Source organism: Blastococcus sp. HT6-4, assembly GCF_039679125.1.
Classification (GTDB): domain Bacteria; phylum Actinomycetota; class Actinomycetes; order Mycobacteriales; family Geodermatophilaceae; genus Blastococcus; species Blastococcus montanus.
Window position 1 is genome coordinate 170,154 of the sequence record NZ_CP155551.1, and the last position, 230,686, is coordinate 400,839.

The 230,686-nt window shown below is 73.3% G+C and carries 201 protein-coding genes, 3 tRNA genes and 2 pseudogenes (2 of these 206 only partly in view); 112 read left to right on the plus strand and 94 right to left on the minus strand.

Annotated elements, in window-relative coordinates; genetic code table 11:
• The 5 genes in view from egtE to ABDB74_RS00825 are tightly spaced (at most 25 nt apart) and all read right to left on the minus strand, a layout consistent with a single transcriptional unit that may run on beyond the window.
• Positions 1-1,001, minus strand: the 5' portion of a protein-coding gene (gene egtE / locus ABDB74_RS00805; RefSeq protein ID WP_346621035.1) for an ergothioneine biosynthesis PLP-dependent enzyme EgtE. The gene continues 133 nt to the left of window position 1, outside the view; the window shows 1,001 of its 1,134 coding nt (coding positions 1-1,001); its start codon is at positions 999-1,001; the stop codon falls past the left edge of the window.
• Between the two features lie 21 nt (positions 1,002-1,022).
• Positions 1,023-1,781: an anti-sigma factor gene (locus ABDB74_RS00810; RefSeq protein ID WP_346621037.1), complete on the minus strand. Its 759-nt coding sequence runs from the start codon at positions 1,779-1,781 to the stop codon at positions 1,023-1,025.
• Positions 1,762-2,412 (minus strand): sigma-70 family RNA polymerase sigma factor, encoded by a 651-nt coding sequence (locus tag ABDB74_RS00815; protein ID WP_346621039.1) that lies wholly within the window; start codon positions 2,410-2,412, stop codon positions 1,762-1,764. Before ABDB74_RS00815 ends, ABDB74_RS00810 begins: the two co-directional genes overlap by 20 nt.
• Positions 2,409-3,080, minus strand: a complete 672-nt coding sequence (locus ABDB74_RS00820; protein WP_346621041.1) for a class F sortase — start codon at positions 3,078-3,080, stop codon at positions 2,409-2,411. The genes ABDB74_RS00815 and ABDB74_RS00820 overlap by 4 nt, the downstream gene beginning before the upstream one ends.
• Before the next feature lie 25 nt (positions 3,081-3,105).
• Complete coding sequence (locus ABDB74_RS00825) at positions 3,106-3,927, minus strand: DUF4397 domain-containing protein (RefSeq protein ID WP_346621042.1); 822 nt, start codon at positions 3,925-3,927, stop codon at positions 3,106-3,108.
• Between the two features lie 178 nt (positions 3,928-4,105).
• Here ABDB74_RS00825 and ABDB74_RS00830 point away from each other — a divergent pair, with 178 nt between their 5' ends.
• Positions 4,106-4,573: a DUF309 domain-containing protein gene (locus tag ABDB74_RS00830; RefSeq protein ID WP_346621044.1), complete on the plus strand. Its 468-nt coding sequence runs from the start codon at positions 4,106-4,108 to the stop codon at positions 4,571-4,573.
• 62 nt (positions 4,574-4,635) lie between these two features.
• The gene (locus ABDB74_RS00835) at positions 4,636-5,424 is read left to right on the plus strand and encodes a hypothetical protein (RefSeq protein ID WP_346621045.1); all 789 of its coding nucleotides are present in this window, start codon (positions 4,636-4,638) and stop codon (positions 5,422-5,424) included.
• Between the two features lie 13 nt (positions 5,425-5,437).
• Here the strand turns inward: ABDB74_RS00835 and ABDB74_RS00840 are convergent, their stop codons facing one another.
• Positions 5,438-6,805: a deoxyribodipyrimidine photo-lyase gene (locus ABDB74_RS00840; RefSeq protein ID WP_346621047.1), complete on the minus strand. Its 1,368-nt coding sequence runs from the start codon at positions 6,803-6,805 to the stop codon at positions 5,438-5,440.
• A 128-nt stretch (positions 6,806-6,933) separates the two neighbouring features.
• On the opposite strand from ABDB74_RS00840, the gene ABDB74_RS00845 reads away from it, so the two are divergent.
• A complete protein-coding gene (locus ABDB74_RS00845; protein ID WP_346621048.1) occupies positions 6,934-7,788 on the plus strand; it encodes a DNA-formamidopyrimidine glycosylase family protein in 855 nt (284 codons plus the stop codon).
• Between the two features lie 116 nt (positions 7,789-7,904).
• Here the strand turns inward: ABDB74_RS00845 and ABDB74_RS00850 are convergent, their stop codons facing one another.
• The 6 genes from ABDB74_RS00850 to ABDB74_RS00875 all read right to left on the minus strand — a co-directional run bounded on the left by ABDB74_RS00850 (position 7,905) and on the right by ABDB74_RS00875 (position 15,192).
• Complete coding sequence (locus ABDB74_RS00850) at positions 7,905-9,107, minus strand: MBL fold metallo-hydrolase (protein WP_346621050.1); 1,203 nt, start codon at positions 9,105-9,107, stop codon at positions 7,905-7,907.
• Between the two features lie 149 nt (positions 9,108-9,256).
• Entirely contained in the window at positions 9,257-11,704 is a 2,448-nt protein-coding gene (locus ABDB74_RS00855; protein ID WP_346621051.1) for an FtsX-like permease family protein, read from the minus strand.
• Positions 11,705-11,716: 12 nt separating this feature from the next.
• On the minus strand, positions 11,717-12,475 hold the full coding sequence (locus ABDB74_RS00860; RefSeq protein WP_346623825.1) for an ABC transporter ATP-binding protein: 759 nt from the start codon (positions 12,473-12,475) through the stop codon (positions 11,717-11,719).
• Positions 12,476-12,640: 165 nt separating this feature from the next.
• On the minus strand, positions 12,641-13,339 hold the full coding sequence (locus tag ABDB74_RS00865) for a response regulator transcription factor (RefSeq protein ID WP_346621053.1): 699 nt from the start codon (positions 13,337-13,339) through the stop codon (positions 12,641-12,643).
• Positions 13,336-14,523 (minus strand): sensor histidine kinase, encoded by a 1,188-nt coding sequence (locus ABDB74_RS00870; RefSeq protein WP_346621054.1) that lies wholly within the window; start codon positions 14,521-14,523, stop codon positions 13,336-13,338. Before ABDB74_RS00870 ends, ABDB74_RS00865 begins: the two co-directional genes overlap by 4 nt.
• 75 nt (positions 14,524-14,598) lie before the next feature.
• On the minus strand, positions 14,599-15,192 hold the full coding sequence (locus ABDB74_RS00875; RefSeq protein WP_346621056.1) for a hypothetical protein: 594 nt from the start codon (positions 15,190-15,192) through the stop codon (positions 14,599-14,601).
• A gap of 107 nt (positions 15,193-15,299) precedes the next feature.
• Between ABDB74_RS00875 and ABDB74_RS00880 the strand changes: the two genes are divergently transcribed.
• A complete protein-coding gene (locus ABDB74_RS00880; RefSeq protein ID WP_346621058.1) occupies positions 15,300-15,452 on the plus strand; it encodes a hypothetical protein in 153 nt (50 codons plus the stop codon).
• A gap of 5 nt (positions 15,453-15,457) precedes the next feature.
• Here the strand turns inward: ABDB74_RS00880 and ABDB74_RS00885 are convergent, their stop codons facing one another.
• Both ABDB74_RS00885 and ABDB74_RS00890 read right to left on the minus strand, forming a co-directional pair.
• The gene (locus tag ABDB74_RS00885) at positions 15,458-16,780 is read right to left on the minus strand and encodes a Rieske 2Fe-2S domain-containing protein (protein WP_346621060.1); all 1,323 of its coding nucleotides are present in this window, start codon (positions 16,778-16,780) and stop codon (positions 15,458-15,460) included.
• A gap of 68 nt (positions 16,781-16,848) precedes the next feature.
• Positions 16,849-17,262 carry a hypothetical protein gene (locus ABDB74_RS00890; protein ID WP_346621061.1) on the minus strand — a complete coding sequence of 138 codons (414 nt, stop codon included), beginning with the start codon at positions 17,260-17,262 and terminating at the stop codon, positions 16,849-16,851.
• A gap of 194 nt (positions 17,263-17,456) precedes the next feature.
• On the opposite strand from ABDB74_RS00890, the gene ABDB74_RS00895 reads away from it, so the two are divergent.
• From ABDB74_RS00895 to ABDB74_RS00915, 5 genes and pseudogenes are all read left to right on the plus strand, one after another.
• Positions 17,457-17,735 (plus strand): DUF4212 domain-containing protein, encoded by a 279-nt coding sequence (locus tag ABDB74_RS00895; protein ID WP_346621062.1) that lies wholly within the window; start codon positions 17,457-17,459, stop codon positions 17,733-17,735.
• Positions 17,732-19,465: a sodium:solute symporter family protein gene (locus ABDB74_RS00900; protein ID WP_346621063.1), complete on the plus strand. Its 1,734-nt coding sequence runs from the start codon at positions 17,732-17,734 to the stop codon at positions 19,463-19,465. Before ABDB74_RS00895 ends, ABDB74_RS00900 begins: the two co-directional genes overlap by 4 nt.
• A 158-nt stretch (positions 19,466-19,623) precedes the next feature.
• Positions 19,624-19,815: pseudogene (locus ABDB74_RS00905) on the plus strand (sodium:solute symporter family transporter); the annotation flags it as partial.
• 100 nt (positions 19,816-19,915) lie between these two features.
• Complete coding sequence (locus ABDB74_RS00910; RefSeq protein WP_346623929.1) at positions 19,916-20,245, plus strand: hypothetical protein; 330 nt, start codon at positions 19,916-19,918, stop codon at positions 20,243-20,245.
• A gap of 75 nt (positions 20,246-20,320) precedes the next feature.
• On the plus strand, positions 20,321-22,621 hold the full coding sequence (locus ABDB74_RS00915) for a hypothetical protein (RefSeq protein WP_346621065.1): 2,301 nt from the start codon (positions 20,321-20,323) through the stop codon (positions 22,619-22,621).
• Positions 22,622-22,766: 145 nt separating this feature from the next.
• On the opposite strand, the gene ABDB74_RS00920 is transcribed toward ABDB74_RS00915, so the two are convergent.
• The 3 genes from ABDB74_RS00920 to ABDB74_RS00930 form a co-directional block, all read right to left on the minus strand.
• Entirely contained in the window at positions 22,767-23,048 is a 282-nt protein-coding gene (locus tag ABDB74_RS00920) for a hypothetical protein (protein ID WP_346621066.1), read from the minus strand.
• Positions 23,049-23,148: 100 nt separating this feature from the next.
• The gene (locus tag ABDB74_RS00925) at positions 23,149-24,009 is read right to left on the minus strand and encodes a manganese catalase family protein (RefSeq protein WP_346621068.1); all 861 of its coding nucleotides are present in this window, start codon (positions 24,007-24,009) and stop codon (positions 23,149-23,151) included.
• Positions 24,010-24,120: 111 nt separating this feature from the next.
• Positions 24,121-24,855 (minus strand): ATP-binding protein, encoded by a 735-nt coding sequence (locus tag ABDB74_RS00930; RefSeq protein ID WP_346621069.1) that lies wholly within the window; start codon positions 24,853-24,855, stop codon positions 24,121-24,123.
• 62 nt (positions 24,856-24,917) lie between these two features.
• Between ABDB74_RS00930 and ABDB74_RS00935 the strand changes: the two genes are divergently transcribed.
• Positions 24,918-25,661 carry a response regulator transcription factor gene (locus ABDB74_RS00935; RefSeq protein ID WP_346621070.1) on the plus strand — a complete coding sequence of 248 codons (744 nt, stop codon included), beginning with the start codon at positions 24,918-24,920 and terminating at the stop codon, positions 25,659-25,661.
• Positions 25,662-25,787: 126 nt separating this feature from the next.
• Here the strand turns inward: ABDB74_RS00935 and ABDB74_RS00940 are convergent, their stop codons facing one another.
• Entirely contained in the window at positions 25,788-27,269 is a 1,482-nt protein-coding gene (locus ABDB74_RS00940; protein WP_346621071.1) for a PH domain-containing protein, read from the minus strand.
• Positions 27,266-27,778 carry a PH domain-containing protein gene (locus tag ABDB74_RS00945; RefSeq protein ID WP_346621073.1) on the minus strand — a complete coding sequence of 171 codons (513 nt, stop codon included), beginning with the start codon at positions 27,776-27,778 and terminating at the stop codon, positions 27,266-27,268. Before ABDB74_RS00945 ends, ABDB74_RS00940 begins: the two co-directional genes overlap by 4 nt.
• Before the next feature lie 919 nt (positions 27,779-28,697).
• On the opposite strand from ABDB74_RS00945, the gene ABDB74_RS00950 reads away from it, so the two are divergent.
• The 3 genes from ABDB74_RS00950 to ABDB74_RS00960 all read left to right on the plus strand — a co-directional run bounded on the left by ABDB74_RS00950 (position 28,698) and on the right by ABDB74_RS00960 (position 31,140).
• Positions 28,698-29,324 carry a hypothetical protein gene (locus ABDB74_RS00950; protein WP_346621074.1) on the plus strand — a complete coding sequence of 209 codons (627 nt, stop codon included), beginning with the start codon at positions 28,698-28,700 and terminating at the stop codon, positions 29,322-29,324.
• 432 nt (positions 29,325-29,756) lie between these two features.
• A complete protein-coding gene (locus tag ABDB74_RS00955; RefSeq protein WP_346621076.1) occupies positions 29,757-30,452 on the plus strand; it encodes an RHS repeat-associated core domain-containing protein in 696 nt (231 codons plus the stop codon).
• A 358-nt stretch (positions 30,453-30,810) separates the two neighbouring features.
• The gene (locus ABDB74_RS00960) at positions 30,811-31,140 is read left to right on the plus strand and encodes a rhodanese-like domain-containing protein (protein ID WP_236826386.1); all 330 of its coding nucleotides are present in this window, start codon (positions 30,811-30,813) and stop codon (positions 31,138-31,140) included.
• 39 nt (positions 31,141-31,179) lie between these two features.
• Here ABDB74_RS00960 and ABDB74_RS00965 read toward each other — a convergent pair whose 3' ends face one another.
• The 5 genes from ABDB74_RS00965 to ABDB74_RS00985 form a co-directional block, all read right to left on the minus strand.
• Positions 31,180-31,911 carry a hypothetical protein gene (locus ABDB74_RS00965; RefSeq protein ID WP_346621078.1) on the minus strand — a complete coding sequence of 244 codons (732 nt, stop codon included), beginning with the start codon at positions 31,909-31,911 and terminating at the stop codon, positions 31,180-31,182.
• Positions 31,908-32,414, minus strand: coding sequence for a SigE family RNA polymerase sigma factor (locus tag ABDB74_RS00970; protein WP_346621080.1), 507 nt, complete (start codon positions 32,412-32,414; stop codon positions 31,908-31,910). Before ABDB74_RS00970 ends, ABDB74_RS00965 begins: the two co-directional genes overlap by 4 nt.
• A gap of 136 nt (positions 32,415-32,550) precedes the next feature.
• The gene (locus ABDB74_RS00975) at positions 32,551-34,167 is read right to left on the minus strand and encodes a long-chain fatty acid--CoA ligase (RefSeq protein WP_346621082.1); all 1,617 of its coding nucleotides are present in this window, start codon (positions 34,165-34,167) and stop codon (positions 32,551-32,553) included.
• A gap of 53 nt (positions 34,168-34,220) precedes the next feature.
• Positions 34,221-34,901, minus strand: a complete 681-nt coding sequence (locus ABDB74_RS00980) for a DNA alkylation repair protein (protein ID WP_346621084.1) — start codon at positions 34,899-34,901, stop codon at positions 34,221-34,223.
• 1 nt (position 34,902) lies between these two features.
• Positions 34,903-36,105, minus strand: a complete 1,203-nt coding sequence (locus tag ABDB74_RS00985; RefSeq protein ID WP_346621085.1) for a cytochrome P450 — start codon at positions 36,103-36,105, stop codon at positions 34,903-34,905.
• Between the two features lie 172 nt (positions 36,106-36,277).
• Here ABDB74_RS00985 and ABDB74_RS00990 point away from each other — a divergent pair, with 172 nt between their 5' ends.
• The 9 genes from ABDB74_RS00990 to araA all read left to right on the plus strand — a co-directional run bounded on the left by ABDB74_RS00990 (position 36,278) and on the right by araA (position 47,048).
• A complete protein-coding gene (locus ABDB74_RS00990) occupies positions 36,278-37,210 on the plus strand; it encodes a DUF5926 family protein (RefSeq protein WP_346621087.1) in 933 nt (310 codons plus the stop codon).
• 147 nt (positions 37,211-37,357) lie between these two features.
• Positions 37,358-37,642: a hypothetical protein gene (locus ABDB74_RS00995; RefSeq protein ID WP_346621089.1), complete on the plus strand. Its 285-nt coding sequence runs from the start codon at positions 37,358-37,360 to the stop codon at positions 37,640-37,642.
• Between the two features lie 207 nt (positions 37,643-37,849).
• Entirely contained in the window at positions 37,850-38,995 is a 1,146-nt protein-coding gene (gene chvE / locus ABDB74_RS01000) for a multiple monosaccharide ABC transporter substrate-binding protein (protein ID WP_346621091.1), read from the plus strand.
• Positions 38,996-39,202: 207 nt separating this feature from the next.
• Positions 39,203-40,741: a multiple monosaccharide ABC transporter ATP-binding protein gene (gene mmsA / locus ABDB74_RS01005; protein ID WP_346621092.1), complete on the plus strand. Its 1,539-nt coding sequence runs from the start codon at positions 39,203-39,205 to the stop codon at positions 40,739-40,741.
• Positions 40,738-41,988: a multiple monosaccharide ABC transporter permease gene (gene mmsB / locus ABDB74_RS01010; RefSeq protein WP_346621093.1), complete on the plus strand. Its 1,251-nt coding sequence runs from the start codon at positions 40,738-40,740 to the stop codon at positions 41,986-41,988. Before mmsA ends, mmsB begins: the two co-directional genes overlap by 4 nt.
• Positions 41,989-42,065: 77 nt before the next feature.
• Complete coding sequence (locus ABDB74_RS01015) at positions 42,066-43,106, plus strand: LacI family DNA-binding transcriptional regulator (RefSeq protein ID WP_346621095.1); 1,041 nt, start codon at positions 42,066-42,068, stop codon at positions 43,104-43,106.
• 38 nt (positions 43,107-43,144) lie between these two features.
• Complete coding sequence (locus tag ABDB74_RS01020) at positions 43,145-44,857, plus strand: FGGY-family carbohydrate kinase (protein WP_346621097.1); 1,713 nt, start codon at positions 43,145-43,147, stop codon at positions 44,855-44,857.
• Positions 44,854-45,528 (plus strand): L-ribulose-5-phosphate 4-epimerase, encoded by a 675-nt coding sequence (locus ABDB74_RS01025; RefSeq protein WP_346621098.1) that lies wholly within the window; start codon positions 44,854-44,856, stop codon positions 45,526-45,528. The genes ABDB74_RS01020 and ABDB74_RS01025 overlap by 4 nt, the downstream gene beginning before the upstream one ends.
• An 11-nt stretch (positions 45,529-45,539) precedes the next feature.
• Positions 45,540-47,048: an L-arabinose isomerase gene (araA, locus tag ABDB74_RS01030; RefSeq protein WP_346621099.1), complete on the plus strand. Its 1,509-nt coding sequence runs from the start codon at positions 45,540-45,542 to the stop codon at positions 47,046-47,048.
• Positions 47,049-47,099: 51 nt separating this feature from the next.
• On the opposite strand, the gene ABDB74_RS01035 is transcribed toward araA, so the two are convergent.
• The 3 genes from ABDB74_RS01035 to ABDB74_RS01045 form a co-directional block, all read right to left on the minus strand.
• The gene (locus ABDB74_RS01035; RefSeq protein WP_346621101.1) at positions 47,100-48,533 is read right to left on the minus strand and encodes a M20/M25/M40 family metallo-hydrolase; all 1,434 of its coding nucleotides are present in this window, start codon (positions 48,531-48,533) and stop codon (positions 47,100-47,102) included.
• Positions 48,530-50,014, minus strand: coding sequence for an MFS transporter (locus ABDB74_RS01040; protein WP_346621102.1), 1,485 nt, complete (start codon positions 50,012-50,014; stop codon positions 48,530-48,532). Before ABDB74_RS01040 ends, ABDB74_RS01035 begins: the two co-directional genes overlap by 4 nt.
• A gap of 140 nt (positions 50,015-50,154) precedes the next feature.
• Positions 50,155-51,375, minus strand: coding sequence for an arginine deiminase (locus ABDB74_RS01045; RefSeq protein WP_346621103.1), 1,221 nt, complete (start codon positions 51,373-51,375; stop codon positions 50,155-50,157).
• Between the two features lie 108 nt (positions 51,376-51,483).
• On the opposite strand from ABDB74_RS01045, the gene ABDB74_RS01050 reads away from it, so the two are divergent.
• A complete protein-coding gene (locus ABDB74_RS01050; RefSeq protein WP_346621104.1) occupies positions 51,484-52,251 on the plus strand; it encodes an SDR family oxidoreductase in 768 nt (255 codons plus the stop codon).
• 82 nt (positions 52,252-52,333) lie between these two features.
• Here ABDB74_RS01050 and ABDB74_RS01055 read toward each other — a convergent pair whose 3' ends face one another.
• Together ABDB74_RS01055 and ABDB74_RS01060 are read right to left on the minus strand one after the other, a co-directional pair.
• Positions 52,334-52,759: a PPOX class F420-dependent oxidoreductase gene (locus ABDB74_RS01055; RefSeq protein WP_346621105.1), complete on the minus strand. Its 426-nt coding sequence runs from the start codon at positions 52,757-52,759 to the stop codon at positions 52,334-52,336.
• 11 nt (positions 52,760-52,770) lie between these two features.
• A complete protein-coding gene (locus ABDB74_RS01060; protein ID WP_346621106.1) occupies positions 52,771-54,435 on the minus strand; it encodes an FAD-binding oxidoreductase in 1,665 nt (554 codons plus the stop codon).
• A gap of 38 nt (positions 54,436-54,473) precedes the next feature.
• Between ABDB74_RS01060 and ABDB74_RS01065 the strand changes: the two genes are divergently transcribed.
• Together ABDB74_RS01065 and ABDB74_RS01070 are read left to right on the plus strand one after the other, a co-directional pair.
• Positions 54,474-55,979, plus strand: a complete 1,506-nt coding sequence (locus tag ABDB74_RS01065; protein ID WP_346621108.1) for a glycerol-3-phosphate dehydrogenase/oxidase — start codon at positions 54,474-54,476, stop codon at positions 55,977-55,979.
• Between the two features lie 59 nt (positions 55,980-56,038).
• Positions 56,039-56,836 carry a methyltransferase domain-containing protein gene (locus ABDB74_RS01070; RefSeq protein ID WP_346621110.1) on the plus strand — a complete coding sequence of 266 codons (798 nt, stop codon included), beginning with the start codon at positions 56,039-56,041 and terminating at the stop codon, positions 56,834-56,836.
• 13 nt (positions 56,837-56,849) lie between these two features.
• Here ABDB74_RS01070 and ABDB74_RS01075 read toward each other — a convergent pair whose 3' ends face one another.
• The gene (locus ABDB74_RS01075) at positions 56,850-57,308 is read right to left on the minus strand and encodes a rhodanese-like domain-containing protein (RefSeq protein ID WP_346621112.1); all 459 of its coding nucleotides are present in this window, start codon (positions 57,306-57,308) and stop codon (positions 56,850-56,852) included.
• Positions 57,309-57,458: 150 nt separating this feature from the next.
• Between ABDB74_RS01075 and ABDB74_RS01080 the strand changes: the two genes are divergently transcribed.
• The gene (locus ABDB74_RS01080; protein WP_346621113.1) at positions 57,459-57,989 is read left to right on the plus strand and encodes a hypothetical protein; all 531 of its coding nucleotides are present in this window, start codon (positions 57,459-57,461) and stop codon (positions 57,987-57,989) included.
• A gap of 96 nt (positions 57,990-58,085) precedes the next feature.
• Here ABDB74_RS01080 and ABDB74_RS01085 read toward each other — a convergent pair whose 3' ends face one another.
• From ABDB74_RS01085 to ABDB74_RS01095, 3 genes are all read right to left on the minus strand, one after another.
• Positions 58,086-58,850, minus strand: a complete 765-nt coding sequence (locus tag ABDB74_RS01085) for a MerR family transcriptional regulator (protein ID WP_346621114.1) — start codon at positions 58,848-58,850, stop codon at positions 58,086-58,088.
• 64 nt (positions 58,851-58,914) lie between these two features.
• Complete coding sequence (locus ABDB74_RS01090) at positions 58,915-59,361, minus strand: YdeI/OmpD-associated family protein (protein ID WP_346621115.1); 447 nt, start codon at positions 59,359-59,361, stop codon at positions 58,915-58,917.
• Positions 59,362-59,370: 9 nt separating this feature from the next.
• Positions 59,371-59,748 carry a hypothetical protein gene (locus ABDB74_RS01095; RefSeq protein ID WP_346621117.1) on the minus strand — a complete coding sequence of 126 codons (378 nt, stop codon included), beginning with the start codon at positions 59,746-59,748 and terminating at the stop codon, positions 59,371-59,373.
• 77 nt (positions 59,749-59,825) lie between these two features.
• Between ABDB74_RS01095 and ABDB74_RS01100 the strand changes: the two genes are divergently transcribed.
• Positions 59,826-60,422, plus strand: coding sequence for a TetR/AcrR family transcriptional regulator (locus ABDB74_RS01100; RefSeq protein WP_346621118.1), 597 nt, complete (start codon positions 59,826-59,828; stop codon positions 60,420-60,422).
• A gap of 10 nt (positions 60,423-60,432) precedes the next feature.
• Complete coding sequence (locus ABDB74_RS01105; RefSeq protein WP_346621119.1) at positions 60,433-61,320, plus strand: haloalkane dehalogenase; 888 nt, start codon at positions 60,433-60,435, stop codon at positions 61,318-61,320.
• On the opposite strand, the gene ABDB74_RS01110 is transcribed toward ABDB74_RS01105, so the two are convergent.
• Entirely contained in the window at positions 61,321-61,917 is a 597-nt protein-coding gene (locus ABDB74_RS01110) for a TMEM165/GDT1 family protein (RefSeq protein ID WP_346621121.1), read from the minus strand. It abuts the gene before it with no gap.
• 101 nt (positions 61,918-62,018) lie between these two features.
• The gene (locus ABDB74_RS01115; RefSeq protein ID WP_346621122.1) at positions 62,019-63,482 is read right to left on the minus strand and encodes a diguanylate cyclase domain-containing protein; all 1,464 of its coding nucleotides are present in this window, start codon (positions 63,480-63,482) and stop codon (positions 62,019-62,021) included.
• A gap of 818 nt (positions 63,483-64,300) precedes the next feature.
• Between ABDB74_RS01115 and ABDB74_RS01120 the strand changes: the two genes are divergently transcribed.
• The gene (locus tag ABDB74_RS01120; RefSeq protein WP_346621123.1) at positions 64,301-64,822 is read left to right on the plus strand and encodes a hypothetical protein; all 522 of its coding nucleotides are present in this window, start codon (positions 64,301-64,303) and stop codon (positions 64,820-64,822) included.
• Here the strand turns inward: ABDB74_RS01120 and ABDB74_RS01125 are convergent.
• From ABDB74_RS01125 to ABDB74_RS01140, 4 genes are all read right to left on the minus strand, one after another.
• Positions 64,715-65,449, minus strand: a complete 735-nt coding sequence (locus tag ABDB74_RS01125) for a hypothetical protein (RefSeq protein WP_346621125.1) — start codon at positions 65,447-65,449, stop codon at positions 64,715-64,717. The two genes, ABDB74_RS01120 and ABDB74_RS01125, sit on opposite strands and share 108 nt — an antisense overlap.
• A gap of 82 nt (positions 65,450-65,531) precedes the next feature.
• Entirely contained in the window at positions 65,532-66,755 is a 1,224-nt protein-coding gene (gene larC, locus ABDB74_RS01130; RefSeq protein ID WP_346621126.1) for a nickel pincer cofactor biosynthesis protein LarC, read from the minus strand.
• 10 nt (positions 66,756-66,765) lie between these two features.
• Positions 66,766-69,402 (minus strand): diguanylate cyclase domain-containing protein, encoded by a 2,637-nt coding sequence (locus ABDB74_RS01135; RefSeq protein ID WP_346621128.1) that lies wholly within the window; start codon positions 69,400-69,402, stop codon positions 66,766-66,768.
• 128 nt (positions 69,403-69,530) lie between these two features.
• Positions 69,531-71,207, minus strand: a complete 1,677-nt coding sequence (locus ABDB74_RS01140; protein WP_346621129.1) for a GGDEF domain-containing protein — start codon at positions 71,205-71,207, stop codon at positions 69,531-69,533.
• Positions 71,208-71,312: 105 nt separating this feature from the next.
• On the opposite strand from ABDB74_RS01140, the gene pheA reads away from it, so the two are divergent.
• Both pheA and ABDB74_RS01150 read left to right on the plus strand, forming a co-directional pair.
• Entirely contained in the window at positions 71,313-72,263 is a 951-nt protein-coding gene (pheA, locus tag ABDB74_RS01145; RefSeq protein ID WP_346621131.1) for a prephenate dehydratase, read from the plus strand.
• A 37-nt stretch (positions 72,264-72,300) separates the two neighbouring features.
• Positions 72,301-72,663 carry a hypothetical protein gene (locus ABDB74_RS01150; protein ID WP_346621132.1) on the plus strand — a complete coding sequence of 121 codons (363 nt, stop codon included), beginning with the start codon at positions 72,301-72,303 and terminating at the stop codon, positions 72,661-72,663.
• Between the two features lie 7 nt (positions 72,664-72,670).
• On the opposite strand, the gene ABDB74_RS01155 is transcribed toward ABDB74_RS01150, so the two are convergent.
• Together ABDB74_RS01155 and ABDB74_RS01160 are read right to left on the minus strand one after the other, a co-directional pair.
• Positions 72,671-73,558 carry a 2-dehydropantoate 2-reductase gene (locus ABDB74_RS01155; protein WP_346621134.1) on the minus strand — a complete coding sequence of 296 codons (888 nt, stop codon included), beginning with the start codon at positions 73,556-73,558 and terminating at the stop codon, positions 72,671-72,673.
• Between the two features lie 23 nt (positions 73,559-73,581).
• Complete coding sequence (locus ABDB74_RS01160) at positions 73,582-75,714, minus strand: MMPL family transporter (protein ID WP_346621135.1); 2,133 nt, start codon at positions 75,712-75,714, stop codon at positions 73,582-73,584.
• A gap of 77 nt (positions 75,715-75,791) precedes the next feature.
• Between ABDB74_RS01160 and ABDB74_RS01165 the strand changes: the two genes are divergently transcribed.
• Together ABDB74_RS01165 and ABDB74_RS01170 are read left to right on the plus strand one after the other, a co-directional pair.
• Positions 75,792-76,274: a MarR family transcriptional regulator gene (locus ABDB74_RS01165; RefSeq protein ID WP_346621136.1), complete on the plus strand. Its 483-nt coding sequence runs from the start codon at positions 75,792-75,794 to the stop codon at positions 76,272-76,274.
• A 142-nt stretch (positions 76,275-76,416) separates the two neighbouring features.
• On the plus strand, positions 76,417-77,514 hold the full coding sequence (locus ABDB74_RS01170) for a DUF1963 domain-containing protein (protein WP_346621138.1): 1,098 nt from the start codon (positions 76,417-76,419) through the stop codon (positions 77,512-77,514).
• 1,170 nt (positions 77,515-78,684) lie between these two features.
• On the opposite strand, the gene ABDB74_RS01175 is transcribed toward ABDB74_RS01170, so the two are convergent.
• Genes ABDB74_RS01175 through ABDB74_RS01185 form a run of 3 tightly spaced genes read right to left on the minus strand, consistent with a single transcriptional unit; the run spans position 78,685 to position 80,864 of the window.
• Complete coding sequence (locus ABDB74_RS01175) at positions 78,685-79,038, minus strand: co-chaperone GroES (RefSeq protein ID WP_346621140.1); 354 nt, start codon at positions 79,036-79,038, stop codon at positions 78,685-78,687.
• A gap of 57 nt (positions 79,039-79,095) precedes the next feature.
• Complete coding sequence (locus ABDB74_RS01180; RefSeq protein ID WP_346621141.1) at positions 79,096-79,443, minus strand: metallopeptidase family protein; 348 nt, start codon at positions 79,441-79,443, stop codon at positions 79,096-79,098.
• Positions 79,440-80,864, minus strand: coding sequence for a GuaB1 family IMP dehydrogenase-related protein (locus ABDB74_RS01185; RefSeq protein WP_346621143.1), 1,425 nt, complete (start codon positions 80,862-80,864; stop codon positions 79,440-79,442). The genes ABDB74_RS01180 and ABDB74_RS01185 overlap by 4 nt, the downstream gene beginning before the upstream one ends.
• A gap of 149 nt (positions 80,865-81,013) precedes the next feature.
• On the opposite strand from ABDB74_RS01185, the gene ABDB74_RS01190 reads away from it, so the two are divergent.
• From ABDB74_RS01190 to ABDB74_RS01215, 6 genes are all read left to right on the plus strand, one after another.
• Complete coding sequence (locus ABDB74_RS01190) at positions 81,014-82,870, plus strand: DUF5635 domain-containing protein (RefSeq protein WP_346621144.1); 1,857 nt, start codon at positions 81,014-81,016, stop codon at positions 82,868-82,870.
• Between the two features lie 35 nt (positions 82,871-82,905).
• Positions 82,906-84,207: a serine--tRNA ligase gene (serS, locus tag ABDB74_RS01195; RefSeq protein WP_346621146.1), complete on the plus strand. Its 1,302-nt coding sequence runs from the start codon at positions 82,906-82,908 to the stop codon at positions 84,205-84,207.
• A gap of 79 nt (positions 84,208-84,286) precedes the next feature.
• Positions 84,287-85,195, plus strand: coding sequence for an HAD family hydrolase (locus ABDB74_RS01200; RefSeq protein ID WP_346621148.1), 909 nt, complete (start codon positions 84,287-84,289; stop codon positions 85,193-85,195).
• Positions 85,196-85,206: 11 nt separating this feature from the next.
• Entirely contained in the window at positions 85,207-86,010 is an 804-nt protein-coding gene (locus ABDB74_RS01205; protein ID WP_346621149.1) for an HAD family hydrolase, read from the plus strand.
• Positions 86,011-86,150: 140 nt separating this feature from the next.
• Positions 86,151-87,746 (plus strand): methyl-accepting chemotaxis protein, encoded by a 1,596-nt coding sequence (locus ABDB74_RS01210; protein WP_346621150.1) that lies wholly within the window; start codon positions 86,151-86,153, stop codon positions 87,744-87,746.
• Between the two features lie 209 nt (positions 87,747-87,955).
• On the plus strand, positions 87,956-89,608 hold the full coding sequence (locus ABDB74_RS01215; protein ID WP_346621152.1) for a methyl-accepting chemotaxis protein: 1,653 nt from the start codon (positions 87,956-87,958) through the stop codon (positions 89,606-89,608).
• A 110-nt stretch (positions 89,609-89,718) separates the two neighbouring features.
• Here the strand turns inward: ABDB74_RS01215 and ABDB74_RS01220 are convergent, their stop codons facing one another.
• Positions 89,719-90,726 (minus strand): type IV toxin-antitoxin system AbiEi family antitoxin domain-containing protein, encoded by a 1,008-nt coding sequence (locus ABDB74_RS01220; RefSeq protein ID WP_346621153.1) that lies wholly within the window; start codon positions 90,724-90,726, stop codon positions 89,719-89,721.
• Positions 90,727-90,900: 174 nt separating this feature from the next.
• A complete protein-coding gene (locus ABDB74_RS01225) occupies positions 90,901-91,449 on the minus strand; it encodes a bacterial proteasome activator family protein (RefSeq protein ID WP_346621154.1) in 549 nt (182 codons plus the stop codon).
• Between the two features lie 111 nt (positions 91,450-91,560).
• Here ABDB74_RS01225 and ABDB74_RS01230 point away from each other — a divergent pair, with 111 nt between their 5' ends.
• A complete protein-coding gene (locus ABDB74_RS01230) occupies positions 91,561-92,784 on the plus strand; it encodes a cysteine desulfurase-like protein (protein ID WP_346621155.1) in 1,224 nt (407 codons plus the stop codon).
• 7 nt (positions 92,785-92,791) lie between these two features.
• Here ABDB74_RS01230 and ABDB74_RS01235 read toward each other — a convergent pair whose 3' ends face one another.
• From ABDB74_RS01235 to folP, 4 genes are all read right to left on the minus strand, one after another.
• Complete coding sequence (locus tag ABDB74_RS01235) at positions 92,792-93,784, minus strand: NAD(P)H-quinone oxidoreductase (RefSeq protein WP_346621157.1); 993 nt, start codon at positions 93,782-93,784, stop codon at positions 92,792-92,794.
• 169 nt (positions 93,785-93,953) lie between these two features.
• Positions 93,954-95,549: a 4-coumarate--CoA ligase family protein gene (locus ABDB74_RS01240; protein WP_346621158.1), complete on the minus strand. Its 1,596-nt coding sequence runs from the start codon at positions 95,547-95,549 to the stop codon at positions 93,954-93,956.
• Positions 95,550-95,637: 88 nt separating this feature from the next.
• The gene (locus ABDB74_RS01245; protein ID WP_346621159.1) at positions 95,638-96,063 is read right to left on the minus strand and encodes a PaaI family thioesterase; all 426 of its coding nucleotides are present in this window, start codon (positions 96,061-96,063) and stop codon (positions 95,638-95,640) included.
• A 157-nt stretch (positions 96,064-96,220) separates the two neighbouring features.
• Positions 96,221-97,081: a dihydropteroate synthase gene (gene folP, locus ABDB74_RS01250; protein WP_346621160.1), complete on the minus strand. Its 861-nt coding sequence runs from the start codon at positions 97,079-97,081 to the stop codon at positions 96,221-96,223.
• A 70-nt stretch (positions 97,082-97,151) separates the two neighbouring features.
• On the opposite strand from folP, the gene ABDB74_RS01255 reads away from it, so the two are divergent.
• Positions 97,152-97,613, plus strand: coding sequence for a MaoC family dehydratase (locus ABDB74_RS01255; RefSeq protein WP_346621162.1), 462 nt, complete (start codon positions 97,152-97,154; stop codon positions 97,611-97,613).
• Positions 97,614-97,696: 83 nt separating this feature from the next.
• Here ABDB74_RS01255 and ABDB74_RS01260 read toward each other — a convergent pair whose 3' ends face one another.
• The 3 genes from ABDB74_RS01260 to ABDB74_RS01270 form a co-directional block, all read right to left on the minus strand.
• Positions 97,697-98,950, minus strand: coding sequence for a serine hydrolase domain-containing protein (locus tag ABDB74_RS01260; protein ID WP_346621164.1), 1,254 nt, complete (start codon positions 98,948-98,950; stop codon positions 97,697-97,699).
• Between the two features lie 135 nt (positions 98,951-99,085).
• Entirely contained in the window at positions 99,086-99,472 is a 387-nt protein-coding gene (locus ABDB74_RS01265) for an HU family DNA-binding protein (RefSeq protein ID WP_346621166.1), read from the minus strand.
• 215 nt (positions 99,473-99,687) lie between these two features.
• Positions 99,688-100,785 (minus strand): EAL domain-containing protein, encoded by a 1,098-nt coding sequence (locus ABDB74_RS01270; RefSeq protein ID WP_346621168.1) that lies wholly within the window; start codon positions 100,783-100,785, stop codon positions 99,688-99,690.
• A gap of 175 nt (positions 100,786-100,960) precedes the next feature.
• On the opposite strand from ABDB74_RS01270, the gene ABDB74_RS01275 reads away from it, so the two are divergent.
• Positions 100,961-103,717 (plus strand): SpoIIE family protein phosphatase, encoded by a 2,757-nt coding sequence (locus ABDB74_RS01275; RefSeq protein ID WP_346621169.1) that lies wholly within the window; start codon positions 100,961-100,963, stop codon positions 103,715-103,717.
• 145 nt (positions 103,718-103,862) lie between these two features.
• Here the strand turns inward: ABDB74_RS01275 and ABDB74_RS01280 are convergent, their stop codons facing one another.
• Positions 103,863-105,914 carry an acyl-CoA dehydrogenase gene (locus tag ABDB74_RS01280; RefSeq protein WP_346621170.1) on the minus strand — a complete coding sequence of 684 codons (2,052 nt, stop codon included), beginning with the start codon at positions 105,912-105,914 and terminating at the stop codon, positions 103,863-103,865.
• A complete protein-coding gene (locus ABDB74_RS01285; RefSeq protein WP_346621171.1) occupies positions 105,911-106,648 on the minus strand; it encodes a TetR/AcrR family transcriptional regulator in 738 nt (245 codons plus the stop codon). The genes ABDB74_RS01280 and ABDB74_RS01285 overlap by 4 nt, the downstream gene beginning before the upstream one ends.
• A gap of 61 nt (positions 106,649-106,709) precedes the next feature.
• Here ABDB74_RS01285 and ABDB74_RS01290 point away from each other — a divergent pair, with 61 nt between their 5' ends.
• Genes ABDB74_RS01290 through ABDB74_RS01305 form a run of 4 tightly spaced genes read left to right on the plus strand, consistent with a single transcriptional unit; the run spans position 106,710 to position 111,520 of the window.
• Positions 106,710-108,005, plus strand: coding sequence for an acetyl-CoA C-acetyltransferase (locus ABDB74_RS01290; RefSeq protein WP_346621172.1), 1,296 nt, complete (start codon positions 106,710-106,712; stop codon positions 108,003-108,005).
• Positions 108,006-108,062: 57 nt separating this feature from the next.
• Positions 108,063-109,418, plus strand: coding sequence for a 3-oxoacyl-ACP reductase (locus tag ABDB74_RS01295; protein WP_346621174.1), 1,356 nt, complete (start codon positions 108,063-108,065; stop codon positions 109,416-109,418).
• A 1-nt stretch (position 109,419) separates the two neighbouring features.
• Positions 109,420-110,292 (plus strand): MaoC/PaaZ C-terminal domain-containing protein, encoded by an 873-nt coding sequence (locus ABDB74_RS01300; protein ID WP_346621175.1) that lies wholly within the window; start codon positions 109,420-109,422, stop codon positions 110,290-110,292.
• Positions 110,293-110,305: 13 nt separating this feature from the next.
• A complete protein-coding gene (locus ABDB74_RS01305; protein WP_346621177.1) occupies positions 110,306-111,520 on the plus strand; it encodes an acyl-CoA dehydrogenase family protein in 1,215 nt (404 codons plus the stop codon).
• Here ABDB74_RS01305 and ABDB74_RS01310 read toward each other — a convergent pair whose 3' ends face one another.
• Both ABDB74_RS01310 and ABDB74_RS01315 read right to left on the minus strand, forming a co-directional pair.
• Positions 111,521-112,570 carry a DUF1611 domain-containing protein gene (locus tag ABDB74_RS01310; RefSeq protein ID WP_346621178.1) on the minus strand — a complete coding sequence of 350 codons (1,050 nt, stop codon included), beginning with the start codon at positions 112,568-112,570 and terminating at the stop codon, positions 111,521-111,523.
• Complete coding sequence (locus tag ABDB74_RS01315; RefSeq protein WP_346621180.1) at positions 112,567-113,586, minus strand: dipeptide epimerase; 1,020 nt, start codon at positions 113,584-113,586, stop codon at positions 112,567-112,569. The genes ABDB74_RS01310 and ABDB74_RS01315 overlap by 4 nt, the downstream gene beginning before the upstream one ends.
• Before the next feature lie 176 nt (positions 113,587-113,762).
• On the opposite strand from ABDB74_RS01315, the gene ABDB74_RS01320 reads away from it, so the two are divergent.
• The 5 genes from ABDB74_RS01320 to ABDB74_RS01340 are packed head-to-tail and all read left to right on the plus strand — an operon-like array spanning position 113,763 to position 119,364.
• Positions 113,763-115,301 (plus strand): ABC transporter substrate-binding protein, encoded by a 1,539-nt coding sequence (locus ABDB74_RS01320; protein ID WP_346621181.1) that lies wholly within the window; start codon positions 113,763-113,765, stop codon positions 115,299-115,301.
• Positions 115,302-115,309: 8 nt separating this feature from the next.
• Positions 115,310-116,239: an ABC transporter permease gene (locus tag ABDB74_RS01325; RefSeq protein ID WP_346623827.1), complete on the plus strand. Its 930-nt coding sequence runs from the start codon at positions 115,310-115,312 to the stop codon at positions 116,237-116,239.
• A 22-nt stretch (positions 116,240-116,261) separates the two neighbouring features.
• Positions 116,262-117,260 (plus strand): ABC transporter permease subunit, encoded by a 999-nt coding sequence (locus ABDB74_RS01330; protein ID WP_346621182.1) that lies wholly within the window; start codon positions 116,262-116,264, stop codon positions 117,258-117,260.
• Positions 117,257-118,330: an ABC transporter ATP-binding protein gene (locus ABDB74_RS01335; protein WP_346621184.1), complete on the plus strand. Its 1,074-nt coding sequence runs from the start codon at positions 117,257-117,259 to the stop codon at positions 118,328-118,330. Before ABDB74_RS01330 ends, ABDB74_RS01335 begins: the two co-directional genes overlap by 4 nt.
• Positions 118,327-119,364 carry an ABC transporter ATP-binding protein gene (locus ABDB74_RS01340; RefSeq protein ID WP_346621185.1) on the plus strand — a complete coding sequence of 346 codons (1,038 nt, stop codon included), beginning with the start codon at positions 118,327-118,329 and terminating at the stop codon, positions 119,362-119,364. Before ABDB74_RS01335 ends, ABDB74_RS01340 begins: the two co-directional genes overlap by 4 nt.
• 15 nt (positions 119,365-119,379) lie before the next feature.
• Here ABDB74_RS01340 and ABDB74_RS01345 read toward each other — a convergent pair whose 3' ends face one another.
• Together ABDB74_RS01345 and ABDB74_RS01350 are read right to left on the minus strand one after the other, a co-directional pair.
• Entirely contained in the window at positions 119,380-120,582 is a 1,203-nt protein-coding gene (locus tag ABDB74_RS01345) for an MFS transporter (RefSeq protein WP_346621187.1), read from the minus strand.
• On the minus strand, positions 120,579-121,382 hold the full coding sequence (locus tag ABDB74_RS01350) for an IclR family transcriptional regulator C-terminal domain-containing protein (RefSeq protein ID WP_346621188.1): 804 nt from the start codon (positions 121,380-121,382) through the stop codon (positions 120,579-120,581). Before ABDB74_RS01350 ends, ABDB74_RS01345 begins: the two co-directional genes overlap by 4 nt.
• A 202-nt stretch (positions 121,383-121,584) precedes the next feature.
• On the opposite strand from ABDB74_RS01350, the gene ABDB74_RS01355 reads away from it, so the two are divergent.
• From ABDB74_RS01355 to ABDB74_RS01380, 6 genes are all read left to right on the plus strand, one after another.
• Positions 121,585-122,565 carry an ABC transporter substrate-binding protein gene (locus ABDB74_RS01355; RefSeq protein ID WP_346621190.1) on the plus strand — a complete coding sequence of 327 codons (981 nt, stop codon included), beginning with the start codon at positions 121,585-121,587 and terminating at the stop codon, positions 122,563-122,565.
• Entirely contained in the window at positions 122,562-123,413 is an 852-nt protein-coding gene (locus ABDB74_RS01360) for an ABC transporter permease (RefSeq protein ID WP_346621192.1), read from the plus strand. Before ABDB74_RS01355 ends, ABDB74_RS01360 begins: the two co-directional genes overlap by 4 nt.
• Positions 123,410-124,183: an ABC transporter permease gene (locus tag ABDB74_RS01365; protein ID WP_346621193.1), complete on the plus strand. Its 774-nt coding sequence runs from the start codon at positions 123,410-123,412 to the stop codon at positions 124,181-124,183. The genes ABDB74_RS01360 and ABDB74_RS01365 overlap by 4 nt, the downstream gene beginning before the upstream one ends.
• A gap of 27 nt (positions 124,184-124,210) precedes the next feature.
• A complete protein-coding gene (locus ABDB74_RS01370) occupies positions 124,211-125,071 on the plus strand; it encodes an ABC transporter ATP-binding protein (protein WP_346621195.1) in 861 nt (286 codons plus the stop codon).
• Positions 125,072-125,128: 57 nt separating this feature from the next.
• A tRNA-Ser gene (locus tag ABDB74_RS01375) sits at positions 125,129-125,215 on the plus strand.
• Positions 125,216-125,661: 446 nt separating this feature from the next.
• Positions 125,662-126,486 (plus strand): hypothetical protein, encoded by an 825-nt coding sequence (locus tag ABDB74_RS01380; protein ID WP_346623828.1) that lies wholly within the window; start codon positions 125,662-125,664, stop codon positions 126,484-126,486.
• A gap of 21 nt (positions 126,487-126,507) precedes the next feature.
• Here the strand turns inward: ABDB74_RS01380 and ABDB74_RS01385 are convergent, their stop codons facing one another.
• From ABDB74_RS01385 to ABDB74_RS01400, 4 genes are read right to left on the minus strand one after another with little or no spacing between them, the layout of a single operon-like run.
• The gene (locus tag ABDB74_RS01385; protein WP_346621197.1) at positions 126,508-127,638 is read right to left on the minus strand and encodes a geranylgeranyl reductase family protein; all 1,131 of its coding nucleotides are present in this window, start codon (positions 127,636-127,638) and stop codon (positions 126,508-126,510) included.
• Positions 127,639-127,665: 27 nt separating this feature from the next.
• On the minus strand, positions 127,666-128,601 hold the full coding sequence (locus ABDB74_RS01390) for an alpha/beta fold hydrolase (protein ID WP_346621198.1): 936 nt from the start codon (positions 128,599-128,601) through the stop codon (positions 127,666-127,668).
• Between the two features lie 51 nt (positions 128,602-128,652).
• On the minus strand, positions 128,653-129,228 hold the full coding sequence (locus ABDB74_RS01395) for a TIGR00730 family Rossman fold protein (RefSeq protein ID WP_346621200.1): 576 nt from the start codon (positions 129,226-129,228) through the stop codon (positions 128,653-128,655).
• Between the two features lie 7 nt (positions 129,229-129,235).
• Positions 129,236-129,694 carry a MaoC family dehydratase gene (locus ABDB74_RS01400; RefSeq protein ID WP_346621202.1) on the minus strand — a complete coding sequence of 153 codons (459 nt, stop codon included), beginning with the start codon at positions 129,692-129,694 and terminating at the stop codon, positions 129,236-129,238.
• A 155-nt stretch (positions 129,695-129,849) separates the two neighbouring features.
• Between ABDB74_RS01400 and ABDB74_RS01405 the strand changes: the two genes are divergently transcribed.
• From ABDB74_RS01405 to ABDB74_RS01420, 4 genes are all read left to right on the plus strand, one after another.
• Positions 129,850-130,332, plus strand: a complete 483-nt coding sequence (locus ABDB74_RS01405; protein ID WP_346621204.1) for an NUDIX domain-containing protein — start codon at positions 129,850-129,852, stop codon at positions 130,330-130,332.
• A gap of 10 nt (positions 130,333-130,342) precedes the next feature.
• Positions 130,343-131,230, plus strand: coding sequence for a 1,4-dihydroxy-2-naphthoyl-CoA synthase (locus ABDB74_RS01410; RefSeq protein ID WP_346621206.1), 888 nt, complete (start codon positions 130,343-130,345; stop codon positions 131,228-131,230).
• A gap of 57 nt (positions 131,231-131,287) precedes the next feature.
• Entirely contained in the window at positions 131,288-131,620 is a 333-nt protein-coding gene (locus ABDB74_RS01415; RefSeq protein WP_346621208.1) for a hypothetical protein, read from the plus strand.
• Positions 131,621-131,746: 126 nt separating this feature from the next.
• Positions 131,747-132,358, plus strand: a complete 612-nt coding sequence (locus tag ABDB74_RS01420; protein ID WP_346621210.1) for a TetR-like C-terminal domain-containing protein — start codon at positions 131,747-131,749, stop codon at positions 132,356-132,358.
• Between the two features lie 63 nt (positions 132,359-132,421).
• Here ABDB74_RS01420 and ABDB74_RS01425 read toward each other — a convergent pair whose 3' ends face one another.
• On the minus strand, positions 132,422-133,123 hold the full coding sequence (locus tag ABDB74_RS01425) for a helix-turn-helix domain-containing protein (protein ID WP_346621212.1): 702 nt from the start codon (positions 133,121-133,123) through the stop codon (positions 132,422-132,424).
• 183 nt (positions 133,124-133,306) lie between these two features.
• On the opposite strand from ABDB74_RS01425, the gene ABDB74_RS01430 reads away from it, so the two are divergent.
• Together ABDB74_RS01430 and ABDB74_RS01435 are read left to right on the plus strand one after the other, a co-directional pair.
• Entirely contained in the window at positions 133,307-134,422 is a 1,116-nt protein-coding gene (locus ABDB74_RS01430) for an NDMA-dependent alcohol dehydrogenase (protein WP_346621213.1), read from the plus strand.
• A gap of 137 nt (positions 134,423-134,559) precedes the next feature.
• Positions 134,560-135,225: an HAD family hydrolase gene (locus ABDB74_RS01435; protein WP_346621215.1), complete on the plus strand. Its 666-nt coding sequence runs from the start codon at positions 134,560-134,562 to the stop codon at positions 135,223-135,225.
• A gap of 34 nt (positions 135,226-135,259) precedes the next feature.
• Here ABDB74_RS01435 and ABDB74_RS01440 read toward each other — a convergent pair whose 3' ends face one another.
• The 3 genes from ABDB74_RS01440 to ABDB74_RS01450 all read right to left on the minus strand — a co-directional run bounded on the left by ABDB74_RS01440 (position 135,260) and on the right by ABDB74_RS01450 (position 139,802).
• Positions 135,260-136,093, minus strand: coding sequence for a glycerophosphodiester phosphodiesterase family protein (locus tag ABDB74_RS01440; protein WP_346621216.1), 834 nt, complete (start codon positions 136,091-136,093; stop codon positions 135,260-135,262).
• A 77-nt stretch (positions 136,094-136,170) separates the two neighbouring features.
• On the minus strand, positions 136,171-137,136 hold the full coding sequence (locus tag ABDB74_RS01445; RefSeq protein ID WP_346621217.1) for a glucosyl-3-phosphoglycerate synthase: 966 nt from the start codon (positions 137,134-137,136) through the stop codon (positions 136,171-136,173).
• An 89-nt stretch (positions 137,137-137,225) separates the two neighbouring features.
• Positions 137,226-139,802 (minus strand): diguanylate cyclase domain-containing protein, encoded by a 2,577-nt coding sequence (locus tag ABDB74_RS01450; RefSeq protein WP_346621219.1) that lies wholly within the window; start codon positions 139,800-139,802, stop codon positions 137,226-137,228.
• Between the two features lie 253 nt (positions 139,803-140,055).
• Here ABDB74_RS01450 and ABDB74_RS01455 point away from each other — a divergent pair, with 253 nt between their 5' ends.
• The 5 genes and pseudogenes from ABDB74_RS01455 to nrfD all read left to right on the plus strand — a co-directional run bounded on the left by ABDB74_RS01455 (position 140,056) and on the right by nrfD (position 146,216).
• Positions 140,056-140,292, plus strand: coding sequence for a hypothetical protein (locus ABDB74_RS01455; RefSeq protein WP_346621220.1), 237 nt, complete (start codon positions 140,056-140,058; stop codon positions 140,290-140,292).
• Between the two features lie 49 nt (positions 140,293-140,341).
• Complete coding sequence (locus tag ABDB74_RS01460) at positions 140,342-140,602, plus strand: hypothetical protein (RefSeq protein WP_346621221.1); 261 nt, start codon at positions 140,342-140,344, stop codon at positions 140,600-140,602.
• A gap of 58 nt (positions 140,603-140,660) precedes the next feature.
• Positions 140,661-143,954, plus strand: a pseudogene (fdh, locus tag ABDB74_RS01465) (formate dehydrogenase).
• A gap of 136 nt (positions 143,955-144,090) precedes the next feature.
• A complete protein-coding gene (locus tag ABDB74_RS01470) occupies positions 144,091-145,152 on the plus strand; it encodes a 4Fe-4S dicluster domain-containing protein (RefSeq protein WP_346621222.1) in 1,062 nt (353 codons plus the stop codon).
• Between the two features lie 2 nt (positions 145,153-145,154).
• Positions 145,155-146,216: an NrfD/PsrC family molybdoenzyme membrane anchor subunit gene (gene nrfD, locus ABDB74_RS01475; RefSeq protein WP_346621224.1), complete on the plus strand. Its 1,062-nt coding sequence runs from the start codon at positions 145,155-145,157 to the stop codon at positions 146,214-146,216.
• Positions 146,217-146,228: 12 nt separating this feature from the next.
• On the opposite strand, the gene ABDB74_RS01480 is transcribed toward nrfD, so the two are convergent.
• From ABDB74_RS01480 to ABDB74_RS01490, 3 genes are all read right to left on the minus strand, one after another.
• Positions 146,229-147,026: a hypothetical protein gene (locus tag ABDB74_RS01480; protein ID WP_346621225.1), complete on the minus strand. Its 798-nt coding sequence runs from the start codon at positions 147,024-147,026 to the stop codon at positions 146,229-146,231.
• Between the two features lies 1 nt (position 147,027).
• Positions 147,028-147,417: an S-adenosylmethionine decarboxylase gene (locus ABDB74_RS01485; protein ID WP_346621226.1), complete on the minus strand. Its 390-nt coding sequence runs from the start codon at positions 147,415-147,417 to the stop codon at positions 147,028-147,030.
• 99 nt (positions 147,418-147,516) lie between these two features.
• Positions 147,517-149,838, minus strand: coding sequence for an EAL domain-containing protein (locus ABDB74_RS01490; protein WP_346621227.1), 2,322 nt, complete (start codon positions 149,836-149,838; stop codon positions 147,517-147,519).
• A gap of 220 nt (positions 149,839-150,058) precedes the next feature.
• On the opposite strand from ABDB74_RS01490, the gene ABDB74_RS01495 reads away from it, so the two are divergent.
• Together ABDB74_RS01495 and ABDB74_RS01500 are read left to right on the plus strand one after the other, a co-directional pair.
• On the plus strand, positions 150,059-150,352 hold the full coding sequence (locus tag ABDB74_RS01495) for a hypothetical protein (RefSeq protein ID WP_346621229.1): 294 nt from the start codon (positions 150,059-150,061) through the stop codon (positions 150,350-150,352).
• A gap of 1,152 nt (positions 150,353-151,504) precedes the next feature.
• Entirely contained in the window at positions 151,505-152,689 is a 1,185-nt protein-coding gene (locus ABDB74_RS01500; RefSeq protein ID WP_346623830.1) for a glycosyl hydrolase, read from the plus strand.
• A gap of 49 nt (positions 152,690-152,738) precedes the next feature.
• Here the strand turns inward: ABDB74_RS01500 and ABDB74_RS01505 are convergent, their stop codons facing one another.
• The 7 genes from ABDB74_RS01505 to ABDB74_RS01535 form a co-directional block, all read right to left on the minus strand.
• Complete coding sequence (locus tag ABDB74_RS01505; protein ID WP_346621230.1) at positions 152,739-153,911, minus strand: glycosyltransferase family 4 protein; 1,173 nt, start codon at positions 153,909-153,911, stop codon at positions 152,739-152,741.
• Entirely contained in the window at positions 153,880-155,241 is a 1,362-nt protein-coding gene (locus ABDB74_RS01510) for a hypothetical protein (protein WP_346621232.1), read from the minus strand. Before ABDB74_RS01510 ends, ABDB74_RS01505 begins: the two co-directional genes overlap by 32 nt.
• A gap of 11 nt (positions 155,242-155,252) precedes the next feature.
• Positions 155,253-156,542 (minus strand): hypothetical protein, encoded by a 1,290-nt coding sequence (locus ABDB74_RS01515; RefSeq protein WP_346621233.1) that lies wholly within the window; start codon positions 156,540-156,542, stop codon positions 155,253-155,255.
• The gene (locus ABDB74_RS01520) at positions 156,539-157,315 is read right to left on the minus strand and encodes a Wzz/FepE/Etk N-terminal domain-containing protein (RefSeq protein ID WP_346621235.1); all 777 of its coding nucleotides are present in this window, start codon (positions 157,313-157,315) and stop codon (positions 156,539-156,541) included. The genes ABDB74_RS01515 and ABDB74_RS01520 overlap by 4 nt, the downstream gene beginning before the upstream one ends.
• Positions 157,316-157,393: 78 nt before the next feature.
• Positions 157,394-158,194 carry a hypothetical protein gene (locus ABDB74_RS01525; RefSeq protein ID WP_346621236.1) on the minus strand — a complete coding sequence of 267 codons (801 nt, stop codon included), beginning with the start codon at positions 158,192-158,194 and terminating at the stop codon, positions 157,394-157,396.
• Positions 158,195-158,260: 66 nt separating this feature from the next.
• Entirely contained in the window at positions 158,261-159,229 is a 969-nt protein-coding gene (locus tag ABDB74_RS01530; protein ID WP_346621238.1) for a glycosyltransferase family 2 protein, read from the minus strand.
• A gap of 151 nt (positions 159,230-159,380) precedes the next feature.
• On the minus strand, positions 159,381-160,286 hold the full coding sequence (locus tag ABDB74_RS01535; RefSeq protein WP_346621239.1) for a hypothetical protein: 906 nt from the start codon (positions 160,284-160,286) through the stop codon (positions 159,381-159,383).
• Positions 160,287-160,524: 238 nt separating this feature from the next.
• Between ABDB74_RS01535 and ABDB74_RS01540 the strand changes: the two genes are divergently transcribed.
• Positions 160,525-161,658: a glycosyltransferase gene (locus ABDB74_RS01540; protein WP_346621241.1), complete on the plus strand. Its 1,134-nt coding sequence runs from the start codon at positions 160,525-160,527 to the stop codon at positions 161,656-161,658.
• Between the two features lie 1,668 nt (positions 161,659-163,326).
• Positions 163,327-164,715, plus strand: a complete 1,389-nt coding sequence (locus tag ABDB74_RS01545; RefSeq protein WP_346621242.1) for a sugar transferase — start codon at positions 163,327-163,329, stop codon at positions 164,713-164,715.
• A gap of 310 nt (positions 164,716-165,025) precedes the next feature.
• Here ABDB74_RS01545 and ABDB74_RS01550 read toward each other — a convergent pair whose 3' ends face one another.
• Together ABDB74_RS01550 and ABDB74_RS01555 are read right to left on the minus strand one after the other, a co-directional pair.
• On the minus strand, positions 165,026-166,111 hold the full coding sequence (locus ABDB74_RS01550) for an LCP family protein (protein ID WP_346621243.1): 1,086 nt from the start codon (positions 166,109-166,111) through the stop codon (positions 165,026-165,028).
• A gap of 95 nt (positions 166,112-166,206) precedes the next feature.
• The gene (locus ABDB74_RS01555) at positions 166,207-166,545 is read right to left on the minus strand and encodes a hypothetical protein (protein ID WP_346621244.1); all 339 of its coding nucleotides are present in this window, start codon (positions 166,543-166,545) and stop codon (positions 166,207-166,209) included.
• Positions 166,546-166,849: 304 nt separating this feature from the next.
• On the opposite strand from ABDB74_RS01555, the gene ABDB74_RS01560 reads away from it, so the two are divergent.
• From ABDB74_RS01560 to ABDB74_RS01580, 5 genes are all read left to right on the plus strand, one after another.
• On the plus strand, positions 166,850-168,169 hold the full coding sequence (locus ABDB74_RS01560) for a UDP-glucose/GDP-mannose dehydrogenase family protein (protein WP_346621245.1): 1,320 nt from the start codon (positions 166,850-166,852) through the stop codon (positions 168,167-168,169).
• Positions 168,170-168,316: 147 nt separating this feature from the next.
• The gene (rfbB, locus tag ABDB74_RS01565; protein ID WP_346621246.1) at positions 168,317-169,312 is read left to right on the plus strand and encodes a dTDP-glucose 4,6-dehydratase; all 996 of its coding nucleotides are present in this window, start codon (positions 168,317-168,319) and stop codon (positions 169,310-169,312) included.
• On the plus strand, positions 169,309-170,154 hold the full coding sequence (locus tag ABDB74_RS01570; protein ID WP_346621247.1) for an NAD(P)-dependent oxidoreductase: 846 nt from the start codon (positions 169,309-169,311) through the stop codon (positions 170,152-170,154). The genes rfbB and ABDB74_RS01570 overlap by 4 nt, the downstream gene beginning before the upstream one ends.
• Before the next feature lie 74 nt (positions 170,155-170,228).
• Positions 170,229-171,116 (plus strand): hypothetical protein, encoded by an 888-nt coding sequence (locus ABDB74_RS01575; RefSeq protein ID WP_346621248.1) that lies wholly within the window; start codon positions 170,229-170,231, stop codon positions 171,114-171,116.
• 528 nt (positions 171,117-171,644) lie between these two features.
• Positions 171,645-173,201 (plus strand): sugar transferase, encoded by a 1,557-nt coding sequence (locus ABDB74_RS01580; protein ID WP_346621249.1) that lies wholly within the window; start codon positions 171,645-171,647, stop codon positions 173,199-173,201.
• Positions 173,202-173,560: 359 nt separating this feature from the next.
• Here the strand turns inward: ABDB74_RS01580 and ABDB74_RS01585 are convergent, their stop codons facing one another.
• Positions 173,561-175,051 carry a lipopolysaccharide biosynthesis protein gene (locus ABDB74_RS01585; RefSeq protein WP_346621250.1) on the minus strand — a complete coding sequence of 497 codons (1,491 nt, stop codon included), beginning with the start codon at positions 175,049-175,051 and terminating at the stop codon, positions 173,561-173,563.
• 358 nt (positions 175,052-175,409) lie between these two features.
• Here ABDB74_RS01585 and ABDB74_RS01590 point away from each other — a divergent pair, with 358 nt between their 5' ends.
• On the plus strand, positions 175,410-176,600 hold the full coding sequence (locus ABDB74_RS01590; protein ID WP_346621251.1) for a glycosyltransferase family 61 protein: 1,191 nt from the start codon (positions 175,410-175,412) through the stop codon (positions 176,598-176,600).
• Positions 176,597-179,740 (plus strand): glycosyltransferase, encoded by a 3,144-nt coding sequence (locus tag ABDB74_RS01595; RefSeq protein ID WP_346621253.1) that lies wholly within the window; start codon positions 176,597-176,599, stop codon positions 179,738-179,740. The genes ABDB74_RS01590 and ABDB74_RS01595 overlap by 4 nt, the downstream gene beginning before the upstream one ends.
• A gap of 115 nt (positions 179,741-179,855) precedes the next feature.
• On the opposite strand, the gene galE is transcribed toward ABDB74_RS01595, so the two are convergent.
• The gene (gene galE, locus ABDB74_RS01600) at positions 179,856-180,833 is read right to left on the minus strand and encodes a UDP-glucose 4-epimerase GalE (protein WP_346621255.1); all 978 of its coding nucleotides are present in this window, start codon (positions 180,831-180,833) and stop codon (positions 179,856-179,858) included.
• 516 nt (positions 180,834-181,349) lie between these two features.
• On the opposite strand from galE, the gene ABDB74_RS01605 reads away from it, so the two are divergent.
• The 6 genes from ABDB74_RS01605 to ABDB74_RS01630 all read left to right on the plus strand — a co-directional run bounded on the left by ABDB74_RS01605 (position 181,350) and on the right by ABDB74_RS01630 (position 187,549).
• On the plus strand, positions 181,350-182,450 hold the full coding sequence (locus ABDB74_RS01605) for an acyltransferase (protein WP_346621257.1): 1,101 nt from the start codon (positions 181,350-181,352) through the stop codon (positions 182,448-182,450).
• A gap of 84 nt (positions 182,451-182,534) precedes the next feature.
• On the plus strand, positions 182,535-183,350 hold the full coding sequence (locus ABDB74_RS01610; protein ID WP_346621259.1) for a sugar phosphate nucleotidyltransferase: 816 nt from the start codon (positions 182,535-182,537) through the stop codon (positions 183,348-183,350).
• Between the two features lie 170 nt (positions 183,351-183,520).
• The gene (locus tag ABDB74_RS01615) at positions 183,521-184,549 is read left to right on the plus strand and encodes an SDR family oxidoreductase (protein ID WP_346621260.1); all 1,029 of its coding nucleotides are present in this window, start codon (positions 183,521-183,523) and stop codon (positions 184,547-184,549) included.
• A complete protein-coding gene (locus ABDB74_RS01620) occupies positions 184,546-185,115 on the plus strand; it encodes a dTDP-4-dehydrorhamnose 3,5-epimerase family protein (protein ID WP_346621261.1) in 570 nt (189 codons plus the stop codon). Before ABDB74_RS01615 ends, ABDB74_RS01620 begins: the two co-directional genes overlap by 4 nt.
• A complete protein-coding gene (locus ABDB74_RS01625; protein ID WP_346621263.1) occupies positions 185,112-186,440 on the plus strand; it encodes a Gfo/Idh/MocA family oxidoreductase in 1,329 nt (442 codons plus the stop codon). Before ABDB74_RS01620 ends, ABDB74_RS01625 begins: the two co-directional genes overlap by 4 nt.
• A 161-nt stretch (positions 186,441-186,601) precedes the next feature.
• The gene (locus ABDB74_RS01630) at positions 186,602-187,549 is read left to right on the plus strand and encodes a hypothetical protein (RefSeq protein WP_346621264.1); all 948 of its coding nucleotides are present in this window, start codon (positions 186,602-186,604) and stop codon (positions 187,547-187,549) included.
• Between the two features lie 52 nt (positions 187,550-187,601).
• On the opposite strand, the gene ABDB74_RS01635 is transcribed toward ABDB74_RS01630, so the two are convergent.
• The 3 genes from ABDB74_RS01635 to ABDB74_RS01645 form a co-directional block, all read right to left on the minus strand.
• A complete protein-coding gene (locus ABDB74_RS01635) occupies positions 187,602-188,549 on the minus strand; it encodes a glycosyltransferase (protein WP_346621265.1) in 948 nt (315 codons plus the stop codon).
• Between the two features lie 43 nt (positions 188,550-188,592).
• Complete coding sequence (locus tag ABDB74_RS01640; RefSeq protein WP_346621266.1) at positions 188,593-189,501, minus strand: glycosyltransferase family 2 protein; 909 nt, start codon at positions 189,499-189,501, stop codon at positions 188,593-188,595.
• Between the two features lie 85 nt (positions 189,502-189,586).
• The gene (locus ABDB74_RS01645; RefSeq protein WP_346621267.1) at positions 189,587-191,023 is read right to left on the minus strand and encodes a hypothetical protein; all 1,437 of its coding nucleotides are present in this window, start codon (positions 191,021-191,023) and stop codon (positions 189,587-189,589) included.
• A gap of 230 nt (positions 191,024-191,253) precedes the next feature.
• On the opposite strand from ABDB74_RS01645, the gene ABDB74_RS01650 reads away from it, so the two are divergent.
• From ABDB74_RS01650 to ABDB74_RS01660, 3 genes are all read left to right on the plus strand, one after another.
• Complete coding sequence (locus tag ABDB74_RS01650) at positions 191,254-192,198, plus strand: glycosyltransferase family A protein (RefSeq protein WP_346621268.1); 945 nt, start codon at positions 191,254-191,256, stop codon at positions 192,196-192,198.
• 267 nt (positions 192,199-192,465) lie between these two features.
• The gene (locus ABDB74_RS01655) at positions 192,466-193,560 is read left to right on the plus strand and encodes a hypothetical protein (RefSeq protein ID WP_346621269.1); all 1,095 of its coding nucleotides are present in this window, start codon (positions 192,466-192,468) and stop codon (positions 193,558-193,560) included.
• Complete coding sequence (locus ABDB74_RS01660) at positions 193,557-195,119, plus strand: hypothetical protein (protein ID WP_346621270.1); 1,563 nt, start codon at positions 193,557-193,559, stop codon at positions 195,117-195,119. The genes ABDB74_RS01655 and ABDB74_RS01660 overlap by 4 nt, the downstream gene beginning before the upstream one ends.
• 22 nt (positions 195,120-195,141) lie before the next feature.
• Here the strand turns inward: ABDB74_RS01660 and ABDB74_RS01665 are convergent, their stop codons facing one another.
• Genes ABDB74_RS01665 through ABDB74_RS01675 form a run of 3 tightly spaced genes read right to left on the minus strand, consistent with a single transcriptional unit; the run spans position 195,142 to position 197,432 of the window.
• A complete protein-coding gene (locus ABDB74_RS01665) occupies positions 195,142-196,203 on the minus strand; it encodes a glycosyltransferase (RefSeq protein ID WP_346621271.1) in 1,062 nt (353 codons plus the stop codon).
• A complete protein-coding gene (locus ABDB74_RS01670) occupies positions 196,184-196,852 on the minus strand; it encodes an HAD family hydrolase (protein ID WP_346621272.1) in 669 nt (222 codons plus the stop codon). Before ABDB74_RS01670 ends, ABDB74_RS01665 begins: the two co-directional genes overlap by 20 nt.
• Positions 196,833-197,432, minus strand: coding sequence for a phosphoribosyltransferase family protein (locus ABDB74_RS01675; RefSeq protein WP_346621273.1), 600 nt, complete (start codon positions 197,430-197,432; stop codon positions 196,833-196,835). Before ABDB74_RS01675 ends, ABDB74_RS01670 begins: the two co-directional genes overlap by 20 nt.
• Before the next feature lie 34 nt (positions 197,433-197,466).
• On the opposite strand from ABDB74_RS01675, the gene ABDB74_RS01680 reads away from it, so the two are divergent.
• From ABDB74_RS01680 to ABDB74_RS01695, 4 genes are all read left to right on the plus strand, one after another.
• Positions 197,467-198,447 (plus strand): glycosyltransferase, encoded by a 981-nt coding sequence (locus ABDB74_RS01680; RefSeq protein ID WP_346621275.1) that lies wholly within the window; start codon positions 197,467-197,469, stop codon positions 198,445-198,447.
• 570 nt (positions 198,448-199,017) lie between these two features.
• Complete coding sequence (locus ABDB74_RS01685; RefSeq protein WP_346621277.1) at positions 199,018-200,139, plus strand: glycosyltransferase family 2 protein; 1,122 nt, start codon at positions 199,018-199,020, stop codon at positions 200,137-200,139.
• A 2-nt stretch (positions 200,140-200,141) separates the two neighbouring features.
• Positions 200,142-201,443 carry a glycosyltransferase family 2 protein gene (locus ABDB74_RS01690; protein WP_346621278.1) on the plus strand — a complete coding sequence of 434 codons (1,302 nt, stop codon included), beginning with the start codon at positions 200,142-200,144 and terminating at the stop codon, positions 201,441-201,443.
• Positions 201,440-203,221, plus strand: coding sequence for a glycosyltransferase family 39 protein (locus ABDB74_RS01695; protein WP_346621279.1), 1,782 nt, complete (start codon positions 201,440-201,442; stop codon positions 203,219-203,221). Before ABDB74_RS01690 ends, ABDB74_RS01695 begins: the two co-directional genes overlap by 4 nt.
• A 6-nt stretch (positions 203,222-203,227) precedes the next feature.
• Here the strand turns inward: ABDB74_RS01695 and ABDB74_RS01700 are convergent, their stop codons facing one another.
• Positions 203,228-204,325, minus strand: a complete 1,098-nt coding sequence (locus ABDB74_RS01700) for a glycosyl hydrolase family 8 (RefSeq protein ID WP_346621281.1) — start codon at positions 204,323-204,325, stop codon at positions 203,228-203,230.
• Positions 204,326-204,809: 484 nt separating this feature from the next.
• On the opposite strand from ABDB74_RS01700, the gene ABDB74_RS01705 reads away from it, so the two are divergent.
• Entirely contained in the window at positions 204,810-205,940 is a 1,131-nt protein-coding gene (locus tag ABDB74_RS01705; protein ID WP_346621282.1) for a glycoside hydrolase family 6 protein, read from the plus strand.
• Positions 205,941-205,986: 46 nt separating this feature from the next.
• Here ABDB74_RS01705 and ABDB74_RS01710 read toward each other — a convergent pair whose 3' ends face one another.
• The 3 genes from ABDB74_RS01710 to ABDB74_RS01720 form a co-directional block, all read right to left on the minus strand.
• Entirely contained in the window at positions 205,987-207,036 is a 1,050-nt protein-coding gene (locus tag ABDB74_RS01710) for a PHP domain-containing protein (protein ID WP_346623832.1), read from the minus strand.
• Entirely contained in the window at positions 207,033-207,626 is a 594-nt protein-coding gene (locus tag ABDB74_RS01715) for a DoxX family protein (protein ID WP_346621284.1), read from the minus strand. Before ABDB74_RS01715 ends, ABDB74_RS01710 begins: the two co-directional genes overlap by 4 nt.
• A 98-nt stretch (positions 207,627-207,724) precedes the next feature.
• Positions 207,725-208,453, minus strand: coding sequence for a GAF and ANTAR domain-containing protein (locus tag ABDB74_RS01720; RefSeq protein ID WP_346621285.1), 729 nt, complete (start codon positions 208,451-208,453; stop codon positions 207,725-207,727).
• Between the two features lie 70 nt (positions 208,454-208,523).
• Between ABDB74_RS01720 and ABDB74_RS01725 the strand changes: the two genes are divergently transcribed.
• Positions 208,524-208,979, plus strand: a complete 456-nt coding sequence (locus ABDB74_RS01725; RefSeq protein ID WP_346621286.1) for a hypothetical protein — start codon at positions 208,524-208,526, stop codon at positions 208,977-208,979.
• A 13-nt stretch (positions 208,980-208,992) separates the two neighbouring features.
• On the opposite strand, the gene ABDB74_RS01730 is transcribed toward ABDB74_RS01725, so the two are convergent.
• Positions 208,993-209,532 carry a phosphatase PAP2 family protein gene (locus tag ABDB74_RS01730; RefSeq protein WP_346621288.1) on the minus strand — a complete coding sequence of 180 codons (540 nt, stop codon included), beginning with the start codon at positions 209,530-209,532 and terminating at the stop codon, positions 208,993-208,995.
• A complete protein-coding gene (locus ABDB74_RS01735; RefSeq protein WP_346621290.1) occupies positions 209,532-210,062 on the minus strand; it encodes a CGNR zinc finger domain-containing protein in 531 nt (176 codons plus the stop codon). The genes ABDB74_RS01730 and ABDB74_RS01735 overlap by 1 nt, the downstream gene beginning before the upstream one ends.
• Before the next feature lie 103 nt (positions 210,063-210,165).
• Between ABDB74_RS01735 and ABDB74_RS01740 the strand changes: the two genes are divergently transcribed.
• The 4 genes from ABDB74_RS01740 to ABDB74_RS01755 all read left to right on the plus strand — a co-directional run bounded on the left by ABDB74_RS01740 (position 210,166) and on the right by ABDB74_RS01755 (position 214,727).
• A complete protein-coding gene (locus ABDB74_RS01740) occupies positions 210,166-211,368 on the plus strand; it encodes an MFS transporter (protein WP_346621291.1) in 1,203 nt (400 codons plus the stop codon).
• Between the two features lie 96 nt (positions 211,369-211,464).
• Positions 211,465-211,553, plus strand: a tRNA-Ser gene (locus ABDB74_RS01745).
• A 20-nt stretch (positions 211,554-211,573) separates the two neighbouring features.
• Positions 211,574-211,646: transfer RNA gene (locus ABDB74_RS01750), tRNA-Arg, on the plus strand.
• A gap of 339 nt (positions 211,647-211,985) precedes the next feature.
• Positions 211,986-214,727: a transglycosylase domain-containing protein gene (locus ABDB74_RS01755; RefSeq protein WP_346621293.1), complete on the plus strand. Its 2,742-nt coding sequence runs from the start codon at positions 211,986-211,988 to the stop codon at positions 214,725-214,727.
• Positions 214,728-214,895: 168 nt separating this feature from the next.
• On the opposite strand, the gene ABDB74_RS01760 is transcribed toward ABDB74_RS01755, so the two are convergent.
• Positions 214,896-216,191, minus strand: coding sequence for a lactate 2-monooxygenase (locus tag ABDB74_RS01760; protein ID WP_346621294.1), 1,296 nt, complete (start codon positions 216,189-216,191; stop codon positions 214,896-214,898).
• 184 nt (positions 216,192-216,375) lie between these two features.
• Here ABDB74_RS01760 and ABDB74_RS01765 point away from each other — a divergent pair, with 184 nt between their 5' ends.
• From ABDB74_RS01765 to ABDB74_RS01830, 14 genes are all read left to right on the plus strand, one after another.
• Positions 216,376-217,512 carry a hypothetical protein gene (locus tag ABDB74_RS01765; RefSeq protein WP_346621295.1) on the plus strand — a complete coding sequence of 379 codons (1,137 nt, stop codon included), beginning with the start codon at positions 216,376-216,378 and terminating at the stop codon, positions 217,510-217,512.
• 40 nt (positions 217,513-217,552) lie between these two features.
• Positions 217,553-218,053: a MarR family transcriptional regulator gene (locus ABDB74_RS01770; protein WP_346621297.1), complete on the plus strand. Its 501-nt coding sequence runs from the start codon at positions 217,553-217,555 to the stop codon at positions 218,051-218,053.
• 99 nt (positions 218,054-218,152) lie between these two features.
• A complete protein-coding gene (locus tag ABDB74_RS01775) occupies positions 218,153-219,703 on the plus strand; it encodes an acetolactate synthase large subunit (protein WP_346621298.1) in 1,551 nt (516 codons plus the stop codon).
• A 124-nt stretch (positions 219,704-219,827) separates the two neighbouring features.
• Positions 219,828-220,814, plus strand: coding sequence for a tripartite tricarboxylate transporter substrate binding protein (locus tag ABDB74_RS01780; RefSeq protein WP_346621300.1), 987 nt, complete (start codon positions 219,828-219,830; stop codon positions 220,812-220,814).
• Positions 220,815-220,854: 40 nt separating this feature from the next.
• Positions 220,855-221,862 (plus strand): tripartite tricarboxylate transporter substrate binding protein, encoded by a 1,008-nt coding sequence (locus ABDB74_RS01785; protein ID WP_346621302.1) that lies wholly within the window; start codon positions 220,855-220,857, stop codon positions 221,860-221,862.
• 83 nt (positions 221,863-221,945) lie between these two features.
• Positions 221,946-222,398: a tripartite tricarboxylate transporter TctB family protein gene (locus ABDB74_RS01790; protein ID WP_346621303.1), complete on the plus strand. Its 453-nt coding sequence runs from the start codon at positions 221,946-221,948 to the stop codon at positions 222,396-222,398.
• Positions 222,399-222,401: 3 nt separating this feature from the next.
• Complete coding sequence (locus ABDB74_RS01795) at positions 222,402-224,024, plus strand: tripartite tricarboxylate transporter permease (protein WP_346621304.1); 1,623 nt, start codon at positions 222,402-222,404, stop codon at positions 224,022-224,024.
• A 64-nt stretch (positions 224,025-224,088) separates the two neighbouring features.
• Complete coding sequence (locus ABDB74_RS01800; RefSeq protein WP_346621306.1) at positions 224,089-224,754, plus strand: 3-oxoacid CoA-transferase subunit A; 666 nt, start codon at positions 224,089-224,091, stop codon at positions 224,752-224,754.
• A 26-nt stretch (positions 224,755-224,780) separates the two neighbouring features.
• Positions 224,781-225,428 carry a 3-oxoacid CoA-transferase subunit B gene (locus ABDB74_RS01805; protein WP_346623834.1) on the plus strand — a complete coding sequence of 216 codons (648 nt, stop codon included), beginning with the start codon at positions 224,781-224,783 and terminating at the stop codon, positions 225,426-225,428.
• A gap of 162 nt (positions 225,429-225,590) precedes the next feature.
• Positions 225,591-227,081 (plus strand): HAD-IIIA family hydrolase, encoded by a 1,491-nt coding sequence (locus tag ABDB74_RS01810; RefSeq protein WP_346621307.1) that lies wholly within the window; start codon positions 225,591-225,593, stop codon positions 227,079-227,081.
• Entirely contained in the window at positions 227,078-228,157 is a 1,080-nt protein-coding gene (locus ABDB74_RS01815; protein ID WP_346621308.1) for a glycosyltransferase family 9 protein, read from the plus strand. Before ABDB74_RS01810 ends, ABDB74_RS01815 begins: the two co-directional genes overlap by 4 nt.
• On the plus strand, positions 228,154-229,146 hold the full coding sequence (locus ABDB74_RS01820; RefSeq protein WP_346621310.1) for a glycosyltransferase: 993 nt from the start codon (positions 228,154-228,156) through the stop codon (positions 229,144-229,146). Before ABDB74_RS01815 ends, ABDB74_RS01820 begins: the two co-directional genes overlap by 4 nt.
• The gene (locus tag ABDB74_RS01825; protein WP_346621311.1) at positions 229,143-230,387 is read left to right on the plus strand and encodes a glycosyltransferase; all 1,245 of its coding nucleotides are present in this window, start codon (positions 229,143-229,145) and stop codon (positions 230,385-230,387) included. Before ABDB74_RS01820 ends, ABDB74_RS01825 begins: the two co-directional genes overlap by 4 nt.
• Positions 230,384-230,686, plus strand: the beginning of a protein-coding gene (locus ABDB74_RS01830; protein ID WP_346621312.1) for an SIS domain-containing protein. It continues 381 nt past the right edge of the window; the window shows 303 of its 684 coding nt (coding positions 1-303); the start codon lies at positions 230,384-230,386; its stop codon lies off the right edge, out of view. The genes ABDB74_RS01825 and ABDB74_RS01830 overlap by 4 nt, the downstream gene beginning before the upstream one ends.

Below are 230,686 nucleotides of genomic sequence, written 5' to 3' on the forward strand. Positions count from 1 at the left end.
GTCAGGAGCCGGCTGCGCGTCTCGACGACGTCGACGCCCTCCGGTGGCCGCAGCGTGGTGGTGGCCGTCGGCTCGTCGACCGGCTCCACCACCCGCCACCCGCGGACGCCGTCGAGCAGCTCCCGCGTGGTGCGCCCCAGTGCCGCCAGCCGCGCGCGCACGCGGTCGGGTCCGGCGGCCAGGTGCTCGCCCACGGCGACGACGAGGCCGATCCGGCCGGCCACGTGGGCCTCGCCGGACTCGAACGCCCGCATCGGCGGGACGCCCTCCGGCTCGGGCAGCACCGGCAACAGCTGGGCCGCGATCGCCGGCCGGGCGAACAGCATCCCCACGCCCCGGGGCCCGGCCAGCCACTTGCGCGACGTGCCGTAGACGACGTCGGCGCCGAGGTCGACGTCGACGTGCCCGAGCGACTGCGCGGCGTCGATCACCAGCGGCACGCCCGCGTCGCGGCACAGCGCCGCGATCTGGGCGGCCGGTTGCAGCAGGCCGCGGTGGCTCCCGATGTGGGTCAGGTGCACGAAGCGCGGGGGATCGCCCGCCAGCAACCGGGCGACGCCCTCGAGGTCGGCCCGCCCCAGGTCGTCGACGGGCAACGGCTGCGGACGCAGCCCCGCCGCGCGCAGCTGCGCGACGTTCGGGGCGTACTCGCCGGGCAGGCAGGCCACCCGTGCCCCCGCCGGCAGCCGCCAGCCGCTCAGCAGGGCCACCAGGGCCGCCTGGGCGGACTCCACGAACGCCACGTCGGCGGCCGCCATGCCGACCAGCCCACCGAGGACCGACCGGCCCTGCTGCAGGAGGTCGTCGGCGGTGCCCTCCGCGACGTAGCCGCCGAGCTCCGCCTCGTGCCGGGCGTGGTGCGCGGCCGCCTCGAGGGCCCGGTGGCTCTGCCGGCTGGAGGCGGCGCTGTCCAGGTGCCGGCCCGCGGGGCGCGGGCGCACCGCACGCCACTGCGCGCCGAGGTCCTCGAAGGGCAGCCGGTCGTCGTGCGGAACGGTCACGACGAGCACGCTAGGCGCCGGTCAGGCGTCGAGCTGACCCCGGGCCACGGAGACGCCCGAGTGCGTCGGGTCGCCGTCGAGCGGCTCCACCGAGACGTCGACGATCGGGTACGCGGCCAGATCCAGCCCCGCCGGCAGCTCGAAGGTCTGCTCCCCCGGTCGCAGGACGCCCAGCGGCACCATGTCGACGACGTTCGGCTCGATCAGCCAGATCTCGTAGTACTCGCCGTCCAGGTCCGGGGCGTCGAGGTCGACCTGCAGGGCGCGTGAGCCGTCGTCGCGGACGACGACCTCCGCGCGGCCGGACGCCGGCCGGCCGTCGAGCGGGTCGAGGGCGACCGCGGTGACCGGTTCGGCGACGGGACCACGGTTCAGCGCCGCGACGGCGCCGGCACCCACGGCGACACCGGCCACGGCGGCCGCTGCCACGAGGAGCGTCCGGGACCGCCGGGAACGGAACGGGATGACCTGCGCGCCGTCGGCAGAGTTCTCCATCCGTGGCGCGGACAGCGGCGCCACGGCGGAGGGCGCGTCGACCTCGGGGCGGGGAGCGGTGGTCACACCGGTGGCCGCGGCGATGCCGGCCCAGACCGAGGCCGGCGGAGCCACGGCCGGGCCGGACGCGCCGAACTCGGGGATGGCGACGGCGTCGACCGCACGCTGCAGGCTCGCCACCTCGGACCGGCAGTCGGCGCAGGAGCGCAGGTGGGCGGCGTCGCCGGCCGGCAGGGGCTCGCGCAGCGCGGCCAGGGCCAGCTGCTCAGGCGGGCAGTGCTTCACCGTCCACCTCCAATCGGTTCCTCAGGCGTTCGAGCGTGCGGCGGATATGGGATTTGACCGTGCCGAGCGGGATTCCGGTGCGCTCGGCGATCTGGGCGTGGGTGAGGTCCGCGAAGAAGGCGAGCTCGATGATCCCGCGCTGCGGTTGCCCCAGACGATCCAGCTCCTCGAGCACCAGCATCCTGTTGGCTACAACGGTGTCGACGGCAGGAGTCGTCCCCCGGGCGGGTGTGGCCTGCGCCTCCGACACCGCGGCCTCGGCTTCGCGGCGCATCCGGTCGCGGCGCGCCCAGGTGTCGGCGATCTTGTGTCGGCAGACGCCGACCAGCCAGGCGGGCAGCGGGCCCTGGTCCGGCCGGAAGCGGGCGCGACCGGTCCATGCGGCGATGAAGGTCTGCTGGGTCACGTCCTCGGCGTCCGGCCCCGGCCCGAAGGCGCGCACCGCCATGCCGTGCAGCTGCCCCGCCCAGCGCTCGTAGGCAAGGGCGAGCGCCTGCTCGTCACCGGCGGCGAACCGACGGCCCACCTCCGCGTCGTCCGGCTCGGCGGAGCCGGACGGCTCCGGTGCCGGATCGGGGTTCACGGACGGGACGGTACCGAGGTGGGTGGCTCTGCCGAGCACCTCGGTCATGGCGTGGCGTCCACCAGGGGCTCGGCGACGACCACGACGTTGTCGCGGTAGCTCCGGTACTCCGGCAGGAACGGGCCGCCGCAGGTGACGACGACCAGGCGGGCCGGCCCCTCCCGGGCGAAGATCTCGTCGAGGGGGAGCACCTGCTTGTGCACGAGCTCGCGGGACACCACCTGCCACCGGGTGGCGTCGCCGGCGGCGTCGGTGACGACGAACTCGTCGCCCGGAGCGGCGTCCCGCAGCGGGAAGAGGACGCCACGTCCCTGCTCGCGGTCGTCCACGTGCCCGGCCAGCACGGCGTTGCCGGCGGACCCGGGCTCCGGACCGAAGCGGTACCAGCCGACGCGAGCGACGTCCTCGGGCAGGGCCATCTGGCCGTCCTCGGCGACGCCCACCGGATCGATCGGTGCGGTGACGCCGAGAGCGGGCAGGTCGAGACGGACGGGGGGCGGGGCGTCGGGCACCGCCACCGGTGACGCGTCACGGACGGTCACCGGCGGCAGCGATCCGGCGGTGGAGGGCGGCGCCTTGACGGAGATGCCGGGGCGCTCCAGCACCTGGTCGAGCGGTGCGCCCGCCGTCGCCTCCGGCTGGGTCACGGCCCAGGCGATCGGCGCACCGACCGCCAGGGCGAGGCCCAGGACGGCGGAGGCGGCGGCGGGTCGCACGGTCAGTTCCTCGGACTACCGGCGGTCAGCGCGAGGCGCGGGCCATCCGGACGGCGCCGGCACCCGCCAGCGCGAGACCGGCCACGACCGCGGCACCGACCGGCAGGGGCAGACCCGACTCGTCGGCCAGGCCGGCGGTGCCACCCGGGACGCCGGAGGGCGCCGACTGCTGGCCGGAGATGCTCTGGACGGCGAGCTCGAAGCCAGCGTCCTCCGAGCCCCAGGCGTACACGATGGTCGTGCTGCCCTCGGTGAGGCTCAGGTCCGCCGGGCCGATGGCGACGGTGTCGGTGCCCGCGAGCACGACGTCGGCGTTCACGGTGCCGGCCGGGACGGTGAGGGTCTCCTCGTTCGGGTTGGTCAGGCCCTGGATGACGGGCTCCCCGCCGGCGCGGACGTCCACGGCGGGCGCCGCGGCGACGTGCCGGACGGTGACCCGCGCCTGGCCGGCGGGCACCGAGCCGGTCTCGTTGACGAACGGGGTGAGCGCGGGCTCGCCGCCCTCGGTCAGGTGGGCCACCACGGTGGCGTTGGCGCCGGCGGGGACGTCCACGCCGTCGGCCGACAGCAGGGGATCCCCGGAGTCGTCGGCGGCGTCGGCCGGGTAGAGCGCGAGGTCGTAGCTGCCGCCGGGCAGCTCCAGCGGGTCGGTGAGGGTGCCGGGCTGGAAGTCGTCGATCAGTCGCTCACCGTTGGCGTACACGTCCACCGGGGTGCCGGGGACGCCGTGCAGGACCGAGACCGTGGCGGTGTGGTTGTCGGCCGTGGCCGGGGTGGCGACCAGGACGACGGCGCCGACGGCACCGAGGACGCCGGCGGAACGGCCGACTGTGCGGATGGTGCTCACGGGTGGCTCCTCTCGTAGGGGGTCGTGCTGCCTGGTCTTCCGCGGCGCCCCGGCCACTGGATGCGGTCGTCCCCCAGAATCTTGGCCACGACCGATCTGGCCGCCCTCGGCGAGCGCGCCGGACCGGGCTCCCGCGCCCCGCGAGGCGCTCCGCCGGGGGTGCGGGGAGGATGCCCCTGTGCCCGACCGTGACCGCGACGAGCAGGGCCGGGCCCGCAACGCACGCCCGCGGGACGCGCTCGGGCGGCCGCTGCCGCACGGCGCCGTCGGTGAGGACCGCGCCCCCGAGGGGGTGGTCCGGGCGCCGGAGGTGGCGCTCGCGGAGGCGCAGGCGCTGCTGGACGCCGGCCGCCCGTTCCACGCCCACGAGGTGCTGGAGGACGCCTGGAAGTCCGCGCCCGAGGACGAGCGCGAGCTGTGGCGGGGACTGGCCCAGCTCGCCGTCGGCCTGACCCACGCCGCCCGCGGCAACGACCGGGGTGCGACCACGCTGCTCGAGCGCGGGGCGTCGGCCATCGGCCCGTACGCCGACCGCCGTCCGCACGGGGTGGACGTGGCCGGGCTCGCCGGGTGGGCGCACACGCTCGCCGCCGCCCCCGCCACCGGCCGCGACCCGGTGCGCAGCGCTCCCCGGCTGCGCGGGTGAGCGGACAGGGCGGGCCGGCCGGCCAGGTTTCGGGTACGGGCGGTACCGGGCACGGTCGGGGGATGAGCAGCACGGCAGACCGGCACGACGGGATCCGGGCCCCGGCGGTCATCGTCGCTGCCGTCGCACAGGTGGTCGGCAGCCCCCTGGGCAGCGCGATCGCCGGCCGCAGCGTCGGCGCGGTCAGCGACGAGACCGGCTCGCTGATCACCCCGGCGGGCTACGCCTTCAGCATCTGGGGCGTCATCTTCGCCGGGTCACTGTCCTGGGCGGTGTACCAGGCGCTGCCGGCCCAGCGCGGCCGGGAGCTGCACCGGCGCACCGGCTGGCCGCTGGCCGCGGCGTTCGCAGGGAACGCGGTGTGGGAGGTGCTCTTCCCGTTGGTGGGCGTCTCCCTGCCGCTGCTCCCCCTGGTGCTGCTCTTCTGCATCGTGGCGGCCACCGCGGTCGCCTGGGCGCGGTTGCAGGACATCCCTGTCGAAGGGCTGGGCCGGGTGCTGCCGGCCGCCGTCACCGGGCTGCTGCTCGGCTGGGTGACCGTCGCCGCGGCGGTGAACGCCGGCCAGGCCGGGGTCGCCCTCGGCGCGCGGGCCTCCGGCACCACCGCGCAGATCTGGGCGGTGGTGGTGCTGGCGGTCGTCGCCGCGATCGCGTCGGCGCTGGTGCTGTCGGCGCACGACGCCGCCGGGCCGTTCGCGCTCGCCGTCGTCTGGGGTCTGGTGGCCGTCGCGGCCGCCGGCCCGCCGGCCCCGGTGGTGATCGCCGCCTTCGCCGCCGCTTCGGCGGTGGCGGTCGCGCTCGTCGTCCGCACCGTCGTCCGGCGGGACCCGGTGTCGCTGCTCGTCGGCTGAGCCGGCGCAGAGCTCAGCGGCCGCGGACGCGGGCGTAGCGGTCGAGCGCGACCCGGCGCTCGTGCGCGTGGTCGACGACCGGCTCCGGGTAGCCGGCCGGGATGCCGCCGGGCGCCGTCCAGGGCTCGTGGACGTGCCGCGGGTCGAGGTCGCGCAGCTCCGGCACCCAGCGCTTCACGTACGTGCCGTCCGGGTCGAACTTCTTGCCCTGGGTGACCGGGTTGAAGACGCGGTAGTAGGGGGAGGCGTCGGTCCCGGTGCCGGCGACCCACTGCCAGCCGTGGTTGTTGCTGGCCAGGTCGCCGTCGACCAGGTGCCGCATGAACCACCGCGCGCCGAGCGTCCACTCCTCGTGCAGGTCCTTGACCAGGAACGAGGCGACGATCATCCGCACCCGGTTGTGCACGTACGCCTCGCCGGGCAGCTGGCGCATGCCGGCGTCCACGATCGGGAAGCCGGTGCGGCCGGTCTCCCAGGCGCGCACCAGCTCCTCGGCGTCCGGCCCGGAGTCGTAGCCCATCGCCCGCAGCTCGGGCCGGAGGTATTCGCCGGCCGACCCGGGGCGGTGCCAGAGGACGTCGGCGTAGAACTCCCGCCAGGCCAGCTCGTCGGTGTACCGGCGCACCGACTCGGTCTGCTCGACGGCGGCGAGGTCGGCCAGCAGCGTTCGGGGGTGGATGCAGCCGTACTTGAGGTAGGCCGACAGCCGGCTCGTCCCGCCGCCCCCGGGCACGTCGCGCCCGTCCGCGTAGCCGAGCAGCCGCTCGTCGCGGAAGCGTTCCCAGGCGGCCAGGGCGGCGGCCTCCCCCGCGGGGGGCAGCACGACGCCGTCGAGCTCCGGCGCCTCCGGTGGGTCGTCGGAGCGGACGCCGGTGCGCCACCGCGCGCCCCAGGGGGACGGCGCCGGGGCGCGCCAGCCGTGCTCCCGCCAAGCCCGCGCGAACGGAGAGTAGACGCGGAACGGCGTCCCGTCGGACTTGGTGACCCGGCCGGGCGTCACCGCGTACGGCGAGCCGGTGCGCACGACCTGGACGTCGCCCAGCGCCCGCTCCACGGCCTCGTCCCGGCGCCGCCCGTACGGCCCGGCGTCGGCGCTGACGTGCACCGACGTCGCGCCGACCTCGCGCACCAGCGCCGGCAGCACCCGGGCCGGGTCGCCGGAGCGCAGCACCAGCGCGCCGTCCAGGTCGTGGTCCAGCGCGGTGAGGCAGTCGAGCAGGAAGCGCCGCCGGGGCTTCCCGGACGGTCCCCACAGCCGGTCGTCGAACACGAAGACCGGCAGGACGTCGCCGTCCGGGCCGGCCGCGTCGCGGGCCGCGAGCAGGGCGGGGTGGTCGCGCAGCCGCAGGTCCCGCCGGAACCAGAGCAGCGCGGTGGGCACCCGGCCGACCCTAGGAGGGATCCGGCGGAGCCGCTCCTCGCCTTCCGGATCGCCCGTGGTGTGCGGTTCGTGCACGAGGCACCGGTCGGGGGACGGCGGGACGTGCGGATCCGCGCGATCATGGTCGGGTGCCCGAGTTGCCCGAGGTGGAGGCGCTGGCGGCGTTCCTCCGGGAGAGCGCCGTCGGCCACGTGCTGGCGCGCGCCGACCTGGCCGCCGTCCAGGCGATCAAGACCTTCGACCCGCCGCTGTCGGCGCTCACCGGCCTGGAGATCACCGGCGCGGGCCGGCACGGCAAGTTCCTCGACCTCGACGTCTCCGGGGTGCACCTCGTCGTCCACCTGGCGCGGGCGGGCTGGCTGCACTGGCGCACCGGGCTGCCCGCCGCCCCGCCCAAGCCGGGCAAGGGGCCGCTGGCGCTGCGCGTCCACCTCGACGACGGGAACGGCTTCGACCTCACCGAGCAGGGCACCCGCAAGGGGTTGGCCGTCCACGTCGTCCGTTCCCCGGCCGAGGTGCCGGGCATCGCGCGGCTCGGGCCGGACGCACTGGCCCTCGACCGGGAGACGTTCGCCCGGCTGATGGCCGGCCGCAGCGGGCAGCTCAAAGGGGCGCTCACCGACCAGACGCTGCTCGCCGGCATCGGCAACGCCTACTCCGACGAGATCCTGCACGCCGCGCGCCTGTCGCCGTTCAAGTCGGCCGACAAGCTGAACGACGACGAACTGGTCCGTCTCTTCGACGCGATGCGGTCGACCCTCACCGACGCGCTGGACCGCCAGGTCGGTCAGCAGGCGGCGACGATGAAGGGCGAGAAGCGGTCGGGGCTGCGGGTGCACGCCCGCACCGGCCTGCCGTGTCCGGTGTGTGGCGACACCGTCCGCGAGGTGAGCTTCGCCGGCACCTCGCTGCAGTACTGCCCCACCTGCCAGACCGGCGGCAAGCCGCTGGCCGACCGACGGATGTCCAAGCTCCTGCGCTGAGCGCCGCGGGGATCAGGTGACCTGATCATGGCGCGTCCTCCCTCGTGGTCGGCGGTGAGGGAGGACGCCGCGGGGTGAGGGAGGACGACCGCCACCACCCGCGACGACCCGCGAGTTCAGCCCGGCAGCAGGGACAGCAACCGGGTCACCGTCCGCGCGAGCACCGAGGAGCCGACCCCGGCGCCCTCGTGCGGCTCGGCCGTGGAGCCCACCGCCGTCCACCAGTCGTGCACCGCCGGCGGGTCGAGGACGTCGATGCGTTCCCCCGGCTGCGGGACGACGACGTGTGCGCCGGTCCGCTCGGCGGCGGTCAGCAGGCGCTGCACGGGCTCGGCCCAGCGGTGGAAGGCCAGGTTGAACGTGGCCCAGTGGATCGGCAGCAGCACCCGCCCGCCGAGGTCGCCGTGCGCGCGCATCGCCTCCTCGGGGTCCATGTGGATGGCGTGCCAGGCGTCGTTGTACGCCCCGATCGGCAGCAGCGTCAGGTCGAACGGGCCGAACCGCGCGCCGATCCCCGCGAACGCCGGTGTGTACCCGGTGTCGCCCCCGAAGAAGACCCGGTGCCGGGGCCCGGTGATCGCCCAGGACGCCCACAGGGTGGTGTCGCGGTGGAAGTAGCGGCCGGAGAAGTGCCGTGCCTCGGTGCAGGTGAGGGCCAGCCCGCCGACCGTGTGGGTCTCCTCCCAGTCCAGCTCGACGATGCGCGCCTCCGGCACGCGCCACTTGCGCAGGTGCTCGCCGATGCCCAGGGGGACGACGAAGGGCGCCGTCTGCGTGGCGAGCAGCGTCCGGACGGTGGGCAGGTCGAGGTGGTCGTAGTGGTCGTGGGAGATGAGGACGGCGTCGACCGGGGGGAGGTCCTCGAGGGCCATCGGGGGCTCGTGCAGGCGGGTCGGGCCGAACACCGGCGACGGCGAGACCCGGTGGCCCCACACGGGATCGACCAGGACGCGCTGACCGTCGACCTCGAGCAGCGCACTGGCGTGCCCGAACCAGGTGACCGCGAGGTCGGCGGCGTCGTCCGGCAGCTCGGCCTGCGCCAGCGGGATGGGTCCGCCCGGCAGCCCGACGTGCCGCTCCTCGTGCCACTGCCGCAGCAGCCCGTCGCGGGTGTTCGCGGGGGACAGCGCCGGCGTCGGCATCCGGTTGTGGAACTTGCCCTCGGAGAACTGCGGCGAGCCGGCCACGATGGGACGGAGCCGGCGGCGGTGGGCGCCCAGGGCGGTCGGCAGACCCCACGCGGCCGCGGTCAGCCAGCCGACGGGACCGGCGAGAGCGGCGGCGGTCAGGGCGGCGCGACGAGCGAGGGGGGACGGCACGGTCCCAGCATCCCAGCCCGAGATGGATGGCGGCTGTGAAGCGAGCGACGTCTGTCCGACCTCAGCGTGGAGCGTCCTCCCTCACGGTGGGCGCTGAGGGAGGACGCTGCACGATCAGGTCACCTGATCATCACCTGATCATCGCCGGGTCAGCCGGCGATGGCGGCCACCGGTGGGGTCCGCGCCGCCCGGCGGGCCGGCAGCACGGAGGCGAGCAGCCCGGCCACCGTCGCGACCAGCACGATCGCGCCGACCTGCAGCCACGGCACGCTGATCACCACCTCGCCCATCTCGCCCAGCGCCGAGGCGGCCCCGACCAGCCCGTAGGCGCCGCCGACCAGCACGCCCAGCACCGCGGCCACGCCGGCGACGAGCACCGCCTCCCATGCCAGCAGCGCGCGCAGCTGGCCGCGGGTCAGGCCCAGCGCACGCAGCAGGCCGCTCTCCTGCCGCCGTTCGACCACCGACAGCGCCAGGGTGTTGCCGACGCCGATGAGCGCGATGAGCACCGCCACGCCGAGCAGCCCGGTGACCACCAGCAGCAGGACGTCGACCACCTCGTCGATCGCGGCCCGCTCGCTGGCCAGCCCGGTGACGAACGAGGCGGGCAGCGCGTTGCCGGCCAGGTCGGTGATCTCGTCGATCGCCGCCGTCTGGTCGGCGGTGTCGGCCAGCCGCACCCACATGGTGTCCACCGGCGCTCCGGGCACCAGCGCCTCCAGGTCGGTGGCCGCCAGCAGCGGGTAGTCGGTCTCGCCGGCCACCACGGTCAGCGTGCGGGACCGGTCGCCGGCGGTCAGGGTCACCGGGTCGCCGGCCTGGACCCCCCAGTACTCGGCGCTCCAGCCGTCGAGCATCACCTGCCCCGGCTCGGGCAGCGTCGTGTCGGCCGTCGAGCGCAGCACGGGCAGCGCCTCCGCCGCGTCGACGCCGCCGGCCAGGGTGGGGGTGTCGCCCGGCCCGGTGAGCTCGGCCCCGGTCAGCGCGGTGGTGGCGACGACGCCGTCCACCGATGCCAGCTGCCCCTGCAGGGAGCTGGTCAGCTCGTCGCCCGAGCCGCTGACGACCACGTCGGTCGGGTAGGCCGCGGCGAGGCCGGCCTGGGCGGTCGCCCGGGTCGAGCTCGCGCCCACCACCATCGCGGTGGTCAGGGTGACACCGATGAGCAGCGCGGTGGCGGTGGCCGCCGTCCGGCGGGGGTTGCGGGTGGCGTTCCCGGTGGCCAGCCGCGCCGGGAGCCCGCCGAACCGGCCGAGGAGCCGGCCCGCAGCGGCCACGATCGGTGGCACGGCCCGCTGCGCGAGCAGCAGCAGGCCCAGCGCGCTGAGCACCCCGCCGGCCAGCGAGACGAGGATCTGCGCGGTCACCACGCCCAGGGCCATGAGCCCGACGCCGGGGACGGCGAGCAGCAACCCGGCGACCAGCCGGGCGACGCCCCCGCGGGAGCGCAGCGGCGCCGGGTCGGTGGGCCGCAGCGCGGCGAGCGGGGCTACCCGGGTGGCGGCGCGGGCCGGGGCCAGCGCGGCGATCAGCGTGGTCGCCGTGCCGACGGCGAGGCCGACCAGCACGGCGTACAGCGGCACCGACACCCCGGAGAGCGGGACGGGGGAGTCGATCCCCGACACCACCGCGGAGACGGCGGCGGAGAGCCCGATGCCGGCGAGCACGCCGACCACGGAGGCGGCCAGCCCGGTGAGCAGGGCCTCGCCGAGCACGCTGCGGCGCACCTGCCGGGCGGTGGCGCCGACGCAGCGCAGCAGCGCCAGGTCGCGGGTGCGCTGGGCCAGCAGGACGGCGAACGTGTTGGCGATGACCAGCCCGGCGACGACGACGGCGATGGTGGCGAACACCAGCAGCGCGGTGGTCAGCCAGGTGGCGTCGCCGGTCATGGCCGCCACGGACTCCTCGGCCTGCTCCGTGCCGGTGCGGACCGTGACGTCGGCGTCGGACAGGGCCGCGCGCACCTCGCCGGCCAGCACCTCGGCGTCGGCGGTCCCGGCGATCCGCAGCTCGGTCGGCTCGATCGCGCCCCAGGCGCGGGCCTGGTCGGCGACGACGTAGGCCTTGCCGTAGATCCCGGCGGTGGGGTCCCCGCCCAGGTCGACCACGCCGGTCACGGTGGTGTCCGTGGTGATCTCGGTGCCCTCGGCGTCGAAGCTGGTGACGGGGACGACGTCGCCGACCGCGGCACCGACGCGCTCGCTGACCGCGATCTCGCCCGGCCGTACGGGCAGTGCGCCGTCGGCGAGCTGCTGCCAGCGCAGCTGCGGGTCGGCGGCCACCGACTCCACCAGCAGGTACTGGGCGCCGGTGCGCCCGGGGGTGACTGCCTGCACGGAGGTCTGCCAGGTCGGGTCGACGGCCTGCACGCCGCCCAGCCCGGTGAGGGTGTCCACGTGCCCGGCCAGCCCGGTACCGCTGCCGGAGGTGACGACCACGGCGGTGTCCACGTACTGGGCGCCGGCCGCCTTCAGCACGGTGGCGCGGGTGGTCTCGTTGAGCACCAGGGTGGCGACCACGAAGCCCACGGCGATGACGATCGCGAGGGTGGAGGCGATCAGGCGGGGCAGGTGCGCCCGGATGCTCGCCAGCGTCACTGCGCGCACGGTTCAGGCCCCCAGGCCGCGGAGCGCGTCGAGCACGGAGGCCACGGTCGGGTCGGTGAGCTCGCCGGCGAGCCGTCCGTCGGCCAGCAGCACCACGCGGTCGGCGTAGGCGGCGGCCGAGGCATCGTGGGTGACCATGACGACGGTCTGGCCGGTCTCCTTCACGCTGGAGCGCAGCAGGCCGAGCACCTCGGCGCCGCTGCGGGAGTCGAGGTTGCCGGTGGGCTCGTCGGCGAAGACGACGTCGGGGCGCGCGAGCAGGGCGCGGGCGATGGCCACCCGCTGCTGCTGGCCGCCGGAGAGCTCGTGCGGGCGGTGGCCCAGCCGCTCGCGCAGCCCCAGCCGTGCGACGACGTCGTCGAACCAGACGGGGTCGGGGCGCTGCCCGGCCAGCTGCATCGGCAGCACGATGTTCTCTCGCGCGGGCAGCACCGGCAGCAGGTTGAACGCCTGGAAGACGAACCCGATCCGCTGCCGGCGCAGCGTGGTGAGCTGGTCGTCCCGGAGGCGGGTCAGCTCGGTGTCGCCCAGCCACACCTGCCCGGCCGTGGCGGTGTCGAGCCCCGCCAGGCAGTGCATCAGCGTGGACTTCCCGCTGCCCGAGGGGCCCATGATCGCGGTGAACTCGCCGCGGGCGAAGGTGACGTCGACGCCGGCGAGCGCGTGCACGGCGGTCTCGCCGCTCCCGTAGGTCTTGCGCAGGCCGGTGGCGCGGACGGCGGCTGCGGCGAAGGACGCCGGTGGCTCACCGGGGACGGTCATGACGGGGACGGACACTGGATGCCTCCGAGGTCGGGTACGACGACGCTGATCACGTTCTCGCCGCGAGGCGTCGTCCCGCGTCGGAGCGCAGGACGATCTCCGGTGTCATCCCCAGGGAGGACGTGCGGTGCCGGAAGGGCCCCGTGTGGGGGACCCGGGGCCCCCCTACGCGTTGCGGAGCAGGTCCGCCGGGGCGACCAGCCCGGTGCGGTAGGCCAGGACGACGGCCTGGACCCGGTCGCGGGAGCCGGTCTTGGCCAGCACTCGCCCGACGTGCGTCTTGACGGTCGCCTCGCTCACGAAGAAGTGCGCGGCGATCTCGCCGTTGGTCGCGCCGTAGGCCATCTGCTCCAGCACCTCGCGCTCGCGCTGGGTGAGCGCGGCCAGGCCCGGATCCGCCTCACCGGCCGGCACGACCGGCCCCCCGCCACGCAGCATCGGGGCGACGTGCTGCAGCAGCCGGCGGGTGGAGCTGGCCGCGATGACCGAGTCGCCGGCGTGCACGGTGCGGATGGCGTCCAGCATGTCCTCGGGGGCGGCGTCCTTGAGCAGGAAACCGCTGGCGCCCGCCCCGATGGCGGCCATCACGTACTCGTCGAGGTCGAAGGTGGTCAGGACGAGCACCCGCGGTGGCTCGGGCAGCTCGGTCACCTGCCGGGTGGCCTCGATGCCATCGGTACCGGGCATGCGGATGTCCATGAGGACGACGTCGGCGGGTGTGCGCGCCAGCAGCTCCACCGCCGCCGCGCCGTCGCCGACCTCGCCCACGACCGTGAGGTCGGGCTGCGAGTCGATCACCATGCGGAAGCCCGCCCGCACCATCTGCTGGTCGTCCACGAGGACGACCCGGATCCGCTCGCTCATCGGACCGAACGGTAGGGCAGCGCCGCGTGCACGCCGAACCCGCCACCGTGCCGCGGACCGGCGTCGAGCCGGCCGCCGTGCAGCTGCGCCCGCTCGCGCATCCCGCGCAGGCCCTGGCCCTTGCCGTCGGAGCCGGTCACCGCTGCCGAGGCGCCGCGGCCGTCGTCGAGCACGGACAGCTCCAGCGCGTCGGGCCGCCACTGCAGGCGCACCCACGCCCGCCCGGCGGGGCCGGCGTGCTTGAGCACGTTGGTGAGCGACTCCTGCACGATCCGGTAGGCGGCCAGCTGGGGGCCGGCCGGCAGCGGCCGGGGCGTCCCCTCCACGATGAGGTCGACGTCCAAGCCGCTGGCCCGCACGTCCTCGACGAGGGCGGGGATCGCGTCGACGTCCGGCTGCGGTGCGTACTCCTCGCCGCCGCCGTCGCGGAGCACGCCGAGCAGGGCGCGCATGTCGGTCAGCGCCTGCCGGCCGGTCGCCGCGATCGCCTCCAGCGCGTCGGTGGCCGCCTGCGGGTCGGCCTTCCCGGCGTAGCGGCCGCCGTCGGCCTGCGCGATGACGACCGACAGCGAATGGGCGACGACGTCGTGCATCTCGCGGGCGATGCGGGCGCGCTCGGCGGTCGCGGCCAGCCGCATCTCCTGGTCGCGCTCGAGCTCCAGCAGCTGCGCGCGCTCCTCGAGTGCGGCGAACCGCTGGAGCCGTGCCCGCCGGAGGTCGCCCAGCGCCCATGCGGCGACCACCGAGACGCCGATCGCGCCCGCGGTGAGGATCGTGCTGTAGGCGAGGGTCTCTCCGAAGTACCGCACGGCGGCGAGGACCGCGCCGGCCAGGCCGATGCCCAGCCCGGCCTGGCTCGCCCAGCGCGGGGCGTAGCCGGCCAGCGAGTAGACCATCACCAGGGCCGCGTAGTTGGCGGCGAGGAACTGGTCGACGACGACCAGTTCGAGCAGGCCGGCCGCGACGACGGCCGCCGCGGCGTGGACCGGCGCCCGGCGCCGCCACGCCAACGGCGCCACGAGCAGCACGCCGACGACGAACGCCGCCGCCTCGCCCGGCCAGTAGGCGCCGGCGGGCAGGACGACGGTGACCAGGCCGATGAGCGCGGCCAGCCCGGCGTCGACGACGAACGGTCGGTCCCGCAGCCAGGGGACCAGGCCCTCGGCGTCGGCAGACCTCTCCATGGCAGCGAGCCTAGGGAGCGCGGCGGCCGGTCTCGTCGCCCCTCGGGATGATCCGGTGGTCCTCCCCCGGGAGGATCAGTTGTCGGGGCTGGGGTCCTCGTCCGGCTCCGGCACGTCCCCACCGACGCCGCCGGTGGGCTCGGCGGCGACCATCGCCTCGATGGTCACCTCCTGGCCGTTGGCGAAGGAGAAGGTGACCGGGATCGACTGCGAGGACCGGAGGTCCCGGTCGAGATCGGTGAGGAGCACGGTGGGCATGTCCATCGCGCCGACGTAGAGGTTGTCGTTGCCGTCGACCTCCACGGCCGAGGCGGTCATCTCCTCGCCGGAGGGGGACAGGAACACCGCCTCGGCGAAGTCGTCGCCGGTGATCTCCTCGAGCGCCACGGGCTCGGAGCCGCTGTTGGTCAGCGTGAAGGTGAGCGGGGCGTCCTCGCCGGTGCTGTAGATCTCGTCGGACGGGTAGGGCAGCTCCACGTCGACGACGCTGACGTCCTCGGTGACGAACTCCTCGGGCCCGGCGTTCCCGCCGTCGACCTCCAGGCCGGGCTCCTGGGCCGGGTTGGCCGACTCGTCGTTCAGGTTCTCTCCCACCCCGCAGGCGGTGAGCGACAGCGCCGCGGCGACGGTGGCGGCGGCGAACGGGTGCGTGAGCGAGCGGCGCGGCATGCTGGTCCTTCCGGCGGGGCGTTCGACGTCCCTGGCCTACCCGGCAGAGGCGCACCGCTACACCGCCGGCCGGACCGCAACCAAGTTGTCGCATTCGGGAGGTGGACGTGGCCGGTACCGATCCGCCCAGCACCCCGCCCGACGAGGGCGGCGACCCCGCCTGCTGGCTGCGCCGGGTCTGCCCCGAGTGCGGCGGTCTCGCGGACGAGGATCCGCCCGCCCGCTGCCCCCGGTGCGGGGCCGAGCTGCCCGTGGAGTGAGCCGGTCAGGCCGCCGCGCGCGACCGCCCGGCCATCCGGAAGTCGCACAGGGCGTCCCGGAGCGCGACACCCAGCCGGTCGGCCGGCAGGTGCAGCTCGTCGCGCCGGTCCAGGGGCAGCCCGGACGGTGCCGTCCCGGCGAGCAGGGCCAGATCGGCGTCGAGCGCCCGCTGCTCCGCGGCGGCGTGGTCGGCGAGCAGCGCCGGGGAGGGCAGCGGCCGACCGGGGCCGGCGGACAGCAGGATCCGGGTCAGCACGCGGGTCGAGTCGAGGTCCTCGGGCTGCAGGAGCGTGAGCGTCGTCGTCGTCGCCCCGGAGTCGAGCTGGTCACGGCGGATGCGCAGCCGGAACGGCGCCCGGTGGACGTAGGTGACCCTCCTGCGCTGGCGCAGCGGCCGCCCGCCGAGGACGACCTCCGGGTCCAGCGGGTCGTCGCACCACTGCTCCTGCGTGCTGGTGAAGCCGCCGGCCTCCGGTGTGACCTCGTAGGGCGGCACCTCGGGGTGGTCGGCGGCGCCGGTGTCCCCGTGCACGAACGGCAGCCGGGCGACGTCCAGCAGCAGGTCGGCGACGACCGCCGCCGGCGCGGAGGTGCGGCGGGGGACGAGCCAGCGGGAGAGGAACCGGCGGTCCGCGGCCTCGGGCAGGTCGAGGGGGACGTCGGCCGGCTCCCGCGGTGCGAGCTCCACCACGCCCCGCCGCTCGCGGACGCCCGAGGCCGGCGGGTCGACGACCAGCTCCTGCCCGTCCCGCCGCAGCGTCCAGGTGCATCCCAGCAGCCGGACCTGCAGCCAGCCGCCCGGGCGCAGCTCCGCGGAGAGGGCTACCGGGTGCCAGGCGTGCGCGAGGGAGGGGTCGAGGTTGCCGAAGACCGGCCCGGCCGGCTCGGGAGCGGGTGGTGCCGGCTCGGGGCGCGGCGGCTGCGCCGGGCGGGCCGGCACGGCGGCCGTGGTCCGCTCCGGCGCGAGCCAGACCCAGCCGTGCCGCTCCTCCACCGCCCACGGGAGCGGCAGGTCGGCGCGCGGCGGTGGGGTGCCCGCCGGCCCGAGGGAGGGCGCCGTGGTGCAGCGGCCGTCGGCGTCGAACCGCCAGCCGTGCCGCGCGCACTCCAGCCGGCCGTCGACGACGGTGGCCGCGGCGAGGGGGACGGCCCGGTGGGGGCACCGGGCGGGGAACGCCGTCACCTCGCCGCCGGGCCGCAGCCGGACGATGACGTACGCCCGCCCGTCGGCGCCCACCGGCACCGGCGTCGTCCCGACCTGGGCGGCGGGGGCGACCGGGAACCAGCCCGTCGGCGAGGCGGCGGAGGAAGCACTGAACAGGGCCATGCGCCATTGCAGGGCCGGCCGGTTCCGACGCGGTTACGGGCGGCGCAACATCGTGCGCCGGTGACGGGTCAGTCCGTCGGGAGAGCTCCCCGTGAGGCGCGGAACAACGAGACCGCGGCGGACCCGGCCAGGACCCCGCCGCCGACGGTCAGGACCAGGCCCGGGCCGGGCGCCCAGCCCGAGAAGCCCACGAGGTTCGCGAGGTGCAGCACCTGCCACAGCGGGAGGGCGAGGGCCACCACGGCCAGGACCGCCGCGTGCACGGCGGCGAGGACCTGGGAGCGGATGATCGCCCCGGCGATGCCGAGCACCGCCGCGTACATGGTCCACAGCCCGGCGCCCCGGACGCCCGAGACGTTGCCCGCGGCGGTGGCCACCCAGGGGAGGAAGGCGCCGAAGAGCACCATGAGCGCGGCGCCGAGCAGACGCCTGCTCCCGGGGCTGCGGCGTCGGTCGCGGCGCCCCGACTGCCGTGCACTCATCGCCATGAGGACAGGACTCTAGGTCCTGCGGCGCCATCCCGACAGCCCGTCAGCGGCGGGTCCGCCCGGTGCTCCATCGACGATCACGACCCCGTTGCAGTTGCCACTCCATTGATTGACCCCACCCGACTGGTCTGGTTCTCTTTCCGCGCGTGTGTGACCTGACGCACACGCTGTGACCTCTGGAGGAGCGGGTGGACGCTACACAGCGCAAGGACTACTGGCGGAGGAATCTCCGCCTGATGAGCGTGCTGCTCGTCATCTGGGCACTGGTGTCGTTCGGCGCGGGGATCCTCTTCGTCGAGCCGCTGAACAGCGTCGAGATCCTCGGCTTCCCCCTCGGCTTCTGGTTCGCCCAGCAGGGGTCCATCGTCACCTTCGTCGTCCTCATCGCCGTCTACGTCTGGCGGATGGACAAGCTCGACGCCGAGTTCGGCATCGACGAGTACGAGGAGGAGGTCCACCACTCATGAGCGACATCCAGGTGTGGACGCTCGTCTTCGTCGTCATCACGTTCGGCATCTACATCTACATCGCCTACGCCAGCCGGGTGTCCACCACGTCCGGCTTCTACGTCGCCGGTGGCGGTATCCCGGCGCCGGCCAACGGCGCCGCGATCGCGGCGGACTGGATGAGCGCCGCGTCGTTCATCTCGATGGCGGGCATCGTCGCGTTCGCCGGGAACGGCTACGCCGGCTCCGTCTACCTGATGGGCTGGACCGGCGGCTACGTGCTGCTGGCCCTCCTGCTGGCGCCCTACCTGCGGAAGTTCGGCAAGTACACGATCCCGGACTTCGTCGGTGACCGGTACTCCGAGACCGCCCGCCTGGTTGCGGTCGTCGCGGCGATCGTCGTCTCGTTCGTCTACGTCGCCGGGCAGATGGCCGGCGTCGGCCTGGTCTTCCAGCGGTTCCTCGGGGTCGGCACCACGGCCGGTGTGGTCATCGGCATGGTGATCGTCTTCTTCTACGCCGTGCTCGGCGGCATGAAGGGGATCACCTGGACGCAGGTCGCCCAGTACTCCGTCCTGATCGTCGCCTACCTCATCCCCGTGGTGGCGATCTCCGTGCAGATCACCGGGAACCCCGTGCCGCAGATCGGGTTCGGCGAGATCCTCGGCGAGCTCGACGGGCTGCAGGAGGACCTCGGCTTCGCCGCGTACACCGAGGCCTTCACGCAGACCACCATGCTGAACATGGTGCTGATCACCGCGGCACTGATGTTCGGGACCGCCGGCCTCCCGCACGTGATCGTCCGCTTCTACACCGCCAAGAGCGTGCGTGCCGCCCGGTACTCGGCGCTGTGGGCGCTGTTCTTCATCGCCCTGCTCTACACCTCGGCCCCGGCGGTGGGCGCGTTCAGCAAGCTGAACTTCATCGACCAGATCGCGGGCACGCCGATCGGCGAGACGCCGGGGTGGTTCAACACCTGGGCCGACGTCGGGCTGATCGAGGTGACCGACGTCGACGGGGACGGGGTCATCGACTACGGCCCCGAGACCGGCGAGCTGGTGATCAACAACGACATCATCGTTCTCGCGACGCCGGAGATCGCCGGTCTGCCGGCGCCGGTGGTCGGGCTGGTGGCGGCCGGCGCGCTGGCCGCGGCGCTGTCCACGGCGTCCGGCCTGCTCCTGGTCATCTCGTCGTCGGTGGCCAACGACGTGTACTACAAGCGGGTCAACCCGCAGGCCACCGAGGCCCGCCAGCTTCTGGTGGGCCGGATCGCGATGGGGGCGGCCATCCTCGTGGCCGGCTACCTGGGCATCAACCCGCCCGGCTTCGTGGCCCAGGTGGTGGCGCTCGCCTTCGGCCTGGCCTGTGCCAGCTTCTTCCCGATCCTCGTGCTCGGGATCTTCTGGAAGAAGACCACGGCAGCCGGAGCGACCGCCGGCCTTGCAGCCGGTCTCGGCACCACCGTCGCGTACATGCTGTGGACGATCGACATCTACGGCAACAGCGACGGCCTGTTCGGCATCCCCGAGACCGGCTTCGGCACGATCGGCATGCTGATCAACTTCGTGGTCACCATCGTGGTGTCGCAGTTCACCACGAAGCCGTCGCCGGTGATGCAGGAGCTGGTGGAGGAGATCCGCTACCCCGGCAAGAGCCGGCTCGTCGCGGCGCACGCCGAAGGCCACCTGGACGAGGTGATCCACGAGGGGAGGCCGGGGGAGCCGCCGCAGGAGCCGCGGTCCCACTGACGAAGGACCGCTCCCGCCGTCGCGTGGCGCGCGTCCCCACACGGGGGCGCGCGCCTCGCGCGTTCAGGCGGACGGCCCAGCGGGCCGCGAAACCGCCGAGGACCACGAGGCCGGCGACGGCGTGCCGGCCGGGCGAGGTCACCGGGATCCCCGCGGTGGTGGCCGGCCTGGCGATCACCGCGTCGGCGTCGTTCGCCCACGACGTCTACGCCTCGGTGATCAAGAAGGGCGACGTCCCGCCGAACGGTGAGGTCGAGGTCGCCCGGATCACCGCCGTCGTCATCGGCGCGGTGGCGATCGGGCTGGGCATCCTGGCGCTGCGCGCCGGGCTGAACATCGCCTTCCTCGTGGCGCTGGCCTTCGCGGTGGCCGCCTCGGCGAACCTGCCGACGATCCTCTACACGCTGTGGCGGGCCGATCATCTGCGTCGGCCTGATCATCTTCTCCCCGGTGGTCTCCGGCGCCGAGACGTCGATGATCCCGACGGTCGACTTCGCCTGGTTCCCGCTGCGCGACCCGGGCCTGGTGTCGATCCCGGCGTCGTTCCTCCTCGGGTACCTGGGCACCGTCCTCACCAAGGAGAAACCGAACGAGGAGAAGTGGGCGGAGCTCGAGGTGCGTGCCTTCACCGGCATCGGCGCCGAGAAGGCCGTCACCCACCAGGAGGCCTCCCTGGCCGCGCAGGCCGGGGTGGGATCGGCGCCGAGGCGCGCGTCCTGTCGGGGCGCGCCTCCTGCGTTCCACGAGTGCACCGAACCGTTCCGGAACCCCAACGGGTGAGGGCGGACCACGGCACCATCAACTGCGGGCTCGGACCGGACGAAGGCGGGGCTACGTCTTCCCAAGGAGCGATTCGTGCACCGAGCAGTTCCGGGGCGCCGGCCGGTCCCCGTGATCACCGCCGCCCTGCTGTCCTTCACTCTCGCCGCGTGCGGTGACGACGGGGCCGCCGAGTCCACCCTCGACTCGCGGGCCACGTGGACCCAGGTGTCCATGCCCGAGTCCTCCCAGGTCGTCGGCCCGCGAGTGGTGTTCACCGCCGCTCTGGGCCGGTCGGGGGACCTGCCCGCGCTGGTCGCCGGTTCGGGTGGGGATCCTGGCGAACCCGCCTCCGCCCGCGCCTGGACCGACGACGGCGGGGACGGCTGGCGCTGGGATGAGCTGCCACTGCCCGACGACCAGGAGAGCGAGACCGCTTTCGCGGTGTCCGACGGGTCGACGACGTGGATCGGCGGCACCAGCTGGCAGGCCGGTCGGCCGGTCAGCCCGTACGTCGTCCGCTCCGACGACCGCCGCACCTGGGCGGACGTCGAACTGCCGGACGACGCGGCCGACCGGGCCCTGCGGCCCGGGGCCGCGGTGGTGGTCGACGGATCGCCGGTCGTGGTGGGGATGGACTCGGACGACCAGCCGGTCGCCCTCTCTCTCGGCGGGGACGCCGGACTGCTGGCCCTGCCCGCAGTCCCCGGGGGCCGCGAGTTCGCCGGGTTCCGCGGTGCGGCCGTCCTCGGCGACACCGTGGTCGCGGTCGCGTCCGCCGAGGAGCCCGGGCAGTCCGGGGAGGCCGTCGTCTACCGCTCCACCGACGGTGGTGCGTCCTGGACGGCCGAGCTCGGACCCGCCGAGGGGCCGGCGGAGCCGACCGGTGTCGTGGCCAGCTCCGGCGGCTTCGTCGTCACCGGATACCTGTGGGGTGGCGACGGGGTCGCCACCCCGGCCGCCTGGTCCTCGTCGGACGGCGCGGCGTGGACGGCCGAGCCGCTGCCGGCGCTCGACGGGGACAGGGACGGTCTCTCCGTCGCGCCCGGGGATCACTCCTGGCTCGACGCCCCGGCCGTCTCCGGGGATCGGGTCGTGGCGCCGATCGTGGTGACGGCGGTGCTCCGGTTCGGCGTGCTGCAGCGCGATCCGGCCGGTACCTGGACCGTTCTCGGCGACTCGCCGGACTGGAAGTTCCCCGGGGCAGGGGCCGAAGCGGCGCTGAACGACGACGGCTCGTTGCTGCTCGCGCAGTCCGGCCGCAACCTCGGCCGGGTGGGTGAGTTGTCCACCGAGGGCCGCTGGCGCAATCAGCTGACCGAGGTGGGCACGCTCGACTACGGCATGCAGTTCACCTCGTTCCTGGACCCGGCCGGCGCACCCGCCCTCATCGGACGCCGTCCGGTGGTGGAGCTGCGCGGGAGCGGTGGCTGGGCGCAGACCGGTCAGCTGGCCAACTACGCGTTCGAGGGCCACGCCCTCGTCGAGCGGCCGTGGGATCCGGCCGAGACGGCCGACCTCTCCGACGTCGCGGCCGCCAGCACGCCCGACGGCGGCTCGGTGCTGCTCGGCGCCCAGGTGTGGGAGGGCGAGGACGGCACGACCGTCGACCTCGTCGGCTGGCACCGCGCCGTGCCGGGTGGCCCGCTGACCCCCGTGGAGGGTCTCGCATCGCCGGAGACGGAGTCGCTGTCCGCGGTCACGTACGCCGACGGCACCTGGGCCGCCCTCGGCACCGTGCGGCGCTCCTTCAGCTCGACCGATCCGGACACGGCCGCGGTCTGGACCTCGAGCGACGGCGTGACCTGGAGCCGGGCGGACGGCCCGTTCGCCGCGACGGGGCCGGGCGCCGAGAGCTGGGCGGCCGGTGCCTGCGCGCTGCCCGATGGCGATCTGCTCGTGGTCGGGGAGTACAACGAGGGCGCACAGGACCGGCCGGTGGCGTGGAAGCGCACCGGCGGGCACTGGGAGCGTCTCGACGGCACGGCGTTCGGCTCGGAGTTCGGCTCGCTGAGCTCTTGCTCCACCGACGGTGACACCACGATCGTCCAGGGCACCAGTGGGAACCGGGCGACCGTGTGGCGCACCACGGACGGTGTCGTCTTCGAGGCCAGCACGCTCGGGGAGCGGGGAGAGTCCTTCGGGACCATCCGTGTGATCGACGGCGGCTACGCAGCTGCCGGCACCCGGGTCGCACGCGGGCAGCAGGGCGCCGTCGTCTGGCTCTCCGCGGACGCGAAGCGCTGGCGCGCGATCCCCGTGCCGTCCGTCCGGGTCCTCACCGGAGCCGACGTGATGGCCGACGGCGACGGCGGGCTGCTGGTCGCCACCACCTCGGGTGCCTCGCCGGAGGTGTGGGCGCTGGGCAACCCCGGCGAGCTGTTCGAGGAGGCCTGACCTCCGGCCGGCGCCGGGGCGCGCGTCCCCGCCCGGGGGCGCGCGCCCTGTGCGTCTCGGGGTCGGTGTCGCGGTGGAGTCGCCGGACCGCGCTGCGGCGCGGCACCCGGTACCCCGAGGCGACACCGGCCGTCGGGACCGCCGCTCAGGCCGCGGCGGCGTGGGCCGGGGCGGTATCCGGCTCCGGCGCCAGGACGGCGTCCACGGTGGTCGCGGCCGCCACGACCTGGACCTGGACGGGGCGGGCGGCGCGGCCGGTGCGTCGGGCGTGGGCGAACCAGCGGGCCGCGAGGCCGCCGAGGACCACGAGGCCGGCGACGGCGTGCTGGCCGGGCGCGGTCACCGCGACGGCGATCGCGGCGAGGTGGACCAGCGAGAGCAGCAGGACCGGGATCGGCAGGCGCGGCAGGCGCAGGTGGGGGTGCACGGCAGGACCTCCTGGAGGGGTGGCCCGCCGGGCCGGCGGCCGCACCCCGGAAGGGCGGGCCGCCGGCACGGCGACGGCGCAGGCGAGGTGGGGCCGGACCTCAGGTGAGCAGGTCCTTGGCCTTCTGCAGCATCGACTGGCCCGGCATCTGCGGCGTCGGGAACAGGCGCGGGTCGCCCGGCGGCAGCTGCGGGGCGTCGGCGGCGGCCTCGATCGGCCGGGCGGTGAACTCGCCGCGGCCGTCCGGGGTCGGGCCGTGGGCCCAGCGACCGGCGGCCGCCTCGGGGCCGTCGGAGGCGAGGATGAAGGCGAAACCGGCGTCGCCCGGCTCCTCCTCGATCGGGAAGGCCTCGGGCACCGGGATGCCCTCGAGACCGTCGGCCTTGAGCTCCTCGATGGCGGCGAGCCACTGCATCTGGTGCATGTGGTCACGGGCGATGAGGAACTTCAGGGTCTCCTTGACGCCCGGGTCGTCGGTCATGTTGTAGAGCCGCGCGACCTGCAGCCGCCCCTGCATCTCGGCGGTGGCGTTGTAGTGGAAGTCGGCCATCAGGTTGCCGCTGGCGGTCACGTAGGCGCCGGTCCAGGGGTTGCCCATGCTGTCCATGTAGGACGCGCCGCCGCCGTTGGTGAGCGGGTGCTGCGGGTTGTGCTGGCCGTAGCCCGCCGCCGCCTCCTTGGTGCGGTCCGACGCGTCGGGCTTGAGCGGCATGTGGTCGAGCAGCCGGTCGATCATCGTCACGAGGATCTCGACGTGGGCGAGCTCCTCGGTGCCGATCGAGAGGAGCATGTCCTTGTACTTGCCGGGCAGCCGGCAGTTCCAGCCCTGCAGCAGGTACTGGGTGGCGACCGTCATCTCGCCCCACTGACCGCCGAGGACCTCCTGGAGCTTGCGCGCGAAGTCCGGGTCCGGGCCGTCGGGCTTGGCCTCGTACTGCAGCGCCTGGGTGTGCGTGAACACGGTGTCTCCTCTGCGTCTGTCGCTGTCCCGCGATCGCGGTGACACAGGGGATCTGCCCGCGCCGGGTGGCCCACCGGTGCCGACCGGTGGCCCGCCGGTGCCAACCTCCGCTCAGCGGTCGGGGAGCTGGACGGTGAGCGTGAAGTCGCCCCCGTGCTCGGCCCAGAGCAACCGGCCGCCCAGCTCCCGGGTCTGCCGCTGCACCGACCAGAGCCCCAGGCCGGTGAGGTCCGTCGGGGGGCGGGTCGTGCGCAGGTGCTGGACCACCCGGTTGACGGGGACGCCGGGCTGGGTGAGCGCCAGGTCCACCCAGCCGCGTCTCGGCTCCACCCGGAGCCGAACCGGCGCGCCACGCCCGTGGCGGTGGGCGTTCTCGAAGAGGTTGATCAGGATGCGCTGCACGCGGGCGTCGGCGACCCCGATGTCGGTGGCCTCCTCGCTCATCTCCAGGGTCAGCTGCGACCGGGGCAGCCCGGAGGCCGCCAGCGAGGCCTGGACCACCTCGCCGAGACGGCGGGTGCCCGCGGAGCGGCGCAGCGCCCCTCCGGTCGCGTCGGCCGTCCGCAGCATCGAGGACAGGTGCGCGGTCTGGGCCCGGGCGAGCTCGAGCAGTTCGGCGGCGTGGCCGGGGGCGCGGTCCAGCGAGCCCAGCACCGCTTCCAGGGAGGCCAGCGGGCTGCGCATGTCGTGGCAGAGCGCCCGGACGACGGCGTCCTCGGGGCTGGGTGCGTCCTCGGCGGCTCTCGCCCGGCGCGGGCGCGGGAGATGCGCCCGCAGCACGCGGGCGAGATCGTTGAGCAGTCCGCGGCTACACGTCGACGCCTGCGTGTCGGCAGCCAGGGTCACGGGCACCTCCTCGGGGGTCCGGCCAGGGAGCGCCGGGAGACGCACCGACCGTCAGGAGCGATGTGGGCGAGACCGACGACGCGACCGCTGCTGACCGCAGGCCGCCGGTGGACGTGGTCGTCGTCGACGACCACCCGCTGTTCACGCGTGGGTTGAGCCTGCTGCTGCCCGGGCTCAGCGAGGGCCGGGTCCGGGTCGTGGGGACGACGGACGACGCGTCGGCCGCCGCGGCGCTGGTGCGCCGGCACCACGCCGACGTCGCGATCGTCGACCTGCACATGCCGCCGCCCGGGGGCACCAGGGCGATCGCGGCGATCCGGCGCGCCGATCCGCTGGTGCGGGTCGTGGCGCTGTCGGGGCTGGCCGAGGCGGACGCGGCGATCGAGGCGCTGCGGGCGGGCGCGGCGGGCTTCCTGCCCAAGACCGCGGACCCGGAGGCGCTGGTGCGGCCGCTGCTCGCCGTCCTGGACGGGTGGTCGGTGCTGCCGGAGGCGGTGCTGCGCCAGTTGCTGGACGACGCGACCCCGACCGGGAGGCAGAGCATCGCCGACCAGCTGACCGCCGACGAGCGGCGGCTGTGGCGGCTGATCGCCGACGGCACCAGCACGGTGGACATCGCTACGACGCTGCACGTCTCGGAGCGGACGACGAAGCGGCTGGTCGCGCACCTGCTGCGCCGGCTGGACGTCGCGACCCGGGTGGAGGCGGCCGCGCTGGCCGGCCGCGTCGGCCTGGGCAAGGAGACCGGTGGCCTGGGCAAGGAGACCGGCGGCCTGGGCCGACCGGCCGGTGGCCTCGCGGGGTGAGCTGTCCGAGACGACATCGTTCCGCCAGCTACCCGGCGCCGTGATCGACAAGCGCGGGAAAGGAAAGGTTCACCTCACCTCCGCGCGGGCGCCGTCCGGTCGCCGTCGGGCACGCGCGGCGGCGGGTCAGCGCTCCGGCGGGAGGAGGGCGCCGGCCCAGGGCTCGGAGGCGGCGAGCGCGAAGGCGGCGGCGTCGCCGGCGGCCATGTCCACGGCGGCGTAGCCGCCGCTGCCGGCGCCCACGCAGGCGGTGACCGTGGCCAGCCCGGCCCGCCGCTGGAACGGCGACTGCCGGACCTGCCAGCCGACGACGGCGCGCTGCTCGAGGACGACCTGCTCGCGCACCACCCAGCCGCGCCGGACACTGAACGACCGGGGCCCGACCGCGTGCCCGAGCGCGGCGTAGAGCCCCCGGGCGATCGGCACGCCCAGGACGGTGAGCACGACGCCGGCCACCAGGAGGTCCCAGCGCCCGACCGTGGCCAGGAGCACCACCCCGGCGGCGGTGACCACCAGCCCGATCCCCAGCGCCCGCACCATGCGGCGGCGGAGCGCCCCCGTGGGATGGCGCCGGAGGGGGCCGGGGTCGGCGACGAGGCGACGGGTCAGCGACCAGGCCTCGTCCCGGGGCCCGAGCGGGAGCAGCTGCCCTCGCCGCTCGACGGCGCCCAGGCCGGTGACCAGCGCGCTGGCCCGCGCCGCGCCGACCAGGCGCATGCCGAGGCCCTCCGAGACGGTCACGCCCCGGACGCGGTCGATCTCCAGCTCGGTGTGCCGGCGGGTGAGCAGGCCGCGCACGGCGACCAGCGAACCGCCGCGCCGGGTGAGCCGGAACCCCCAGTTGACGACGGCGGCACCCACGACCGAGCCGGCGACGACGAGCAGCAGTGCTCCCACGGCGACGGCGGCGAGCACCCAGCCCGCCGGGAACTCGACGTCGGGGACCCGGTCGAGAAGGTCGTCGGGCAGCTCGTCGCCGAGCCGGAAGAGGGCCGCGATGCCGGCCAGCGGCAGCGCGAGGTAGCTGCCGACGAGGGGGGCGTAGAGCAGCCAGCGGTTGCTCCAGCGGGAGAGCTCCTCCTCCGCCGGTGCGGCGCCCCCGGCCGCCTCGGGAGCCGGCTCGGGGGCGCGCCGGTGGGTGAGGACGGCGACGCGGAGGCGGTCGCCCTCGGCGGGCGGGACGCCGTCGATGACCAGTTCCTCGTCCTCACCGGCCGCGCCCGCGGCGGCGTCGATGCGGACCCGGACAAGGCCGAGGACCCGGTGGAGCAGCGGCGCCTCGACCTCGACGCCGCGGATGCGGTCGTTGGGCACGGTGCGCACCGAGCGGGTCAGCAGCCCGCGGGTGACGACCACCGCGGCCGGCCCGTCGGCGTAGCCGAACCGCCACCAGGAGACGGCCGCCATGGCCAGGGAGAACAGGGTGATCGCGACGACGAGCGCGACGATCGTCGCCGTCCCGCCGCCGAAACCGGTCGCGGCCGCAATCGGGATGAGGACGGGGACGAACTGCCGGGCCTGCCGGAAGGTGAGGGTGTGCACCAGCACCACCCGGAACGACGTGCGGCGCGCCGCCGGGGGAGCGGCGATGGGCGGGGGCGCGGTCACGTCGCCTGGTCGCGGACCAGCTCGGCGCGGTGGGCGAGGTCGCCGGCCACGCGCTGGGCGACGTCGTGGTCGAGGTGCGCGATGTGCACGGTTCCCTGGCTGGAGGCGGTGAGGACCGCGACGGAGGCCAGGCCGAACATCTGCTGCAGCACGCCGCGGGTGACGTCGACGGTCTGGATGCGGGAGATCGGCACGAGGGTCCAGGTCTGGGTCAGCCACCCCGTGCGCGTGTAGGCGGCCTCGGCGGTGATCTCCCAGCGGTAGATCCGGTGCCTGACCCAGGGGCGGATGCCGATCGCGACGACGGCGTAGGCCAGGCCGGCCAGCGGCAGCAGCCAGCGCAGCACCGGGATCGGCCCGCCGACGTCGGCCGGGACGAACAGCAGGAAGGCCCCGATGGCCAGCCACAGGAACACGGTGCTGATCACGCTCTCGGTGACCCACAGACCGATTGCCGACCGGGACAGCGACCAGGCGGGCTCGCGCACGGGCGACGGGACGGCGGTCATCGGCCGGGGCAGCGGGTCGGGGGCATCGACGTCATCCTGCCAGCGCAGTCCGACGCGGTGGCCACGTCAGGGGACTTCCCGAGTTCGGCCGTCGGCGGACGCCAGCGGAGGAGGGTGCACGACAGGTGATCAGTATCGGTGAGACGGCGCCGTGGTCCAGACCGTCACGGTCAACGCCGCCGACCCGGTCACCAGCGCCAGCTACAGCCACGACGGCTCGGGCAACCAGACCGAGGGCACCGGCTACGGCATCGGGCAGGCCACGTACAGCGGTGCGGAGCAGATGGTCACCCGCCAGCCCGCCAGCCCGCCAGCCCGCCAGCCCGCCAGCCCGCCAGCCCGCCAGCCCGCCAGCCCGCCACGACGACCGACAGCTACACCTACGCCGGCACCGACCAGACCGAGCTGATCACCGAGCAGCCCACCGGGGGGTGCGCCGCTGCAGACCTACGTCTACAGCCGCCCCGACAGCAACGGCCAATCTCGAGACGCCGGGCTTGACTGGTTCGAATGGGATGGCTGAAACGACGACGTGGGATTGCGCTCGGTCGTACGGCTTCCACATGCTCACTACTGTGTCGCTGATACGTGCAACGTTTGCATCGGGCGGCACTCTAGCCGTAGTGGCGGCCGGACATATCGGCACTACCGTGAGTGCGATTCGATCGTGTGATTGATCATCGGAGGAAGGAAGAGATGAGCGGGTTGTCCAAAGCGCTACTCGTTCTCAGCTGTCTTCTTGCCATCGGTTCGGCTGTGAGCCTCCTGCTGGCCGAGTCGACAGGAGCTCGCGTGGCTGCGGCTGTTTCATCAGCGGCTTGGGTTGCGCTTGCCTTCCTGATACTCACTCGTCCCGGATTCGCCGATAAGCGGTAATAGCGCGTGCAGGGCATGGACTTCCGGCGGCGCCAGCTTGCAGATGTACGGCTACGGCCGCACGGGAGACACCGGCCTCCCGCTGGTCGAGTCCTACGCCAGTGGCAGCAACGCCAACCACTACGTCTACGACCCGCAGGGCACCCCGCTGGCGCTGCTGGCGTACACCGGACAGACGCACTACCTGGCCCTGGACGGCCTCGGCTCGGCCGTCGGAATGATCAATCAGTCCGCCACTCACACGGCCGCCTACAGTCATGACCCCTACGGCCAGGTCACCGCCAACAGCCCCACCGGCGGTGGGGCCCACAACGTCAACATCTACCGCTTCATCCAGCAGGACAGCCTGGAAACCCTCGCCGACCCCACCCGCGCCAACCGCTACGAGTACGCCGCCGGCAACCCCGTCAATTACGTTGATCCGGTCGGGCGAGACCGGTGTTACTACTCCGGCGCATACGGACGAACTTACTGCATTGAACGCCCGTCGCCGTCGCAGCAGATGACTCCTTTCGAGGCGGCATGCACTCTCGTTACCCTCGGCGCTGGCTTCAGTGCAATTGGACTCGGATACAGAGCGCTCGCTGCTGGTGCTCGACAACTCGTCAGTCAGCGGTCCGCTCTGGCGGGCGCCGGAGCAGGTAGCTTCAGTGTCGGATGCACGTTCTAAGGGGAGTGGCTAGTGAATGTGAGTGCTTCGTGAGATGGGGCGAAGGTTGGGGAGCGAAACCCGCCGGTGCTGGGCTGTTGGTCGCAATCTCGATCCTTCTCGCCACGGGTGCAGTAGTCGCGTTCGTGAGGGGAGGTCTAGCCGTAGGCGTCATCCTGACGATTATGAGCCTCCCTTATGTGATGCTCGCCTTGCGCCAGCGCGCTAGGACATCGTCGCGTGATGAGGGTCAAGGCGGCACGTGAGTCGATATTCTGCTGCCGCCCGCTCACGTCTCGACGCTCTCTCCTTGTATGGCGGCTGCCGTAGGGCAGCGGCTGCAGAGAGTCGCCCTTCGCTCAGCGTGACGACGAAGGGGTACGGCTACGACGGCTCGGGCAATCGGACGGATGCACGGGTGGCACGCAACTGACGTACAACGGCAGCCAGCAGATGACCGGCCGCCTCAGCACGGGCGGGTACGACGGCCAACTGTCCACCTACACCTACACCTACACCTACGCGGGCTCCGATCAGCGAGAGCTCATCTCCCAGCAGCTGTCCAGCGGGAGCACGTACGGCTACACCTACAGGCGCACGGACCGGAACGATCAGCCGCTGCTGGAGGCGATCAGCAACTCCCACGGGCAGAGCTATCTGGTGCACGACGACGCCGGCACCCCGCTGGCCTTGAAGGCGCACACGGGCAATTACGTGTACGACGTGCTGGACGGCCTCGGCTCCCCGATCGGGTTGATCAACAGTCGCGGGGTGCTGGCCTCCAGTTACTCCTACGACCCGTACGGGCAGGTGACCGAGGCCAACCTCACCGGCAACGCGGTGACGGCGCTCAACCCGTACCGCTTCGCCGGCGGGATGTACGACCGGGCGGCGCCCGCCTTCGTCACGTTCCGGATGCGCTGGTACGACACCGCTACCGGGCGCTTCACCCAGCAGGACAGCATCGAAACCCTCGCCGACCCGAGCCGGTCGAATCGTTACAAGTACGCAAACGGCAACCCGGTGATGCTGCTCTTGTCGAGCTCGAGATTTCGACGATTCCCGAGGCGCAGGCGAATCGCTCTAAGCATCGCAGTGGCGAGTATCGGCGTCGCCTCCGGTATCGCCTTCTTGGCGAGTTCCGCTTAGCCGCGTAGCCAAGACTCATACCCCAGGCGTGGGCCGCTCCATTGGATGCCCGCGCCGCCGATCGTCCCCGCCTGCGCGGCCGCTCCCCGCTCCCCGGTCGTCGGCGCCGTCGCCTCCGCGGTGATCACAACGGCCTGGGCGCCCTGGCGGCGCCCAGCGCGGCGCCTCCCGCCCACGACCGCCATCGTGCCCACGGTGCCCACGTTTCCCGGCGACGGCGCGGTGGCCTTCGGTCGCACGTGGTCATGACGTCGGAGGCGCGGAAGCCGGGCCCGCCACCGGTTCCCCGCCGCCCCGTCGCGGGCGGCTCTCGCACCGCCGGTCGGGCCCGTGGCCGTGTGCCACCATGGCGGGCGTGATGCCGCAGCAGGTGCCGACCGTGCCCGCCTCCGAGCTGCCCGAGGACGCCGTGGTCCTCGACGTCCGGGAGGACGACGAGTGGGTGCACGGCCACATCGAGGGCGCCACGCACATCCCGATGGGCGACGTCCCGGCGAGGCTCGACGAGCTGCCCGAGGGTGACCCGCTCTACGTCACCTGCCGCGGCGGTGGGCGCTCGGCGCGGGTCGCCGCGTGGCTGAACGCCAACGGCTTCGACGCGGTGAACGTCGGCGGCGGCATGGGCGAGTGGCAGGCCGCCGGAAAGCCCATGGTGAGCGAGACCGGCGAAGAGCCCTTCGTGCGCTGATCGGCACCCGGCGGTTCGTGTACCAACGCCGGGGAGGGGTCAGCGCCAGGCGGCCGCGGTCTCCTCGTCGTAGTAGCGGGTGAAGCCGCACATCCATGCGATCGGCTCCTCCAGCGGCGCGCCGTCCCAGCGGGATTCGCCGCTCACCAGCAGCCGCGACCCGGTCCCGTAGACCGGCCCGTCCACCGAGGACGACGCTCCGTCGGTAGCAGGCGGCGGGAGATCGACGGTCACCGTCGCGCCGTCACCGCCGAAGAACCACTCCTGCACGGCGAACGTCACCCCGACCAGCGCCGGGCCCGGAGTGTCGGACCGATCCGTCACGCTCGGCCCGATCCCGAGCACCACGCCGTCGAAGGCGAAGTCCCTGTCCCGCACCGCGTCGGGGCTGTACGCCACGGCGCACGAGGCGGCCGCGCCGTCGGCCAGCGGACCGGTCCGGTCGGCGGTCGGGTTCTCCGGCAGCGGCGCCATAGAGCTTCCCGCCAGCGGGTCGGCCGGACCGGTGCCGCCCGGCAGCTCCGGGGCGTCCGGCTGCGGCTCCTCCGCCACCACCATGGGCGCCGGCTCCGCGCCGTCGAACGGCTGCACGAACGTGACGACACCTCCGACGGCCACCGCGACCCCGGCCGCCACGGCCAGCGCCGCCCCGGCCGTCCGCCGGCGCCGCGCCCGTCGCCCGGCCCGCAGCAGCTCGGACGTCGGCGCGGGGCCCACCGGCACGCGGTCGGCCAGCTCGCCCAGCAGCGTCGAGGTCTCCCGATCGGTCACGATGCCCTCCCGCCGCGCAGCTCGGAGACGTCCAGGTCGGTCGAGAGCTGGGCGAGGGCGCGGGAGAGCCGGCTCTTCACCGTGCCGGGTGCGATCCGCAGCGCCTCGGCGATCTGCTGCTCGCCCAGGTGCGCGTAGTACCGGAGCACGACCACCTCCCGGTGGGCCGCGCTCAGCCGGCGCAGCGCCCGGCGGACGGCGTCGGCGTCGTCCACCTGGCCGGTGACGTCGTCGGACGCGAACTCAGGCAGCTGCTCGGTGGGTCGCTCCCGCCACCAGCGCCGGCGGTGGCTGTCGTGGTGGCAGTTCACCAGCACCCGGTAGACGTAGGCGTCCCGGTTGCCGGCGCGGCTGACCTTCTCCCAGGCGACGTAGCAGCGCACCAGCGCCGTCTGCACCAGGTCCTCGGCCTCGGGCCGGGCGCAACCGAGCAGCACGGCGGAGCGGACGAGCACCGGCCAGCGCTCGTCCACGAACCGCGTGAACTCCTCGTCCCGATCCACTCACCCTCCCGCCGACCCGCCTCTCGTCGGACGACGGGTCGGCGGCGGGTCGAGGTTCCACCGTGATCATCGGCGGATGGCTGCCCGACACGCCGGTGCGGGCAGTTACCCGCCGATGATCAACGGGGGGAGCGGGTCAGCTCTTCAGCTCGTACTCGGCGAAGCGGCTGCGCAGGTCCTTCTTGGAGAACTTGCCGACGCTGGTCTTGGGCACCTCGTCGATGAACTCGACCGCCTCGGGCATCCACCACTTGGCCACCAGGGGCTTGAGGTGCTCGAGGATCTCCTCCTCGGAGGCCTCCTCGCCCTCGTTCAGGACGACGCAGGCCAGCGGGCGCTCGTCCCACTTCGGGTGCGGGATGCCGACGACGGCGGCCTCCTTCACCTTCGGGTGGCTCATGATCGCGTTCTCCAGGTCGACCGAGCTGATCCACTCGCCGCCGGACTTGATCAGGTCCTTGGTGCGGTCGGCGATGCGGATGGAGCCGAACTCGTCCATCGCGGCGACGTCGCCGGTCTTCATCCAGCCGTCCGCGGTCGTGAGCTCCACCCCGGCGTCGGGGTTGTAGTAGTCCTGCGCGCACCACGGCCCGCGCACCTGCAGCTCGCCGGTGGCCTTGTCGTCCCACGGCTGCGGCTCGAGGGTGTCGGAGTCGACGATCCGCGCCTCCACGCCGAGGAACGGGATGCCCGCGCGCGCCCGCTGGGTCGCCTTGGTCTCCTCGTCGGCGTCCTGGTAGCGCGGCGGCAGGATGCCGGACGACGCCACCGGGTGGGTCTCGGTCATGCCCCAGGCCTGCAGGATCGGGATGCCGACCTGCTCGCGGTAGGCCTCGCTCAGCGCCTTCGGGACGGCGGAGCCGCCGCAGCCGATGTCGCGCAGCTTGTGCGGCTTGCCGGCCAGGTGGGGGAGCACGCCCTGCCAGATGGTCGGGACGCCGGCGGTGAACGTGACGCCTTCGTCGACGATCAGCTTGGCCAGCGCCTCGGGCTGCATCAGCGCGCCGGGCATGACCAGCGAGGCGCCGGCGGCCGGTGCGGCCTGCGCGATGCCCCAGGCGTTCGCGTGGAACATCGGCACGACCGGCATGGCGACGTCGCGGATGCCGAGCCCGAATGCATTGGGCATCAGGACGCCCATCGTGTGCAGGAACGTCGAGCGGTGCGAGTAGACGACGCCCTTGGGGTTCCCGGTGGTACCGCTCGTGTAGCACATCGAGGCGGCGGAGTTCTCGTCCGTCACGGAGAACTCGACCGGCTCGGCGTCGGCCAGCAGCGTCTCGTAGTCGAGCACGCGCGAGTCGTCGGGGATCTCGTTGTCGGTGCCGTCGTCCATGACGACGACGTGCCTGACCGTCGTCATCGTGTCGACCAGCGGCCAGAACAGCGGGAGCACCGAGCGGTCGACGAAGACGACCTCGTCCTCGGCGTGGTTGGCGATGTAGGTCAGCTGCTCGGGGAACAGGCGCACGTTGAGCGTGTGCAGCACCCGGCCCGTGCACGGGGCGGCGAAGTACAACTCGAGGTGCCGCTGGCTGTTCCACCCGAACGTGCCGACCCGGCCGTCGGCGCTGATGCCGAGGGTGTCGAGCACGCCGCCCAGCTTGCGGGTGCGCTGCGCCCACTCCGCGTACGTCGCCCGCGTCACCCCGCCGGGGTTGTTGGTGACGATCGTCCCGTCGCCGTAGTGCTGCTCGACGTGCCGGAAGATCGAGTCGATCGTGAGGGGGTAGTCCTGCATCAAGCCGCGCATGTGCGGATCCTGCCAGTGACCACGCTCACGTTCCAGCCCGGGCGCCCGCATCGTCACCGCCGCCGGGCGAGGCGTTCCCGGACCGCGGGGCTGCCCAGCTCCCGCACGGCGTCGGTGCCCACCCAGCGGGCTCCGGCCCCACCCGCCCGGAGCTGCTCGGCGGTCCCGATCGCCAGCCGGTTCAGCCCGGTGCTGCGCTTGCCGATCGCGCGCAGGGCCCAGCTCGCCCCCTTGCGCACCAGGGGTCGCTCGTCGTCCGCACCGGCGGCCAGCGGCGCGAGCAGGGCGGCGAACCGCTCGTCGTCCGTCCGCTTCTCCGCCACGGCCAGGCCCGCCATCAGCGTGAACCCGGCCCGCTTCACCAGCGCCTCGGGCCGCGTCGTCCACTCGACGGCCTTCGTCCAGGCCGGCTCGGCGTACCGGAGGAGGTTCTGGCACACCTGGTCGCAGAGGTCCCAGGAGCCGAACCCGGCGGCCCACCGCTCGAACTGCGCGTCGTCGACGAGCGCCGGGTCGTCCACGAGGGAGGCGAGGATGCGCGCCTCGTGGACGCCGCTGTCCCACAGCCCGGCGGCGAGGTCGTGGTCGCGGCCGAGCTCCTTCGCCACGGCGCGAAGCTCGCCCACCGTCACCCCGTAGGCCTGGTCGGTCGGGATGCCGTACCGGGCCATGCCCGGCAGCCGCGTGGGATCGGCGAGCGCGCGCAGCCGGGCCAGCGCCCGGTCGACGGTCATGTCAGGGGGTCAGGACGATCGGCAGGGTGTCGAGCCCGCGGATGACGAACTCCGGATGGCGCACCGGCTCCCCGCCCAGCTCGAGCAACGACGCCCGGTCCAGCAGTGCGCCGAAGGTGGCCTGCAGCTCCACCCGGGCCAGCGGGGCGCCGATGCAGAAGTGGATGCCGGCGCCGAAGGAGATGTGCGGGTTGTCGGCGCGGGCGACGTCGAGGGTCTCGGGATCGGCGAAGACGGCGGGGTCGTGGTTGGCCGAGCCCAGCAGCGCGGCGATCTTCTGCCCCTCGGTCACCGTGACGCCGCCGATCTCGACGTCGGCGGTGGCGGTCCGCTCGAACAGCTGCAGCGGCGGGTCGAACCGCATCAGCTCCTCGAGGGCCCCGGGCAGCAGGTCGCGGTCGGCGCGCAGGCGGGCCAGCTGGTCGGGGTGGCGCAGCAGCGCCAGCATCCCGTTGCCGGTGACGTTCACCGTCGCCTCGTGGCCGGCGTTCAGCAGCAGGATGCAGGTGGTGACCAGCTCGTCCTCGGTCAGCTTGTCCCCGTCGGAGTCGCGCACGGTGACGAGGTGGCTGACCAGGTCCTCGCCCGGGTTCCGACGGCGGTCGGCGGCCAGCTTGCGGAGGTAGGCGACGAACTCGTCGGCGGCGCGCTCGGCGTCGTCCTCCCGCTGCCGGGTGCGCTCGTACTCGTACATCTTCACGATCGCGTTCGACCACGGCCGCAGCAGCGGGCGGTCGGCCTCGGGCACGCCCAGCAGCTCGGCGATGACGGCGACCGGCAGCTGCTCGGCCATGCCGGTCAGCAGGTCGACCGGCTGCGACCCGCCCGACCGCTCGACCAGCTCGTCGGCCAGGCGCCCGGCGAGCTCCTCGACCCAGGGCCGCAGCCGCTCCACGTGCCCGCGGGCGAAGGCACTGGTGATCAGCCGCCGCAGGCGGGTGTGGTGCGGCGGCTCCATCTCGAGGATGGCGTTGCGGTGGATCAGGTTGAAGCTCGCGAACCGGTCGCCGGGCTCCTTGTCGGTCCAGAGGCGGCCCAGCCGGCGGTCGCGCAGCACGGCGTTCGCCTCGGCGTGGGTGAACGCCAGCCACAGCCCCAGGCCCTCGTGCCACTGCACCGGCGCCTGCGCCCGGGCCTCGGCGAAGGCCGGGTACGGGTCGGCGACGACGGCGGGGTCGGTGAGGTCGAGCGGTGCAGCGGTCACGCCGGCGAGCCTAGGAAGCGCGCCGGCGCCGTCGGTCACCGGCGCTCCCCCTGCCGAGTCATGCGAACTCGTGGCGATCAGCGGCTGATGGCCACGAGTTCGTAGAAGTCGCCGCCCCGGGCGGCGCCGGGGAACCTGCAGCCCCCGCCCGGCCCCCGCCTACGCTGCTTCCATGGCTTCCCGCAAGCGCTCCTCCGCCCCCGTCGCCGTCGCCGAGGACGGCGTCAACCCGAAGGCCCCCTGCTCCTGCGGGTCGGGCCGCCGCTACAAGCACTGCCACGGCTCCGGGTACGCGCCGGTCGTCACGCGACCGTTCGAGGGGCTGCCCGGCGAGGCCGACTGGGTCGCCCTGCGGGAGCTGGTGCCGGCGGCGACGGCGAAGCTCAAGGCCGCCGACGGCCGCGACATCACGCTGGCCAGCGTCCTGCCCGGCGGCGCCCCCGCGCTGGTGCGCGCCAACGGCGAGATCCTCGTCGGCGCCCAGCTGCCGACGTCGTCGGACGACGTGAGCCGCGACCTCGGCACCGCCGTGGCCGCCGCTCTGGAGGCGCCCGCCGGCGCCCCGGTCGACCCGGGCCCCATCGGTGGCGCGGGCTCGGCCGGCCCGCGACTGCAGGAGGTCCTCGACCTGTCGGCGCCGCTCGAGGTGACCGTGCACGACACCTTCGACTTCTGGCTGGAGGGCACCGAGCCGGGGGCGGCCGCACGGGCCGGCCTGCAGCAGGCCAACGAGGCGATCCTGCCCACCGTCCGGCTCGAGGGACTGGAGGCCGCGTACTGGGTGCGCCCGGGCAACGAGCGGGCCCACCTGCGCTGGGTGCGGCCGGAGAAGGAGGAGCAGCTGCTCGACGCGCTGGCCCGCCTGTCGGCGGCCGAGCAGATCCTCCTGGGGGAGGGCACCCGGTACGCCGGCGCCTTCCGCGCCCACGGCCTCGTCGTCCCGGTGTGGGACCTCCCGGCCGACACCCCGGCCGAGGACTGGGTGGGCCCGGCCACCGAGTTCCAGGCCCGCCTGGAGGAGGCCCTGGCGCAGACGGCTCCGCTGACCGCCGACGAGCGGCGCGCCCGCGCAGGGCTGCTCTCCCGCCAGATCACCCTGCGCTGACCGGTGGGCGTCACCGGTCCCGGTGGCGCCCACCGACCGGCCCGGGCGCGCGGACGCCCGGGCCGGACCCGACCGCCCCTCGCCCGTCGACGTCCGGGGCCCGGGCCGGGGCGCATGCCGCGCCCGTCCCCGGGTATGCCGGGCGGCATGGAGGATTCCCGCCGGCCCTCGGGAATCGGTGACCGGACGCCACGGCCCGCCCCCGACACGACGGCCGCGGCCGCGTTCGCCCCTCCGCCCGGCTCCGGCCGGAGCGTGCTGACGTTCGTCTCGGCGCTCGTGCTGGTGGTCTGCGGGGTGGCCGGCGTGCTGTCGTTCTTCACCGAGATCCCCGCCGGCTACGGCGTGCTGCTGCTGGCGGTGGCCGCGGCCGCCGCCGTCGTCCTGACCGTGCTCCTCCGGCGGGCCCCGCGCGGCGACCGAGGCGGCTGACGACGTCCGCACCGGACGGCGCTGACACGTCCGGGTGATCCCGCCGTTGGCACCTCGCGCGTGACCGGGACATGGCCGGGGCGTTACCCGACCGTGACGTGTGGGCCTCTTGACGGCTCCTGTTGTGAACGTTCACATTGGGACTCCCGCAGATGTGGGGTCTGGACGCCGAGGCTCGGCGGCAGACGCTTCGACGAGGAGGCCAATGTGAGCAATCGGCTCGGCTTGACCGCACTGGGCGCCACTCTGGCGCTCACCCTGGCGGCGTGCGGCGGCGAGGGCGCCGGCGGAAGCTCGAGCGCCGGCGACGAGAACGCCAGCGCCGAGGACATGCTGGTCGGTGTCTCGATGCCGACCCAGACCTCCGAGCGCTGGATCGCCGACGGCGAGGCCGTCGAGTCGCAGCTGGAGGCCCTGGACTACCAGGTCGAACTGGCGTACGCGAACGACGACATCCCCACCCAGGCGCAGCAGATCGACCAGATGATCACCCAGGGCGCCGACGCGCTGATCATCGCCGCCATCGACGGGACCGCGCTCAGCAGCCAGCTCGACGCCGCGGCCGCCGCCGGTATCCCGGTCATCTCCTACGACCGGCTGATCCGCGACAGCGAGAACGTCGACTTCTACGTCAGCTTCGACAACTTCGAGGTCGGCGTCGCGCAGGCCAACGCCCTGCTGACCGGGCTCGGCATCCTCGACCGCGAGGGCGAGGAGACCGACGTCACGGGTCCGTTCAACGTCGAGCTGTTCGCCGGTTCGCTGGACGACAACAACGCGACCTTCTTCTGGGAAGGCGCCATGTCGGTGCTGCAGCCCTACATCGACAACGGCACCCTGGTCGTGAAGTCGGGCCAGACCAGCATCGAGCAGGCCGCGATCCTGCGCTGGCAGCAGGAGACCGCCCAGCGGCGGATGGAGGACCTGCTGACCTCCGCCTACAACGACGGCTCGGTCGTCGACGGTGTCCTGTCGCCCTACGACGGCCTGTCCCGCGGCATCATCACCGCGCTGGCCAACGCCGGGTACGGCACCGACGCCAAGCCGATGCCGGTCATCACCGGTCAGGACGCCGAGATCGCCTCGGTGAAGCTGATCGCCGAGGGCACGCAGGGCTCGACGATCTTCAAGGACACCCGGCAGCTGGCCGAGCAGGCCGTCGTCGCCGCCGAGGCGTTCCTCGAGGGTGAGACGCCGGAGGCCAACGACACCACCACGTACGACAACGGCGTGAAGGTGGTCCCGTCCTACCTGCTGCCCGTCGAGACGGTCTTCGCCGACAACATCCAGCAGACCCTGATCGACACCGAGTACTACACCCAGGCAGAGGTCGACGCCGGCCAGGCCGACTGACCTGCCCTCCCGCTCCGGGCCCGGCGGCCTGCCGACGGCGCCGCCGGGCCCGGCTCGGGAACCCCAGCACCACCGCACCACCGCTCAGCACGAGCGCCGCACCACCAGAGGGCGCGCCGGCCGGCTGCCCCACCGCGCCGGCCGGCGCCGGCCCCTGGATCCACACATCCGCCGCACGCGATGACACGGACGAGGACGACGGAGTCCATGGACGACAACATCCTGGAGATGCGCTCCATCACCAAGACCTTCCCCGGCGTGAAGGCGCTGGAGAACGTCAACCTGGCCGTCCGCCGCGGCGAGATCCACGCGATCTGCGGTGAGAACGGCGCCGGCAAGTCCACGCTGATGAAGGTGCTCTCCGGCGTCTACCCGGCCGGGGAGTACGACGGCGAGATCGTCTTCGACGGCACGCCGGTCTCCTTCTCGGGGATCCGCGACAGCGAGCACGCCGGGATCGCGATCATCCACCAGGAGCTCGCGCTCGTCCCCTACCTCTCGATCGCCGAGAACATCTTCCTGGGCAACGAGCGCCGCGGCCGCAGCGGGCTGATCGACTGGAACAGGGCGCACGCCGAGGCCGCCCGGCTGCTCGACTCCGTCGGGCTCCGCGAGAACCCGGAGACCCCGGTCGGCCAGCTGGGCGTCGGGAAGCAGCAGCTGGTCGAGATCGCCAAGGCGCTGTCCAAGGACGTCAAGCTGCTCATCCTCGACGAGCCGACGGCCGCGCTGAACGACAACGACTCCGCCCACCTGCTCGGCCTGCTGCGCGACCTCAGGGAGCGCGGGATCACGTCGATCATGATCTCGCACAAGCTCAACGAGATCACCGCCATCGCCGACCAGGTCACCGTGATCCGTGACGGCAAGACGGTGGAGACGCTCGACCTCGATGCCGGTGAGGTCACCCAGGACCGGATCATCCGCGGCATGGTCGGCCGCGACCTGGAGAGCTACTACCCCGACCGCGATTCGCATCCCGGCGAGGAGGTCCTGCGCGTCGAGGACTGGTCGGTCAGGCACCCCGTCAACGACCGGCTGGTGGTCGACCAGGCGTCGATCGCCGTGCGGGCCGGCGAGGTGGTCGGCATCGCCGGCCTCATGGGCGCCGGGCGCACCGAGTTCGCGATGAGCATCTTCGGCCGCGCCTGGGGGCGGTACGTCGGCGGCCGGCTCTTCCTGCACGGCAAGGAGATCAAGGCCCGGACCGTGGCCGAGGCGATCGACAACGGGATCGCCTACGCGACCGAGGACCGCAAGCACTACGGCCTCAACCTGATCCAGGACATCCGGCAGAACATCTCGGCCGCCGCCCTGGGCAAGCTGTCGCGCGCCGGCTGGGTGAACGACAACGAGGAGACCAAGGTCGCCGAGGACAGCCGGCGCAGCATGAACATCAAGGCGCCGAGCGTCTCCTCGATCGTCGGCAAGCTGTCGGGCGGCAACCAGCAGAAGGTCGTGCTGTCCAAGTGGCTCTACACCGACCCCGAGGTGCTGATCCTCGACGAGCCGACCCGCGGGATCGACGTCGGGGCGAAGTACGAGATCTACACGATCATCAACCGGCTGGTGGCGGACGGGAAGGCCGTCATCGTCATCTCGTCGGAGCTGCCGGAGCTGCTCGGCATCTGTGACCGCATCTACACGCTGGCCGAAGGCCGGATCACCGGTGAGCTGCCGGTGGCCGAGGCGACCCAGGAGAACCTCATGGCGCTCATGACGAAGAACAAGGAGGCCGCGGCGTGACCAAGACCGTGCCCCAGGAGGAGTCGATCACCCCGGCTCCCGGCGCCGCCGCCCCCGGCACGCGGCCCGACGACGACAAGAACCTCTGGCACAAGCTGACCAGCAACATGCGGCAGAGCGGCATCTACGTCGCCTTCGTCGCGATCGTCCTGCTGTTCACGGTCCTCACCGACGGGACGCTGCTGCGCCCGGGCAACATCACGAACATCATCCTGCAGTACTCCTACATCCTGGTGCTGGCCATCGGCATGGTCATCGTGATCATCGCCGGGCACATCGACCTCTCCGTGGGTTCGGTGGTCGCGCTCACCGGCGCGGTCTCGGCGGTCCTGGTCATCCAGCAGGGCCTGCCCTGGTGGGTGGGCATCGTCGCGGCCCTGGGGGTCGGCATCCTCGTCGGGGCCTGGCACGGCTTCTGGGTGGCCTACGTCGGGATCCCGGCATTCATCGTCACCCTCGCCGGCATGCTGCTGTTCCGCGGCCTGACGCTGCAGGTGCTCGACAACGTCTCCCTGTCGCCCTTCCCGGACCGGTACACCGACGTGGCCACCGGGTTCCTCAACGGGCTGCTCGGCGGCTACGGCTACGACGCGTTCACCCTCCTCATCGGTGCGGTCGCGGTGGGCGGCTACGCGGTCAGCGCCTGGCGCACCCGGGCGGCCCGCGTGCGCTACGACCAGCCGGTCGGGTCCCTCGGGGCGTTCATCGCCAGGATCGCCGTGGTCGCCGCCGTCGTCATGTACTTCGCCTGGCAGCTGGCCCACGCCCGCGGCCTGCCGATCGTGCTGATCATCCTGGCGGTCCTGGTCATCGCCTACGGCATCATCACCAAGCGCACCGTCTTCGGCCGCCAGGTCTACGCCATCGGCGGCAACCTGGCCGCCGCGCAGCTCTCCGGCGTGAAGGTCAAGAAGGTCAACTTCTGGATCTTCGTCAACATGGGCTTCCTGGCCGGGGTCGCCGGGGTCATCTACTCATCGCGGTCCAATGGCGCCCAGCCCGCGGCGGGCAACATGTTCGAGCTCGACGCGATCGCCGCCGCCTTCATCGGCGGTGCGGCCGTCACCGGTGGCGTCGGCACGGTCGTCGGCGCCATGGTCGGCGGACTGATCATGGCGGTCATGAGCAACGGCATGCAGCTGATGGGTGTCGAGCAGCAGATCCAGTCCGTGGTCAAGGGTCTCGTGCTGCTGCTGGCCGTCGCCTTCGACGTCTACAACAAGCGCCGGGCGGGCGCCTCGCGCTGACCCGGCTCCGTCATCGGCCCGCGCCCCTCCGGGTGCGCCATCGACCCCGCCCCCCGGGCGCGGAGGAGGGAGGTTCCGTGGTAGCCGAGACGACGGGATCCCGCGCCCCCGGCCTGGCCGACGTGGCGTCGCGGGCCGGAGTGTCCTACCAGACGGTGTCGCGGGTGATCAACGATCACCCGAGCGTCGCCCCGCCCACCCGGGAACGGGTGCGGCAGGCGATCGCCGAGCTCGGGTACCGGCCGAACCGGGCGGCCCGCGCACTGGTCACCGGATCGAGCCGCACCCTCGGGCTGGTGACCGTCAACATCGCCCAGTACGGCCCCGCGCAGACGATGATCGGCCTGGAGAAGGCGGCCCGGGCGGCCGGGTACGCGCTGTCGGTCACGATCCTCGACGAGGCCACCGCGGAGGCGATGCGGACGGCGGTCGACGACCTGGTCGCCCACGGCGTGGACGCCGTCGTCGCCCTGTCCACCTACGACGACGCCGCCGACGCGGTGAGCCGGCTGTCGCCGCCGGTCCCGCTCGTCGCCGTCCAGGTGGGCGGCGCCGACGACCGGCCGGCGGTGGCGATCGACCAGGAGGCGGGAGCCCGGACGGCGGTCCGGCACCTCCTCGGCCTCGGGCACCGGACGGTGCACCACCTGCCGGGGCCGGCCGACTCGCAGGAGGCCCGCGGCCGCACCGACGGGTGGCGCGCCGAACTGCTCGCCGCGGGCGCGCCGGTGCCCGAGGCGCTGCCGCGCGGCGACTGGACGCCGGCCTCCGGCTACGCGGCGGGCCAGGCGCTCGTGGCGAGATGCCGGGACGGCGAGCCGATCACGGCGGTGTTCTCGGCCAACGACCAGATGAGCCTCGGCCTGCTGGCGGGGCTGCACGACGCCGGCCTGTCCGTGCCCGGTGACGTCAGCGTCGTCGGCTTCGACGACCTGCCCGAGGCTCCCTACTTCGTCCCGCCGCTGACCACGGTGCGGCAGGACTTCGCCGAGCTCGGGCGGCGCGGCGTCGACCTGGTGCTCGGCCGGTTGCGGGGCGAGCGGCCGCACCCCGACCCGGTGCCCCCGAGCCTGGTGATCCGGGCCAGCACCGGGCCGCCGACCGGCATGGCAGGGTGAGGGATGTGAACGTTCACAACGATCGGGCAGGAGGCCGGATGGCCCAGCACGGGGACGCTGCGGATCTGCAGCCCGGCGAGGTGATCACCCTCGGCCGCACGACCCTGGGGATCGAGCTCGGGTCGACCCGGATCAAGGCGGTGCTGATCGGTCCGGACCACGCTCCGCTCGCCGTCGGGAGCCACGACTGGGAGAACCAGTTCGTCGACCGGCTGTGGACGTACTCGCTGGACGCCGTCTGGACCGGGGTGCAGCAGAGCGTCGCGGCCCTGGCCGACGACGTCCGGCGACGCCACGGGGTCGAGCTGGCGGGAGTCGGCGCACTCGGGGTGTCGGCGATGATGCACGGCTACCTGGCGTTCGACGCCGACGGTGCGCTGCTGACGCCGTTCCGCACCTGGCGCAACACGAACACGGGCCGGGCGGCCGAGCGGCTCAGCGCCGAGTTCGGCTGCAACATCCCGCACCGGTGGAGCGTCGCGCACCTCTACCAGGCGATCCTGGACGGCGAGGAGCACGTCGGCCGGATCGACCACCTGACGACCCTGGCCGGCTACGTGCACTGGCAGCTCACCGGGGAGAAGGTCCTCGGCATCGGGGACGCGAGCGGCATGGTCCCTATCGACACCTCCACCGTCGACAGGGCCACCGGCGGGTACGACGCCACGATGCTCGCCCGGTTCGACGAGCTGGCCGCCGAGGCCGGGGTCGAGCTGACCCTCGCCGGGCTGCTGCCCGCGATCGCGGTCGCCGGCCGGCCGGCCGGCACGCTCACCGAGGCGGGCGCCGCGCTGCTGGACCCGACCGGGCGGCTGCGCCCCGGCATCCCGCTCTGCCCGCCCGAGGGGGACGCGGGCACCGGCATGGTCGCGACCAACTCGGTCGCCCCGCGCACCGGCAACGTCTCCGCCGGGACCTCCATCTTCGCCATGGTCGTGCTCGAGCGGCAGCTCGGCCGGGCGCACCGCGAACTGGACCTGGTCACCACGCCGGCCGGCGACCCGGTGGCGATGGTGCACTGCAACAACGGGGCGAGCGAGCTGGACGCCTGGGCCGGGCTGTTCGCCGAGTTCGCCCGGGCGCTGGGCGCCGAGGTCGACCCGTCGAGGGTCTTCGAGACCCTCTTCACCACCGCACTGGACGGGGCGAGGGACGGCGGCGGGATGCTCGCCTACAACTACCTCTCCGGGGAGCCGATCACGGGCCTCGAGGAGGGCCGGCCGCTGTTCCTGCGGTCGCCGGACAGCCGGCTGAGCCTGAGCACCTTCATGCGGACGCACCTGTACTCGTCCCTGGCCACGCTCCGGATCGGCATGGACGTCCTGCAGAAGACCGAGGGCGTGCGGCTGGACCGGATGTTCGCGCACGGCGGCCTGTTCCGGACCGAGGGCGTCGCGCAACGCTTCCTGGCCGCCGCGATCGACACCCCGGTCTCCGTCGGCGACGTCGCTGCGGAGGGGGGTGCCTGGGGCATCGCCGTCCTGGCCGCCTTCGCCACTCGGCCCACGCCCGAGCAGAGCCTCGCGGAGTACCTGGACACCACGGTCTTCGCGGGCACGAGCCTGCAGACCGTCGAGCCCGACCCCGCCGACGTCGAGGGCTTCGACGCCTTCATGCAGCGGTACGTCGCCGCGCTCCCGGTCGAGCGGGCCGCCGTGGAGCACGTGGGCGTCGGCCGCCGGCCGGGCGCCGAGCAGACCGCCGAGACGGAGACGACCTCCGCCGTCCAGACCGAGGAGCAACCGGCATGACCACCGTGACCGAGCGCGGCACCCACCGCGAGCTGCGCGAGCACGTCGCCGCCCTGCACGCCGAGCTGACCCGCTACGGGCTGGTCACCTGGACGGCGGGCAACGTGTCGGGCCGCGTGCCCGGTGAGGACCTGTTCGTCATCAAGGGCAGCGGCGTCTCCTACGACGAGCTGACCTGGGAGGGCATCACGGTCTGCGACCTCGACGGGAACGTCGTCGACGGGGTCAAGGCGCCGTCGTCGGACACCGCGGCGCACGCCTACGTCTACCGCCACCGGGCCGACGTCGGCGGGCAGGTGCACACGCACAGCCCGTACGCCGCCGCCTGGGCCGCGCGCGGCGAGGAGATCCCGTGCGTGCTCACCGCGATGGCCGACGAGTTCGGCGGGCCCATCCCGGTGGGGCCGTTCGCGCTCATCGGCGACGACTCCATCGGCCAGGGCGTCGTCGCGACGCTGAAGGACTCCCGCTCGCCGGCCGTGCTCATGCAGAACCACGGTGTCTTCACCGTCGGGCGCGACGCGAAGGCGGCGGTCAAGGCCGCCGTCATGACCGAGGACGTCGCCCGCACGGTGCACCTGTCCCGGCAGCTGGGCGAGCCGATCCCCATCGCGCAGGCGGACATCGACTCGCTCTACGCGCGCTACCAGAACGTGTACGGACAACGCTGATGGAGGAATCTGTGACTGCCCCGTTCGACGACCGTGAGGTCTGGTTCCTGACCGGCAGCCAGGGGCTGTACGGCGAGGAGACGCTCCAGCAGGTCGCCGAGCAGTCCCAGCGCGTGGCCGCCGCCCTCGACGAGGCCGGCGAGGTGCCGGTCCGCGTGGTGTGGAAGCCGGTGCTGACCGACGCCGGCGCGATCCGCCGGGCGATGGGCGAGGCGAACGAGGACCCGGCCTGCATCGGGGTGGTCACCTGGATGCACACGTTCTCGCCGGCGAAGATGTGGATCGCCGGCATCGACGCGCTGCGCAAGCCGCTGCTGCACCTGCACACCCAGGCCGACGCCGCCCTCCCGTGGGCGACGATCGACATGGACTTCATGAACCTCAACCAGGCCGCCCACGGCGACCGCGAGCACGGATTCGTCCTCACCCGGCTCCGCCAGCCGCGGACGACGGTCGCCGGGCACGTGGGCAACCCGGCGGTGCGGGCGCGGGTCGGCTCGTGGGTGCGCGCGGCCGCCGGTGCCGCGGCGGCCCGGGACCTCAAGCTGGCACGGTTCGGCGACAACATGCGGGACGTCGCCGTGACCGAGGGCGACAAGGTCGAGGCGCAGATCCGGTTCGGCATGTCGGTGAACACCTGGGGCGTGAACGACCTGGTGGCCGTGGTCGACCAGGTTTCCGACGCCGAGGTCGACGCGCTGGTGCAGGAGTACGGGGACCTGTACGAGCTGGGTGCCGACGTCCGGCCCGGGGGCGCCCAGCACGACGCCGTCCGGTACCAGGCGCGGATCGAGGTGGCGCTGCGCCGTTTCCTCACCGAGGGCGGGTTCGGCGCCTTCACCACCAACTTCGAGGACCTCGGCGGCCTGCGGCAGCTGCCCGGGCTGGCCGTGCAGCGGCTCATGGCCGACGGCTACGGCTTCGGCGGCGAGGGCGACTGGAAGACCGCCGCGCTGCTGCGCGTGCTCAAGGTGGCGGCGGCCGGGCTGCCCGGCGGCACCTCCTTCATGGAGGACTACACCTACGACCTCGCCTCGGACACCCCCAAGATCCTCGGCGCCCACATGCTCGAGGTGTGCCCGACGATCGCCGGCGAGCGGCCGCGGCTGGAGGTGCACCCGCTCTCCATCGGCGGCCGGGAGGACCCCGCTCGGCTGGTGTTCGACGCCGCGCCCGCTGCGGGCGTCGTCGTCGGGTGGGCCGACCTGGGCGACCGGTTCCGCTGGGTGGCCAACGAGATCGACGTCGTCCCGCCGTCGGAGCCGCTGCCCAACCTGCCCGTGGCCCGGGCGGTGTGGGAGCCGCGACCGGACTTCGCCACGTCCACGGAGGGCTGGCTGACCGCCGGCGGCCCGCACCACACGGTGCTGTCCACCCAGCTCGGGGCTGCGGAGCTCACCGACCTGGCCGAGATCTTCGCGACCGAGCTGGTGCTCATCGACGCCGACACCACGCGGCGGTCGCTGGCCAAGGAGCTGCGCTGGAGCGCGGCCTACCACCGGCTGGCCGGCGGGCTCTGACGGAAGGCCCCCTCCCGGCCCCCCTGCTGGGGCGGCCGGGAGGGGCCCCGCTCACAGCGAGCGGATCAGGTGCCGGAAGAAGCCGGCCCCGCGGTGCAGGGCCGCGACCGAGATCCGCTCGTCCGCGGCGTGCAGGGTGGCCAGTTCGTCCGTGCTCAGGTCGAAGGGCATGAACCGGTAGACGCTGTCGCTGATCTGGCTGAAGTGCCGGGCGTCGCTGGCCTGCACCATCACGTACGGCGCCACCGCCGCCTCGGGGTAGACCGACCGGACGGCCGCGCTGATGAGGGCGAACGCCTCGTTGTCGGCCCGGGACACCGGTGACGGGTCGTTGCCGGACACCACCCGCAGGTCGACGCTCGGGTCGTCGATGACCCGCCGCAGCCGGTCGACGGTCGACTCCACGGTCTCGCCCAGGGCGATCCGGATGTTGGCGTGCGCCCGGGCGCGGGTGGCCAGCACGTTGCGGGCCCGGCTGCCCTCGAGCTGGGTGATGGCGACGGTGGTCCGCACCAGCGCGTTCGCCTCCCGGCTCGCCTTCGACAGGACCTGCGCCAGCGCGGGCCGCAGGTACCCGGCGTGCGCGAAGAGCGCCCGGTAGTCGATCGGCGCGTGCCGGCCGAGGGCGTCGATCATGCCGAGGACGACGTCGTGCAGCCGGGCGGGGAACGGGTCGTCCTCGATCCGCAGGATGGCGCGGGCGAGCCGCGCGGGGGCGCCGCCCCGGACCGGTGCGGACGCGTGCCCGCCGGCATCGGTCGTCACCAGCTCGACGTCCAGCAGGCCCTTCTCCGCCAGCCCGATGACGGCGGTCTGCCCCGGGACGCCGGGGAAGACGCCGCTGACCACCGCGCCGCCCTCGTCGACGACGGCCCAGGGGCGGATGCCGCGGGCGGTGAACGCCTCGACGGCCAGCCGCGCCCCGACGCCGGCGATCTCCTCGTCGTTGCCGAAGGAGAGGTAGACGTCGCGCCGGGGCGTGAACCCGTCCGCGACCAGCGCCTCCACGGCCTCGAGGATCGCGACCATCGAGCCCTTGTCGTCGATGGCGCCGCGGCCGTGCACGCAGCCGTCCTCGACCACGCCGGAGAACGGGTCCCGGCTCCACTCCTGCCCGGCCACGGGGACGACGTCGTAGTGCGCCATGAGCACCAGCGGGTCGGGCTCCTCGGTCCCGGGCCAGCGGTAGAGCAGGGCGCCGTCGCCCAGCTGCTCGCGCTCGAGCGCGTCGTGGGTGCGCGGGTAGAGCTCGGCCAGCCGCGCGCGGAACCGCTCGAACGCGGCCTCGTCGACGTCCGCGCGGTCCCGGGAGGAGACGGTCGGGATGCGGATCAGCTCGGCCAGCCGCCCGGCCGCGGCGTCGGCGTCGAGGCCGGTGAGGTCCACCGGGGGAACCGGGCGGTCGTCCGGCCGGAACCGGGCCACCCGTCGGGCCGTGGTGGTGGCGGCCGCGGCGGCGGCCGCCAGGGCGAGGGTGCGCCTCATGCTCGGGACTCCTCAGCGGATGTGTGGACCGGCCGGTCGGAGAAGGCGAGCTTCGGGACGACGAGCAGGGCGAGCGCCGCGAGCAGCGCGGCCGTGCCGCAGACCACCCAGACCGTGATGTACCCCGACAGCGACCCCGCGGTGCCCGCCGACCCGTCGGGCAGCAGGGGGACGCCGGAGGCGAGCGCGATGGCGAAGGTCGCGGAGGCGAACGATCCGCCGAGCACCTTGGTGGTGTTCGTCAGGCCGGTGGCCACCGCGGTCCGGCCCACCGGGGCGGCCGCGGCCGCGGCCGCGGGCAGGGCCGCGACCAGCGCGCCGGACCCGAGGCCGGCGATCGCGATGCAGGACAGCATCTGGCCCAGGGTGTCGTGGAAGGGGACGAGCAGGAGGTAGCCGATCCCGGTCAGCGTGGCCGCGCCGATCAGCGTGCGCCGGGGCGTGGTGAGCCGGCTGACGCGGGAGAACTGGCTCGCGCCGATCAGCATGGAGATGACGTACGCGCCGATGACGACGGACACCTCGCTGGTGGACAGCCCCAGCCCGTAGCCGTACACCTCCGGGTCGGTGCGCGCGAAGGTCGACAGCGGGCCCTGGGCGCCCAGCACGCTGATGCCGAACAGGCCGGCGGTCAGCTGCACCGGCCACATGGAGGAGCTGCGCAGCACCCGGAAGTCCACCAGCGGGTCCTGCCGGCGCAGCTCGTACCGCACGAAGGGGACGAGCAGCAGCAGCCCGGCCGCGGTGACCGCCCACGGCCAGAGCGCGTCCTGGTTGAGGCGGACGAAGCTCAGCCCACCGGTGATGACCAGCAGCACCAGGCTCAGCAGCGCGGCGCCGGTCGCGTCGATGCTGCCGCCGGTGCGGTCCTCGCTCTCCGGCACGAGGAAGGCCACGACGACGCAGACGCCGACCACCAGCACCACCGGCGCGATCAGGACCAGCCAGAAGTGCTCGCCGAGGCTCTGCCCGATCTGGCCGCCGCCGAGGGCGCCGGCGATGGCGCCGGCCTGCAGGGCGGCGACGATCAGGCCGGTCGCCCGCCGCGTCTGGCTCGCCGCCCCCGGGGTGCGCCGGGACCGGTCCCAGATGAGCGCCACCTGCAGCGGCAGCCAGACGACGTACATGCCCTGCAGGGCCCAGGCGACGAGGAACAGGGGGAAGCTCTGGGCGAACGCCAGCGCGACGGTGGACAGCGCCACGACCACGGCGGACCCGAGCAGCACGCGGCGGTGCCCGTGCAGGTCTCCGAGCTTGGCCAGCACCGGCACCGCGATGGCCGACAGCATCAGCTGGGCGGCCTCGAGCCAGTTGACGTCGGCGTCGTTGATGTCGAGGTACCGCGCGATGTCGGTGAGCAGCGGGACGTAGTAGCCCTGCAGCACGCCGCTGGTGAACTCGACGAAGATCAGGTAGCCGACCAGGCCGCCGCCGATCCCCGCCAGCCGCCCGGTGCGCCGTGCCGTCTCCGTGCGTGCCACCGCATGCGTCCCTTCGCCCTGGCGCCGGGCCCGGCGCGGGAAGTTGGCAGCGTAGTGGCCCTGATCACCCCGGAGGGACGTCCGGTACCGAAAGTCCCCCGGACGTCCCCCGGTCGTGACCTGCAGCGGCACCGGGAGGGTCAGAGGGGGGCGCGGGAGACGGGGCAGGACATGCAGCGCGGGCCGCCGCGGCCGCTGCCCAGCTCCGACCCGGCGATCCGCACGACCTCGATGCCGGCCGCCTCCAGCGCCGCGTTGGTGACGGTGTTCCGCTCGTAGGCCACCGTGAGCCGCGGTGCCAGCGCCAGGGTGTTGTTGCCGTCGTCCCACTGCTCGCGTTCGGCGGTGACCGGGTCCAGCCCGGTGTCGATCACCCGCAGCCGGTCGATCCCCATCGCGGCCGCGGCGGCGGTGAGGAACGGCTGCGGTCCGCTGACGGCGAGGTCGGCGGTGTCGGCGTCGTCCGCGATGCCGGACGGTGCCCGCACGGTCCAGGCGACCAGCGAGTCGGCGACCGCCGGGTACATGACCATCGCGTCCACGTCGACCATCGTGGCGATGGTGTCCAGGTGCATCGTCGCCCGCTCCTGGGCGATCGGGACGACGAGCACGGTGTGCGCCAGCCCGCGGGCGAACAGCCGACGGGCCAGCCGCTCCGCGCCGCCCGGCGTCGTCCGCTCGCCCACGCCGACCGCTACCACCCCGGGCGCCAGCAGCAGGACGTCCCCGCCCTCGAGGTGCTCGAGCTCGGCCGCGTACAGCTGCTCGGCGCCGGCGAACCGCGGGTGGTGGGTGTAGATCGCCGCGGTGATCGTGCTCTCCCGGTGCCGGGCGGGCATCGCCAGCGACGTCACGGCCACCTCGCCGCCGATCCAGACCGAGGAGTCGCGGGTGAACAGGAGGTTGGGCAGCGGCGGGACGACGAAGTCGGAGCGGTCCATCAGCTGGTAGGCCAGCCCGTGGCCGCGCAGCTCCTCGTGCGCCAGCCCGGCGATGAGGGCCGAGGCGAGGTCGTCGGGCGAGAGCGAGGCCAGGTGCCGGGCCGCGTCGCGCTGCAGGGTGGCGCCGAGGCGAGGGTCGTCGACGGCGGCGTCGATGAGCTCGGCACGGGCGGTGTCGTTGGAGAGGATCTCGGCCAGCAGGCCGGCCAGGTGCAGCACCTCGACCCCGCGGTCGCTGAGCGCCTGCGCGAACGCGTCGTGCTCCTGCTGGGCCCGGTCCACCCACGGCACGCCGTCGAAGAGCAGCTGGTCGTTGTTGCGCGGGGTCAGCCGGCGCAGCTCGGCGCCGGGCCGGTGCAGCAGCACGGTGCGCAGGGGACCGACCTCGCTGGTGACGCCGGTCGCGGCGGACTCGATCATGGGAGCCAGGCTGGCACACCCGGCCACGGGGCTGCCCGCCGTGACCCCTCGTTAGGGTGCCGGGGGCGGGGTCGACGACGACTCCGCGACGTCGAGGCGGAGGTATTCGTGGACCTGTTCGACCTGACCGGCAAGGTGGCTGTGGTCACCGGGGGCACCCGCGGCATCGGGATGATGATGGCCCGCGGCCTGCTGCAGGCGGGGGCGAAGGTCTACATCAGCTCCCGCAAGGCCGAGGCCGGGGAGACCGCCGCCGCCGAGCTGAGCGAGTTCGGCACGGTCGTCTCGATCCCCGCCGACCTCGCCACCGAGGCCGAGTGCGTGCGGCTGGCCGAGGAGGTGGGCCGCGCCGAGGAGCGGGTGCACATCCTCGTCAACAACGCCGGGGCCACCTGGGGGGAGCCGCTGGAGACCTTCCCCGAGTCGGCCTGGGACAAGCTGCTCGACCTCAACCTGAAGTCGCCGTTCTTCCTCACCCGCGCGTTCCTGCCGAAGCTCGAGGCCGCGGCCGCCGAGGGCGAGCCCGCGCGCATCGTCAACGTGGGCAGCATCGACGGCCTGCACGTCAACCCGATGCCGACCTACTCCTACGCCGCCAGCAAGGCCGGGCTGCACCAGCTCACCCGGGTGCTGGCCAAGGAGCTCGGCCCGAAGGGCATCACCGTCAACGCCGTCGCGCCGGGGCCCTTCGAGTCGAAGATGATGGCCGCCACGCTCGACGCCTTCGGGTCCGAGATCGCGGCGAAGTCGCCGCTGGGCCGCATCGGCCGCCCGGACGACATGGCCGGCGTCGTCGTCTACCTGTCCTCGCGCGCGGGCTCCTACGTGACCGGCGCGGTCATCCCGGTCGACGGCGGCATCGCCACCACCGCCTGAGCGAGGACCCGGGCGGTCGCCGTCCGCACGCTGCGACGTGCGGACGGCGACCGGCGGGGGTGCGGGTGGCAGCCGGGCCGGCTCACGCGTCGAGCCCCCAGGAGACCACCTTGTCGGGGTGGATGCGGATCATCGCCTCGCGGCCGCCGGCCCGATCGGCGTCCAGCGCCTCGGCCGGTCCCTGGACCATCAGGCCGCGCGGACGGAACGGCGGCAGGACGTCGTCGACGACGAAGGCGGCCTGCGGATTGGCCGCCGCGTTGCGGTACTTCCGGGTGGTGGCGAAACCGTGGCCGGAGATGTCGATCGTCCCCAGCTCGGCGTCGTAGCTCCACCCCACGGGGACGACGTGCGGCCGGCCCGTGGCATCGGCGGTGGCCAGCCGGCCCAGCCGGCGTTCGCCCAGCAGGTAGTCGAGCTCGGCGGGGGAGAGGGCCGCCGTCGGTCGCAGGCCGGTGCCCGGCGCTGCCGGCGGCGGGGGCGTACGTCGGGTGCCGGGCGAGTCCATCGCGGGGCGTCTCAGTCGGGGAGGAGGACGCCGGGGTTGCAGATGCCGTTCGGGTCCAGCCGCTCCTTCACCGCGCGCAGCACCTCGACGCCCAGCGGCCCGATCTCCCGCTCCAGCCAGGGGCGGTGGTCGGCGCCGACGGCGTGGTGGTGGGTCAGCGTGCCGCCGGCGGTCAGCAGCGCATCGGTCGCCGCCCGCTTCGCGCCGAGCCACTGCTGCATGGAGAGGTCGTCGTCGCGGTCGGCGATCACGGTGAGGTACAGCGAGGCGCCGGTGGCGTAGCCGTGCGAGAGGTGGCTGAGCACGAGCGGCCGGCGCCCGTCCCGGGTGAGCGCGTCCTGGAGCGCGCGGCGGGTGGCGTCGTAGACCGTCGGCAGCGCGGTCCAGGTGGCCGCCGTCTCCAGGGTCTCGACGAGCAGGCCGCCGTCCATGAGCCGGTCCCGCAGGTAGGGGGCGTCGAACCGGTGCTTGCGCCACGAGGCGCCCACCCGGCGGCCGATCCGGACGGCGCCGCCCTCGCGGAGCAGGGAGGCCGCGGCGCGCGTGCGGGCGCGGACCAGGTCGGGCACGCCCTCCCAGCCGACGACGAGCATGCAGCCCGCCCCGTGCCGGCGGGCGCGCAGACTGCCGCGCAGCGCCTTCGCGCCCGGGCCCGAGGCCATGAGCAGGTTCGTGCGGGTCTCGTCGGCGTCGGAGAGCCGGACGACGTCGGGCAGCAGGTCGTGCCGGGCCAGGCGCTGGAGGGTCGCCAGCCCGGCGGCCCAGGAGCGGAACGACCATCCCTCGTAGCTGCTCGCCGGGGGCTTGGGCCGCACCCGCAGGGTCAGCTCGGTGATGACGCCGAGGCTGCCCTCCGAGCCCAGCGCCAGGCCGAGCAGGTCCGGCCCGGCGGCCGAGGCCGGCGGGTGCCCCAGCTCGAGGACGCCGGTCGGCGTCGCCAGGGTCAGCCCGGCGACCAGCTCGTCGAACCGGCCGACGCCGGTGGAGGCCTGCCCCGCCGAGCGGGTGGCCGCGTAGCCGCCGAGCGTGGCGAACTCCCAGCTCTGCGGGAGGTGGCCGAAGGCGAGCCCCTCGCGGGCCAGCGCCTCCTCCAGCGCCGGGCCACGCATGCCCGGGCCCACGGTGACCAGGGACGAGGGCACGTCGAGGGCGCGCACCGACGACATCCGCGCGAGGTCGACGGCGATCGTCGGCCGGTCGTCGGGGTCCACGCCGGCCAGCCCGCCGACGACGCTCGTCCCGCCACCGAACGGGACGACGACGACGCCTCGCGCGCTGCACAGGGCCAGCAGCGCGGCGGTCTCCTCGGTGGTGCCCGGCAGCACGACGGCGTCGGGCGCGTCGGAGGCGTCCCCCGCCCGCCGGCGCAGCAGGTCCAGGTAGCTCTTGCCGCCGGCCCGGCGCAGCCGTGACCCGCGGTCGGTGCGCACGTTGTCCGCGCCGAGCAGGTCGGCCAGCGCGGACCGGACCTCCTCGGGCAGGCGGGACGGCGACAGCCGGATCTCGTCGACCGGCACCGGGGGAGTGGACCGCGGGGTCCAGCCCAGCTCGCGGGTCAGATGGCGGCGCGCGGCCTTGGTCAGGACGGCGTCGAGGCCCGCGGGCCCCTGCTCGGCGGAGGCTCCGGCGGGGCGGGGGCCCCAGCCCTGGATCGTCAGTTCCGGCTGCTCGGGCACGGCTACAGTCTGCCGGTGCCGCAGCGCTGGAGAGCCGGATGATCGGCTCCCTGTCACCCGCCCGGCGGGCCCGCGACCTCACGGGGGTGGCGGGTGCGACCGTCGACCTGGTGGTGGTCGGCGGGGGCGTGACCGGTGCCGGGGTGGCCCTCGACGCGGCGTCGCGCGGGGTGTCGGTAGTGCTGCTCGAGCGGGCCGACCTCGCCGCGGGCACCAGCCGGTGGTCGTCGAAACTGGTGCACGGCGGGCTGCGGTACCTGGCGCATGGCGAGATCGGCCTGGCGCGGGAGAGCGCCCGCGAGCGCGCCGTCCTCCTGGGCACCACGGCGCCGCACCTGGTGCGTCCGCTGCCGTTCCTCGTGCCCGACGCCGCCGGCCGGGACGTCACCGCGCTCGCGGAGCTGGGCGGCCGGCTCGGTGACGCCGTGCGGTTCTCGGTGCCCGGCGGCCGCGGTTCGCTGCCGCCGGCCCGGCGGGTGACGGCGTCCGACGTCGGCCGGCTGACCCCCGCGGTGCGGCCGGGCCGCGGGGGCGTCGTCTTCTGGGACGGCCAGCTGGTCGACGACGCCCGGCTGGTCGTCACCCTCGCCCGGACGGCGGCCGCGTACGGGGTCCGCATCGTGACCGGGGCGACGGTCACCGCCGTCGACGGTGCCGACGTGCACGTGACCACCGACGACGGGCCGCTGGTGGTGCGGGCCGGAGCGGTGGTGAACGCGGCCGGGGTGTGGGCGCAGCGGCTGGCGCCGCGGATCCGGCTGGTGCCCTCCCGTGGCTCGCACCTGCTCGTGCCGGGGGTCCGGCTCGGTTCGCCGTCGGCGGCGCTCACCGTGCCGCTGCCCGGCTCACGCTCGCGGTACGTCTTCGCGCTCCCGCAGCCCGACGGGCTGGTCCACCTCGGCCTCACCGACGAGCCGGTGGAGGGCCCGGTGCCCGACGACGACGCGGCGCCGTCCGACGCCGAGGTGCGGCAGCTGCTCGACACGGTGAACCAGGTGCTCGCCGAGCCGCTGACCAGGGCGGACGTGGTCGGCGCGTACGCCGGCTACCGGCCGCTGGTGCTGCCCGAGTCGGCCGGCGCCGGACCGGGCGACTCCACCGCCGACCTGTCCCGCAAGCACCTGCTGCTGTGGGACGGACCGGTCCTCACCGTCGTCGGCGGCAAGCTGACCACCTACCGCGCGATGGCCGAGCAGGCGGTGGATGCCGTGGTGGCCCGGCTCGGGCGGGGCTCGGCGCGCTCGGCGACCGCACGGCTGCCCCTGGTCGGCGCGGCGCCGCGGATCGCGCTGGACCGGGTGCCGGCGCCCGCCCGGCTGGTGGCCCGCTACGGCACCGAGGCCCCGCTGGTGGAGGCGCTGGGCCCCGCGCTGGTGACGGCCGGCCGGCCGGAGACGCTGGGGGAGCTGCGCTTCGCCGTCCGGCACGAGGGCGCGCGGACCGTCGCCGACCTGCTCGACCGCCGCACCCGCATCGGGCTGGTGCCCGCCGACCGGGAGCGCGCCGTCGCCGTCGCCGAGCAGGTGCTCGCCGAGGAATCCTGAACCATCCCAACATGGGAAGGCAGTTCCGCTGAGTGGGACAGTGGAGTAGGACTGTCCGCGTGGACACGTACACGCACGGGCACGCCGAACCGGTGCTGCAGTCCCACCGTTGGCGCACCGCGGAGAACTCGGCGGCCTACCTGCTGCCGGCGCTGCGGCCGGGGCTGGACCTGCTCGACGTCGGCTGCGGGCCGGGCACCATCACCGTGGACCTCGCCTCGCGGGTGGCCCCGGGTCGGGTGCTGGGCATCGACGTCTCGCCCGACCCGCTGCCCGAGGCGCGGGCGGCGGCCGATCGGGCGGGGGTGGCGGTGACGTTCGCGGTCGGGAACGTCTACGCCCTCGACGCCGCCGACGACTCGTTCGACGTCGTCCACGCCCACCAGGTGCTCCAGCACCTCACCGATCCGGTGGCCGCGCTGCGCGAGATGGCCCGCGTCTGCCGGCCGGGCGGGCTGATCGCGGTGCGGGACGTCGACTACGCGGCCACCACCTGGTTCCCCGCCGATCCGGGTCTGGACGGGTGGCTGGCGCTGTACCGGCGGGTGGCCCGCCGCAACGACGCCGAGCCCGACGCCGGTCGCCGCCTGCTGGCCTGGGCCCATGCGGCCGGGCTGCGGGACACGACCGCGACCGCGAGCACCTACTGCTTCGCCACGCCGGCCGAACGGGAGTGGTGGGGGCGGTCGTGGGCCGGGCGGGCGACGTCGTCGTCGTTCGCGGAGCAGGCGGCCGGCTACGGGCTGGCGATGCCGGCCGAGCTCGAGGAGATCGCCGGCGCCTGGCTGCGCTGGGCGGCCGCCGACGACGGCTGGCTCGGCATGCTGCACGGCGAGCTGCTCATCCGGGTGCCCTGACCCCGGGCGCGGCTCAGCAGTCGCAGGCCGGGAGCGCCACCGGAGCGGTGAGCGGGTCGGCCGGGCGGGTGGCCGGGCCGTCGTCCGACTCGACGGGAAGGCCCTCGCGGGCCCAGTACTCGAAGCCGCCGATCATCTCCTGCACCCGGTAGCCCATCGTGGCCAGCTGCAGGGCGGCGCGCGTCGACCCGTTGCACCCCGGCCCCCAGCAGTAGGTCACCACCGGGACGGCCGGGTCGAGCACGCGGCCGGCCCGGTCGGGGATGTCCCGGGTGGGCAGGTGGACCGCGCCGGGGATGCGCCCCTGGGCCCAGGCCGCTGCGCCCCGGGTGTCCACCAGGACGAAGCCGGGCCGGCCGGACCGCAGGGCTGCATCGACGTCGGACGGGTCGGTCTCGTACCGCAGCTTGGCGGCGAAGTGCGCGATGGCAGCGGCGTCGGCCTGCCGGGGAGCGGCGTCGAGCGTCGTCATGGCGCGATCGTGCCGGGCCGTCCCGGCACGGACGAGCGCCGGGACGGGCACACATCGCAACGCGAGTGCCATGCTCGGCCCGTGACCCGTCGGGGCAGCCCGGTGCCGCCGTCCGCCCCCTCCGCTGAGGGACAAGGCCGGCGGTGGCCGGTGCGGGCCGGGATCATGGCCCTGTCGGCGGCGGTGGCCGCGACCGCCGCCGGGGCCACGGCGTGGTGGTTCCTCTGGTCGTCCCCCCTCGTGGCGGTCCCCGCGACCAACGTCGCCCTGCCGGACGTGGAGCTCGGCGTGCCGCAGACGGTGATGGTCGCGCTGCTGTGCCTCGACGGGGACGAGGCGGCGACCATCGACCGGATCACCGTGGATCCGGCCGGGCTCACCGTCACGGACTTCGCCGTGCGCCGCTCGTCCGCGGGGCCCGGCATCGGAGCCGTCGACGGGCCGCTCCGGGAGAGCGGCCTCGATGGCGGCCGGACGGTCGCGGCCGAGTGCGCCGAGGGCGCCTGGTCCGAGTTGGCCGTCGAGCTCTCCCGCGTCAACGGGCCCGCGCACACCGATGTCGTCTCCATCCACTGGCGCGCCGGCGTCCGGTCCGGGGTGCTCCCCGTCGAGGCGCCGGTGACCCTCTGCGCCCCCGCGCCGCGGGACGAGCGCTGCACCCCGGTGGCCGCCGGTTCCTGACCACCCACTCCGCGGACCCGGGTGGGAGGAGCAGGCGAGCGTGTGCGCCGACGCCCTGTTTCGTGGCGTGGAACGGGGCGTCAGCGCACACGCTCCTCAGCCCTGACGGGCGGCGTTGGCCTGGACGGCGGCGCTCACGTACTGCGCCAGACCGGGCGCGATCCGCTCGTAGTACGCGGTGAAGCGCTCGTCCTCCACGTACATCCGCCCGAGACCGGCGTGCATCTCCGGCGAGCACTCGTAGAAGTTCCGGCTGATCTGCCGCCGGTGCTCCTCGGCGAGGTCCATCGCCTGCTCCGACCCGGGCGCGACGCCAGCAGCCAGCGCCTCGGCGAACCGGCGTTCGACGTCGTCGCCCTCGACCTTGACCCGCAGCCAGTCCTCCTTCGTCATGGCGCGGGTCCGCTGCTGGGACTGCGCCCAGGCGTCGGTCTCCCCCCACTTCTCCTCGGCCTCGGCGGCGTACTCCTCCGGCAGCCAGTCGCCGAACACCTCGAACCGCTCCTCCGGGGTCAACGAGATCCCCATGGCTCGTGCCTCCATCTCCTTCTCGACGGCCGCGACCATCGCCTGCGTCCGCTCCAGCCGGTCCCGCAGCAGCCGGTGCTGCCGGCGCAGGTGCTCGGCCGGGTCGGCGGACGCGTCGTCCAGCAGGGTCGCGACCTCCTCGAGGGGGAACCCGAGCTCGCGGTAGAGCAGCACCTGGTGCAGCCGCTCCAGATCGGCCGGCGAGTACTGCCGGTAGCCGGCCGACGTGCGCCCGGACGGCGACAGCAGGCCGATCCGGTCGTAGTGGTGCAGCGTGCGCACCGTGACGCCGGCCAGCGCCGCGGTGTCGCCGACGCTCATCCCACCGTTCATCGGGCCCTCCCTTCCTCTGACGGGGAGAAGGCAACAGCCTGACGTCGCGTCAGGGTCAAGCCCGTTACCGGGACTTCTTGCCCGCCCGCAGCGACTCGACCGTCTTCCCGATCCGGGCGGCCCGGGTCTCCGGCTTCTTCGCCTCCTCGACCCAGCGCACCCACTCCTTCTTGTGGCTGGGCGCGAGGCCGGCGAAGAACGACCGGGCCGCCTCGTCCATCGCGCCGGCGAGGTCGTCGGGCAGCGTCACCTCGCGCGGCGCCGTGTCCGGCTCGACGACGATGCTGACCTCGTCCCCGGCCGCCACACCCGCGGCCGCCCGGTGCTCGGCGGACAGCGGAATCCAGTACGCGCCGCCCATCGGCGCCACCGTCGTCCGGTAGGTGTGACCGCCGACCGTCACCACCACCGGTGGCCGCTTGCCCGCGCCGAGCGCCGTGACCACCTCGTCGGGCACCTGCAGCCCGGTCGCCGTCTTCCCACCGAGCGTCACCGTCGTCCGGAACTCCATGCCTGGAACCTAAGAGGTCGCGGGAGCCCGGTCCACGGTCGGGACCTCGCCGGCGACGCCGGGGTGGTCGGCGTACCCGAACTCGGCCAGCCGCGGCCGCCACCGGCGCATCTCCGAGCGGTGCGGCTCCGCGACGGCGAAGGCCCGGACCGCGGCCTCGTCGTCCCACCAGGAGACGGTCGTGAACCGGCGGGCCAGCGGCTGGGCGCGCAGGAACAGCGACCGCGCGCCGGGGCTGCGCATGGTCTGCGCCCGGATGGCCATCGATGCGCGGAAGAACGCGGGGACGTCGCGGAGCCGGCGCACGTGCAGGGACGTGGTGACGACGACGCCGGGTCCGCCGGCGATGTGCTCGGCGGTCCAGGGCAGGTCGGGGATCAGTGGCACGGCGTCCTCCTCGGGCATTGCTTTACAGGTGTAAAGCGACCGTAGCCTCGTCTCTTAACACCTGTAAAGTGATCCGCGTGCCGACCCGGGAGCTGCGTGCCGACCTGATCGCGGCGGCCACCGCCCTGGTCGAGCGCGCCGGTTCGGCCGAGGCGGTGAGCCTGCGGGCGGTCGCCCGGGAGGCCGGCGTGACCGCGCCGGCCGTCTACGGGCACTTCGCCGACCTCGACGCGCTGCTCGCGGCAGTGCTCGACGAGGGGTTCGCCGCGCTGCGCACCGCCGTCACCGAGGCGGTGGCCCGTCGCAGCGACCCGGGGGAGCGGCTGGTCGCCGGCTGCCGCGCCTACGTGGAGACCGGGCTGGCCGCCCCCGGCCGGTACCGGGCCATGTTCGGGCCCCGCCGGGTGGCCGGCAGCCGGCAGGCGTTCGGGTTGCTGGTGGAGGGCGTGGCCGCGTGCGCGGCGGCCGGCCGGTCGCGCAGCCGGGACCCGGAGGCGGAGGCGACCCTGCTGTGGACGGCGCTGCACGGGCTGGTGACGCTGCGGGCCGCGGCGCCCGAGGGCCCGTGGCCGGACCTCGACGAGCAACTGCCGGCGCTGGTCGGGCGGCTGGCCCTCCTGACCCCGGCCGGCGACGCCGGGCGTGACCAGGCGGGCCCGCCCGGACCCGTGTGAGGATCGCGGCATGGCCGACGACGTCTCGCCCGAGGACCCGTTCCCGCGCACGCGGATCACCGTCAAGGACGCCGAGATGGCGTACGTGGACGTCGGCACCGGGGAGTCGATCGTCTTCCTGCACGGCAACCCGACGTCGTCCTACCTGTGGCGCAACGTGATCCCGCACGTGCAGCACCTCGGCCGCTGCATCGCCCCCGATCTCATCGGCATGGGCGAGTCGGACAAACTGCCCGACCCCGGCCCGGGCACGTACTCGTTCGAGACGCACGCCGCCTACCTGGAGGAGTTCCTGGACCGGGTCTACGTCGGCGACCGGATCACGCTCGTCCTGCACGACTGGGGGTCGGGGCTCGGCTTCGACTGGGCCGCCCGCCACCCGGACCGGGTCCGCGGCATCGCCTTCACCGAGGCGATCGTCACGCCGGTCACCTGGGACGACTGGCCCGCCGACGCCCGCAAGATCTTCCAGCTCATGCGCAGCCCGGACGGCGAGGCCGCGGTGCTGGACAAGAACGTCTTCGTCGAGAGGATCCTGCCGGCGTCCGTGGCCCGCGGGCTGACCCCCGAGGCGCACGACCGGTACCGCGCGCCGTTCACTGGGCGCGAGGACCGCTGGCCGACGCTCGAGTGGCCGCGCTCGATCCCGATCGAGGGCGAGCCCGCGGCCGTGGTCGAGCGGGTGCAGCGGTACGGGGACTGGCTCGCGGGCAGCGACGTCCCGAAGCTGTTCATCGACGCCGAGCCGGGGTCGATCCTGGTCGGCCGCCAGCGCGAGTTCGTGCGCAGCTGGCCGGCGCTCACCGAGGTGACCGTCGCGGGCAGCCACTTCGTCCCGGAGGACTCCCCGCACGAGATCGGGCGCGCGGTGGCCGACTGGCTCCCCACGCTCCCGTAGTCAGATCAGCGCGCGGACGGTCTCCACGGCGGCGACGACGGCGAACACGAGGAACAGGCCGGCGGCCACCCGCCGGATCAGCGCGAGCGGCAGCCGGTCGGCGAGCTTCTTGCCGAGGAACACCGCGAGGCCGGAGACCACCAGGAGGGCGGCCCAGGCGCCGACGAACACCGACAGCGGCTCCTCGTAGCGGGCGGCGAGCCCGGCCGTGGCCAGCTGCGAGAGGTCGCCCCACTCGGCGGCGAAGAGCACGCCGAACGAGATGGCGGCCGCCCGCAGGAACGACGTCTGCTCGCGGCCGTCGGCGGCCTCCCCGCCGTCCTCCGCGCCGCTGGTCGCGCTGCGCCAGAGGATGACCGCGCCGACGAGGAACAGCAGCGCGACCACGCCGGTGACCAGCGCCTCGGGCAGCAGCGAGAGCAGCGACCCGGCGGTGACGGCGATCGCCACCTGCAGGCCGAAGGCGGTGCCCACCCCGACGAAGACCGGCAGCGGCGGGAACCGGGTGGCGAGCACCAGGCTGGCGAACAGCGTCTTGTCGGGCAGCTCGACCGGCAGCACCAGGACGAACGCGGCCAGGACGACCGACCAGACCACGACGGACACTCCTCGCTCGGCACTGCCGGGCGGGGCTCGGCCAGTTCAGCTCTGTCGGGAGCACGGTAGCGGGCCTCCGGCCGCCTCCCGAGCGCGCCGGGTCAGCCGGTCGCCGGTGCGCCCCGGCGCGCGGCCTTGACCCGGTACATCGCGGCGTCCGAGGCGGCGATCACGGAGTCCGGGCTGTCGCTGGGCCCGCAGAGCGTGACGCCGATGCTGATGCCCACCGCGTGCTCGGCGCCCCCGGACCGGCGCAGCGGCTGGTCGAACGCGGCCGTGATGCGGTCGGCGATCTCCTGACCGGCCCGCTCCGAGCCCACCTCCGGGCAGAGGACGACGAACTCGTCGCCGCCGATCCGGGCGACGGTGTCCCCGGGGCGGATCGCGGCCGCGAGCCGCCGCGACGCCTCGACGAGCACCTCGTCACCGGCCGCATGCCCCATGGAGTCGTTCACCGGCTTGAAGCCGTCCAGGTCGCAGTAGAGGACGGCCATCGGCCGCCGCACCCGCTGCGCTGCGGCCAGGCCCTGGTCGAGGCGGTCCAGCAGCAGGGTGCGGTTGGGCAGACCGGTCAGCGGGTCGTGCAGCGCGGCCTCGCGCAGCGCCGACTCGAGCGCCCGCTGCTCGGTGATGTCGGTGAGGGTGACGACGGCGCCCAGCAGCTTCTCCTCGTCGTCGTGCACCTGCAGCCCCGAGGCGGAGACGTGGCGCACCGGCCGGCCGGGCACGGCGATCGCCATCTCGACCCCGTCGATCCGGCCTTCGGTGTAGACCCGCCGCAGCGGCACCTGGTCCGGGCGGAGCGGGCTGCCGGCCACGTCGGTGAGGAAGAACGTCCCGGGCACGTCGGCCGGCTCGACCGCGGAGTCGGCCTCCAGCCCGTGCCAGTCGCGGCTGGCGGCGTTGAACAGGGCCACCCGGCCCTCGCCGTCGCCGCCGACGACGCCCACGGGAAGCACCTCGAGCAGGGCGCGGGTGAAAGCGGTGGAGCGGGCGAGCTCGTGGTGAGCTCGTGCGGTCTCGGCCCGGGCGAGCTGGCTGGCGGCGGCGAGGTCGGCCAGCGCGCTGGCCTGCTGGCCCGCCCGCACCAGCGACGCGACCGCGGTGGCGACGTCGGCGAGCCGGTCGCGCTCCTCGCTCGTGAACGTGTGCGGCGCGTCGTCGAACACGCACAGCGCCGCCACGACGACGTCGTCCACGACCACCGGGACGCAGCCGAAGGCGCGCATCCGCCCGCGCCGGCCGTCCACCCACGGGCTGCCGGTGAACTGCGGCTCGGCGGTCAGGTCGTCGCAGGTCTGCGCACCCGGCCCGCGCTGCAGCACGATCGACACGATCGAGCCTTCGCGCGGCCAGGTCGCCCCCCGGAAGCCGTGGACCGCCATGACGTGCATGACGGCGGTGTCCATGGTGATCACCGCGGCGCGGCCCATGCCGGTCACGGCCGCGGCCACACGGACCAGGCCGTCGAGCGCGGGGTCGGCGTCCATCGCCGGGCGATCGGGCTCCGGGCCCGGGGGCCCCGGACGGTCGCGCGCGGGTGCGGGGTCGGCCGTGCTGGTCATCCTGTGTCCCTCCGCGCACGGCCGGGATCTCCGGTCCGTTCGGTGCCGTAACGGCGCGACGTGGCCCCGGGTTGAGAGCGAACGGGCCGGCTACCCCGCACGGGTCAGCGTGATCCACCCCCGGCGGTCCCCACGCCGAAAGGCGGTGCGCCGGGGACGCCGTCCGGACTAGCCTCCGCGCCATGCACCGAGATTGATCCGCACTGCGCCCGCTGCCCTCGGCGGCCCGCCCCCTCGCCCGGCTGGCCGTGGGCTGGGCCGCGCTCTCCGAGCTGGTGCCGCTCTACCCGCTCTACGCCCTCCTCGTCCTCGGCACGGGGCTGTCCGACGCCCAGCTCTCGCTGTTGTTCGCGCTCTGGTCGGTCGCCGGGCTGCTGGCCGAGGTGCCCGCGGGGCTGCTCGCGGACCGGTGGTCCCGTCGCCGGGGTGCTCGCGCTGGCCGGCGTGCTCCAGGCGGGGGCCTTCGCCGTCTGGACCGCCGTCCCCTCCTTCGCGGGCTTCCCCGTCGGGTTCGTCGTCTGGGGCGTGGGTGGCGCCTGCTCGTCGGGCACCACCGAGGCGCTGGTCCACGACGGGCTCGCCGACGTCGGCGCGGCGGACCGCTTCGCCCGCGTGCACGGGGCCATGACCGCGGCCGAGCTCGCGGTGCAAATGCCCACGGCGCTGGCCGCCACCGGCCTGTTCGCCCTGGGTGGGTACTCCCTGGTCGGCTGGGCCAGCGTCGTCACCTGCCTGGGCGCCGCCGCACTGGCGCTGCGCTTCCCCGAACCCCCGCGAGGGCGGACGACGACGAGGAGGGCTCGCCGCGGGGGTTCGGGGTGCTGCTCCGGTGCCCCGCGCTGCTCACCGCCGTCGGCGCCGTCGCCCTCGTCGGGGGGCTGGACGGGATGGAGGAGTACTTCCCGGTCCTCGCCGCCGACCGGGGCGTGCCCGCCGTCGCCGTCCCGTCGACGGTGCTGGGGGTGATGCTCACCGGGGCCGCCGGCGCCGCACTCGGTGGCCGCCTCGCGCGGCCGGGGGGCCGCACCCTCGCCGCGCTCCTGGCGGCGGCCGGGCTGTCCCTGCTCGGCGCCGGGGTGGCGCCGGCCGTCGTGGGCCTGATCGCGCTGGCCGTCGGCTACGGCACCTACCTGGCCGTGCTGGTCGCCGCGGAGGCCGAGCTGCAGCGGCGGATCACCGGCCCCTACCGGGCGACGGTCACCTCGGTCGCCGGCGCCGGGATCGAGCTGTCGTCACTGCTGGTCTTCGCGGCAAGGGCCGGCGGCGGCGGGACGTCGGTCGCGCTGCTCGTGCTCGCCGTCGTCCCCGTCGTGGCCGCCGGGCTGCGTCGCCGGGGCTGATCCGGCCAGCGGCAGCGACAGCCGCGGCAGCAGCACCTGCACCAGCGGGCCGATGGCCAGCGCGTAGACGACGGTGCCGAGGCCCAGGGTGCCGCCGAGCAGCCAGCCGGTGGCGACCACCGCGACCTCCACCGACGTCCGCACCAGCCGCACGGAGCGCCCGGTGCGCAGCACCAGGCCGGTCATCAGGCCGTCGCGCGGCCCGGGCCCCAGGTGGACGCCGATGTACGCGGCGGTGGCGACGGCGTTGAGCAGGACGCCGGCGACCAGGAACCCGGCCCGTGCCGCCGGTGCTCCCGGCGCGGGCAGGACGGCGAGGGTCGCGTCGACGGCCAGGCCGATGACGAGGACGTTGCTGACCGTGCCGAGCCCGGGCCGCTGGCGCAGCGGGATCCACGCCAGCAGCACCAGCGCTCCCACCGCGATGGTGACCGTGCCCAGCGACCACCCGAGCCGGCCGGCCAGCCCCTGGTGCAGCACGTCCCAGGGCATCACGCCCAGCGCCGAGCGGACGAGGAGCGCCATCGAGGCCCCGTAGAGGGCGAGACCGGCGTAGAGCTGCAGCAGCCGCCGGGGCGTGCCCCCGACGGTGGCGGGAGCGCCGGCGAGCAGGAAGCGGTCGATCACCAGGTGATCCTCACCCGGTCGCGGCCGGCCGTCTGCAGGCCAATCGCGACGGTGGCCTGGTGCCCCGGCCCGGTCGAAGGGGTCAGCCCCACAGCGGCGGCGGCTCATCCGACGGCGGCTCCTCCGGCGGCGGGCCGACGGGGTGGGCGGCCGCGGCGGCGGCCGTGGCCGCACGCAGCACCTCCTTGACCGGCAGGTCGCGGTCGCCGGCCAGGGCGGCGACGTCGTCGTGCTCGACGCTCACGTTCACCACCCGGCCGGCCGAGGTGGCGACCTTCACGCCCACCCGCCCGCCGAGCACGTCGACGGCGGCGTGCGTGCGGTCGAGCTCCACCTTGCCGACCGCGACCGTCCGCAGGCCGATCGTCGACGTCGTCGCGAAGACCGCGGCCTGCACGGCCGGCACCGCGTCGGGCCGGCACAGCGCCGAGAGGGTGTGCGCGGGTCGGCCCTTCTTCATCAGGATGGGCGTCAGCCAGGCGTCGGAGGCCCCGGCGGCGAACAGCGCGTCGAGCACCGCGGGCCACAGCCGGGGGTCGAGGTCGTCGACGTTCGTCTCGAGCACCACGGGGCCGGGCGGCGCCGCCCCGGCCGGATCGCCGAGCACCAGCCGGACGACGTTGGGCAGCTCCGCCGGATCCCGCCCCCCGGCGCCGGTGCCCACCCGCTCCACGCGCAGCGCGGGGAGCGTCGTCCACTCGTCCACCCGGGCGGCGAGCAGCGCCGCGCCGGTGGGTGTGCACATCTCCGCGGGAACGGCCCCGGCGTGCACCGGCACCCCGGCCAGCAGCTCCAGGACCGCCGGGCCGGGGATCGGGACGACGCCGTGCGCGCCGCGGGCCGACCCGCTGCCCAGCGCGACCGGCGAGGCGGTCAACCGGTCCAGCTCCAGGTACTCCAGGCAGGCCACCACGCCGACGACGTCGGCCAGCGCGTCGAGCGCCCCGACCTCGTGGAAGTGCACCTCGTCGGGGCGCACCCGGTGCACCCGCCCCTCGGCGACCGCCAGCCGTTCGAACACCGCCAGGGCGCCGTCGCGCACCGGCGACGGCAGCGCCGATCCGGTGAGCAGCGCCCGGACGTCGGACCAGGTGCGGTGCGTATCGGCCGGCGGGGCGTGCACGTGGACGCGGGTGGCGCCCAGGCCGTGCCGGGTCACCTGCTCGGCCACCAGCCGGACCGGCTCCACCGGGAGCGCGGCGACCGCCTCGGCCGGCACGTCGAGCGGCACCCCGGCGTCGACGAGGGCGCCGAGGAGCATGTCCCCCGACGCCCCGGCGGCGAGGTCCAGCCACCCGATCGTCACGGGCCGATCATCACCGTGCGGCAGCCCGGCGGGCCACCCGCGCCGCGAAGACGCCGGCCGAGTAGCCGTTGTCGACCGTGCTCACGACGACGCCGGAGCCCGCCGAGTTCAGCATCGTCAGCAGCGCCCCCAGCCCGCCGAACGCGCTCGGCTGACCGGCCGAGGTGGGCACCGCCACCACCGGCACGTCGGTGAGCGAGCCGATCGTCGTGGCCAGCGACGCCTCCATGCCGGCGACGACCACCAGGCAGTCGACCCCGTCGACCAGCGACCGGTCCTCGACGAGTGCCCGCACCCGGCTGCCGGCGGCGTCGTCGAGACGCAGCACCTCCGTGCCCGCGACGCGTGCGACGAACGCCGCCTCGGCGGCCACCGGCGCGTCCGCCCCGCTCGCGCACAGCACCGTCGTCCGGCCCACCGGCTCGGGCACCGGACCCACCGCGGCGGACATGGCGGCGGCGTCCATCGTGGTGGCCGGACCGTGCTCGGCGGCCAGCGCCACCAAGGTCTCCGGGGCGGCGCGGAGCACGAGCACGGGGCGGCCGGGCTGCTCCTGCCGCGCCTCGCGCACCAGGGCCAGCACCTGCTCGGTCGTCCGGCCGGTGGCCCAGACGGCCGCCGGCTCGGCCGCGGTGGGCGGCGGTGCGGTGATCACCGCGGTGTCGGCCGGCACGGGACCGAGCAGCGGCTCCCCGGGGCGGTCGGTGCCCAGCGGGGGGTGGGGGCCGATCAGCAGGGAGGCGAAACCGGCCGCCTCGTCGCGCAGCGGGGTGGCGGCCCGGGCGGCGTCGGCCTCGGGCGGCACGGGGGCGACGGCGGCGGGGGCCGTGGCCTCCTCCTGGGCGGGCGTGCCGCCGCCGGACGCGTCCGCAGCGCTGTCGACGGCGCGCGTCTGGGTCACGGCGGACAGCCGCACCACGCGGTCGCGGCCGCTGCGCTTGGCGTCGTAGAGCACGCCGTCGGCGGCGGCGAACAGGGTCTTGCGGTCGTCGCCGCGGGTGGCCGAGGCGATGCCGGCGCTGATCGTCACCGGCACGTCGAGGCCGAGGTCGCTCCACGGGTACCGGGCGACGGACGCGCGGATGCGCTCCAGCGCCCGCTCGGCCTGCTCGGCGGTGGTCTCGGGCAGCAGGATGACGAACTCGTCGCCGGCCCAGCGGCACACCTCGTCGGTGTCGCGCACGCCGGCCACCAGCAGGTCGCCGATCGCGCGGAGCACGGCGTCGCCGCCGGGATGCCCGACGGTGTCGTTGATCGACTTGAACCGGTCGACGTCCACCACGGCCAGGGCGGGGACGTCGCCGGCGGCCAGCAGCCCGTCGAGGCGTGCCTCGGCGTAGCGCCGGTTGGGCAGCTGGGTGAGCGGGTCCTCGTAGGCCTGGCGGCGGAGCTGTCCGGCGGCCCGCTCGGTCTCGAGCAGGCTCTTGCGCCGGCCGAACAGCTCGACCCAGCGGGTGCGCCGCTCGTCGACCCGGTCGAGCTCGTCGGTGAGGTAGGCCTGCAGGTAGGGCAGTGCGCGGCCGGCGTCGTCGAGATCGGCGTGCAGCGTGCACAGCTCGCGCAGCGCTGCCCGGCGCAGCCGCGGCAACCCGTGCCCGGTGGCCAGGGTGAGCGCGGCGACCAGGTGCTCGTCGGCGGCCCGGCCGTCGCCCTGCCGGCGCAGCGCCCGGCCCAGCGCCAGCTGCGCCGAGGCCAGCCGGTCGCGGTCGGCGACGGCGGAGGAGAGCCGGACGGCGGCGCGCAGCGGCCCCACCGCGGCGGCCTGCGCGCCGAGCCCGACCAACGCCCAGCCGTGGACGATCTGCGCGGGCACCACCCCGGGCGAGTCCGGTGGGAGCAGCGCCAGCGCCTGCTCGGCCAGCCGCCGGGCCTCGGCGAAGTACGGCGCGGCCGACTCCGGGGCGCCGTCGTCGAGCAGCCCCTCGCCGAGCTCCGCGCACAGCTCGCCGAGCCGGGTGCCGGCGATGGCGACGAGCACGTCGGGGTGGACGTCCTCCGGCCCGAGGACGGCGGGATCCGCGGCGGCCGCCTGCGCCGTCTCGTGCGCCCGGCGCTGGTAGTCGAGGGCCAGCGGCATGAGTTCCAGGTCGGCCAGGACACCGGCCAGCGTGCCGAGCGTGTCTACCAGCAGCACGCTGGGCGCCAGGGTCGGGTCGAGCAGGCTCGCCGCCTCGACGGCCTCGTCCATCGCCGCGTCGATCCGGCGGGAGAGCAGTTCGATGCGGGCGTGCCGGGCCAGGCCCGCGGCCCGCTGGAGGTCGTCGTCGGCGGCGTCGAACGCGGCCTTGGCCGAGCGGACCAGCGCGATCGCCAGCGCGGCGCGGGAGGCCGACTCCGCGCGCGGGTCGGCGCCCTCGCCGGTGCCCTCGATCAGCTCCGCGACACCGGCGTGCAGGTCGAGCGACGGCTCGGCCGGGGAGTCGGGGGAGACCGGGTCGCCGACCACGGTGAACCCGGCGACCCGCAGCCGGCGCACCAGCAGCTCGGCGCGCAGCGTGTCGGCCCAGGCGCGGCCCAGCGATGCGGGGGCGCCGTCGGGCGCGTCGGCGGCCGGTGCGGCTGCGACGTAGGGCGACGGATCCCGCTCCACACCCGCGAGCAACTGCTCGGCGTCGTCGAGCTGCCAGTTGCTCAGGGCGGCGGTCACCCGGTGATGCAGGGCTCCCGGTGGCACGAGCGCACTGTGCATGTCGTCACGCACCGTGTCGAGCACGTGACTGCGAACGCGCCGTCCCTCGTCCGTCCCGTCCCTCCCGTCCCAGGCGTCCGGGACGCTCATGCGCTCGCCCCGCGCTCGACCGCGGCCGGCTCGGCAGCCCCGTGCGCGCGCACCCGGTTGCGGCCGAGGCGCTTGGCGGAGAACAGGTGCAGGTCGGCGGTGTCGAACAGCGCGCGCCAGCCGACGACCGGGCTCGGCTGCCCGTCGGCCACGGCAGGGGCGGTGGCCACGCCGATGCTCACCGTCACCGGCTCGGACAGCTGCAAGTCGGTCCAGTCGGCCTCGGCCACCGCCGACCGCAACCGCTCCATGACCACCACGGCCTGCGGCTCGGTCGCCGTCGGGAGCACCACGAGGAACTCGTCGCCGGCCCAGCGGTAGACCTCGTCGCCGGTGCGGCTGTGCTCCCGGAGCAGGTCCGCCACGCGGCGCAGGACCGCGTCGCCATGGGTGTGCGACGTGTCGTCGTTGACCTCCTTGAACCGGTCGACGTCGACCACGGCCAGCGACAGCGGCTCCTCCCCGAGCCGGAAGGTGCCCAGCCGGCGTTCGGCGCTGCGCCGGTTGCCCAGCCCGGTGAGGGGGTCCTCCAGCGCGTGCCGGCGCAGCAGCGCCGCCTGGCGCTCGGCCTCGCGCAGCCGGCTGCGGCGCACGAACATCGCCGCCCACATCTGCCGGCCGCGGGCGTGCGCGCGCCCGGTGTCGGCCCGGTAGGCTTCCAGCCAGTGCAGCGCCTCGGCCGGGCGGCCGAGGTCGGCGTTGTCCTGGCCGAGCTCCAGCAGGGCCTGCCGGTAGCGGCGCCGGTCACCGGAGGCCGCGAACGCCCCGGCGGCGTCGACCAGCAGCCCGATCGCCTCCTCGCCGACGAGTGCGTCGCCGTCCCGGCGGGCGAGGGCGCCGAGCAGCCGGGCGAGCACCAGGTCGGTGTAGCCGCGCAGCCACACGCCGCCGTCGCGTTGCACGGAGCGGCGGACCCGGCGCAGCGGGCCGAGGGCGGCGTCCAGGTCGCCGGCGCACATGAGCGCCCAGGCCTGCACCACGTCGAGCAGGTCGGCGTCGGCCTGCTCGGGAGACCAGTCCAGCTCGCGGGCACCGGTCGCGCAGGCGATCGCCTCGGTGGCCAGCTCGGTGGCGCGCTCCGTCTCGCCCCGGCGGCGCATAGTCTGGGCGAGCTCGACGTGCTGGCGGGCGGTGAGCAGCAGCAGCCGGCCGCGATCGCCGACGTCGGGGAGCTCCGCAGCCACCTGGTGCCCGCGGACGGCGTGGACGACGGCGAGCTCCTCGAGGTCCAGCCCCGACAGGGTCAGGGACAGCCACCGGTGCGCCTGGAGCAGCGCGCGGGAGGGCTGGACCGACGGCCCGTCGGTGAGCAGGCTGGCGTCGACGGCCAGCAGCATCGCGTGGTCCAGGTGGTCGGCGGTCGTCTCCGTGTGCGCCAGGTAGGCCATGAGCAGGGCGGTGTCCGACGACGTCGGGCACCGGTCGAGCAGGTCGCGGGCGGCGGAGATCTCGCCGGCGGCGACGTCCGCGTCGCCGGCGAGCAGCGCGCGGCGGGCCCCCAGGGCGTGCCGCCAGGCCGTCCAGGACGGCTCCTGGTCGGCGTCGACGGTGCTCTCGGCCTGGTCGAGGAGGGTGAGGAACGGCCCGGCGTCCTCCCGGTGGCTCGCGTCGAGCAGCTCCCAGAGCGCAGCCTGCAGCGCGCCGGGCGCGACGCGGGCCGGGCCGGGGCTCACGGATTCCTCCACTGGGTAGGCGGCCACGCGGGCCGGTGCTGCGGTAGGGAGGCCGTTCCTCCGGGTGGGGCCGCTGGCCGGCCCCCTCCGCACTACCCTCGTCGGATGCCCGGGATGCCACCCAGTACGCCTCCGACGCGGTTCGCCTATCTCGGGCCCGAGGGTACCTTCGCCGACGCGGCCCTGAGCAGGGCAATTGGCCCTGCCGGGGGACTCCGTGACCCCCAGCCGAGTGTCGCCGCCGCGCTGGCCGCCGTCCGGTCGGGGGACGCCGACGCCGCCCTCGTCCCGCTGGAGAACTCCATCGAGGGCTCGGTGCCGGCCACGATGGACGGACTGGCCGACGGCGAGCCGCTGGTGATCACCCGCGAGGTCGTCCTGGAGGTCGCCTTCGTGCTGGCCGTCCGGCCGGGGACGGCCCTCGCCGACGTCCGGTCGGTCGCCAGCCATCCGCACGCGCTCGCGCAGACCGGCCGGCGGCTGGGCGAGCTGCTGCCCGGCGTCGTCCCGCTGCCCACGTCCTCGACCGCGGGGGCGGCGGCCGCGGTGGCCGCGGGGGAGGTCGACGCCGCCGTCTGCGCGGCGATCGCGGCGACCCGCTACGGGCTCGACACCCTGGCCGACGACGTCGCCGACCACCCGGGCGCCGTCACGCGGTTCGTGCTCGTCGGCCGCCCCGGCGGTCCGCTGCCCGAGCCGACGGGCAACGACAAGACGTCGCTGGTGGCGGTGGTCGGCGACCGGACCGGCGCTCTCCTGGAGGTGCTGCGCGAGTTCTCCGTCCGCGGCATCTCGCTGACCCGGATCGAGTCCCGGCCGACCCGGGAGCGGCACTGGTTCTACTCCTTCGCCCTGGACTGCGAGGGGCACGTCGCCGAGCCCCGGGTGGGCGAGGCGCTCGCCGCGCTGCACCGGGTGTGCGACGACGTCCGCTTCCTCGGGTCCTACCCGCGGGGGGACGGGCGGGAGAACCGGCCGGTGCCGGGCGAGGCGTCGGACACCGCGTTCGCCGAGGCGCAGGACTGGCTGGCCCGGCTGCGGTCCGGCGAGGCCTGAGGCCACCGGGGCCCGGTCGCCGCTACGCTCCGCCGCCGTGACCGCCCTCACCAGCCCACCCCCGCCGCCCGGCCGCGCCCTGCCGCCCGACCCGGGGGCCCGGCGCCGCGCCGCGGTGGAGCTCGGCGTGCTCCAGGGCGGCTACGTGCTGTTCCTCGCCCCGTGGTTCTTCCTGTCCATCGGCGTCGTGATGGGGGCGGCGAACTGGAACTCCCCGTTCGCCGCGCCGCTGCTCCTCGCCTGGGGCGCGTACCCCCTCGTGGCCCTGGTCACGACCGTGGTCGCGTGGGCCTGGTTCGCCGGCGGGCGCTTCGCCGCGGCGCGGTGGGCCAACCGGGTGCCGCTGGTCTGGGTGGTCACCGGGGCCGCCGTCCTGATCTGGGTCTTCACCGCCGGCTGAGCCCGGGTCAGCCCAGGCGGGCGCGCAGCTCCTCGACGATCCGGCGGGTGACCGGGACATCGACGCCGTACCGGTCGGCCGCCCGCAGCACCGCCCCGCCGATCGCCTCCAGCTCGGTGGGGTTGCCGGCCTCGGCGTCCCGCTCCATCGACGAGCGCATCTGGTCGGGCAGCGACCAGGCGAAGTCCCGGGTCGCATCGGGGTCGGGCTCGGCGCCGTCCGCCCGCGCCACCGCGGCCACCTCTCCGATGACCGCGGTGAGTTCCTCGCCGTGCTCCTCGCGCACGGTGCCGAGGGGGGCCGCGGCCTGGGTGGTCAGCAGCGCCATGGGGGCGAGGAAGCACAGCTTGTCCCACAGCAGCCCGGCCTCGTCGGGGCGGACGGCGACGTCGATGCCCGTCCCGGCGAGGGCGTCGGCCAGCGGCTCGGCACCAGGTGCCAGCTGGACGGCGCACAGCTGCCCCTCGTGCCGGATCTCGCCCGGCGACGGGCGGGAGGCGAACACCCGGATGGTGCCGGCCACCACCCGCGCGGCCGGGTAGCGCTCGCGCAGCTCCGCCAGGTGCTCGACCCCGTTGAGCAGCGGGACCACCACGGCGTCCCCGAGCACGTCGGCGGGCACCCGGCCGAGCGCGTCGTCGAGCTGCGTCGCCTTCGTCGTCACCAGGAGGACGTCGACCGGCTCGTCGAGGCGCTGGGCGCCGCGCACCGGCGCCGTCAGCTCACCGAAGCGATCGCTGGCGACGCGCACGCCGTGCTCGTCGAGGTGCGCGGCGGTCTCCGGCCGGGCGAGGCAGGTGACCGCGTGCCCCTCCCGCGCCAGCAGCGCGGCCAGCAGCCCGCCGACGCCACCTGGTCCCAGTACTGCGATCCGGAGCTTCTCCGCAGAGGTCACGGGGTCAGCCTGCCCGACGCGGGTCAGACGCGCTCCAACGCCCGCTCCTCCTGCTGGGGCTCGGTGGGGCCCTGCGCCAGCTTCCCGGGCCACCAGACCCTGTCGCCGATCAGGTGGACCGCCGACGGGACGAGCAGCGTCCGGACGACGAAGGTGTCGAGCAGGACGCCGAACCCGACGAGGAAGCCGAGCTGGATGAGGATGACCAGCGGCAGCACGGTGAGCGCCCCGAACGTGGCCGCCAGCACGAGCCCGGCGCTGGTGATCACGCCGCCGGTGACCGCGAGCGACCGCAGGACGCCGTCCCGCGCCCCGTGCCGGACCGACTCCTCCCGCGCCCGGGTCATCAGGAAGATGTTGTAGTCGATCCCCAGGGCGACGAGGAAGACGAACCCGATGAGCAGCACCTGCGGGTCGCTGCCCGGGAAGTCGAAGAGGTGCTCGAAGACCAGCGCGGCGACGCCGACGGTCGCCGCGGTGCTGAGCACGGTCGTGCCCACCAGCAGCAGCGGCGCCACGACCGCCCGCAGCAGCAGCGCCAGCACGACCGTGATGACGAGCAGCACCAGCGGCACGATGACCCCGAGGTCGCGGGCGGCGGTCTCCTGGGTGTCGAGGTCCTGGGCGGTCGAGCCGCCGACGAGGGCGTCGGGGTCGGCGTCGCGCACGGCCGTCCGCAGGTCGGCCACCGTGTCCTGGGCCGCCTCGCTGTCGGGGGCGTCGGCGAGCGTGGCGTCGAGCCGGACCAGTCCGTCCGCGACGAACGGTTCGGCGTCCCCGGCTTCGGGCGGCCCGCCCTGCTCACCGGTGAACGGCGCCACCCCGGCGACGCCGTCGACCTGCGAGGCGGCGTCGGCGACGTCCTGCCAGCCGTCGGCGGGGGTGATGATCACCGCGGGGCTGGCGCCGCCGGCCTCATAGTGGCGGGCCAGGGCCTCCTGCCCGGCGCCGGACTCCGAGCCGCCGCGCACCGCCTCCGAGAGCGGGATCCCGTCGGCGTCGAAGGTGGGGAGGGAGAGCGCCATGACGACGAGGAGGGCGCCGCTGCCCATGAGGTAGCGGCCCGGGCGGCGCCCGACCGAGGTGGCCACCCGCTCCCAGCCCTTCCCGTGCGCGTGCTCCTCGCCGTACTTCGGCCGGAAGGGCCAGAACGCCGCGCGGCCGAACAGCACCAGCACCGCGGGCAGGAAGGTGAGCGCGGCGAGCATGGCGAAGGCGATGCAGACCGCCGAGATCGGGCCGAGCGCGCGGTTGGAGCCGAGGTCGGAGAAGAGCAGGCAGAGGATGCCGAGGATCACCGTCCCGCCCGAGGCGAGGATCGGCTCCCACGACTGCCGGAGCGCCACCGTCATCGCGGCGACGGGGGACTGCTCGCGGCGCAGCTCCTCCCGGTACCGGGCGACCAGCAGCAGGCCGTAGTCGGTGGCCGCGCCGACGACGAGGATCGAGGCGATGCCCTGGCTCTGGCCGTTGACGGTGATCCAGCCCCGGTCGGCCAGGAAGTAGGCGACGGCGAGCGAGACCACCAGCGCCAGGCCGGCGGTGCCGATGACCAGCAGCGGCAGCAGCGGGCTCCGGTAGACGACCAGCAGGATGAGCAGGACCACGCCGAACGCGGCGAGCAGCAGGAGGCCGTCGATGCCGGCGAAGCCCTCGGCGAAGTCGGCGAAGATCGCGCCGGGGCCGGTGACGTACGCGGTCGTCCCGTCGATGCCCGGGATGCCGCGCAGCTCGGTGATGACCGGGCCGAGCGCCTCGCCGAGGTCCGGGTCGAAGGGCAGGACGGCCTGCACCGCCTCGCCGTCCTCGGAGGGGATGGGCGGCGACGCCTCGCCGGCCAGGGCGCCGGCGTCCTCGGCGATCCCGACCGCCTGCTCGACCCGGTCCCGCGCCGCGGCCAGCGCGTCGGGGCCGAGCGCACCGCCGTCGCTCTCCCAGAGCAGGATCACCGGGAGGGTGCGCTCGGTGCGGAACTGCTGCTGCAGCTCGGTGACCCGCGTGGACTCGGCGCTGTCGGGCAGGAATGCGGCGGAGTCGTTCTCCGAGACCTCCCCGAGCTTGCCGCTGAAGGAGCCCAGCGGTCCGGCGAGCCCCAGCCACAGCAGGGCGACGACGGCGGGGAGGATCCAGCGGACGAGGGGAGTGCGGCGCGGCATGGTGTTCCCTTGATGGTCGATCATCTCGATGATCGAGAGATTAGAGCGGTCGGGTGCCGCGCGCGAGCGGAGGTGCAGTGGGCGAGGACGTCGATCCCGCGCGGCTGGAGTTGGCGCTGCTCCTTCGCCGGCTGACGGTGGAACTGGATGCGGTCGGGCAGAGATTCGCCGATCGGCACAGGCTGGGCCGCACCGACGTCCGGGCTCTCGTGGCGGTGATGGACGCCGCGCGACGCGGGGAGGCCCTCACCGCCGGCCGGCTGGGGACGGCGGTGGAGCTGAGTTCGGCGTCGGTGACCGCGCTGGTCGACCGGCTGGAGCGGGTGGGCCACCTGCGCCGGGTGCGGGACACCGCGGACCGGCGGCGGGTGACGCTGGAGATGTCACCCGAGGCGATGGCGGCGGGGGTGGAGTTCTTCGGCGGCCTGCAGCGGGATCTGCTTGCGGCGATGGAGGGCTACTCCGACGACGAGCTCGCCGTCGTCCACCGGTTCCTGACCGGGATGACCGGGGCGATCGAGCAGTACGCCCGCGCGAACCCGCCCGAGCCCCAGGCATAGGAAGCTATACATGCCTATCCGCGGCCCAGAACGCATGCATAGCTTCCTATGCCTGGACGCTGGTGTCCTGAGCTGCCCGCGTTCGCTACCGTCCGCGCACATGCGCAGCTCCCGTGCGCCGACCTGACGGGAGCGTGTCGCTGTGGAGTCCGAGCCGGACGTCGCGGAGCTGCTGGAGAGGGTGGTCGCGGGATACGAGCAGCTGGCGCGTTGGGAAGTCGAGATTCCGGGAGTCGGTCAGCGTCAGTGGAACCGGTATCTGGCCCGGCTGTCCGCGCTGAAAGACCGCTTGATGGCGTCGCCGGCCGGCTTCGCGGCCCTGCAGGAGGTGGCGAGGAGCCACCCCGACGAATCCGTGCGGACGCGCGCCCGGGATGCTGTGGCGCCCGCGCCTCCGTCGGGCGTCGAGGACGCGCGCGACTGGCTCCGTCATCCGAGGCAGGCCCTGGGCCGGCTGGACCACATGGTCGAGCCCTGCCTGTACTATGCCCCGCTGCCGGCCGAGCACAGCGCCGACTACGTCGAGGCGTTGCCCGAGCTCGTGGTCGGTCGCGGGTCGTGGGTGCGCGGGCATCCCGTGGACGTCGGTTCGTGGCCGCTGCGCGAGGACGGCATCCCGCTGGATTTCGTCGGCCATTTCGACCTGTGGATGCTGTCCACGGTGGCGGACCGCGCGCCGCTGCCGGAGACGAACGGAGCCCTCGAGGTCTTCCACGACCTCGAGTCCTACGGCATCGACGGCGGCGCCCGGGACCGCGGCTGCTGGCAGGTGCGCTTCGTCCCGCCGGTGACGCGCTACCTGACGGAGCCGGAGGACCTGACGGTGCAGCCGGCGCGCTGGTTGCACGAGTGGGGAGGGTTCAGCCTGCCGTCGCCGTCGGACCTGCCCGATCTGTCGTCGGAGGAGTTCGACCGGCTCGAGCAGGCCACCGCCGACGTGCTGGACGAGGCGCTCTCCACGGCCGGCGATCGCCGGCGCCGGCCGGTCGGTGAGCTCCGGTTCGTCCCACAGCTCCTGGGACGGCCGCAGCAGGGCTGGGGGCACATCGTCTCCGAGGCGCTCGAGCCGTTCCTGCCCTGCGGACCCGATGACGGCTGGGTTCTGCTACTCGACATCCCGGCCGTCGGGCCGCTCGACGGCTGGTTCGGCGGCGACGGCCACCTCGAGGTCTGGATGCGACGTTCGGATCTGGTCCGCGGTGACTACGAGCAGGCGTGGGTGACGATCCGGCTCAATTGACGCGGCGGCCGTGCGCCGGTTCGGGTCCGAGCCGGCCGGCGGCGACCGTGTCCCCGTCGAGAAGGCGGCGCACCGGCTGCTGAGGCGCTGGTCGTCCTCCTCGTCTGCGGGCTTGTGGGATCTACCCACGGATCCCTTCCGCTCTCCCGAGCCGCTGCCCTCGTGCGGTGGCGCATCGCGCTCGATGTCCGTGCCGGGAGCGCGGCGCGCCGATGGCGTGCTTCGGGTCGCGCTCGCTGACGAGATGGCAGCGGAGTGGCCATCACTGGGGCCGCCGCGCATGTGCGGTGCCTTGTCGCTCCCCGGGAGATTGGGCCGTCGTGGTGCGGCTGGTTCGACTGTCACCCATCCGTGACGAGGCAGCTCCTTGCGGTGAGGATGCGATACCCGCCAGTCTTCCGCCGCGACGCCAGGACCGGTGTCGAGCTCCGCCTCCTGCTCGACACTTTCGGACTCCTGACAAGTTCATGTACTGCGGAACCTGAGTGGCAGTGGTCTAGGAATCGGTTGGTCGCCAGCGATCGAGGTCGCTGTGTCCCTGCATCGGAAAGTTGGTGCGGCATGAGGCCGCTCACCTTTGGCGTCGAACAGAGGGAGAATTGGAGCGAGTGGGTTCTGGACCACGGCCTGCCCGAGTTGCCAGGTCCGGATCTTCGTGCGGGGCAGTCTGTACCGGTGGCCTACTGGGTCGGCCCAACCTCGGGCGCCGTCCTCCACGTCCTGCGTGTACCGCAGGGAAGCGGGGATGATGCGGCTCTTCCGGCATGGCTCGGTCCGGATCTCTACACACGCTCCCATGGCGCGTGGAAGCCGGAACTCAGTAGTGACGGTGCTTGGGGCTGGGAGCCCCCGCTCGCGAGGATCGCCGTGCCTGACGCGCACGTTGGTCTGACAAGTTCGGCAAGCGGGTCGGTGGGCAGAGGCGGGAGCAAGGCGCTGGTGCTTCTGGTGGGCGCTGAAGCGGCATTCGCTGAGGTACATCAGGCCGATCACTTGACCAGGCGGCCCGTGGAGGCGCCGGTCGGAGTGTTCGTGGTTTGTGGCGACTACGTGCACCCTTTGACCGTCCGGGTCCTCAATGCGCGTGGTGGCGTGCTCGGAGAGGTCTATGGGTGAGCGTCGGCTGCCGTCGGTGATGGCAATGGTGACCGCTGAAGCAGTTGGAGTGGGTCAGAGGTAGAGGCCGGTGGATTCCTCGATCCGCTCGGCGGCGACGGCGTGCACGTCGCGCTCGCGCAGGATGATCAGGTCCTCGCCGTGCACCTCGACCTCGTGCTGGTCCTCGGGGGAGAAGAGCACCTGGTCGCCGACCTTGACCTGGCGCACGCTCGGGCCGACGCCCTTGGCCTCGCCCCACACCAGCCGCTTGGCCACCTGGGCCGTCGCGGGGATGAGGATGCCGCCGCTCGAGCGACGGTCGCCGTCGTCCTTGCGCAGCGCGACCAGGACGCGGTCGTGCAGCATCTTGATCGGCAGGCCGCCGCCCCGGGCCGTGGCTGACTCGGAGGCGATGTTGTCGGGCACGTCGATCCACGCTACCCGCCCGGTCCTCCGCGGCGTCATGTGCTCAGGACGCCGGGGTCAGCCCCAGCCGAGCTCGTGCAGGCGGTCCTCCTCGATGCCGAAGTGGTGCGCGATCTCGTGGACCACGGTGATCGTGACCTCCTCGACCACGTCGTCCTCGGTCTCGCAGATGTCGCAGATCGCCTCGCGGTAGATCATGATCCGGTCCGGCAGCGCCCCGCCGTAGTCCCAGCCGCGCTCGGTCAGCGCGTAGCCCTCGTAGAGCCCGAGCAGCTCGGGCTCCTCCCGGTTCCGGTCCTCCACCAGGACGACGACGTTGTCCACCAGCGCCATCAGCTCCGGCGGGACCTGGTCGAGGGCATCGGCGACGAGCCCCTCGAACACCGGCAGCGGGAGGGTGTTCACCAGGACGTCGGCAGCGGCCGGCCCTCTTCGTAGCCGGCGGAGCTCTGCACGCCGAGGACCGCCCGCTCGTGCAGCTCGTCGACGGTGCGCGCGCCCGCATAGGTGCACGACGACCGCACGCCGGCGACGATCTGGTCGATGAGGTCCTCGACGCCCGGGCGAGCCGGGTCGAGGTACATCCGCGAGGAGCTGATGCCCTCCTCGAAGAGACCGGCACGCGCCCGGTCGAAGCCGGTCTGGGTCGCCGTCCGCGCCTTGACCGCCCGCGCCGACGCCATGCCGAACGACTCCTTGTACAGCCGCCCGGCGTCGTCGTGCACGTCACCGGCCGATTCGTAGGTACCGGCGAACCAGGACCCCACCATGACGTTCGCGGCGCCGGCCGCCAGGGCCAGCGCGATGTCGCGCGGGTGCCGCACGCCGCCGTCGGCCCACACGTGCCGGCCCAGCGAGCGGGCCTCGGCGGCGCACTCCTCGACGGCGGAGAACTGCGGCCGCCCCACGCCGGTCATCATCCGGGTGGTGCACATGGCGCCGGGCCCGACGCCGACCTTGACGACGTCGGCGCCGGCCTCGATCAGGTCGCGGGTGCCCTGCGCCGTCACCACGTTCCCGGCCACGACCGGCACCGCGCCGGCCACCGAGCGCACCGCGCGCACCGCCTCGATCGCCTTCTCCTGGTGCCCGTGCGCGGTGTCGACCACCAGCACGTCCACGCCGGCGGTCAGCAGGGCCGACGCCTTCCCGGCGACGTCGCCGTTGATGCCGACGGCGGCCGAGGTGAGCAGGTGCCCGTCCGGGTTCAGGGCCGGCGTGTACAGGGACGAGCGCAGGGCGCCCTTCCGGGTGATCACGCCGACCAGGCGGTCGCCCTCCACCACGGGGGCGGCGCTCACCCGCTCGCCGGAGAGCACGTCGAAGATCTTGGTGAGGTCGGTGCCGGCCGGGATCGTGAGCGGCTCCGGCGTCATGACCTCGGACAGCTGGGTGAAGCGGTCGACGCCCTGGCACGCCCCGTCGGTGACGACGCCCACCGGGGAGCCGTCCTCGACCACGACGACCACGCCGTGCGCGCGCTTGGTCAGCAGCGACAGGGCCTCGCCCACCGTGGAGGTGGGGGAGAGGGTGATCGGGGTGTCGTAGACCGTGTGCCGCCCCTTCACCCAGGACACCACCTCGGAGACGACGTCGACCGGGATGTCCTGGGGCAGGACCGCCAGGCCCCCGCGACGGGCCACGGTCTCGGCCATCCGCCGGCCGGAGATCGCCGTCATGTTGGCGACCACGATCGGGATCGTGGTCCCGACGCGGTCGGGTGTGCGCAGGTCGACCTCGAGCCGCGACCCGACCGAGGAGCGCGCCGGCACCATGAACACGTCGGAGTACGTCAGGTCGTGCGAGGGCCGCTGCAGGAACCGCATGCCTCCAGTGTCCCGCATGATGGGGCCGGCGGTGCTCTCCCGCGTCAGGGGCGGTCGTGGGTCGTTAGCGGGTGCGAATGAGTACAAGTCAACGCGGACGCGTCCGCTGTATCACTTTAGCTACCCACCTAAAGTGATACAGTTCCTGCGTGGAGGCGAACAAGGCGACATTTCAGCCAGGCGCGGAACTGCTGACCGACCTTGCTGAGCTGCGTGCTGAGGTGGACGTCTGCCTTCGCAGGCTGGCCGACGGCGAGCTGCCCACCGACGTCGAGCGCGAACGAGTCGATCTGAAGGAAGAGGCGGGGCGTCGAGGAGCTGGCGGCGTCCTCCTCGACGGGACTCCTCGCAACACCAGTGCTGCGACCCAGCTCGCAGACGAGGTTGCATGCATGGCGAACACGCCAGGCGGTGGCGCTCTCATCGTGGGAGTCAACGACCGCACCGGTGACCTCATCGGAACCGATCTTGATCCCGAGTGGCTCAAGCACCAGATCTACCGGCGCATCGACGTCGCGCCACAGGTTGAAGTGCGTTATGAGCGCGGGATTCCCTTGGTCGTCCTGCTGGTGTCCGAAGCGCGAGAGCCTGTGGAGGACACGGGCAATCGGTTGCGTTGGCGAGTGGGTGCGAACTGCGTCCCCGTTGATCGTAGTGCCTGGTGGGTGCACCGGCAGGACCGTGTTGGTTGGGACGAGATGGCTCGTCCTAGTCGCATGACGGTCGATGACATCTCTCCCGGTGCTGTCGCAGTGGCGCGCGACTACCTACGTGGGCGCCCAGCCAATGACGGCCTGGCAGACGAGTCCACTGAGGAAGTGCTGCGCCGGCTGGGCCTGCTGACAGTCGAAGGGACCCTCACGCAGGCGGGTGCACTCCTGTTCTGTCCCGCACCTAGGGCATGGCTTTCCTGGGCCCGGTGGGATGTTCAGGGAGGGGAGGTGCTGGCAGCTACCGATGCACGGGCTGGCACGAGCCTGCTCGAGCAGGTGGCTCAGACCGAGGCGTTACTGGACGGCGCCAATGACCGCGTGACTCTTCCCGGTTCCTTCTCGGAGCGGCTTGTTCGACTCTTGCCTCCTCGAGCCGCGCGGGAAGCGGTGTTGAACGGCGTGGTCCACCGCGACTGGCATCAGGCAGAGGCCACAACGGTGACCTGGGTGGAAGCCGACGCCTCCCTGGAGGTCGTCTCGCCCGGTGGCTTCGTGGGGGGAGTGAACGCTGGAAACGTGCTGACCCAGCGCTACTCCCGGTCTCCTGCCCTGGCCGACGCAGTCCGCGCGCTCGGGCTTGTCGATAAGCAAGGTATCGGTGTGGACCGGATGTATCGGGAGATGGTCACGCTTGGGCACCGCCCCCCGCTGCTTGTCGAAGAGCCCGGGCCTCGCGTACGAGTCAGGTTGACGGGTGGCAAGCCCGTGGTGCCTGTGATGCGGTTGGTCGACGAGATCGAACCACGTGAGCGGCAAACGGACGTTCGTGTAGCCATGATCCTGCATACGTTGCTCCACGAGCCCTTCATCACGGCCCAGCGCGGAGCTGAGGTACTTCAACGGACCGTCGAAGAGGCCGACGAGGCACTGCACGTCGCAGGCTCGTGTGTTGTCGGCGGCAGCCCGTTGATCGAGCCCTATCGGGATGTTTGGGTGCTCTCACGAGCGAGTACGGAGCTGACGCTGCAGGCGGCTGGTGATTTGGCCGTACTCAAGCGCCAGGGTGTGCTGACCTATCTCCGGCCCGATCCGGTCGAGGCCACGCGAGTGGTTCGCCGGTGGCTCGCCGTGCACGATCGAGTTTCTTCCGGTGACTATGCAACTCTCACGGAGTTGACCTATGCCGGTGCGCGTCGTGCTCTTGAAAGGATGGTCACAGACGGGCTCCTCGAGCGTGGCGAGACCGCCGGTCGTAACGCTCACTTCCTGCCGGCAGGCGTCATGCGGTCTGGCCCGAGGAAGTCGGACCAGTCTGATGTCCCGTCGGCCGAGGCGTTGGAGGTAGACGGCTAGCCGAAGCCTCGTTCAGACTTCTCTACGATCGGTTCGTGATCGACCTGCGGCTCGTGCGCGAGCACCCCGACGTCGTCCGTGCCAGCCAGCGCGCCCGGGGGGCCGACGAGTCCCTGGTCGACGCGCTGCTGGCCGCCGACGTCGCCCGGCGCGAGGCGGTCAAGCGGGCCGACGACCTGCGCGCCGAGCAGAAGAGCGCCTCCCAGGCGGTGAAGAAGGCGAGCCCCGAGGAGCGGCCCGCCGTCCTGGGCCGGGCGCGGGCGCTGGCGGCGGAGGTCAAGGAGGCCGAGGAGGCGCAGCGCGCCGCCGACGCCGCGCTGCGCGACGTGCACGTGCGCATCCCCAACGTGGTGGCCGACGAGGTGCCGCCCGGCGGGGAGGACGACGCGGTTCCCCTGCGCACCGTCGGCGAGGTGCCCACCTACGACTTCGAGGTGCGCGACCACATCGAGATCGGCGAGAAGCTCGGCGCCATCGACATGGAGCGCGGTGCGAAGGTCTCGGGCTCCCGGTTCTACTTCCTCACCGGCCCGGGCGCGCTGCTGGAGTTCGCGCTGGCGCAGCTGGCCATCAGCCGCGCCGTCGCCGCCGGGTTCACCCCGGTCATCGCCCCGGCGCTGGTCAAGCCGAGCGCCATGGAGGGCACCGGATTCCTCGGCGAGCACGACGAGGAGGTGTACCGGATCGAGCGGGACGACCTGTACCTCGTCGGCACCTCCGAGGTGGCGCTGGCCGGGATGCACCAGAACGAGGTGCTCGACCTCTCCAACGGCCCGAAGCGCTACGCCGGCTGGTCGTCGTGCTTCCGGCGGGAGGCCGGGTCCTACGGCAAGGACACCCGCGGCATCATCCGCGTGCACTGGTTCGACAAGGTCGAGATGTTCAGTTTCGCCCGGCCGGAGGACACCGCCGCCGAGCACCTCCGGTTGCTGGCCTGGGAGGAGGAGTTCCTCCAGGCGCTGGAGCTGCCCTACCGCGTGGTCGACATCGCCGCCGGCGACCTGGGCACCAGCGCCACCCGCAAGTACGACATCGAGGCGTGGTTCCCGACCCAGGGCACCTACCGGGAGCTGACCAGCACCTCGGACTGCACGACCTTCCAGGCCCGCCGGCTCAACATCCGGTACCGGGACGACGAGGGGAAGACGCAGACCGCGGCCACGCTCAACGGCACGCTGTGCGCCATCGCCCGGACGATCGCCTGCCTGCTCGAGGTGCACCAGCGCGCCGACGGCTCGGTGCACGTCCCGGTCGCCCTGCGTCCGTGGCTCGGCGGCGTCGAGTCGCTGACGCCGGGCATGACCCTGGCGGCGCCGGTCCCGCCGGCCACCGCATGAGCCCGACTCCGCGCCGCCGTCCGCTCCTCGCTCGCGGGGCTCGCTGCGATGCTCCCGCGGCTGTCGTCGGGCGATCCGCATGAGCGGACAGCCCCCGAAGGCCCTGCAGGCCTACGGCGTCCTCCCCGGCGCCGACCAGGTGGTCGAGCTCGGGGACCTGGGGTCGTGGCGCCCGAAGCTGGTGGCCAGCGACCTCGACGGCACGCTGCTCGACGCCTCCGGTGAGGTGAGCCCGCGCACCCGGGCGGCGATCGCGGCGTGCTGGGACGCCGGCATCCCGGTCGTCGGCGTGACCGGCCGGGGCCCGCGGCTGCTGGAGAGCGTGCGCGCCGCCCTCGACGGCCGCGGCATCGCCGTCCTCTCCCAGGGCGGGTTCGTCGTCGACCTGGAGCGGGACGAGGTGCTGCGCGCGGTCGCCCTGCCGCGGACCCAGGCCATGGCCGTGATCGAGCGGATCGAGGCGGTCACCGGCGAGCTCGTCATCGCGGTGGAGGACGCCGCCCAGCAGGGCGAGGCCCGCGGCGCGCTGCGGGTGCAGCACGGCTTCGACTGGCCCTACCCCGAGGACGCCCAGCTCGTGGCCAAGGACGATGTCCTGCCGGCCGAGGCCGTGCTGAAGGTCTTCCTGCGCTCGGCCACCATCGGCCAGGACGAGCTGCTGGCGCTCGCCCGGACGGTCGTCGACCCGGCCGACGCCGAGCTCACCCACGCCGGCCTCGGCTTCATCGAGGTGCTGCCGCCCGGGATCACCAAGGCCACCGGCCTGGCGATCGCCCTGGAGCGCCACGGCGTGGGCTTCGGCGACGTCCTGGTCTTCGGCGACATGCCCAACGACCTCCCGATGCTCACCGCGGTCGCCGAGGCGGGTGGCCGGGCGGTCGCGGTCGCCAACGCCCACCCCGCCGTCCGCGCCCTCGCCGCGCAGCTGACCAGCGGCCACCGCGCCGACGGCGTCGCCCGCTACCTGGAAGAGGTCCTCGGTGTCTGACCGGATGCGCGATGTCTGACTGGAAGCCCCGGCTCATCGCGAGCGACATGGACGGCACGCTGCTGCGCTGGGACGACACGGTCAGCGAGGCGACGGTCGCCGAGCTCGAGCGGTGGCGGGCCGACGGCGTTCCGGTGGTCCTGGCCACCGGCCGCCCGCCGCGCTGGATGCACCGGATCCGCGAGGTGCTGCGCTCCGGCACCGCCATCTGCTGCAACGGAGCCGTGCTGCTCGACCTCGAGAGCTTCGAGATCATCCAGGAGGAGCCGGTGCACCCCGACGTCCTCCGGTCGGTCACGGCCGAGCTGCGCCGGCGGCAGCCGGACACCTGGTTCGCGGTCGAGTACGGGCTGGAGTTCCGTCACGAGCCCATCTACAAGCCGCGGTGGGACGTCGACGCTCCGGGGGTCGCCGAGGCGACGCTGGAGGAGATGCTGGCGCAGCCGGTCGCCAAGCTGCTGGCCCGCCACGAGACGCTGCCGCGCGACGAGTTCGTCGCGCTGGTGGAGGAGGTCATCGGCGGCCGGGCGACGGTCACGTGCTCGTCGACCGACGCCCTCGCGGAGATCTCCGCGTCCGGGGTGACGAAGGCGTCGGGCCTGGCCACGGTCGCCGACCGGCACGGTGTCGGACCCGAGGACGTCGTCGTCTTCGGCGACATGCCCAACGACATCGCCGCGTTCCGGTGGGTGCGCGACGGGGGTGGCCGGGCGGTCGCCATGGCGCACGCCCACCCGGACCTGCTCGCCGTCGCCACCGACGTCACCGGGACCAACGACGACGACGGCGTCGCCCGGTTCCTCGCCGGGCTGTGAAGCCACAGGTCATGGATTGGGTGCAACCTATTTGCTCGGTGGAGTGGCTCCAGAGTTCGGCTTGACTCCGCCGTGCGGGCGCCGACATCGGGGGGTGCGGGGCGCCGGGCTCCGCGACTTCTAGTCAGCGGAGCACCCCGATGCTGAAGCGCCTGTCCATCAGCCGCCGACTCGCCCTCGGCTTCCTCGTCGTCATCGTGTGCATGGCCGGCCTGACCGCCACCGGCGTGTGGCGCGTCGAGACGATCAACAGCCACCTGACGACCATCAACGACCTCAACAGTGTCAAGCAGCGCTACGCGATCAACTTCCGTGGCAGCGTGCACGACCGGGCCATCGCCCTCCGCGACGTCGTCCTGCGGGGCGACCCCGACCTGATCCAGCAGGAGATCGACGAGATCGACGTCCTCGCCGCCGCGTACGCGGACTCCGCCGGGCCGATGGGCGAGCTGTTCGCCGACCCGGCCAACGTCAACGACGACGAGGTCGCCGCCCTGGCGGAGATCCAGCGGATCGAGGCCGAGACCATGCCGCTGATCCAGCAGGTCATCGACCTCAAGCTGGCCGGTGCCACGGACCAGGCTCTCGCGGTGCTGCTTCAGCAGGCCGACCCCCTGTTCGTCGACTGGCTGGCGGCGATCAACGTCCTCATCGACATGGAGGAGGCGATGAACGCAGCGCTCAGCACGGAGGCCCGTGACACCGCGTCGAACTTCCTCCTGCTGATGGTGCTCATCTGCGCCGCCGCCGCGCTGCTCGCGACCGTCATCGCCTGGCGGACCACCAAGGGCATCACCCGGCCCCTGGCCGAGGCGGAGGTCGCCATGGCCGCCGTCGCGACGGGCGACCTCACCCAGCGTCTGGAGGTGCGGTCCCAGGACGAGGTCGGGCGCATGGCCCACTCGATCAACGCCGCGCTCACCTCGATCGGCGAGGTCATGGAGACCTTCCGTTCGGCGATCGAGGCCCTCACGACCGCCAGCCGCCGCGTCGGCGATCTCTCGCAGCGGATCTCCACCGGTGCGGAGGAGTCCTCCGCCCAGGCCGCCGTCGTCGCCGCGGCCGCCGGTGAGGTCTCGCACAACGTGCAGACGGTGGCAGCCGGATCAGAGGAGATGGGTGCCTCCATCCGGGAGATCGCGCACAACGCCACGGAGGCCGCATCGGTTGCCGGCCGGGCCGTGACCGCGGTCGAGACCACGACCGACACGGTGTCGCGGTTGGGCGAGTCCAGCCGCACCATCGGCGACGTCGTCAAGGTCATCTCCTCGATCGCGGAGCAGACCAACCTGCTGGCGCTCAACGCCACGATCGAGGCGGCGCGCGCCGGGGATGCCGGCAAGGGCTTCGCCGTCGTCGCCAACGAGGTCAAGGAGCTGTCGCAGGAGACCGCCCGCGCCACGGAGGACATCGCCCGCCGCGTGGAGGCGATCCAGAGCGACACCAGCGGCGCGATCACGGCGATCGCCCAGGTCGCCGAGGTGATCACGCGGATCAACGACTACCAGACGACGATCGCTTCGGCCGTGGAGGAGCAGACGGCCACCACCAACGAGATGAACCGGAGCGTGGCCGAGGCCGCTGCCGGATCCGGCCAGATCGCGGCCAACATCGACGGCGTCGCCGCGTCCGCCAAGGCCACCACGGAGCACGTCGAGGCCTCGCGGGAGGCCGCTGACGAACTGGCGCAGGTGTCCGGCCGGTTGCAGTCCCTCGTCGGCGGCTTCCGCTTCTGACGCACGGGCGCCGGGCCCGGCAGCCACCGATCCGGCCGCGCAGCGGCGCGGTGGCCGCCGGGCCCGTTCGCGCTCACCCCGGCGGGCGCGCCGAACGGATGAGTGGAGCGGCTACATCACTGTCTCGACTCAATTCCGGACCCGTGTCGGCCGACACAACGGTCAGACGACCGCCGGTGGAGCGGTTCAGGTTCCGGAAGAGGCCCGGCATGGACGCCGCTGTCACACCATCCCGTCCGCAGACGCACGAGCCCGAGGCGGGAGCCCGCGGCCTGTTCTCCCGCATCGGGCTCCAGGGGCGGATGCTCGCCGCCATCCTGCTGGTCGCCCTGACCACGCTGGCGGTCGGGCTGATCGGCGCCTCCCGCATGACCGTCCTCAGCGACCAGGCCGAGCAGGTCTACGAGGAGGGCACCGTCCCCCTCGACGACATCCGGCTGCTGCAGTCCTACTGGTGGGAGTACATGGCCCACTCGGCGCGGGGTGCGCTCACGAACATCGCTCCCGAGGCGGTCGCCGCGTCCCAGGCGAAGGCTGCTGAGGCGCAGGCGGTCATCGAGGAGCTCACGGCCACCGTCAGCGCGGCCCCGCTGGGCCCCGGTGCGCGTGCCTCGTTCGAGCGCTTCGAGCCCGCCGTCGCCAGCTACTTCCAGGCGCTGGGCCGGATGATCGCCGCCGGCCAGTCCGGTGACCCCGCGCAGCTGGCGCAGATGGGCGCGATCATCGGTGAGCTGCAGGCGGCCGAGGCCGAGGCGGTCGCCGCGCTGACCGAGGCCGCCGACGTCCAGTCGGAGTTCGCCCACCAGGTGGCCGACGACGCCATCGCCGCCGCCGAGTCCGCCCGGACGCTGACCTTCGTGGTGATCGGCATCGGGCTGGTCGTCTCGGTCGGGCTCGCGGTGCTGGTGGCCCGCAGCGTCAACCGGCCGGTGCAGCGGATCAGCGAGGTGCTGGACCGGGTCGCCGACGGTGACCTCAGCGTGCGGGTGGGCCCGACGGGTGGTGCCGAGCTGTCCCGGGTGTCGGCCGCCCTGGATCGCACCCTCGACTCGATCGGTGGTGTGCTCACCCTGGTCAACCACTCCGCGGAGCGTCTCGGCGAGGCCTCGCACAAGCTGAACGTCGCGTCGGAGGCGATCGCCGACAACGCCCGGACGGCGGCGGGTCAGGCCGACGAGGTGGTGGCCTCGGCGGGTGCGGTGGCCTCGAGCGTGGACACGGTGGCGACGGGGTCGTCGCAGATGGAGTCGGCGATCCGGGAGATCGCGCAGAACGCGAGCGAGGCGGCGCGGGTGGCGGGTCAGGCGGTGTCGGTGGCGGAGACCACGACGCGGACGGTGGGCAAGCTGGGTGATTCGTCGCAGGAGATCGCGACGGTGGTGAAGCTGATCAACGGGATCGCGGAGCAGACGAACCTGCTGGCGCTGAACGCCACGATCGAGGCGGCGCGGGCCGGTGAGGCGGGTAAGGGTTTCGCGGTGGTGGCGTCGGAGGTGAAGGAGTTGGCGCAGGAGACGGCGCGGGCGACCGAGGACATCTCGCAGCGGGTGGAGGCGATCCAGGCCGACACCGCGGGTGCGGTGGATGCGATCAGCCGGATCAGCTCGGTGATCGGTGAGATCAACGACTTCCAGGCGACGATCGCGGCGGCGGTGGAGGAGCAGACGGCGACGACGAACGAGATGAACCGGAACGTGGCCGAGGCCGCGAGTGGTTCGCAGGACATCGCCGCGGCGATCTCGGGTCTGGCCGCGGGCACGCAGGAGACCAGCCAGCGGGTCGAGGACGCTCAGCGCGCGGCGGTCGAGCTCGCCCAGATGAGTGGTGAGCTGCAGGAGGCCGTCCGCCGGTTCACCGTCTGACGACAGCCAGGATCAGGTGACCTGATCATCGATCGTCCTCCCTCACGGCAGACCGTGAGGGAGGACGCTCTGCGTCGCGGGAGGACGCGGTCCTGGTCGTCGCGGTGGGATCAGGCGACCGCGCCGGTGGCGTCGGCCCCGGGCTCCGCTCGATGGACGACCCGGAATCGCCGGGGACCGGCCAGCGGTCGGGCGAGCAGCTCCCGGAGACGGGCGACGGGTCCCTGGAGCCGCGGTAGGTCCGCGTTGACGACGCGGACCACCCGCACGTCGAGGTCGCGGATCCGGTCCTCGCGACGCTTCTCCTCCCGGGCCACCTCGGCCGGGGTCCGGCCCCCGCGCGGTTCGTCGTACTTGACGCATCCGTCGAACTCGACGGCGACGCCGGCGTCCGCGTACCAGGCATCCACCCGCGCGACGAAGCCCCTGGGCCCGTGCAACTCCACCTGCAGCTCGGGGCGGGGCAGCCCGGCCTCCAGCATGGCCAACCGTCCGCGCGTCTCGAGCGGTGACTCGGCTCGCCCGTCGGACAACCCCACGGCTCGCGCCGCCGCACCGATGCCGAGCCAGTGGCTCTGCCGGAGCACCACGTCCGTGAGGTCGGATCGGCGCACACGTTCCTCGAAGATCGCGGCGTCGATGGAGACGACGGCGTCGACGAGGGACCACTCCCTGGCGCAGTCGACGAGAGTGCGAGCCACACCGGTCACCGTGAACGGTCCGGTATCGACGACGTCCTCCTGCGGGAGCGCGGCCGCGGCGATCCGGTACCCGCGGCCGATCCGCCAATGATCGGGATCTGTCAGCCGGACGACGTCGTCGACGGTCCGGGGCAGGACGAGGCCGTGGGACCGCGCCGCCGAAGAGTGGCTGAGCACCGGCCCGGCGCCGAGCGCGGTCAGCGTGGCGACGGCAGCGAGGAGGTGACGAGCGCGGTCGTCGCCCAGTGCAGCGGCCCAGACCGGCGCGGGCACGTAGATCCCCCGACGCAGCCGGTGCCACGCGCCCGAGCCGACGGCCGCGCGGATCTCGTCAGGGCGGTAGCCGGCGCGGCGGGCGTCGGCGACGGTGAAGACGCCGCCGCGGCGTCGAGCGGCGGACTCGAGGACCGGATGCACGCCACCAGTCTGTGAAGCGGGGGCGCTCCGGGGAACGGTCGGCGCGCATCTGTGGACAGCCGTCGTCCACCCACACCCCGCAGCGTCCACCGACACCCCGCAGCGTCCGCCCTCACCGCGGACGGCGAGGGAGGACATCCGATGATCAGGTCAGCTGATCCGAGCTGCGTGCGGTCAGAGGTACTGGCCGCCGCCGGGGCGGAAGTCGTGCTGCTGGGCCGGCGCCTGGCCGCCCGGCAGGGCCTTGCGGCGCATCTCCTCCAGCTGCGCGCGGGCAGCCATCTGCTGGGCGAACACCGCCGTCTGGATGCCGTGGAAGACGCCCTCCAGCCAGCCGACCAGCTGGGCCTGGGCGATCCGCAGCTCGGCGTCCGACGGCGTCTCGCCCTCGCTGAAGGGCAGCGTGATGCGGGTCAGCTCCTCGCGCAGCTCCGGTGCGAGCCCCTGCTCCAGCTCCCGGATCGACGACTCGTGGATGTCCCGCAGGCGGTTGCGGCTGGCGTCGTCCAGCGGGGCCGCACGCACCTCCTCGAGCAGCTGCTTGATCATCGTCCCGATCCGCATGACCTTGGCGGGCTGCTCGACGAGCTGGCTCGGGTTCAGCTCGCCGTCGCCCTCGTCGTCGGCCGCCTGCGGCACGGGCAGGGCGCCCACCGGGCGGCCGTCGGGCCCGACCACGACGACCTGCTGCGGACGTTCGCTGCCGTTCTCCGGTGAAGTCATGGCCTCCATCCTGCCCCGTCCCGCCGACGGCCGGTGGTGGGGCGGGGGAGCCGGCCGGCGGACGGCCGGGACGGCGCGTGGGTGCCGGGTGGACGAACTAGGGTGCGGCGCATGTCTTCGGGGGCCGGACGACTGGACGTCGCACGCGTCCGGGGCCTGTTCCCCGCACTCTCCGACGGCTACGTGCACGCCGACGGTCCCGCCGGGTCGCTGGTGCCCGAGAACGTCGCCCACGCGGTCGGCTCCGCGATGCGCATGCCGGTGGCCGACCGCGGCGGTGTCTTCCCCGCGTCCGGCCGGGCCGAGGCGCTGGTGTCCGCAGCCCGCGCGGCGGTGGCCGACCTGGTCGGTGGCCGGCCCGGCGGCGTGGTGCTCGGGCCGAACATGACGACGCTCACCTACGCGCTGGCCCGCACGCTGGCCCGCACGTGGCGGCCGGGCGACGAGATCGTCGTGAGCCGGCTCGACCACGACGCCAACATCCGTCCGTGGCTGCAGGTGGCCGCCGCCACCGGGGTGACCGTGCGGTGGGCGGAGGTGGACATCGAGACCGGGGAGCTGCCCGCCTGGCAGTTCGCCGAGCTGCTCAACCGCCGCACCCGGCTGGTGGCGGTGACCGCCGCGAGCAACGCGCTGGGCACCCGGCCCGACGTCGCCGGGATCGCCGCCCAGGCCCACGCCGTCGGGGCGCTGCTCTACGTCGACGCGGTCCACGCCGCCCCGCACGTGTTCCTGGACAAGACGTCGCTGGGCGCGGACTTCGTGGCCGTCTCCGCCTACAAGTGGTGCGGTCCGCACGTCGGCGCCGTGGTGGCCGACCCCGAGCTGCTGGAGCAGCTGCGGCCGGACAAGCTGCTGCCGTCGCCGGACCGGGTGCCCGACCGGTTCGAGACCGGGACGCCGCCGTTCGAGCTGTACGCGGGGGTGAGCGCCGCCGTCGACCACCTGGCCGGGTTGTGCGGGGAGACGGCCGGTTCGCGGCGGGACCGGCTGCGGGCGTCGATGGGTGCGGTCGCCCGCCACGAGGGCGACCTCTTCGACTGGCTGGACCAGGCGTTGCGCGCCATGCGGCACGTGCTGGTGCTCGGCGCCCCGGAGCGAGCGACGCCCACGCTCTCCTTCACCGTCGCGGGGATGCGGCCGCGGCAGGTGGTCGCCGAGCTGGCCCGCGCCGGCATCTGCGGCTGGGACGGCGACTTCTACGCCCGGGAGCTGTTCGACGCGATCGGGGTGAACGAGGTCGGGGGCGCGGTGCGGCTGGGCCTGATGCACTACAACACCGCCGACGACGTCGGCCGGATGATCGACGCCGTCGCCGCGCTGCGCCCCCGCTGAGCCGTCCTCAGTCGCCGGCGACGAGCAGCACCTTGCCGACGTGCTCGCTGGACTCGACGACGCGGTGGGCCTCGGCGGCCCGTGACATCGGCAGCCGGCGGTCGACGATCGGCCGGACGACGCCGCGCTCGACGTCGGGCCACACGTCGTGCTGCACCGCGGTGACGATGTCGGCCTTGCCGCCGGGCCCGGTCGCCGGCCGCGAGCGCAGCGCGGTGGCGTGCACCGAGCCGCGCTTGCGCAGCAGCGCGTTGATGTCGAGCTCGGCCTTGGCGCCGCCCTGCATGCCGATGATCACCAGCCGGCCGCCGTCGGCCAGGACGTCGACGTTGCGGGCCAGGTACTTCGCGCCCATGTTGTCGAGGACGACGTCGACCCCGCGACCGTCGGTCGCCTCCTCCACCCGCTCGACGAAGTCCTCGTCGCGGTAGTTGACGCCCACCTCGGCGCCCAGTTCGCGGCAGACGTCGAGCTTCGCGGCGGTGCCGGCGGTGGTGAACACCCGGGCGCCGGCGCGGGCGGCGAGCTGGATCGCCATGGTGCCGATGCCGCTGGAACCGCCGTGCACGAGGAAGGAGTCGCCGCGCCGCAGGCCGGCCAGCATGAAGACGTTCGACCAGACGGTGCAGGCGACCTCCGGGAGGGCGGCCGCGGTGGCCAGCTCGACGCCCGAGGGCTTGGGCAGCACCTGGACGGCGGGGACGGCCACCCGCTCGGCGTAGCCCCCGCCGGCCAGCAGGGCGCACACCTCGTCACCGACCGACCAACCGGCGACGTCCTCGCCGATCTCGCTGACGATGCCGCTGCACTCCAGGCCCAGGATGGCGCTGGCGCCCTTCGGCGGCGGGTAGAAGCCCTGCCGCTGCAGCAGGTCGGCGCGGTTCACCGCCGTCGCGGCGACGTCGATGACGACCTCGCCGGGGCCGCAGACCGGGTCCGGGACCTGGGTCCACTCGAGGACGTCGGGGCCACCGGGCTCGCTGATCGTCACCGCACGCATGCCCCGACCTTAGGGAGCCCCGTGGGGGCGCTGCTCGCCGAGCTGTGCACGGGCGCGGTCGTCCGGGGGGCGATTCCCGCCCGGATGCGCATCCCGGCGCGCACAGCGTGCCGGGAACGCGCGACGGCGCCGCGCCCCCGAGGTGGGGACGCGGCGCCGTCGGCCGTGCTCAGCGGTTCTTGAGGTCCTTGCGCAGGATCTTGCCCGCCGCCGACTTCGGCACCTGCTCGATGAACTCGACGAACCGGATCTTCTTGTGCGGGGCCACCTTCTCGGCCATGTAGGCCATGACGGCGTCCTCGGTGAGCTCCGAGCCGGGCGCGCGGACGACGAAGGCCTTCGGCAGCTCCTCGCCGCTCTCCTTGTCGGGGACGCCGATGACGGCGGCGTCGGCGATCTCCGGGTGGTTGATGAGCACGGCCTCCAGCTCGGCCGGGGCCACCTGGTAGCCCTTGTACTTGATCAGCTCCTTGACCCGGTCGACGACGGTGTAGAAGCCGTTCTCGTCCACGACCGCGACGTCACCGGTGCGCAGCCAGCCGTCGCTGTCGACGGTGCCGACGGTGGCGTCGGGGTTGTTCAAGTAGCCCTTCATCACCTGGGGCCCGCGCACCCAGAGCTCACCGCGCTCACCCTCGGCGGCGTCCTCCCCGGTGCCCGGGTCGACCAGCCGGCACTCGGTGTTGGGCACCGCGAAGCCGACCGAGCCCTTGGGCACCTCGCCGCTGAAGCCCGGGGGCTCGGCGCCCGGGTCGGGGGTGGTGTGCGAGACGGGGGAGAGCTCGGTCATCCCGTAGCCCTGGCCCACCTGGACGCCGGTGTCGGCACCCTTGCGCAGCCGGTCCTGGGCGGCCAGCGCCAGCTGCTCGTCGAGCGGGGCGGCGCCGGAGAGGATTGAGGTGAGCGACGAGAGGTCGTACTGGTCGACGACCGGGTGCTTGGCCATCGCCAGCAGGATCGGCGGCGCCACGAAGGCGCGGGTGATCTTGTGGTCCTGGATCGTCCGGAGGAAGTCCTCCAGGTCGAACCGCGGCAGCGTCACGACGGCGCCGCCCCAGGCCAGGCCCTGGTTCATCAGCACGGTCAGGCCGTAGATGTGGAAGAACGGCAGGACGGCGATGATCCGCTCGTTCTCGCCGAGCTGGATCAGCGGCCGGCACTGCGCCACGTTGGCCACCAGGTTCCGGTGGGTCAGCATGACGCCCTTGGGCAGACCCGTGGTGCCGCTGGAGTAGGGGAGCGTGACCAGGTCGTTGGCCGGGTCGATGTCCACCTGCACCGACGGGGCGTCGGCGCCCAGCAGGTCGAACAGGTTGGCGTGGCCCTCGGCGCCGTCGAGGACGATGACCTCGTCGACCGGGGACTTCTCCACGGCCGCGCTCGCGCGGTCCATGAACAGCCCGATGGTGATCAGGATCTTCGCGCCGGAGTCCTTCAGCTGGAAGGCGATCTCGTCGGGCGTGTAGAGCGAGTTGATCGGGCTCATCACGCAGCCGGCCGCGGCGATGCCGTGGAAGACCACGGGGAACCACGGGGTGTTGGGGCAGAAGACGGCGACGACGTCACCCTTGCGCAGGCCCCGGGCGTGCAGGTTGGCGGCGACGCGGTCGACGTAGGCGGCCAGCTGGCCGTGGGTGATCACGTCGCCCTTGAGCCCGTCGATCAGAGCCGGGGCGTCGGGCCGGTCCTTGCCGGCCGCGAGGACGAACTCGGGTACGGAGACGTTCGGGATCTCGACGTCGGGATAACGGCTGGCCAGCGCCACGGATAATCCTCCTCGCACGGTGTTGTGGCGCCAGTCTCACACCTCCCGTGTCGGCGCTCACAAGGGGGTTACTGGCGGGTTCGCCCGATCAGCGGGGCCACAGCACCGACTGCGTGCAGCGGAACAGCGCGATCGTCTTCCCGGAGTCCGCGTTCGTCACCACGGCGTCCCACACCTGCGTCGTCCGGCCGGCGTGCACGTTGGTGGCCGTGCAGGCGATCCGTCCCTCGCGCGCGGTGCTCAGGTGGTTGCTCTTCAGCTCGATCGTGGTGAAGCCGGTCGAGCCCTCCGGCAGCAGCGCCCGCGTGGGCAGGCCGCAGCTCGTGTCGGCGAGGGTGACCACGGTGCCGGCGTGCAGGTAGCCGTTGGGCGCCAGCAGCTCGGGCCGGACGTCGAGGTGGCTGGTGAGCCGGCCGCGCTCGTGGGTGTCGATGACGATGCCGAGCAGCCCCGGGAAGGTGCCCGGGAGGAGGGCGTTGAGCTCGTCGGCGGTGAGGAACCCGGTGGCGGACATGCCCGAAAACGTAGCGGCAGCGGCGTCGGCGGCAGTGCGGGGTGGACCGGTCGCGGGGGCCCGGAGGGTCTCCCGACCGGGACATGGGCAGCGGCTCGACGGCAGTGGGGGACGGCAATTGGTCGCGGTGCGGTCCGGAGGACCGCGATGTCACGGTTCAGGCGAGGCCGCGGACGGTGCGCACGGGCGGCCGGGTGCCCTGGATCGAGGCCACCATGTCCAGCGTCTGCCGGGTGGGCGCGACGTCGTGGGCGCGGAACACCCGGGCGCCCAGCCAGGCGCTGACCGCGGTGGCGGCCAGCGTGCCGGTGAGCCGTTCGTCCAGCGGGACGTCGAGGGTCTCGCCGACGAAGTCCTTGTTCGACAGGGCCACCAGCACGGGCCAGCCGGTGTCCGCGAGCTCGCCCAGCCGGCGGGTGGCCTCGAGCGAGTGCCGGGTGTTCTTACCGAAGTCGTGCCCCGGGTCGACCAGCACCCGGTCGCGGTCCACACCGGCGGCGACGGCGGCCTCGGCCAGCGCCGTCGTCCGCGTGACGATGTCGGCGACGACGTCGTCGTAGGCCACGCGGTGCGGCCGGGTGCGGGGCGGCAGCCCCCCGGCGTGCGTGCAGACGATGCCGGCGCCCGCCTCGGCCGCGACGGCGGCGAGCGACGGGTCCACGCCGCCCCAGGCGTCGTTGACGACGTCGGCGCCGGCCGCCAGCGCCTCGCGCGCCACCTCCGCCCGCCAGGTGTCGATCGAGATCGGCAGCGCGGGGTGCGCGGCGCGGATCGCGGCCACGAGGTCGACGGTCCGGCGCACCTCCTCGGTGGGGGAGACCTCCTCGCCGGGCGCGGCCTTCACCCCGCCGACGTCGACCATGTCGGCGCCCTCGGCGACCACCTGGTCGACCCGCTCGACGGCGGCGGCCAGCTCGTAGGTGGCCCCGCGGTCGTAGAACGAGTCGGGGGTGCGGTTGACGATCGCCATGACGACGAACCGCCCGTCGGGCACGTCGAGGGCCCCCAGTCGCAGCAACCCGCTCCCCGTCCCATGGTCGTGTGTGGTGGAGTCAGCCAACCAGACCGTTCACGAGGAGGCAGAGCAGATGGCGCAGACGACGGCCGAGGGCGTCGAGGGGGTCCAGGGCCTGGTGGGTCAGCACCTGGGCCACAGCGACTGGGTGACGATCACGCAGGAGCAGGTGAACCAGTTCGCCGAGGCGACCGGTGACCACCAGTGGATCCACGTCGACCCGGAACGGGCGAAGAAGGAGAGCCCGTTCGGCGGGCCGATCGCGCACGGCTACCTGACGCTGTCACTGCTGCCCGCGCTGATGCCGCAGATCGTCGAGATCACCGGCTTCCGGATGGGCGTCAACTACGGCACGGAGAAGGTGCGCTTCCCCTCTCCGGTGCCGGTGGGCGCCAAGGTGCGGGCCGGGGCCACCCTCGAGGCGGCGACGCCGTTCGAGGGCGGCGTGCAGATGAACCTCGCCGTCACCGTGGAGATCGAGGGCGGCAGCAAGCCGGCGATGGTCGCCACCGTGGTCTACCGCCGCTACCTGTAGTCCGCGGCCACCAGGCATAGGAGGCTTTGCCTACGGATCTGACCCCGGAACCGTAGGCAAAGCCTCCTATGCCCCATGGCCGGTCAGGTGACGATGGCCTGGTTGACCAGCTGGCGCAGGTAGTTGCGGATCGGCAGCGTGCTCGAGGGCAGCAGCTGCGTGTAGAAGCTGACCGTGAGGTCCTCGACCGGGTCGACGTAGAACGCCGTCGACGCCGCCCCGCCCCAGCTGTAGTCGCCCACGTTCGAGACGACGCCGTAGCGCGTCGGGTCGATCACCATCGAGAAGCCGAGCCCGAAACCCACCCCGCGCAGCGGCGTCTCGGCGAACAGCGGCCGGCCGAAGGTCTCCAGGTCCTGGTCGCCCGGGATGTGGTTGCTGACCATGTGCGCGAGCGTGCGCGGGCCGAGCAGCCGGCCGCCGTCGTAGGAGCCGCCGCGGCGGAGCATCTCCACGAACCGCAGGTAGTCGCCGGCGGTGGAGACCAGCCCGCCGCCGCCGGAGAGGAACGCGGGCTTGCCGTGCGCCGCCTGCCCCATGGCGTCGAGGGGGGCGAACCCCGTGGCCGCACCGCCGGGCCGGCCGGGGGTGGCGGCGTAGAGGCGGGCCAGGGACTCGACGTCGTCGCCGTCCCGCAGGCCGAAGGAGGTGTCCCGCATGCCGAGCGGGGCGAAGATGCGCTGCTCGAAGAACTCGTCGAGCGGCTGTCCGGAGATCACCTCGACGAGGCGGCCGAGGACGTCGGTGGAGACGCCGTAGTTCCACTCGCTCCCCGGCTGGAAGACCAGCGGGACCGAGGCCCACTGCCGGCACACCTCCGCGGAGTCCGCACCCGGCGGCGTGCCCCACTCGTGGCCCATCGCGCGGTACATGGCGTCGACCGGGTGGGCGTGGTGGAAGCCGTACGTGAGCCCCGACATGTGGGTCAGCAGGTGCCAGACCCGGATCGGCTCGACCTGCGGGCTGGTCACCGGCTTCATGGCCGACCCGGCCACGTACACGCGGGTCTCGGCGAACTCGGGCAGCCACCGGGCGATCGGGTCGGTGAGCTGGAAGGCGCCCTCCTCGTACAGCATCATCGCCGCGACCGAGGTGATGGGCTTGGTCATCGAGAAGATGCGCCAGCGGGTGTCCTCCTCGACCGGGAGGCCCTCCTCGACGTTGCGGAAGCCGGAGCGCCCGACGTGCACGAGCTTCCCGTGCCGGGCGACCGTGACCAGGAAGCCGGGGAGCTGGCCGTCGTCGACGTACCGGGCGAGCCGGGCGTCGATGCGGGTCAGCCGGGCGGGATCCATCCCCACCTCGGCCGGATCGGTGCCCACCTGCAGATCGCTCACGCCCACCTCCGGGTCCCGGGTGCCGTCCGCCGCCGGGCGACGCCTCGACCGGCATCCTGACTCACGCCGTTGTGAGCCCGGACACACGGGGGTCGCGGCGTCCGCCCGGCGGCGGACACGGGGTGTCGCGGTCGATCAGACCGGGACGGAGCTCGCGGCCTTCTTCAGGTTCGAGCCGGCGGTCACCTTGACGGTGTTGGCCGCGGGGATGTCGATCGACTCACCGGTCTGCGGGTTGCGGCCGGTGCGGGCGGACCGCTGGGTCCGCTCGACGGTGATCAGGCCCGAGACGGCGACCTTCTCACCACGGGTGATGGCGTCGACGAGCTCGTCCTGCAGCCCGTTGAGGACCGAGTCCACGGTCGAGGCCGGGACGTCGGCGCGCTTGGCGATGGCGGAGACCAGTTCGGCCTTGTTCATGTGCTTCCTCTCGTAGGCGGTGGCGGTGCCATGTGGTCGGCACGCAGCCGGCTCCTTCCCCCGGACGCGCGGCGCGCGGGCGGGGTGCCCCGCGGTCCGCACAGGTGGCGCGGCGTACGGGGCGCCCGGTCTCGGGGAGTCCGGGCCGGGGGCACGGTGTCATGCCGCTCGCCGGTCTGGCCAGCGGGGGGGCCCGGAAGGCCCGCAGGTGACACGCCGGTCACAGCAGTCCCGGGCGTGCGAGGGTGCCGGTCGGGGCGGTCCGCGGACACCGCCGAGTCCTGCGACGACGGCGACGGGGCCCCGCGGCCGCGTGGTCAGCGGGCGGTGCGCGCGGCCGTCGCGAGGTCCTCGATCCGGAGCAGGCCGAGCACGTGCCCGCTCGGATCGGTGCAGACGACGGGATCGAAGCGGTACGCCGGTGGGCGGGCGAGCGCACGCCGCAGCGCGTCGCCGACGTCGGTGGACGGGTGCACGCGCAGGGAGACCGGGGCGGTGTGCACCTCGCCGGTCCGCGGATCGCCGAGCAGCAGGCCCGTCGGCTCGCCGTGCGGGCCCACGAGCACGGCCGGCGGGAGACCGGGCGGGTCCTCGTCGAGGACGCACTGGCGGACCGGGCGGAGGAGGCCGGCCACGCTGTCGGTCAGGCGGGCCCGGGCCGCGTGGGTGCGCACCAGCCGGGCGACGCCGGGGTCCAGCGGGAGGAACGCGGGAGCGGGCCGGCCGAGCAGCCAGCCCTGGGCCAGCGGCACGCCCAGGCGGGTCAGCACGGCCAGCTCGGCCGGGGTCTCGACGCCCTCGGCCAGCAGCAGCGCGTCGATCCGGCCGGCGAACTCGCCGATCATCTCGGTCAGGGCCGTGCGGACGGGGTCGCCGTCGACGTCCGAGACGAGGGCGCGGTCGAGCGCGACCAGCTGCGGCCGGACGGCGGCCAGCTGCAGGAGGCCCGAGCAGCGACCGCCGACGTCGTCGACCGCGATCAGCGCGCCCCGCTCGCGCAGGGCGTCGGTCTGCCGGCGCAGAGCGGACAGGTCGTCGACCGGCGTGTGGGCGGTGAGCTCGACGACGACGCGGTGCAGGTCCCGCCGGGTGGACAGGGCCTGCTGCAGGTCGGCGGAGCCGAGCAGGTGCGGGCTGACGTTCACCGTCAGGAACGTGTCCGGCGGCAGGCCGTCGACGGCGGCCAGCGCCTTGTGCACGGCCAGCGCCTCGAGCTCGGCGGCGAGACCGATCTCGGCGGCGGCGGCGAACCAGGCGTCGGGGCCGGCCGAGCCGGGGAAGCGTGCCAGGGCCTCGTAGCCGACGACCGTCGCGGCAGCCAGGTCGACGATCGGCTGGAAGACGAGCGACAGGTCGTCGGCGTCGGCGAGCAGCGGCCGGCAGTCCGGGAGGTGGGCCGTGCGCGTGCCGGGCATGGAGGGGGCATCGGCCGGTCGCGGGCGATGCTTGAACCCGGGTGCTCACCCGCGGGGGGACACGCCGCCGACGGTGGCCGGGAAGGCGCCGGGACCGTTCCGCGGCGCAGTCGTGCCAGCATGTGCGTCCGACGCGCCGCCGGGGTGTGCCGGCGGCAGGGGTGGGGGGGGATGCGTGACCACGTCTCGGCCCGCCGTCCCCACCGATCCGCCGGACGTCGACCCGCTGACCGACCCGCTGCGGATCGCGGCGGCCCGGCGCCTGCTGCTCGAGGTCCCCGGCCCGGCGGCGTTCGACCGGCTGTCGGCGCTGGCCGCCCGCCTGCTGGCCGCCGCGCACGCCAAGGTCACCCTGTTCACCGACCACGACGTCGTCGTCGGCGGGTACGGGCTGCCCGCCGGCGTGGTCGGGGGCCCGGCGCTGCTCACCGGCGCCCTGTCGGCGATCACCGTGCGCCAGGGGAGCCCGCTGAGCGTCTCGGCGGCCACCCGGGACGACCGGGTGGCCGCGCTGCCCGCCGTCACGTCGGGAGAGATCCGCGCCTACCTGGGTGTCCCGCTGACGGCCGCCTCCGGCCAGGTGGTCGGGGCCCTGGCCGTGTACGACCCCGCGCCCCGGGAGTGGTCCCACGACGCCGTCGAGCTGCTCGAGCAGCTGGCCGCCTCCGTGGTCGCGGAGCTGGAGCTCTCGGCCGCGCAGTCGGCGGTCGGCACCTCCCGCGCCTGGCTCGAGGTGGCGCTCGAGGCCGGCTCGGTCGGCATCTGGGAGCGCGACCTGCGCACCGGGGCGGTCCACTGGGACGACCGGTGCGCGGCGCTGTTCGGCCTGGACTCCGCGGTCGAGCACGAGTCGATGGACCGGGTACTCACCGACCACGTGCATCCCGACGACCACCCGGCGATCGTCGAGGCGATGCGGGCCGCGATCGAGGAGCGCGGCGACTACACGGTCGAGTTCCGGGTGGTCCGGGAGGACGGCGTCGTCCGCTGGGTGCTCGCCCGGGGCCGGGTGGTCACCGACGCGGCGGGGACCCCGGCGCGGGTGCTCGGCACCGTCCTCGACGTCACCGACGCCCGCGCGCAGGCCGGGCAGCGGCTCACCGCCGTCCAGCGCGCCGCCGCCATCGCCGAGGTCGCCGCCGAGCTCGCCAACGCCGCGCGCCTGGACCAGCTCGCCGACGTGGTGCTGCGTGGGGCGCAGGTGCTCGGCGCCCGGTCCAGCGCGCTCGCCATCACCGACTCCCGCGGCGGGTCGCTGCGGTTGCACATGACCGGCAACCTGGTCTCCGCCGTGCGGGACGGGCGGCCGGACATCGGCCTCGCGGACGGGGTCGTCCTGCCGATGGACGACGCGCTGCCGGCCCAGTTCGTGGCCCGGCACGGCCGCCGCCTGCTGCTCGGGGACCGGGCCGAGGCGCTCGCCAGGTTCCCGGCGATGGAGCGGGTCGTGGATCTGCTCGACCTGCGGGCGATGGCGGCGATCCCGCTGCGCGTGGAGGGACGGGTGCTCGGCAGCTTCCTCGCCGGCTGGACCGTCGAGCACGAGTTCTCGCCCGACGACGTCGACGTGCTGGAGGCCCTCGCCGCCCAGATCGCCCTCAGCGTCTCCCGGCTGCAGGCCGACGCGCAGCGCGCCGCGGCGGTCGAGGCCATGGCGCGGGCCAACCAGCGGCTGCGGCTGCTCGCCGAGGGCGGCCGGGTGCTGTCCGGCACGCTGGACGTCGACCAGCAGATCGGCCAGCTCGCCTCCCTCGTGGTGCCCGACCTCGGCGACTGGTGCTGGATCGTGGTCACCGACGAGCAGGGCCGCCTGCACGACGTCGCGAGCAGCCACCGTGATCCCGCCCGGCGGGCGGAGGTCGAGTCCTACGTGCGCGGCATGGTCGCGGCGATGACCGAGCAGTCCGCGGCCCGCCGGGTGATGGCCACCGGCCGTCCGGTGCTGCTGCCGGAGATCGACCGGGAACACGTGGTCCGGGCGCTGCCCGATCCCGCTGCCCGCGCGGGGTTCGACCGGCTGGCGGCCACCTCCTCCGTGGTGGTGCCCCTGGTGGCGCGCGGCCAGGTGCTCGGCGCCCTCGGCCTGTTCGCCGGGGAGGGCCGCGGCCCGCTCGGCGAGGCCGAGGTGGACACCGCCGTGGAGATCGGCCGGCGGGCGGGCCTGGCCCTGCACCAGGCGCGGCTCTACGGCCAGCAGCGGGAGCTGGCCGACGCGCTGCAGCGCAGCATGCTCACCGAGCCGCCCCCGTCCGAGCACGGCGAGATCGTCGTCCGGTACGTGCCGGCGGCGGAGGGCGCCGAGATCGGCGGCGACTGGTACGACGCCTTCCTGCAGCGCGGCGGGACGACGGTGCTGGCGATCGGCGACGTGGTCGGGCACGACACCCGCGCCGCGGCCGCGATGGGGCAGGTCCGCGGCCTGCTGCGGGGGATCAGCTACTCCGGTGGCGGCTCACCGGCGGAGGTGCTCAGCGAGCTCGACCGCGCCGTCCAGGGGCTCGCGCTGGACACCATGGCCACCGCGCTGGTCGCCCAGCTGGATCCCGAGCCGGGCGACGGGGCCGGCCGGATGCGGCTGCGCTGGGCCAACGCCGGCCACCCGCCCCCCGTCCTGCTGGCCTCCGACGGCAGCGTGGTGCTGCTCGACGGCAAGCAGGCCGACCTCCTGCTGGGGGTGGCCCCGGAGACCGAGCGCGAGGACCACGTGGCCGTCCTGGCCCCGGGGTCCACGGTGCTGCTCTACACCGACGGTCTCGTGGAGCGGCGGGACCGGGACATCGACGTCGGCACCGAGCAGCTGCTGGACGTCCTCGCCGAGTGCGCCGGGCTGCCCCTCGGCGAGCTGTGCGACCGGGTGCTGGAGCGGATGTTCCTCCCCGACGCCGAGGACGACGTCGCCGTCCTCGCCGTCCGGCTGCGCCCGGAGGCCTGAGACGGGGGCGGACCCGCCGCCGCTGCGCCACCTGCCGTCGCGGACCTCAGCGGACCTGTGGCCCGGTCCGCTACATGTTGCCCGCGCGGTCGGACCCTGCCCCCTGGTGGGGGCAGGGTCCGACCGTGCGCGGATCACCCCTGCCTCACTGGCCGGGCGGCACCTCCAGGTCGGTCGCGGTCCCCTCGGGGGTCTCGGCGTCGTTCGCGGCGCGCAGCTCGGCGTCGCGCGCGGCCATCGCCTCCTGCCGGTCCGGCTCCTCCTCGAGGATGGCCGCGGCCTTCCAGTCGGCCGGGATGGCGAAGGCATCGACCAGCGTGATCATGTGCGGCCGCAGTTCCTTGACCAGCGAGTTCACCGTGGCCGTCAGCGTCTTGGCCCGCGCGGGCGTGAGCTGCCCGTGCTCGAGGAACCAGGCCTTGTCCGCCTCGATGGTCGACAGCGCGTACAGGTCGCAGACGGTGTCGAGCAGCGTCTTCACGGCGGGGTCGGTGGCGCGGTCGACGCCCTCGACGAACGCCTCCAGCACGACCCGGTCGATGTGCGCCCGCGCGGTCGACAGCACGTGGTCCTGCACGTCGTTGAACATGTCGAACGGGGCCATGCCCTCGGCCGCGGAGTTCTTCCGCAGCCGGCGGGTGGCGCCCTCGAGCGAGTGCTTCTCGCGGAACTCGAACATCTTCAGCTGCCAGCCGCGGTCGAGCATCGGCACCTCGTCGTCCCGGCCGGGGACGGCGTCCACCAGCCGCTGGATGAGGGCGCGCGCCGCCGTCCGCTCCAGTACCGCCTCGCGGACCATGTCGGCGACGAAGCCGACCCGGCCCCAGCCGTCCAGCGAGCCGAAGGCGTCGCGGTAGTCGGTGAGCAGGCCCTTGGCGACCAGCTGCAGCAGCACGGTGTTGTCGCCCTCGAACGTGGTGAAGACGTCCGTGTCGGCCTTGAGGTGCGGCAGCCGGTTCTCCTGCAGGTAGCCGGCGCCCCCGCAGGCCTCGCGGCACATCTGGATGGTGCGCGTGGCGTGCCACGTCTGGGCCGCCTTCAGCCCGGCGGCGCGGGACTCCAGCTCCCGCTGGGCGTGCTCGTCGACCTCCTGTCCGTGCTCGTGCACGGCGGTGTGGATGTCGTGCATGGTCCCGGTCAGCTCCTCCTGCGCGAAGGTCAGCGCGTAGGTGGTCGCCAGCGCGGGCAGCAGCTTCCGCTGGTGCACCAGGTAGTCGTTGATGACGACCTCGCGCTCCTCGCCGGGGGCGGCGAACTGCCGGCGGACCTCGCCGTACCGGACCGCGATGTCCAGGGCCAGCTTCGTGGCCGAGGACGCCGAGCCGCCGACGCTGACCCGGCCGCGCACCAGCGTGCCCAGCATGGTGAAGAAGCGGCGGGTCTCGTTCTCGATCGACGACGTGTAGGTGCCGTCGGCGGCGACCTGCCCGTAGCGGTCGAGCAGCATGTCCCGCGGCACGGCGACGTGGTCGAAGCTCAGCCGGCCGTTGTCGACGCCGAGCAGGCCGGCCTTGGGGCCGTCGTCCCCGATCGTGACGCCGGGCATCGGGGCGCCGTCCTCGTCGCGGATCGGCACCAGCCAGGCGTGCACGCCGTGGTTCTTCCCCTGGGTGACCAGCTGGGCGAAGACGACGGCCATCCGCCCGTCCTTGGCGGCGTTGCCGATGTAGTCCTTGCGCGCGGCCTGGTGCGGGGTGTGCAGGTCGAACGTCTGCGTGGCGGGGTCGTAGGTGCAGGTGGTGCGCAGCTGCTGGACGTCGGAGCCGTGGCCGGTCTCGGTCATGGCGAAGCAGCCGGGCAGGTCGAAGCTCATGATGTCGCGCAGGTAGGTCTCGTGGTGCCGGCGCGTGCCGAGCAGCTGGACGGCGCCGCCGAACAGCCCCCACTGGACGCCGGCCTTGACCATGAGCGACAGGTCGGTGAAGGCCAGCATCTCGATCGAGGTGACCGAGCCGCCGGCGTCGGCCTCGCCGCCGTACTCCTTGGGGAAGCCGAGGGTCACCCGGCCGGACGTCGCCAGCTTCGCCGCCATGCGGGTGACCCGCTCCCGGGCCTCGGCCATCGACTCGCCGTAGACCGGGAGCATGTCCGGGTCGTGCAGGTTCTCCCGCGCGTCGCGGCGGACGTGCGACCAGCGGCCGTCGAGGGCCTCCTGGAGCCGGGCCGCGTCGACCGTGTTCGGCAGGGTGCTCGTCACTGTTCCTCCTGGGACGTCGATCGTGCGGTCGGTGCGGGTCGGTCGGATCCGCGGCCGGGCATCGGGACGACGCCGGTGAGCCCGGACCAGGCCAGGTCGGTGAGGTGGGCGGCCAGGTCGGCGCGGGGCATCGGCCGGTCGGCCCGGAGCCACCAGTCGGCGGCGGCGCGGACCAGGCCGATCAGCCCGTGCCCCCACGGTCCGGCGGGTGCGGGGTCGCGGCCGGCCCGCGTGAGGGCGGTGCGCAGCAGCCCGGCCGCCTCGTCGCCCACGAGGTCGGAGAGGTTGTCGATGGGGTCGGCGTCGACCGGGCGGTCGGTGGGGTGCAGGTGGACGACGAACCGGTACAGCTCGGGGTCGGCCTCGCAGAAGGCGAGGTAGGCCTCGACGGCAGCCGTGGTCATCGCCCGCGGGGAGCCGGCGTGCTCCATCGCCGCCCGCAGCCGGGGGAGCAGCTGCTCGGCGACGCGCGCGCAGACGGCCACGTAGAGGTCGGTGCGGTCGGCGAAGTGCCGGTAGACGACGGTCTTGCTGGTGCCGGCCTCGGCGGCGATCTCCTCCATGCCGACGCCGGCGCCGTGCCGGCCGATCGCGGCGACGGCGGCGTCGACCAGTGCGGCGCGGCGGGCGCGGCGGTGCTCGTCCCACCGCGAGCTCCGCCGGTCCCGCACGGCCGCCGCCGCCTCTCCCGACGACGGGGCCGTCGTCTCCGCTCCCACCGCCTCAAGTTTCACGGAACCCACGGTACCGGGTACTGTGGGTACCGGCCAGTCCCACCCGAGCTCGGAGGTCCTGATGGCTACCCAGAACCCGGCCACCCGCAAGGCCGCGATCGTCGGCGGCAACCGGATCCCGTTCGCGCGGTCCAACTCCGCCTACGCGCAGGCGTCCAACCAGGACATGCTCACCGCCACGCTCGACGGGCTGGTCGCCCGCTTCGGGCTGCAGGGCGAGTCGGTGGGCGAGGTCGTCGCCGGCGCCGTCCTCAAGCACGCGCGCGACTTCAACCTCACGCGTGAGTCCGTGCTCGGCTCCAGGCTCGCGCCGACCACCCCCGCCTACGACGTCCAGCAGGCCTGCGGCACCGGCCTCGAGGCGGCGATCCTGGTCGCCAACAAGATCGCGCTCGGGCAGATCGAGTCCGGCATCGCCGGCGGCGTCGACACGACGTCCGACGCCCCGCTCGCGGTCAGTGACGACCTGCGCCGGGTGCTCATCTCGCTGAACAACGCCAAGACGGTGCAGGACCGGCTCAAGGCGCTGGCGAGGATCCGTCCGGGCATGATCGCGCCGGACATGCCGCGGAACGCGGAACCCCGCACCGGCCTCGCGATGGGCGACCACGCGGCGATCACCGCCAAGGAATGGCAGATCGGCCGGGAGGAGCAGGACGAGCTCGCCGCCCGGTCGCACCGGAACATGGCGGCCGCCTACGACCGCGGCTTCTTCGACGACCTGGTGACGCCGTTCCTCGGCCTGGCCCGCGACAACAACGTGCGGCCGGACTCGAGCGTGGAGAAGCTGGCGAAGCTGAAGCCGGTCTTCGGCAAGGGTGACCCCGACGCCACGATGACGGCGGGCAACTCGACCCCGCTGACCGACGGCGCCTCGGCCGTGCTGCTGGCGTCGGACGAGTGGGCCGAGGCCAAGGGGCTGCCGGTGCTCGCCCACCTGGTCGACGCGCAGACCGCCGCGGTCGACTACGTGCACGGCGGCGAGGGCCTGCTCATGGCGCCGGTGTACGCCGTCCCCGTGTTGCTGGCCCGCAACGGGCTCTCGCTCCAGGACTTCGACTTCTACGAGATCCACGAGGCGTTCGCCTCCACGGTCCTCGCGACGATGAAGGCCTGGGAGGACCCGGCGTACTGCAAGGAGAAGCTGGGCCTCGACGCCCCGCTGGGCTCGATCGACCGCGCCAAGCTGAACGTCCACGGCTCGTCGCTGGCCGCCGGGCACCCGTTCGCCGCGACCGGTGGCCGGATCGTGGCCAGCCTGGCGAAGACGCTGCACGAGGCGGGCCCGGGCAAGCGCGGCCTGATCTCCATCTGCGCCGCCGGCGGTCAGGGCGTCGTCGCCGTCCTCGAGTCCTGACCCCGGTCCGGCGACAGCGCGAACGCCCCATCCCACCTGCGGAAAGGTTGACCTCCAGTGGCTGACTGGTACACGAACTTCGCCAACTCCGGCCTCGGCACCACGATCACCAAGCAGCTGGGCCTGCCGCGCCCGGCCGAGCTGCGCCGCTACGAGCCCGGGGAGCCGCTGCTGCCGGGGCCGGTGGTGGTCGGCTCGGCCGGCCAGGGCCGGCTGCGCGACACCGTCACGGCGGTCCTGCGGGACGCCGGGGTGACGGTGCAGTCGCCGGTGACGGCGGACGGCGGCACCGACGGCGAGAAGCCCGGCGCGGTCGTCCTCGACGCGACCGGCCTGACAGGCCCCGCCGACCTGGCCGCCGCGCACGACTTCCTGGCCCCGGCGATCAAGCGGCTGCGCCGCTCCGGCCGGGTGCTGGTGCTAGCCGACCCGCCCTCGGACGCCGACTCCCCGGCGCAGGCCGCGGCCCGCCAGGCGGTGGACGGACTGGTCCGCTCCATCGCCAAGGAGCTGCTGAACGGGTCCACGGCGAACGCGGTCTACGTGCCCGAGGGCGCCGAGGGGTCGCTGGCGAGCCCGCTGCGCTTCTTCCTCTCCGGCCGGTCGGCCTACGTCGACGGGCAGCTGCTCACCCTGTCGGCGGCCGACGTGCCGGCGGGTGAGGACGACGGGAAGCCGCTGGCCGGGAGGGTCGCCGTCGTCACGGGGGCCGCGCGTGGCATCGGGGCGGCGATCGCGAAGGTCATGGCCCGGGACGGCGCGCACGTCGTCGCCGTCGACATCCCCGCGGCCGGCGACAACCTGGCCTCGGTCGCCAACGAGATCGGCGGGACGGCGTTCCAGCTCGACATCACCGCCGACGACGCGCCGCAGCGGCTGGTCGAGCACCTGCGCGAGCGGCACGGGGGCGTCGACGTCGTCGTGCACAACGCCGGGATCACCCGCGACAAGCTGCTGGTCAACATGGACGCCGCCCGCTGGAACACCGTCATGGCGGTCAACCTGCAGGCGCAGCTCGACCTCACCCAGGCACTGCTGGACGCCGACGGAGTGCTGAAGCCCGACGCCCGCATCGTCTGCGTCTCCTCGCAGTCGGGCATCGCCGGCAACCGCGGCCAGACCAACTACGCGGCGTCCAAGGCCGGCGTCATCGGCATGGTGCGGGCGTGGGCTCCGGAGTTCGCGAAGCGGGGCGCGACCATCAACGCCGTCGCCCCGGGCTTCATCGTCACCGAGATGACGGCGAAGATGCCCTTCGGCACCCGGGAGATCGGGTCGCGGATCAACTCGCTGCAGCAGGGCGGCCTGCCGGTCGACGTCGCCGAGACGATCGCCTGGCTGTCGCAGCCGGGCAGCGCCGGGGTCAACGGCCAGACGGTCCGCGTCTGCGGCCAGTCGCTGCTGGGGGCCTGAGGTGAGCGAGCCCTCGACGGGCCGGACGGAGCTGGAGCAGCCGCCGAACATGGCGGCGCTCTTCGCCCGGGCCGCGCTCACCGCCCGCGGCCGCGGCGGCGACCTGCCCGACACCCGGCTGGCCCGCACCGGCGTGCCGGTGGACGCCGGGCACCTGGCCGAGTACGCCCGCGTCTGCGGGTTCCCGCTGGCCGACACCCTGCCGCCCACCTATCCGCACATGCTCACGTTCCCGCTGCAGCTGGCGCTGATGGGCGACCGCTCCTTCCCGCTGGCGCTGCCCGGGCTGGTGCACGTGCGCAACCGGATCGACGTGCTGCGCCCGGTGCGCACCGACGAGGTGCTCGACCTCGAGGTGTGGGCCGAGCGGTTCGCCGGGCACCGCAGCGGGGCGACCGTCGACCTCTGCGCCTCGGTGTCGGCAGGCGGCGCCGAGGTCTGGCGCAGCCGCTCGACGTACCTGGCGCGCGGCGCGACGGCGCCAGCGGACGCTCCGGAATCCGATGTGACGGTTGTGGTCGGCGACCTGGACCGGGTGGCCGCCACCTGGCGGATCCCCGCCGACGCCGGTCGGCGCTACGCGACGGTCTCCGGCGACGTGAACCCGATCCACCTGTCCGGTCTCACGGCGAAGGCGTTCGGCTTCAAGCGGGCGATCGCGCACGGCATGTGGGTCAAGGCCCGCGTGCTCGCGGCGGTGGCCAACCGGCTGCCGGACGCGGTCACCGTCGACGTCGGCTTCCGCAAGCCGCTGTTCCTGCCGTCGACGGTCACCCTGTCGACGGCGCAGGCCGACGGTGGCTGGGACGTCGCCGTCCGCCATGCGACGAACGGCAGCGAGCACCTGGTCGGTACCGTCCGCCCTCTCCGATGAGGAAGGCGCCGGCATGCCCGTCTCGTTCGACCTGACCGAGGACCAGCTCGAGCTGCAGAAGTGGGTGCACGAGTTCGCCGCGAACGTCGTCCGCCCGGCGGCGCACGAGTACGACGAGCGGGAGGTCTTCCCGTGGGAGGTCCTGCAGGAGGCGGCGAAGATCGGGCTGTACTCGCTCGACTTCTTCGCCACCCAGTGGTTCGACGAGTCCGGCCTCGGCATCCCGCTCACCATGGAGGAGCTCTTCTGGGGTGACGCGGGGATCGGGCTGGCTATCGTCGGGACCACCCTGGCTGCGGCATCCGTGCGCGCGAACGGCACCGACGAGCAGGTCGGGCAGTGGATCCCGGCGATGTTCGGCACCGAGAGCGAGCCGAAGGTGGCGGCGTTCTGCTCGTCGGAGCCCGATGCCGGCTCCGACGTCGGCGCGATGCGCACCCGGGCGGTCTACGACGAGAAGACCGACGAGTGGGTGCTCACCGGCACCAAGACCTGGGCCACCAACGGCGGCATCGCCGACATCCACGTGGTCACCGCCGTCGTCGACCCCGAGCTCAAGGCCCGCGGGCACGCCAGCTTCGTCGTTCCGCCGGGCACGAAGGGCATCAGCCAGGGGCAGAAGTTCCTCAAGCACGGCATCCGCGCCTCGCACACCGCGGAGGTCGTGCTGGACGAGTGCCGGATCCCCGGCGACTGCCTGCTCGGCGGCCGCGAGAAGCTCGAGGAGCGACTGGCCCGCGCCCGCGAGGGCGTCAAGAGCGGCCGCACCCAGCCGTCGATGGCCACGTTCGAGCGCACCCGGCCCGCGGTCGGTGCCCAGGCGGTCGGCGTGGCCCGGGCCGCCTACGACTACGCGCTCGACTACGCCAGGCAGCGGGTGCAGTTCGGCCGGCCGATCATCGAGAACCAGGCGATCGCCTTCCTGCTCGCCGACATGAAGACCTCCATCGACGCGGCCCGGCTGCTGGTCTGGCGGGCCGCCTGGATGGCCCGCAACGGCCAGCAGTTCACCGCCGCCGAGGGGTCGATGTCCAAGCTCGTCGCGGGTGAGACGGCGGTGCGGGTGACGGAGAAGGCCATGCAGATCCTCGGCGGCAACGGCTACACCCGCGACTACCCGGTCGAGCGGATGGCGCGCGACGCGAAGATCTACACCATCTTCGAGGGCACCTCGGAGATCCAGCGGCTGGTCATCGCCCGCACGATCTCCGGCGTCCACGTGCGCTGATCAACGGGCATCGGGCGGGAGCGCGGCCAGGACGGCGTCCAGCACCCGCCCGGCGCCGAAGCGGACCACGTCGTCGGTGACGAGCCCGGTCTCCGCGGCGGCGTCGTCGACCGCCCGCCGGGCGGCGGCGTCGTCCAGGCCGGCGGTGTTGAGCGCGACGGCGGCGACCTGGGCGGGGCGCACCCACCCGGCGGCCTGCTCGTAGCCGCGCACGATCTCCGGCAGCGGGGGCAGCGCGGTGCCCGGGTAGTCGAAGACGGCGGTCCGCCCCACCCGGTGGCACAGCACCAGGGCATCGGCCGACGACCCGTGCAGCAGGCCGAGGGTCACCCCGGAGTAGGCCGGGTGGTAGATCGAGCCCTGTCCCTCCAGCCAGAGCAGGTCCCCACGGGTCGCCCCCTCCCGGACCAGCCGATCGGCCGCGCCGGCGACGAAGTCGGAGATCACGTGGTCGACGGCCATGCCCCAGCCGGAGATCGCGACGCCGGTCTGCCCGGTGGCCACGAAGACCGAGCCCCGCCCGCGGTCGCGCGCCGCCCGGTCCAGCTCGAGGACGACGCTCATCTTCCCGATCGCGCAGTCGGAGCCGACCGTGTGGACGACGCGGGCCCCGACCGGCTCGGCGAGCGGGACCCCGAGGTCGGCCGGCACCGCGCGCAGGTCCCGGATCCCGACCCCGGCCGCCCGGGCAGCTGCCGCGAGCTCCGGATCGGCGCCCAGATCCGTGTGCAGCCCCGCTTCGACGTGCATCCCCAGGCCCAGCGCGGCCAGCAGCACCTCCCGCCAGGCGGCCGTGAGCCGGCCACCGAGCGGCGCGACGCCCAGCAGCACCGTCGTCGCCCCCAGGTCCCGGGCCGCCGCCACGTCGGCGACCACGGGAGCGGGGGACGCGCAGAAGGGGACGACGTCCACCGCCCGCCGCCCGGCGTGCGCGGAATCGATCACGCACACCACCTCGCGCGTGCCGTAGCGCAGCACCCCGTGCGCGGTCTTCGCGTAGGACTCGGCGAGCTGCCCGCCGGTCAGGACCGCCAGCCGCTCCCCGCTCACGCCGCCTCCTCCGCGACGAGCCCGAGGCCCGGTGCGTCCGGCAGCACCAGCCGCCCGTCGGCGAGCCCCAGGCCGGTGAACGGCTCGTCGCTGATCAGCAGGTGGCCGTCCAGGTCGACGAGGTCGGCCAGCGCACCGAGCTGGGCGGCCTGGGCGATCCCGAGCTGCGACTCGATCATGCAGCCCAGCATCACCCGCAGGTCCAGCGCGGCGGCGGCGGCCAGCATGCGCTGCGCCTCCCGGATGCCGCCGCACTTGGCCAGCTTCACCACGATGCCGTCGGCGTAACCGGCCACGGCGGGCACGGAGGCGAGGTCCTTGCAGCCCTCGTCGACGAAGACCGGCAACCGGTCCGGCAGCTCGCGGTAGCGCGCGAAGGAGTCGAGGTCGGCCGCGGGGAAGGGCTGCTCGACCATCTCCACGCCGAGCTCCCGCAGCTGCGGGGTGAGGTCCCGGGCCTCCTCGAACGTCCAGCCCTCGTTGCCGTCGATCCGCAGCCGGGCGCCGGAGACCGCCCGGATCGCCGCCAGCCGCTCCAGGTCGCCGGGGCCGCCGACCTTCACCTTGTAGACGGCGAAACCCGGGGCCCGGCGCACGCGGGCGACGGTCTCCTCCACCGTCGAGATGCCGATCGTGAAGCTCGTCGGCGGGGCGACGCCGTCGAGGCCGAGGAGCCGCCACACCGGCAGGCCGTACCGGCGGCCGACCCAGTCGTGCGCGGCGCCGTCGAGGGCCATCTTCGCGCCCTGGGGCCCGTCCCAGGCGCGCAGCCGGCGGGCGATGCCCTCGAGGTCGCGCAGGTCGTCGCCGAGCAGGGCGGCGCCGTCGGCGGCGACGGCCTCGGCCATGCCGGCCACCGACTCGCCCCAGTACGCCACCGGCGCCCCCTCGCCGGAGGCCCGGACGCCGCCGGCGTCGACCGTGACGACGAGGACCTCCTCGGTGTCCACCGACGACCGGGCGATGGTGAACGTGTCGCGCAGGCGCAGCGTCCGGGGTCGGCAGGTGATCTCCACGGGAGCAGTCTCGCGGGCCGGGGCCCGGATGTCCCGCGCGAACGGGTTCCCGCCGTGCTCGGTATCGATGAGGCAACGATTGCGCTGCAGGTCCGCTTCGGGTGGCCGAGCTGCGCAGACAGCGCCAAGGTCGGAGACGGAACGCAGCACTGCCCGCCGAGCCTCCGGAGGATCCCGTGCGAACGACCCGACTCCTGTCCCTCAGTGCCGCCGGAGCCCTGGCCCTCACCGCGTGCAGCGGAGGTGGGGAGAGCGTCGACACCGGGGACGGTGGCGGCGGCGCCGGCGGGGGTGGGGGCGACGTGCTGGCGGTCGCGGTCGGTGCCCAGCCCGACCAGTTCGACCCGCACGTCACCAGCGCGTACCCGAGCTTCCAGGTGCTGGAGAACGTCTACGACACCCTCGTCGTCCCGAACCCCGACGACCTGACGATGGAACCGAGCCTGGCCACCGACTGGGAGACCAGCGAGGACGGCCTGACCTGGACGTTCACCCTCCGCGAGAACGTGACCTTCCACGACGGCAGCGAGTTCGACGCCGCCGACGTCGTCTACTCCTACAACCGGATCATGGACGAGCAGCTCCAGAACGCCTACCGGTTCGAGAACGTCGAGTCGGTCGAGGCGGTGGACCCGCAGACCGTCGAGATCACCGTCAGCCAGCCGACGCCCAACCTGCCGGCGCTGCTCGGTGGCTTCAAGGGCACCGCGATCATCCCCGAGGGCGCCGCCGAGGAGTACGACCTCACCACCGAGGCCGTGGGCACCGGGCCCTTCACGCTGGAGAGCTCGAGCGCGAGCAGCACCGAGCTCGCCGCCTACGAGGACTACTGGGGCGGCGCGCCGAGCGTCGGTGGCGTCGAGTTCCGGTACATCGCCGAACCGGCCGCGGCGCTGACCGCGCTGGAGAACGGCGAGGTGCAGTGGACCGACAACGTGCCGCCGCAGCAGATCGAGTCGCTGCAGGGCGACCAGGACGTCGAGCTGCAGAGCATCCCGAGCGTCGACTACTGGTACATGTCGATGAACTTCGACCGGGAGCCGTTCGGCAACCCGCTGGTGCGGCAGGCGATCGCCACGGCCGTCGACCGGGAGGCCGTCACCGAGGCGGCCCGCTTCGGCGCGGCGCAGGCCAACCAGACGGCCATCCCCGAGGGCAACTTCTTCGCGTCGGACTACGCGCCGTTCGACGCCGACACCGAGGCGGCCCGCCAGCTGCTGCAGGAGGCCGGTGTGCAGACCCCCATCACGATGGGGCTGATGGTCACCGACGAGTTCCCGGAGACGGTGACCGCCGCGCAGGTGATCGCCGCCCAGCTCGAGCCGATCGGGATCGACGTCGACGTCCAGACCGTGGACTTCGCGACCTGGCTGGACCGGCAGGCGCAGGGTGACTTCGACACCTTCATGCTCGGCTGGCTGGGCAACCTCGACCCGTTCGACTACTACCACTCCCAGCACATCACCGACGGGGTGAACAACTACCAGGGCTACAGCAACGCCGAGGTCGACCGGCTGCTGCTGGCGGCCTCCAGCGAGACCGACCCCGACACCCGCCGCGACCTCTACCACGACGCGATCGAGATGATCGTCGACGACGTCTCCTACCTGTACCTCTACAACCCGAACGTGGTCCAGGCCTGGGCGCCCGGCCTGACCGGCTACACGATCCGGCCGGACCGGGCGATCAACTTCGAGGACGTGGAGCTGCCCTGACCGGTTACCTGGTCCGGCGGGTCGGCCAGTCGCTGGTCGTCCTCGCCGGGGTGAGCGTGGTGGTGTTCGGCCTGGTGCACCTCGTACCGGGCGATCCGGTGCGGCTCGCCCTGGGCACCCGCTTCTCCCAGGAGAGCTACGACGCGCTGCGCGAGCGGTCCGGCCTGGACCAGCCGCTGATCGAGCAGTTCTTCGGCTGGCTGGGCCGGGCCCTGCAGGGGGACCTGGGCGTCAGCTTCCGCAGCGGGGAGACCGTCACCTCGCAGATCGCCGAGCGGCTGCCGGCCACGCTCACCCTGGCCTTCGCCTCGATCCTGGTCGCCCTGCTGATCGCGATCCCGCTGGGCACGATCTCGGCGCTCCGCCCCCGCTCGCTCGTCGACCGCGTCGCCACGGTCATCAGCCAGTTCGGCATCTCGGTGCCCGACTTCTGGATGGGCATCGTGCTCATCCTGGTCTTCGCCGGGACGCTGGGCTGGCTGCCGTCGGGCGGCTACGTGCCGCTCACCGAGGACCCGGGCGCCTGGCTCCAGCGCCTGCTCATGCCGGCGCTGGTGACCGGTGTGGTGTCCGGCTCCGTCATCACCCGCTTCGTGCGGTCCAGCATGCTCGAGGCGCTGGGGTCCGACCACGTGCGGACGGCGCAGGCGAAGGGCCTGCCCACGCGTCAGGTGTTCACCTGGCACGTGCTGCGCAACGCCCTGCTCCCGCTGGTCACGGTGACCGGCGTGCAGCTGGCCTACCTGCTCTCCGGCGTCGTCGTCGTGGAGATCGTGTTCTCGTGGCCCGGGCTGGGGCAGCTGGCCCTGCAGGCGGTCCAGGCCCGCGACTACCCGGTGCTGCAGGGCGCGATCCTGCTGTTCGCGGTGGTGTTCCTGGTGATCAACCTGATCGTCGATCTGCTCTACACGGCCATCGACCCCCGGATCCGGCGATGACCAACCGCCGAGGCCTGCTGCCATGAGCATCCAGCCGACACCGGGGCCCCCGCCCTACCAGGAACCGGACGGCGACCGCCGGCCGGAGACGCCCGGGGAGCCGCCCGGCGGGTCGCCGCAGCGGGAGACGCAGACCGGGCCGCCGACGCTGCGACCGGCCCGGCCGCAGTGGCGGGAGACGCTGAGCCTGCTGCTGCACAACCCGACGGCGGCCATCGCCGGGGCCCTCCTGCTGCTGATCGTCGTCGTGGCGGTCTTCGACGAGACGTTCGCCCCCGAGGGGGCCAACGCCATCTCCATCGCCGACCGGCTGGAGTCACCGAGCTGGGAGCACCCGTTCGGCACCGACGACCTCGGGCGGGACATCCTCAGCCGGGTGATCCTCGGCGCCTCGGTGTCGCTGCGGGTCGGGTTCCTCGCCGTCGGCTTCGCGCTGGTCGTCGGCAGCCTCATCGGGCTGCTCGCCGGTTACTACGGCAAGTGGATCGACGACGTCCTCATGCGGTTCATGGACGTGCTGTTCGCGTTCCCGGCGGTGCTGCTGGCGATCGCCGTCCTCGCCGTCCGCGGCCCGGGGTCGGGCAACACCGCCCTGGCCATCGGGATCGTCTACACGCCGATCTTCGCCCGCGTCACCCGGGCCAGCGTGCTGGGCGTGCGCGAGGAGGTCTACGTGCGGGCCTCCCGGTCGGTGGGGGCCTCGGACTGGCGGATCCTCAGCCGGCACGTGCTGCCGAACGCGGCGCCGCCGATCATCGTCCAGACCTCGATCAGCCTCGCGTTCGCCGTGCTGGCCGAGGCGGCGCTGTCCTTCCTCGGTCTGGGCACCCAGCCGCCCAACCCGTCGTGGGGGCTGATGCTGGCCGAGGGGCGTGGCTACATCGAGCTGGCCTGGTGGCTGGCGTTCTTCCCCGGGATGGCGATCTTCCTGACCGTGCTCTGCTTCAACCTGCTCGGCGACGGGCTCCGCGACGCGCTCGACCCGCGGCAGCGCACGCTGATGGCCGGGAGCGGGAAGTGAGCGAGCCGGTGCTGGAGGTCGAGGACCTGCGGGTGCGGCTGCGGACGCCGCGCGGCCCGGCCGACGTCGTGAACGGGCTGAGCTACACCGTGGGCGCGGGGGAGACGGTCGCCGTCGTCGGTGAGTCCGGCAGCGGGAAGAGCGTCTCCGTGCTGGCCCTGCTCGGGCTGCTGCCCGCCCGGGTCGCGACGGTCACCGGCCGGGCGCTGCTGCGGGGCGAGGACCTGCTGACCATGCCGCCCGAGCGGCTGCGCCAGGTGCGCGGGCCGGGCGCCGGCATGGTGTTCCAGGACCCGATGACCTCGCTGAACCCGGTGCTCACGATCGGCCGGCAGCTGGTCGAGGGCATCCGGGCGCACGGCGACGTCTCGAGGTCCGCCGCCCGCGCCCGGGCCGCCGAGCTGCTGCGCGAGGTGGGCCTGCCCGATCCCGACGGGGCCCTGGACCGCTATCCGCACGAGCTGTCGGGCGGGATGCGCCAGCGGGTGGTCATCGCGATCGCGCTGAGCAACTCGCCGTCGCTGCTGATCGCCGACGAGGCGACGACGGCGCTGGACGTCACGGTGCAGGCGCAGATCATCGAGCTGGTCGAGAAGCTGCAGGCCGAGCACGGCACCGGCGTCATCTGGATCACCCACGACCTCGGGGTGGTCGCCGGCATCGCCGACCGGGTGCTGGTCATGTACGGCGGGCGCTGCGTGGAGGACGGCACGGTCGACGACGTCCTGGAGCGCCCGGCGCACCCGTACACGCGCGGGCTGCTGGGCTCGCTGCCCGACCTGGCCGCGCCCGTCGGCCCCGACGGCGAGGTGCCCGAGCTGACCGCGGTCCCCGGGCTGCCGCCGCCGCCCACCGACCTGCCGCCCGGCTGCGTCTTCTGGCCGCGGTGCCCGGTGCGGGCCGATCCGCGCTGCGAGACCGAGCAGCCGCCGCTGGCGATCGTCTCCCGGACCGCGGGGGACGGGGCCGCCGGCGCGACCGCGTCCGGGACGTACCGGGGCGACGGGGGTGCCCTGCCGCACCGCGCGGCGACCTGGTGCACGGAGACGGCGGACAGGGGGCAGGGATGAGCGACGACGTGCTGGTCGCCGCGCGCGGGGTGGAGGTGCACTTCCCGGTCGGCGCGAGCGGGGTCCGCCGGAGGCCCACGGGCCTGCTGCGGGCGGTCGACGGCGTGGACCTCGACATCCTCCGCGGGGAGGCGCTCGGGCTGGTGGGGGAGTCGGGCTGCGGCAAGTCGACGCTGGGCAACGCGCTGCTGCACCTGGTGCCGCCCACCGGGGGCACGGTGACCTTCGACGGCCAGGACGTCGCCGCGATGGACCGCCGCGGCCTCAAGGAGATGCGCCGCCGGGCCGGGATGGTGTTCCAGGACCCGTTCGCCTCGCTCGATCCGCGCCGCACGGTGGCGCAGACGGTGAGCGAGCCCCTGGAGGTGCACGGGCTGCGGTCGGGCAAGCGGGAGCGGGCCGCGCGGGTGGGGGAGCTACTGGAGCTCGTGGGGCTGGACCCCGCGGTGGCCGGCCGCTACCCGCACGAGTTCTCCGGTGGCCAGCGGCAACGCGTCGGCATCGCCAGGGCGCTGGCCGGTGAGCCGGACTTCCTGGTGTGCGACGAGGCGATCGCCTCCCTCGACGTCAGCGTGCAGGCCCAGGTGCTCAACCTGCTGCGCCGGCTGCAGCGGCAGCTGGGGCTCACGCTGCTGTTCATCTCCCACGACCTGTCCGCCGTCCGGCACATCTCCGACCGGATCGCCGTCATGTACCTGGGGCGGATCGTGGAGCTCGGGCCGGCGGCGGCCGTGGGCACCGAGCCGCAGATGCCCTACACGCAGGCCCTGCTGTCGGCGGTGCCGGTGCCGCACCCGGCGCTGGAGCGGCAGCGGAAACGGATCGTGCTGCGCGGCGACGTCCCCTCGCCGGCGGCCGTGCCCAGCGGCTGCCGGTTCCGCACCCGCTGCCCCTACGTGTTCGAGCCGTGCGACGACGTCGACCCGGCGCTGCAGCCGGCCGGGGTGCCCGGTCAGCTCGCGGCCTGCCACCTGCACGGCGTCGCCGGCACGCCGGTCGAGCGGACGCCGGAGGGCGTCACCGCCGAACCCTGACCCCCATCGGGGAGCTCAGACCGATGTGCCGACCAGCCGGGGGCGGGCGGCGGCCAGGCCGACGACGAGCTGCGCGACCACGACGAACAGCAGCGCCACCAGCCCGGGCCGCCAGCCGCCGGTGACCTCGTGCAGCAGCCCGACGCCGAGCGGGCCGGTGGCGGCCACCAGGTAGCCGACGCTCTGCGCCGCGGCGGACAACCGCCCGGTCTGGGCGGGGTCCCGGGTGCGCTGCAGGATGAGCGTCATGGCCAGGGGGAACGCCGTGCCGGTGCCGATGCCGTAGAGCAGCGTCCACAGCAGGGGAGCCGCCGCCGGGGCGAGGATCAGGCCGGTGATCCCGGCGAGGACCGGCAGCGTGCCGACGAGCACCCAGCCGCCCTGGCCGGGTCGCCGGGCCGCGAGCGGGGGGACGACCAGCGACGCGGGGATGCCCAGCGCCGCCGCCAGCGCCAGCAGCCCGCCGGCGGCGACGGGGGAGACGCCGGCCTCGGCCTCGAGGATCTCGGCCAGCCAGGTGAGCATCGCGTAGAACGACAGCGACTGGAGGCCGAAGAAGAGCGTGACGGCGAGCGCCACGCGGTCGCGCAGGACGGCGGTGCGGGCGCCCGCGGGAGCCGGTGGCGGGGGCGGGACGTGGCGGCGCGCACGGGCGAGGGCGGCGACGGCGACCAGGGCGGCCAGCACCGGCACGCCCCACAGCAGCAGGCCGAGGACGGCGCTGCCGGCGGCGGTGGCCAGCGGCTGCGCCAGCCCGGCCCCGATGCTGGCCGACGCCGCCATCGAGGCGACGATCATCCCGACGACGACCGCGCTGCGTGCGCCGTACTCCGCCCGCGCCACCGCGGGCAGCAGGACGTTGGCGATCGCGATGCCGCCGGTGAGCAGCACCGTGCCGACGTAGAGCCCGGGTGTGGCCGCGAGGCGCACCAGGATCCCCACCGCCAGCAGGACGACGCCGACCAGCACGGCGCGGTGCAGGCCGACGCGCGTGGCGAGGGCGGGGGCGAACGGCGAGACCAGCCCGAAGCAGACCAGCGGCAGGGCGGTGACGACGGCGAGCGCCCCGGTGGAGAGCGCGAGCTCGCCGCCGAGCTCGGCGAGCAGCGGACCCACCGCGGCGAAGGGCGCGCGCAGGCAGAGCGCCACCAGGACGAGGGCGAGGGCGGGCAGCACCAGCCGCCAGGTGGCCCGCGGCCTCCGGTCGGTGGTGGTCACGAGCCGGCGCGGCGGCCGAGGTCCTGCTCGATCTGCGCCGCCGTCTCCAGGAGCGGGGGCACGTAGTCGTGCTCCAGCTGGTCGAGCGAGGTGCGGCTGGCGCTGACGGAGAGGTTGACCGCGGCGACGACGGCACCGGAGCGGTCGCAGACGGGCGCGGCCGCCGAGCGCAGACCCTCCTCCAGCTCCTGGTCGACCATCGCGTAGCCCTGCTCACGCACGGCGACGAGCGTGCGCCGCAGCTCGGCGGCGTCGGTGACGGTGCGGTCGGTCAGCCGCGCCAGCTCGGCGCGCTCGAGGTACGCATCGAGCTCGGCGTCGGGGAGGCCGGCGAGCAGGACGCGCCCCATGGACGTGGCGTACGCGGGGAACCGGGTGCCGACGGTGATCAGCACGGTCATGATCCGCTTGGTGTGCACCCTGGCCACGTAGACGACGTCGTCGCCGTCGAGGACCGACAGCGACGACGACTCCTCCACCCGGCCGACCAGCGTCTCCAGGTGCGGCTGGGCGACCTCGGGCAGGGTGAGCCCGGACAGGTAGGAGTAGCCGAGCTCGAGCACGCGGGGCCGCAGGGAGAACTCGCGGCCGTCGGCGCGCACGTAGCCGAGCTGGACGAGGGTGAGCAGGAAGCGGCGTGCGGCCGCGCGGGTGAGCCCGGTCGCCCGGGCGACCTCGCTGAGCTGGAGCCGCGGGTGCTCGGCGTCGAAGGCCCGGATGACCGCGAGACCGCGGTCGAGGGACTGCACGAACGTGCCGTCCCGGACTGGCGCCGGAGGCTCGTCGGGCACGGATGTCACGGCGCTCCTTCGGTCCGGTCGGTGGTGAGCGGCATCACTCTACGGTGCGCATGCTGAACGCGCGTTCGGTGTGCGCACGGATACGACACCGTCACGACCGTTTGACGTGACAGCCCTCACGTGCCAGCGTTTCAGCGTTCACATCGCACACACCCGTTCGCAGAGCGAACGAGTCGTGATCCGGTCGATCGAAGGGGAACCCATGCGCCGCACCGTGGCTGCGCTCGTGACTGCGCCGTTGATGCTGGTCGCCGCCTGCGGCGGCTCCGACGAGGAGTCGGGCACCGCCACCACCACCGCCGGTGGCGGTGAGGGTGGCGGGCTGGAGCAGGTGTCGGTCGGTGTGATCCCCATCGTCGACGTCGCGCCGATCTACCTCGGCGACCAGCAGGGCTTCTTCGAGGACTGCGGCCTGGACCTCACCCTGGAGACCGGCCAGGGCGGCGCCGCCATCGTCCCCGCGGTCGTCAGCGGTCAGTCGGAGTTCGGCTTCAGCAACATCACCTCGCTGCTGCTGGCCTCCAGCGAGGGCCTGCCGCTGCAGGTCGTCGCGAACGGTGTCGCCTCGACCGGTGAGCAGGGCGAGGACTTCGGCGCCGTCATCACGACCCCGGACAGCGGCATCACCGGCGCCGCGGACCTCGCCGGCCGGACCGTGGCCGTCAACACGCTGAACAACATCGGGACGACGACGGTGCGCGAGTCGGTGCGGGCCGCCGGCGGCGATCCGGACAGCATCCAGTTCGTGGAGCTGCCGTTCCCGGAGATGCCGGCCGCCCTCCAGCAGGGCAACGTGGACGCCGCCTGGGTCGTGGAGCCGTTCCTGGCCCTGGCGACCGACGAGGGCGCGCAGGTCGTGACGTCGAACTTCGTCGACACCGCCGACGACCTGACCGTGGCCGCGTACTTCACCAGCCAGCAGTACGCGCAGCAGAACCCCGAGGTCGTCGAGTGCTTCAGCTCCGCGATGGAGCAGTCGCTGGAGTACGCGCAGGAGAACCCGGACGCCGTCCGGGAGATCCTCGGCGAGTACACCCAGATCGACCCGGCCATCGCCGAGGAGATGACGCTGCCGGCCTGGCCGACCGAGATCAACCGCGACTCGGTGCAGACCCTGTCCGACCTCGCGGTCGAGGACGGGTTGCTCGACGAGGCACCGGACCTGGACGCCCTGCTGCCGTGACCGGGTCGACCGCTACCCGGGCGTCGGCGGACCCCGCCGCGCCGCCGGCCCGCTCCCCGCGAGCGGGCCGGCGGCGGACGGTCCCGGCCTGGGCCCTGGGGCTGCTCGGCCTGATCGCGCTGATCGTGCTGGTCGAGGTGGCGCCGCGGATCGGGCTCGTCCCGCGGCGCTGGTTCCCGCCGTCGTCGGAGATCGGCGCGGAGCTGGTCGTGCAGTTCGGCCGCCCCGAGTTCTGGACCGCCGTCCTCGAGACCCTGAAGGGCTGGGCGATCGGCCTGGCCATCGCCGCGGTGGCCGGCGTGCTGCTGGGGCTGCTCCTCGGCACCTTCCGGTTCGCCCGGGAGTTCACCGCCTCCACCATCGAGTTCCTGCGCCCGATCCCGTCGGTGGCGCTCATCCCGATCGCCGTCCTGCTGTACGGCAACGACCTGCAGAGCGAGCTGCTCCTGGTCGTCTACGCGGCCTTCTGGCAGATCCTCATCCAGGTGCTCTACGGCGTGCAGGACGTCGACCCGGTCGCGCAGGACACCGCGCGCGCCTACGGGCTGGGTCCCTGGGCGCGGGTCCGCCACGTCACCTGGCCCACCGCGCTGCCGTACGTGATGACCGGGCTGCGCCTCGGGGCCGCCGTCGCGCTGATCCTCGCGGTCACCGCCGAGCTCGTCATCGGCACGGCGGGCCTGGGCAATCTGCTCTCCACGGCCCAGAGCAGCGGCGCGGTCGTGGCCGCGTACGCGATCGTCGTGACCACGGGCATCCTGGGCGTGATCGTCAACCTCGTCTTCCGGGCCGTCGAGCGGCGGACGCTGTCCTGGCACCCGTCCCAGCGAGCGGAGGTGGCGGCATGAGCGTGCTGCGTCGCCTCGCGATGACCCTCGGCCTGCCGGTCATCCTGTTCGCCGCCTGGTGGTTCGCCAGCGCCGGCAGCACCAGTTTCTTCTTCCCGCCGCTGTCGGAGATCCTCGACAGCCTCGTCGAGGAGTGGTTCGGCCCGCGCCTGGTCGCCGACGTCTGGCCGAGCCTCTACCGGCTGGCGGCCGGCTACGCCCTCGCCGTCCTGGTGTCCCTGGCCCTCGGCGTGCTCATCGGCACCTCGCGCACGGTCCGGGCCCTGACCGAACCGGTCTTCGAGTTCTTCCGGGCCATCCCGCCGCCGGTGCTGGTGCCGATCTTCATCCTGCTGCTCGGCCTCGGCGACGGCATGAAGATCGTCGTCATCGCCTTCGGCTGCATGTGGCCGATCCTGCTGAACACCGTGGAGGGCGTGCGTGCCGTCGACGACGTGCTCAGCGACACCGGCACCGTCTACGGCCTGCGCGGCTGGTCGCGGCTGCGGCACCTGGTGCTGCCGAGTGCCAGCCCGCAGATCTTCGCCGGCCTCCGCCAGGGGCTCTCGGTCGCGATCATCCTCATGGTCATCAGCGAGCTGTTCGCCGCCACCAACGGGCTGGGCTACGCGGTCGTCCAGGCGCAGCGCAGCTTCGCCATCCCGGAGACGTGGGCGGGCATGATCATGCTCGGCCTGCTCGGCTTCCTGCTGGCCCTGCTGTTCCGCGTGGTCGAGAGCCGGCAGCTCGCCTGGTACCACGGCCTGCGCCGCGCCCAGCGCTCCTCCTGACCTCCTCACCTCCGGGAAGGGTTCCCCATGCTCGACGTCCGCGGCATCAAGAAGGTCTACGAGAGCAAGGACCGCACGGTCGAGGCCGTCCGCGACCTCACGTTCACGCTCCCGGCCGGGGAGCTCGCCTGCCTGGTGGGGCCCTCCGGCTGCGGCAAGACGACGCTGCTGAAGATCATGTCCGGCCTCCTGGACCCGACCGAGGGCGAGGTGCTGCTCGAGGGGCAGCGCGTGCAGGGCCCGCCACCGGGCATGGCCGTGGTCTTCCAGGAGTACGGCCGCAGCCTCTTCCCGTGGATGACCGTGCGGGAGAACGTCGAGCTGCCGCTGAAGCAGAAGAAGCTGCCCACCGCCCGACGCACGGAGCTGGTGGAGGAGTCGCTGTCCGCCGTCGGCCTGGGCGAGGCGCACGCGGCCTACCCGTGGCAGCTGTCGGGCGGCATGCAGCAGCGCGTGGCCATCGCGCGGGCGGTCGCCTACGAGCCGCACGTGCTGCTGATGGACGAGCCGTTCGCGGCCGTCGACGCGCAGACCCGCGCCGACCTCGAGGACCTCATCCGCGACCTGTGGCACCGGTTCAAGGTCACGACGCTCTTCGTCACCCACGACATCGACGAGGCCGTCTACCTGGGTCAGCGGGTGCTCATCCTGTCCAACTCGCCGACGGTGATCCGCGACGACCTCGCCATCGACCTGCCCGACGAGCGCGACCAGCTCACCACCCGCTCCTCCCCGCGGTTCGCCGAGCTGCGGGCCCGGGTCTACGAGCAGATCCACCGGTCCAAGGACGAGTCGGCCGCCGACGGCGGCCCCGAGAGCGCCACGCCGCTGGCGCCGAGCCCGGTCACCGGCCCGGCCCCGGCCGCACCGGACCACTCCGGCTTCTGACCGGTTCGCACTGGCTCGACGTCGCGCGCGGGTGAGGCACTAGCCTCGACGGCGCCAGGAGGGCTCGCCTAGTGGCCGATGGCGGCGGTCTTGAAAACCGCTATGGGGTAACACCCATCGTGGGTTCGAATCCCACGCCCTCCGCTCTGTGATGTCGCAGGACATCGGCATAGCCCGGACCCACGATTCGTGGGTCCGGGCGTTTGTCATTTCCGGGTGTGATGTCTCAGGACGTCCCGGACGCCCGGACCCACGGATCGTGGGTCCGGGGCCCGTGGGAACGGCCCAGGTGCTCCCCCGCCGCGGCGAGCGTCCGGACGTGGGCCCCGACACGCCGCCGCGGAACGCGCCGGGGTGGTGACCGCCGCCCGCCGGAGCGCGTTCGCGCTGGTCAGGGCGGGAGAAGTCGACATGGCGCCGCTGCGGGAGGCGGGTCACCGTGGGGCGGCTGGGTCTGCCGCAACGATCCGGTGACGGGACGCATCGGACCGGCGCGGACACGCCCGGCGGGGGAGCGGAGGAGCCGTACGTTCTCCCCCTGACCGCGGCACGGATGCTGCGGCTAGGGCACAAGGAGTCCCCACGTGACCATGAGCACGATGCTGGTCTGGCCGGCCACCGCGATGCTGGGCTTCCTCCTGTGCACGGCGCTCGTGGTCGCCCTCGCCACGAGATCGACCGCCCGGTACGAGTTCGCCCGCAACGGCGCGCACGACCCGCAGCGTGTCGCCGCGGCGCGGACCGACAACCACCCCGCGGGTCGCCGTTCCGCCGGAGCGGCCGCCGGCGCTCCCGACGGTCAGGCGCAGCCCCAGGCCGTGGCCCTCGCGGTCCGCCACACCCAGGCGCCCGCGGACGGCACCGGGCCCGCGTGGTGGCTGGTCGGCGAGTCGGCGCAGGTGCTGGCCGGTCCGTTCGCCGACCAGGTCGACGCGGACTGGGCCGCCTTCGGCGGCGGGCTGCCGGCCGTCGCGGTCTTCGGCGCCCGGCGCACCGACGGATCGGTCGCCCTCCGGCCCTCTCCCCAGGAGCGCGCCTGGCTGCGCGAGCTCGGCGACCAGCTCGACCGGCTCCCCGAGGACTGGGACGCGTTGCTGTCCGACACCGACCCGCTGACCACGTTGGTCGTGGAGATCGCCGCGGCGCTGGTCGAGGCGGGGCTCCCCCTCCACGACGCCGGCCGGGGCGGACCGGCCGGCGGGGTCTGCCTCGTACCGGAGACGGGCTCGTGCGGGGTCCTGGTCAGCTGGCGCACGCACGACCGGATGAGCGTGCAGGGCGTCCACGGTGCCGCGGCCGACGCCGCCGTGCAGCAGCTGATGAACACGGCGGTGGCAGACACGCTGGCGCAGCTCGGGTTCGTCGTCGAGCCGGGCGGCCCGGGCGGCGGCTCCCTGGTGACGGCGCTGCGCTGAGGACCCGGGCGGATCCGTCGCCTACGCCGGCCACCCGGGGCGCAGGTGCCGGGTGGCGGCCGCCAGGGTGCGCGCGGTCAGCCGGCCGTCGGCGAGGCCGAGCGCGACGACGTCGTCGAACACCCGCTGGTCGGCGGCGGCGGCACGGAACGCGGCGTCCATGAGCACCGGCCATCGGCTGAGGCGGGACGCGGCCGCCGACGAGCGCAGGTGCCGGCCGAGGCGCCGGTCCAGCGCCCGCCGGTAGACCGCCCCAGCCACGGCACCGTGCCCGCTGGCGGCGCCGGCCAGCGCACCGGAGAGCACCGCGTAGAAGATCCCCTCCCCGGTGAGGGGGTTGATAAGGGCGGCGGCGTCGCCGGCCAGCAGCACCCGGCCGTCGGGCTGGTGCGGCCGGCCGGTGCTCAACGGAAGCCGGTGGGCCCTGAGCTGGGAGCCCTCGACGCCGGGCAGCAGCCGCTGCAGGCCCTCGAGCAGGCCCGCGCGGGTGGCTCCTCCCGACACCAGCTCGCCGTAGCCGATGTTCGCCCGCCCGTCACCCAGGGGGAACGACCACGCGTAGGCCGGCCAGCGCTGCTCGGTCGTGGTGATCACCTGGACCCCGCGCCGGCCGGGCAGCTCCGCCCCGTAGCCGCGGATCGCCACGGCCAGCTGGTCGGCACGGTTGCGGCCGGCGCCCACCGCCCGGCGGACGACGGACTCCGCGCCGTCGGCGGCGATCAGCACGGCGGCCGTGACGGAACCGTCCACCTCCACGGCGTCGGGGTGGACGGTCACCTGCCGGACGACGTGCCGGCGCAGGACGGCCCCGGCGTCCTGGGCGGCGGCGATCAGCCGCGCGTCCAGCACGGTCCGGGGGATCACGTGGGAGGGGCGGGCGGTGTCCCGCTCGACCGTCGTCCCGCGCGGGGAGGTCAGCCGCAGCCGGGACACGGCCGGGTGACCGTCGGTGACCGCGACCGGGTCGATCCCGAGGACGGCGAGGACGTCGAGCGCCTCGGCCGCGACGCCGTCGCCGCACACCTTGTCGCGGGGGAAGTCGACCCGGTCGAGCACGAGCACGCGGGCCGACGGGTCGGCCCGGCGCGCGGCCAGGGCGCTCGCGGCGCCCGCCGGCCCCCCTCCGACGACGACGACGTCCCAGTGCTCCACGCGCTCGACGCTAGGCAGCGCGGGCCGTCACCGCGCGACGGGCCGGGGGACGCCGTCCCAGTTCTGGGCGAGCAGCGCCCGCCAGCTGTCCAGGTCGTGCGCCGCCGGCTCGGTCCCGGCGATGAAGTCGAGCAGCACCTCGCAGAACCGTTCGGGCTGGTCCAGGTGCGGCCAGTGCCCCGCTCCGGCGAAGATCTCGACCCGGGCGCTGGGCACCAGGGTCGCGACCGTCTCGGCGTGCACCGACGGCACGATCGGGTCCCGGTCGCCCCAGACGACCAGCATCGGGATCGCGTCGGCCAGGTAGAGGCGGTCGAGGGCGGTCACCGCCTGGCCGCGCGAGTCGACGACGCCGCGCAGCGTCCGCAGGAACGCTCGCCGCGCCTCGGCGTCCCGGAGGCCTAGCAGGGCGTCCCCGGCCTCGGCGAGGTCACGGACCTGGCACAGCCCCACGAGGCCGCCGAGCAGGTCGACCGCCCGCATGCCCAGGCGCAGCGGGCCCGAGACGCCGGCCAGGGCGCCGAGCACCAGTTCCGCGCCCGGCAGGGTCGCGGCCCGCAGCCCGGCCGAGAGCTCGGGGCCCAGCCCACCGCTGCCCACCAGCGCCAGGCGCTGGCAGCGTTCGGGGAACTGGTAGGCGAACTGCAGGGCGATGCCCCCGCCCAGCGAGTGCCCGACGACGGTCGCCCGTTCGATGTCGAGGACCGTCAGCAGGTCGCGCATGCCGTTGGCGTAGGCGGCGAGCGAGTAGTCGCCGCGCGGCTTGTCGGACTCCCCGTGCCCCAGCAGGTCCGGCGCGATCACCGTGTGCGACTGCGCCAGCCCGTCGATGACGCCCGCCCAGGTCTGGCAGTTGTTCCCGATCCCGTGCAGCAGGAGCACCGCCGGCCCGCTCCCGGCCCGGATGAAGGCGCGCCGGTGCCCGTGGACGACGCGCGTCTCGCGGACCTGCTCGACCGGCACCTCCCCAGTGGACCACTTCGCTGTTGCGCGTGAGTTACCGAGCCCCGTCGCTCAGGAGGACGACGGCGGGGCGGACCACTTCCGCGGCGGGTGCACGTAGCCCTCGACGAACCGGAGCAGGCCGTCGGCGTCGGTGACCACGCCCAGCGCGTCGAGCCGCCGGCCGTCGAGGTAGCCGTCGTCGACCATGCGCCGCAGCTGGGCCACCAGCGGCTGCCAGAACCCGTCGATGTCGAGCAGCGCGGTCGGCTTGGCGTGCAGCCCGAGCATGCCCCACGTCCAGGCCTCGAACAGCTCCTCGAGGGTGCCTGCCGCACCGGGCAGGGCGACGAAGGCGTCGGCGAGCTCGGCCATCCGCGCCTTGCGCTCGTGCATCGAGTGCACGACCTCCAGCCGCGGGAGGCCGGGGTGGGCGAGCTCGTCGTCGACCAGGTGCTGCGGGATGACCCCGACCACCTCGCCACCCGCGGCCAGGGCGGCATCGGCGACGACGCCCATCATGCCGACGTGCCCGCCCCCGTAGACGATGCCGACGCCGGCCTTCGCCAGCCCGGCGGCGAAGTCGGCCGCGGCGTCGGCGTGGGCCGGCGGGCCGGCGTGCGAGCCGGTGAAGACGGCGATCCGCACCGGCGGATCAGCCGCGGTAGTAGCGGTAGACCGGCTCGGCGATGCACACCGGCTTGTCGCCGCCCTCGCGTTCGATGACGGCGGCCAGCGTCAGCTGCAGGCCCCCGGCCACCTCCTCGACCGACGTCAGGCTCGCGGTGAGCCGCACCCGGGAGCCCACCGGCACCGGCGAGGGGAAGCGCACCTTGTTCAGGCCGTAGTTGACGCCCATCACCGTGTCGGTCACCACGAGGACCTGCGACGAGAGCGAGGCCAGCAGCGACAGGGTCAGGTAGCCGTGGGCGATCGGGCCGCCGAACGGGCTCTCGGCCTTGGCGCGCTCGACGTCGACGTGGATCCACTGGTGGTCACCGGTCGCGTCGGCGAAGAGGTTCACGTGCTCCTGGGTGACCTCGTGCCACTCGCTGCTGCCGAGCTCGGTGCCGACGAGCCCGGGGACCTCGGCCATGGTCGTGGTGGTGCTCATGCGCGCCATTCCTCCGTCGGACGTGCGGATGCTTCCCCGCAACCTAGTCCCGCGCGACGTCGGACCCTGCCCACCCCTCGTGGGCAGAGCCGGACTTCCCGCAGAACACCTCCTGGCCTCGCGCGGTCGGCGCCGCACCGGGTTGACTGGCGGGCGTGTTCGCCTCGACCGACGGCTGGACCGCCTGCAGCCAGGGGCACCGCCACTGGGGGAAGGCCGGTGCGGCGGGCCTGCTGATCCACCGCGACGGCCCCGACGGTCCCGAGCTCCTGCTGCAGCACCGCGCGTGGTGGTCGCACCACGGCGGCACCTGGGGGACGCCGGGCGGCGCGCTGCACCGGGGGGAGCCGCCGGAGATCGGGGCGCTCCGGGAGGTCGGGGAGGAGCTCGGGCTCGCCGCCGGCGACCTCGTGCTCGGCGCGCGGTCGGTCGACGACCACGGGGGATGGGCGTACACGACCGTGCTGGCGCGCCCGGCCCGTTCCATCGAGGCAGGCGACCTCCGTCTCGACGGCGAGAGCGACGGCGTGGCGTGGGTGTCGCTGGCGGCGATCGACGCGGTGCCGCTGCATCCGGGGCTCGCCGCCTCGCTGGACCGGTTGCGGCCTCTTCTCCGGGGAGCCGGCGCCGCGGGCTAGGTTCGGCTCCATGAGCGCGCGCGACGACGTCTCCGAGATCTTCGACAGCTCCGCCTGGCACCCGGTGGAGGGCTTCGACTTCGCCGACATCACCTACCACCGGGCCGTCGACGCGGGCGTCGTCCGGATCGCGTTCGACCGGCCCGAGGTGCGCAACGCCTTCCGCCCGCAGAGCGTCGACGAGCTGATCACCGCGCTGGAGCACGCCCGGCTGTCCACCGACGTCGGGTGCGTGCTCCTCACCGGCAACGGGCCCAGCCCGAAGGACGGCGGCTGGGCGTTCTGCTCCGGCGGTGACCAGCGGGTGCGCGGGAGGTACGGCTACGAGCACAGCCAGGGCAGCAGCGGCCGGTTGCACATCCTCGAGGCGCAGCGGCTGATCCGCTTCATGCCCAAGGTCGTCATCTGCGTCGTCCCCGGGTGGGCCGCCGGGGGCGGGCACAGCCTGCACGTGGTCTCCGACCTGACCCTGGCCAGCGCCGAGCACGCCCGGTTCAAGCAGACCGACGCCGACGTCGGCAGCTTCGACGGCGGCTTCGGCTCGGCCTACCTGGCCCGCCAGGTGGGGCAGAAGTTCGCCCGCGAGATCTTCTTCCTGGGCGAGGAGTACACGGCGGCCGACGCCCACGCGATGGGCATGGTGAACCGCGTCGTCCCCCACGCCGAGCTCGAGGCGACGGCGCTGGACTGGGGCCGGAAGATCGTCGCCAAGAGCCCGACCGCGCAGCGGATGCTCAAGTACTCGTTCAACCTGATCGACGACGGCCTGGTCGGCCAGCAGCTGTTCGCCGGTGAGACCACCCGCCTGGCCTACATGGCCGAGGAGGCCGTCGAGGGCCGCGATGCCTTCCTCGAGAAGCGCGATCCGGACTTCACCCGGTTCCCTTGGCATGTCTGAGGGCAGAAGTGGCCATTACTGCCCTCAGGAGCACGAGATGACGGCGAGGAGGCCGATGTGATCGTCGAGGTGGTGACGGGCACCGACGAGCGTCCCGAGGCCCGGGTGGTGGACGTCGACGACCTGAGCGCGCTCTACCTGGCCCTGGGGGCGGTCACCGACGAGGAGGCCGCCCGGTCGCTGGAGAGCTCGGGGCTTGGCCGGCTGCAGGACGCGGAGACCGCCGTCCTCGACGTCGCCGCGCTGCGGGCCGCCGCCGAGCCGCGGGCGACGGCCCCCGACTGGTCGGCGCAGTGGGACCGGATGATCGTCCACGCCCGGAGCGGTGGCCGGCTGTCCGACGACGGCGCGAACCTCCAGGTCGACGTGGAGAGCGCCGCCAGCGCCTGATCGCCGGGGCGGCGGCGGAAGATTGGCGGACCAGCTCGTACTGGAAGGCCGAAGATCATTGTGATCGCCCCTTCGACCAGCCAGGATGTGCTCCGTGCATACGACCAGCCGGAACGGAACGGCGTCATGACCGGCACGCCGGGCCGTCCGCTCAGCGCGGAACTGTCCGAGCAGCTGCTCGCCGTGGCCGTCGACATCCTGGCCGACGAAGGGTGGGGACGGCTCAACAGCGACCGCATCGCCGCTCGGGCCCGCGCCGGCAAGGCGGGCATCTACCGGCGGTGGCCCACGATGGCGGCGCTGGCCCGGTCGGCCGTCTCGCGGTTCTCCCTGGTCCCCGTCCCGGAGGACGGCGGCTCGCTGCGCGCCGACCTCCTCGGCCTCGTCGACTGCTGGACGCGGCCGCTGGGCCGCGAGGAACGAGCCGCGGCCAGCCTGGTGGGCGCCGCGCGGTACGAGGACGAGCTGCGCGCCGGCCTCGACGCCGCACTGGTGCGCCCCCTGGCTGCGGCGGTGGTCGAGATCGGCAACCGGGCGGCGGCGCGGGGGGAGCGGCCGGACGCATCGCGGCTGGCGCTGCTCGGTGCCGTGCTCGAGGCCTTCTGGTGGCAGCGGTTCACGGCGGCCGGCGACGGCGCGATGTCGCCGGAGCAGGCGGAGCGGGTGGTCGACGACGTGCTGCTGCCCGTGGTGGAGCCGGCCCGGGCCGTTCGGCCCCGCGAGACAGCGGGGGTCTGAGGCCCCGACGTACGCGTCCGCCCCCGCGGATCCCTCGTCGGGCCGGGGCGGGTGCGGACCGGATCAGCCGGCGCGGCGTCCCAGGGGCGCGACGTTCGCCGGCGGCTCCAGGCCGAGCTGGGCGTAGAGACCGCTCAGCAGCCCGTCGGCCAGCGTCCGCACCGCCGCCGCGGCCCCCTCGCGGTCCTCGGCGTCGTCCACGACCAGCCGCTGCTCGACCACGACCACGCGCGACACCGCGAGCCACAGGGCCGCGGCCAGGGGAGCGGCCACCCGCGGGCAGAACAGCACCGGCGAGGTGGCCAGTCCCGGCTCGGGATCGGTCTCCCACGCCTCGGCCAGCGCGGCCGCCAGCTGCCGTTCGGCGTCGAACAGGACCCGCTGCTCGAAGGCGGCGAGGGTCGGGCTGCTGCGCACCGCGTCGGCGAACGCGCGCCCCTCGGGCGTCAGGTGGAGGCCCACGAAGTACGCGGCGCCCCCGGCGAGGTGGTCGGAGAGCGCGACCAGCGGCGTCACGCCCGGCGGCCGGTTCCGGACCGCGTCGGCCGGACCGTGGGGCGACGGGATGCGCCCGTCGAAAAACAGCTCCTCCTTGGTGGAGAAGTGGTTGAACACCGTCTGCACGGCGACGTCGGCCTCGCGGGCGATGTCGGCGATGGTCACGGCGTCGAAACCGCTCGCGGCGAACATCCGGTGGGCCACCGCGCGGACGTGCTCACGCGTCTGGGCCTTCTTCCGGGCCCGGCGGTCACTAAGCTCACCCACAGCAGGGAGCTTAGGCACCTGACGTGCTCTTTCGGGGGAGTACCGGCCGCCCGGTATGTCGTGGCGCGGATCCGCGCGTGGGGGGCCTGCGCGGGAAGTCCTCGCGGCCACCAGGCACCATGGCGCCGGGTGATCACGGGCACGGGGTTCGGTGATGCCCGACGAACCGAGGAGGAGCCGCCGGTGCGGACGAGAGCTGCGGTGCTGCGCGAGCCGGAGACCGAGTACGAGATCGTCGAGCTGGAGGTCCTCGACCCCGGCCCCGGCGAGGTGCTGGTCGAGATGGCCTACGCGGGTCTCTGCCACTCCGACGAGCACCTGCGGCACTCCAACCCCGGCGGGCGGTACCCGATCGTCGGCGGGCACGAGGGCTCCGGCGTCGTCCAGGCGGTGGGCCCCGGGGTGACCGGCGTCGCCCCCGGCGACCACGTCGTCACCAGTTTCCTCCCCGCCTGCGGGCACTGCCGGTTCTGCGCGCGCGGCAAGTCCAACCTGTGCGACAAGGGCGCCACGATCGCCAGCGGCCAGCTGCCCAGCGGGACGTTCCCGTTCCGGCTGGACGGCGAGCCGCTCGGCGGGTTCTGCATGGTCGGCGCCTTCGCCCGGCACACCCTGCTCAGCGAGTTCTCCTGCGTGCGGATCGAGCCGCACGTCCCGCTCGACACCGCCGCCCTGGTGGCGTGCAGCGTGCCCACGGGCTGGGGGTCGGCGGTCTACTCCGGAGACGTGCACCCCGGTGACACGGTTGTCGTCGTCGGCCTGGGCGGCGTCGGTGTCAACGCCGTGCAGGGTGCGGTGCACGCCGGCGCGCTGCACGTGATCGGCGTCGACCCGGTGGCGATGAAGCGGGAGTTCGCCGAGTCGCTGGGCGCCACGCACACGGTCGCCGACTCCGGCGAGGCCGTCGGGCTCGCCCGGCAGCTGTCGCGGGGCACCGGCGCCGACGTCGTCGTCGTCACCGTCGGCAAGATGTCCGCGGAGGTGTACGCCGGTGCCGCGGCGTGCCTGGGCAAGGCGGGCACGCTGGTGCTCACGGCGCTGGCCGACCGGCCCGGTGAGGGCGACGTCTCGCTGAACGGGCAGCTGGCGACGGTGTTCGAGCACCGCATCCAGGGCTCGCTGTTCGGGTCGTGCAACCCCTTCCGCGACATCCCGGCGCTGCTGCGGCTGCACGAGGAGGGCCGGCTGGAGCTCGACCGGCTGATCACCCGCCGCTACTCGCTCGACGAGGTCAACCAGGGCTACCGGGACCAGGCCGCCGGCGTGACCGTCCGCGGCCTCCTCGACCACTCCCGCTGACCCCGCCCGACCACCCGGGCATAGGAGGCTATGCCTACGGAATCGCGACGGAAACCGTAGGCATAGCCTCCTATGCCTGCGCGGGGCGAGGGGCGGGGGCGGGGTTGGCGCCCCGGTCCGGTGGGCAGCCCGGGGAGATGAGTGAGCCCCGCATCGCCGTCCTCGACGTCGACGGCACCCTGGTCGACACGAACTACCAGCACGCGCTCGCCTGGTACCGGGCGTTCCGGTCGCTGGGGGAGACGTACCCGGTGTGGCGGATCCACCGGCTGATCGGCATGGGCGGCGACCGGCTGCCGGCGGCCCTCGGCGGGGAGGACACCGAGCAGCGCATCGGTCAGCAGGCCCGGGACCGCTGGAGCGAGGAGTTCGACCGGCTGATCGACGAGATCGCGCCGCTGCCGGGCGCCCGCGACCTGGTGGCGGCGCTCCGGGAGCGGGGCCACCGGGTGGTCCTGGCCAGCTCGGGCAAGGCGAAGCACGTCGACCACTTCCTCGACCTGCTCGCCGTCCGGGACCTGGCCGAGGCGTGGACCACCAGCGACGACGTCGAGTCGAGCAAGCCGGCGCCCGACCTGCTGCAGGTGGCGCTGGAGAAGCTGGGCGCGGCCGCAGACACGCCCAGCGTGGTCATCGGCGACTCGGTGTTCGACGTCGAGGCCGCGAAGAACGCCGGGATGCCGGCGATCGTCGTCCGGTCGGGCGGGTTCGGTGACGACGAGCTGCGCGACGCCGGGGCGGTCGCCATCTGCGACACGCCAGGCGACATCATGGCCGTCCTGGACACGACCGACCTCTCCTGACCCGGCGGCGGAGGCGGGCTCCCCGGTGGGCGAGCTACCCCGTGTGCGGGTAGCGGCCGAGCCGGCGGAGGGCCTCGTCGGGGCGGTCGGTGATGAGGGCGTCGACGCCCAGGCCGATCAGGTAGTCGATGTCCGCGGGGGAGTTCGCCGTCCAGACGTGCACCTCCTTGCCGGCCGCGTGCGCCTGCGCCACGTAGCCCGGGTCGGCCCGCAGCAGGAACACCCCGGGGCCGACGGCGCTCATCGAGCCCGCCAGCAGGTCGGTGCGCACCGGCCGCAGCCGCTTGCCGATGAGCTGCACGGTCGGCACTCCCGGCGCCAGTGCGGAGACCCGGCGCACTGCCAGCTGGGAGAAGCTCATCACCCGGACCGCCGGCCGGCCGGCCCACTGGGCGGCCCGGTCGCCCTGGACCAGGCCGTAGTGGCGCAGCGAGCGCACCAGCGCCTCCTCGACGCGCCCGGTGTGCCGGGTCGGGTGCTTGGTCTCGATGGCCAGCCGGACGCTGCCGGGCGTCGAGGTCGCGTACTCGAGCAGCCGGTCGAGGGTGAGCACGCGGCCGTCCTCGATATCGGGCTCGTCGGTGACTGCGGTGATCTCGTCGTCCCGCCAGCGACGGGCTCGGCGCCGGGCGCCGAACCGGAACTCCTCCAGCTCCTGGAGGCGCAGCGCCGAGACGACGCCGCGGCCGTCGGAGGTATGCCTGACCCTGCGGTCGTGCACGCAGACCAGGACGCCGTCGCGGGTCATGCGGACGTCGCACTCGACCGCGTCGGCGCCGACGACCGTGGCGTGCCGGTAGGCGGCGAGGGTGTGCTCCGGTGCCTCGGCGGTGGCTCCGCGGTGGGCGACGACCTCGGGAGCGGTCACGTCCGGGGAGGGCGCGGCGCAGGACCAGTCGGCACCCGGAGATCATCCCTGCCCGGCACGGAGAACGCGACGGGTCGCTAGACCGCCAGCCGGGCGCGGTACTCCGGGACGGTCACCATCGGCGGCCGCTCGTCGACGGCGACGGCGCTGCTGCGCGGCACGAACCCCGCGCCGTCCTGCCGGAACTGGGTGAGCAGCCCGCTCGGCTGCCGCGCGCAGGCCGCCCGCGCCAGCACGGTGGCCACCACCTGCCCGGCCATCTCGCCCAGCGCCTCGACGCTCTGCGACGTGTGCCGGCGCTCGCCGAGATCGACCTGGGCCAGCGAGCCGAGACCGCCCTGCCGCAGCAGGTCGACAAGCAGGCCCACCTCGACGCCGTAGGAGGAGACGAAGGACACCCGCTCCAGCGCCGACCGCCGTCCGGCGTACTCGCCGCCGAGGGGTTGCACGAAGCCGGCGAGCTCGGGCCACAGCGCGTTCAGCAGCGGGCGGGCGGTCAGCTCGGTCACCCGGCCCCCGCCTGCGGGCACCACGGCGCCGCCGACCTCCAGCGGGCGGGTGTAGCAACCCTTCACGTAGTGCACCTGCGGGTCGGTGAGCAGCGGGCCGAGCAGCCCGGGTACGTAGTGGCCGACGTCGCCGAGCAGGTCGGCGTCGAGGAAGACGACGAGGTCGCCGGTCGTCGCGGCCAGCGACTTCCACAGCGCCTCGCCCTTGCCGCGACGGGTGCCGACCCCGGGCAGCACCTCGGTGGTCGCGACCACCTCCGCGCCGGCCGCGCGGGCGACGGCGGCGGTCGCGTCGGTGCTGTCGGAGTCGACGACGACGAGCTCGTCGACCAGTGGGACGCCGCGCACCCAGCGGTCGCGCACGTCGGCGACGAGGCCGCCGACGGTGGACTCCTCGTTGCGGGCCGGCAGGACGACGCTGATCCGGTGGCCACCGCGGCGCTTGGCGTCCAGGAGGGCGGCGGCGTCGATCGCGGCCAGGGAGCGGGCCGTGGTGGTGCGCTGCTCGAACCAGGCGCGGGCGTCGGGTCTCACCGCCTCACTGTCGGCCAGGCCGGCCGCCCGCGCCAGGCCGGGCACCGCTGTTCACCGGCTCGTCACGGAGGTGTTCCCGGCGGGCGCGGTCAGGCAGTGGGGACCGAGCAGAGCAGCCCGGCGAGGTCCTCGGCGGTGAGGTCGTGGGGGAGGGCCCGGCCGTGGGCCAGGTGGGCGCCCGCGGCGAACACCGCGTCCCGCAGCTCGGGGGTGCTGGTGCCACCGGCGATCGAGGTCAGGCCGAACCCCCTCGTGGTGCGGGCGATGGCGCTGAGCACCTGCAGCGCCCGCTCGGGGTCGTCCCGGCCGGACAGGGCGGTGAGGTCGACCCGGACCAGGTCCAGGGCGATGCGGGCGAGCAGCGCGAAGAGGCTGTGGCCCATGCCGTAGTTGTCCAGGCACAGCTTCACGCCGGTGCGCCGCACGGCCTCGAGCTCCGGGATCAGCGCGGCCGAGGAGATCATCAGCGTCTCCTCGGTGAAGGAGAGGACCAGCCGCCCGGGGGGCAGGCCGGAGGCGGCGAGGGCGCCGGCGACCGTGGTGGCCAGCCCCTCGGCGGTCACGAAGCCGGCGGGCAGGCTGACCGCCACGCAGATCCGGTCGTCGGGCAGCCCGGCGGCCATCCGGCAGGCCTCGTGCAGCAGCCACGTCTGCAGCTCGGCGCTGCGGCCCTGGCGCTCGGCGTAGCCCCACAGCTCCAGCCCGCGCACGGTGTCGTGCAGCGGGTGGGACCAGGTCGGGAGGGCGTGCACGTGCTCGATCCGGCCGTCCGGCCCGCAACCGGCGTCCATGCGCACGGTGAACTCGCCCTCGGCGACCACGTGGTGGAACTCGTCGTTGATCTCGACCGCGGCCGGCTCGTCGTCGTCAGCCAGCCGCACGCAGCCCTTGCCGGCCTGCTTGGCGGCGCGCAGCGCGGTGTCGGCCGCGCGGAAGGCGGCCTGCCCGCCGGCGGCGGTGAGGGCGGCGGCACCGACGCTGGCGCCGGTGGCGAAGGTGACGTTGCTGGAGCGGAAGGGCATGGCCATGACATCGACGACCCGCTGGGCGACGTCCTCGCCGTCGGCCAGCTCGCCGGTGACCAGGACGGCGAACTCGTCACCGCCGAGCCGGGCGACCAGGTCGTCCTCGCGGACGACGGTGCGCAGCCGGCGGGCGACGTCCACGAGCAGCTGGTCACCGGTCTCGTGTCCCGCGATGTCGTTGACGGCCTTGAACCCGTCGAGGTCGATGACCAGCAGGCAGCGGTCCTCGGACGCGGGCGCGGCCAGCTCCCGGAACAGCATGGCGCGGTTGGCCAGGCCGGTGAGGTGGTCGGTGTAGGCCATCCGTTCGAGCTCGCGCTCGCGACGGCGGCGGGTGGTGACGTCGCGGAGGTACAGGACCCGCCGGGCGCTGCCGGGCCGCTCCGAGGAGGTCACCTCCAGGTCGCGGGTGTGGCCCGCGGCGACGGGCACGCGGAAGTGCAGGGGCGGGCCCTCGCCGGCGGCGTGGTCGCGGGTGGCCTGCCGGACGGTCTCGCGGTCGTCCGCGACGACGAGGTCCAGCAGCGAGACGGCCTGCTGCGGCTCGCTGCCGATGCCCAGCAGCCTGCGCGCCGCGGGGGAGGTGAAGAGCAGCCGGAACTCGCCGTCCATGATCGCGATGCCGTCGGAGCTGGCCTCGATGAGCTCGCGGAAGTCCTCCTCGCTGCGCACGAGGTCCTCGGTGATGCGGCCGTCCTCGCGGATGCGCAGCACCAGGCGGGCGGCCATGAGGGTGAAGACGATGCCGCAGCCGAGCTCGGCGGCGGGGCTGAGGGGTGCGCCGCGCTGGACGCTGGAGAGGATGGCCAGCGGCAGGCCGAGGACGGCGGCGATGACCAGCGACAGCCCGACCGGGCTCACCTGCGGCGCGGCCTCCCGGGCGCTGCGTCCGGTGAAGCGCAACGGCGCGCGGTACGGGGCGAGGGCGACCGCCAGCAGCGCGACGGCGACGGCGACGTCGGAGGTCGCCGTCCAGATCCATACCGGGGAGACGATGGCCATCGCCTCGGCGCCGGCACCGACCGACTGCGCGGCGATACCGACCAGCAGCGTCGTCGCCGACCGGCGCAGGGCGGCGGTCGAGACGGTGCAGAGGGCGCCGGCGCCCCCGAGCATGACGGCGGCGTAGGCGCCGTAGAGAAGCACGAGCGAGCGCAGGTCCTCGGGTGCGCCCACCGGGTTCCGGAGCGGGGTGCGCAGGACCTCGGTGATCACCAGGATGGCGGTGATCACCACCGCCCCGTCGACGACGAGCGCGCTCCACCGGGTGCGGATGACCCGGCGGGCGAGCATCGCGCAGGTGACCAGCGGGGTGCTGGCGCCGACGACGAGGACGACGTCGTCGATCCCGAACCCGTCGAAGGCCGGGCCCGGGAAGGCGCCGGCCAGGAACTGGGCCACGGCGAAGCACAGCGCCCCGGCGGCCGCAGGCCACCAGGGGCGCGCGGCGGCCGCTTCCATCCGGGAGACCCGGCGCAGCACCATGACGGCGCAGCTCGTGGCGAGGCAGCCCAGCACGAGCTCGTCCCACTGCATGCCGGTGCCGTCGGGGGCGCTGAAGGGGACGGTGACCGCCAGGCCGAGGAGCCCGAGGGCCACGGTCCAGCGCAGCTGCCGGGGCAGCTCGCGCAGCCAGGTCACGAGGTCACCGCCAGGGAACCGGCCGTGGTGCCTCGCGGCCACCCCGGCGGCGGTACGCCGGGCCGCCGGGCGCGCCCTGGGATGGGCGCGGCCGGGAACGCAGCCGCGGGCTGCCCCGGATCGGGGGCGGTGGTCACGCACTCGTTCTCGGTCGGGAGCACCGGCGGCTGTAGCTGAACTGCCTGGTCCGTCACCCGTCCGGGGGACCGCCGCCGGGTCGCGGCGCGGCCGGGCAGACGCCACGATCTTGCGCATGAGTTCAGGGCAGCGGTCCGACCGGCTCCCCGTGACCCGCGCGGGCGGCGACGAGCGGCGCCGGGTGGTGCTGCTGCAGGAGACCGCCGAGGTGCTGGCGGAGCGGGCGCGGCGCGCCGGCGACCCCACCCAGGCACAGGTCCTGCTGCGCCGTTCCGCGCAGCGCCGGGCGCAGGCCGCCCGGCTGGCGGCCGGGGGGCCCGTCCCGGCACCGGACCTGACCGAGCAGGCCTGAGGGCGCGCCCTCGGCGAGGCGCCGGGGCGCGGCTGGCTACGGTCGTCGGATGGTCCGTCGGTTGTGCGCCCTGGTCGTCGCGGCCGTCGTCTCGGGCTTCGCCCTCCTCCTGATCACCGGCGACTACGAGAACGACGGTCCGGTCCTGGTCGCCGTGGGCGGTGGCCACGGCGTGCACGCCGGCGACCTCTTCGTCCTGGCGGGGTGGGCCGCGGCGGTGACGGCCCTGTGGGCACTGGTCGCGCTGCCCGCGCGGCGCCCGGGCCGGGGAGACGCACCCGACGGTGGGCCGGCCCGCGGACGGTCCTGATCCGGATGGTGGGTCCGTCGACGCGCCGCGTCGGGCGGCGGGTGGCAGAGTGACGCGCGTGAAGACCTGGCTCGAGAGCTGGCCGGTGTACCGGCAGCTGACCGGCTCGGACCCGCTGGGGCGCGGCAGGGCGGCGCGCAGCAAGGCGACCGAGGCCGTCGTGGCCCGCACCGCGACCGCGGACCGGGTGGTGAAGAGCGTCTGCCCGTTCTGCGCGGTGGGCTGCGCCCAGGACGTCTACGTGAAGGACGAGAAGATCGTCCAGATCGAGGGCAACCCGGACTCGCCGATCAACCGCGGCCGGCTGTGCCCCAAGGGCAGCGCCAGCAAGCAGCTGGTCACCAGCCCGTCCCGGGTCACCACGGTGAAGTACCGCCGTCCGTTCGGGACGGAGTGGGAGGACCTCGAGCTCGACACGGCGATGGAGATGATCGCCGACCGCGTCCTCGAGGCCCGCCGCAAGGGCTGGCAGGACCGCGACGACGAGGGCCGGAAGCTCGGCCGGACCATGGGGATAGCGAGCCTCGGAGGGGCGACCCTCGACAACGAGGAGAACTACCTCATGAAGAAGCTCTACAGCGCCATGGGCGCGATCCAGATCGAGAACCAGGCCCGCATATAGCACTCCGCGACGGTGCCCGGTCTGGGCGCCTCGTTCGGTCGTGGCGGTGCCACGAACACCCAGCAGGACCTCGCGAACGCCGATTGCATCGTCATCGAGGGTTCCAACATGGCCGAGTGCCACCCGGTGGGCTTCCAGTGGGTCACCGAGGCCAAGGCCCGCGGCGCGAAGGTCATCCACATCGACCCGCGGTTCACCCGCACCAGCGCGATCGCCGACCTGCACGTCCCGCTGCGCATCGGCACCGACATCGCGTTCCTCGGCGGGCTCATCAACCACGTGCTGAGCAACGACCTGTACTTCAAGGAGTACGTGGTCGCCTACACGAACGCCGCCGCCCTGGTCGGTGAGGAGTTCGTCGACTCCGACGACCTCGACGGGCTGTTCTCCGGCTTCGACCCCGAGACCGGCACCTACGACGAGACCAGCTGGCAGTACGAGCCGGACGAGCCGCCGCACTCCGGTGCCGACGATCCGGCCGAGGCCGCCGAGCAGGACCGCTCCGACGACCTCCCCGCCGTCCAGGAGTCCGACCGCGCCCAGGCGGCCGGCAGCGGCGGCCCCCCGATCCCGGCCAAGCCGAAGCGGGACGAGACGCTGCAGCACCCGCGCACGGTGTTCCAGGTCCTCAAGCGGCACTTCGCCCGCTACACGCCGGAGATGGTCTCGGAGGTCTGCGGCATCGAGCCGGAGGTGTTCGAGCAGGTCGCGCGGTGGGTGACCGAGAACAGCAACCGCGACCGGACGACGGCGTGGGTGTACTCGGTGGGCTGGACGCAGCACAGCGTCGGCGCGCAGTACATCCGCACCTGCTCGATCCTGCAGCTGCTGCTGGGCAACATCGGCCGCCCGGGTGGCGGCATCCTGGCGCTGCGCGGGCACGCCAGCATCCAGGGCTCCACCGACGTCCCGACGCTGTACAACATCCTGCCCGGCTACCTGCCGATGCCCCACGCGCTGCAGCACGGGACGCTCGAGGAGTACGTGGCCGACGCCGCCGGGAAGGCCGGCTTCTGGGGCAACAAGCGGGCCTACATGGTCAGCCTGCTCAAGGCCTGGTGGGGCGACGCCGCCACGGCCGAGAACGACTTCGCGTTCGACTACCTGCCCAAGATCGATGGCGACCACAGCTCCTACCGCACGATCGCCGACATGATCGAGGGCAAGGTCTCCGGTTACTTCCTGGTCGGGGAGAACCCCTCGGTCGGGCACCCCAACGGCCGGATGAACCGGTTCGGGCTGGCCAACCTCGACTGGCTGGTCGTCCGCGACCTGCAGATGATCGAGTCGGCGACCTTCTGGAAGGAGGGCCCGGAGCACGAGACCGGGGAGCTGTCCCCGGACTCGATCGGCACCGAGGTCTTCTTCATGCCGGCGGCCACGCACGTGGAGAAGGAAGGCACCTTCACCCAGACCCAGCGGGTGCTGCAGTGGCGGGACAAGGCGGTCGAGCCGCCGAACGAGGCCCGCAGCGACCTCTGGTTCTACTTCCACCTCGGCCGGATCCTGCGGGAGCGGCTGAAGGACTCCACCGACCCGCGCGACCGGCCGCTGCTCGACCTCACCTGGGACTACCCGACCCACGGCGAGAAGGCCGAGCCGGACGCCGACGCCGTCCTCCGCGAGATCAACGGCACCGGCCCCGACGGGCAGACGCTGTCGTCCTTCGTGCAGATGAAGGACGACGGCTCGACCACCGGCGGCTGCTGGATCTACTGCGGCGTCTACGCCGACGGGGTCAACCAGGCGCGGCGGCGCAGGCCGGGCTCGGAGCAGGGGCAGGCCGCGCTCGAGTGGGGCTGGGCCTGGCCGCTCAACCGGCGGATCCTCTACAACCGCGCCTCCGCCGACCCGGACGGCAAGCCGTGGAGCGAGCGCAAGAAGTACGTGTACTGGGACGAGGCCGCCGGTGAGTGGACCGGCGCCGACGTGCCCGACTTCGAGAAGCACAAGCGGCCGGACTACGTGCCGCCGGACGGCGCGCGGGCGCAGGACGCGCTCGCCGGCACCGACCCGTTCGTCATGCAGGGCGACGGGAAGGGCTGGCTGTACGCGCCGGCCGGGCTGGTCGACGGCCCGCTGCCGACGCACTACGAGCCGGCCGAGTCCGTCGTCGAGAACGCCCTGTACAAGCAGCAGGCCAACCCGACCCTCGAGCGGATCCCGGGGCCGTGGAACCGGGAGAACCCGTCGCGCTCCGAGGTCTTCCCGTTCCAGGTGACGACCTACCGGCTCACCGAGCACCACACGGCCGGCGGGATGAGCCGGACGCTGCCGTACCTGGCGGAGCTGCAGCCGGAGTTCTTCGTCGAGGTCAGCCCGGAGCTGGCCACGCTCCGCGGGCTGACCCACGGCGAGTTCGCGACGCTGGTCAGCGCCCGGACGGCGATCGAGGCGAAGGTCCTGGTCACCGAGCGGATGCGCCCGATCCGGCTGCGGGACGGCACGGTCGTGCACCAGATCGGCATGCCGTACCACTGGTCCTACAGCGGCCTCTCCACCGGGGACACGGCCAACGACCTGCTGGGGATCGTGCTGGACGCGAACACCCACATCCAGGAGGACAAGGTCAGCACCGCCGACATCGTCGCCGGACGGCGCCCCCGGGGGCCGGCGCTGATCGACTTCGTGGAGGAGTACCGGCAACGGGCCGGGGTGGCCTCGGGCCGGGTGGGCGTCAACGGGCGCGATCCGGTCGAGGCGTCGGCCGGCGAGGGGTCCACCCCGTGACGACCCGTCCCGACAGCCGCCCCGTGCGCCCGGCGGGGATCAGGTTCCCTGATCATGGCGCCTCCTCCCTCGCGGTGGACGGTGGGGGAGGACGCGTTGCGGTGAGGGAGGACGACGGCGTGGGGGAGGGAACGGCATGACGTCGATCAGCTCGGCGAGCCCGGCACTCACCGGGAACGATCAGAAGAACCGGCTGTTCGGGCCGCTGCCGGACGTGTCGGCGGACGCCGGCTACGTCGAGGAGCACCCCGCGCGGGTCGGGTTCTTCACCGATACCTCGGTGTGCATCGGGTGCAAGGCCTGCGAGGTGGCCTGCAAGGAGTGGAACACCCTCCCGATGGACGACTCGCACGGCGTGCGCGACACCATGGGCCTGTCGGGCATGAGCTACGACAACACCGGTCAGCTGGGCGCCAACTCGTGGCGGCACGTGGCGTTCGTCGAGCAGACCCGCACCGTCGACCTCCCGATGCCCACGTTCGGTCGCCCGGGCGACGACCGCCAGGGCAGCGGTCCCTCTCCGGCGGCGGGCGGCGGGGCGAGCCTGGCCGACGCGCAGCAGAGCGTGCTCAACGCCGAGGCGCTCAGCGAGTTCGACCCGCAGACCGGCCAGACCGGCGCGGACAAGCAGATCCGCTGGCTGATGAGCTCCGACGTCTGCAAGCACTGCACGCACGCGGGCTGCCTCGACGTCTGCCCGACCGGTGCGCTGTTCCGGACCGAGTTCGGCACCGTCGTCGTCCAGCAGGACATCTGCAACGGCTGCGGCTACTGCGTGCCGGCCTGCCCGTACGGGGTCATCGACCAGCGCAAGGACGACGGCCGGGTCTTCAAGTGCACGATGTGCTACGACCGGCTGACCGACGGCAAGGCGCCGGCCTGCGCCACCGCCTGCCCCACCCAGTCGATCCAGTTCGGCGACCTCGACGAGCTGCAGGCCCGGGCCGACGCGCGGCTGGCGACGCTCAAGGAGCAGGGCGTGGAGACCGCCCGGCTCTACGGCCGGGACGAGAACGACGGCGTCGGCGGTGCCGGGGCGTTCTTCCTGCTGCTCGACGAGCCGGAGGTCTACGGCCTGCCGCCGGACCCGGTGGTGACCACCCGGGACGTGCCGGCGATGTGGAAGGCCGCCGCCCGGGGCGCGGCGTTGATCATCGGCGTGGCGGTCTCGGCCGTCCTCGGCTCACGGAAGCGGTAGCGATGACCGAGGGGATCACCACGCCCGGTGCCGGCTGGCGACGGGCGGACGGCCCGGGGGAGCGCAAGCCCCCGAAGCGCCACCGCAGGGGCGGCGGCCGGCGGCGCCGCTCGGCGGAGGTCGCAATGGTCGACGACGTCGAGTTCACCTCGTACTACGGGCGGCCGATCATCAAGCCGCCGGTGTGGAAGACCCCCGACGTCCCGCTGTACCTGTTCCTCGGCGGCGCGGCCGGCTCCTCGGCGGTCCTCGCCGCCGTCGCCGATCTGAGCGACCGGCCGGCCCTGACCCGGGTGGGCCGGCTGGTGGCCGGCGGCGGCTCGATCGCCTCGGTGGGCTTCCTGATCCACGACCTGGGCCGGCCCGAGCGGTTCCTGCACATGCTGCGGGTCTTCAAGCCGACCTCCCCGCTGTCGGTGGGCACCTACATCCTGTCGCCGTTCAGCGCGGCGGCCGGTGCGACGGCGGCGGTGGAGCTGCTGGGCTGGTTCCCGCGGCTCAAGCGGTTCGGCGGGGTGGTGTCGGCGCTGTTCGGCGGGCCGATGGCCACCTACACCGCGGTGCTGCTGGCGAACACCGCGGTGCCGTCGTGGCACGACCCGCACGAGCAGCTGCCGTTCGTCTTCGCCGGCTCCGCCATGGCCGCGGGCGGCGGGCTGACCATGATCTTCACGCCGGTGGCCGAGGCCGGGCCGTCGCGGAAGATGGCGATCGCGGGTGCGGCGGTCGAGCTGGCCGCGATGCACAAGGTGGAGAACGACCACGGGATCGTCAGCGAGCCGTACCACGAGGGCCGGGCCGGGACGCTGATGCGGGCGGCGAAGACCTGCACCGCGGTGGGCGCCGGGCTCACCGCCGTCGCGGGACGCACCCGGATCGGCGCGATCGCCTCGGGCACGCTGCTGGCCGCCGGGTCGCTGCTCACCCGCTTCGGGGTGTTCGACGCCGGCATGGCCAGTGCCCGCGACCCGAAGTACACCGTCGTGCCCCAGCGCGAGCGCATGGCCGCCCGGGAGGCCGGCCGGCAGGTCGGCGAGGGCGAGGGCCGCTCCGTCACCCGCTGAGCCGGCCAGGGACTACGCGCCGGGCGGGTGGGCGATCAGCTCCTCGCGGCGGGACGTCGGCGGCCGCCACCCGGTGGTGTCGCGGCGCGGCGGCGGCAGCGGACGCTCGACCGGTGCGGCCGGCTCGACGAGGACCCCGCGGGTCGGCGCCAGGTCGGCCGGGTCGACGGTGATGGAGCGGAACACGCCGTGGTCCAGGGCCGGCGCCAGGTCCGGGCGGGCGCCGTAGACCTCGGACTCCGCCGTCCGCACGACGAAGACGCAGGGGGTGCTGGCGGGGGAGCCCAGGTAGGGCTGCGAGGTGGCACCCGCCATCGGGTACCAGGGCAGGCCCATCGCGCGCACCAGCCGGCGCACCCGGTCGTCGAGGATGGTGACCAGGCCGGGGACGCCGCAGTTGCGGGCGTACCGCCAGATGCCGTGGCACAGGGCGACGCTGACCTCGGCGCCCGCCGCGCCGGCGCGGAACCGGGGGTCCACGGCCAGCGTGCCCACGTCCCACACGGCCGACGGCGCGAGGTCGACGGCGCCCAGGCTGTCGGCCACGGGCAGGTGCCACGGCGCGCCCGCCACGTCGAGCAGGGTCTTCACCGGGCTCGCGCCGGCGACGATCAGCCGGGCGGTGCCCAGCGCGGCGCCGCTCGCGTCGTCGATGACCGCGACGAACCGCGACCGCGCCTCGTACGGGCCGTACTCCTCCGCCAGGAGCTCGGGGGTGTTGCCGAAGGCCTGCAGGAAGACGTCGGCCTCCACCTGGCGTGCGGCGTCCCGCTCCTCGGGGGAGTGCGCCACGAGCAGCCGGAGCGCCATGTCAGAAGCCCTTCGCGACGACGGTGCCGGCGTCGAAGAAGTCGGCGGTGAAGGCGACGGCGACGTCCGGGTCGAACGCCTTGCAGGTGTAGATGTCGACCGAGAAGAACAGCCGCGGCTGCTCCCAGGCGTAGAAGTGCGCCCCGGAGGTCTCCCAGTGGATCCAGCCGGCCCAGCCGTACAGGTCGGAGCGGTGCGTCACGGGCTCGAGGAGCTGCACCATGTCGACCTCGCGGGACAGCGCCGAGAGGTACGTCCGGATCTGCGCGTCGTCGACGGGTGCGGCCGGGTACCCCTCGATCACCAGGCGCTGCCGGAGGATCTCCGGAGCGAGGTCGCGCCAGGCGGCGGGGCGGAAGACCAGGTCAGAGGCGGGGGGGGACAACGTCACCCGCTCATAGTCCACACCCGATAGCGCAGGGTGGTCATCCCGGTCGGCGTGTCGCCCGGTCGTGCGTCACCCCGAGGGCGTCGTCGTGACCCTTCGGAGTCAGCCCCGGCTCGTATGCCGGCTGAGCTGCGGGATCAGCGCTTCGTCGACGAGGCCGGAGTCCGAGGCGGCCAGCCAGCGCAGGAACTCCTCGACCGGCATGGGGCGGCCGATGGCGTACCCCTGGGCCACGTCGCAGCCCAGGCGGGCCAGCGTGGCGCTCGTCGCCAGGTTCTCGACCCCTTCGGCCACGAGGCTCAGGCCGAGGGCGTGGGCCAGCGCGACGGTGCTCTGCACGATGGCCGCCGCCCGGGGATCGCGGTCGACGTCGGCGGTCAGGCTGCGGTCCAGCTTCAGCTCGTCGGCCGGCAGGTGCCGCAGGTAGGCCAGCGAGCTGTACCCGGTGCCGTAGTCGTCGATCGACGTGCGGACGCCCGATCGGCGCAGGTCGGCGAGGACCGTGCGGCCGCGCTCGGGATCGGCCATGAGGGTGTCCTCGACCAGTTCCAGCGTGAGCGCCCGCGCGGGCAGCCCGTGCCGGTGCAGCGCCGCGGCGACCTTGCAGGCGAGGTCGAGGTCGGTGACGTTGGCGGCCGACAGGTTGACCGACACCGGCACCGGGTGGCCGGGCCACCAGCGGGCGGCCGCCTCGAGCGCTAGTTCGAGCACCCGGTCCGTCAGCGGCCGCAGCAGTCCCGCCTGCTCGGCCGCCGGCAGCAGGTGGGCGGGCGAGAGCAGACCGCGGGTGGGGTGGTTCCACCGGACCAGGGCCTCGGCGCCCACGATCCGGCCGTCGCGCAGGTCCATCTGGGGCTGCAGGAAGACGACGAGCTCGTCCCCGGCGAGGGCGGTCCGCAACTCCTCCATGGTGCGCAGCCGGCCGCTGCCGGCGGTACCCGTGACGGGGTCGGGCACGTAGACGTGCACGCCCTCGCGGGCGCGCTTGGCGCTGTACATGGCGACGTCGGCGCAGTGCAGCAGTTCCTCGACGGTGGTCGCCGGCGCGGGCGTGGTCGCGACGCCGATGCTGACGCCGACGTGCAGCCGGACGCCGGCCACCGTGAACGGCGCGAGCAGCAGGCCGTGCAGCCGCTCGGCGAGCGTGCGCGCCTCGGCGGTCTCCGCGGCCGGCATCAGGACGGCGAACTCGTCGCCGCCGAGCCGGGCCAGGACGTCCCCGGAGCGCAGGGAGCTGCGCAGCCGCGGGCCGACCTGGCGCAGCAGGTCGTCGCCGGCGGAGTGGCCGAGGCTGTCGTTGATCTCCTTGAACCCGTCGAGGTCGAGCAGCAGGAGCGCCGCGGGCCGCGCCGGGGTGGCCGCGGCGACGACACGCTTGGCCCGCTCGAGCAGCGAACGACGGTTGGCGAGCCCGGTCAGCTCGTCGGTCCGTGACTCGCGCTTGACCTGGTTGTACCCGCGCACCTCGTGGAAGGTCACGGCGATGCGGACGACGCCGGCCAGCACGCACCCGATGGCCAGCCATCCTGCGACGTCGGGGACGGGCTCCGACCACCCCGGGCTCAGCACGGCCAGACTGGCCACGAGGCAGGCGAGCGGTACGGCGAGCAGCCGCCAGCCGATGCGGGTGCCGGTGGTGTCGGCGGGGGCCGGCCGTTCACCCGCGCCCTCGGCGGCCGCGGAGGCCAGGACGACGGCGGCGAGCCAGCCGAGTTCGAGCGGCCCGCCGTCGACGTAGGTGCCCTGCACCTTGAGGGCGAACAGGGCGATGTCGGAGACGGCGATGAGGCCCAGCCCCGCGCCGAGCAGCACGAAGGTGCGGTCGAGGCGCACGCCGAGGATGCCGCCGACGGCCATGACCACGGCGATGAGCAGGACCGCCGTGATCGGAGCCACGAGGTCGACGGCGGCCACCGGGATCTCGCCGGGGCCGGTGCGGAGGTAGGGGCCCAGCACGAAGGCGACCCCGGCGGCCAGGCTGCCGAGGGCCGCCACCACGCCGTCGAGCCACATGCTGGGGTGGAAGCGCGGGACCCGGGCGCGGATCAGCACGACGACCGGCACGTACATGACCAGGTAGGCCGCGAGCATGACCACGTGCGCGAGCGCTGATGACGGTTCGTTGCCCTCCAGGCCGGCGGAGAGCGCGCGCAGCGCGTTGCCGACCGCGCCCAGGACCATCGCGACGGCGAGCGCGGCCCAGGCCGTCCGCTCCGTCCGCACCCGTCGCGCCGCCAGCACGCATGCCGCCGCAGCGGCGAGGTAAGGGAGGTTGAAGAGGACGACGTCGTACGTGCGGTCCCACGCCGCGCCGGCCGGACGCTGTCCGGTGCCGGTGGCGAACAGGGCGACCAGGCCGATCGTCAGGAGCAGCGCGCGGCCGGGGCGCCGCCGCGCAGCCGTGTCCCGATGTCGCTGATCCATGTCGGGGACAACGGCTGCGGAACGGGTGGACTCCACCTGGTGCGGGCCCGGGTCACCCGGACGGGGGAGTCGCGCCGCGGACCGGTCCGTCCGGTACACGGTCACGGGTGGGCCCGCGACCGCCGATGACGTAGGCATGGAGCGTTCGGTCGGTCAGGACGGGCTGTCGTCGCCGCGGATGACCGGTCCTCGGGCCGACAGGGGGACGGTGCCGCTGCCGATGACCGCCACGGTCGCCCTGTGCAGCCCGGAGGTCGTGGGATACGGCCGCCACGCCGCGCCGCCGTCGGCCTACGGGCCGGCCGAGCTCGCCCGCCTGATCCCCGTGTCGCACACCGGCGCTGCGGCGCATGCCGAATCCGGGGACGCGCCGGTGGTGGTGCTCGAGCCCGCGGCCCCGACCGAGGCCGGCGGCAAGGCCGGCATCGACACCGGCGCCCGGTCGCCGGGCGAGCCCTCGACGAGGTCCACCGGCTTCTGGGCGCGCCTGCGCCTGCTACCCGCAGCGGCGTGACGCCGGGCGGTCGCCGCCTCGACACCTCCGGCGCCGCCGCGGCGCCTGCCGGCGGGACGTCGACCTACGCGACGACTACGCCCGCGTCCGGAACGTCACCGCCACCGGCTCCCAGTCGAGTTGGTGCCGATGAGGGTCGGTGCCTCCGCGGAGCCGAAGGCGAGGCCGAACAGGCCGTCCCCGGCGGGGCGGGCGGTGCATGGCCAGTTGCTGCACCATCAGCCAGGTCAATGTCGCGCTGGCGCTGTTCTCCTGGGGTGTGCCGGCGCCCAGCCCACAGGTCGGAGTGGTCGGTGCAGACGGTCCGGGTGCACACGGTGCACTCACCCATCGCGGGCCTGCCGCAGCGCAGCTGGCGGCGTCGTCATCGCGAGTCTGGATGTAGACGGTGCTGAAGCGCCGGTTGTCGAACTGTGACGAAAAGTGCAGAGCTCCAACAGGGTTAGCTAGGGCACCGACGAGCTGGTTGACGCGGGGGCCGGCGTCGCACCCCAGTAGCCGGTCAGGACTTCAGTGCGGGTGGCGTCGCTCCACCGGACGGACAGGGCATGCCCAGAAAGGCAGGAGCGCGGCCGCGGGCCGCGCCGAAACAGCCTACGTGTCGTCGAACGTGGGCACGTGCGGCATAGCCGCGACGCCAGTTCCCGAAGTGATCGTGACAGCAGCGCACCTCAGTGGCCCTGCTGTCATCACCGGGCGCGTAGCAGGACGAGGAGATGCGGGCTGGGTGCCCCGGTTCTTGGCAACCAGCATCGTTACCAACGCACGGTCGGATGCATCAGTACGCGTCCGCAGGCCGGTCCGGACAGGTAGCGGGCCGTCGAAGATCGGAACTGGCCGGGCACCGACGGGCAGTGTCCGCGTGGCATGGTGCGTATGACAGTCCGATCGTGAAGCAGGGGAGTGCGGCTCGCAAATATCACCAACCGACGCGGGCGACGCGAACACACCATCGGTCACCCCCCGGCGGACCGAAGGTGGAACACTGGGGCTCGATGGCTGTCGACCGCAAGGCGGGGCTGCCAGGCCCCACGGGCTCGACCATCCGGCGGGCTCAAGTCGCAACAGCAGAGGGTTCAGTTGAGACGCCGCCGTTGGGTTCCCGCCATCGCAGTTGTCACCGTCAGCATGTCGGTGGCTCTCGCCTCCGCGATGGCAGGTGACGGGCGTCGCGATCACGTTGATGCAGGCGCAGGCGCTGCGCCACGGTCTACGTCGCCTCTGGACGCATCGCGCGGCACAGGCGGGGTCAACACAGACGGAAGCATCGGGTCGTTAGAGCGGGGCGAGGATCCGAAAGCCGAGGCTAGCCAAGAGCGCGCTTCCGCTCCGAAGAAATCCGACGCCTCCACCAAGGAGTACGCGGAGGGCCCTACTGGGGCTTCCGTCCCGGAAGCTACGCACTCCCAAGGCCGGACTCGGGATCCGACGACCGCAGGTGGGCGGAATACTGATCCTTCGCCAGGATGGCTGTCTGGTGCGTCTGGACACGGAGTTGCACCGGGAGAGTTCGGCGTCTGGCGCGGGTCCCCTGTCGAGATCGCGGGCACTTGGGCTGACAGCAATGAGGGGCAACGCCACCTCTGGTCCTTGCAGCCGGGCGCAGAGTTCGGAAACTGGGACGGCGACCTTGATATTGCTATTGGGGCCATCGACAGGGGGGAAACGTGGTCGGCGGCAGCTGCCGGATCCTACGACAGTCGGTGGCGGGAGTCGTTGACGCGCCTTCGCCAATTGTGGGGCCAGCGCTCTGGAACACTCTTCATCCGTTTTGCTCACGAGATGAACGCCGATTGGTACCCTTGGGCTGTCAACTCCCGAAACTACGTAGACTTCATCTCCGCATGGAAGCGATTCCGGGCCATCCAGCAAGAGGTGTTTCCCGCGGCTCAGCTGGTCTTCTGTGTGAACCGAGAATCGGTAGGCACAGGCATCGATTGGCGTACGACCTTCCCCGGACGTGAGTACGTCGACGTCATCGGGGTCGACTACTACAATCAGTGGCCGTATGTGGACACGGCCGCTGAGTGGAAGGCATCGCTCGACGCTGTCGACGGATACGGCGCCCCCAAGGGTTTGGGCCAGCATGTGAAGTTCGCCCGCCAGGTCGGTCTTCCTCTGGCGATCCCCGAATGGTCCAGCGTCCCAAGTCAGGGTGATTCAGCCCTTTATGTAGAGCTGTTCAGCAACTTCGTTCGGGCGAACGCAGGAAGTGGGCCGGGCCAGATCCGCTATGAGATCTTGTTCAACGTCCTGCACACAACCGGCGAAGACTACCGCTTCTATGGAGCGGCCACGATGCCTGCGTCTTCGGCGGCATACCGTCAGAACTTCTGATACCAGCGCGAGCGCTGGACTGGAGGACCAGCAGCGAGTTGGGACGCTGCTACCAGCGCTCCGGCCCCCCAGCCTCCTCGGCCAACCTCTGGATGTGGCGCTCGAACACCTCCACATACGCCCGAACCATTCGATCTTGAGTGAAGCCCCGCGCAACATCACGCCCGCGGGAAGCGATCGAAGTGCGGTGGGCGCTGTCTCGCATGAGATCCCCGAGTGCACGGGCGAGGTGGACGGAGGACGGGGCGGTGATACGCGCGGAAACGCCATCTGCCAGATAGTCACCACCGAAGGCGGTGTTTGTCGTGACGGCGGCGAGGCCCATCGACTGCGCCTCTGGCAGGGCTAGCCCGAAACCCTCCGATAAAGACGGAAACAGAAATATCGCGTGTTGATTCATGACGTCGATGTGCTCGGACCTCGAGATGCGGCCGAGTATATTGACGCTACCCCGATCGGCCGGATCGAAATCTCTCAGGAGTTCGGCAGGACCCTTGCCGGTGCCGCCGATGGTGAGCCGTGCGCCAGGGAACTCGCGGCGCAAATCCCGAAAGGCGGACGGGACGTAGTACGATCCCTTTCGCGATTCCCATGTGCCGAACCAGAGAATGCTGTGACCGTCACGGCGTTCGATGGGCGCCATCGCGTCGCTGGCAGCGAGGATATCCGGGTGGACAGACGGTGGCACGAGTTCGACGGCAGTGGTTTCTGGTGCGAAGACGCGGACGTCACCCAGGTCTCGATGGTTCTGCACCACGGTCAGATCCGACGACAGGACTCCTGCTCTGTCCCACCGCACGGGGAGCGGGCCAGTGATGAGTCGATATGGAACGGATGTCGGCCAGTGGCCGACCTGAGCCTCGGTGGTGTTGGCGGCGTGGTCGAAGGACGTCAGACCGTGCAGATGGTTGACAAGTAGCGGCCTTCGGCGCCCCAGTCTGCGCAAGCGCCGGAAGAACGGGAAACACATCCCTGACGACGACATCACAACGTCATCATCGGCCGCGCGGTCCGCCCAAGCGTTCGCGCTCACGAACTGCGGCAGAGCGAACCTTGTGAGGATCAGCTGTCCCCGCTGTGATCGTGGGGCCCCCATGTCATCGAGGTGCATGACCCGAACTTCGTGACCTGCCTCCTGCAGGCCGGCCGATAGAACGTGGTAGACGCGTGAAGCACCCGCATCGGGATTACTAGGCGTGTGGTGGTACAGGGCGATCTTCACGCTGTGCTCCTTCATCCTTGATAGGTTCGTCGCCGCGTGCCGTAGGCAACCGGCTGTCGATGCTGCCGACCGTTGCTTGCTGCAGCAGCGGCCTCGAGCCCGCCGTAGTGGGCAGCGTCTGCTCCCGACGGCCCAATCGCAGTGCCCGAACGAAGAAGAACCATGACGGCCCGAACGCGAGAGCCGCTGCGGCAGCGAAGCCGTACGCAGCACCCGTGGCACCGGCGACGCTGACGCCAATGGTCGAAAGCAGCACGATCAGTGGTCCGAGAACCAGTGCCATAGCCAAGTTGAACTTCACGCGGTTGAGGGCGCGCATGACTGCAGAAGCACCGGTGGTGGCTCCTGTAAGACACGCGAAAGCGACCATGGCAGGTAACGCATCCCGAGCTGCTGGCCACGTTTCTCCCAGCAGTGCCACGCCGACATCGTCCGGTAGAAGCAGTAGTGTGGTGCCCCAAGCGACCGTCACGAGCGCCATGGCGGCCGACAGGCCCACTGCGACCTGCGTCAAACGGCGCCTACTGAGGCTTCGACGTACGATCTCCGGAACCGAGAACGAGGCTAGTGCGAAGCCGAGGATGTTCAAGGGGCCTAGCAGAGTCTGCGCCGCTCGAATCGGGCCCACGTCTTCGACTGACCCGATGGCTGCGATGAGAAAAAGCGCGATCTGTGTGGTTCCAAGTATTGCGAGTGCGTTGGCCAGAGATGGGACGCTCACCTCACGGTGAGCGGAGAACCACCATGCCGCACCGCGGAAGCGCGGGCCAACGCCGTGTTGCCAGCAGCCGACTATGGCAGCGACGGCCGCGGATGAGCCCCACGCGACGACATATGCGGCGGCGGAATCGACGTCCTGAGCCACCAGTGTGCCGATCGACACCGCCTGCGCAGCTACCCATACGACGTCATTCACGAAGGATCTTACGGGCTTGCCGTGGGCAATAAACACCGTCCGCCAAGTGTCCTGCAGTACCAGTGCTGGAAGAAGGACGCCGACGGCGAGCAGCACGTCGCCCGGTGGGGCGGCGCCCAGCACAAGAGACGCGGCGGCGGTTATGCCGGCGCAGGCGCCACCGAGCAAGATCGCCGCGCCACTGGCGGCCGAACCGGCTCGCCTCAGAACTGTCGGAGACTCAGCGGAGTATCGAATTACGACGACTTGGCCGCTCACGGATTGCGACATCGCGATGACGAGGCTGTAGACAGCAAAGGCCAACGCGAATGCGCCATATCCCTCGGCGCTCACAGTTCTGGCCACGACGATGGTCAGTGCAGCGTTGGCGAGGCTGGAGAGCGCCTGGTCGGAAATAACCCAGAACGCCCGCATACGGAGCCCTCTCACAGGTTCCCACCGGCGGCGTTTCTATGGCGGTGCGCGCCTCTTAGGAAGCCGACACCCGCTTCGAAGCGCATAGTCTGCGCCGCAGGCCTGAGAAGGCCAAGTAGAATGATCGCGAAGGTGGCCAGCGTATATTGGAGGAGCGCGGCATTCACAAAGAAGTATGCGACTAAGATGCCGGCAGCCCACGGACGGCGGACGCTTGGCGCCCCGAGCGAGTGAAATATGAACAGCAGAAACCCCGCCGTGCCGATGGCCCCGTACTCCACGAGCAGCTTGGCAAGAACCGGCGCCAGGACGCCCGACGCACCGGTCGCGGCGATGATGTCGTCCGCCACGCCCGCACCCTGACCGAACAGGAACGTCGCCGCATCGGAGATGACGGTTGGCATCAAGATATCGTACGGCTCCACGAGTCGCTGGCTGGAGCTCGATCCCGGGTCTGCTATCTCGTCCACTCGTTGCACGACGAGTCCTGCGAGCGGCGTGAGTGAGGCGGCGAGGAAGACTATGCCGCCGAGGATGAGCACCCGGACTGCGTTGCGCCTCTGGCGTCCCAGGAGAGAGGTGGCCAACCCGATGATGATCACTACGACGCCGTTTCCCGCAACGGTGGTGGCGACGGCCAAGCCCAGAATTATCAGCTTCCACCCCGGCGCACGCAGGTTGATGCACACAACGAATGCGACGCCGACAAAAAGGGAAAGGAACGACGGCTCGACAAAAAGCACACCGTTGGAGCGAATGATATCCGCCCCGTAGCTGATCGGGTCGCCTGTGTTATACCCAGATAGGAGGAAGGCGGGCGGTACAACTGAGGCCAGCCAGTCGCGACTCTGGATGCCCAAGTATTGCAGTGCAAACTGGCCTACCGCAATAGCGCCTGCCCCGACCATGAGGTTGACATAAAGTCGCAGAACGCGGCGTATTGAGCGCTCGGACATGCCGGGGATAGTCAGCGTGGCCGTTGCATACGTCACGAGAAGAAGCCCGATAGACGCCAGTGATACCTCGCGCCCTGACCCGATGTGCCAGAGCGAAAGCGCTAGAAGGATGACCATCGACAGCGAGTAGTAACGAAGGCGCTGGCGGTCTAGGCCGAGCCGGCCCCGCCGGAGGCAAATCAGTGCCGCGACCGCGATCACGGGGAGTGCGAAGGGGATCTGGGCCCCGCCCGTTGGCAGCACGAGCCGCTGGGTGACTAGGAGGAGCACGAGGGCGGCGGCCGTCAGGCGGAACGCACCTTCCTCGGCCGCACGGACCTCGTACGGGATGGTCGCGGTGCTCATGTCTTGGTACCGGTCGGCGTGTCCGGCACATACCAAGTGGGCCGCATGGATGTGGCTTGAAAGAGAGTCAGGAAGATGCCCATCCCCAGCCCGAGAGCCGCGCCTGTAGTCAGGGTGATCAGCTCATGGTCCCCGGTGGGCATGTTCGGTAGGGAAGGCTGCGACAAGGTCGCCAGGGGGCTAGTCACCTGTCCAGCGCGGAGGCGTAGGAGCTCCTGTGTAGATACCAGGGCATCAAGAACAACAGCCGAATCTGCGCCCGTATCCCCAAGACCGGCCGCGCTGGCGGCTGCGCGGTCAATAGCGGGTTGTAGGGCGGCCGCTCTCCGATACAACTCAGTCCGTTCCTGGTGAACAAGCCAGGAATCCGTGCTCGCCACGGCGCTGGATAGCATCCGATGCGCTTCTCCCGGCGACGCGGCGTGTGCTTCAACGGTGACGGTGTTGCTGACTCGGCTCGCCTGAACCCTGAGGGATGCCGCGAGTCGCTCCTTCGACACGCCGAGGCCTTCAGCGGCGGACGCGAGAACCGTGTCGGATTGGATGATCGAGGCGACACTGGACACGCGTCGGCTGAGCTCCTGGCCAGAGCCGCTCAGTGGGCCGCCAAGAACCCGGGCGTCGGTCACCTGGATAGACGCCCGGCTGGTGAAGATGTCGCCCTGCAGGCTGTGGGCGGCGGTCGTCACAAGTCCACCCAGGATCGTCAGAAGGGCAATGAGTCGCCAATTGCGGCGTATCTCCGCGAACGGCCGAAAGGCGGACTGGCTCACGTCAGTCGTGCTCCGCGAGGGCAGAGGTAGGCACTCCCGGAAGCGGATCTCGGCTTGTTGCGGGAGTTGGCAAAGGAGTCACCGTCCCGGAGCGGTGTTGGAGGCACTACTGCTGCTGGCCTTGTGTGGCTGACTCATGGCCGGCGCTTCAGGACGCTGGCGCACCGCAGTCCACCCGTCCTTGAGCATGGCAAGGAGGCTACCGAGCGCGAGGCCGAGGATGGCGCCGAGGGAAAGTCCAACGGGCACCCCGATCCCGGAGGCATCCGTAGGGAGGGACGCTTCCGAGAGGACTTCCACCGGCCCTGCGTATGCGGCAGCCGCGGCGCGTAGCTGCTCCTCTTGGAGGGCGAGCGGGGCGAGTTGGCTCAGCAGCGCAGCGCGGCGGGACTCGGTGACGTTGTCCGCGCCTTCAAGGGCGGCCAACTGCTGGTTCAACGCTTCAATGCTCGCCACTAAGGCGTCGGCCTGCGCGGACAAGTTCTGGCGACCACGGTCCCGTTGGTGCTCAACGTAGGCGTTGGTTACCGCGATGACACGATCCCGCGCGGCCTCGGCAGAAGGGCCGGAGACCCTCAGGCTCAGGAGGTTCGCGTCCGACTCGGTCGCAACGTCAATCGCCCGACGAAGTGCGGTCGCGTCGACACTCGTCGTTCGTGCCGCGGCCGCGACCACAGCGTCTCCCTGAACGACTTCCGTCTGGGTGTTCAACTCACGGTTGAGATCACCGCTGCTGGACTGCGACTGAACACCGACCGCGCCAAGTCCAGCGTCCGGGCGCCAGAGGAGGACGGCTTCGCTTTCGTACGTGGAAGGCAGGGCCACAGCGACCGCTCCCGCGATAGCGGCACCCATGAGGGCGGAGAGCAGCACGAGCACTCGGTGACGGACCGAGGCTGCTATGACATCTGGGAACGATCGTGTACCGGCTGGATCAACCACGGTTCACCGCCGGCCGATGGCCGCAGAGCCACCGAACCGCACGAGGCCGGCGAGGAGGCCGGCGCCCCAGGAAAGATGGACGATGGGTGTAACGAGCGCTCCCCGCGAAGGGCTGGCCCCGTCGGTGCGGGCTGCTGCTGCGCCGGACAACATGGCGAACGAAAGATAGACACCGCCGACGGCCAACAGGGGGCGTCGACCAGCCGCACCGGCTGCGCACATGCCGAGGACCAAGGCCGGCGGCGCCAACTGTCGACTCCTCAGCGATCGCGGGTGCATTAACAGCGTGAGTGCCTTGTAGTAGCCGTACCGCCACATCTGCTTCGCAAGTGCGCGTGGTGACTCGCGCACGTACCAGGTGGACTTCGCCTCCGGGTTGAGCCATATCGTCCCTCCCGACTGGGCGACGCGGAGATCCGCCTCGAAGTCTTCATTGGCTAGAAGGCGCTCATCCCAGCCGCCCGCCTCCGCTAACGCAGTCCGTCTGTAGCAACCAGAGAAAACGTGTTGGATTGGCCCCTCCGTGCCATTGACCCGGTGCCTGGCCCCGCCCAGTCCGAATGGCCTGCGCAGAACCGCTGCGATGGCCAAGCCCCATGGACCTCTTCCCGCAGTGGCCATGGCGCCCCCCACAGCCTGAACGTCGGCGCGGGTCTCGAGCAGAGTAGCGACCTTCTCGAGATAATTTGGCGCGTAGTGGGCATGAGTGTCCATGCGAGCGACGAGTTCTCCGGAGGCAGCACTTAACGCTAGATTCAGACCCGCCGGTACTGACTTCCGTCGGTTGTCCAGAAGCTTAAGCGGAACGCCGGGGATCTTGGCTGCCTGCCACAGTTCCCGGCTCCCGTCCGTTGACATGCCGTCCGCAACTACCACTTCGGTGGGCTGACGGGTTTGTGAGGTGATCATCTGCACCACCCGTGCGACATTGCTCGCCTCATTGCGTGAGGGGATCACCACTGTGATGGACATGGGTGGCGGTACTGTCGCGGCCCTGATTAGCACTTGAACTCCTTGCCCATGTATGACGTCCAGTTCGCAAGTGGGGAAGGCCTAGTCGGCACCGGGTCGCACTCGACTAAGAGCCGGCCCGATCCCGTCGATCGCGAGTCGATGGGCGGGGTCACTCGCTCGCGATACCTGGCTTCGCGTCGGGGCGCTGACTGTACCGAAAGCCGCAGCGGATCTGATCACCCGCACGGGTAGGCACGTCGAACAGCTTGGTCTTGGCATCTGCCCCCGCAAGGTGAAGGACGGATATTGCCTCCGCGTCTGCGTGGGGCGTTGTGAACAGGCCTGCGGCACCATCCCACACGGGCATCCCCCGCCCGCAGATCCAGTTGAACCGCGGAGGCAGAAGCTTCGCTCCGACCCCGTCGATGAAGATGATTTTGTTCAAGGCGAACTGGTCATGGGGTGTGACGTTCCCAGTTCGTGCGATAGCTTCTCGCAGTGCGCGCCGCCAGATCGACCAGTGTGGCGCGTCGGCGCGCATGCAGAAGATCCCGGCATTCACCAGGTTCCGCCTGAGTCCAAGACGCAGGCCGTTGGTGAAGCCGTAACCAAGGGCGTAGTGCTTCAGCGTCCATCGGAGCAGCCAGGGCTGCAGCCGATAGCTGTCCTCCTTCTCGTGGCAGATGGCAAGCCCGTGCGTCTCGGCACCAGAAACTAGAGCATCGACCGAGTCCCACGTCTGGAGCCATGCGTCGGCGTCGAACCAGAGGTACCGACTGTAGTGAGGAAAGTAGTCGGCAAGATAGAGCCTCGCCAAGTAGCTCAGGTTCCTGTCGGTCTGTAGCTCCGGAGGCATGTCCATCAAGAATGTGGGGCGGACAACCTGTGCCCCACGAGCCCGAAGCCAGTCGAGTTCATCCTGGGCGAGGCCGAAGTCGAGGATGCCCATCGGGACATCCTTGCTCTGCGGGAAGCGGATAAATGATTGAACAGCATCTTTCAACAGTGGGAAGTAATTGGAGTCGGATCCGGAAATCCAGATCGTGCCTGCTTGTGCGTCCTGGGACCGCATCATGTCCTACCCTGCGAGCTCGAGATTCCATTGGTGTGCCCGAATCAAAGTGAGTGCGCTGTGTCGCTGGGCTTAGCCGTGACCGGATACACACCCGTGTCGCTGGGCGGAGCGAGTCTCGGTCGGAAGGTGGCCGTTCGTCAACCTATGACGGGTTCCACCTATGGGGATAGGCTCCGCCCCCTGTCAACGATCAACCCGGTTGGCGAGATCTTCCCGAGGGAGTCCGGTGCGGAGTGTAGTGATCGCCAAGTTCGTGCCCTGGCCGCCCAACAGCGGGGACAAGCGCAGGACCCTGGGCATCGTGCGCGCCCTGGCGGAGCACGGGGAGGTGACGGTTTGCGCCTTCGCCGGCCCGGATGAAGATGCGACGCCGCTCGAGGCGGAGGGCATCCGGGTGAGACAACTACCTCGACGGGGTAACTTCCTCCGGCACCTCCTGGGCTTCCTCCAGTCGGGGAGCATCACGGCAGGTCGCTTCTGGGACCCCCGCCTAGCCGCGGTTGTGCGCGACGCCGTGGGGGCGGAGGAGACTGTGCTCATCGTGGAGCACGTGCAACTCTTCCCCTATGCCAAGCGGGTGAAGGCTGCTGCGACGGTGCTGGATATGCACAATATCGAGTCGTCGCTTACTGGCCGCCTTGCTCGTGCGCAGCGGGGAGTGCGCCGAATTGCCCTTCATTTCGAAGCGCGCGCCCTTCGGCGCCTGGAGCGGACAGCGGTCCGAGCGGTGAACGCTGTCGCAGTGGTTAGCGATGTGGACGAGTTGCTGCTGCGCAACGTGGTCCGGCACCCACACGTCCTCGTCGTGCCGAACGCGTGGGAGAAGCCTGAGCCCCTGCCTCATGGCCGCGATCCCATCGTCAGTTTCGTAGCACTGATGTCATGGGCGCCCAACGTGGACGCGGCCACGTGGTTCTGTGCTCACGTATGGCCGCGGGTGCGAAGGCAGGTGCCGGACGCGCAGCTTTGGCTCGTTGGACGAAATCCGAGTGCTGTCTTGCGGGCGTTGGCGGATGAGAGCGTGACTGTGACCGGCACTGTCCCCGATCTCGCACCCTATTACGAACGGACGCGCGTTGCGATCGCTCCGCTCCGCGCAGGTGGGGGATCGCGGCTGAAGATTCTGGAGGCGCTAGCCGCTGGAAGGCCGGTTGTTGCCACGACAGTTGGGGCGGAGGGCTTGGAGGACCTCATCGGCCGGGGTGTGACGGTGGCCGACGCGCCCAAGGATATGGCGGACGCCATCGTGCTCAGGCTGCGTGAGCCCGACATCGGCGCGGCGGAAGGGAATGCAGGGGCGCGGGCAGTGGCGGAAGATCATTCGTGGTCGGCAGCTACGAGACCGCTAATAGGCTTCTTGGAGCGAAAGTAGTGGTGGACTTGCAATCTGCGTAATGCAGTAGGTCGTGAAGTCTTCAGCGTACTGCTGCCCGTCCCGTCGTAGCGTGCCGGTGAACGGGCGTTCGCGTAGACGCGCCCGTGTCGCGCATTCGCATCCTGGCGCTATCGGGTTTCTCTGAAGGTGTTCTGGCGTTCCGCGCACGTCCGTGAGGGCAAGCATTGCAGCGGGGTTAGGGGGAGCCGTCGATAATGTGCAGAGATCGACGCTCTCGCGGGCGACTGCGCGCCGTAATTGCTCGCTCGCGGGACATGTACGATGTATTGCTGGCGTCGTAGACGCGGAATCGACCAGGCGTCAGTGGCTTGATGCGTTGACCGGGACGCGGCTCATTGCGGTGCTTGTCGTGGTGGCGTTGCATATCGGCGACCACGTCGTTGAGAGAGGCGTATCGAGGCGCCGACCTACCTGGGCTTCGTGGAAGCGACCTTCTTGTTGGTCGTCTCCGGTTCCGTGCTGACTTGGTCCCATCGCGGAGGATCGGGTCCACTCTTTTACCGGTGTCAATGCGCACGGATCAGGCCGCCGCACGCTATGACGTGGGTGGCGGGTATCGCGCTGACGGCCGCAGGTGGAGCTGCAGCCAGCGTCCCGGGCAACGTTGCAACACTCTTCCTCGTCCAGGGTCGAGATGATGTCGGCGTGACCTCCAGTGTCTACGGGCCCCGTGGTCCTTGTCGGCTGAGGCATTTCCTGTGCACTGTTCCCGCGGAGCATCGGCGTCGTCGGGGCGATCGAGCGAGCAAGCCACCCTACGGATGCTTCTTATCGCCTGCGCGCTCTGCGTTACCGCCTTCGTGGGCATACTGACTACCGGTAGCGGCGGTTTCACTTTGCTCTATGTCAACCCGTTGGGGTGCCTCATTGATTTCGTCGTGGGCATGGCTATCGCCCTTGTCAACCGGGCGACTGCAGCGGATGACGGTCGGACCAGGGCCGGCAGGTTCCCGGCGCGGCCTTGGTGCGTCGGGTTGGGGGTGTGGTCGTTTAGCCTCTACCTGACTCGTGCGGTAGTGCGCCAGATCGCCGAGCGGGCTCCTGGATCCGTTGCATTGGCCCACGAGCGGGCGACTCCTCGGTGCCCCTGCGATCGCTGTCGTGTGCGTAGCTGTCTCAGGCTGGCCTACGAGTTGATCGAGGCTCCGCTGGACTTCGCATCACTGGATAAGCGTCACGTTTTCGGCCGGGATCGAGCCGGAGGGGGGCGAAGTCGAGTGTGCATGGCGTTGACTGAAGGTGCCAGGACAGCGCGGGCGGCGGATCGCCTATCCGCTTCGAGCGATCACTTCAATAGCGCCTTGTGACGGTCGCCTGACGCCCAGTGACGCCGTCCGCGACAGTGGTGAATGGCACTGTGCCCGGACGGATGAATAGAACCTGAGGCCTTCTGCGCGGCATCGTGGACAGGTAGCTTGCCCGTGTCAATTGGCCACTGAAGCTTCGGGGGATGCGCGGTCCTGCGGGGCGGTCGCTGTCCCAACCACACATCTGCGCACGGGGGGCCGGAGCTTGTCCATGCTCGACGTTGATGCTCAGCCGGTCCGGCCGACTTCTCGGCAGCGAGATCGTCGTCCGTTGTGGTCGGCGGCGCGGCTTCGCGGCGAGGGCACCGAGGCGAGGCGCGCGTGGCGGGGGTCGTATGTGCGGCGACTCGTCGTTCTCGACGTCCTCAGCGCGATCATCGCCGGCACCCTCGGGCAGATCGCGGAGACCCAGCCGGTCAGTGGATCGCTGACCCTGGCGGGCAGCCTCGTGACCGTCCTGGTCGCCTTCCCGCTGCTCTGGTGCGGCGTGATGCTCGCCGCGCGCGCCTACGAGCAGCGCTTCCTCTGGATCGGGTCAGAGGAGTTCCGTCGGGTCTTCTTCGCCGCGGCGATGCTGCTGGCGACGATCGGCACCGTCTCCTGGGCCTTCCGTCTCGAACTGGCCCGTGGGTTCGCGATTGTCGCGCTGCCGGTGGCCGCCCTTCTGACCCTCGGTCATCGGTTGGCGCAGCGAGAGTTGCTCCACCGGCGGCGTGCGCGTGGGGCGTTCCAGCAGACGGCCGTCCTCGTCGGGCACCGCAACGCCGTCGCCGCCCTGCACGAGCAGTTCGTTCGTCAGCCGAAGCACGGCTATCGGGTCATCGGCTGCTGCGTCCCGCAGTCGACGGACGCCTCCGCTGTGTCCTTCGACGGGCTGCCGGTGCTCGGCTCGTTGGGTGACGTCGTGGATGTCGTCCGGCGCTACGAGGTCGACACGGTCGCGGTACTGCCCTCGCCGGAGCTCGACGGACCGGCTCTCCGACAGCTGGGCTGGGACCTGGAGAGCACGCAGGCAGAGCTGCTCCTGGCGCCTGCCGTCACCGAGGTCGCCGGCCCGCGGGTGCGCATCCGGCCCGTCGCCGGTCTGCCGCTGATGCACGTGGAGCGGCCGGAGTTCACGGGCCACCGTCGCCTCGTGAAGAGCCTGTTCGACCGGTCCGCGGCGCTGCTCGGCATCCTGCTGATCTCGCCCGTCCTCGTCGGCCTCGCCCTGGCGGTGAAGCTGACCAGTCGGGGGCCGGTCTTCTACAAGCACGAGCGGATCGGTCTGGGGGGCAAGCCCTTCGAGGTCTACAAGTTCCGGAGCATGGTCCCGGACGCCGACAAGCTCGTGGACGCCCTGTTCGAGGAGAGCAACGAGGGCAACGACGTCCAGTTCAAGATGAAGCGAGACCCGCGGGTCACCCGCGTCGGCGCGGTCATGCGCCGGTTCTCCCTGGACGAGCTCCCGCAGCTGTTCAACGTGCTCAACGGCAGCATGAGCCTCGTCGGGCCACGCCCCCACGTGACCCGCGAGGTCGAGCAGTACGGCTTCGACATGGCGCGCCGGCTGCTGGTCAAGCCGGGCATCACGGGCCTCTGGCAGGTCAGCGGCCGCTCGGACCTGTCGTGGGACGACTCGGTGCGCATCGACGTCCGGTACGTCGAGAACTGGACCCTGACGTTCGACCTGATGATCCTGTGGAAGACGTTCGGGGCTGTTCTCCGCGGGTCGGGCGCCTACTGACGGCCTGTCCGTCCCGTCGCCCGGTCCGAGGCCGGGCACGTCAGCGCCTGTTCTCCCGGACCGGCCTGCTCAGCCGCTCGGCCATGGCCGAGCGGCTGAGGCGTTCCCGGGCCCGGCGTACCTCCTGGACCCCTCGGCGCTGCCGAGTCGGAGGCGCGCCGGTAGGTGATGGTCGGCGCCCCGTGCGCTCCGCGCTGTATGTCGCGGCTGCATCGGGACAGGCCGAGGCAGCGGCACCCGGCGCAGCGACCGCACAGCGGCGCAGGGAGCGGCTGGAGCGGCTGGGGCTACTGGACGGTCGGCCGCGCTCTCAGCGGGGGACCTCGGGGAGGGCCTCATCGGCGAACTCGGCGGCGTTCTGCGCCAGCGAGTCGTTGCGCAGGTACGCCCACATGCGGTCGGCGGCCACGTCGTCGAGGTAGACGACGCTGGCCGCCCCCTCCATGCCGAGGCCCATCACCGGCGCGGTGAAGAAATCGACGTCGCCGGGACTCACGCCCCGCATCGAGTAGGCGAGGCCGACCAGGTCGGCGTTGCTCAGGGTGTCGTCGACGCTCACTGCGCTGGTGACGGCCAGCATCGCCGCGTCGAGCTTCGGTGGGCTGGTGAAGGTCCCGGAGCTGAACAGCTCGTCGAACATCGCCCGCAGGTACTGCTGCTGCCGCTTGACCCGGTCGAAGTCCCCGCCGGCCAGACCGTAGCGCTGCCCGAGGTACCAGCGGGCCTGGTCGCCGTCGAGGTGGTTCATCCCCGCGGTGAAGGTGTACGGCCCGTTCGTCGTCGTCTCGGCCACCACCACGTCCACGCCGCCGAGGTCGTCGGTCACCTGGATCAGACCCTCGAAGTCGATGGCGACGTAGTGGTCGATGCGCACCTGGGTGAGCTGCTCCACCGTCTGCACCAGCAACGACGGCCCGCCGACGGCGTAGCTGGCGTTGATCTTGCCCATGCCGTGACCGGGGATGTCCACCCACGAGTCGCGGGGGATGGAGATCACCTGCGCGTGCTGCCGGTCGGCCGAGAGCCGGGCGAGCATGATCGCGTCGGAGCGGCCGCCGGGGTCGACCCCCTGCTCGCCCGCGCTGCGGGTGTCGGAGCCGACCAGCAGGAAGGTGACCGGCTCCTCGGCCCCGCTCACGCCGGAGATCGCGGGGGCCGGGCGCGCGTCGTCCTCGATGTCGGCGAAGACACCGGAGACCCGGCCGATGTTGCCGGCCCAGCGGTCGGCCAGGAGCCAGAGCCCGCCCCCCATGAGCAGGGCGAGCACGAGGCCGAGCGCCCCGAATCCGATCAGGGCCCGGCGCAGCGCGGAGGGCCCTGACCCGGAGGCGCCCTCGGCGACTCCGCCGGGCCGGCGCCTGCCCTCGGTCACCGGACCGCAGTCGTCCGTGCCCACGTCCACCCCCTCAGCCGCGTCCGGGCCGAGCGTAGGGCGGGTCCGCGCCGGGGAATGCGCCCTCTGACCCGGTCGGGTGACGGCCTCCGCCGGGGTCAGTCCGTGCCGGTGCGTCGCCGGGACTGCCTGTGGTGACCGGGCCAGTGACGGGCCCTGGGCACCTGCGGCCGGGCGACCGGGATGCCGGGGATCGTCGGCACCCCGTTCTCCGGTAGTTGCGGGCGGTGCTGTGTCACCGGGGGTGGGGGGCGGTCGCCCGTCCGGATCTCGTCGACGACGAAGTCGGGCGGCTCGTCCGGCATACCTGGCCACACTCGGGAGTCGCTCGACGAGGTGGCCCTGCGCTCGGCCAGGTGGATGGCTCGCCCGACGAGCACGGCGATCGGGATGGCCACGGCGGTCCACACCGCCAGGACGACGAGGAAGGTCTCCACGCGTCCTCACCTCCCCGCTGATCGGTCGCCGCTCCGGCCCGGAGCGGGTGAAGGCCTCGGCCAGGATCTGCTCGACTGACCGGCCTTCATGCCCAGCATCGCCGCGGCGCATGCGCGGCCGGGCATGGCGGATCCGCATCCGGGGCCCTGAGTGGGGTGACCCGGCCGGCGTTCCCCCGGACCGGTGGACCGCTGCACGTCACTCCGCACCGGGGTGGCTCTCGGCGCCTGCGATCCCCTACCGTCCGTTCATGCCCGGCCGTTCGAGCCGGGCAGTGGCTTTCCTGCGCGGAACGGAGCATTGATGAAGGTATCGGTCATCGGGTGCGGCTACCTCGGGGCCGTGCACGCGGCGTCGATGGCCGAGCTGGGACATGACGTCGTGGGTATCGACGTGGATCAGCGGAAGATCGACTCGCTGTCGCAGGCGCGGACCCCGTTCTACGAGCCGGGCTTCGAGGAGTTGCTGGGCCGCGCGTTGGCGTCGGGTCGTCTCCGGTTCAGCTCGGACTTCGCCGATGCGGCAGGTGCGCAGGTGCACTTCGTGTGCGTGGGGACGCCGCAGAAGCGTGGCGAGTACGCCGCGGACATGCGTTACGTCCAGGCAGCGACGGAGTCGCTGGTCGGCGTCGTCGAGCCGGGCCAGCTCGTGGTGGGCAAGTCGACCGTGCCGGTCGGTACCGCGGCCCGGCTGGCCGAGATGGTCACCGGCAAGGTGCCTGGTGCGCTGCTGGCGTGGAATCCGGAGTTCCTGCGCGAGGGCTTCGCCGTGCAGGACACCCTGCACCCGGATCGGCTGGTCTACGGGCTCCCGGCGGGCGAGGACGGCGTCACCGCGCGTGCCCTGCTGGACGAGGTGTACGCCCCCATCGTGGCGGCGGGAACGCCGCAGGTGGTCAGCGACTACGCGACCGCGGAGATGGTGAAGACGGCGGCGAACTCCTTCCTCGCCACGAAGATCTCGTTCATCAATGCGATGGCGGAGCTGTGCGAGGCCACCGGTGCCGATGTGAAGCTGCTGGCCGACGCGATCGGTTACGACGACCGGATCGGGCGGAAGTTCCTCAACGCCGGGCTGGGTTTCGGTGGCGGCTGCCTGCCCAAGGACATCCGCGCGTTCATGGCCCGGGCCGGTGAGCTGGGCGCGGATCAGGCGCTGACGTTCCTGCGCGAGGTGGACAACATCAACATGCGCCGGCGGATCCGGATGGTGGAGCTGGCCCGTGAGGTCTGTGACGGCTCGTTGCTGGGCAAGCGGGTGGCGGTGCTGGGGGCGGCGTTCAAGCCCGACAGCGATGACATCCGGGACTCCCCGGCGCTGAACGTCGCGGCCCAGTTGCAGCTGCAGGGTGCGAGTGTGCGGGTCACCGATCCGGCCGCGGTGGAGAACAGCCGGCGGCTGTGGCCGCAGCTGGAGTACGCCGACACCGCGGAGGAGGCGGCGGAGCGGGCCGACGCGGTGCTGGTGCTGACGGAGTGGAAGCAGTACCGGGAGCTGGATCCGGTCGCCTTCGGCAGGGTCGTGCAGCAGAAGCGGGTGCTCGACGGCCGCAACGCCCTCGATCGCGACGCCTGGACCGCGGCCGGCTGGACCTACCGCGCCCTCGGGCGGCGCGCGGGCTGAGCGCCCTGCTCACCCGGCAGAGGGGAGGGTGCCGACGGGTGGGCACCCTCCCCACTACCGTCGGCAGGTGCACGACGACCGCCGTTGGGCGGACGCCGGGCGGGTCTCCGCTCGGTGGGGGAACGGACGGCGGAGGGTCAGCGGGCGATGCGCATGCTCGTCACCGGGGGCGCGGGCTTCATCGGCGCGAACTTCGTGCACCAGACGCTGCGTGAGCACCCCGAGTACGAGCTCGTCGTGCTCGACGCGCTGACCTACGCCGGCAACGAGGCGTCGCTGGCCGGCGTCCGCGGCGACATCGAGTTCGTGCACGGCTCCGTGGCCGACGCCGGGCTGGTGGACCGGCTGGTGTCCCGCTGCGACGTCGTCGTGCACTTCGCCGCCGAGAGCCACAACGACAACTCGCTGCGCGACCCGTCGCCGTTCCTGCAGACCAACGTCGTCGGGACGTTCACGCTGCTGGAGGCCGTGCGGGCCCACGGCGCCCGCTACCACCACATCTCCACCGACGAGGTGTACGGCGACCTGGAGCTCGACGACCCGGCGAAGTTCACCCCCGAGACGCCGTACAACCCGAGCAGCCCCTACTCCGCGACGAAGGCCGGCTCCGACCTGCTGGTGCGCGCGTGGGTGCGCTCCTTCGGCATGCACGCGACCATCTCGAACTGCTCGAACAACTACGGGCCGTACCAGCACGTCGAGAAGTTCATCCCCCGGCAGATCACGAACGTGCTCTCCGGCCTGCGTCCCAAGCTCTACGGCGCGGGCGAGAACGTGCGCGACTGGATCCACGTCGACGACCACAACTCCGCCGTGCACGCCGTCCTCGACCGCGGTCGCTCCGGCGAGACGTACCTGATCGGTGCCGACGGCGAGAAGAACAACCGCGAGGTGCTCGCGCTGGTCCTCGAGCTCACCGGGCAGCCGGCCGACGCGTTCGACCCGGTCACCGACCGCGCCGGCCACGACCTGCGCTACGCCATCGACGCCACCAAGCTGCGCACCGAGCTCGGCTGGACGCCGAAGTACACCGACTTCCGGGACGGCCTGGCCGCCACCGTCGACTGGTACCGCGCGAACGAGGCCTGGTGGCGCCCGCTCAAGGACGGCGTCGAGGCCGCCTACGCCGCCCGCGGGCAGTGAACGCCGTCATCGTCGGCGCCGGCGGGCAGCTCGGGCGCGCCCTGCGGCGGGAGTTCCCGGCGGCGCTCGCCCTCGACCGGGCCGCGCTCGACGTCACCGATGCCGCAGCCGTGCGGGCCCACGACTGGACCGGCGTCGACGTCGTCCTCAACGCCGCCGCATGGACGGCCGTGGACGCCGCCGAGGACCCGGCCAACGCCGCCGCCGTCCGCGCCGTCAACGTCGACGCCGTGGCGCACCTCGCCGAGGCCGCCGAGCAGCACGGCGCCGCGCTCGTGCACCTGTCCAGCGAGTACGTCTTCGACGGCGCGCACGACGGCCCGATCCCCGAGGACCTCCCGCCCTCGCCGCTGAGCGTCTACGGGCGCAGCAAGGCCGACGGGGACGCCTGCGCCACCGCGATCGAGCGGCACTGGCTGGTCCGCACCACCTGGGTGGTGGGGGAGGGGCGCAACTTCGTGCGCACCATGGCCGGCCTCGCCGACCGCGGCATCTCGCCGTCCGTCGTCGACGACCAGACCGGCCGGCTGACGACGGCGACCGACCTCGCCGCCGGCATCCGCCACCTCGTCGATACCGGCGCCGCCTACGGCACCTACAACCTCACGGGCGACGGTGAACCCGGCACCTGGGCCGACGTCGCCGCCCGGGTCTTCACCGCTCGCGGCCGCTCCGCCGACGACGTCGCGCGGGTCAGCACCGACGAGTACTTCGCCGGGAAGAGCTGCGTCGCACCCCGGCCGCTCAACAGCGTGCTGGACCTGGGGAAGATCACGGCAGCCGGCTTCCGGCCGGCCGAGTGGCGCACCGCCCTGCGGACGTACCTCTCCGGTCTCATCTGACCCACCAGCACCACCTGTCACACGAATGGGACGGAATGGTCATGTTCTCTGCCATACCTGTCGATGATCAGAACGTGTGGTGGCTCTGGGTCGCGGGTGGACTGGTCGTGTGGCTGGCGGTCGCCGCTCTGCTGGCGGTCGTCATCGGCCGCGGGATCCGGATGGCGGACGAACGGTCGCCCGGCACCGGGCAGCTCCTGACCACCGCCGACCTGGCGACGACGCCGGCCACCGTCGCTCCGGTCGCCGCACGTCGCCGTCGTCGCGCCGTCCCACTGCCCCCGGTGGGTGTCGGCCTCGCCGCCGCAGCCGTGGGCCTGATGGGCACCGGTCTCGTGCTGCGGCTGAGCGGAACCACCGGTCCCGCGGCACGCGCGCTGGCGATGGACGCGCCGATGTCCGTGCCCCGTCTGTTCGTGGCCGGCCTCTTCGCCGTCGCGGCCCTCGCGGCCGTCGCCGGGGCCGCCCGCAATCCCGGTCGCCGCACCTGGTGGCTCGCCGTCGGGCTGGTCGCCGGCGGGATCGCCGTCGTGAAGGCCGGCGGCACCATGCACACCGATGGCCTGGCCGCCGTGACCGCCGCCGTCGGCCAGCCCGTGGCCGTGGCGATCAGCGCGGTGGCGGCCGTCTCCGTCGTCGGGGTCCTCTTCTTCCTCAGCCGTAGCGAGCGCCGCGACCGGCGCCGGGTGCTCGGCAGCCTCGCCGGCTACGCCGTCGCCGCCGTCGGCCTGTCCGCCCTGTCCACGGTCGTCCCCGGCTCGCTCACCGCCACCGCCACCTTCGTCGAGGAGTCCGGTGAGGCGCTGGCCGGCGTGGCGTTCCTCATCGCCGTCCTCATCGGCGTCGCCCCGCGTCTGGTGCTGCCCGCGGAGTGGGCGCTGCGTCGCGTCGCCGACGAGCAGGGGCTCACCGTGGAGGCGTTCCCGCGGCGCTCGCTGGCCGGCGGACCGGCGGAGAGCTAGCCGGGGCGTCGCCGCGTCACAGACCCGGGCGGACCTCTCCGCAGCGACAGGCGTAGAGGCTCGATCCGCTGAACGGGTCCTCCGCAGACCAGCGGAACCGGTGCACGTGCCGCATCCGGCCGCAGACACTGCGCAGGAGGGGCGCCAGCCGAGCCGACCCGGGTGAGGGGCCCGGAGAGGTGGACATGGCGCCATTCTGGCACCCCGGCGTTCCCCGATGCATGCGTCGCGCGCTCCCGGGGACCGTCGACGCCGGTTCGCCGGCCGTCCGGTCGAGGACGTCGGAGCGGCGAGTGGTGAGCCCGCCGGTCGGCGAGACCGAGACCCTGCCCACACCGGCCGATCCGGTTCCGGGGCCGCGGCCACCGGACCCGGCGCTTCATCACTCTCCGTGGTCACCCTCGGACCAGAGAGGTGCAGAGGCCGGAAGAGTCCTCGGGAGATACGGAACTTCTCCCGGTTCCGACTACGCATAGCGACCGAAGTCCGGCTACCTTCACCGGGGCAGGTGAACCGAAGGGGAGTTTTTTGATCAACGTCGATGGTGGCGGGCAGCCGCAGGCCGAGGACGTCCGCACGAGTGGACGCCGGGAGGGGAACGCCACCCGGTCGAGCGAGTCCTCCGGGGCAGCCCCCCGTCCGGTCCGAGTCGACGCCACCGGGAACGGCACGGTCGCCCGGCAGGCCTGGCGTGGCGCCTACGTCCGGCGGCTCGCCATCACCGATGCCATGGCCGCCGCCGTGGCCGCGCTCGTCGGCTTCTCGGTGCGCTTCGGGCCCATGGAGGAGGGGGCAGCCGCTCCTGCCTCGATCTGGGCAGCGGTTCTCATGCCCGTCATCTGGGTCGCCGTGATGCACGGCGGTCGCACCTACGAGCAGCGCTACCTCTGGGTGGGGGCCGAGGAGTTCCGTCGCGTGTTCATCGCCGCGACCATGCTCCTCGCCGCGCTCGGCTCGGTCGCGTGGGCTCTCGACCTCAAGATCGCCCGTGGCTTCATCGTGATCGCGCTCCCGCTGGCGACCGTTCTGACGCTGCTGTCCCGGTACGCGCAGCGTCGGCTGCTCCACCGGCGTCGCCAGGCCGGGCAGAACCTGCAGACCACGCTCATCGTGGGGCACCGCAACGCCGTCGCGTTCCTCCGGAAGGAGCTGGCGCGGGAGGCCTACCACGGCTACGACGCCATCGGGTGCTGCCTCCCGGACGGTGACCAGGGGAACCCTGCGGACTTCGACGGACTGACCGTCCTCGGCGGGTTCTCGGACATCGCGGACGTGGTGCGCGCGCACCGCATCGACACGGTCGCGGTGATGCCGTCTCCCGAGCTGGACGGTGCGGCCCTCCGGCGCCTCGGCTGGGACCTCGAGAAGACGCACGCCGAGCTCCTGCTGGCCCCCGCGATCACCGAGATCGCCGGCCCCCGGGTGCACATCCGCCCCGTCTGCGGCCTGCCGTTGCTGCACGTCGAGCGGCCGGAGCTGCGTGGCGTCCGCCGCCTGACGAAGGAGACCTTCGACCGCACGGCGGCGGTTCTGGGGATCCTGGCGTTGCTGCCCGTGTTCGTCGCCATCACCCTCGCCATCCTGCTCACGAGTCGAGGCCCGGTGCTGTTCCGCCAGGTGCGGATCGGACGTGACGGCCAGGAGTTCTCCATGCTCAAGTTCCGCAGCATGGTCCCCGGCGCCGAGAAGATGCAGCAGGTCCTCGCCGCGGACAGCGACGGCAACGGGGTGCTGTTCAAGATGCGGCACGACCCCCGCGTCACCCCGGTGGGCCGGGTCCTGCGGCGGTACTCCCTCGACGAGCTGCCGCAGCTGTTCAACGTCCTCCGTGGGGAGATGTCGCTGGTCGGGCCCCGTCCGCCGCTGTCCTCCGAGGTCGAGCGCTACGGCTACGACATGCGCCGCCGCTTCCTGGTCAAGCCCGGGCTGACCGGCCTGTGGCAGGTCAGCGGCCGGTCGAACCTGTCCTGGGACGACTCGGTCCGTGCCGACGTGCGGTACGTGGAGAACTGGTCACTGACCTTCGACTTCATGATCCTGTGGAAGACGGTCGGCGCGGTCCTGCGCGGCTCGGGGGCCTGCTGACCGCAGTGCGCACGGGCCGGTGCGGGAACGCCCGTACCCGCCTGGCGTCGCGCTGTTCGTCCTGGGCGCCACGGCGCCGTCCCTGATCGGGCGGCTGAGCAGGTCGCGCCGCACCCGATGCCGCCTGGTGGCCGCAGGGCGCCGCCGGTGGCCGGGCCGGCCGAGCGTCGATGGCCGCCGAGCCGGGACGTGACGTCGTGGGTCGGGCGAGCGGGTGGCGGCGCCGGGGGCGGCGCTCGAGCCCGGCAGCGATGACGTCCGGGACCTGCCGCCGCTGGATGTCGCGGCCCCGTTGCAGCTGCAGGGCACGGGTGTGCGGGTCGCCGATCCGGCCGCGGTGGGAAACAGTCGGCGGGCGCTCAGCTCTTGGCCGCGCCTCGCCTGCCGACGGCACCGCGCAGGCTCTGGCCGAGATCGAGGACGACCGACCTGGCGATCAAGAAGACCACCGCCAGGTAGACCGTGCCACCGAGGAGCGCGACGAAGGCGACGTAGCCCCAGCCGTCCAGCTCCGCCAGCTGCTGGACGCCCAGTACCGCAGCCGTCGCCACGCCCCCGGCCAGCAGGACGCGCGCGGGCGCCTCGTAGGTGCGTGCCGAGATCTTCAGCAGGCGATGGAGCAGGACGGCGCGCAGTGGCAGGGCGAACGCACTCCACGCGGTCAGCACGACAGCCAGGAGCAGCAGGTCGTCGGCGAAGGCGAGCACGAGCCCCAGCTGACCGGCGAGCAGCACCAGGGTGACGAGCAGCTCGGTCCCCGGGTGGCCCGTCGCCAGGAACGCGGAGCGGCTGAAGGTCGACATGGCCACGACAAGTGACCGCACAGCCATGATGGAAGCGAGAACCGCGGCCGGTTCCCACTGCTGGCCGAAGACCGCGGGGACCACCTGGCCGCTGGTGAGCGAGAGGCACGCCAGCACCGGGACGAGCACGAGAGCCCCGCTCGCCTGCGCCGTGCCCAGGGCCCGGGACAGCCGGGGAGGGTCGGTCTGCAGCCGGGCGAACACCGGGTGCGCCACGGTGCTGAACACCGACGTGCACACCTCCACGATGACCTGCACCAGCCGCTGCGCGACCGTCCAGAGTCCGAGCGCCGTCGTCCCCGCGAGGGCGCCGATGATGAACACCTCGCTCTGCCCACGCATGGCGTTGGCCAGCTGCGCGCCGAGCGACTTGGCGCCGAAGGCACTCATCACCCGCATCTCCGGGATGGAGAAGGTCCATTGAGGGCGGAACCCGGCCGTGGCCCACAGCACGATGGTGGAGATGGTCACCCGCACCAGGGTCTGGGCGACGAGCGCCCAGGCGCCGGCCCCCGCGAAGGCCAGGGCGATCGCGACCGCAACGGACAGCACGGTCGCGACGACCTGCCGCAGGGCGAGTTCGCGGAACCGCATCTCCTTCTGCATCAGCGCTGCGGGGACGCTGGCGAGGCCGGTGATGAACAGGGAGATGGCCAGCGCTGCCAGGATGGGCTGGAGCCGGGGCGTGTCCAGGAGTGCACTGACCGGGCCCGAGAGCGCCGCCAGCAGGACAGCCAGAACGGCGCCGAGGGCGACGGAGATGTAGAACGCCGTGCTGGCGATCGTGGAGGTCAGCCGTTGCAGCTGCACGAGGTAGGTCGTGAAGCCGGCGTCGCTGACGATGGCCAGTATGGTGATGAAGGTCATGGCCAGCGCCACGACACCGAACTCCTGGGGCTCGAGCAGCCGGCCCAGCAGGATGAAGCCGATGAGGGTGCTGACCCGCACCGACCACTTCTCGAGAGCGGTCCAGAGGACGCCCTGGGTGGCGCGCTGACGCAGGCTCCCGCCCGGTTCCGGGCTCGGCGATGCGATATCGGTCGACACGTGCCTCCTCCTGCACCCGGGTCGAAGACGTGCGCGTGGCCCGTGGACCGGCGCACCGACGACCCCGGAGCCGGGCAAGGCTACCCAGTTCCTCCGGTGCGGTCGTGGACCGTACCTCAGCCCGCCCGAGGGTGGCGATCGGCCGCGGCCCGGGTGACGGCTCCCGGGCCGGCGGGAGCGGAGTCGTGCCCCCGGCGGTGAGGTGTGGCGCGGCCGGTGCCGCCGCGGTGCCCGGTGGAGCCTCCGTGCGCTCGACGGGGTCCGGCTCCGGCCGAGTAGGTAGGGTCCGGTTCTGGCCGAGTGTGCACCTGTCCGGACGCGCGCTCCGCCGTCAGGAGCGATCACGGAGAGGTCAGGAGTGCTGCGACAGATTCGGATCGCGGTCGGGCGTCGCTGGCGCCAACCCGTGCAGGCGGCCGTCGACCACGGGATGCCGGCGAGGTGGACCGGTCACCGGTTCGTGCGGCGCGAGACCGTGCCCGAGCACGTCGCACGACTCGCCCGCGCGGGTGAGGTCTACCCGTACGAGGTGATCCACCCGGAGACGGTGGCCCACAACCCGTTGCCGAGGAACGTGCCGCGGCGCGACGAGCTCCCCGACGACGCCGGCTGGTGGGGGTACTCCTTCCGCGACGTCCCGGAGCGGCGCAGCGCCCCGACCTTCCTCGCGACGTTGCCCGACTGCCGCATCGTGAGCTATCGGGATCCGGCGCTCCAGGACGACTACTACCCCGCGATCCTCGCCTCGGACGACACCTCGATCGAGATGCGCGAGATCCGGTTCCGGCCGCCGCACGCCCGGGCCCTGCGCACCTCGGGGCCGCCGGTCCGCCTGCAGAGGGCGACCTGGGTCGTGGAGCGTGTCTTCCACAACCACTCGCACTGGTTGTCCGCCCACCTACCGAAGCTCCTGATGCTCGCCGAGCGGGACGCCCTGGAGGACGTGCTGCTGCCGGCCGACCTCGCACCCGCGATCGAGCAGTCCCTGAGGCTCGTCGGGCTGGACCCCGACGGCTTCCGCCGGTTCGACGAGTCGCGCCCCCTGCAGGTGGCCGAGCTGACCGTCGTCGGGACCGACCGCTTCCGCCCGGAGCTGCTCCGGCTCGCGCAGCGGGCGTCCGGTGCGCTGGAGGGGGAGCGGCCCACCCGACGCGTGTTCATCAGCCGGGCCAAGGCGACGCGGCGGCGTCTGATCAACGAGGACGAGGTCTGGCCGCTGCTCGCCGACGCCGGCTTCGAGCGGACGGTCATGGAGGACCTGTCGTTCGACGACCAGGTGCGCCTCATGCACCAGACGGCCGTCCTCTTCGCACCTCACGGGGCCGGGCTCACCAACATGGTGTTCTGCCCGCCCGGCACACAGGTGGTGGAGGTGGCGGACCTCTCCTTCCCCAACCCGAACTTCTACGCGACGGCGGCGGCTGTCGGCCATGACTACTGGCTGCTGAAGGCCACCTCGGTCGGCGACGTCCATCCCCTGGAACGGGACCTGCACGTCGATCCCGCGGTCGTCCGTGACGCCCTCGACGCCCTGGGTCTGGGGCGATGAGGGTCTCGGTCGTCATCCCGTGCTGGAACGCCGAGGCCTACCTCGCGCAGGCCCTCGGCTCGGTCCTGGAGCAGACGCAGCCGGTGCACGAGGTCGTCGTCGTCGACGACGGCTCGACCGACGCCAGCCTGGAGGTGGCTCAGCGGTTCGAGGCCGGTCACCCGGAGTTGGTGCGGGTCTTCTCCCAGCGGTCCGGCAACGCAGCCCTGACCCGCAACCTCGGCGCCCAGATCGCGACGGGTGACGCGCTGCTGTTCCTCGACGCGGACGACGTGCTGGGCCCCGACGCCGTCGCGGGTCTGGTGGAGGCGCTGCGATCCGCGCCGGCCGGCGTCGCGATCGGCCCCTGGTTCCGGCTCGAGCTGGAGGACGGACGGTGGGTGCGGCGTCCGCCGTCCTGCGCACCCCGTCGACCGGGGCAGTCCCCCCTCAGCGCCTGGCTGGTCGGCTGGTACCACCCGCCGTGCAGCGTGCTGTGGTCCCGCGACGCCTTCGAGCGGGTCGGGCGCTTCGACGAGCTCAGCACGAACGACGACGGCGACCTCATGATGCGCGCGCTGGCCGACGGCGTCCCGCTGGCGGAGGCGACCCGGGGTGCCGGCTACTACCGGCGGATGCCGCAGGGCGAGACGTCGTTCAGCGCGGCGCGGCTGACGCGCCGGGGTCTGGAGTCCAGGATCCGCACCGTCCTCAAGGTCGTCTCGTGGCTGGAGCGGCGGCAGCAGCTGGACGCTCACCGGGACGCCGTCAGCAGGGCGCTGGAGATGCTCGCCGACGACGCGGGGACCCACCACCCGGACATCCGTCGGTCGGCCGAGGCCCTCGCGCGGCGGTACGGCTCGCCGGCCGCCCGGTCGCGTCGCGCCCTGCGGCGGGCATGGCGCGCAGGACCCGGCGCGCAGCAGCCGGTCCGGTCCGCGCTCGCGGCGCTGCGGCGCGGACGGAGCGGGGTCGCGGGGCGGCCTCCTGGGCGGGCGGACGCGCAGGAGATCCGGTTCGGGCTCACCGCGGCGGAGAAGGTCCTGCCGTCGTCGCCGCCCGCCGCCCCGCGGCCCGCGCCCGCCGTCCGACGACCGGTCGTGAGCGTCGTCATCCCGACCTACAACCGCGGAACGGTCCTGCGCAGGACGCTGCAGGGCGTCCTCGCGCAGACGGTGCGGGACCTCGAGGTGCTGGTCGTCGACGACGGGTCCACGGACGGGACCCCGGAGCTGCTCGCCGGCTGCGCCGATCCACGGGTGCGGTACCTCCGGCAACCGCGCAACGCCGGTGTGGGGGCGGCGCGGAACCGCGGGCTGCGGGAGGCCCGCGGTGAGTTCATCGCCTTCCTCGACGACGACGACGAGTGGCTGCCGACGAAGCTGGCCCGCCAGCTGGAGTGCTTCGCGGGACGCCCGGACACCCTCGGCCTCGTGTACACGGGCGTCGAGGACCACGACGGTGCGGGCGGCGTCGTCGTGCGGACGCCCACGCACCGCGGGCAGATCTACCGCGACATGCTCGTGACCAACGTCCTGCACGGCGCCCCCTCGAGCGCGCTGATGCGCCGGTGCGTCGTGGCCACGGCCGGCTTCTTCGACGAGGACCTCGTCGCCATCGAGGACTACGACTACTGGGTGCGCGTCACCCGGTTCTTCGACGTCGACCTCGTCGAGGAGCCGCTCGTGCGCTACCACGATCCCCGGGACGCCGTCCGTCGCTCGGTCGACGCGATCGCGAACCGGGAGGCCCGTGCCGCCTTCTTCGCGCGGTACGAGGCGGAGATGCGCCGGGCCGGGGTCCGTCACCTGTTCCTGGTGAGGAGCTCCATCCGGCATCTCCAGGACCCGGTGAACCGACGGGGAGCACGACGCCTGGCCCTGCGCGCACTCCGCCTGGCGCCCACCGCGTTGACCGTCCATGCGGCGCTGGTGCGGTCCGTGGCGCCGGGCTGGGTGCGCCGGCCGGCACGACGCACCGCGCAGGTCGGCGCCGGGGGTGCGGACGCTGCGGCCGACGGTCTGGTCGTCCTGCTCTACAGCGCCCAGCCGCGTCTGGACCGGGGCGGGGTCCAGGACGTGTGCGCGCGGCTGTCGGCGGGTCTCCGCGAACGCGGCCACACCGTGGTGGAGGCGGGTCCCGACGTCGACCAGGTCGCACCACCGCCGGTCGCCACGCTGGCGCTCGTCCGCCCCCTCAGCCGGCGCTGGCGCGTCGTCCCCCGGCTGCTGGCGATGGCCCGGTCGCTGCTCGCCGTGCACCGGGCCCTGCGACGGTGGCGTCCGGACGTCGTCAACCTCCACTTCGTCGAGGGACACGCCGCGTACTTCCTGCTGCTGCAGCGGCTGTTCCGCTTCTCCGTGGTGCTGTCGGCGCACGGCAGCGACCTGCTGCTGCACGCGCGGGGCAGCCGCTCGGTGCCCCGGCTGCTCCCGCGCGCAGACGCCATCACCGCCGTCTCGGAGCCGGTCGCGGCCCGCGTCGGCGCCTTCCCCGGCGTCGACCCGGACCGGCTGCACCTGATCACGAACGGCGTGGACCTGGACTTCTGGGCCGAGCCCCCGACCGCGCCGCGCGCAGAGGGCGAGCGGCGGGGCTGCACGGTCGTCACCGTCGGACGACTCCACCCGGTGAAGGGTTTCGACGTGCTGGTCGACGCCATGCGGCTCGTGCGCGAGCGCGTCCCGACGGCGCGGTTGGTCCTGATCGGCGCCGGGGACCAGGAGCAGGCGCTGAGGGACCAGGTCCGGGCGTCCGGGCTCGACGACGCCGTGGTCTTCCGTGGGCACCTGACGAGGGAAGGCGTCCGTGACCAGCTGCGGGACGCCGATGCCTTCGTGCTGCCGTCCAGGAGCGAGGGGATGCCCCTGTCCCTCCTGGAGGCGATGGCGACCGGGCTGGCTCCCGTGGCCACCTCGGTCGGGGGCGTCCCCGACGTCCTGGTGCCGGGAACGGGCGTGCTCGTGCCGCCCGAGGACCCGGTGGCCCTCGCCGAGGCCCTGGCCCCGGTGCTGTCCGACCGTGGTCTGCGCGACGAACTCGCGAGCAGGGCGCAGGACAGGGCACGCCAGTTCTCCGCCACGTCCATGTACGACGCCTACGAGGAGCTGTTCCAGGGACTCGCCGCCCGCCGCCCGACGGGCGACGGCTCCCCGCGCTGAGCTGCCCGGCTGTCGGTGGACAGCTGCGAGGTCGGTGACGACCCGCAGCACGCCGTCCACTCGATGCGCAGTCCCCGTGTCGTGCGTGGGGCGGGCGAGCGCGCCGGGCGCCTCGTCAGTCGTGCTTGCTGCGGGCCGGCCATGCGCGCCACGCCGACTCGACGATCTCCCGGAGCCCCAGCCGAGCGCTCCAGCCGAGCGTCTGCCGGATGCGGGTGACATCCGCGACCACCGTCGCCGGGTCGCCGGGGCGCCGGGGCGCCTGGCGGACCGCGAGCGGACGGCCGGTGACGTCCTCGACGGCCCGGAGCACGTCGAGGACGGAGGCGCCCGAGCCCGTGCCGACGTTGAAGGTGTCGTATCCGCGGTCGTCCGTCCGCAGATGGTCGAGCGCCGCCAGGTGCGCGTCGATCAGGTCGTCCACGTGGACGAAGTCGCGGACGCAGGAGCCGTCGGGGGTGTCGTAGTCGGTGCCGAAGACGTCGACGGGCTCGCCACGGGACAGCCGGTCCAGCACGATGGTCAGCAGGTTGTTCGTCTGCGGGTCGCCGAGGTCGTCGGCGCCGGCCCCGGCCACGTTGAAGTACCGCAGGTTCGCCACACGCACCACGCCGGCTCGTGCGGCGTCCCGGGTCAGGAGCTCGCCCACGAGCTTGGTGCGGCCGTAGGGGTTGGCCGGGTCGAGGTGCCGGTCCTCGTCGACGCGCCCGGCCGGTACGTCGCCGTACACGGCTGCGGACGAGGAGAAGACCAGACGCTGCACGCCCGCGTCCCGCGCGGCTTCCAGGACGGCGATCAGCGAGTCCACGTTCTGCCGGTAGTACCAGAGCGGCCGCTCCATCGACTCGGGCACGCTCTTCTTCGCCGCGAAGTGGATGATCCCGTCCACACGGTGCTCGACGAGGAACTGGGTGAGCGGGCCCACGCTGCCGGTGGCGGAGAGGTCCAGCCGCAGGGTGGGCGCCCGACCCACGCGCGACTCGTGACCGGTGGAGAAGTCGTCGACCACGACGACGTCCTCTCCCGCCGTCGAGAGCCGGCGGACGGCGTTGGCGCCGATGTAGCCGGCGCCACCGGTGATCAGGATAGCCATGCAGTTCTCCGCTCGCTGATGCCATGCCATGCCCGTGGGCCCGGATCGGCGGACCGGCAGCAGTGCGTGGAGCGCCGTGGAGTGGCGTGGGGCTGCCAGTATGGCGGCTGTCCGAGCGCAGGTTCCGCCAGCCCTGGGGCGCCGGTGATGGCCGGCCGCCTGGGGCCCGGGCTCCGGAGCGCGCCGCCCGGTCGGGCGCGGAAGGCTCCTCGGTCTGACGATCGGCGTGGTCGTGGTCGGCCCCGCGCCGGTGCCGACGACATGCTGCCGGTCGGCTTCTACGAGGTGGACGGTCACCCGGCCTGATCCGGCGGAACTCATGGAGTAACGGACGGGCCATTGCGGCCGTGGCTGTGGTATTCCGATTTGGACTGACGCTCCGGATGCAGCAGGCTGGCGCGCAGGTTCCGGGCGTGTCGGGACGGATGGACACCGAGGAGTGGAGTTCTGCCTATGGTTTTCGGGCGACGGGGGAAGACGCCGGGCGGCGACTCCCGGCCGGTAGGCGCCGACGCGGTGACCGCCCTGCCCCGGCGCGGCCGGGATGCGTCGATCGAGACGCTCCGCGGCCTTGCCGTGCTGATGCTGGTGGGCGCACACGTCTACGGTCTCGACGCCGGCACCGGGATGGCCGTCTCAGGTGACACGGTCGGTCGCTACATCAACGACTCCCTCGAGTACATCCGGATGCCGCTGTTCACGGTGATCTCCGGCTACGTCTACGCGATGCGCCCGGTGCCCGGCTGGCCGGCCGTGCCCACGTTCCTGAAGGCCAAGACCCGGCGTCTGCTCCTCCCGCTCATCCCGCTCATCGCGCTCATCGGCCTGCTCCAGATGGTGGGCGGCGGGGCCTCGAACGCCGCTCCGTCGGTGTCGGACATCGCCCGGGGATATCTCTACGGGTACTCCCACCTCTGGTTCCTCGAGGCGCTGTTCCTGGTGATGACGGTGGTCGCCGTCCTCGACGCGACCCAGCGGCTGGAGAGCCTGCGCGGCTGGGGCGCCACACTGGCGGCCGGTGTCGTCGTCTACGTCCTCGTCGAGGTGCCCTCGGCGATCGACTTCTTCCGGCTCAGCGGGGCGCTGCTGCTGTTCCCGTTCTTCATCCTGGGGTACGGGCTGGCGCGGCACCGTGACGCGCTCACCCCGCGGCCGGTGGTGGCGGTCCTCGTCGCCGCCTTCCTGCTCGGCGCCACCGCCCAGCAGGTGATGCTCGCCAACGGGATGGACACCTCCCCGTCGACGATCCCCCTGCGGGCGCTCGCCGTGGTCGTCGGTCTCGGGGGCACCGCGTCGCTGTTCTACGTGCGCCGGCTGCTGGTCAACCGGCCGATGGCCTGGATCGGCGCCTACGCGTTCACGATCTACCTGCTGCACACCATCGCCGCGGCCGGGTCCCGGTTCCTGCTCGACGCCGGCGGCGTCGACAGCCGGGTCGCCGTGTTCTCCACCGGGATGGTGGCGGCGATCCTGCTGCCCATCGCCTTCGAGCGCCTCTTCGGCCGCTACAACCCGATCCGGGTGGTCCTGCTGGGGGAGAAGCCGCTGCCACGGCGTGGCGGGCCCACCACTGCCGACAACGCCCCGACCGGCGCCGGGGGCGCCACGAACAGGTGATTCGCGGCCGTCCTTGCCTTCGGACCGGGACTGCGCTCTAGCCTGTCGACCGGAACGGCCGACCACGTCGCAGGAGGAACTGTCATGGAGACCCGGGACGTCGCAGCCGCCGACATACCGGTGGTCATCCTCTGCGGTGGTATGGGGACCCGTCTGCGGGAGGCCAGCGAACACCTCCCGAAACCGCTCGTGGACATCGGCGGCCGGCCGATCCTCTGGCACATCATGAAGACCTACGGCCATCACGGGTACCGCCGGTTCGTCCTGTGCCTGGGCTACAAGGGCGACATGATCAAGGACTACTTCGTCGATCACCGGGCCCGGATGAACGACTTCACCCTCAGCCTCCGCGGCGACCACGGCCTGAACTTCCACACGGCGCTGGAGGACGAGGACTGGGAGATCACCTTCGCCGAGACGGGGCTGACGACGGCCACCGGAGCGCGCATCGCCCGGGTCGCGCAGTACCTCGAGGCGCCGAGGTTCGCCCTGACCTACGGCGACGGGATAGGGGCGATCGACCTCTCCGCGGGGCTGCGAGCCCACCGGCGGTCCGGCAAGCTCGCCACGCTCACGGGTGTGCACCCCAGCGGGCGCTACGGCGAGATGGTCCTCGACGGGGACGACGTGACGCAGTTCAACGAGAAGCAGTCGCAGACGGGATACGTGAACGGCGGCTTCTTCTTCTTCGAGCGCGAGTTCATCGACAAGTACCTCGACCCGGATGCCACCGACGAGATGCTGGAGCACGCTCCGCTGCAGCGCCTGGCCCGCGACGGTCAGCTCGGGGTCTACCGGCACGAGGCCTTCTGGATGGGCATGGACACCTTCCGCGACTGGAAGGAGCTCAACGGGCTGTGGGACGACGGCCGGGCGGAGTGGAAGGTCTGGGACGACTGATCCCCCCGCCCGTGCGCGGGCGGCCGGGTGATCCCGGCCCCCGGCTCCGATCAGGCACCTGGTGCGCTCGACGGCCGTTCCGCGGGCTCGATCACGCACCGTGACCACCGAGTTCGCCGCTCGGTACGGTCGCACCGACGACACGGACGAAGACGAGGACGAGGACGAGCGTGCGAGTACTGGTCACCGGCACCGAGGGCTATCTGGGCTGCCTCGCGGCGCAGGAACTGCTCCGGGCAGGGCACGACGTCGTCGGGGTGGACGTCGGGTACTACAAGAACGGCTGGCTGTACCCGGGGCTCGACCGCATCCCCGAGACCCTCGCGCTCGACATCCGGCGGCTGGGCCCCGAGCACCTCGAGGGCGTCGACGCGATCGTGCACATGGCCGAGCTCAGCAACGATCCGATCGGCGACCTGATCGGCGACGTCACCTACGACATCAACCACCACGGATCGGTGCGCCTCGCCCGGGCGGCCCGGGCGGCCGGGGTGTCCCGGTTCGTGTACATGTCCTCGTGCAGCGTCTACGGCGTCGCCGAGGGGACGGTCGACGAGAGCAGCCCGGTGTCGCCGCAGACCTCCTACGCCCGTTGCAAGGCGCTGGTGGAGAGGGACGTCGCCGCCATGGTCACCGACGACTTCTCGCCCACGTTCCTGCGCAACGCGACGGCCTTCGGCGCCAGTCCGCGCATGCGGTTCGACATCGTGCTGAACAACCTGTCCGGGCTGGCCTGGACGACGAAGCGGATCGCCATGACCAGTGACGGCTCGCCCTGGCGGCCGCTGGTCCACGCGCTCGACATCGCGAAGGCCATCCGCATGACGCTGGAGAGCCCGCGGGAGCGGGTGCACGGCGAGATCTTCAACGTGGGCAGCGAGAGCAACAACTACCGCGTCCGGGACATCGCCGAGATCGTCGCCGCGGAGTTCCCGGGCTGCGACCTGACCTTCGGTGACCCGGGCGCCGACAACCGCAGCTACCGGGTCGCCTTCGACCGCATCCGGGCGGTGCTGCCCGGCTACGAGACCGACTGGGACGCGAGCGCCGGCGCCGCTCAGCTCCGCAGCATCTTCGAGGCCATCGACCTGGACGAGGCCACGTTCACCGGCCGGGGGCACACCCGGCTCAAGCAGATCGAGTACCTGATGCGCACACAGCAGGTCGACCCGCAGCTCTACTGGAAGGCCGCGCGGTGAAGTACACGCCCCTGGGGGTCGACGGCGTCCACCTCGTCGAGATGACCCCGTTCACCGACGAGCGCGGGGGCTTCGCCCGCTCCTTCGACACCGCCGAGTTCGAGGCGCACGGGATGCGGCCCGAGGTGGCCCAGTGCAACGTCTCGTGGAACCACCGCGCCGGCACTCTCCGGGGGATGCACCTGTCCCTGCCGGGCCACCCGGAGTCGAAGTTCATCCGCTGCACCCGGGGCGCGATCGTCGACGTCGCCGTCGACGTCCGCCCGGACTCGCCGACCTACCTCCAGCACGTCCAGGTCGAGCTGTCCGCGGAGAACCGGCTCGGGCTGTACCTGCCGCCGCACCTGGCGCACGGCTACCAGACGCTGACCGACGACACCGAGGTGCTGTACATGGTGAGCGTCCCGTACGCGCCCGGCGCGGAGGTGGGCTACCGCTACGACGACCCCGCCTTCGGCGTCACCTGGCCGCGCGAGGTCACGGTCATCAGTGACAAGGACGCCTCCTGGCCGGCCTTCGGCGAGGCAGCCAACACCGAGCGCTTCCGCTCGGGGGTGTCCGCGTGACCGTGATCGACTCCCTGCTCCTCCAGCGGCAGACCGAGGGCCGCCCGGTCCGCCTCGGCCTGGTCGGTGCCGGCTTCATGGCCCGCGGCCTGGTCAACCAGGTGGTCAACAGCACGCCGGGCGTGCAGCTGACCGTCGTCTGCAACCGCACGCCCGCCAAGGCCGCCGCCGTGGTCACCGAGGCCGGCGCGACGGCGGTCGCCGCGGAGTCCCCGGCCGACGTCGTGCGGATCGCCGGTGCGGGCGACGTCGCGGTCACCGACGACATCGCACTGGTGTCCGGCAGCGACGCCGTGGACGTCGTCGTGGACGCCACCGGTGCCGTGGGCTTCGGCGCGGAGCTGGCCCTGGCCTGCATCGCCGGTGGCAAGCACCTGGTGCTGCTGAACGCAGAGGTCGACGCCACGCTCGGCCCGCTGCTCGCCACCAAGGCCGACGCGGCCGGCATCGTCTACTCCGGCGCGGACGGCGACCAGCCGGCCGTCCAGATGAACCTGCTCCGGTTCGTCCGGCAGATCGGGCTGCGGCCGCTGGTCGCGGGCAACATCAAGGGCCTGCAGGACCCCTACCGCAACCCCACGACGCAGGAGGGCTTCGCCAGGCGCTGGGGGCAGGACCCGTGGATGGTCACCAGCTTCGCCGACGGGACCAAGGTCAGCGTCGAGCAGGCCCTGGTGGCCAACGCGGCCGGGTTCACCGCGCCGAAGCGGGGCCTGTACGCCATGGACCACACCGGGCACGTCGACGAGCTCACCCAGCGGTACGACGTCGACGAGCTGCGGAACCTCGGCGGCGTCGTCGACTACGTGGTGGGCGCCAGGCCCGGCCCGGGCGTGTACGTCATGGCCGAGCACGACGACCCCAAGCAGCGGCACTACCTGGAGCTGTACAAGCTGGGCAGCGGGCCGCTGTACAGCTTCTACACGCCCTACCACCTGTGCCACTTCGAGGTCCCGACCACCGTCGCCCGGGTGGCGCTGCTGGGCGACCCGGCCATCCGCCCGCTGGGCGCCCCCCAGGTCGACGTCGTCACGCTGGCCAAGACGGACCTGCCGGCGGGGACGGTGCTCGACCGGCCGGGGGGCTACCACTACTACGGCGAGGCGGAGCGGGCCGACGTCACCCACGCCGACCGGCTGCTGCCCGTGGGGCTGGCCGAGGGCTGCCGGCTGCGGCGCGACGTGCGGAGGGACGAGGTCATCGGCTACGCGGACGTGGAGCTCCCGTCCGGGCGGCTGGTCGACCGGTTGCGAGCCGAGCAGGACGAGCGGTTCTTCGGGGAGCCGGCCGCGCATCCGGCGGGAGCCAGCGCCGGGACGGGGTGACGGGGCGCATCCTGGCCGTGGGCCAGGTGCCGACTCCACGTCGGGCCGCGTACGGTGATCAGGAGGACGACGCCCTCCTGTCCGTCATCGGGGCCGCGGAGGTCCGCGGTCGTCGTCGCCAGGCGCATCACTGGCCACCGAGTCGCAGGGGAGGTCCGACCATGTCACACACCATCGATCGCGCCGAGCCCTCGTCGCCGTCGTCGGCCCCGCGGGCCGGCGCTCGCGGCCGCCGGTGGCTGGTGGTGCTCGTGGTCATCGCGGTGATCGGGATCGGCGGGTACCTCCTGCAGGTGGCCCTCGGCCCGTCGAGCAACCGGAATCCTGCCATCCTCCCGCCGGACGCACCGGTCGCCGACGAGGGCGCTCGGCTGACCTGGGCCCCTCCGGCCCTGGAGGCGCCGGAGGTCATCAACGTCACCGAGGACGACACGTCCCTGCGCCTCGAGGACGATCAGGACTACTGGATAGTCCTGCCCGACGAGCCCCTCGTCTCCGACCGCGGGCTGACCATCAAGGGCGGAGAGGACGTCGTCCTCATCGGTGGGCGGATCGAGGCCGAGGACCGGGCCCTGTACCTGATCGACCAGACCGGGACGCTGCACATCGAGGGACTGTCCCTCGGAGGTGAGGACCTGCGGGAGGGCATCAACCTCGACCAGCGCGAGGGCGCGACGGTGCAGCTGCAGAACATCTCCGTCGACATGGTCACCGGCACGGCGGACGGCCACCACGCCGATCTGCTGCAGACGTGGGCGGGCCCCGAGCGCCTGCGGATCGACGGCTTCACGGGGACCACCGGCTACCAGGGCTTCTTCCTGCTGCCGCGGCAGTTCGGCGACGAGGACCCGGAGGAGTGGGACTTCCGCCGGGTGGTCCTGACCGGGGACGAGGACGCCGCCTACCTGCTGTGGACGCACGACGACGCGCCCTGGCTGTCCACGACCGACGTCCACGTCGTGCCCTCCGAGGACAAGGCTCGCCGGTACGTCCTGGAAGGGGACCTCGACGACGTGGCGGTCGGGCCCCCGCCCACCACGGTGCAGATGCCGGCGGGTGAACCGGGGGTCGGCTACGAGTCGCCGGGATACGTGGGCGCGGACGACTGACCGCGCCCGCGGGACCGCTGGCCCGCCGGTGCGGTGCCGGGTGCGGCGGGGGTCAGCGTCCGGGGCGGAGCCGGAACGGCGGGGGAGCCGGGATCCGGGCCGTCCGTCCCGAGGCCGCCTCGAGCAGCGCCGCGTGGTCGACGTCCTCCGCCTCGCGGTGGACCGCGAGACCGCGCCGGGCCAGCTCGCCGGCGATCTGGGTCTGGTGGTCGTCCACGTGCTCGCCGTGCGCGACCCGGCGGGGGACCAGGAGCGGCTTCTTGCCCTGCTCCAGGGCCGTGATGGCGGCTCCTGTGCCGGCGTGCGAGATGACGACGTCCGCCTCGGCGACCGCGGCGGCCAGCTCGTGGTGCGGCACCTGCTCCCGCCCGGCCACCGGGAGCCCGGTCACGTCGGTCGCGCCCGTCTGCCACGTCACCTCGCAGCCGTCGAGCAGGGGGACGAGTTGCTCGACGAGGCGGCGGAAGCCGAAGGACTCCGCGGTTCCCAGGCTCACGACGGCGGAGCGGATCGTCGCGCGGGGGGTGGGGGAGTCGCTGCGGTAGGCGTCGAAGACCGAACCCCCGTAGCTCCATCCGTCCGACGCCCACGCCGGGTACTGGGTGTAGGTCCGTACACCGGGCGTGCGGGCCATGATCCGCCCGGTGAGCGACGGTCCGTCGGCCCGGGCAGCCGTCTCGATGTAGTGGCTCGGCACGCCCCGCAGCGCGGTCTGCACCAGGTAGGAGACGGCGGGGCTGGCGCCTGTGCTGACCGCCATGCTGAACCGCCGACGGCGCAGCAGGCCCGCAGCCTGGACGGCGTTGCGGAGGATGTTCGCCGCATCCCGGGGAACGGCGTGCCGCGCGTACACGACGTCTTCATCGGCGAGGAGGCTCCGGCTGAGCCCACCGTCGAAGGTCACCCACAGACGGGGAAGGCCCTCGATGCCCAGCCGCGGGACCAGTTCGTGCAGCTGCTTGAGGTGTCCACCACCCGAGCAGGCCAGGAGGACCGTCACTCCGGCCCCTGGTGGCGGGCCGGCGGGACGCAGCCCCGGCCGTTCACGAGCCCACCGTCGTCTCCGCGGGCCGGCGCCACGGACGCGAGGGCCCCTTGCGGGGGGACCGTGTCGGCCGCAGGCCGTGGGCCAGGAAGAACTTCACCGCCGACCGCACGTGGACGCGGGCCATCTGGTTCGTGAGCAGGGCCCGGGGTCCCTTTCCGCGGCTCGCCCGCCCGTAGGTGTGGAAGGCCTCGGCACCCGGGACGACGGCGACCCGGCATCCGGCGTGCCACATGCGCAGGCACCAGTCGACGTCCTCGAAGTACATCCAGTACCGGGTGTCGGGCGGGCCCACCTCCTCCAGTGCCGCCCGGCGGACCATCATGGCGGCTCCGAGGACCCAGTCGGTCTCCACCGGGGCGGCCTCCGGATCGCCGATCGCCCGCTCGACGACTCGGGAAGGTTCGGTGAACTTCCGGAGCGCCGCCCGGCCCCAGGCCGTCCCTCCGACCATCGTGCGGCGGTGCAGGATCGTGGTCGGCCGGTGGAACCGGAAGGCCGAGTCCTGCAGGGCCCCGTCGTCGTAGCGCAGGATCGGTGCGACGAGCCCGAGCGACGGGTCCGCCTCCAACGCCGCGACCAGTTTCTCGACGGTGCCCTCGGCGATGCGCACGTCGGCGTTGATGACCAGCACGTACGGCGCGCTCGTCGCCTGGATGCCTGCGTTGACCGAGACGGCGTATCCCACGTCGTCGGCGAACCCGATGAAGTTCGTCCCGGGCAGGATCGCCCGCACGGCCTCCTCGGTGCCCGGCTGGACCTCGGAGTCGGCCACCACCACCTCGGTCCGGCCCGGATCCGCGACGTCGCGGATGGCGACCAGCGATGCCTCGAGCGCCGGGACGGACTTGTAGTGGGTGACGATGATGGCCACGTGGGCCGTCTCGCCTGCCGTCCTCTGACTCACGCTGCACCTCGCTAGACGGGTTCGGGTTCGAGTCGAACGTCTACCAGACCAACCGCTCCCCGGCACGGTCGGTCATCCCCGCGGGTTACGAGGCGTAGCCAGGGCTGACGTAGGAGAGCCCCGGAGTTCCGAGGAGGGGGCTCGGCGTCGCCGAACCGCCGTCGACCACCTCGTTCCAGGACCCCATCTGGGAACGCAGGACGTACTTGGGGAAGCCCTTGGACGGATTCCGCGCCACGGTCACGTTCTCCGTCGAGATGGGGAACCGGCCGGACTGCCACAGCAGGTAGGCGCTGGTCCTCCCGGAGTCCCGGAGCACGACGTTCCGGAAGTCGAACAGGGTGGGCGCCCGGTCGAGGAACTTCTTCGGGTCGAGGAAGAAGCCCTGGTAGGTGGTGGAACCCTCGAGGCGGTCGACCCGCAGGACGTCCGGGCCGGCCCAGGTCTGCAGGACGTCGGCGTGGTGTCCGGCGTAGGAGCCCCGGACGGTCCCCACCCCGATGTTCTGCAGCTGGACGGTGGCGCCGCGCCGCTGGTCCAGGTTGATCCCCTCGGTCGCGCGGTCACCGGAGAGGCGCAGCCCTTCGACGTGGACGGTGCCGGTCTGGTCCTTGAGGTAGAGGCCGCGGGCGGCACCCTTCGCCGTCTCCCGCGCCTCGATGTGACCGCCGATCAGGACGACGTCGCGCCCGCCGGTGATCGTCAGGCCGTTCACGGTTCGCAGGACCGTGTCGGGCATGTCGATGAGGTAGTCGCGGTCGTTGTCCAGGCGCAGAGTGCTCTTGCTGGCCGACACGCGAACGGTGATGGGGTTGTCGAGCCGCGGCGGTGCCCAGGTGAGCCGGCCGGTCTGGGTGGGACGTGAGTGGCCGGCCGGCACGACCGGCGCATCGGCGGAAGAAGGCTCCCCGCTCGCCAGCGCGGGGGAGGCGCCCGCGTTGCCGGTCGTCGCCTCGACGGCCGATCCGGCCGTCCCCGCCGGGGCGGGGGAGGAGGGAGCGGCCACGGCGCCCGGAGCCACCTGCGTCCCCGTCCCGCCGGGTTCCCCGGAGGTGCCGGCAGCCCCGGAGGTGCCGGCAGCCCCGGAGGTGCCGGCAGCCCCGGACGTGCCGGCAGCCCCGGACGTGCCGGCGGTGTCGGACGCGCCGGCAGGGGCGGCCGCCGGCGCGGCGGGTGCAGCGGGCTGCGAGGGGGTGCCGCCACCCGGAGCGCCGGGGGAGGCCGCGGGCGCCGGGACGACCGGGGCCACGGAGCCGGCGGGCGCCGGGGCGACGGCGGCCGCGGAGCCGGCGGGCGCCGGCGCAGGGACCGGCGCGGGGGCGGGCGCGGTGGGGTGGACGTTCGTCGAGGCGACGTCCGGGAGCGGGATCTCCGCGGCGTCCAGCCGGGCCGTCCGCTGGGGCTCGATCGTCGTCGGCGCGGCGAGCGCCGCCGCAACGGCGCACACGACCAGCACCGCGGTCATCACGGCGAGGGTGTACAGGCGCCGCACGGCATGCGGACGGGCGGTGGATCGGCTCATGGGTCTGCTCCGGCAGGCGAGGGGAAGTCACGTCCATCCAGATCACAATCTGTGATGGAACAGTCCCGTGCAGTGAAGCCTGTTATCGAACGGGTGACAAGACCGTTGCGGTGAGTTCCGCAACTCCGGTTCGGCCGACGGGGCCTGGACCTGCGAGGACCCGTGGCAGACTGCTGCACGTGGGCGGGACGGGTGTGAATGGAGTGGCGGAAGGTGAGCCGCTCATCTCGGTGCTGCTGCCTACCCACAACCGCCGGGAGTCGGTTCTCGCCTCGATCCGTGCGCTCCTCGCCGAGGATCTCGCCGCCTCCGAGGTCGTCGTCGTCGACGACGGCAGCTCCGACGGGACGTGGGAAGCGCTCCAGGCGCTGGCCGCGGAGGACGCCCGGGTGGTGCCCCTGCGCCAGGACAACGCGGGCAAACGGGCCGCCAACGCGGCGGCGGTCGCGCGGGCCCGCGCGCGCGTGCTCCTCTTCCTGGACGACGACGTGCTGCCCGGCCCTGGCCTGCTGGCCGGGCACGTGGCCGCCCACGAGGCGCGGGACGACCTGGTCGTGGTGGGGTACATGCCGACGGTCGTCCCCTCACCGGCGACCGGGGCGGCGTTCGCGACGATCCTCTACGCGCAGGAGTACGAGGGGCGCTGCGCCCGGTACGAGACGGATGCGTCGGACGTCCTGCAGCACCTGTGGATGGGCAACGTCTCCATGACCCGCGCCGGCTACGAGCGGGCGGGTCTGGGCTCGCTCGGCAGCTTCCGCTTCCGGCACGAGGACCGCGCCATCGGCCTGGCATGCGCGGACGCCGGCCTGACCGGGGTGTTCGACCGCCGTCTGGGAGCCACCCACCAGCACTCCCGGACGATCCGGCAGTTCGTCCGCGACTCCGTGGAGCAGGGCTCCGGACGCGCCGCTCTGGCGCTCGCCCATGAGTCCGTCACGGACGCCGAGCTCGACCAGGTGGCGGCCGGCCTGCCCCGGCCCCTGTCCGCGCTCCTGCGGGCCGCCCGGCGGGAACCGGTCCGGCGACCGCTGACGGCGGTGCTCGTCGGCGCCCTCCGGCTCGCCGTCCGGCTCCGGGACCCGCGCCCCGCGGTGGCCGTGGCGAGGGTGCTGCGCCGCTTCGAGCACCAGCACGGCATGCTCCTGGTGGCGGCGTCGTCCGGGGGTCGCTGACGGGGGAGCGGGTGCTGCCCTGTCCGGGTGAAGGGTCTGGTCGACCGGCGCTCCGCCGCCTAAGGTCGGCCCCGGCTGTCGGAGCCGTGCAACGCCGCAGGTAGTCCGTGCGCTCGGCTACCGTGTACGGGGCGGAGTGCGGCGCTCCGGTCGCTCGGCACGCCTGCAGGGCTGGCGGCAGCCCACTTACGCCGCCGAAGGAGGCCGGTCATCGCTACGAGATCCAACCACCACGTCCTGGGAACCGCGCTGCGCAGATTCGGTCTGGTGGCGCTGGTGATCGGGATCGGTTTCGCGGTCGTCGCCACGACGTGGCTGCAGACGGTCTCGACCTCGTCCTACACCGCGGAAGCGGCCCTGATCGTCCCCCTCGAGCCGCCGCTTCCCGACGACGCGGTCGTGACGGTGCCGGACCCGCGGCCCTCGAGCCCCTACGACGCCGAGCGCACCGCCAGGAACTACGCCGTCCTCCTCACCCAGGACCGGCAGTTCCTGGAGGCCCTCAGCGCGCAGACCGGGATCCCGGTGGACGAGCTGGTGGAGAACAGCGACGCGGTGAATCTCCCGAGCAGCGCGGTGGTCCGGGTGACCTACACCTCGTCCGACGAGCTCGAGGTCCGCTCCTACTTCGACGCGCTGGCCGACGTGCTCGTCGCACCGGTCAGCCCGAGCCCCAACCTGCCCGCCGGGACCCTGCTGCCGCTGCGGCTCCCCGAGACGATCGAGGAGCAGCCCGGCCTCTCGCCGGCTGCCCCGTACATCGGTGCCGCGGCCGGCCTCCTGCTGGGCCTCGCCACGGCGGTGCTGCTCGAGCGGCTGCTCACCCAGGTGCGGTCGGCCGCGGACATCCGGGCTCTGGTTCCGTGGCCGGTCCTCACCCTGCCCAGGAACGTCTCGCCCGAGCGCTACGAGACCATCGTGCTGCGCGTGCTGGAGAGCGCCCTGTCCGTCGGCGTGGTGGGCATCGTCACCGCGGGCGGAGGCTCGGCCGACGCCTCCGCGCGGTTCGCCGGCCACCTGCGGGAAGCCGAAGCGCGCCTGCGGCAGTCCGGCCGGCTGAACCCCCAGGACGCCCCGGTGTCCTGGCAGCCGCTGGGGCGGATCCCGGACGACGGCAGCAGCGAGCGTGCCCTGCAGGACGCCGACGCGGTCGTCCTCGCGCTGCCGCGGCGCCCGCTGCTGCGGCCGGTGACTCTCGCGATCCAGCGGCTGGAGACGCTCGCCGTCGGTCCGGCCCTCGTCGTCCTGGGCGTGGCCGAGGGGCGCCGCCTCCGGTCGCTCTCGTCGCAGGCGGGGCAGGAAGAGCCGCCGCCGGTCGTCGCGGATGCCGAGGAGCGCGAGACCCAGGCGCAGCTGAGGTGACGACCGCCCCCGGGGCCGAGCGCACTGCGAATCCGGCCGAGCTCCGGGGCGAGAGCCGGCTTCCCGCGCCGGTGATCACCGCCGCCGTGCTGCTGGGCCTCGCGGCCCTCGCGTTCATCGTGGGAGCGTCCGCGGCCACCAAGCCGTTCGCTCCCCTCGCGCTGACCGGCGGTCTGCTGCTCGGGGTGGCCATCTGGTGGCGGCCGTTGGTGGGTGTCGTCGTCGTCGCCGCGATCTCTCCGGCTTTGGCGGGTCTGTCGCGGGGCATCGGCCTGCCAGGGCTGAAGCTGTCCGAACTGCTGGTGATCGTGGCGGCGGCCGCGCTCTTCATCCGCCGGCCGCCACGGTGGCGCCGGACGACCGGGGTCGACTACGCGCTCGCCGCCTTCGCGATCACCTCGGTGGGGTTCGGCCTCTACCACATCACCGTGGGCAACATCCCCCTCCTCGAGGGGAGGAACCTGGGTGACGCCTTCCTCGTCACCGTGCAGCCGACGTTCCTGTTCCTCGCCTGGTGGGCGGCATCCCGCGGTGTGCAGCAGCGGTCCGACGTGTTCGCGGTGTTGCGCTGGGTCCTCTACGTGAGCCTGGTGCCCGCCGTCCTCGGCATCATGCAGTACTTCGACATCCCCGGGATCCGCGACTTCCTCATCGTCCTCACCGGCAACGCCGGGCTGGTGGGCGAATCGGCCGGCGCAGGGGCCGCGGTACCCGAGAGCTTCCGGGTCACCGGCCCCTTCCCGATCTGGCACTCGTTCGGCGGCTACCTGCTGCTCCCCATGGTGACCGCCACGGTGATGCTCCTGCGCGGCGACCGCACCGCTCTCCCGACCAGCCATCTGCTCGTCGTCCTGCTGATCGACGCGGCGGCGCTCGTCCTCGCGGTGACGGTGACCCTCCTGCTGTGGCTGCCGATCGCCGTCATCGTCGCCGCGCTGTTCGCGCGCCGGCTGATCTCCGCGGTCGTCGTCCTCGCCGTCCTGGCGACGATGGCGCTGCTCCTCTTCCCCGAGGCGATCGCCGACCGTGCCGAGCAGCAGACCTCGGAGTCCGCGGTGACGGCAGGGCTGGGAGGGCCGGACATCGGCTTCCTGCAGACCCTGCAGTACCGCTTCCTGGTCTGGGAGCGCGACTACCTCCCCGTGGTCGCCAGTGCGGCTCCGGTGGGCCTGGGTACCGAACGGGTCCCGGGTGCCCTCTTCGACGCCACGGAGAACCAGAACCTGTCCTACCTCCTGCGCGGCGGGATCGGACTGGTCGTCGCAGCGTGGGTGGCGATGGGGGCGATCGCCGTGCGCGCCCTGCGCCACGGGCTCGCGCGGACGAACGTCGCCCGGTCAGGAGCCCTCGCGATCGTCGGGGTCATGTCCTTCCTGCCCGCGGCGGCCCAGGTCTGGCCCTACGTGAGCAACGCCGGCCTGTCCTACGCGCTGGTGCCGATCGCCGGCGCCGTGCTGGCGATCGAGCCACGACGTGCCCGTACCGACCGGTGGGGGGACGCCGAGCCCGATGTGGACGCGTCCCTCGTCCGACCCGGGGTTCCCGCCGCGCAGGCCTGACCCGGCCCGCGTCCGGGGCAGGTCACCCGGCCGGACGGGCGGACCGGCCTTCATTCGCGTCGCCTCCGACGCCGCGCCGCGGCCCCCGGGCGATCGCCTGACGGAGCGCCGCGAGCTGCGACTGCCAGCGGGCCTGCTGGGTGGCGTGGGCGCGGTCGAGCGGTTCGGGGTCGCCCGCCGTCGACAGCGCCCGGCGCAGCGCGTCGGCGACCGCGTCAGCGGTGTTGCTGGTGTGCACGGCGGCGGGGAAGACCTCCCGGAGCACCGGGGTGTCCGACACCACCAGGGCGCGGCGGGCGTAGACCGCTTCGTAGCCGGCGCGCACGACCGACGTCGGCTCCGTGGTCAGGACGAGGAGCACGTCCGCCTCCTCGACCGCCCGGCGGTAGTCCGCGGGACCGAGGAACCCGGTCAGGACGACGTTGGACGGGAGGGACGCCTGCAGGGGCGCCGGGCAGCGTGCAGGGTCCCCGGTGACGTGCACCTCCACGTCGGGGAGCCGGCGGGCGGCGTCCATCACCACGTCGACCGGTTCATCGGATCCGAAGACGCCGACGAAGAGGACCCGCGGGCGCCGCCCGCCGGGATCCGGCCGGCTCGAGACGGTCCACGCCGGCGGGGCCTCGTGGACGACGATGCCGCGGGCGCCCCAGCCCTCGACCACCCGCACCCAGTGCTCGGTGGTCACCATGACGGCGGCGGCGCGGCGTGCCATCGCGCGGTGCACCGGGAGCAGGCGCTGCGACATCGCGTGGTCCTTGGCCCCGAATGACGTCGGGTGGCTGTCGAGCACGACCGGACGCCCGGTGAGCTGGCCGTACACCGTGCTGATCAGGCCCGGCACGACCGGCGGGTTGGTGACGAGGACGGCTCGGGGGCGCCGGACCACCAGGTGCGCCGCGGTCGCCAGCGCGGAGAGGGCGTAGCGCCCGAGGTTGCGGGCCACGCCGGAGGTGAGGCCGGGGTAGTAGACGTGGACGGCCTCGCCACCGAGCGCGGCGGCCATCTCCTCGGCGCGACCGGCGTGCCGCTGCCACGTCACGACGGAGACCGCCGGCCTCCGATCACCCGCGCGGTTGCGCATCGTCCGTCCTCTCGTCGAGGGGGTGCTGCCCCGTCTCCGGCAGGGAGCGCTCCTCCTGCCGGTGCAGTTCCCGCACGACCCCGGAGGGCTCCACCACCAGGCGGCGGGCGGCGAGCGCCAGGAGGGGGCCGTCGACGACGAGGTCGTCGGTGATCGCGCAGTCCAGGGGCGAGCCGAGGACAGCCTGAAGGCGCTCGGCCTTCGCCGCGTGGACGTTCTCGACGTACCCACGGCCGTCGACGAACTCGCTGCCCTGGACCGTCGTGAAGCCCGACAGCTCGCCGAAGAGATCGGCGTACAGCGCCGGGGCGGACGTCGCCAGGACCGTGGGCCCGCGCCACTCCGCCACGAGGCGGGCCACCTCCGGGTTCAGATCCGCGGCGTGGACACGGGACACCCAGGCGTCGATGTCGGCCGGGTGCAACCGCTCACCGACCCGGTGCACGGTCGCCTTCAGCCGCTCGTGCGGTCCGCGGAAGACCTTGCGCGCGACCAAGGCCGACACCAGCCGGGCCGCGGACACGAGCCGCCCCCGGACCACCGACCGGCGCAGGGCCATCCGGACGAAGGAGGGGAAGGTGTTCGACCGCAGCAGCGTGCCGTCCAGGTCGACGGCGAGGACGGGCCGCTCAAGCCGGTGGGGTGGCATCCAGGCTCCAGGGCATGCGGAGGAGGGTCCGGTCGAACAGGCAGTGGTCGGCTCGGACCGGAGGATTGCTCCAGGTCGAGGCGAGGACCGCGGTGCGGACCTCGGCGTCGGGCGCGGTCGCCCGGACTGCGCGGGTGACGCCCGACAGGGTGCGACCGGAGTCGATGGTGTCGTCCACGACGAGGATGCGGCGGGCAGGCGCTGCGGCAGCGCGCAGTTCGTCGGCCTGAGCCGCCGTGAAGTCGACGACGGCGTCCTCGGCCGGCGTGCGACGCAGTCCGTGCTCCCGGAACTCGACCTCCACCCAGCGCAGGATGTCGGCGATCCCCCGGGGGAGCCGGGCCACCAGCGCACCGAGGCGGACCTTCTCCTTCACCCGTGTCGCCGGTCTCTGTGCTCTGACCGCGACGTAGGCCGGGTGACCCAGGCGTGCGAGCATCGCCTCGGCGACGTACGCACCACCGGTCTGGACGCCGACGACGAGATCTGGTCGGAAGGGGTGGACCTCGCCCGCTAGTGCCTCGCACAACCGGCGGAAGTCGTCGGCGTACACGTCGCGGCGGTCTGGGCGTCGCGGCATACCCGGAGAGTAACCATCCCGTCCGAAGGGTGCAGTGATCAAAGTCATGGCCGGAAGACGCGTCCACCTGATCGCGAGTCTCGGCGGTCACCTGGAACTGCTGCATGCGCTCGCCCCCGCGCTGGCCGACCACGACCGGACGTGGACGACCAGCGAGGGCTCGCGGGCCGAGGAACTCCGCCGTTCGGGTGAAACCGTGCGGACGCTGCCTCGCCTGGACCGCGGCAGCGTGCGCATCGCGTCGTTCCTCGCCGGCATCCGGTTGGCGGTGCGCGAGCGGCCGGAACTGGTCATCAGCTCCGGGGCGGGGCTGACCGTGCCCTTCGCCATCACCGCCCGGCTGCTCGGCGCCCGGCTGATCTTCGTCGAGACGATGGCCCGCGTGACGAGCGGCAGCCTGAGCGGGCGCATCCTCTCCCGGCTCGGGGCCGACATGGTCGTGCAGTGGCCCGAGCTGCGACAGGTCTACCCCCGTGCCGCGGTCTGCCGGCCCACGCTGCTCGAGTCCGTCGGTGAGTCACCGGCACCCGACGGGCGGGGGACCTTCGTCACGGTGGGCTCCCACGACGTCCCCTTCGACCGCCTCCTGGAATGGGTGGACGACGCAGCCGACAGGGGCTTGCTGCCGGAGCCCATCACCGTTCAGCAGGGCGTCTCGACCCGGGTCCCGCGACACGGTCGCGCGACGCCGTTCGTCAGCCCGGGTGAGTTCGTCGCCGCGGTACGGGACGCTCGCGTCGTCGTCACCCATGCCGGCGCCGGAGCCATCGCCACGGCGCTGCGGGCCGGGCGGACGCCGTTGGTCATGGCGCGGGAGGCGGCCCGTGGCGAGCACGTCGACGACCACCAGAAGCAGCTGGTGACCAGGCTGGACCAGATGGGCCTCGTGGTGCTCGTCGACGGGCCGCTCACCCCGGAACAGCGCGACCGCGCGTGCCGGCCGGCGACGCTCGATCCGGCGTCCTCCGACGCCTGGCCCAGCGTGACCGAGGTGCTGGCCGACCTGTTGCGGTGACCGCGTCCAGAGCGCCGGTCAGCGGTCCACTCCGTCGTGGAGAAGCCGCCTGCGCGGTCGTGTCGACTCACGGACGGGTCAAACGTCCGGATGCTGAGTGAGATCTCACAACGATGCGTGACGACGACGCACCGCATCCCTGCGCGGACTCTGTGTCCGGGCACGCCCGACGCGCAGGCGCTCCCGTGGGCAGGCAGGTAGTCCGTCGTCACGGCCCGTCATGCAGCGTGGGCAACGCCTCACCAGCGCGTTCCCGACCGGGTGGCAGTTCCCGCCCACCCCGACGACCGTAGGGATCGATCGCACTGGCGCGGTCCGTCGCGGGACAACCGCGGCGCCGCCGGCTGGTACGTCACCTACCTGGATCGATCTCGCAACGCTGCGGCGGGCGGTGACTCGTGCCCGCCCCTGCTCCGAGTGAGGACGTCCATGCCCCCGCTGCTCCGTCGGCGTGCCCGGGAGAGTTCCCGGCGACCGGACCGAGCGTTCGTCGTCACGGGCAACGCCGTCGCCGACCCCGGCGGGCCGGCGGCCGCACCAGTTCCGGAGCCCCGGCCGGGCAGGTCCGGCGTGGACACGACGGTCATCGTCCCCACGTACAACGAAGGCGCGAACGCCGCCGCCCTGGTCGGCCGCCTCGCCGCCGCGCTGCACGGGCGGAGCGCCGAGATCCTGTTCGTCGACGACAGCACCGACGACACCCCCGAGGAGATCGCGCGCGTCGCCGCGCACGCCGGCCTGCCGGTGCGGCTGATCCACCGGGGCGCCGGGGAGCGGGTCGGCGGCCTGTCCGGTGCGGTCACCGCGGGGATCTCCGCCTCTCGCGGTGACTTCGTCGTCGTCATGGACGGCGACCTGCAGCACCCGCCGGAGATGGTGCCCGAGCTCCGCGACGCCGCCGAGGGGGTGGACCTCGCCGTCGCGTCCCGCTACCGAGGGGGTGGGGACGCCTCCGGACTGAGCAACGTCTACCGCCGCGTGATCTCCAGCGGGAGCACGGCCGTCGCCCGGGCGTGCTTCCCGCGCCGGGTCGGCCGGGTGTGCACCGACCCGATGACCGGCTTCTTCTGCCTCCGCCGCGCGGCGGTCGACCCGTCGGCGCTCCGCCCGCGCGGCTTCAAGATCCTGCTCGAGATCCTCGCCCGGCACGACCTGCGGGTGCGGGAACTCCCGTTCACCTTCGGCGAGCGTGCGGCAGGGGAGAGCAAGGCGTCCTGGCGCAACGGGTTCCGCTTCCTCCGTCAGGTGCTGAGCCTGCGGCTGGGCCGGGTGAGCCGGTTCGCGGTGGTCGGGGCCCTCGGCACGGTCGTCAACCTCGCCGTCATGGCCCTGCTGATCAGCGGGCCGCTGCCGGTGAACTACGTCGTGGCGGCCGTCATCGCCGCCGAGGTCTCGATCCTGCACAACTTCCTGCTGCAGGAGCGGTTCGTCTTCCGCGACATGAGCGCCGGCGCCCACGGCCGTGCGCGCCGGCTGGCCCAGCACCTGGTGTTCAACAACGCCGAGGCCCTGGTCCGGCTGCCCTTCCTCGTCCTCCTGGTGGAGATCGTGCACCTCTGGCCGATCCTGGCCCAGGCGCTGACCCTCGCCCTCGCCTTCCTCATCCGGTTCCGCTTCATGTCGCGCGTGGTGTACCGCCCGCGTCGGCAGCAGCCCGCCCCGGCACCCCTCCGAGAGACCGTGGAGGTCTGACCATGGCGATCCTCTCCGGGCTTCTCGTCCTCGTCGCGCTCACCCTGCTCGTCATCTCCGGCACCACGCTGTGGTGGCAGATGCACGCCTGGATGTCCCCGGGCTCCTTCGAGTCCGTCGGCTTCCGGGTGCCCGGGAAGGCGAAGTACTCCTTCAGCCTGATCGTGCCCTGCCGCGAGGAGAGCGAGGAGGTGATGACGTCGACCGTCGAGCGGCTGCTGGCGCAGGACCACCCCGACTTCGAGATCATCTTCTCGGTCGGGCACGACGACGCGAAGCCGATGAGCAACGGCCTGAACACTGTCCAGATCGCCGAGAAGCTGGCCCGGCGGTGGCCGACCCGCGTCCGCGTCTCGATCAACTACGACACGGTCAAGAACAAGCCGCGGCAGCTGAACACCTCGCTGCTGGACTGCACCAAGGACGTCGTCGGCATCATCGACGCGGAGTCGCTCACCCAGCCGGGCCTGCTCCGGCACGTCGACGCGACCTTCCTGGAGACCGACGCGGACGTCGTCCAGGGTGCGGTCCACCTCATGAACTACCGCGATTCCTGGTTCAGCCTCCGCAACTGCATGGAGTACCGGATCTGGTTCCGCTCCCGGCTGCACGGCCACGCGCTCTCCGGCTTCATCCCGCTGGGCGGCAACACCGTCTTCGTGAAGCGGGAGCTGATCGAGCAGGTCGGCGGCTGGGACGGCGACTGCCTCGCGGAGGACTGCGAGATCGGCGTCCGGCTCTCCTGCCTGGGCAAGAAGATCGTCGTCGGCTACGACCCCGCGCTGGCCACCCAGGAGGAGACGCCGGAGCGCATCCCGCAGCTGATCAAGCAGCGGACCCGCTGGGCACTGGGCTTCATGCAGGTGCTGGCCAAGGGCGAGTGGAAGAAGCTCCCGACGCGCTCGCAGCGGTTCCACGCCTGGTGGACGCTCGTCCAGCAGCACGCGGTGGCCTTCTCCGGCGTCGTCCTGCCGCTGGCCATCCTCACCGGGTTCATCGCCAGCGTGCCGCCGCTGGTCGTGCTGATCACCCTCCTGCCGCTCGCGCCGACGATCACCATGCTGGGCTTCGAGATGCTGATCCTGCGCGAGTGGAGCCAGGAGATGGGGCTCGACGCCCGGTTCCGCGACTACGTCCGCCTCGTCGTCTCGCTGCCCTTCTACCAGCTGCTGCTGGCCGTCGCGGTCCTCCGGGCGATCTGGAAGTACGTCACCGGCGACTTCGCCTGGGAGAAGACCGCCCACGCGGGTTCGCACATCACCCCGCAGCTGTCCGTCGTCCGGAACGAGGAGCACGCCGCGTGACCACCGTCCTCGAACGCACCGACGTCGTCGAGCCCGACCGGGTGTCGGCACCGCGCCGCCCGCGCGGCGCGCTGGGTCGCCGCTCCGAACGCCTGATGCTCGGCGTCGGGCTCCTGGTCGTGGGGGTGGCGCACTCGCTCAACCTGGCCGGCTGGCCCCGGTACTGGGACGACGAGGGCACGTACTACTCCCAGGCCTGGTCGGTCGGGAACCTCGGCGCCCTGTCGCCTTACACCTACTGGTACGACCACCCGCCGGCCGGCTGGCTGCAGATGGCGCTGTTCACCTGGCTGCCCGACGCGATACTGGACGGCGCCAACTCCTCGGTGCTCGCCGGCCGGGTCGTCATGGTCGGCTACACGCTGGCGTCGGCGCTGCTCACCTACCTGCTGGCCAGGCGCGTCGGCATGGCCCGCGGCTGGGCGCTGGCCGCGATGCTCCTCTGGGCGGTCAACCCGCTGGTCATCTACGAGGGCCGCCAGGTGTTCCTGGACAACGTCGCCCTGCCGTGGCTGATCGGCGCCTTCCTGCTGGTCCTGAGCAGGAACCGGCACCTGGGCCACTACATGGCCGCCGGGCTCTGCTTCGGCGTCGCGGTGCTGAGCAAGGAGACCACCCTGGTCTTCCTTCCTGCCCTGCTCGTGGCGCTCTGGCAGTCGGCGTACCGCCCGACGCGGCCGTTCGCGGTCATGGGGTTCTCCGCCATCGCGGTGATCTCCGGCTCGATGTACCTGCTGTTCGCGCTGATCCGCAGCGAGCTCTTCCCGGGCCCGGACCACGTCTCGGTCTGGGACGCGCTGGTCTTCCAGCTCGCAGGCCGGGAAGGCTCCGGCTGGCTGCTTGACCCGAACGGCCCGAGCGACGGCGCCTACGACTCCTTCACCGGCTGGCTCCAACTGGACAGCGGGGTGCTGGTGGTCGGCGGCGTCGCGGCGTCGGTGGCCGCGCTCTTCGTCCGCCGGCTCCGGCCGCTGGCGATCGGCGTCCTGGTCGCCGCGCTGGTGGCGCTGCGCCCGGCGGGCTACCTCCCGCAGATGTACGTCGTCGCGGTGCTGCCGTTCGCCGCACTGGTCCTCGTCGGGCTGCTCGACGTCTCCTGGAAGTCGCTCATGCGGGCACGGGCGCTGCCGGTGCGTGCGGTCTCCGGCGCAGCCCTGCTGCTCGTCCTGGCGACGGCCGCGGTGCCGCTCGCGGACTGGCGGTACAACTACGCGGCAGCCTGGACGGCGGACACCAACGACGTCCGCGCCGAGGCGATGGAGTTCGCCGAGAACACCCTGCCCCGCGAGTCGACGGTCGTGACGGACAACGCGTTCTGGAACGACCTCGTGGACGCCGGCTGGGACGCCGAGGACGTCGTGTGGTTCTACAAGGTGGACTCCGACGGCGCCGTCACCGATCAGCTGGGCGGCGACTACACCGGCATCGACTACCTCGTGTGGTCGGCCGCCGCCGCCAAGAACGCCGGCCCGATCGTGCTCGACGCCTACGAGCACAGCGAACTGCTCTGGAGCTCCGGCACGGGCGAGGCCGAGGTGGAGGTCCGCCGCATCCGCTCGCTCGCCGAGCAGGCGGAGATCGAGGCGGCGGAGGCCGAGGCCGAGCGGCAGCGGCTCGAGGCGTTCCTGGCCGCCCCCAGCGCCGAGTACCCCGACCTGACCAACGGGCAGATCGAGGGCATCCTCGTCGACCGCGCCACCATGTCGGTGCCGGAGATGGCCCGCAAGTACGTCACCACCGAGGAGACGATCACCGCCATCCTCGCGGCGGAGGACTGACGGGGATCATTCCTCCAGCGGGGGGCAGCCGCCGAGCGCGTCGTCGGTCAGCATCAACCGGCCCAGCGCGTTCCAGGCGGCGCCGTAGTAGGTGTCGGTGTCCTCGTCGATCCGCGCGGCGTCGGCCAGCTCGCGGCGGGCGCGGTCGTCGTCGCCCACTGCTGTGGCCACCGCGGCCTGGGCGATCGCCGCGACCACCGAGTCGTAGTCGACGATCGGCTGCCCGGCCAGGTCCAGGCGGGCGGCGTCCCCGGCCTGGCGCAGGGGAGCGGCCAGTTCGGCGGCCAGGGCGCGGTCCTCCGGTCGGCAGGACTCGGCGAAGCGCACGGGCAGGCGCGCGGCGTCGTAGCCGTACCGGACCTCGTCCACGCCCCCCAGGATCCCGGCGGTCGGCTGCACCGTGCCGTCCTGGGCGACCTGCGCCCAGTCGGGTGGCAGGGCGCCGTCCTCCAGCAGGGAGGCGGTCACCACCCGGGAGCCGGCGTCCAGCTCGGCCCACCGTGGATCGCCGGACGCCTCGGCGAGGACGGCGGTGGCCGCGGGCGAGGCGTAGCTGGGGTTGTAGGCGTACGGCGCCGCGGTCGCCCAGTCGCCGGCCACCAGCACGCGGCCGGCTGCGGTCTGCACCGTCTCCAGGTCGAGGACGACCCGGCCGAGCTCCACACCTTCGGCGGTGAGCCGGGGGTCGTCGAACGCCTCGCCCGCGACCACCAGGGCGCGGGCTGCGTCCAGGTCGGCGTCCGACGCGGCGGACCGATCGGCGACGGCGCCGTCCGCCCAGCGCCAGCTCAGCAACCCGTCGGGGCGGCGGAGGTTGTCCTCGGTCCACGACCAGACCGCGCGGAAGGTCTCCTGTTCGCCCATCGCCGCGGCGACGAGCATGGCGTAGGCCTGCCCCTCGCTGACGGTGTCGCCGCCCTCGTCGTAGCGGACGACGCGCCCCTCCTCGGTGACGTAGTCGTCGAGGAAGGCCCGGCCGGCGTCCTCCGCGGTCAGCGCGGCCGGAGCGGCCGGCGCGCTCGTCCCGACGGCCGTCCCCTGGTCCGGGTCGGACGGGCTGCAGGCTGCGAGCGGGACCAGCGAGAGGAGGACGGCGGCGGACACACCCCGTGTCGTCCGGATCACAGATGGGCCTCGCTTCCGCGCCGTGCTCGGGGTGCGGCACCCGGTCCAGGTGCGCCGCCGCCGGGGCGGAGGCAGCCGAGGGCGCTGTACGACGATTGTCCTACGTCTCCGGCCGGTCGAGGGTCACCGGCGAGCACGCGCCCTCCCGGCGGTGGACGGCCGACGACCGAGAGTGAGTGCCGGAACGACCCGGGGCGACATCGCCCGGCGCGTCGCACGGGTGGCCGACCGATCCGGTGGCCCGGCGGCGTGACCGAGGTCTCCGGTCGCGCGCCCGGGCGCGTCCGACGAGGGCGCCCGAAGCCGTCGACAGCGACGATCTCGTCTCAACTCCGGTGACAGAGCGCATTCTGTCAGTTACGTTCAGCCCATGTCCCCACGTTCGGTAGTCGTCCCGTCACGCCAACGGGTGGACCGGGCCGATGACCGGCCACTCCGTCGGGGAACGTACCGGCGTCACCGGATGGCCTCCGTGCTGGTGGCGATGATCGCGCCCGCCTTGGCGGCCTGCGCGCCGGTCGACCCCGCTCCTCCGGCTGCTGTGCCCGCCGAGGACGTGGTAGCCCGGGAGGCGCCCGCGGCCGCCCCGCTCGATGCCGCGCAGCTCGAGGCGGCCCCGCCCCCGCCGGTCGCCGTCACGGACGCGCCCGTCCCGGCGCCGGAGGCTCCGGTGGCCGCCCCCGCCGCGGTCGAGTCGCCGGGCCCGATGGCGCTCGCCGGAACGGTGGCTGCCGCTGACCGAGCCGGCCCGCTGACCGGCGACACCCTGTACGGCCCCAACTCCGGCGCGGCCGAGGCCGCCGCGCGGCTGCGGACGAGCAGCCCGACCGACGCGGCCCTGCTGGGGCGCATGGCCGACGTGCCCACGGCCACCTGGCTCGGCTCCTGGAACCGGGACGTCAGGACGGACGTCCGCACCCGGGTCGCCGAGGCGCACGCGGCGGGCGGCGTGCCGGTCTTCGTGGCGTACAACGTGCCGAACCTCGACTGCGGAGGCCACTCGGCGTCCGGAGGCGCCGGGTCCGTGGCGGGGTACGAGGCCTGGATCCGGGAGGTCGCCGCGGGGATCGGAACCGCGGAGGCCGTGGTGGTCGTGGAACCGGACACCCTGGCCCTGCTGTGCGGGAACGCCGACGAGCGCACCCGGATGCTCCGGTCGGCGGTCGGCGTGCTGGAGGCCAACCCGGCCACGCACACCTATCTCGATGCCGGGCACTCGAACTGGGTGGACGCCCGGGCGATGGCCCAGCGGCTGCAGGCGGCCGGGGTCGCGGAGGCGGACGGCTTCGCGCTGAACGTCTCCAACTTCGAGACCACGGCGGACAACGTGCGGTACGGCAGCGAGCTGTCGGCCCTGCTGGGCGGAGCTCGCTTCGTCGTCGACACCGGTCGCAACGGCAACGGGCCCGGGAACGACTGGTGCAACCCGTCCGGCCGCGCGCTGGGGGAGCCGACGACCACCCAGACCGGCCACGGGTTGGTCGACGCGTTCATCTGGATCAAGACGCCGGGTGAGTCCGACGGCGCGTGCAACGGCGGCCCGGCGGCGGGGCAGTTCTGGACCGACTACGCGCTGGGGCTGGCTCGCGGGTGACCGCCGCAGATGAGCGCGGGAGGCGTAGCGGCAGGCCTCCTCCCCGCTAGCCGCGGGTCCACTCCATCAGGTCCTCGGCGCTGCGGGTGTTGATCACCCGTCCGGGGTCGACGCCGCACTCGATCGCCCGTTCGCAGCCGTTGTACTGCCAGTCCAGCTGGCCGGGGGCGTGGGCGTCGGTGTCGATGGCGAACTCGCACCCGAGCTCGACGGCGAGCGAGAGCAGTCGCCGGGGCGGGTCCAGCCGCTCCGGCCGGGAGTTGATCTCCACCGCGGTGCCGAACTCGACGCAGGCGCTGAACACCGCCTCGGCGTCGAACTGGCTCTCCGGACGCGGCCGCTGGGTCCCGTTCCGCTGCCTGCGGCCGATCACCAGCCGGCCGGTGCAGTGGCCGAGCACGTCGGTGTGCGGATCGGCGACGGCGGTGAGCATCCGCGCCGTCATGGCCGCGCGGTCGGCCCGCAGGTCGGAGTGGACGCTGGCGACGACGACGTCGAGCCGGCCGAGCAGCTCGTCGGTCTGGTCGAGGCTGCCGTCGAGGTTGATGTCGACCTCGATGCCGGTGAGGATCCGGAACGGGGTCAGCTCCTCGTTCAGCGCGGCGACGACGTCGAGCTGCTGCTCCAGCCGCTCGGGCGTCAGCCCGTTGGCGACCGTCAGCCGGGGGGAGTGGTCGGTCAGCGCCAGGTACTCGTGGCCCAGCGCGATCGCCGCCTCGGCCATCTCGCGGATCGGGCTGCCGCCGTCGGACCAGTCGGAGTGGGCGTGCAGGTCACCGCGCAGCGCGGCGCGGAACGCGGCGACGTCGTCGGCCGCCGGGAGCTGCTCGGCGTAGCTCTGCTCCAGCGTCGTCAGGTACTCGGGCACCTCGCCCCGGTGCGCCTGCACGATGGCCGCCGCCGTCTTCGGGCCGATGCCGGGGAGGTCGGTGAGCGTGTTGGTGCGGATCCGGTGGGCGAGGTCGGCCTCGTCGAGGCCGTCGACCACCGCCGCGGCGGTGCGGTAGGCACCGACGCGGTAGCTCGCCTCGCGGGCGCGCTCCAGGAGGAAGGCGATCCTCCGGAGCGCGGCCGCGGGCGGGAGCGGTGCGCTCAGCGCTTCGCCGCCTTCAGGGCTCCCGTGCCCTTCAGTGCTCCCTTGCCGGCCTTCTTCCCGGCCCGGCGGGTGGCACGCTTCTGCGCCTTCGTCGCCCGCTTCGAGGCCTTCGCGTAGTTCTTCTCGGTGACGTCGGAGGCCCGCTTCGCGGCCCGCTTGGCGCGGTACCCCACCGACGGCTTGCCCTCGGTGTCGACGGCGGCCAGCAGCAGCCCACCGAGCAGGCCGGTGTTCTTCAGGAAGTTCGAGAGCTGACCGAAGCGCTCGGTCGGGTCGTCGTGCTCCCAGAAGCGGTGGCCGGCCAGCGTCGTCGGCACGACGGACGCCGACAGCAGCAGGGCGGTGAGCCGGGGGAACTTGTTCAGCGCGAACAGCGATCCGGCGGCGACCTTGACAGCGGCGTCGACCTGCACCCACTGCTCGACGTCCCGGGGCAGCTCGACGGGGAGCTGCTTGTCGGCGGTGTCGGCGATCTTCTCCACGACGGGGCGTGCGCCCGCCACCCGCGACTGCGGCTGGCGCAGCGTGCTGATCCCGCCGTAGATGAACGGCGCGGCGAGCAGGGGCCGGGCGATCCGGCGAACGAGCATGATGACCTCTTTCCTCGATGCCACTGGGCAGTCGCGTCGTGCACTGCCCGGAAGATCGATCCCGCAATCCCCGAAACCGCAGACCAGGTGCGTCGCGGCTACTCGGGGCGGCGGTTCCGGGCGGGGATCGCGCCGGTGCCGGCGACCTCCGCCGCGATGTCGGCCAGCTTCCGGTTCAGCTCCTGCGAGGCCCGGGCGAGGACGCCGAACGCCTGGTCGGCGGTGATCCTGTGGCGCTCCATCAGGATGCCCTTGGCCTGCCCGATGACGTCGCGGGTGGTCATGCCGCGCCGGAGGTTCTGCTCGTGCTCGGCGCCGGCCAGGGCGACGGCCGCGTGGCCGGCGAACATCCGCCCAATCTCCTGGCACTCCTCGTCGAACGCCCCGGGGGCACCGGAGTACAGGTTCATGGCGCCGAGCGTGTCGCCCTCGACGAACAGCTGGAAGCACATCATGCTGCCCGCTCCCCGGGCCGAGGCCTCCCGGGCGAACTCCGGCCATCGCCCGTCCACGCCGACGTCGTCGACCCGGACGACCTCCTCCTCCCACACCGCGGACAGGCACGGGCCCTGCCCGACCTGCTCCTGGAGCAGGTCGGTCTCCCGGGCCAGGTCGCTCGACGACGCGCGGTGCTGGATCTTCGCCCGGCCGGTGACGTAGCTGATGCTGCAGGCCTGCACGTTCGGCACGGTGCTGACCGCGGCGGCCGTGATGGCCCGCAGGGTCGCCTCCACGTCGCCGTGTTCCTGCTGGAGCGTCCGGGCCACGCGGGTCATCACCTCGCCGAGGTGGTGCAGGGGATCGACTCTCTCCGCTGCCTCTGCCATGGAGGAACCCTAGTGGCGGATCGCCGCCTGTCCGCGTGTCCCCCCCGGGGTGGCCGGGTAGGGGCGTGCGGTGACCTCCTCGGACCTGCCGTCCCTCCTCGGCCGCGGCATCCTCGCCGGCGTCGCCGGCACCGTCGTGATGACCGCCTTCCAGAAGCTCGTCGAGATGCCGCTGACGGGGCGGTCGGACAGCTACGCGCCCGCCGAGCTGGCCGAGCGGTTCCTCCCGGTGCGCCCGTCGACGCGGGAGGTCCGCGCCGCCCTGAACTACGCCGCCCACCTGTCCCTCGGTGGCCTGTGGGGCACCGCCTACGGGGTCGCCGCCAGGTGCGGGCTCCGGGGGCAGCGGGCCGTCAACGCCGTCTTCGCCGTGGTCTACCCCGCCGACGTCGCGATGAGCACCGCGCTCGGCGTGTACTCCCCGAGCATCTGGACGGTGGGGGAGTGGGCGGTCGACGTCGTCGACAAGTACCTGCAGGCGCAGGCCACCGGGCTGGTCTTCGACCGGTTCCTCGACCCGGCCTGACCGCCGTGGCCGGTCAGGCCGTCCCGGTCGGTCGCGCCGGCCAGCAGCGCCGGCCGGCCGCCGCGACCGCGCCGCCCACGGCGAAGCCGGCGAGGACATCGCCGGGGTAGTGCACGCCCACGTGCACCCGGGAGTAGCCGACGCCGAGCGCCACCGGTGCCAGCGCGGCCGCGGCCAGCGGGCTCTCCAGCGCCAGGCCCGTGACGAACGCCGCTGCGGAGCCGGCGTGCCCGCTCGGGAAGGACAGGCTGCCCGGCTCGCGTCGCAGCCGGCGCTCGGTGCGCAGGTTCGCCAGGTCCGGGCGCACCCGGCCGAACAGCCGCTTGAGGACGGCGTTGACCAGCCCGCTGGACACCGCCATCGAGCCCACGCCACGCACCGCCCCCCGGCGCAGCCGCCCACGCCGGCTGCCCAGCAGGAGAGCGATCACCAGCCAGAGGACGCCGTGGTCGGCGAGCGTGGACAGCCGGCGCAGCCAGCGGTCGGCCGGCGTGCGCGGCAGTGCGCCCACGTAGGAGTGCAGGCGTGCATCGAGGTCGCGGGCGAGGCGCACTACGACTTCTGGCGGGCCCGGTAGGCGGCCACCGTCGAGCGGCTCGCGCACGTGTTCGAGCAGTACCGGCGGCTGGCGTTGCGCGAGGTGTCGACGTAGACGTCGTCGCAGCCCTCCGCCGAGCAGACGCCGAGGCGCTGCCAGCCGTGCTGCACCACCACCTGCGACAGGCCCATCGCCACCGTCGTCGTCAGCTGCTCCAGCGCGGGGGCGTCGGGGCGGGCGTAGTGCAGGTGGAGCTCGCCGTCGTGGTCGGTGGCGTAGGGGCGCGGCCGGGCGAGCGCCAGCAGCTCGTTGAGCCGGGTCAGGACGTCGGGTTGGGACCCGGCCAGCGCGACGGCGCGAACCAGCCGGGACGTGACGCCCACCTTCTCCGCCTCGGCCGGCGTGAGGTCCAGCGACGTCCCGGGCGTGAACCACTCGTCGTGCGCCACCAGGAAACGCGACACGCCGTCGTCGGGTGCGAGGTCGGCGTTGGCCAGGGCGATGGCCAGCTCGACCGCGGTTGACCCGTAGGTGTCGTAGTCCAATTGACTCCCTACCGTCGAGTCCCTAGTCTCGGGACTGCGTAGGCGGTCAACGGTCTTTGACCGCCTACTGTTCCTTCCCCTGCAGTGTGAAACGAGTGCACGCGTGCGTACCTATCTCACCGTCTGGCGGCTTCCCTCCGCCCCGGTGCTCCTCCTCGCCGGGTTCGCCGGCCGCCTGCCCTCCTCCATGGTGCCGCTCGCGCTGCTGCTCATGGTGCAGCAGCAGACGGGTTCCTACGCGGTCGCCGGTCTCGCGGCGGCCGGCCTGGGCCTCGCCTCGGCCGCGATGGCCCCGGTCCTCGGCCGCCTCGCCGACCGGAAGGGCCCGCGCCGCATCCTGCTGGTGCAGTCGACGCTCTACCCGCTGCTGCTCGCCCTGCTCGTCGCCGTCGCCCTCGGCGGCGCCCACGACGTCGCCGTCGTCGCAGCCTCGGCCCTGGCCGGCGCCAGTACGCCGCTGGTGTCGGGCACGGTCCGAGCGCTGTGGTCGCGCACCGATCCCCGTTCCCGGCCCGCCGCCTACGCCCTCGACGCCACCGCCACCGAACTGGTCTTCGTCGTCGGCCCCACGCTGGTCGCCATGCTGGCGGTGCTCGCCGCCCCGGCGTGGGCGGTCGGGCTGGCCGGCGCCCTGGCGGTCGTGGGCGCGCTCGGCGTCGCCGGCGCCGCCCGGTCGTGGGTGCCCGCGCCGGCATCTCGGGCGAGCCTGTTCTCCACCGTGCTCACCCCCGGCATGCCCCGCGTGCTGCTCAGCGGCTCGGCCGTGATGCTGGGCTTCGGGGCGCTCGAGGTGGCCATCCCGGCCTTCGCCGACTCCGCCGGCCGGCCCGGCATGTCCGGCCTGCTGCTCGCCGTCTGGTCGCTGGGCTCGGTCGCCGGTGGTCTGTGGTTCGGGGCCCGCGTCATGAGCGCGTCGCTCCCCCGGCAGTACCGCTGGCTGCTGTTCGGCGTCACCATCGGCCTCGCGCCGCTGGCCTGGGTCTCCAGTCCCTGGGCGCTGGGCGTGCTGCTCTTCCTCGGCGGGACGGCGATCGCACCCACCCTCACCGTGCAGAGCTCGCTGATCGGGTCCCTGGCTCCGGTGCACGCGACCACGGAGGCCTTCACCTGGCTGTCGACGATCACCGTGGGCGCCTCCGCCGTCGGCGCGGCCCTCGGCGGTGCGCTGATCGAGACCCGGTGGGGGGTGCCCGGCTCGCTGGTGCTCGCCTGCGCCGGTGCGGCCGCGGCCGTCGTCGTCACCCTGGTGCCCGGTCGGCGTCCGGCGCCGCGGTCGGCAGCTCCCAGCGAACGCGTCGCCGCCTGAACCGCATCCCGGCCCGGGTCCCGGACCCGGGCTGGGAGCCCCCGGAGAGCGCTGGTAGTCTCTCTCCTCGGTGGTTACGAGGTGACTCGGACCCCGGGAGGCTTCGCCTAGTCCGGTCTATGGCGCCGCACTGCTAATGCGGTTTGGGTTAATCCCCATCCCGGGTTCAAATCCCGGAGCCTCCGCGCACGACAACTGAACATCCGCACCCGTAGCTCAACGGATAGAGCATCTGACTACGGATCAGAAGGTTAGGGGTTCGAATCCCTTCGGGTGCACGTCTGGTTGAGACACCGAGCGGCCCCGCACTTCGACGGAAGTGCGGGGCCGCTTCGTCGTTCCCGGGTCTCCGTACCGCCGCCTCGCCGGCCGGCCGGGACTGCTCCCTCGTCGAGTCCTGCGATCTCGGGGCGATCGACGGCTGATCGCCACGAGTCCGCATGACTGGGCGACCGGGGTCACCGACCACCGCGCTGGAGGCCCGCTCCACCGGGGGGCGTTCTTTGCGATTGCGTGACAGAACACGCCCTGCGGTGGCGCGGATGCGAGGGAGGGGTACCGAGGAAGGGGCCTGCCGCGGGCGGGCGCCGCCGTTGCCGCCTGCGCAGAGGAGTTCCGTGCCACCCCGTCCCACCGCCGACGGCCTCCTGCTGCCGGGCGTCGAGAAGGCGCCGGCGCGCCGGCCACGCCGCCGCTGGCTCGTGCTCGAGCTCGGGCTCGCGGTCGTGCTGGCCGGGATGCTGGTCGCCGGGATGGTGCTGCCGGTGGTCGGTGGGGTGTCGGTCGCGGCGCGCAGCGGTACCGATCTGCTGCGGCCGGTGTCCTCCGAGCTGCTCGACCGGACGCCGGCGGGCAACACCCGCATCCTCGCCGCGGACGGTTCGCTCATCGCCGAGCTCTACCAGCGCAACCGCACCGTGGTACCGAGCGAGGCCATCGCCCCGGTGATGAAGGACGCGCTGGTCGCCATCGAGGACAGCCGCTTCTTCGAGCACAGCGGCGTCGACGGCAAGGGCCTGACGCGGGCGCTCCTGCGCAACCTGTCCGCGGGCGAGGTGGTCGAGGGCGGCTCGACCCTCACCCAGCAGCTGGTCAAGCAGATCCGCCTGCAGTCGGCCACCGACCCCGAGGCCCGTCAGGCGGCGACGGCGGAGGACGTGGGCCGCAAGCTCCGCGAGGCCCAGCTGGCCCTCGCCCTGGAGGAGCAGTACACCAAGGACGAGATCCTCACCCGGTACCTCAACCGGGTCTACTTCGGTGCCGGGGCCTACGGCGTGGCCGCCGCCGCCGAGACCTACTACGGCGTGACGCCGGACGCGCTCACGCTCGACCAGGCCGCCACCCTCGCCGGGCTGGTGCAGAGCCCCGCCCAGTACGACCCCTTCGTGGCTCCCGAGCGCGCCACCCAGCGGCGTGACGTCGTGCTGGGCCGGATGGTGGAGCTCGGCATGGTGGACCCGGCCGAGGCCGACGCCGCGCGCAGCGCCTCGGTCGTCCTCACCCCGGGCGAGGGGCCGCCGCGCGGCTGCCGCGAGGCCCGGATCGGCGGCTTCTTCTGCGACTACGCCATGGACCACCTCACCGAGACCCTCGGGCTGAGCCTGGCGGAGCTGCGCACCGGTGGGTACACCATCCACACGTCGTTGGACCCGGGGATGCAGCAGGCCGGGGACGCCGCCGTCCGTCAGACGCTGGCCCTGGAGGACCCCCGCGCCGGCATCTACACCCTGGTGGAGCCGGGCACCGGCCGGGTGCTGGCCATGTCGGTCAACCGGATCTACGGCGTGAGCGACGGCGACCCCACCAGGACGACGGTCAACCTCAACGTGGCCGCCGGGCAGGGGGCCGGATCGACCTACAAGGTGTTCACCGCCGCCGCCGCGCTCGAGCAGGGCTTCGGCCTCGACCACCGGATCACCACGTCGGACCCGTACGTCTCGACGGTGTACCGCGACGGTGACGGCCCCTACGACGTCTCGAACGCCGGCCGCTACCGGAGCACGCTGGACATGGAACAGGCGCTCTACATGTCCTCCAACACCTACTTCCTGGCGCTGGAGGACCAGCTGGGCAGCGTGGAGGCGCCGGTGCGGATGGCCCAGCGACTGGGCCTGCGCTCCCTGGACCCCATCGCCGACCAGGTGATCGCGGAGAACCGCGGCTCGTTCACCTTCGGCTCGGAGGCCACCAGCCCGCTGCACCTGGCCAACTCCTACGCCACCCTCGCCGCCGGTGGACTGCACTGCACCCCGACGCCGATCGACCGCATCCTCGATCGCCACGGTGAGCCGCTGCTGGGCGAGGACGGCCGGCCGCTCGGGGCGTCCCACTGCGAGCAGGTCGTCGCCCCCGGAGTGGCGCACACGCTCACCGCGGCCCTCCGCAAGGACGTCGAGCCCGGGTTCCCCGGTCAGACCGGCCGGCGGGCGTACGTCCCCGGCCACCAGATCGCCGGCAAGACCGGCACCACGCAGAACAACTACTCGATCGCCTTCGTCGGCTACACCCCGCAGCTGGCGGCGAGCGTGCTCGTCTACGACCCGGTGGCCAACCAGGACGTCGGCGGTTTCGGAGGCGGCAAGGGCGCCCAGATCTGGCACGACGCGATGCAGCCGGTCCTGAGCGCCCGCCCGCCGGCGCCCTTCCCGCCCGCCGACCCGTTCCACGTGTCGGGTACCCGGGCGACCGTGCCCGGAGGCTGCGCCGGCGGGTCCACCGACCGGTGCCGCGGCCTGCTGGGCTCCCGCGATCTCGCGGTGACGGTGGTGCGCGTCGACAGCTCCCGGCCGCCGGGCGTCGTCGTCGGCGTCGACCCGGGCCCCGGCGCGATCGTCCAGAAGGACCAGCCGGTGGCGATGCTCGTCAGCAACGGTGCGTGGTGGACGCCGCCGCCGCCGCCTCCGCCGCCTCCGCCTCCGCCTCCGCCGCCGCCGGCACCCGAGCCGGAACCGGCTCCCGAGCCTGCTCCGGAACAGGCTCCCGAGCCCGCGCCGGAGCCCGAGCCCGAGCCCGCGCCGGAGCCGGCACCCGAGCCCGCGCCGGAGCCGGCACCCGAGCCCGCGCCGGAGCCGGCACCCGAGCCCGCGCCGGAGCCGGCACCCGAACCCGAGCCCGCGCCGGAGCCGGCACCCGAGCCCGCGCCGGAGCCGGCACCCGAGCCGGCACCGGAGCCGGCACCCGAGCCGGCACCGGAGCCGGCAGCCGAGCCCGCGCCGGAGCCGGCACCCGGGCCCGCGCCGGAGCCGGCACCCGAGCCCGCGCCCGAGCCGGCACCCGAGCCCGCACCCGAGCCGGCTCCCGAACCCGAACCCGAGCCCGCACCGGCGCCTGAGCCCGAGCCGGGCGGCGCAGCGGAGTAGGAGTGGGGGCGGGGGGCCGGTTCTGACGGTCTGGCCGCGTTGGTCGGTCCGCCCAGCAATGGGCGGCCATTCGAATCCCGGCTACCCCCGCCCGCTCCTACTGTGAGCCAGGCCACATCGCGCCGTCAAGCCGTGGCCGGTGTGTCGGCGACGCCATCTGCCGCGGGGTCAGGGGACCCGGCGGAGGATCTCCGGGCCGAGCTGGTCGACGGCCGTGTGCCCGGTGAGCCCCAGAGTCAGGTCGAACTCGCCGAGGACGTCGGAGATCACCTGCCGGACCCCGTCCTCGCCGGCCAGCGCCAGGCCCCAGGCGAACGGGCGGCCCAGCAGGACCGCGCGGGCGCCCAGGGCGACGGCGGTGAACACGTCGGCGCCGCTGCGGATCCCGCTGTCGAACAGGACCGGGGCGCGGTCGCCCACCGCCGCGACGACGTCGGGCAGCGCGTCCAGCGCCGCGATCGAGCGGTCCACCTGCCGCCCGCCGTGCGTGCTGACGACGACGCCGTCCATGCCCTCGTCGAGCGCGCGCCGCGCGTCGTCGGGGTGCAGGACGCCCTTGAGCAGGATGGGCAGCTTCGTGCGCGAGCGCAGCCACGCGAGGTCGGCCCAGCTGATCGAGGGCCGGGAGTAGATGGCCAGGAAGGTCTCGACGGCGGCCCTCGGCAGCGGTGAGCGGAGGTTCTCGCGGAAGGAGCCCGGCCAGGCCCTCGCCATCGTCACCAGCGCCCTGATCGCCGCGGGCGTGGGCCGGGGCTGCGGCTGGGCAGGTGGGGAGCCCGGGCGCCCGGCGGCCGCGGCGCGCTCCTCGACCAGCCGGCGGAACACGGGGTCGGAGGTGTACTGGGCGATGCCCTTGCCGAGCGCGAACGGGAGGTGGCCCAGGTCGAGGTCGCGCGGGCGCCAGCCCAGCATCGTGGTGTCCAGGGTGACCACCAGGGCATCGCAGCCGGCGGCCTCGGCGCGGCCGATCAGGCTCTCCACCAGCTCGTCGGAGGTGGACCAGTACAGCTGGAACCAGCGGGGGGAGTCACCCATCGCCCCGGCGCACTCCTCCATGGGCACCGAGCCCTGGTTGGAGAAGACCATCGGCACGCCGGTGGCGGCGGCGGCCCGCGCCACGGCGAGATCGGCCTCGGGGTGCACCAGTTCGAGAGCGCCCACGGGGCCGAGCAGCAAGGGGGCCGGCAGCCGGCGACCGAAGAGTTCCACCGAGGTGTCGCGGACGCTCGCGTCCCGCAGCACCCGCGGCACCACGGCCCACCGGTCGAACGCCGCACGGTTGGCCCGCTGTGTCGCCTCGTCGCCGGCGCCGCCGGCCACGTAGCCGTAGGCCCGCGCGTCGAGCACCCGCTCGGCGCGCTCCTTCAGCCGCCGGATGCTCACCGGCACGCGCGGGGAGTGCCCGAACACCCCGGCCCGGTAGACCTCGTTCTGCCGCCGTCGACCCGCACCCGCTTCGTCCACCCGGTCACCGTAGTGACCGGGCTCTCATCCGATCCGGCGGGTGCCCGCGACCGCCTGGGTGCGTGACCTCCCGGTGATTGCCGGGTGGCGGTTCGGGGAACGAATGCCCGACACGCCGCGCGACACGCGCGACACGCGCGTAACGGGCTGGCAACGAACCGTCACATCCGTCATCATCTGGAACTTGAGTGCACCGGAACGGGAGGACGGACTGACCAGCACGCTCGAGCGCGCCGCCGAGCCGGCGTCGACGGCGCCGGTGCGGGCAACGCGTGGCGCCCGCTCCGCCGGTGTCGTGACCGGCCTCCTCGTCCTCCTGCTCGGTGTCGCCGTGGCCGGTGCCGCCCCGGCGCTCGCGATCGACGACCCCACGCGCCCGGACTACCGCGTCACCCACGGGCCGAGCTGCCGCCCCGGCGGGATCGTCGTCGAGGTGGTCGCCGGCACGGCCGCCTACACCGTCCGTCTGTCGACCACCCGGCAGCCGGCCGGCGAGGACGAGGCCGTGCTGGCCCCCCTGGGGAGCGTGGTGCTGCGCACCGGCGACGTGGCCCCGGGCGAGACCATCGATCCCCGCCTCGAGTTCGCCACCCGCGACGGCTCCGGCGCGACCTACGTGGACGAGCTCGAGGACTACACGCTCACCCGCCCCACGGTGGAGGACTGCGAGGTCGCGCTCAACCCGCCGCCCGCCCCGCCGGTCGTCCCCGCGGTCACCGTCGGACCCGCCGCTCCGAGCGCCGCGCCGCCCAGCGGCACGGCGACCGGCCGGACGACCACCGGCTCCCGGCCGACCGGACCGGCGACCTCCACCGTTCCCGCGGGCACCTCCGCGCCCGCGACCACCACGAGCGGGTCGGCCTCGCCGGCCCCGCAGCCGGCCGGGCTGTCCCCGGCCGGGCGGCTGAGCGCCGGGGCCGCTGCCGGGCTGGTGCAGGTGGGCGGGACGGTGGTCCTGCACGGAGCCGGCTTCCTGCCCGGCGAACGGGTGGACATCCTGCTGCACGGCAGCGACGTGCTGCTGGCCACCGCCACCGCGGACACGGACGGCGCGGTGCGCGTCGACGTCCGGATCCCGGTGGAGGCGACCACGGGGCCGGTGACCCTCGACATGGTCGGCGCCGACTCGGCCGTGATCACGGGCGTCGACCTGCAGGTCGCGGCCGGGCAGCAGGAGGTCCCGCCCGCCCGGGGCGTGCTCTCCCTCGCCTCCCTGGTGGCCGCGGCGGTGGCGCTCGTAGCGACGGTCGCCGGCCTGGTGTCCGTCGCCGGGCAGCAGCACGCGGGCCGGCACGAGCGCCGTCCGGTCCCGTCCCGCTGACGGCGGTTTCATCGCCGCGGGTCCGGGGGACCATGGTCTGGTGTCACGGTCCGAGGACGCGCTCGCGCGCGGAGTCCCCCGGGACACCGCCGCTCTTCCCGGAGTCGCTCCCCGCCCCGCCGAGACGTGGTTGCGCATCGTGCAGGTGCACGACCGCATCACCCGGCGGGTCGATTCAGCGCTCCACCGCCACCACGACCTCTCGCTGACCGGCTTCGAGGCGCTCCGCCGGATCGCCGAGTCGCCGGGGGAGCGGGCCTCCATGGGCGAGGTCGCCGAGGCCGTCGGGCTGTCCCGGCCCGGCGTCACGAGCACGATCAACCGGCTGGTGGCCCAGGGGCTGGTGGTCCGCGAGCGCGGCGCGGGCGACAGGCGGCTCCTGCACGCACGGCTCACCGAGGCCGGCCGCGAGCGGGTGACGGCGGCACGGGTCACCCACGACGACCTCGTCGCCCACCTGCTCACGCTGCTCGGGGACGACTCCGCCGTCGTCACCGATGCCCTGGCCCGCGTCTCGGCCGCCACCCGCGCCCGCCGCTGAGCTCGCCCGGTGCGGCGCGCGCGGGCCGCGTACGGTTCGGCCCGTGGGCGCGCCCTGTGATCGACGTCATCCGGCCACCGACCGGCCGGGGCGGCCGGCATGAACGGGGCCGGCGCGCTGATCAGCACCCTGGTCGAGGGTGGGGTCGACGTCTGCTTCGCCAACCCCGGCACCTCCGAGATGCACTTCGTGGCCGCCCTGGACCGCGTGCCGCGGATGCGCGGGGTCCTGTGCCTGTTCGAGGGGGTCGCGACCGGGGCGGCCGACGGCTACGGGCGGATGACCGGGGGCCCGGCCGGCGTCCTGCTCCACCTGGGGCCCGGCCTCGCCAACGGCCTGGCCAACCTGCACAACGCGCGCCGTGCCGCGACGCCCCTCGTCGCGGTGGTGGGCGACCACGCCGGCTACCACAAGGCCTACGACTCGCCGCTGGAGTCGGACATCGAGGCGCTCGCGGGCACGGTGTCGGGCTGGGTGCGGCGCTCGGCGCGCTCCGCCGACGTCGGCGCCGACGCGGCGGCCGCCATCGCCGCGTCGCGGACACCGCCCGGGCAGATCGCCACGCTCGTCCTGCCGGCGGACGTCTCCTGGTCCGACGGGGGCACGCCCGCGACCCCGGTCGCCGTCCCCCCGCCGGCGGCGGTTCCGGACGACGTCGTCGCGTCGGTCGCCGCCCTGCTGACGTCGGGGGAGCCCTGCGCCCTCCTGCTCGGCGGTGCCGCGACGCGGACGCCGGGCATCGCCGCCGCGAGCCGGGTGGCCGCCGCCACGGGCGCCGCGCTGTACTGCGAGACCTTCCCGGCACGGCTCGAGCGGGGCGCCGGCCGGCCACCGCTGGAACGGCTGCCGCGCGCGGCGGAGCAGGTCTCCGAGCGGCTGGCGGGGATCGCCCACCTCGTGGTCGTCGGCGCCCGGGCGCCGGTGTCGTTCTTCGCCTACCCGGACAAGCCGAGCGACCTCGTGCCGGCCGGCTGCCGGGTGCACGAGTTCGGCGCCGGGGGCGACGACCTGCCAGGTGCACTGGAGCACCTGGCGGAACTCGTCGGCGCCGCGCCGGAGGCGGCCACCCAGCCCCTCCTGCGCCCGGTCCTGCCCGAGGGGGCGCTGACCCCCCACACGGTGGGCCGGGTCGTCGGCGCCCTCCTGCCGGAGGGGGCGATCGTGGTGGACGAGGGGGTGACATCGACCCGGCAGATGGGGCTCCCGACCGCCGGCGCGCCGCCGCACGACTGGCTGACCCTCACCGGGGGCGCGATCGGGCAGGGCCTGCCGGCGGCCACCGGCGCGGCGGTCGCGTGCCCCGGCCGGCCGGTCGTCTGCCTGGAGGGTGACGGGAGCGCCATGTACACGATCTCGGCGCTGTGGACGCAGGCCCGCGAGGGGCTCGACGTCACCACGGTGGTGCTCAGCAACCGCTCCTACCGGATCCTCGAGGGCGAGCTGGCGCAGGTCGGCGCGACCGCATCCGGGCCCCGGGCCCGCGACCTGCTCGAGCTCTCCCGGCCGGAGCTGGACTTCGCCGCGATGGCGTCCGGCATGGGCGTGCCCGCCACCCGGGTCCGGACGGCCGAGGAGTTCGCCCGCCAGTTCCGGCGGGCGATTTCCGAGCCTGGTCCGCACCTGATCGACGTCGTCCTCGAGGTGCCCTGACCGAGTCCGGATCGTTGTCTTTTCGGGGCGCTGCCGGGCCACCCCTGTGCTTGTATCCAGGTGATCCGGACCACCGTCGGGCTGTCCGGTAGAGGCGATCAACGGCGATCGTTGGGGGAGAGACATGCGCATCTCGTCAGGAATCGCGGGCGTCGCGCTGGTCGGCCTGCTGGCCGCGTGCGGCGGCGACGACGGAGGTGGCACCACCGCGACCGGTGGCGGCGAGGCGGCCGCGTACCCGACCGAGTCGATCCGGATGCTGGTGCCCTACGGCGCCGGTGGCCCCACCGACCTGACCACCCGCACCGTGGGCGCCTGCATCGAGGACGAGCTGGGCCAGACCGTGGTGGTCGAGAACCTGCCCGGCGGCTCCGGCGCGCTGGCGACGACCGAGCTGGTCGGCGCCGAGCCCGACGGGCACACCCTGTCGCTGGTCACCGCGGGGACCATGGTCCTGACCCCGCTGGCCAACGAGGTGGGCTACACCAAGGACGACATCACGCCGGTCGGCGTCATGGCCGAGGTCCCGTCCGTGCTGGCGGTGGGGGAGAACTCGCCGTACTCCTCGGCGGAGGACTTCTTCGCCGCGGCCGAGGCCCAGCCCGGCACGGTGAACGTCGGTGTGCCCGGCGCCTCGACGCCGCAGGCCATCGAGCTGCAGCGGCTGGCCGAGGAGCACGGCGTCGAGGTCACCGTCATCCCGTTCGACGGCAACGCCGAGATGACCACCGCGCTCCTCGGCGGCAACGTCGACGCGGTGCTGATCAACGCCTCGACCGACGTCGTGCAGAACATCGAGTCGGGTGCATTCGTCCCGCTGGTGGCCTCCTCGGAGGAGCGGCTGTCCTGGCTGCCCGACACCCCGACCTTCACCGAGCTCGGTTACGAGGGCCTGACCCTCTCCGGCTCGACCTTCGGCCTCGCCGGCCCGGCCGGGCTCCCCGACGACGTCGTCGCGACGCTCGAGGACACGCTCCGGACCTGCCTCGAGCAACCGGAGGTGCGCGAGCGGATCGGCGAGCAGTACGTCCCGGAGGAGTTCGCCGGGGCCGATGAGCTCGCCGAGGTCCTCGACCGCACGCAGGAGGTCTACGAACCCATCCTCGGCTGACCCGATCCCCGCACGACACCCCCCGACCACCGGAGGAACCATGCGCCGTACCCGCTCCACCTGGCCCGCTCTGATCGCCGTCTCCGTGCTGACCCTCGCCGCCTGCGGCGGTGACGACGGAGGGGACTCCGGCGGTGGCGGTGGCGGCGGCGGAGACGCCGCGGCCGCCGAGTACCCCACCGAGACCATCAACCTGATCGTCCCCTACGCCCCGGGAGGCCCGACAGATCTCGCCGGTCGCACCATCGGCAGCTGCATCGAGGAGGAGCTGGGCCAGACGGTCGTCGTGGAGAACCGCGAGGGCGCTTCGGGCTCGGTCGGCATGCAGGCCATGCTCGCCGGGGGCGACGACGGGCACTCGATCTCGCTCATCGCGGTGCCGGCCACAGCGACCAACCCGCTGCAGGACGACGTCGGCTACACCAACGAGGACTACCTCCCGATCGCCGCGGTCACCCAGATCCCGTCGGCGCTCATCGTCGGGGCGGACTCGCAGTTCGCCGACGCCGAGGAGTTCTTCGCCTACGCGGAGGAGAACCCCGGCGAGCTCAACGTCGGCGTCCCCGGCGCGACGACGTCGCAGGCGATGGAGCTGCGCCGGCTGGCCGAGGAGTACGGCGTGGAGGTCACCGCGGTGCCGTTCACCGGCAACGCCGAGATGACCACGGCCATCCTCGGCGGCAACGTCGACGCGATCTTCATCAACGCGTCGCAGGACGTCCTGGAGAACATCGAGGCAGGCAGCTTCGTCCCGCTGGCGGTCAGCCCGCCGGAGCCGGTCGACTACATCGACGCGCCGACGCTGGCCGAGGTCGGCTACCCGGAGCTCACCAACAGCGTGTCGGTCTTCGGCCTGGCGGCGCCGGCGGGTGTCCCCGAGAACGTCGTCTCCACGCTCGAGGACACGGTGCAGACGTGCCTGGAGCAGGAGGAGGTCCGCGGGCAGCTGGGCGAGCAGTACGTTCCTGACGAGTTCGTCGACTCCGAGGCCTTCCAGGCCCGGATCGACAGCATCATCGAGGCCTACGGCCCCATCCTGCAGGAGTGAACTCCGCGGCCGCGGGGACCGGCGCAGCGCCCGTCCCCGCGGCCGCACCCCTGGTGCCGTCCGCGCATTCCCCCGGAGAGTTGATGACGAAGCAGTTGCACCGGCTCGCGCCGCTGGTCCTGGTGCTCCTCGGTGCGGCCGCGATGCTGGGCGCCCGTGGCCTGGGGCTGGGTGAGCTGAGCAATCCCGGCCCGGGCCTGTGGCCGTTCATCGTCGCGACGCTGCTCACCGCGACCGGCGTGGTGCTGCTCTTCATCGACGACCCCGCCGACTACGAGCCGTGGACCCGCGGCACCCTCGGGATCGCCCTGGGGCTGGCCAGTCTCGCGGTGTTCATCGTCCTGTTCGAGACGATCGGGTTCCTGGTGTCGGCGGTGCTCATGCTGCTGTTCTGGCTGCGGATCTTCGCCAAGGAGCCGTGGCGCTGGGCCGTCCCGCTGGCCGTGCTCGGTGCGCTGGCGTTCCACCTCGTCTTCGTCGAGGCCCTGGCCGTACCGTTCCCGGACGGCATCGTCTTCGCACCGGTCGGGAGCTGAGGCATGGGCATCCTCGACGGCATCGCACAGGGGTTCTCCGTCGCGCTGGACCCGACGAACCTGCTCTACGTCTTCATCGGCGTCCTGATCGGCACGGTCATCGGCGTGCTTCCGGGTCTCGGGCCGACGGCGACCATCGCGCTGCTGCTGCCGATCACCTACGAGATCGAGCCCGTCACCGCGGTCATCCTGCTGGCGGGCATCTACTACGGGTCGATGTACGGCGGCACGATCACCTCCGTCCTGCTGCAGCTGCCGGGCGAGGCCGCCTCGGTGGTCACCACGTTCGACGGCTACCAGATGGCCAAGCAGGGCCGTGCCGGGCCGGCCCTGGGCATCGCCGCGGTCGGCTCCTGGATCGGCGGCACGGTCTCCGTGCTCGGCCTGGTCCTGCTCGCCCCGCCGCTGGCCGAGCTCGCCGTCCAGTTCGGCGACCCGGAGTACGTGGCCCTGACCGCGCTCGGCATCCTGCTGGTCACCTACCTGGGCACCCGGCACCCGGTCAAGAGCCTCGCCATGGCCGCCCTCGGCCTGCTCCTGGCCACGGTCGGGCAGGACCTGGTCACCGGGACGACGCGCTTCACCTTCGGCCAGATCTCGCTGTTCGACGGGTTCGACTTCGTCGCCGTGGCGATGGGGCTCTTCGGCGTGGGGGAGATCCTCTACAACGTCGAGAAGACCGAGAAGGCCCAGGCGCTCAAGAGCAAGATCTCGAACATCTGGCCGAGCCGCAAGGACTTCAAGGACTCCTCCGGCGCCATCGCCCGCGGCTCGGTGGTCGGCTTCTTCATCGGGGTGCTGCCCGGCGGCGGCGGCGTCATCTCCTCGCTCGCGTCCTACGCGATGGAGAAGCGGCGGGCCAAGGACCCGACCCGCTTCGGGAAGGGCGCCATCGAGGGGGTCGCCGGGCCGGAGACGGCGAACAACGCCTCCTCGACGTCGGCGTTCATCCCGTTGCTCACCCTCGGGATCCCGCCCAACGTCGTGCTGGCGCTGATCTTCGGCGCGCTGCTGATCCAGGGCATCACGCCCGGCCCGCAGCTGATCGACCAGCAGCCGGAGATCTTCTGGGGCGTCATCGCGTCGATGGCCATCGGCAACCTGATGCTGCTGGCGCTGAACATCCCGCTCGTCGGGTTCTTCGTCCAGCTGCTGCGGGTGCGCGCGGGGATCCTCGCCGCGTTCGCCCTGCTGGTCACGATGGCCGGCGTCTTCTCGGTCAACAACGACATCTTCGACATGTGGGTCGTGCTCGTCTTCGGGGTCATCGGCTGGCTCATGAAGAAGACCGGCTTCGAGCCGGGGCCGCTGGTGCTCGCCTTCGTGCTCGGCTCGATCCTGGAGTCGTCGTTCCGCCGGTCCATGCTGATCTCGGGCGGAGAGGTGTCGATTTTCTTCACCCGGCCCATGTCGGGGACGCTGTTCGCCCTGATGGCCCTGGTCGTCATTTGGAGCACCGTCCAGGGCATCCGTCGTCGGCGGAACCGCAGCCGGCCGAGCACCCCCGGCGAGGAGGACCTGGCGGCGACCGGGACCACCGCCGAGCCCGAGGGCACGCCCGGTATCGAGAACACCGACGAGTCGGCGTCCGCGTCGGGCGGCGCCACGCGGCAGGACCGGCCCTGACCGGCCGGTCGCGCCCCCGGGGCGTCGTCGCGACGGCGCCCCGGGGGCGCGAGAGGCGGCTGCGGTGATCGACAAGCGGGTGGCGTCGCTCGCCGCCGCGGTCGAGGGCGTCCAGGACGGCGCGACCGTCCTCGTCGGCGGGTTCGGCGCCGCCGGCGTCCCGGTGGAGCTGGTGCACGCGGTCCTCGAGCAGGGGGCCACGGACCTGACGATCGTGACCAACAACGCCGGGAGCGGGGAGACCGACGTCGCCGCGCTGATCCGGGAAGGGCGGGTGCGGAAGATCATCTGCTCGTACCCGCGGTCGGTCGGCTCGATCTGGTTCGAGGAGTTCTACCGGGCCGGGACCATCGAGCTGGAGCTCGTCCCCCAGGGCACCCTCAGCGAGCGCATGCGGGCGGCGGGCGCGGGGCTGGGCGGCTTCTTCACCCCGGCCGGCGCCGACTCGCTGCTCTCCCGCGGCAAGGAGGTGCGGATGATCGCCGGACGGCGGCACGTCTTCGAGGAACCCCTGCGTGGTGACGTCGCGCTGGTCAAGGCGCTGCGCGCGGACCGCTGGGGCAACCTGGTCTACAACAAGGCGGCCCGGAACTTCGGCCCGACGATGGCCAGCGCCGCCGACCTCACCGTCGTGCAGGTGCGGGAGTTCGTGGAGCTGGGCGACCTCGACCCCGAGGCCGTCGTCACCCCGGGCATCTTCGTCGACCGGGTCGTCGAGGTGGCGGCGTGAGCGTTCCCCCGCTGTCCCAGACCGACATGGCCGCCCGGGTGGCCCGCGACATCCCCGACGGCGCGTACGTCAACCTCGGGATCGGCATGCCCACGCTCGTCGGCGACGTCGTCTCCGCCGACAAGGAGATCGTCTTCCACAGCGAGAACGGCATCCTCGGCATGGGCCCCGCGCCGGCGCCCGGCGAGGAGGACTGGGAGCTGATCAACGCCGGCAAGGCGCCGGTCACCCTGGTCACCGGCGGCTCGTACTTCCACCACACCGACTCGTTCATGATGATGCGCGGCGGCCACATCGACGTCACCGTCCTGGGCGCGTTCCAGGTGTCCGCGGAGGGTGACCTGGCGAACTGGGCCACCGACGACGCGCACCTGCCCCCGGCCGTCGGTGGCGCCATGGACCTCGCCGTCGGCGCCAAGCGGGTGCTGGTGCTGATGATGCACACCACGCCCGACGGCCGGCCCAAGCTGCTGCCGGAGTGCACCTACCCGCTGACCGCCGCCCGGGTGGTGCACCGGGTCTACACGGAGCTCGCGGTCATCGACGTCGCCCCTGCCGGCTTCGTCGTGCGGGAGATGGTCGCCGGGCTTCCCCGCGAGGAGCTGCAACGGCGCACCGGCGCGCCGCTGACCTTCGCCGACGACGTCGCCGTCCTGGTCCCGTCCGGCAGCTGACCTGCTCCGGCGGAGAGCCGGTCCCTGCCCTCACTCGCGGGCAGGAGCCGACGTCCCCGGAACTCCCCTCGGTCAGCCCGGTCGGTCCGCGGAACGGGTGGCCCCGGGGAACACTTCAAGCCCGTAGTGTTTCGCCCGCCCGAGAACGGGCAGGACGCGATCATGCTCGCGCAGTGCACCGTCGTCGTGCCGACGATCGGGCGACCCTCGCTCGACGTCCTGCTCGACGCGCTGGCCGCGGCCCCGGGGCCCCGGCCGGCCGAGCTGGTCGTCGTCGACGACCGGCCCGCCGGCGAGCCGCTGCACCCCGAGCGCCCCGGTCTCCCGCCGGTCCGCGTCGTCCGCACCGGCGGCGGTGGGCCCGCCCGCGCCCGCAACCTGGGCTGGCGCACCGCCCGCACCGGGTGGATCGCCTTCCTCGACGACGACGTCGTGCCCGACCCCGACTGGTACCAGCGGCTCGACGCCGACCTCGCCGACCTCCCTGCCGACGTCGCCGGCAGCCAGGGCCGGGTGCGGGTCCCGCTGCCCGGGCACCGCAGGCCCACCGACTGGGAGCGGGGCACCGCCGGGCTGGCCACCTCCAGCTGGATCACCGCCGACCTCGCCTACCGCCGCAGCACGCTGGCCGCGGTCGGCGGCTTCGACGAGCGCTTCCCCCGCGCGTTCCGCGAGGACTCCGACCTCGCGCTGCGGGTCATGGACACCGGCTCCCGGCTGGTGCGGGGCGAGCGCTGGATCACCCACCCGGTACGGCCCACCGACCGCTGGGTCAGCGTCCGGGTGCAGGCCGGCAACGCCGACGACGTCCTCATGCGCCGGCTGCACGGGCCGGGCTGGCGGGACCGGGCCGACGCCGCGCTCGGCCGCCGGCCCCAGCACACGGCCGTCACCGCCGCGGCGCTCGCCGCCGTCGGTCTGGCCGCCGCCCGGAGGCCCAGGGCCGCGGCCCTCGCGGCCGCCGCGTGGGCCGCCGGCACCGCCGAGTTCGCCTGGCGGCGCATCGCCCCCGGTCCGCGGGACCGCGCGGAGGTCGCGACCATGCTGGCCACCAGCGCGCTCATCCCGCCGCTGGCCACCTGGCACTGGCTGCGCGGTGTGGTCGGGCACGTGGGCGTCCGCCGCTGGAAGGGGTTGCCCGACCTGGTGCTGTTCGACCGGGACGGCACGCTGGTCCACGACTTCCCGTACAACGGCGACCCGGAGTGGGTCCGCCCCGTCGACGGCGCGCGGGAGGCCCTCGACCGGCTGCGCGCCCGCGGCGTCCGGATCGGCGTGGTCAGCAACCAGTCCGGCGTCGCCCGCGGGCTGATCACCCGCGAGCAGGTCGACGCCTGCATGGCGCGGCTGGTGGAGCTGCTCGGCCCGTTCGACACGGTGCAGGTCTGCCCGCACGGCCCCGACGACGGCTGCACCTGCCGCAAGCCCGCGCCGGGCATGGTGAAGGCCGCCTGCGCGGAGCTGGGCGTCGACCCCGCGCGCTGCGTGGTCGTCGGCGACATCGGCGCCGACGTCGAGGCCGCCGCGGCTGCCGGGGCGGCCGGGCTGATGGTCCCGACCCCGGTCACGCGGCGGGAGGAGATCGCGGCCGCGGAACGGGTGCTGCCGACCCTTCCCGACGCCGTGGACGCCGTCCTGGACGGGCGCTGGTGAGCGGCCCGCGGACCGTCCTGGTCGCCCGGCTCGACAACGCCGGCGACGTCCTGCTGCAGGGGCCCCTCGTGCGCGCCGTCGCGGCGGGTGCCGACCGGGTCGTGGTCCTCGCCGGGCCGGCCGGTGCGGCCGCCGCCGAACTCCTGCCCGGTGTCGACGAGGTCTGGACCTGGTCCTGCCCGTGGATCCTCGGGGACCCGCCGCCGGTCGACGCCGGTGACCTCGCCGCCCTCGCCGACCGCGTCCGGGCGCTGGCGCCCGACGAGGCGATCGTCTCGACGTCGTTCCACCAGTCGCCGCTGCCCCTGGCCCTGGTGCTGCGCACGGCGGGCGTCCCGCGCATCTCGGCGATCAGCGTCGACTACCCCGGCACCCTGCTCGACGTCCGCCACCGCGTCGACGACGACCTCCCCGAGCCCGAGCGGGCGCTCTCCCTCGCCCGCGCCGCGGGCTTCGAGCTCCCACCCGGCGACGACGGCCGGCTCGCCGTCCGCCGGCCGCTGCCCCCGGTGTCGCACGAGCCGGGCTACGTCGTGCTGCACCCCGGCGCATCGGTGCCGGCCCGGGCCTGGCCCGCCGACCGCTGCGCGGAGGCGGTGGCGGCCCTCACCGACGCCGGGCACCGGGTGCTCGTCACCGGCGGCCCGGGGGAGCGCGGGCTCACCGCCGCGGTCGCCGGCAGCCGCGGGATCGATCTGGGCGGGGAGACGTCCCTGGCCGAGATGGCGGCGCTGCTCGACGGGGCCGCCGCGGTGGTGGTCGGCAACACCGGCCCGGCGCACCTGGCCGCCGCCGTCGGCACCCCCGTCGTCTCGCTGTTCTCGCCGGTGGTCCCGGCCCAGCGCTGGGCCCCCTACGGGGTGCCCACGGTCCTGCTCGGCGACCAGTCGGCGGCCTGCGCCGGCACCCGGGCCCGCGAGTGCCCCGTGCCGGGCCATCCCTGCCTGTCCTCGGTGACGGCGGAGGACGTCGTCGCCGCGGTCGACAAGCTCACCAGCACGGTCCAGCAGCCGGCCGTTCCCCGACACCCTGCCGCAGCCCGAGAGGCGGCGACGAGCCTCCAGGGGAGAACGTGAAGATCCTGATCTGGCACGTGCACGGGTCCTGGACGACGTCGTTCGTCCAGGGCGGGCACGAGTACCTGCTGCCCGTGGTGGACGGTCCCGGGGGGAGTCGCAGCCCGGACGGTCTCGGCCGCGCCCGCACCTGGGACTGGCCTGCGTCGGCCCGTGAGGTGACCCCCGACCAGCTGCGCACGGAGCAGGTCGACGTCGTCGTGCTCCAGCGGCGGCGCGACCTGGAGCTGGTGCGGGAATGGCTCGGCCGCGAGCCCGGGCGGGACGTGCCGGCGGTCTTCCTCGAGCACAACGCGCCGGGCCTCGAGCCCGGTGACGGGCCGGTCCCGCACACCCGGCACCCGATGGCCGACCGCGACGACATCCCGATCGCGCACGTCACCCACTTCAACCAGCTCTTCTACGACAACGGGCGCGCTCCCACCACGGTCATCGAGCACGGGATCGTCGACCCGGGGGAGCGGTACACCGGCGAGCTGGCCCGGGCCGCCGTCGTCGTCAACGAGCCGGTGCGCCGCGGCCGCACCGTCGGCGCCGACCTCCTGCCGGGCCTGGCGTCGGCCGCGCCGGTCGACGTCTTCGGCATGGGCCTGGCCGGGCTGCACGAGACGTACGGCCTCGACCCCGGCCGCGTCTCGCTCCACGACGACCCGCCCCAGGCCGCCATGCACGCCGAACTGGCCCGCCGACGGGTCTACGTGCACCCCGTGCGCTGGACGTCGCTCGGGCTCTCGCTGCTGGAGGCCATGCACCTGGGGCTCCCGGTGGTCGGCCTGGCCACGACCGAGGCCATCGAGGCGGTGCCCGCCGACGCCGGTGTGCTGTCCACCCGGCCCGAGCGGCTGTGGGCCGCGGTCCGCGAATTCCTGCACGACGAGGACGCCGCCCGCCTGGCCGGCAAGGCCGCCCGGTCGGCGGCCCTGGAGCGCTACGGGCTCGACCGCTTCCTGCGCGACTGGGACGCCCTGCTCGAGGAGGTGACCCGATGAGGACCGACCAGCTCGGCACGTACCGGCTCAGGATCGACCTGGTGTCCGAGCACGCCAGCCCGCTCGCCGCGATCGGCGGTGTCGACGCCGGCGGGCAGAACGTGCACGTGGCCGCGCTGGCCGCCGGGCTCGCCCAGCGGGGGCACGAGGTCACGGTGCACACCCGTCGCGACGACGCGTCGCTGCCCGAGCGGGTGGTCACGCCGGACGGGTACGACGTCGTCCACGTCACCGCCGGGCCCGCCGAGGCGCTGCCCAAGGACGAGCTGCTGCAGCACATGCCCGCCTTCGCCCGGGTGCTCCGGCACGGCTGGGCCGCACAGGCCCCCGACGTGGTGCACGCGCACTTCTGGATGAGCGGCCTGGCCGCCGTCGAGGCCTCGGCCAGCCTGCTCAGGCCGGTGCCGGTGCTGCAGACCTTCCACGCGCTCGGCTCGGTCAAGCGGCGGCACCAGGGGGCGGCGGACACCTCCCCGGTCGAGCGGGTCGACCTGGAGCGCGGGCTGTGCCGCGACGTCAGCCACGTCGTCGCCACCTGCTCCGACGAGGTGTTCGAGCTGCGCCGCCTGGGGCTGCCCAGCGACCGCGTCTCGATCGTGCCCTGCGGCGTCGACACCTCGGTGTTCACGCCCCGCGGCCCGGTGGCGCCCCGCAGCGACCGCAAGCGGCTCCTGGTGCTGGGCCGGCTGGTCGAGCGCAAGGGCCAGGACGACGCGGTCCGGGCGCTGCGCGCCGTCCCCGATGCCGAGCTGGTGGTCGTCGGGGGGCCGCCGGCCGACGCGATCGACGCCGACCCGGAGGTGCGGCGGCTGCGCGCCATCGCCGCCGAGGCCGGCGTGGCCGACCGGCTGGTCTTCGCCGGGTCGGTCGCCCGCGCCGACGTCCCGTCCTGGGTGCGCTCGGCCGACGTCGTCCTGGCCGTGCCCTGGTACGAGCCGTTCGGCATCACGCCGCTGGAGGCCATGGCCTGCGGCCGGCCCGTCGTCGCCACCGCCGTCGGCGGCCTGCAGGACACCGTCGCCGACGGCGTCACCGGCGACCTCGTCCCGCCCCGCGACCCCGAGCGGCTCGGCGCGGTGCTCGCCGCGCTGCTCGCCGACGACGAGCGCCGCGCCGCCTACGGCGCCGCCGGCGTGCAGCGGGCCCGCGCCCGCTACCGCTGGGCGCGGGTCGTCGCCGACACCGAGACCGTCTACCGCCAGGTGCTCACCCGCCGCCGTCCCGTGGAGGTCGCCCGATGACCGTCGCCCCGCACACCGCCGCTCCGTCGTCCAACGCGGAGGCCGTCTCCCCGGAGACCTGCACCCACCTGACCGGCGCCGACCACGTCGCCTCGCTGACCAGCGCGCTGCGCTCGGTCGATGCCCAGGTGCACGTGCTCGACCGCTGGGGCCGGCTGCTCGCCGACGTCCTGTGCGGGGAGTCCCGCGGCCGGCTGCTGGCGGCCGGCAACGGCGGCAGCGCCGCCCAGGCCCAGCACCTCACCGCCGAGCTGGTGGGCCGCTACCGCGCCGATCGGCCGCCGTTCTCGGCCATCTGC

What these genes read in the sequence shown, in the direction of transcription:
- ABDB74_RS00815 (WP_346621039.1), bottom strand. Translation starts at nt 2,412, where the DNA reads ATGACCGAGGTGCTCGGCAGAGCCACCCACCTCGGTACCGTCCCGTCC.
- ABDB74_RS00835 (WP_346621045.1), top strand. Translation starts at nt 4,636, where the DNA reads ATGAGCAGCACGGCAGACCGGCACGACGGGATCCGGGCCCCGGCGGTC.
- ABDB74_RS00860 (WP_346623825.1), bottom strand. Translation starts at nt 12,475, where the DNA reads ATGACCGTCCCCGGTGAGCCACCGGCGTCCTTCGCCGCAGCCGCCGTC.
- ABDB74_RS00865 (WP_346621053.1), bottom strand. Translation starts at nt 13,339, where the DNA reads ATGAGCGAGCGGATCCGGGTCGTCCTCGTGGACGACCAGCAGATGGTG.
- ABDB74_RS00870 (WP_346621054.1), bottom strand. Translation starts at nt 14,523, where the DNA reads ATGGAGAGGTCTGCCGACGCCGAGGGCCTGGTCCCCTGGCTGCGGGAC.
- ABDB74_RS00875 (WP_346621056.1), bottom strand. Translation starts at nt 15,192, where the DNA reads ATGCCGCGCCGCTCGCTCACGCACCCGTTCGCCGCCGCCACCGTCGCC.
- ABDB74_RS00885 (WP_346621060.1), bottom strand. Translation starts at nt 16,780, where the DNA reads ATGGCCCTGTTCAGTGCTTCCTCCGCCGCCTCGCCGACGGGCTGGTTC.
- ABDB74_RS00890 (WP_346621061.1), bottom strand. Translation starts at nt 17,262, where the DNA reads ATGAGTGCACGGCAGTCGGGGCGCCGCGACCGACGCCGCAGCCCCGGG.
- ABDB74_RS00900 (WP_346621063.1), top strand. Translation starts at nt 17,732, where the DNA reads ATGAGCGACATCCAGGTGTGGACGCTCGTCTTCGTCGTCATCACGTTC.
- ABDB74_RS00945 (WP_346621073.1), bottom strand. Translation starts at nt 27,778, where the DNA reads ATGACCGCCGTCCCGTCGCCCGTGCGCGAGCCCGCCTGGTCGCTGTCC.
- ABDB74_RS00950 (WP_346621074.1), top strand. Translation starts at nt 28,698, where the DNA reads ATGTACGGCTACGGCCGCACGGGAGACACCGGCCTCCCGCTGGTCGAG.
- ABDB74_RS00955 (WP_346621076.1), top strand. Translation starts at nt 29,757, where the DNA reads ATGACCGGCCGCCTCAGCACGGGCGGGTACGACGGCCAACTGTCCACC.
- ABDB74_RS00960 (WP_236826386.1), top strand. Translation starts at nt 30,811, where the DNA reads ATGCCGCAGCAGGTGCCGACCGTGCCCGCCTCCGAGCTGCCCGAGGAC.
- ABDB74_RS00975 (WP_346621082.1), bottom strand. Translation starts at nt 34,167, where the DNA reads ATGCGCGGCTTGATGCAGGACTACCCCCTCACGATCGACTCGATCTTC.
- ABDB74_RS00980 (WP_346621084.1), bottom strand. Translation starts at nt 34,901, where the DNA reads ATGACCGTCGACCGGGCGCTGGCCCGGCTGCGCGCGCTCGCCGATCCC.
- ABDB74_RS00990 (WP_346621087.1), top strand. Translation starts at nt 36,278, where the DNA reads ATGGCTTCCCGCAAGCGCTCCTCCGCCCCCGTCGCCGTCGCCGAGGAC.
- ABDB74_RS00995 (WP_346621089.1), top strand. Translation starts at nt 37,358, where the DNA reads ATGGAGGATTCCCGCCGGCCCTCGGGAATCGGTGACCGGACGCCACGG.
- mmsA (WP_346621092.1), top strand. Translation starts at nt 39,203, where the DNA reads ATGGACGACAACATCCTGGAGATGCGCTCCATCACCAAGACCTTCCCC.
- ABDB74_RS01020 (WP_346621097.1), top strand. Translation starts at nt 43,145, where the DNA reads ATGGCCCAGCACGGGGACGCTGCGGATCTGCAGCCCGGCGAGGTGATC.
- ABDB74_RS01025 (WP_346621098.1), top strand. Translation starts at nt 44,854, where the DNA reads ATGACCACCGTGACCGAGCGCGGCACCCACCGCGAGCTGCGCGAGCAC.
- ABDB74_RS01035 (WP_346621101.1), bottom strand. Translation starts at nt 48,533, where the DNA reads ATGAGGCGCACCCTCGCCCTGGCGGCCGCCGCCGCGGCCGCCACCACC.
- ABDB74_RS01045 (WP_346621103.1), bottom strand. Translation starts at nt 51,375, where the DNA reads ATGATCGAGTCCGCCGCGACCGGCGTCACCAGCGAGGTCGGTCCCCTG.
- ABDB74_RS01055 (WP_346621105.1), bottom strand. Translation starts at nt 52,759, where the DNA reads ATGGACTCGCCCGGCACCCGACGTACGCCCCCGCCGCCGGCAGCGCCG.
- ABDB74_RS01065 (WP_346621108.1), top strand. Translation starts at nt 54,474, where the DNA reads ATGATCGGCTCCCTGTCACCCGCCCGGCGGGCCCGCGACCTCACGGGG.
- ABDB74_RS01075 (WP_346621112.1), bottom strand. Translation starts at nt 57,308, where the DNA reads ATGACGACGCTCGACGCCGCTCCCCGGCAGGCCGACGCCGCTGCCATC.
- ABDB74_RS01085 (WP_346621114.1), bottom strand. Translation starts at nt 58,850, where the DNA reads ATGAACGGTGGGATGAGCGTCGGCGACACCGCGGCGCTGGCCGGCGTC.
- ABDB74_RS01090 (WP_346621115.1), bottom strand. Translation starts at nt 59,361, where the DNA reads ATGGAGTTCCGGACGACGGTGACGCTCGGTGGGAAGACGGCGACCGGG.
- ABDB74_RS01105 (WP_346621119.1), top strand. Translation starts at nt 60,433, where the DNA reads ATGGCCGACGACGTCTCGCCCGAGGACCCGTTCCCGCGCACGCGGATC.
- ABDB74_RS01115 (WP_346621122.1), bottom strand. Translation starts at nt 63,482, where the DNA reads ATGACCAGCACGGCCGACCCCGCACCCGCGCGCGACCGTCCGGGGCCC.
- pheA (WP_346621131.1), top strand. Translation starts at nt 71,313, where the DNA reads ATGCCCGGGATGCCACCCAGTACGCCTCCGACGCGGTTCGCCTATCTC.
- ABDB74_RS01160 (WP_346621135.1), bottom strand. Translation starts at nt 75,714, where the DNA reads ATGCCGCGCCGCACTCCCCTCGTCCGCTGGATCCTCCCCGCCGTCGTC.
- ABDB74_RS01185 (WP_346621143.1), bottom strand. Translation starts at nt 80,864, where the DNA reads ATGCGGTTCCTGCAGCGGCCCTCGCACGACCTGACGTACTCCGACGTG.
- ABDB74_RS01200 (WP_346621148.1), top strand. Translation starts at nt 84,287, where the DNA reads ATGAGCGGACAGCCCCCGAAGGCCCTGCAGGCCTACGGCGTCCTCCCC.
- ABDB74_RS01205 (WP_346621149.1), top strand. Translation starts at nt 85,207, where the DNA reads ATGTCTGACTGGAAGCCCCGGCTCATCGCGAGCGACATGGACGGCACG.
- ABDB74_RS01210 (WP_346621150.1), top strand. Translation starts at nt 86,151, where the DNA reads ATGCTGAAGCGCCTGTCCATCAGCCGCCGACTCGCCCTCGGCTTCCTC.
- ABDB74_RS01215 (WP_346621152.1), top strand. Translation starts at nt 87,956, where the DNA reads ATGGACGCCGCTGTCACACCATCCCGTCCGCAGACGCACGAGCCCGAG.
- ABDB74_RS01225 (WP_346621154.1), bottom strand. Translation starts at nt 91,449, where the DNA reads ATGACTTCACCGGAGAACGGCAGCGAACGTCCGCAGCAGGTCGTCGTG.
- ABDB74_RS01230 (WP_346621155.1), top strand. Translation starts at nt 91,561, where the DNA reads ATGTCTTCGGGGGCCGGACGACTGGACGTCGCACGCGTCCGGGGCCTG.
- ABDB74_RS01235 (WP_346621157.1), bottom strand. Translation starts at nt 93,784, where the DNA reads ATGCGTGCGGTGACGATCAGCGAGCCCGGTGGCCCCGACGTCCTCGAG.
- ABDB74_RS01245 (WP_346621159.1), bottom strand. Translation starts at nt 96,063, where the DNA reads ATGTCCGCCACCGGGTTCCTCACCGCCGACGAGCTCAACGCCCTCCTC.
- ABDB74_RS01255 (WP_346621162.1), top strand. Translation starts at nt 97,152, where the DNA reads ATGGCGCAGACGACGGCCGAGGGCGTCGAGGGGGTCCAGGGCCTGGTG.
- ABDB74_RS01270 (WP_346621168.1), bottom strand. Translation starts at nt 100,785, where the DNA reads ATGCCCGGCACGCGCACGGCCCACCTCCCGGACTGCCGGCCGCTGCTC.
- ABDB74_RS01290 (WP_346621172.1), top strand. Translation starts at nt 106,710, where the DNA reads ATGGCTACCCAGAACCCGGCCACCCGCAAGGCCGCGATCGTCGGCGGC.
- ABDB74_RS01305 (WP_346621177.1), top strand. Translation starts at nt 110,306, where the DNA reads ATGCCCGTCTCGTTCGACCTGACCGAGGACCAGCTCGAGCTGCAGAAG.
- ABDB74_RS01330 (WP_346621182.1), top strand. Translation starts at nt 116,262, where the DNA reads ATGAGCATCCAGCCGACACCGGGGCCCCCGCCCTACCAGGAACCGGAC.
- ABDB74_RS01340 (WP_346621185.1), top strand. Translation starts at nt 118,327, where the DNA reads ATGAGCGACGACGTGCTGGTCGCCGCGCGCGGGGTGGAGGTGCACTTC.
- ABDB74_RS01355 (WP_346621190.1), top strand. Translation starts at nt 121,585, where the DNA reads ATGCGCCGCACCGTGGCTGCGCTCGTGACTGCGCCGTTGATGCTGGTC.
- ABDB74_RS01365 (WP_346621193.1), top strand. Translation starts at nt 123,410, where the DNA reads ATGAGCGTGCTGCGTCGCCTCGCGATGACCCTCGGCCTGCCGGTCATC.
- ABDB74_RS01370 (WP_346621195.1), top strand. Translation starts at nt 124,211, where the DNA reads ATGCTCGACGTCCGCGGCATCAAGAAGGTCTACGAGAGCAAGGACCGC.
- ABDB74_RS01380 (WP_346623828.1), top strand. Translation starts at nt 125,662, where the DNA reads ATGAGCACGATGCTGGTCTGGCCGGCCACCGCGATGCTGGGCTTCCTC.
- ABDB74_RS01400 (WP_346621202.1), bottom strand. Translation starts at nt 129,694, where the DNA reads ATGAGCACCACCACGACCATGGCCGAGGTCCCCGGGCTCGTCGGCACC.
- ABDB74_RS01410 (WP_346621206.1), top strand. Translation starts at nt 130,343, where the DNA reads ATGAGCGCGCGCGACGACGTCTCCGAGATCTTCGACAGCTCCGCCTGG.
- ABDB74_RS01420 (WP_346621210.1), top strand. Translation starts at nt 131,747, where the DNA reads ATGACCGGCACGCCGGGCCGTCCGCTCAGCGCGGAACTGTCCGAGCAG.
- ABDB74_RS01435 (WP_346621215.1), top strand. Translation starts at nt 134,560, where the DNA reads ATGAGTGAGCCCCGCATCGCCGTCCTCGACGTCGACGGCACCCTGGTC.
- ABDB74_RS01455 (WP_346621220.1), top strand. Translation starts at nt 140,056, where the DNA reads ATGAGTTCAGGGCAGCGGTCCGACCGGCTCCCCGTGACCCGCGCGGGC.
- ABDB74_RS01460 (WP_346621221.1), top strand. Translation starts at nt 140,342, where the DNA reads ATGGTCCGTCGGTTGTGCGCCCTGGTCGTCGCGGCCGTCGTCTCGGGC.
- ABDB74_RS01470 (WP_346621222.1), top strand. Translation starts at nt 144,091, where the DNA reads ATGACGTCGATCAGCTCGGCGAGCCCGGCACTCACCGGGAACGATCAG.
- nrfD (WP_346621224.1), top strand. Translation starts at nt 145,155, where the DNA reads ATGACCGAGGGGATCACCACGCCCGGTGCCGGCTGGCGACGGGCGGAC.
- ABDB74_RS01480 (WP_346621225.1), bottom strand. Translation starts at nt 147,026, where the DNA reads ATGGCGCTCCGGCTGCTCGTGGCGCACTCCCCCGAGGAGCGGGACGCC.
- ABDB74_RS01490 (WP_346621227.1), bottom strand. Translation starts at nt 149,838, where the DNA reads ATGGATCAGCGACATCGGGACACGGCTGCGCGGCGGCGCCCCGGCCGC.
- ABDB74_RS01495 (WP_346621229.1), top strand. Translation starts at nt 150,059, where the DNA reads ATGACCGCCACGGTCGCCCTGTGCAGCCCGGAGGTCGTGGGATACGGC.
- ABDB74_RS01500 (WP_346623830.1), top strand. Translation starts at nt 151,505, where the DNA reads ATGGCAGGTGACGGGCGTCGCGATCACGTTGATGCAGGCGCAGGCGCT.
- ABDB74_RS01510 (WP_346621232.1), bottom strand. Translation starts at nt 155,241, where the DNA reads ATGCGGGCGTTCTGGGTTATTTCCGACCAGGCGCTCTCCAGCCTCGCC.
- ABDB74_RS01515 (WP_346621233.1), bottom strand. Translation starts at nt 156,542, where the DNA reads ATGAGCACCGCGACCATCCCGTACGAGGTCCGTGCGGCCGAGGAAGGT.
- ABDB74_RS01530 (WP_346621238.1), bottom strand. Translation starts at nt 159,229, where the DNA reads ATGTCCATCACAGTGGTGATCCCCTCACGCAATGAGGCGAGCAATGTC.
- ABDB74_RS01535 (WP_346621239.1), bottom strand. Translation starts at nt 160,286, where the DNA reads ATGATGCGGTCCCAGGACGCACAAGCAGGCACGATCTGGATTTCCGGA.
- ABDB74_RS01560 (WP_346621245.1), top strand. Translation starts at nt 166,850, where the DNA reads ATGAAGGTATCGGTCATCGGGTGCGGCTACCTCGGGGCCGTGCACGCG.
- rfbB (WP_346621246.1), top strand. Translation starts at nt 168,317, where the DNA reads ATGCGCATGCTCGTCACCGGGGGCGCGGGCTTCATCGGCGCGAACTTC.
- ABDB74_RS01595 (WP_346621253.1), top strand. Translation starts at nt 176,597, where the DNA reads ATGAGGGTCTCGGTCGTCATCCCGTGCTGGAACGCCGAGGCCTACCTC.
- galE (WP_346621255.1), bottom strand. Translation starts at nt 180,833, where the DNA reads ATGGCTATCCTGATCACCGGTGGCGCCGGCTACATCGGCGCCAACGCC.
- ABDB74_RS01610 (WP_346621259.1), top strand. Translation starts at nt 182,535, where the DNA reads ATGGAGACCCGGGACGTCGCAGCCGCCGACATACCGGTGGTCATCCTC.
- ABDB74_RS01630 (WP_346621264.1), top strand. Translation starts at nt 186,602, where the DNA reads ATGTCACACACCATCGATCGCGCCGAGCCCTCGTCGCCGTCGTCGGCC.
- ABDB74_RS01645 (WP_346621267.1), bottom strand. Translation starts at nt 191,023, where the DNA reads ATGAGCCGATCCACCGCCCGTCCGCATGCCGTGCGGCGCCTGTACACC.
- ABDB74_RS01665 (WP_346621271.1), bottom strand. Translation starts at nt 196,203, where the DNA reads ATGCGCAACCGCGCGGGTGATCGGAGGCCGGCGGTCTCCGTCGTGACG.
- ABDB74_RS01670 (WP_346621272.1), bottom strand. Translation starts at nt 196,852, where the DNA reads ATGCCACCCCACCGGCTTGAGCGGCCCGTCCTCGCCGTCGACCTGGAC.
- ABDB74_RS01675 (WP_346621273.1), bottom strand. Translation starts at nt 197,432, where the DNA reads ATGCCGCGACGCCCAGACCGCCGCGACGTGTACGCCGACGACTTCCGC.
- ABDB74_RS01690 (WP_346621278.1), top strand. Translation starts at nt 200,142, where the DNA reads ATGGCGATCCTCTCCGGGCTTCTCGTCCTCGTCGCGCTCACCCTGCTC.
- ABDB74_RS01705 (WP_346621282.1), top strand. Translation starts at nt 204,810, where the DNA reads ATGGCCTCCGTGCTGGTGGCGATGATCGCGCCCGCCTTGGCGGCCTGC.
- ABDB74_RS01715 (WP_346621284.1), bottom strand. Translation starts at nt 207,626, where the DNA reads ATGCTCGTTCGCCGGATCGCCCGGCCCCTGCTCGCCGCGCCGTTCATC.
- ABDB74_RS01720 (WP_346621285.1), bottom strand. Translation starts at nt 208,453, where the DNA reads ATGGCAGAGGCAGCGGAGAGAGTCGATCCCCTGCACCACCTCGGCGAG.
- ABDB74_RS01775 (WP_346621298.1), top strand. Translation starts at nt 218,153, where the DNA reads ATGAACGGGGCCGGCGCGCTGATCAGCACCCTGGTCGAGGGTGGGGTC.
- ABDB74_RS01780 (WP_346621300.1), top strand. Translation starts at nt 219,828, where the DNA reads ATGCGCATCTCGTCAGGAATCGCGGGCGTCGCGCTGGTCGGCCTGCTG.
- ABDB74_RS01785 (WP_346621302.1), top strand. Translation starts at nt 220,855, where the DNA reads ATGCGCCGTACCCGCTCCACCTGGCCCGCTCTGATCGCCGTCTCCGTG.
- ABDB74_RS01790 (WP_346621303.1), top strand. Translation starts at nt 221,946, where the DNA reads ATGACGAAGCAGTTGCACCGGCTCGCGCCGCTGGTCCTGGTGCTCCTC.
- ABDB74_RS01795 (WP_346621304.1), top strand. Translation starts at nt 222,402, where the DNA reads ATGGGCATCCTCGACGGCATCGCACAGGGGTTCTCCGTCGCGCTGGAC.
- ABDB74_RS01805 (WP_346623834.1), top strand. Translation starts at nt 224,781, where the DNA reads ATGGCCGCCCGGGTGGCCCGCGACATCCCCGACGGCGCGTACGTCAAC.
- ABDB74_RS01810 (WP_346621307.1), top strand. Translation starts at nt 225,591, where the DNA reads ATGCTCGCGCAGTGCACCGTCGTCGTGCCGACGATCGGGCGACCCTCG.
- ABDB74_RS01825 (WP_346621311.1), top strand. Translation starts at nt 229,143, where the DNA reads ATGAGGACCGACCAGCTCGGCACGTACCGGCTCAGGATCGACCTGGTG.